This is a genomic window from Erwinia sp. QL-Z3 (assembly GCF_004551645.1).
Taxonomy (GTDB): domain Bacteria; phylum Pseudomonadota; class Gammaproteobacteria; order Enterobacterales; family Enterobacteriaceae; genus Erwinia; species Erwinia billingiae.
The window spans coordinates 229,484-460,169 of record NZ_CP037950.1 but is presented as its reverse complement, the minus strand read 5'-3'; the positions used below and the strand labels follow the sequence as shown (position 1 = coordinate 460,169).

194 protein-coding genes, 9 tRNA genes, 3 rRNA genes, 1 other RNA gene, 1 pseudogene and 1 other annotated feature (2 of these 209 cut by a window edge) are annotated in these 230,686 nt (G+C 56.2%); of the genes and pseudogenes, 152 read left to right on the top strand and 56 right to left on the bottom strand.

Annotated elements, in window-relative coordinates:
- The 3 genes from mscS to E2F51_RS02770 all read left to right on the top strand — a co-directional run.
- Positions 1-39: the 3' portion of a small-conductance mechanosensitive channel MscS gene (gene mscS, locus E2F51_RS02780; protein ID WP_134822678.1), read on the top strand. Its footprint begins 876 nt before the window's first position; 39 of the gene's 915 nt are visible here — the last part of the coding sequence; its start codon lies beyond the left edge, outside the window; its stop codon occupies positions 37-39.
- Between the two features lie 144 nt (positions 40-183).
- The gene (gene argO / locus E2F51_RS02775) at positions 184-804 is read left to right on the top strand and encodes an arginine exporter ArgO (RefSeq protein WP_134822677.1); all 621 of its coding nucleotides are present in this window, start codon (positions 184-186) and stop codon (positions 802-804) included.
- Positions 805-990: 186 nt separating this feature from the next.
- Positions 991-1,716, top strand: a complete 726-nt coding sequence (locus E2F51_RS02770; protein WP_134822676.1) for an oxidative stress defense protein — start codon at positions 991-993, stop codon at positions 1,714-1,716.
- A gap of 79 nt (positions 1,717-1,795) precedes the next feature.
- Here the strand turns inward: E2F51_RS02770 and E2F51_RS02765 are convergent, their stop codons facing one another.
- Positions 1,796-2,692, bottom strand: a complete 897-nt coding sequence (locus tag E2F51_RS02765) for a LysR family transcriptional regulator ArgP (protein WP_013203667.1) — start codon at positions 2,690-2,692, stop codon at positions 1,796-1,798.
- Positions 2,693-2,896: 204 nt separating this feature from the next.
- Here E2F51_RS02765 and rpiA point away from each other — a divergent pair, with 204 nt between their 5' ends.
- The gene (rpiA, locus tag E2F51_RS02760) at positions 2,897-3,556 is read left to right on the top strand and encodes a ribose-5-phosphate isomerase RpiA (protein WP_013203666.1); all 660 of its coding nucleotides are present in this window, start codon (positions 2,897-2,899) and stop codon (positions 3,554-3,556) included.
- A 303-nt stretch (positions 3,557-3,859) separates the two neighbouring features.
- Entirely contained in the window at positions 3,860-5,095 is a 1,236-nt protein-coding gene (gene serA, locus E2F51_RS02755; RefSeq protein WP_013203664.1) for a phosphoglycerate dehydrogenase, read from the top strand.
- An 88-nt stretch (positions 5,096-5,183) separates the two neighbouring features.
- Here serA and E2F51_RS02750 read toward each other — a convergent pair whose 3' ends face one another.
- The 3 genes from E2F51_RS02750 to zapA form a co-directional block, all read right to left on the bottom strand.
- A complete protein-coding gene (locus E2F51_RS02750; RefSeq protein WP_013203663.1) occupies positions 5,184-5,771 on the bottom strand; it encodes a 5-formyltetrahydrofolate cyclo-ligase in 588 nt (195 codons plus the stop codon).
- Positions 5,772-5,868: 97 nt separating this feature from the next.
- A non-coding RNA gene (gene ssrS, locus E2F51_RS02745) (6S RNA) lies at positions 5,869-6,052 on the bottom strand.
- Positions 6,053-6,094: 42 nt separating this feature from the next.
- Positions 6,095-6,424, bottom strand: a complete 330-nt coding sequence (gene zapA, locus E2F51_RS02740) for a cell division protein ZapA (protein WP_013203662.1) — start codon at positions 6,422-6,424, stop codon at positions 6,095-6,097.
- Positions 6,425-6,595: 171 nt separating this feature from the next.
- Between zapA and E2F51_RS02735 the strand changes: the two genes are divergently transcribed.
- The 8 genes from E2F51_RS02735 (at position 6,596) to E2F51_RS02700 (ending at position 16,665) form a co-directional block, all read left to right on the top strand.
- A complete protein-coding gene (locus E2F51_RS02735) occupies positions 6,596-7,174 on the top strand; it encodes a YecA family protein (protein ID WP_013203661.1) in 579 nt (192 codons plus the stop codon).
- Between the two features lie 25 nt (positions 7,175-7,199).
- Positions 7,200-8,513: a Xaa-Pro aminopeptidase gene (gene pepP, locus E2F51_RS02730; protein ID WP_134822675.1), complete on the top strand. Its 1,314-nt coding sequence runs from the start codon at positions 7,200-7,202 to the stop codon at positions 8,511-8,513.
- Complete coding sequence (gene ubiH, locus E2F51_RS02725; RefSeq protein WP_134822674.1) at positions 8,513-9,691, top strand: 2-octaprenyl-6-methoxyphenyl hydroxylase; 1,179 nt, start codon at positions 8,513-8,515, stop codon at positions 9,689-9,691. Before pepP ends, ubiH begins: the two co-directional genes overlap by 1 nt.
- A 13-nt stretch (positions 9,692-9,704) precedes the next feature.
- Positions 9,705-10,907 (top strand): FAD-dependent 2-octaprenylphenol hydroxylase, encoded by a 1,203-nt coding sequence (ubiI, locus tag E2F51_RS02720; RefSeq protein WP_105760116.1) that lies wholly within the window; start codon positions 9,705-9,707, stop codon positions 10,905-10,907.
- Positions 10,908-11,399: 492 nt separating this feature from the next.
- Positions 11,400-12,494, top strand: a complete 1,095-nt coding sequence (gene gcvT / locus E2F51_RS02715; RefSeq protein ID WP_134822673.1) for a glycine cleavage system aminomethyltransferase GcvT — start codon at positions 11,400-11,402, stop codon at positions 12,492-12,494.
- A gap of 29 nt (positions 12,495-12,523) precedes the next feature.
- Entirely contained in the window at positions 12,524-12,910 is a 387-nt protein-coding gene (gene gcvH, locus E2F51_RS02710; RefSeq protein WP_013203656.1) for a glycine cleavage system protein GcvH, read from the top strand.
- A 71-nt stretch (positions 12,911-12,981) separates the two neighbouring features.
- Positions 12,982-15,855 carry an aminomethyl-transferring glycine dehydrogenase gene (gcvP, locus tag E2F51_RS02705; protein ID WP_134822672.1) on the top strand — a complete coding sequence of 958 codons (2,874 nt, stop codon included), beginning with the start codon at positions 12,982-12,984 and terminating at the stop codon, positions 15,853-15,855.
- A gap of 66 nt (positions 15,856-15,921) precedes the next feature.
- A complete protein-coding gene (locus E2F51_RS02700) occupies positions 15,922-16,665 on the top strand; it encodes an SDR family oxidoreductase (protein ID WP_013203654.1) in 744 nt (247 codons plus the stop codon).
- A gap of 47 nt (positions 16,666-16,712) precedes the next feature.
- On the opposite strand, the gene E2F51_RS02695 is transcribed toward E2F51_RS02700, so the two are convergent.
- The 4 genes from E2F51_RS02695 to E2F51_RS02680 form a co-directional block, all read right to left on the bottom strand.
- Positions 16,713-18,152 carry a 6-phospho-beta-glucosidase gene (locus E2F51_RS02695; protein ID WP_134822671.1) on the bottom strand — a complete coding sequence of 480 codons (1,440 nt, stop codon included), beginning with the start codon at positions 18,150-18,152 and terminating at the stop codon, positions 16,713-16,715.
- A gap of 56 nt (positions 18,153-18,208) precedes the next feature.
- The gene (locus tag E2F51_RS02690; protein WP_134822670.1) at positions 18,209-19,717 is read right to left on the bottom strand and encodes a PTS transporter subunit EIIC; all 1,509 of its coding nucleotides are present in this window, start codon (positions 19,715-19,717) and stop codon (positions 18,209-18,211) included.
- A 148-nt stretch (positions 19,718-19,865) separates the two neighbouring features.
- The gene (locus tag E2F51_RS02685) at positions 19,866-20,594 is read right to left on the bottom strand and encodes a MurR/RpiR family transcriptional regulator (RefSeq protein WP_053143642.1); all 729 of its coding nucleotides are present in this window, start codon (positions 20,592-20,594) and stop codon (positions 19,866-19,868) included.
- The gene (locus E2F51_RS02680) at positions 20,594-21,202 is read right to left on the bottom strand and encodes an HD family hydrolase (protein WP_013203650.1); all 609 of its coding nucleotides are present in this window, start codon (positions 21,200-21,202) and stop codon (positions 20,594-20,596) included. Before E2F51_RS02680 ends, E2F51_RS02685 begins: the two co-directional genes overlap by 1 nt.
- Before the next feature lie 261 nt (positions 21,203-21,463).
- On the opposite strand from E2F51_RS02680, the gene E2F51_RS02675 reads away from it, so the two are divergent.
- A complete protein-coding gene (locus E2F51_RS02675; protein ID WP_013203648.1) occupies positions 21,464-22,117 on the top strand; it encodes a hemolysin III family protein in 654 nt (217 codons plus the stop codon).
- Positions 22,118-22,157: 40 nt separating this feature from the next.
- On the opposite strand, the gene ygfZ is transcribed toward E2F51_RS02675, so the two are convergent.
- A complete protein-coding gene (gene ygfZ, locus E2F51_RS02670) occupies positions 22,158-23,141 on the bottom strand; it encodes a tRNA-modifying protein YgfZ (protein WP_134822669.1) in 984 nt (327 codons plus the stop codon).
- 24 nt (positions 23,142-23,165) lie between these two features.
- Here ygfZ and E2F51_RS23775 point away from each other — a divergent pair, with 24 nt between their 5' ends.
- The 3 genes from E2F51_RS23775 to E2F51_RS02660 are packed head-to-tail and all read left to right on the top strand — an operon-like array spanning position 23,166 to position 24,004.
- Positions 23,166-23,339: a hypothetical protein gene (locus tag E2F51_RS23775; protein WP_157868033.1), complete on the top strand. Its 174-nt coding sequence runs from the start codon at positions 23,166-23,168 to the stop codon at positions 23,337-23,339.
- 19 nt (positions 23,340-23,358) lie between these two features.
- Positions 23,359-23,625, top strand: coding sequence for an FAD assembly factor SdhE (gene sdhE / locus E2F51_RS02665; protein WP_013203646.1), 267 nt, complete (start codon positions 23,359-23,361; stop codon positions 23,623-23,625).
- Complete coding sequence (locus tag E2F51_RS02660; RefSeq protein ID WP_053143651.1) at positions 23,606-24,004, top strand: protein YgfX; 399 nt, start codon at positions 23,606-23,608, stop codon at positions 24,002-24,004. The genes sdhE and E2F51_RS02660 overlap by 20 nt, the downstream gene beginning before the upstream one ends.
- Positions 24,005-24,093: 89 nt before the next feature.
- Here the strand turns inward: E2F51_RS02660 and fldB are convergent, their stop codons facing one another.
- Positions 24,094-24,612 (bottom strand): flavodoxin FldB, encoded by a 519-nt coding sequence (gene fldB / locus E2F51_RS02655; RefSeq protein WP_053143653.1) that lies wholly within the window; start codon positions 24,610-24,612, stop codon positions 24,094-24,096.
- Positions 24,613-24,710: 98 nt separating this feature from the next.
- Here fldB and xerD point away from each other — a divergent pair, with 98 nt between their 5' ends.
- The 13 genes from xerD to E2F51_RS02590 all read left to right on the top strand — a co-directional run bounded on the left by xerD (position 24,711) and on the right by E2F51_RS02590 (position 36,937).
- Entirely contained in the window at positions 24,711-25,604 is an 894-nt protein-coding gene (xerD, locus tag E2F51_RS02650; protein WP_134822668.1) for a site-specific tyrosine recombinase XerD, read from the top strand.
- A gap of 51 nt (positions 25,605-25,655) precedes the next feature.
- Positions 25,656-26,360, top strand: coding sequence for a bifunctional protein-disulfide isomerase/oxidoreductase DsbC (gene dsbC, locus E2F51_RS02645; RefSeq protein WP_053143720.1), 705 nt, complete (start codon positions 25,656-25,658; stop codon positions 26,358-26,360).
- Between the two features lie 5 nt (positions 26,361-26,365).
- Entirely contained in the window at positions 26,366-28,084 is a 1,719-nt protein-coding gene (gene recJ, locus E2F51_RS02640; protein ID WP_134822667.1) for a single-stranded-DNA-specific exonuclease RecJ, read from the top strand.
- Positions 28,085-28,213: 129 nt separating this feature from the next.
- A protein-coding gene (gene prfB, locus E2F51_RS02635; RefSeq protein ID WP_105760302.1) for a peptide chain release factor 2 occupies positions 28,214-29,312 on the top strand; the annotation gives its coding sequence in 2 pieces (ribosomal slippage) (positions 28,214-28,288 and positions 28,290-29,312; 1,098 coding nt in all).
- A gap of 9 nt (positions 29,313-29,321) precedes the next feature.
- On the top strand, positions 29,322-30,842 hold the full coding sequence (lysS, locus tag E2F51_RS02630) for a lysine--tRNA ligase (RefSeq protein WP_105760107.1): 1,521 nt from the start codon (positions 29,322-29,324) through the stop codon (positions 30,840-30,842).
- Positions 30,843-30,951: 109 nt separating this feature from the next.
- A complete protein-coding gene (locus E2F51_RS02625; RefSeq protein ID WP_013203638.1) occupies positions 30,952-31,803 on the top strand; it encodes a MurR/RpiR family transcriptional regulator in 852 nt (283 codons plus the stop codon).
- 252 nt (positions 31,804-32,055) lie between these two features.
- Entirely contained in the window at positions 32,056-32,892 is an 837-nt protein-coding gene (locus E2F51_RS02620; RefSeq protein WP_134822666.1) for a transporter substrate-binding domain-containing protein, read from the top strand.
- Between the two features lie 4 nt (positions 32,893-32,896).
- Positions 32,897-33,511: a DUF1989 domain-containing protein gene (locus E2F51_RS02615; protein WP_134822665.1), complete on the top strand. Its 615-nt coding sequence runs from the start codon at positions 32,897-32,899 to the stop codon at positions 33,509-33,511.
- 1 nt (position 33,512) lies between these two features.
- Positions 33,513-34,163 (top strand): urea carboxylase-associated family protein, encoded by a 651-nt coding sequence (locus E2F51_RS02610; RefSeq protein ID WP_013203634.1) that lies wholly within the window; start codon positions 33,513-33,515, stop codon positions 34,161-34,163.
- Positions 34,164-34,167: 4 nt separating this feature from the next.
- Entirely contained in the window at positions 34,168-34,818 is a 651-nt protein-coding gene (locus E2F51_RS02605) for an amino acid ABC transporter permease (protein WP_134822664.1), read from the top strand.
- Positions 34,818-35,483: an amino acid ABC transporter permease gene (locus E2F51_RS02600; protein WP_013203632.1), complete on the top strand. Its 666-nt coding sequence runs from the start codon at positions 34,818-34,820 to the stop codon at positions 35,481-35,483. The genes E2F51_RS02605 and E2F51_RS02600 overlap by 1 nt, the downstream gene beginning before the upstream one ends.
- A 13-nt stretch (positions 35,484-35,496) precedes the next feature.
- On the top strand, positions 35,497-36,168 hold the full coding sequence (locus E2F51_RS02595) for a DUF1989 domain-containing protein (RefSeq protein WP_013203631.1): 672 nt from the start codon (positions 35,497-35,499) through the stop codon (positions 36,166-36,168).
- Positions 36,169-36,238: 70 nt separating this feature from the next.
- Positions 36,239-36,937, top strand: coding sequence for an amino acid racemase (locus E2F51_RS02590; protein WP_134824798.1), 699 nt, complete (start codon positions 36,239-36,241; stop codon positions 36,935-36,937).
- An 11-nt stretch (positions 36,938-36,948) separates the two neighbouring features.
- Here the strand turns inward: E2F51_RS02590 and E2F51_RS02585 are convergent, their stop codons facing one another.
- A complete protein-coding gene (locus tag E2F51_RS02585) occupies positions 36,949-37,572 on the bottom strand; it encodes a hypothetical protein (protein ID WP_013203629.1) in 624 nt (207 codons plus the stop codon).
- A 483-nt stretch (positions 37,573-38,055) separates the two neighbouring features.
- On the opposite strand from E2F51_RS02585, the gene E2F51_RS02580 reads away from it, so the two are divergent.
- Positions 38,056-39,219 carry an MFS transporter gene (locus tag E2F51_RS02580; RefSeq protein ID WP_134822663.1) on the top strand — a complete coding sequence of 388 codons (1,164 nt, stop codon included), beginning with the start codon at positions 38,056-38,058 and terminating at the stop codon, positions 39,217-39,219.
- On the opposite strand, the gene E2F51_RS02575 is transcribed toward E2F51_RS02580, so the two are convergent.
- Positions 39,216-40,136 (bottom strand): LysR family transcriptional regulator, encoded by a 921-nt coding sequence (locus E2F51_RS02575; RefSeq protein ID WP_134822662.1) that lies wholly within the window; start codon positions 40,134-40,136, stop codon positions 39,216-39,218. The genes E2F51_RS02580 and E2F51_RS02575 overlap by 4 nt on opposite strands.
- 119 nt (positions 40,137-40,255) lie before the next feature.
- Between E2F51_RS02575 and lysA the strand changes: the two genes are divergently transcribed.
- Positions 40,256-41,509: a diaminopimelate decarboxylase gene (gene lysA / locus E2F51_RS02570; RefSeq protein WP_134822661.1), complete on the top strand. Its 1,254-nt coding sequence runs from the start codon at positions 40,256-40,258 to the stop codon at positions 41,507-41,509.
- A 62-nt stretch (positions 41,510-41,571) separates the two neighbouring features.
- Here the strand turns inward: lysA and E2F51_RS02565 are convergent, their stop codons facing one another.
- Complete coding sequence (locus E2F51_RS02565; protein WP_013203625.1) at positions 41,572-41,901, bottom strand: PTS lactose/cellobiose transporter subunit IIA; 330 nt, start codon at positions 41,899-41,901, stop codon at positions 41,572-41,574.
- A 188-nt stretch (positions 41,902-42,089) separates the two neighbouring features.
- On the opposite strand from E2F51_RS02565, the gene E2F51_RS02560 reads away from it, so the two are divergent.
- The 5 genes from E2F51_RS02560 to E2F51_RS02540 all read left to right on the top strand — a co-directional run bounded on the left by E2F51_RS02560 (position 42,090) and on the right by E2F51_RS02540 (position 46,510).
- Positions 42,090-43,424, top strand: coding sequence for a PTS sugar transporter subunit IIC (locus E2F51_RS02560; RefSeq protein ID WP_134822660.1), 1,335 nt, complete (start codon positions 42,090-42,092; stop codon positions 43,422-43,424).
- A gap of 9 nt (positions 43,425-43,433) precedes the next feature.
- The gene (locus E2F51_RS02555) at positions 43,434-44,861 is read left to right on the top strand and encodes a glycoside hydrolase family 1 protein (protein ID WP_134822659.1); all 1,428 of its coding nucleotides are present in this window, start codon (positions 43,434-43,436) and stop codon (positions 44,859-44,861) included.
- Between the two features lie 9 nt (positions 44,862-44,870).
- Positions 44,871-45,188, top strand: coding sequence for a PTS sugar transporter subunit IIB (locus E2F51_RS02550; RefSeq protein ID WP_013203622.1), 318 nt, complete (start codon positions 44,871-44,873; stop codon positions 45,186-45,188).
- 87 nt (positions 45,189-45,275) lie between these two features.
- A complete protein-coding gene (locus E2F51_RS02545; protein WP_013203621.1) occupies positions 45,276-46,049 on the top strand; it encodes an FCD domain-containing protein in 774 nt (257 codons plus the stop codon).
- Positions 46,046-46,510, top strand: coding sequence for a GNAT family N-acetyltransferase (locus E2F51_RS02540; protein ID WP_371732154.1), 465 nt, complete (start codon positions 46,046-46,048; stop codon positions 46,508-46,510). Before E2F51_RS02545 ends, E2F51_RS02540 begins: the two co-directional genes overlap by 4 nt.
- On the opposite strand, the gene galR is transcribed toward E2F51_RS02540, so the two are convergent.
- A complete protein-coding gene (gene galR / locus E2F51_RS02535) occupies positions 46,511-47,512 on the bottom strand; it encodes an HTH-type transcriptional regulator GalR (protein WP_013203619.1) in 1,002 nt (333 codons plus the stop codon). It abuts the gene before it with no gap.
- A 209-nt stretch (positions 47,513-47,721) separates the two neighbouring features.
- Here galR and E2F51_RS02530 point away from each other — a divergent pair, with 209 nt between their 5' ends.
- The 11 genes and pseudogenes from E2F51_RS02530 (at position 47,722) to lplT (ending at position 70,858) form a co-directional block, all read left to right on the top strand.
- On the top strand, positions 47,722-50,001 hold the full coding sequence (locus E2F51_RS02530; protein WP_134822658.1) for a molybdopterin guanine dinucleotide-containing S/N-oxide reductase: 2,280 nt from the start codon (positions 47,722-47,724) through the stop codon (positions 49,999-50,001).
- Between the two features lie 328 nt (positions 50,002-50,329).
- The gene (locus E2F51_RS02525; RefSeq protein ID WP_013203616.1) at positions 50,330-52,051 is read left to right on the top strand and encodes a penicillin-binding transpeptidase domain-containing protein; all 1,722 of its coding nucleotides are present in this window, start codon (positions 50,330-50,332) and stop codon (positions 52,049-52,051) included.
- A 533-nt stretch (positions 52,052-52,584) separates the two neighbouring features.
- Positions 52,585-53,715: an efflux RND transporter periplasmic adaptor subunit gene (locus E2F51_RS02520; protein ID WP_134822657.1), complete on the top strand. Its 1,131-nt coding sequence runs from the start codon at positions 52,585-52,587 to the stop codon at positions 53,713-53,715.
- Between the two features lie 9 nt (positions 53,716-53,724).
- Positions 53,725-56,844 (top strand): annotated as a pseudogene (locus tag E2F51_RS02515) (efflux RND transporter permease subunit).
- On the top strand, positions 56,844-58,256 hold the full coding sequence (locus E2F51_RS02510) for an efflux transporter outer membrane subunit (protein WP_134822656.1): 1,413 nt from the start codon (positions 56,844-56,846) through the stop codon (positions 58,254-58,256). The pseudogene E2F51_RS02515 and the gene E2F51_RS02510 overlap by 1 nt, the downstream one beginning before the upstream one ends.
- A gap of 161 nt (positions 58,257-58,417) precedes the next feature.
- The gene (locus E2F51_RS02505; RefSeq protein ID WP_013203611.1) at positions 58,418-59,659 is read left to right on the top strand and encodes an MdtA/MuxA family multidrug efflux RND transporter periplasmic adaptor subunit; all 1,242 of its coding nucleotides are present in this window, start codon (positions 58,418-58,420) and stop codon (positions 59,657-59,659) included.
- The gene (locus tag E2F51_RS02500; RefSeq protein WP_134822655.1) at positions 59,656-62,838 is read left to right on the top strand and encodes an efflux RND transporter permease subunit; all 3,183 of its coding nucleotides are present in this window, start codon (positions 59,656-59,658) and stop codon (positions 62,836-62,838) included. Before E2F51_RS02505 ends, E2F51_RS02500 begins: the two co-directional genes overlap by 4 nt.
- A complete protein-coding gene (locus E2F51_RS02495; protein ID WP_134822654.1) occupies positions 62,835-65,933 on the top strand; it encodes a multidrug efflux RND transporter permease subunit in 3,099 nt (1,032 codons plus the stop codon). Before E2F51_RS02500 ends, E2F51_RS02495 begins: the two co-directional genes overlap by 4 nt.
- Positions 65,934-65,938: 5 nt before the next feature.
- Complete coding sequence (locus tag E2F51_RS02490) at positions 65,939-67,339, top strand: efflux transporter outer membrane subunit (RefSeq protein WP_134822653.1); 1,401 nt, start codon at positions 65,939-65,941, stop codon at positions 67,337-67,339.
- 146 nt (positions 67,340-67,485) lie between these two features.
- Entirely contained in the window at positions 67,486-69,654 is a 2,169-nt protein-coding gene (aas, locus tag E2F51_RS02485; RefSeq protein ID WP_134822652.1) for a bifunctional acyl-ACP--phospholipid O-acyltransferase/long-chain-fatty-acid--ACP ligase, read from the top strand.
- Positions 69,647-70,858 carry a lysophospholipid transporter LplT gene (gene lplT / locus E2F51_RS02480; protein ID WP_041692111.1) on the top strand — a complete coding sequence of 404 codons (1,212 nt, stop codon included), beginning with the start codon at positions 69,647-69,649 and terminating at the stop codon, positions 70,856-70,858. Before aas ends, lplT begins: the two co-directional genes overlap by 8 nt.
- A 74-nt stretch (positions 70,859-70,932) precedes the next feature.
- Here lplT and E2F51_RS02475 read toward each other — a convergent pair whose 3' ends face one another.
- From E2F51_RS02475 to mutH, 4 genes are all read right to left on the bottom strand, one after another.
- Complete coding sequence (locus E2F51_RS02475; protein WP_013203605.1) at positions 70,933-71,973, bottom strand: NADP(H)-dependent aldo-keto reductase; 1,041 nt, start codon at positions 71,971-71,973, stop codon at positions 70,933-70,935.
- A 195-nt stretch (positions 71,974-72,168) separates the two neighbouring features.
- Positions 72,169-72,384, bottom strand: coding sequence for a YgdI/YgdR family lipoprotein (locus E2F51_RS02470; protein WP_013203604.1), 216 nt, complete (start codon positions 72,382-72,384; stop codon positions 72,169-72,171).
- A 178-nt stretch (positions 72,385-72,562) separates the two neighbouring features.
- A complete protein-coding gene (locus tag E2F51_RS02465; RefSeq protein WP_013203603.1) occupies positions 72,563-73,273 on the bottom strand; it encodes a TerC family protein in 711 nt (236 codons plus the stop codon).
- Positions 73,274-73,376: 103 nt separating this feature from the next.
- Positions 73,377-74,063 carry a DNA mismatch repair endonuclease MutH gene (gene mutH / locus E2F51_RS02460; protein ID WP_013203602.1) on the bottom strand — a complete coding sequence of 229 codons (687 nt, stop codon included), beginning with the start codon at positions 74,061-74,063 and terminating at the stop codon, positions 73,377-73,379.
- A 687-nt stretch (positions 74,064-74,750) separates the two neighbouring features.
- On the opposite strand from mutH, the gene rppH reads away from it, so the two are divergent.
- From rppH to recD, 12 genes are all read left to right on the top strand, one after another.
- Positions 74,751-75,278, top strand: coding sequence for an RNA pyrophosphohydrolase (gene rppH / locus E2F51_RS02455; RefSeq protein ID WP_134822651.1), 528 nt, complete (start codon positions 74,751-74,753; stop codon positions 75,276-75,278).
- Between the two features lie 12 nt (positions 75,279-75,290).
- Positions 75,291-77,537 carry a phosphoenolpyruvate--protein phosphotransferase gene (ptsP, locus tag E2F51_RS02450; protein ID WP_013203600.1) on the top strand — a complete coding sequence of 749 codons (2,247 nt, stop codon included), beginning with the start codon at positions 75,291-75,293 and terminating at the stop codon, positions 77,535-77,537.
- A 143-nt stretch (positions 77,538-77,680) separates the two neighbouring features.
- Complete coding sequence (gene lgt, locus E2F51_RS02445) at positions 77,681-78,562, top strand: prolipoprotein diacylglyceryl transferase (protein WP_013203599.1); 882 nt, start codon at positions 77,681-77,683, stop codon at positions 78,560-78,562.
- Positions 78,559-79,353: a thymidylate synthase gene (thyA, locus tag E2F51_RS02440; protein ID WP_013203598.1), complete on the top strand. Its 795-nt coding sequence runs from the start codon at positions 78,559-78,561 to the stop codon at positions 79,351-79,353. The genes lgt and thyA overlap by 4 nt, the downstream gene beginning before the upstream one ends.
- 286 nt (positions 79,354-79,639) lie before the next feature.
- Positions 79,640-80,080, top strand: a complete 441-nt coding sequence (locus E2F51_RS02435; RefSeq protein WP_371732153.1) for a prepilin-type N-terminal cleavage/methylation domain-containing protein — start codon at positions 79,640-79,642, stop codon at positions 80,078-80,080.
- A complete protein-coding gene (locus E2F51_RS02430; protein ID WP_041692110.1) occupies positions 80,071-80,619 on the top strand; it encodes a prepilin peptidase-dependent protein in 549 nt (182 codons plus the stop codon). The genes E2F51_RS02435 and E2F51_RS02430 overlap by 10 nt, the downstream gene beginning before the upstream one ends.
- Positions 80,616-81,059 (top strand): DUF2509 family protein, encoded by a 444-nt coding sequence (locus E2F51_RS02425; protein WP_134822650.1) that lies wholly within the window; start codon positions 80,616-80,618, stop codon positions 81,057-81,059. The genes E2F51_RS02430 and E2F51_RS02425 overlap by 4 nt, the downstream gene beginning before the upstream one ends.
- Positions 81,037-81,345 (top strand): prepilin-type N-terminal cleavage/methylation domain-containing protein, encoded by a 309-nt coding sequence (locus tag E2F51_RS02420; RefSeq protein WP_134822649.1) that lies wholly within the window; start codon positions 81,037-81,039, stop codon positions 81,343-81,345. Before E2F51_RS02425 ends, E2F51_RS02420 begins: the two co-directional genes overlap by 23 nt.
- Before the next feature lie 77 nt (positions 81,346-81,422).
- Positions 81,423-84,791, top strand: coding sequence for an exodeoxyribonuclease V subunit gamma (gene recC / locus E2F51_RS02415; protein ID WP_134822648.1), 3,369 nt, complete (start codon positions 81,423-81,425; stop codon positions 84,789-84,791).
- Between the two features lie 159 nt (positions 84,792-84,950).
- A complete protein-coding gene (gene ptrA, locus E2F51_RS02410) occupies positions 84,951-87,836 on the top strand; it encodes a pitrilysin (RefSeq protein WP_134822647.1) in 2,886 nt (961 codons plus the stop codon).
- On the top strand, positions 87,833-91,378 hold the full coding sequence (gene recB, locus E2F51_RS02405; protein ID WP_134822646.1) for an exodeoxyribonuclease V subunit beta: 3,546 nt from the start codon (positions 87,833-87,835) through the stop codon (positions 91,376-91,378). The genes ptrA and recB overlap by 4 nt, the downstream gene beginning before the upstream one ends.
- Positions 91,366-93,201, top strand: coding sequence for an exodeoxyribonuclease V subunit alpha (recD, locus tag E2F51_RS02400; RefSeq protein ID WP_134822645.1), 1,836 nt, complete (start codon positions 91,366-91,368; stop codon positions 93,199-93,201). Before recB ends, recD begins: the two co-directional genes overlap by 13 nt.
- 53 nt (positions 93,202-93,254) lie before the next feature.
- Here the strand turns inward: recD and argA are convergent, their stop codons facing one another.
- Positions 93,255-94,601 carry an amino-acid N-acetyltransferase gene (gene argA / locus E2F51_RS02395; RefSeq protein ID WP_134822644.1) on the bottom strand — a complete coding sequence of 449 codons (1,347 nt, stop codon included), beginning with the start codon at positions 94,599-94,601 and terminating at the stop codon, positions 93,255-93,257.
- 236 nt (positions 94,602-94,837) lie between these two features.
- Between argA and amiC the strand changes: the two genes are divergently transcribed.
- Positions 94,838-96,091, top strand: a complete 1,254-nt coding sequence (gene amiC / locus E2F51_RS02390) for an N-acetylmuramoyl-L-alanine amidase AmiC (RefSeq protein ID WP_105760082.1) — start codon at positions 94,838-94,840, stop codon at positions 96,089-96,091.
- Between the two features lie 112 nt (positions 96,092-96,203).
- Here the strand turns inward: amiC and E2F51_RS02385 are convergent.
- The 3 genes from E2F51_RS02385 to E2F51_RS02375 form a co-directional block, all read right to left on the bottom strand.
- A tRNA-Met gene (locus tag E2F51_RS02385) sits at positions 96,204-96,280 on the bottom strand.
- A 67-nt stretch (positions 96,281-96,347) separates the two neighbouring features.
- Positions 96,348-96,424: transfer RNA gene (locus E2F51_RS02380), tRNA-Met, on the bottom strand.
- 65 nt (positions 96,425-96,489) lie between these two features.
- Positions 96,490-96,566 (bottom strand) — tRNA-Met (locus tag E2F51_RS02375).
- 205 nt (positions 96,567-96,771) lie between these two features.
- On the opposite strand from E2F51_RS02375, the gene mltA reads away from it, so the two are divergent.
- Both mltA and tcdA read left to right on the top strand, forming a co-directional pair.
- On the top strand, positions 96,772-97,917 hold the full coding sequence (mltA, locus tag E2F51_RS02370) for a murein transglycosylase A (protein WP_013203587.1): 1,146 nt from the start codon (positions 96,772-96,774) through the stop codon (positions 97,915-97,917).
- Between the two features lie 55 nt (positions 97,918-97,972).
- Positions 97,973-98,773: a tRNA cyclic N6-threonylcarbamoyladenosine(37) synthase TcdA gene (tcdA, locus tag E2F51_RS02365; RefSeq protein ID WP_134822643.1), complete on the top strand. Its 801-nt coding sequence runs from the start codon at positions 97,973-97,975 to the stop codon at positions 98,771-98,773.
- Positions 98,774-98,795: 22 nt separating this feature from the next.
- Here the strand turns inward: tcdA and csdE are convergent, their stop codons facing one another.
- Positions 98,796-99,239 (bottom strand): cysteine desulfurase sulfur acceptor subunit CsdE, encoded by a 444-nt coding sequence (gene csdE / locus E2F51_RS02360; RefSeq protein WP_053143802.1) that lies wholly within the window; start codon positions 99,237-99,239, stop codon positions 98,796-98,798.
- Complete coding sequence (csdA, locus tag E2F51_RS02355; RefSeq protein ID WP_134822642.1) at positions 99,239-100,444, bottom strand: cysteine desulfurase CsdA; 1,206 nt, start codon at positions 100,442-100,444, stop codon at positions 99,239-99,241. Before csdA ends, csdE begins: the two co-directional genes overlap by 1 nt.
- Before the next feature lie 224 nt (positions 100,445-100,668).
- Between csdA and E2F51_RS02350 the strand changes: the two genes are divergently transcribed.
- The 4 genes from E2F51_RS02350 (at position 100,669) to rlmM (ending at position 103,704) form a co-directional block, all read left to right on the top strand.
- On the top strand, positions 100,669-100,893 hold the full coding sequence (locus tag E2F51_RS02350) for a YgdI/YgdR family lipoprotein (protein WP_013203583.1): 225 nt from the start codon (positions 100,669-100,671) through the stop codon (positions 100,891-100,893).
- A gap of 344 nt (positions 100,894-101,237) precedes the next feature.
- Entirely contained in the window at positions 101,238-102,155 is a 918-nt protein-coding gene (locus E2F51_RS02345) for a transcriptional regulator GcvA (protein ID WP_013203582.1), read from the top strand.
- A 60-nt stretch (positions 102,156-102,215) separates the two neighbouring features.
- Positions 102,216-102,611 (top strand): DUF423 domain-containing protein, encoded by a 396-nt coding sequence (locus E2F51_RS02340; RefSeq protein ID WP_013203581.1) that lies wholly within the window; start codon positions 102,216-102,218, stop codon positions 102,609-102,611.
- Positions 102,604-103,704: a 23S rRNA (cytidine(2498)-2'-O)-methyltransferase RlmM gene (gene rlmM / locus E2F51_RS02335; protein WP_013203580.1), complete on the top strand. Its 1,101-nt coding sequence runs from the start codon at positions 102,604-102,606 to the stop codon at positions 103,702-103,704. The genes E2F51_RS02340 and rlmM overlap by 8 nt, the downstream gene beginning before the upstream one ends.
- Before the next feature lie 76 nt (positions 103,705-103,780).
- Here the strand turns inward: rlmM and xni are convergent, their stop codons facing one another.
- From xni to queF, 3 genes are all read right to left on the bottom strand, one after another.
- A complete protein-coding gene (gene xni / locus E2F51_RS02330) occupies positions 103,781-104,542 on the bottom strand; it encodes a flap endonuclease Xni (protein WP_013203579.1) in 762 nt (253 codons plus the stop codon).
- A gap of 48 nt (positions 104,543-104,590) precedes the next feature.
- Positions 104,591-105,955, bottom strand: coding sequence for a nucleotide 5'-monophosphate nucleosidase PpnN (ppnN, locus tag E2F51_RS02325; protein ID WP_013203578.1), 1,365 nt, complete (start codon positions 105,953-105,955; stop codon positions 104,591-104,593).
- 190 nt (positions 105,956-106,145) lie between these two features.
- A complete protein-coding gene (gene queF / locus E2F51_RS02320; protein ID WP_013203577.1) occupies positions 106,146-106,991 on the bottom strand; it encodes an NADPH-dependent 7-cyano-7-deazaguanine reductase QueF in 846 nt (281 codons plus the stop codon).
- Between the two features lie 92 nt (positions 106,992-107,083).
- Between queF and syd the strand changes: the two genes are divergently transcribed.
- The 4 genes from syd to E2F51_RS02300 all read left to right on the top strand — a co-directional run bounded on the left by syd (position 107,084) and on the right by E2F51_RS02300 (position 109,784).
- The gene (gene syd / locus E2F51_RS02315) at positions 107,084-107,647 is read left to right on the top strand and encodes a SecY-interacting protein (RefSeq protein WP_013203576.1); all 564 of its coding nucleotides are present in this window, start codon (positions 107,084-107,086) and stop codon (positions 107,645-107,647) included.
- Between the two features lie 560 nt (positions 107,648-108,207).
- Complete coding sequence (locus tag E2F51_RS02310) at positions 108,208-108,534, top strand: YqcC family protein (protein ID WP_013203575.1); 327 nt, start codon at positions 108,208-108,210, stop codon at positions 108,532-108,534.
- The gene (gene truC / locus E2F51_RS02305; protein WP_013203574.1) at positions 108,534-109,313 is read left to right on the top strand and encodes a tRNA pseudouridine(65) synthase TruC; all 780 of its coding nucleotides are present in this window, start codon (positions 108,534-108,536) and stop codon (positions 109,311-109,313) included. The genes E2F51_RS02310 and truC overlap by 1 nt, the downstream gene beginning before the upstream one ends.
- Positions 109,314-109,334: 21 nt before the next feature.
- Positions 109,335-109,784 (top strand): flavodoxin, encoded by a 450-nt coding sequence (locus E2F51_RS02300; RefSeq protein WP_013203573.1) that lies wholly within the window; start codon positions 109,335-109,337, stop codon positions 109,782-109,784.
- Positions 109,785-109,872: 88 nt separating this feature from the next.
- Here the strand turns inward: E2F51_RS02300 and garD are convergent, their stop codons facing one another.
- Positions 109,873-111,432: a galactarate dehydratase gene (gene garD / locus E2F51_RS02295; RefSeq protein WP_013203572.1), complete on the bottom strand. Its 1,560-nt coding sequence runs from the start codon at positions 111,430-111,432 to the stop codon at positions 109,873-109,875.
- Between the two features lie 525 nt (positions 111,433-111,957).
- Here garD and E2F51_RS02290 point away from each other — a divergent pair.
- The 6 genes from E2F51_RS02290 (at position 111,958) to E2F51_RS02265 (ending at position 118,928) form a co-directional block, all read left to right on the top strand.
- Positions 111,958-113,301 (top strand): MFS transporter, encoded by a 1,344-nt coding sequence (locus tag E2F51_RS02290; RefSeq protein WP_134822641.1) that lies wholly within the window; start codon positions 111,958-111,960, stop codon positions 113,299-113,301.
- Positions 113,302-113,310: 9 nt separating this feature from the next.
- Positions 113,311-114,648: an enolase C-terminal domain-like protein gene (locus E2F51_RS02285; RefSeq protein WP_013203569.1), complete on the top strand. Its 1,338-nt coding sequence runs from the start codon at positions 113,311-113,313 to the stop codon at positions 114,646-114,648.
- 23 nt (positions 114,649-114,671) lie between these two features.
- Entirely contained in the window at positions 114,672-116,012 is a 1,341-nt protein-coding gene (gudD, locus tag E2F51_RS02280) for a glucarate dehydratase (protein WP_134822640.1), read from the top strand.
- Positions 116,013-116,034: 22 nt separating this feature from the next.
- Entirely contained in the window at positions 116,035-116,805 is a 771-nt protein-coding gene (gene garL / locus E2F51_RS02275) for a 2-dehydro-3-deoxyglucarate aldolase (RefSeq protein ID WP_013203567.1), read from the top strand.
- A gap of 24 nt (positions 116,806-116,829) precedes the next feature.
- On the top strand, positions 116,830-117,714 hold the full coding sequence (garR, locus tag E2F51_RS02270; protein ID WP_013203566.1) for a 2-hydroxy-3-oxopropionate reductase: 885 nt from the start codon (positions 116,830-116,832) through the stop codon (positions 117,712-117,714).
- Between the two features lie 74 nt (positions 117,715-117,788).
- Positions 117,789-118,928: a glycerate kinase gene (locus E2F51_RS02265; RefSeq protein WP_134822639.1), complete on the top strand. Its 1,140-nt coding sequence runs from the start codon at positions 117,789-117,791 to the stop codon at positions 118,926-118,928.
- Positions 118,929-118,963: 35 nt separating this feature from the next.
- Here E2F51_RS02265 and barA read toward each other — a convergent pair whose 3' ends face one another.
- Entirely contained in the window at positions 118,964-121,690 is a 2,727-nt protein-coding gene (gene barA / locus E2F51_RS02260) for a two-component sensor histidine kinase BarA (RefSeq protein ID WP_134822638.1), read from the bottom strand.
- A gap of 125 nt (positions 121,691-121,815) precedes the next feature.
- Here barA and rlmD point away from each other — a divergent pair, with 125 nt between their 5' ends.
- The 5 genes from rlmD to eno all read left to right on the top strand — a co-directional run bounded on the left by rlmD (position 121,816) and on the right by eno (position 129,645).
- Positions 121,816-123,132 carry a 23S rRNA (uracil(1939)-C(5))-methyltransferase RlmD gene (gene rlmD / locus E2F51_RS02255; protein ID WP_134822637.1) on the top strand — a complete coding sequence of 439 codons (1,317 nt, stop codon included), beginning with the start codon at positions 121,816-121,818 and terminating at the stop codon, positions 123,130-123,132.
- A gap of 32 nt (positions 123,133-123,164) precedes the next feature.
- A complete protein-coding gene (gene relA / locus E2F51_RS02250) occupies positions 123,165-125,393 on the top strand; it encodes a GTP diphosphokinase (RefSeq protein ID WP_105760066.1) in 2,229 nt (742 codons plus the stop codon).
- 206 nt (positions 125,394-125,599) lie between these two features.
- A complete protein-coding gene (gene mazG / locus E2F51_RS02245; protein WP_013203561.1) occupies positions 125,600-126,382 on the top strand; it encodes a nucleoside triphosphate pyrophosphohydrolase in 783 nt (260 codons plus the stop codon).
- A gap of 194 nt (positions 126,383-126,576) precedes the next feature.
- Positions 126,577-128,214, top strand: a complete 1,638-nt coding sequence (gene pyrG / locus E2F51_RS02240; RefSeq protein WP_013203560.1) for a glutamine hydrolyzing CTP synthase — start codon at positions 126,577-126,579, stop codon at positions 128,212-128,214.
- Between the two features lie 135 nt (positions 128,215-128,349).
- The gene (gene eno, locus E2F51_RS02235; RefSeq protein ID WP_013203559.1) at positions 128,350-129,645 is read left to right on the top strand and encodes a phosphopyruvate hydratase; all 1,296 of its coding nucleotides are present in this window, start codon (positions 128,350-128,352) and stop codon (positions 129,643-129,645) included.
- Between the two features lie 83 nt (positions 129,646-129,728).
- Here the strand turns inward: eno and E2F51_RS02230 are convergent, their stop codons facing one another.
- A complete protein-coding gene (locus E2F51_RS02230) occupies positions 129,729-131,126 on the bottom strand; it encodes an amidohydrolase family protein (protein ID WP_371732151.1) in 1,398 nt (465 codons plus the stop codon).
- A 324-nt stretch (positions 131,127-131,450) separates the two neighbouring features.
- Here E2F51_RS02230 and E2F51_RS02225 point away from each other — a divergent pair, with 324 nt between their 5' ends.
- Complete coding sequence (locus E2F51_RS02225; protein ID WP_134822636.1) at positions 131,451-133,337, top strand: acyltransferase family protein; 1,887 nt, start codon at positions 131,451-131,453, stop codon at positions 133,335-133,337.
- A gap of 146 nt (positions 133,338-133,483) precedes the next feature.
- Positions 133,484-134,155, top strand: coding sequence for a 7-carboxy-7-deazaguanine synthase QueE (gene queE / locus E2F51_RS02220; protein WP_134822635.1), 672 nt, complete (start codon positions 133,484-133,486; stop codon positions 134,153-134,155).
- Between the two features lie 103 nt (positions 134,156-134,258).
- Here queE and queD read toward each other — a convergent pair whose 3' ends face one another.
- Positions 134,259-134,618 carry a 6-carboxytetrahydropterin synthase QueD gene (gene queD / locus E2F51_RS02215; protein ID WP_013203555.1) on the bottom strand — a complete coding sequence of 120 codons (360 nt, stop codon included), beginning with the start codon at positions 134,616-134,618 and terminating at the stop codon, positions 134,259-134,261.
- Between the two features lie 306 nt (positions 134,619-134,924).
- Here queD and cysJ point away from each other — a divergent pair, with 306 nt between their 5' ends.
- The 3 genes from cysJ to cysH are packed head-to-tail and all read left to right on the top strand — an operon-like array spanning position 134,925 to position 139,190.
- Positions 134,925-136,730: an NADPH-dependent assimilatory sulfite reductase flavoprotein subunit gene (cysJ, locus tag E2F51_RS02210; RefSeq protein WP_134822634.1), complete on the top strand. Its 1,806-nt coding sequence runs from the start codon at positions 134,925-134,927 to the stop codon at positions 136,728-136,730.
- A complete protein-coding gene (cysI, locus tag E2F51_RS02205) occupies positions 136,730-138,445 on the top strand; it encodes an assimilatory sulfite reductase (NADPH) hemoprotein subunit (RefSeq protein WP_013203553.1) in 1,716 nt (571 codons plus the stop codon). The genes cysJ and cysI overlap by 1 nt, the downstream gene beginning before the upstream one ends.
- Positions 138,446-138,458: 13 nt before the next feature.
- Complete coding sequence (gene cysH / locus E2F51_RS02200) at positions 138,459-139,190, top strand: phosphoadenosine phosphosulfate reductase (protein WP_013203552.1); 732 nt, start codon at positions 138,459-138,461, stop codon at positions 139,188-139,190.
- Positions 139,191-139,250: 60 nt separating this feature from the next.
- Here cysH and E2F51_RS02195 read toward each other — a convergent pair whose 3' ends face one another.
- Together E2F51_RS02195 and E2F51_RS02190 are read right to left on the bottom strand one after the other, a co-directional pair.
- The gene (locus E2F51_RS02195; RefSeq protein ID WP_013203551.1) at positions 139,251-139,535 is read right to left on the bottom strand and encodes a YciI family protein; all 285 of its coding nucleotides are present in this window, start codon (positions 139,533-139,535) and stop codon (positions 139,251-139,253) included.
- Positions 139,536-139,548: 13 nt separating this feature from the next.
- The gene (locus E2F51_RS02190; protein ID WP_134822633.1) at positions 139,549-140,568 is read right to left on the bottom strand and encodes an aminopeptidase; all 1,020 of its coding nucleotides are present in this window, start codon (positions 140,566-140,568) and stop codon (positions 139,549-139,551) included.
- Positions 140,569-140,823: 255 nt separating this feature from the next.
- On the opposite strand from E2F51_RS02190, the gene cysG reads away from it, so the two are divergent.
- The 13 genes from cysG to rpoS all read left to right on the top strand — a co-directional run bounded on the left by cysG (position 140,824) and on the right by rpoS (position 152,215).
- Positions 140,824-142,239, top strand: coding sequence for a siroheme synthase CysG (gene cysG / locus E2F51_RS02185; protein ID WP_134822632.1), 1,416 nt, complete (start codon positions 140,824-140,826; stop codon positions 142,237-142,239).
- Between the two features lie 9 nt (positions 142,240-142,248).
- Complete coding sequence (gene cysD, locus E2F51_RS02180) at positions 142,249-143,157, top strand: sulfate adenylyltransferase subunit CysD (protein ID WP_134822631.1); 909 nt, start codon at positions 142,249-142,251, stop codon at positions 143,155-143,157.
- Positions 143,158-143,166: 9 nt separating this feature from the next.
- On the top strand, positions 143,167-144,594 hold the full coding sequence (gene cysN, locus E2F51_RS02175) for a sulfate adenylyltransferase subunit CysN (RefSeq protein WP_134822630.1): 1,428 nt from the start codon (positions 143,167-143,169) through the stop codon (positions 144,592-144,594).
- On the top strand, positions 144,594-145,202 hold the full coding sequence (gene cysC / locus E2F51_RS02170) for an adenylyl-sulfate kinase (RefSeq protein ID WP_013203546.1): 609 nt from the start codon (positions 144,594-144,596) through the stop codon (positions 145,200-145,202). The genes cysN and cysC overlap by 1 nt, the downstream gene beginning before the upstream one ends.
- 204 nt (positions 145,203-145,406) lie before the next feature.
- Entirely contained in the window at positions 145,407-145,727 is a 321-nt protein-coding gene (locus E2F51_RS02165; RefSeq protein WP_134822629.1) for a DUF3561 family protein, read from the top strand.
- 203 nt (positions 145,728-145,930) lie between these two features.
- On the top strand, positions 145,931-146,251 hold the full coding sequence (ftsB, locus tag E2F51_RS02160) for a cell division protein FtsB (RefSeq protein ID WP_013203544.1): 321 nt from the start codon (positions 145,931-145,933) through the stop codon (positions 146,249-146,251).
- 9 nt (positions 146,252-146,260) lie between these two features.
- A complete protein-coding gene (gene ispD / locus E2F51_RS02155; protein WP_134824794.1) occupies positions 146,261-146,971 on the top strand; it encodes a 2-C-methyl-D-erythritol 4-phosphate cytidylyltransferase in 711 nt (236 codons plus the stop codon).
- Positions 146,971-147,450 carry a 2-C-methyl-D-erythritol 2,4-cyclodiphosphate synthase gene (gene ispF / locus E2F51_RS02150; protein ID WP_013203542.1) on the top strand — a complete coding sequence of 160 codons (480 nt, stop codon included), beginning with the start codon at positions 146,971-146,973 and terminating at the stop codon, positions 147,448-147,450. The genes ispD and ispF overlap by 1 nt, the downstream gene beginning before the upstream one ends.
- On the top strand, positions 147,450-148,496 hold the full coding sequence (gene truD / locus E2F51_RS02145; protein ID WP_105760058.1) for a tRNA pseudouridine(13) synthase TruD: 1,047 nt from the start codon (positions 147,450-147,452) through the stop codon (positions 148,494-148,496). Before ispF ends, truD begins: the two co-directional genes overlap by 1 nt.
- Positions 148,477-149,238: a 5'/3'-nucleotidase SurE gene (gene surE / locus E2F51_RS02140; RefSeq protein ID WP_013203540.1), complete on the top strand. Its 762-nt coding sequence runs from the start codon at positions 148,477-148,479 to the stop codon at positions 149,236-149,238. The genes truD and surE overlap by 20 nt, the downstream gene beginning before the upstream one ends.
- Positions 149,232-149,858 carry a protein-L-isoaspartate(D-aspartate) O-methyltransferase gene (locus E2F51_RS02135; protein ID WP_013203539.1) on the top strand — a complete coding sequence of 209 codons (627 nt, stop codon included), beginning with the start codon at positions 149,232-149,234 and terminating at the stop codon, positions 149,856-149,858. Before surE ends, E2F51_RS02135 begins: the two co-directional genes overlap by 7 nt.
- A gap of 143 nt (positions 149,859-150,001) precedes the next feature.
- Complete coding sequence (gene nlpD / locus E2F51_RS02130; protein WP_013203538.1) at positions 150,002-151,168, top strand: murein hydrolase activator NlpD; 1,167 nt, start codon at positions 150,002-150,004, stop codon at positions 151,166-151,168.
- A 54-nt stretch (positions 151,169-151,222) separates the two neighbouring features.
- Entirely contained in the window at positions 151,223-152,215 is a 993-nt protein-coding gene (rpoS, locus tag E2F51_RS02125) for an RNA polymerase sigma factor RpoS (RefSeq protein ID WP_013203537.1), read from the top strand.
- A gap of 69 nt (positions 152,216-152,284) precedes the next feature.
- On the opposite strand, the gene E2F51_RS02120 is transcribed toward rpoS, so the two are convergent.
- The 4 genes from E2F51_RS02120 to mutS all read right to left on the bottom strand — a co-directional run bounded on the left by E2F51_RS02120 (position 152,285) and on the right by mutS (position 158,660).
- Positions 152,285-152,971: a cysteine hydrolase family protein gene (locus E2F51_RS02120; protein WP_134822628.1), complete on the bottom strand. Its 687-nt coding sequence runs from the start codon at positions 152,969-152,971 to the stop codon at positions 152,285-152,287.
- 17 nt (positions 152,972-152,988) lie between these two features.
- Positions 152,989-154,290: a cytosine permease gene (locus E2F51_RS02115; RefSeq protein ID WP_134822627.1), complete on the bottom strand. Its 1,302-nt coding sequence runs from the start codon at positions 154,288-154,290 to the stop codon at positions 152,989-152,991.
- A gap of 37 nt (positions 154,291-154,327) precedes the next feature.
- Complete coding sequence (locus E2F51_RS02110; RefSeq protein WP_245174166.1) at positions 154,328-155,770, bottom strand: amidase; 1,443 nt, start codon at positions 155,768-155,770, stop codon at positions 154,328-154,330.
- 328 nt (positions 155,771-156,098) lie between these two features.
- The gene (mutS, locus tag E2F51_RS02105; protein WP_134824792.1) at positions 156,099-158,660 is read right to left on the bottom strand and encodes a DNA mismatch repair protein MutS; all 2,562 of its coding nucleotides are present in this window, start codon (positions 158,658-158,660) and stop codon (positions 156,099-156,101) included.
- Between the two features lie 1,108 nt (positions 158,661-159,768).
- Between mutS and E2F51_RS02100 the strand changes: the two genes are divergently transcribed.
- From E2F51_RS02100 to E2F51_RS02070, 7 genes are all read left to right on the top strand, one after another.
- Positions 159,769-160,188, top strand: coding sequence for a DUF4354 family protein (locus E2F51_RS02100; RefSeq protein ID WP_134822626.1), 420 nt, complete (start codon positions 159,769-159,771; stop codon positions 160,186-160,188).
- Positions 160,189-160,399: 211 nt separating this feature from the next.
- Positions 160,400-160,951, top strand: coding sequence for a fimbrial protein (locus E2F51_RS02095; protein WP_134822625.1), 552 nt, complete (start codon positions 160,400-160,402; stop codon positions 160,949-160,951).
- Between the two features lie 61 nt (positions 160,952-161,012).
- Positions 161,013-161,702: a molecular chaperone gene (locus tag E2F51_RS02090; RefSeq protein WP_134822624.1), complete on the top strand. Its 690-nt coding sequence runs from the start codon at positions 161,013-161,015 to the stop codon at positions 161,700-161,702.
- Positions 161,703-161,858: 156 nt separating this feature from the next.
- Positions 161,859-164,318: a fimbria/pilus outer membrane usher protein gene (locus tag E2F51_RS02085; RefSeq protein WP_167738375.1), complete on the top strand. Its 2,460-nt coding sequence runs from the start codon at positions 161,859-161,861 to the stop codon at positions 164,316-164,318.
- Entirely contained in the window at positions 164,319-165,338 is a 1,020-nt protein-coding gene (locus tag E2F51_RS02080) for a fimbrial protein (RefSeq protein ID WP_134822622.1), read from the top strand.
- A gap of 189 nt (positions 165,339-165,527) precedes the next feature.
- A complete protein-coding gene (locus E2F51_RS02075; protein WP_013203526.1) occupies positions 165,528-166,301 on the top strand; it encodes a type IV toxin-antitoxin system AbiEi family antitoxin in 774 nt (257 codons plus the stop codon).
- A gap of 6 nt (positions 166,302-166,307) precedes the next feature.
- Positions 166,308-167,222 carry a nucleotidyl transferase AbiEii/AbiGii toxin family protein gene (locus E2F51_RS02070; protein WP_134822621.1) on the top strand — a complete coding sequence of 305 codons (915 nt, stop codon included), beginning with the start codon at positions 166,308-166,310 and terminating at the stop codon, positions 167,220-167,222.
- Between the two features lie 103 nt (positions 167,223-167,325).
- Here the strand turns inward: E2F51_RS02070 and E2F51_RS02065 are convergent, their stop codons facing one another.
- On the bottom strand, positions 167,326-168,312 hold the full coding sequence (locus E2F51_RS02065; RefSeq protein ID WP_013203524.1) for an aldo/keto reductase: 987 nt from the start codon (positions 168,310-168,312) through the stop codon (positions 167,326-167,328).
- Between the two features lie 148 nt (positions 168,313-168,460).
- Here E2F51_RS02065 and E2F51_RS02060 point away from each other — a divergent pair, with 148 nt between their 5' ends.
- Entirely contained in the window at positions 168,461-169,408 is a 948-nt protein-coding gene (locus tag E2F51_RS02060) for a LysR family transcriptional regulator (RefSeq protein WP_197535583.1), read from the top strand.
- 29 nt (positions 169,409-169,437) lie between these two features.
- On the opposite strand, the gene narL is transcribed toward E2F51_RS02060, so the two are convergent.
- Positions 169,438-170,085 (bottom strand): two-component system response regulator NarL, encoded by a 648-nt coding sequence (narL, locus tag E2F51_RS02055; RefSeq protein ID WP_013203522.1) that lies wholly within the window; start codon positions 170,083-170,085, stop codon positions 169,438-169,440.
- Positions 170,086-170,408: 323 nt separating this feature from the next.
- On the opposite strand from narL, the gene E2F51_RS02050 reads away from it, so the two are divergent.
- From E2F51_RS02050 to narI, 5 genes are all read left to right on the top strand, one after another.
- Positions 170,409-171,803: a NarK family nitrate/nitrite MFS transporter gene (locus tag E2F51_RS02050; protein ID WP_134822620.1), complete on the top strand. Its 1,395-nt coding sequence runs from the start codon at positions 170,409-170,411 to the stop codon at positions 171,801-171,803.
- Between the two features lie 306 nt (positions 171,804-172,109).
- Positions 172,110-175,871 (top strand): nitrate reductase subunit alpha, encoded by a 3,762-nt coding sequence (locus tag E2F51_RS02045; RefSeq protein WP_134822619.1) that lies wholly within the window; start codon positions 172,110-172,112, stop codon positions 175,869-175,871.
- On the top strand, positions 175,868-177,412 hold the full coding sequence (narH, locus tag E2F51_RS02040; protein WP_134822618.1) for a nitrate reductase subunit beta: 1,545 nt from the start codon (positions 175,868-175,870) through the stop codon (positions 177,410-177,412). Before E2F51_RS02045 ends, narH begins: the two co-directional genes overlap by 4 nt.
- Entirely contained in the window at positions 177,409-178,131 is a 723-nt protein-coding gene (narJ, locus tag E2F51_RS02035; protein ID WP_134822617.1) for a nitrate reductase molybdenum cofactor assembly chaperone, read from the top strand. Before narH ends, narJ begins: the two co-directional genes overlap by 4 nt.
- 2 nt (positions 178,132-178,133) lie before the next feature.
- Positions 178,134-178,811, top strand: a complete 678-nt coding sequence (narI, locus tag E2F51_RS02030) for a respiratory nitrate reductase subunit gamma (RefSeq protein WP_053143883.1) — start codon at positions 178,134-178,136, stop codon at positions 178,809-178,811.
- A gap of 51 nt (positions 178,812-178,862) precedes the next feature.
- Here the strand turns inward: narI and E2F51_RS02025 are convergent, their stop codons facing one another.
- Positions 178,863-179,615, bottom strand: coding sequence for a FadR/GntR family transcriptional regulator (locus tag E2F51_RS02025; RefSeq protein ID WP_134822616.1), 753 nt, complete (start codon positions 179,613-179,615; stop codon positions 178,863-178,865).
- A 214-nt stretch (positions 179,616-179,829) separates the two neighbouring features.
- Here E2F51_RS02025 and E2F51_RS02020 point away from each other — a divergent pair, with 214 nt between their 5' ends.
- The 8 genes from E2F51_RS02020 to mltB all read left to right on the top strand — a co-directional run bounded on the left by E2F51_RS02020 (position 179,830) and on the right by mltB (position 187,246).
- A complete protein-coding gene (locus E2F51_RS02020; RefSeq protein ID WP_134822615.1) occupies positions 179,830-180,570 on the top strand; it encodes an SDR family oxidoreductase in 741 nt (246 codons plus the stop codon).
- A gap of 29 nt (positions 180,571-180,599) precedes the next feature.
- On the top strand, positions 180,600-181,442 hold the full coding sequence (locus tag E2F51_RS02015; RefSeq protein WP_134822614.1) for a fumarylacetoacetate hydrolase family protein: 843 nt from the start codon (positions 180,600-180,602) through the stop codon (positions 181,440-181,442).
- Between the two features lie 24 nt (positions 181,443-181,466).
- On the top strand, positions 181,467-182,756 hold the full coding sequence (locus E2F51_RS02010; RefSeq protein ID WP_013203513.1) for an L-fuconate dehydratase: 1,290 nt from the start codon (positions 181,467-181,469) through the stop codon (positions 182,754-182,756).
- Positions 182,756-183,604 (top strand): amidohydrolase, encoded by an 849-nt coding sequence (locus tag E2F51_RS02005; RefSeq protein WP_134822613.1) that lies wholly within the window; start codon positions 182,756-182,758, stop codon positions 183,602-183,604. The genes E2F51_RS02010 and E2F51_RS02005 overlap by 1 nt, the downstream gene beginning before the upstream one ends.
- On the top strand, positions 183,601-184,377 hold the full coding sequence (locus E2F51_RS02000) for an SDR family oxidoreductase (RefSeq protein WP_134822612.1): 777 nt from the start codon (positions 183,601-183,603) through the stop codon (positions 184,375-184,377). The genes E2F51_RS02005 and E2F51_RS02000 overlap by 4 nt, the downstream gene beginning before the upstream one ends.
- On the top strand, positions 184,374-184,724 hold the full coding sequence (locus tag E2F51_RS01995; protein ID WP_105760038.1) for an L-rhamnose mutarotase: 351 nt from the start codon (positions 184,374-184,376) through the stop codon (positions 184,722-184,724). Before E2F51_RS02000 ends, E2F51_RS01995 begins: the two co-directional genes overlap by 4 nt.
- 86 nt (positions 184,725-184,810) lie before the next feature.
- Positions 184,811-186,043 carry an L-fucose:H+ symporter permease gene (gene fucP, locus E2F51_RS01990; RefSeq protein WP_053143899.1) on the top strand — a complete coding sequence of 411 codons (1,233 nt, stop codon included), beginning with the start codon at positions 184,811-184,813 and terminating at the stop codon, positions 186,041-186,043.
- 135 nt (positions 186,044-186,178) lie between these two features.
- Positions 186,179-187,246, top strand: coding sequence for a lytic murein transglycosylase B (mltB, locus tag E2F51_RS01985; RefSeq protein ID WP_134822611.1), 1,068 nt, complete (start codon positions 186,179-186,181; stop codon positions 187,244-187,246).
- Positions 187,247-187,249: 3 nt separating this feature from the next.
- On the opposite strand, the gene E2F51_RS01980 is transcribed toward mltB, so the two are convergent.
- The 6 genes from E2F51_RS01980 to E2F51_RS01955 are packed head-to-tail and all read right to left on the bottom strand — an operon-like array spanning position 187,250 to position 192,210.
- Positions 187,250-187,927 (bottom strand): GntR family transcriptional regulator, encoded by a 678-nt coding sequence (locus tag E2F51_RS01980; RefSeq protein ID WP_105760035.1) that lies wholly within the window; start codon positions 187,925-187,927, stop codon positions 187,250-187,252.
- A 9-nt stretch (positions 187,928-187,936) separates the two neighbouring features.
- Positions 187,937-188,713, bottom strand: a complete 777-nt coding sequence (locus E2F51_RS01975; RefSeq protein ID WP_105760034.1) for an ABC transporter ATP-binding protein — start codon at positions 188,711-188,713, stop codon at positions 187,937-187,939.
- The gene (locus E2F51_RS01970; RefSeq protein ID WP_105760033.1) at positions 188,710-189,396 is read right to left on the bottom strand and encodes an ABC transporter permease; all 687 of its coding nucleotides are present in this window, start codon (positions 189,394-189,396) and stop codon (positions 188,710-188,712) included. The genes E2F51_RS01975 and E2F51_RS01970 overlap by 4 nt, the downstream gene beginning before the upstream one ends.
- Positions 189,397-189,406: 10 nt before the next feature.
- Positions 189,407-190,126: an ABC transporter permease gene (locus E2F51_RS01965; RefSeq protein WP_134822610.1), complete on the bottom strand. Its 720-nt coding sequence runs from the start codon at positions 190,124-190,126 to the stop codon at positions 189,407-189,409.
- A gap of 15 nt (positions 190,127-190,141) precedes the next feature.
- Positions 190,142-190,990 carry a transporter substrate-binding domain-containing protein gene (locus E2F51_RS01960; protein ID WP_134822609.1) on the bottom strand — a complete coding sequence of 283 codons (849 nt, stop codon included), beginning with the start codon at positions 190,988-190,990 and terminating at the stop codon, positions 190,142-190,144.
- 29 nt (positions 190,991-191,019) lie between these two features.
- A complete protein-coding gene (locus E2F51_RS01955; RefSeq protein ID WP_134822608.1) occupies positions 191,020-192,210 on the bottom strand; it encodes a M20 family metallopeptidase in 1,191 nt (396 codons plus the stop codon).
- A 97-nt stretch (positions 192,211-192,307) separates the two neighbouring features.
- On the opposite strand from E2F51_RS01955, the gene E2F51_RS01950 reads away from it, so the two are divergent.
- The 16 genes from E2F51_RS01950 (at position 192,308) to luxS (ending at position 204,754) form a co-directional block, all read left to right on the top strand.
- Positions 192,308-193,441 carry a PLP-dependent aspartate aminotransferase family protein gene (locus tag E2F51_RS01950; RefSeq protein ID WP_134822607.1) on the top strand — a complete coding sequence of 378 codons (1,134 nt, stop codon included), beginning with the start codon at positions 192,308-192,310 and terminating at the stop codon, positions 193,439-193,441.
- Positions 193,442-193,466: 25 nt separating this feature from the next.
- Complete coding sequence (tam, locus tag E2F51_RS01945; RefSeq protein ID WP_013203500.1) at positions 193,467-194,240, top strand: trans-aconitate 2-methyltransferase; 774 nt, start codon at positions 193,467-193,469, stop codon at positions 194,238-194,240.
- Between the two features lie 110 nt (positions 194,241-194,350).
- A complete protein-coding gene (pncC, locus tag E2F51_RS01940) occupies positions 194,351-194,845 on the top strand; it encodes a nicotinamide-nucleotide amidase (protein ID WP_134822606.1) in 495 nt (164 codons plus the stop codon).
- A 98-nt stretch (positions 194,846-194,943) separates the two neighbouring features.
- Positions 194,944-196,011, top strand: coding sequence for a recombinase RecA (gene recA, locus E2F51_RS01935; protein ID WP_013203498.1), 1,068 nt, complete (start codon positions 194,944-194,946; stop codon positions 196,009-196,011).
- A 139-nt stretch (positions 196,012-196,150) separates the two neighbouring features.
- Positions 196,151-196,666 (top strand): regulatory protein RecX, encoded by a 516-nt coding sequence (locus E2F51_RS01930; protein WP_013203497.1) that lies wholly within the window; start codon positions 196,151-196,153, stop codon positions 196,664-196,666.
- Between the two features lie 139 nt (positions 196,667-196,805).
- Positions 196,806-199,433 (top strand): alanine--tRNA ligase, encoded by a 2,628-nt coding sequence (gene alaS / locus E2F51_RS01925; protein WP_134822605.1) that lies wholly within the window; start codon positions 196,806-196,808, stop codon positions 199,431-199,433.
- Between the two features lie 245 nt (positions 199,434-199,678).
- Entirely contained in the window at positions 199,679-199,864 is a 186-nt protein-coding gene (gene csrA / locus E2F51_RS01920; protein WP_004155916.1) for a carbon storage regulator CsrA, read from the top strand.
- A 405-nt stretch (positions 199,865-200,269) separates the two neighbouring features.
- Positions 200,270-200,362: transfer RNA gene (locus E2F51_RS01915), tRNA-Ser, on the top strand.
- A gap of 3 nt (positions 200,363-200,365) precedes the next feature.
- Positions 200,366-200,442: transfer RNA gene (locus E2F51_RS01910), tRNA-Arg, on the top strand.
- A 108-nt stretch (positions 200,443-200,550) separates the two neighbouring features.
- A tRNA-Arg gene (locus E2F51_RS01905) sits at positions 200,551-200,627 on the top strand.
- A gap of 93 nt (positions 200,628-200,720) precedes the next feature.
- Positions 200,721-200,797, top strand: a tRNA-Arg gene (locus tag E2F51_RS01900).
- 136 nt (positions 200,798-200,933) lie between these two features.
- Positions 200,934-201,010 (top strand) — tRNA-Arg (locus E2F51_RS01895).
- A gap of 450 nt (positions 201,011-201,460) precedes the next feature.
- A complete protein-coding gene (yqaB, locus tag E2F51_RS01890) occupies positions 201,461-202,027 on the top strand; it encodes a fructose-1-phosphate/6-phosphogluconate phosphatase (protein WP_134822604.1) in 567 nt (188 codons plus the stop codon).
- The gene (locus tag E2F51_RS01885) at positions 202,024-202,452 is read left to right on the top strand and encodes a YqaA family protein (protein WP_041692106.1); all 429 of its coding nucleotides are present in this window, start codon (positions 202,024-202,026) and stop codon (positions 202,450-202,452) included. The genes yqaB and E2F51_RS01885 overlap by 4 nt, the downstream gene beginning before the upstream one ends.
- 31 nt (positions 202,453-202,483) lie before the next feature.
- A complete protein-coding gene (gene gshA / locus E2F51_RS01880) occupies positions 202,484-204,085 on the top strand; it encodes a glutamate--cysteine ligase (RefSeq protein ID WP_134822603.1) in 1,602 nt (533 codons plus the stop codon).
- Between the two features lie 153 nt (positions 204,086-204,238).
- Complete coding sequence (gene luxS, locus E2F51_RS01875) at positions 204,239-204,754, top strand: S-ribosylhomocysteine lyase (RefSeq protein WP_013203492.1); 516 nt, start codon at positions 204,239-204,241, stop codon at positions 204,752-204,754.
- 85 nt (positions 204,755-204,839) lie between these two features.
- Here luxS and E2F51_RS01870 read toward each other — a convergent pair whose 3' ends face one another.
- Both E2F51_RS01870 and E2F51_RS01865 read right to left on the bottom strand, forming a co-directional pair.
- Positions 204,840-206,126, bottom strand: coding sequence for an HlyC/CorC family transporter (locus E2F51_RS01870; RefSeq protein WP_041692104.1), 1,287 nt, complete (start codon positions 206,124-206,126; stop codon positions 204,840-204,842).
- A 25-nt stretch (positions 206,127-206,151) separates the two neighbouring features.
- Positions 206,152-206,943 (bottom strand): inner membrane protein YpjD, encoded by a 792-nt coding sequence (locus E2F51_RS01865; RefSeq protein ID WP_134822602.1) that lies wholly within the window; start codon positions 206,941-206,943, stop codon positions 206,152-206,154.
- Positions 206,944-207,107: 164 nt separating this feature from the next.
- On the opposite strand from E2F51_RS01865, the gene ffh reads away from it, so the two are divergent.
- The 5 genes from ffh (at position 207,108) to rplS (ending at position 210,635) form a co-directional block, all read left to right on the top strand.
- Positions 207,108-208,469: a signal recognition particle protein gene (gene ffh / locus E2F51_RS01860; protein ID WP_013203489.1), complete on the top strand. Its 1,362-nt coding sequence runs from the start codon at positions 207,108-207,110 to the stop codon at positions 208,467-208,469.
- A gap of 136 nt (positions 208,470-208,605) precedes the next feature.
- The gene (gene rpsP / locus E2F51_RS01855; RefSeq protein ID WP_013203488.1) at positions 208,606-208,854 is read left to right on the top strand and encodes a 30S ribosomal protein S16; all 249 of its coding nucleotides are present in this window, start codon (positions 208,606-208,608) and stop codon (positions 208,852-208,854) included.
- Between the two features lie 18 nt (positions 208,855-208,872).
- The gene (rimM, locus tag E2F51_RS01850; protein ID WP_041692103.1) at positions 208,873-209,421 is read left to right on the top strand and encodes a ribosome maturation factor RimM; all 549 of its coding nucleotides are present in this window, start codon (positions 208,873-208,875) and stop codon (positions 209,419-209,421) included.
- A 17-nt stretch (positions 209,422-209,438) separates the two neighbouring features.
- Positions 209,439-210,194: a tRNA (guanosine(37)-N1)-methyltransferase TrmD gene (trmD, locus tag E2F51_RS01845; RefSeq protein WP_013203486.1), complete on the top strand. Its 756-nt coding sequence runs from the start codon at positions 209,439-209,441 to the stop codon at positions 210,192-210,194.
- A 78-nt stretch (positions 210,195-210,272) separates the two neighbouring features.
- Positions 210,273-210,635 (top strand): 50S ribosomal protein L19, encoded by a 363-nt coding sequence (gene rplS / locus E2F51_RS01840; protein WP_013203485.1) that lies wholly within the window; start codon positions 210,273-210,275, stop codon positions 210,633-210,635.
- Between the two features lie 61 nt (positions 210,636-210,696).
- Here rplS and E2F51_RS01835 read toward each other — a convergent pair whose 3' ends face one another.
- Positions 210,697-211,212: a GNAT family N-acetyltransferase gene (locus E2F51_RS01835; protein ID WP_134822601.1), complete on the bottom strand. Its 516-nt coding sequence runs from the start codon at positions 211,210-211,212 to the stop codon at positions 210,697-210,699.
- A gap of 383 nt (positions 211,213-211,595) precedes the next feature.
- Between E2F51_RS01835 and E2F51_RS01830 the strand changes: the two genes are divergently transcribed.
- Together E2F51_RS01830 and tyrA are read left to right on the top strand one after the other, a co-directional pair.
- The gene (locus E2F51_RS01830; RefSeq protein WP_134822600.1) at positions 211,596-212,675 is read left to right on the top strand and encodes a 3-deoxy-7-phosphoheptulonate synthase; all 1,080 of its coding nucleotides are present in this window, start codon (positions 211,596-211,598) and stop codon (positions 212,673-212,675) included.
- Between the two features lie 2 nt (positions 212,676-212,677).
- Positions 212,678-213,799, top strand: coding sequence for a bifunctional chorismate mutase/prephenate dehydrogenase (gene tyrA, locus E2F51_RS01825; RefSeq protein ID WP_134822599.1), 1,122 nt, complete (start codon positions 212,678-212,680; stop codon positions 213,797-213,799).
- A 33-nt stretch (positions 213,800-213,832) separates the two neighbouring features.
- Here the strand turns inward: tyrA and E2F51_RS01820 are convergent, their stop codons facing one another.
- The 5 genes from E2F51_RS01820 to bamD form a co-directional block, all read right to left on the bottom strand.
- Positions 213,833-214,552 carry a substrate-binding domain-containing protein gene (locus E2F51_RS01820; RefSeq protein WP_134822598.1) on the bottom strand — a complete coding sequence of 240 codons (720 nt, stop codon included), beginning with the start codon at positions 214,550-214,552 and terminating at the stop codon, positions 213,833-213,835.
- Positions 214,552-215,604 (bottom strand): ABC transporter substrate-binding protein, encoded by a 1,053-nt coding sequence (locus tag E2F51_RS01815; RefSeq protein ID WP_134822597.1) that lies wholly within the window; start codon positions 215,602-215,604, stop codon positions 214,552-214,554. The genes E2F51_RS01820 and E2F51_RS01815 overlap by 1 nt, the downstream gene beginning before the upstream one ends.
- 132 nt (positions 215,605-215,736) lie before the next feature.
- Complete coding sequence (pheA, locus tag E2F51_RS01810; protein ID WP_053143930.1) at positions 215,737-216,897, bottom strand: bifunctional chorismate mutase/prephenate dehydratase; 1,161 nt, start codon at positions 216,895-216,897, stop codon at positions 215,737-215,739.
- Positions 216,898-216,920: 23 nt separating this feature from the next.
- Positions 216,921-217,054, bottom strand: a sequence feature (Phe leader region).
- 97 nt (positions 217,055-217,151) lie between these two features.
- Entirely contained in the window at positions 217,152-217,484 is a 333-nt protein-coding gene (raiA, locus tag E2F51_RS01805) for a ribosome-associated translation inhibitor RaiA (RefSeq protein WP_013203478.1), read from the bottom strand.
- A 268-nt stretch (positions 217,485-217,752) separates the two neighbouring features.
- A complete protein-coding gene (bamD, locus tag E2F51_RS01800) occupies positions 217,753-218,484 on the bottom strand; it encodes an outer membrane protein assembly factor BamD (RefSeq protein WP_013203477.1) in 732 nt (243 codons plus the stop codon).
- A gap of 130 nt (positions 218,485-218,614) precedes the next feature.
- Here bamD and rluD point away from each other — a divergent pair, with 130 nt between their 5' ends.
- From rluD to E2F51_RS01760, 8 genes are all read left to right on the top strand, one after another.
- Positions 218,615-219,592 carry a 23S rRNA pseudouridine(1911/1915/1917) synthase RluD gene (gene rluD / locus E2F51_RS01795; protein WP_013203476.1) on the top strand — a complete coding sequence of 326 codons (978 nt, stop codon included), beginning with the start codon at positions 218,615-218,617 and terminating at the stop codon, positions 219,590-219,592.
- Positions 219,592-220,320 (top strand): purine nucleoside phosphorylase YfiH, encoded by a 729-nt coding sequence (yfiH, locus tag E2F51_RS01790; protein ID WP_134822596.1) that lies wholly within the window; start codon positions 219,592-219,594, stop codon positions 220,318-220,320. Before rluD ends, yfiH begins: the two co-directional genes overlap by 1 nt.
- 125 nt (positions 220,321-220,445) lie before the next feature.
- Positions 220,446-223,019 carry an ATP-dependent chaperone ClpB gene (clpB, locus tag E2F51_RS01785; RefSeq protein ID WP_134822595.1) on the top strand — a complete coding sequence of 858 codons (2,574 nt, stop codon included), beginning with the start codon at positions 220,446-220,448 and terminating at the stop codon, positions 223,017-223,019.
- Positions 223,020-223,494: 475 nt separating this feature from the next.
- Positions 223,495-225,035: ribosomal RNA gene (locus E2F51_RS01780) — 16S ribosomal RNA — on the top strand.
- 73 nt (positions 225,036-225,108) lie between these two features.
- A tRNA-Glu gene (locus tag E2F51_RS01775) sits at positions 225,109-225,184 on the top strand.
- Positions 225,185-225,413: 229 nt separating this feature from the next.
- Positions 225,414-228,321 (top strand): 23S ribosomal RNA (locus E2F51_RS01770).
- 106 nt (positions 228,322-228,427) lie between these two features.
- Positions 228,428-228,543 (top strand): 5S ribosomal RNA (gene rrf, locus E2F51_RS01765).
- Together the 16S, 23S and 5S rRNA genes with 1 tRNA gene alongside form the textbook arrangement of a ribosomal RNA operon.
- Before the next feature lie 380 nt (positions 228,544-228,923).
- Positions 228,924-230,228, top strand: a complete 1,305-nt coding sequence (locus tag E2F51_RS01760; protein WP_134822594.1) for an MFS transporter — start codon at positions 228,924-228,926, stop codon at positions 230,226-230,228.
- Here E2F51_RS01760 and E2F51_RS01755 read toward each other — a convergent pair.
- Positions 230,225-230,545 carry a YfiM family lipoprotein gene (locus E2F51_RS01755; protein WP_013203472.1) on the bottom strand — a complete coding sequence of 107 codons (321 nt, stop codon included), beginning with the start codon at positions 230,543-230,545 and terminating at the stop codon, positions 230,225-230,227. The two genes, E2F51_RS01760 and E2F51_RS01755, sit on opposite strands and share 4 nt — an antisense overlap.
- 53 nt (positions 230,546-230,598) lie before the next feature.
- Positions 230,599-230,686: the 3' portion of a CDP-diacylglycerol--serine O-phosphatidyltransferase gene (pssA, locus tag E2F51_RS01750; protein ID WP_013203471.1), read on the bottom strand. The gene runs 1,268 nt beyond the window's last position; only the last 88 of its 1,356 coding nucleotides appear in the window; its start codon lies beyond the right edge, outside the window — the gene reads right to left on this strand; the stop codon is at positions 230,599-230,601.

The following is a 230,686-nucleotide window of genomic DNA, read 5'->3' as shown; positions in this document are numbered from 1 at the left end:
ACGCCAGAGGTGGCGCCGTCGTTACCTAAGCCAGAGTAATCAGTAAGTTAAAGGCGAGCCCCGGTTCGCCTTTTTTGCCTTAACGATATTAGTAAAACTGATATCACATTAGTTTATTCCATTTCCTCTAATGCACCTGCCGCTATACACTCGCCTGCAATTATTCAGGACGAGGTGTTTCCCGTGTTTTCAATCTTCTTTCAGGGCATGGCCCTGGGTGCTGCGTTAATCCTGCCGCTGGGACCACAAAATGCGCTGGTGCTAAATCAGGGCGTGCGTCGTCAGTACCATCTGATGACTGCGGGGCTGTGTACCCTGAGCGACATCGTCCTGATTTGTGCCGGGGTGTTTGGCGGCAGCGCCTTACTGACCCAGTCACCACTGCTGCTCAATCTGGTGACCTGGGGTGGAGTGCTGTTCCTGCTGTGGTATGGCTGGGGGGCGTTACGCACCGCGTTCAGTGGCAATATCGACCTCTCTTCCTCCGCCGCGATGAAGCAGGGACGCTGGCGGATTGTCGCCACCATGATGGCGGTGACCTGGCTGAATCCACATGTCTATATCGATACCTTTGTGGTGCTCGGCAGTCTGGGCGGACAGTTGCCGGCAGATGCGCGTAGCTGGTTTGCGCTGGGGTCGGTTACCGCATCAATCCTGTGGTTCTTTGGCCTGGCGTCACTCGCCGCCTGGCTGTCACCGGTGCTGAACACGGCGAAAGCCCAACGCATCATCAATGCGCTGGTTGGGGTGATGATGTGGGGCATTGCGTTAAAGCTGGCGCTGCAGGCAACAGGTTTCCAGTAATTGTCTGATGGGGATGATTTCAGTCACAAGGAACTCACTCCAGGAATTAAGGTCATAGCCTGATACCCGAAAACGCAATAACATATGCCAGCTTGTTGCGTTTTAACGGAACATTTCTCTGGCGGTGAGGCAATTTTCCCCGTCAGTAAACCTTGATGTGACTGAAATACCCCACGGAGGAACCCAGTGAAGCTTACTAAATTGGCCCTGGCCGCAATGATGGGATTTGGAACCGTACCGGCTCTGGCGCTGGCAGATGAGCTGCCGAATGGCCCACACGTTGTGACGTCTGGCCAGTCCAGTGTTGAAGCCACACCGGATATCGCTACGCTGGCTATTGAAGTCAGCATTTCGGCGAAAGATGCCGCGACAGCCAAGACTCAGGCCGATACGCGAGTCGCGCAGTACTTTGATTTCCTGCAGAAAAATGGCATTGAGAAGAAAGATATTGATGCCGCTAACCTGCGTACCCAGCCAGAATATGACTACACCAAAGAAGGCAAAGCGGTGCTGAAAGGCTACCGTGCGGTGCGTCAGGTGCAGGTGACTCTGCGTCAGTTAGATAAGCTGAACGAGCTGCTGGACGGTGCGCTGAAGTCTGGCCTGAACGAAATCCGCTCCGTTGAGCTGGGCGTGGCCCATCCGGATGAGTACCGCAACAAGGCGCGTCAGGCGGCGATTCAGGACGCGACGCAGCAGGCAGGCGAGCTGGCGAAAGGCTTTAATACCAAGCTGGGCCCGGTTTACAGCATCCGTTATCACGTTGCTAACTACCAGCCAATGCCGGTCGCGCGCATGTATAAAATGGCCGATGCCGCACCGATGACCTCTGCGGCGGAAACCTATGAAAAGCAGAGTATTCACTTCGACGATCAGGTTGATGTGGTGTTTGAACTGCAGCGTAACCCGTAATCGCAAAAAGGGCGTTGTCGCTGACAACGCCCGGTGCAGGCTGCATTCAGGGCTCCCAACGGGAGCCTTTTTTTATGGCCTATTCCGGCTGACGCAGGACGCGATGGCCGTGAGCGATCAACGCATCGGTGACCTTGCGCATCAGGCGGCTTTCTGGCGCGAAGCGGTGCCAGTAAAGCATCCGGCGCTGGAACAGGCCCGGCGTTAAGTCAATCAGCTCGCCTTCTGCCAGCTCGCGCTCAATCTGCAGGTGCGGGATCATACAGCAGGTGGTGCCCTGACGCGCCAGCTGCACAAACGCTTCCGACGAGTTAACGATATGGCAGGGCACGCTGCCCGGCGACAGGTCAAAGTTCTGCTGTAAAAAGGCCTGATGCATATCATCCAGATGGTCGAAGGCCACCGCGGGCGCTTTCAGCAGGGCAGAGCGGGTCACGCCATTCGGGAAATAACGCGCGGCAAATTCCTTCGAGCCGACAAACAGATAATCCAGCGCGCCGAGCTGATCCACCAGGCAGCTTGGCAGAGGCTGAGGTTGAATACTCACTGCCCCAACCACTTCGCCACGACGCAGGCGTTCCTGCGTGCGGCTTTCATCTTCCACCTGCAGGTTCAGACGCACCGGAGAGTCGGTTAATACGGTTTTCAGCGCGGGCAGCAGCCAGGTTGCCAGACTGTCGGCGTTTATCGCCAGCGACAGCAGCAATGGCGTGGTGCCGCTGTTCTCATCGCCCAGCCACTCCTCTTCCAGCAGTTCAACCTGGTGCAGTAACGCCAGCAGCTTTTGCCCTTGCTCGGTTGGGCGTGGCGGCACGGTACGCACCAGCAGCGGCTGGCCGAACATGTTCTCCAACTGCTTGATTCGTTGTGAGACTGCCGACTGGGTAATGCAAAGCTTTTGTGCTGCGCGTTCGAAGCCGCGCTCGCGAATCACTGCATCCAGCGCCTGAAGCGTGCGATAATCCGGGCGTTTCATAGTGGGTGATAACTCTCTTTCAGGTGTGGAAACTGCACTATGCCATATTTTTGTCACTTTGCCCTGGGCAAAGGCGACATTATCCCGCTTCAGGTTTGTGGCCTGGCTTCCAAAGTGCCAACAAAGCCCGCGTGAAGGCAGTCATTTCCATCGGGTTGTTTTATACTAGCGCCACACTGTAGCTGTACGGAATCTAAACTTACCATGACACAGGATGAACTGAAAAAGGCCGTAGGTTGGGCAGCGCTGGACTACGTTACCCCGGGCACCATTGTCGGTGTGGGAACGGGTTCCACTGCCGCTCACTTTATCGATGCATTGGGCTCGATCAAACACCAGATTGACGGTGCGGTCTCCAGCTCTGAGGCTTCAACAGAGAAGCTGAAAAGCCTGGGTATTCAGGTGTTCGACCTCAACGAGATTGACTCCCTGTCGGTCTACGTCGATGGCGCTGATGAGATCAACGGCATGATGCAGATGATCAAAGGCGGTGGCGCGGCGCTGACGCGGGAGAAAATCATCTCTGCGGTGGCGGATAAGTTTGTCTGTATCGCGGATGAGTCTAAACAGGTTGATGTGCTGGGCGGTTTCCCGCTGCCGGTGGAAGTGATCCCGATGGCCCGCAGTTTTGTGGCGCGTGAACTGGTGAAGCTGGGTGGCCTGCCGGAATACCGTCAGCATGTGCTGACCGATAACGGCAACATTATTCTCGACGTGCATAATCTGAAAATTCTGGACCCGATTGCGCTGGAGAAAGCGATTAATGCGCTGCCAGGCGTGGTCACGGTGGGGCTGTTTGCCGCACGCTGTGCCGACGTTGCGCTGATCGGTACCGCCAACGGCGTGAAGACCATAGTAAAATGATCTTACCGGCGCCGCACTGGCGTCGGTTATTTTCTGATAAAAAACATCTTTTCTGAACCCGATGAAATTTGGTGACTTATGTCACATAACTTTCATGCGCAGGCGTATCCTGCTAATCCTTTTCACCATTCCCCGATTATCTGCCAAATTGTGCTGCCTTGCCTGTTAGCCGTGCTGGCATCCAGGCAATCGTTTGTATTGCCGCAGCCGTAAATTTTGATATTTTGGCTGAAGGCTATCTTATACCCGGATGTAGATAGGGGTAAGCTGGCACTTCTGAAGTCGCAAAAATAGGGTCGGGAAATGGCAAAAGTATCACTGGAGAAAGACAAGATTAAGTTCCTGTTGGTGGAAGGCGTCCACCAGAGCGCGGTCGAGAATTTGCGCGCATCAGGGTACACCAACATCGAATTTCATAAAGGCGCGCTGGACAGCGACGCTCTGAAAGAGTCCATTCGCGACGCGCACTTTATCGGTATCCGCTCGCGCACCAACCTCACTGAAGACATTTTCGCTGCGGCGGAAAAACTGGTGGCGGTCGGCTGCTTCTGTATCGGAACCAACCAGGTTGATCTGACTGCTGCTGGCAGCCGTGGCATCCCGGTATTTAATGCACCTTTCTCCAATACCCGATCCGTTGCTGAGCTGGTCATCGGCGAGCTGCTGTTAATGCTGCGCGGCGTGCCTGCCGCGAACGCCAAAGCACACCGTGGCATCTGGAACAAACTGGCCGTGGGTTCTTTTGAAGCCCGTGGTAAGAAGCTGGGCATCATCGGCTACGGCCATATCGGCATGCAGCTGGGCGTGCTGGCGGAAAGCCTGGGTATGCACGTGTTCTTCTATGATATCGAGAGCAAGCTGCCGCTAGGTAACGCCACGCAGGTTCGCCATCTGTCTGATCTGCTGAATATGAGTGATGTGGTCAGCCTGCATGTGCCAGAGACGCTCTCTACGCAGAATATGATGGGCGCAGAAGAGCTGGCGATGATGAAGCCAGGCTCACTGCTGATTAACGCCTCACGTGGCACCGTGGTCGATATTCCGGCCCTGTGTAAAGTGCTGGCGGACAAGCATCTGGCGGGCGCGGCAATTGACGTGTTCCCGGAAGAGCCTGCGACCAACAGCGATCCGTTCCTGTCGCCGCTGTGCGAGTTTGATAACGTGATCCTGACGCCACACATCGGTGGCTCAACGCAGGAAGCGCAGGAAAATATCGGTATCGAAGTGGCGGGCAAGCTGGCTAAGTACTCGGATAACGGTTCAACGCTGTCTGCGGTTAACTTCCCGGAAGTCTCTCTGCCGATGCATGGCGACCAGAGCCGTTTGCTGCACATCCACGAGAACCGTCCCGGCGTGCTGACCGCAATCAACAACATCTTTGCAGACCAGGGCGTCAACATCGCCGCACAGTACCTGCAAACCACCCCACAGATGGGTTATGTGGTGATTGATGTCGATGCACCGCAGGATGTGGCGGATAAAGCGCTGCAGCTGATGAAAGCGATTCCGGGCACCATCCGTGCTCGTCTGCTGTACTGATTAAGCTGGCGGGTTAACGCCCGCTCCAGTAATCACCCTAAAAAAAGCCCCGGCAATTGCCCGGGGCTTTTTTTAGGGTGATTCAGCCTTACCACTGCCAGATTTTCGATGGCGTGATCATCGCCGGGAGCGGCACATCCCACTCCGCAACGGGCAGATCATCAACCCGCTGGCAATCATGCCCAAGGCCGACGGGTAAAAATCCGTGCTGCTGCCAGTTTTGCAGCGTGCGGTCGTAAAAACCACCGCCCATCCCCAGCCGTTGTCCCTGCTTGTCAAAGGCCACTAACGGCACCAACAGCACATCCAGCTCGCTAAGCGTGGCCAGATTGCGGATATCCAACGGCGGCTCAGGAATACGCAGCCGGTTGGGTGTAAGCGTCGTGTGCTCGTCATAACGAATAAACAACAGCTGGCCTTCGGAGAACGGATGGAGCACCGGCAGGTACACCTGTTGCTTGTGCTGCCAGAGTTTGGCAATCAGCGGACGGGTATTCAGCTCACCGTCGAAAGAGAGAAACAGGGCGATTTTTTTGGCTTGTTGTATCGGAGCAAAATTAAGCGCGCGTTCGGCGGCTTGCACGGCGGCGAGCTGTTGCTGCTCGGGTGTCAGTGCCCGACGGAGGTGACGAACATGGGTGCGGATATCCTGGCGATCGAGAAGATTCAGGTTCATAGCTCACCGTGTAGTAAGACTGGACAGGGGTAAACACAGAAATCACACGCTGGGTGTTGGACAGGAACGTACCAGAAAGGAACTACTGTAAAGAAGTGGAATCTCCGAGATGCCGCCGCAGGCTGTAACCCTTGAACCCTTGGTTCAAGGTGAGACTGCCGTCGTAACCATCAGGCTTCTCGGACGAACCGAGCTTGCACACAGGTTACAGAGCGTCAGACTCTGATGGTATTAAATATCGGCTCAGGGGACTGGCCCGCTTGCAAACATCTCAGAGAAATTTTGTACTTCACCGTCACTCTAACACAGATAACGATGAGGTGTTATTCGAACTTACTGCCGGTCCGGTCCGTAATGCGACCCTGTTCAAGCAACGCCTGTTCAATGGTCTGTTGCAGCATCCGGATGCGCTGCTCCATGTTACTGGCATAGTCGCGGGTTTTCAATTTCTCCGCAGCCAGCTCATGGCAAATATTGAGTGCAGCGATAAATACCAGCTGCTCTGTGTTAGTGACTCTAGTGCGAACTTTTAAATCTTGCAACCGTTGATTAAGGTCTTCGGCAGCCATATTCAGCGCATCTTGCTGTTCAGGCGGACAATTTACTCTTAACGAACGACCAAAAATTTGAATATCTACGGGTTGAGCAGACATGCCACCATCCTGACTGATTACTTCGCCGCCAATCTCCCTTACCGCTCAATGGGTTGGGAGGGGCGCAACTATAACTACGCCTTATAGAAGAAACAACCCCTTTTCTGGAATCGTTGAGGCACCTGGTGGTAGCATAACACGAACTTATCCAGCCAACGATGACCAAAACGTATGTCACTATCAAACACAATGCCGGGCTATGATGCGCTGGCTTCAGCACTGACGCAGCAGGGCGTAGGGATGACACCTGCCGAAATGCACGGTTTACTCAGCGGGATGATCTGTGGCGGCACGCAGGACAGCAGCTGGCAAACCCTGGTTCATGAGCTGACCAACGAAGGCATGGCGTTTTCCCAGTCGCTGGCTTTGCCGCTGCAACAGCTGCATGAAGCCATCGGAAATACGCTTGCGGAAGAGGGCTTCCTGTTCCAGCTCTATCTGCCAGAAGATGATGACATCACCGTGTTCGATCGCGCCGATGCGCTGGCGGGTTGGGTGAACCACTTCCTGCTGGGTCTGGGCGTTTCCCAGCCTAAACTGGACAAGGTGAAAGGCGAGACCGGCGAAGCGATCGACGATCTGCGCACCATTGCTCAGCTTGGCTATGATGAAGACGAAGATCAGGAAGAGCTTGAGCAGTCACTGGAAGAGGTGATCGAGTACGTTCGCGTTGCGGCGTTACTCTGCCACGATACCTTCACCCATGTGCTGCCAACCGCTGTGGAAGTACAAAAACCGACCCTGCACTAAGCGGGCGCACACTCAGGAGAAGTTGATGACCCAGCAAGAATTTTTACGTCGACGCGCTGCATTGCTCAGCAAAATGGCGCCGGCCAGCGCCGCGGTGATTTTCGCTGCGCCGGAAGCCACGCGCAGCAACGACAGTGAATATCCTTATCGCCAGAACAGCGATTTCTGGTACTTCACCGGCTTTAACGAACCCGAAGCCGTGCTGGTGCTCATCAAAAGCGACGAGAGCCACAATCACAGCGTGCTGTTTAATCGCGTGCGTGACCTGACCGCAGAAATCTGGTTTGGCCGCCGTCTGGGCCAGGATGCCGCACCCGAGAAGCTCTCTGTCGATCGCGCGCTGCCTTACGACCATATCGGCGAGCAGTTGCCGCTGCTGCTGAACGGGCTGGACGTGGTGTATCACGCGCAGGGACTTTACCCTGAGGCCGATTCGCTGGTCTTCGCGGCGCTGGACAAACTGCGTCGCGGCTCGCGTCAGAACCTGACGGCGCCTGCTACCATCACCGACTGGCGTCCTGTCGTGCATGAAATGCGCCTGTTTAAATCTGCGGAAGAGCAGGCTGTATTGCGCGAAGCGGGCCGCATCAGCGCGCTGGCGCATACGCGCGCCATGCAGTCATGTCGCCCTGGCATGTATGAATACCAGCTTGAAGGTGAAAGCCACCACGAATTCAACCAGCATGGCGCACGCTTCCCGTCCTATAACACCATTGTTGGCGCCGGTGAAAACGGCTGCATCCTGCACTACACCGAAAATGAGTGCCAGATGCGCGATGGCGATCTGGTGCTGATCGATGCCGGGTGTGAACTGAAAGGCTATGCCGGCGATATCACGCGTACCTTCCCGGTCAACGGCAAGTTCACCGCACCTCAGCGCGCGATTTACGACATCGTGCTGGAATCATTAAACACCTCGCTGGAACTGTTCCGTCCCGGCACCAGCATCCGTGAAGTGAATGCGGTCGTGGTGCGCATCATGGTGACCGGGCTGGTGAAGCTGGGCGTGATGAAAGGCGATATCGATACGCTGATCGAAGAGCAGGCCCATCGCCAGTTCTTTATGCACGGACTGAGCCACTGGCTGGGGCTGGACGTGCATGACGTCGGCGTGTACGGCAACGATCGCGACCGCACGCTTGAGCCAGGCATGGTGATCACCATCGAGCCGGGTCTGTATATCGCGCCGGATGCAGATGTACCTGCCGAATATCGCGGCATCGGCATTCGCATCGAGGACGACATCATTATCACCGCTGAAGGTAACGAAAACCTGACGGCGACGGTGGTGAAAGAGGCGGACGAGATCGAAGCGTTGATGGCGGCAGCGAAAGCCTGATGAGCATCGTAATTGCAGGCGGAGGAATGGCGGGAGCCACGCTGGCGCTGGCCATTTCTCATCTGACGCAGGGACAGGTGCCGGTTACGCTGGTGGAAGCCACCGAACCCGCCAGCCGATCCCATCCTGGCTTTGATGGCCGGGCGATTGCGCTGGCGGCGGGAACCTGTCAGCAGCTGGCGGCCATTAATCTTTGGCCGTATTTGAAGGATTGCGCCACCGCCATCACCCATGTTCACGTCAGCGATCGCGGCCATGCCAGTTTTGTCTCGCTGGATGCTGCCGACCATGGCATTTCTGCGTTGGGTCAGGTGGTTGAGCTGCACGATATCGGCCAGCGGCTGTTTACGCTGCTGAAGAAGGCGCCCGGCGTGCACGTATGTTGCCCGGCAAAAGTTACCGGGCTGGTTCGCAATCAGCAAGACGTGCAGGTGACGCTCAGCAATGGCGAAAGCTTGCCGGCTCAGCTGCTGGTGGCGGCCGACGGTTCGCGCTCCTCGGTGGCGGCGTCCTGCGGCGTGCAGTGGCTGTCGCAGGATTATCAACAGGTGGCGGTGATCGCCAACGTGGCAACTCAACAACCCCATCTGGGCCGGGCTTATGAGCGCTTTACCGAGCATGGCCCGTTAGCGTTATTGCCGATGTCTGCGGGCAGAAGTTCGCTGGTGTGGTGCCATCCGCTGGACGATAAAGCCCGAATCGATGGCTGGAGCGATCGGCAGTTTATTCACCAGCTTCAGCAGGCGTTTGGCTGGCGCTTAGGCCGCATCACCCAGGTCGGGCAGCGCCACAGCTATCCGCTGCAGCTGCAGGCTGCCTCACAGCATGTTTCACACCGGCTGGCGCTGGTCGGCAATGCCGCGCAAACGCTGCATCCGATCGCCGGTCAGGGATTTAATTTAGGGCTGCGTGACGTAATGTCGCTTGCCGAAACGGTAGCGGCAAGCTGGCGCGCTGGCGAAGATGTGGGAAGTTATGCCACGCTGCAGCGCTATCAGCAGCGCCGACAGCCGGATGCCGCGGCCACCATCGGCATTACCGACACGCTGGTCAGGTTGTTTGCTAACCGCTATACACCGCTGGTGGCAGGAAGGAGTCTTGGCCTGATGGCGATGGACTCGCTGCCGCTGGTGCGTAACTTGCTCGCCGAGCGCACGTTAGGCTGGGTTGAGCGCTAAGGAGAAAGCAGTAATGCAAACCTATGATGTTATCGTCGCAGGCGGCGGTATGGTTGGACTGGCGGTCGCCTGTGGCCTGCAGGGCAGCGGGATGAAAATCGCGGTACTGGAGCGTGAACCTGCCGCAGAACCGTCTGTGGCTGAGCAGCCTGCGCTGCGGGTGTCCGCCATCAACGCCGCCAGCGAACGTCTGCTGCAGCATCTTGATGTCTGGACCTCGATTCTGGCGGCACGCGCCAGTGCCTATCACGGTATGGAAGTCTGGGACCGCGACAGCTTTGGTCACATCGCTTTTGACGATGGTCAGCAAGGGCTGGCGCACCTCGGCCACATTATCGAGAATCCGATTATTCATCAGGCGCTGTGGAAGAAAGCCAGCGAGCTGAGCGACATCACGCTGATTGCACCGGCAGAGCTCCAGCAGGTGGCCTTTGGCGACAACGAAGCCTTTGTCACCCTGAAAGATGGCAGCATGATGAGTGCCCGTCTGCTGGTGGCGGCCGATGGCGCCAACTCCTGGCTGCGCAACAAAGCGGATATTCCGCTGGCGTTCTGGGATTACGACCACCATGCGCTGGTGGCCAATATCCGCACCGGGCAGCCGCACGACGCGGTAGCCCGTCAGGTCTTCCACGGCGACGGCATTCTGGCGTTCCTGCCGCTGAGCGATCCGCATCTGTGCTCGATTGTCTGGTCGGTTTCGCCGCAGGAAGCGACACGTTTACAGTCGATGCCGGAAGATCTCTTCAATCAGCAGCTGTCGGTGGCCTTCGATCTGCGACTGGGGCTGTGTAAGGTGGAGAGTGAGCGTAAAAGCTTCCCGCTGATGGGGCGTTATGCCCGCAACTTTGCCGCGCACCGTCTGGCATTGGTCGGCGATGCCGCGCATACCATTCATCCGCTGGCAGGTCAGGGCGTTAACCTCGGTTTTATGGATGCCGCCGAACTGATTGGTGAAGTGAAGCGCCTGCACCAGCAGGGCAAAGATATCGGACAGCACCTGTATCTGCGTCGCTACGAGCGCAGCCGCAAGCACAGTGCGGCGATGATGCTGGCCGGAATGCAGGGCTTCCGTGAGCTGTTTAACGGCAATAACCCGGCGAAAAAGCTGCTGCGGGATATTGGCCTGAGCCTGGCCGATAATCTGCCTGGCGTGAAGCCACGTCTGCTGAAGCAGGCGATGGGGCTGAACGATCTTCCCGAGTGGTTGCGGTAACCTTGCGATGCCGTTCAGGGCGAAGTTCACCTTGCCCTGAACGTTTTCCCTCCTCTGCTTTTCCCCTGTTGCTGCTAATCTTTAAACCAACTTATTTGCCCACAAAAACGCTTTTTCAGGTGAGTGCAACGGCTGCCCCATTTTGGCCCATCGTTTGAAAAATTCTAATTTTACTGCCCACTTCGCATTACTTTTAATAATGGATAAATTGATAACCTGAAGTTATTTTTTATCTGTTTCGCCTGAAACCCTTACTTTTAAACTGACTTTTTGCCGGTTGATTGCCGTTTATGTGCGGTTTGCCGCGGAAATCTGGTGAAAAATGCTGGAAACTCTGTTGCCGTTCGGCCCTGCACTGAAAAGATTCACCCCCGTTTAACTTATGGTTAAAGGCTGCATTCGGTGGTAAGTTCAGAGCCAGGGTATCGTTTGCGTTCCGGTCGCCACAGGCTGTGACCAGGCGCATGACAACTTGTAAAGCACAGGAATGATATGACTCAGCAGACCCCCTTATTCGAACAGCATCAGGCTTGCGGTGCGCGCATGGTGGATTTCCATGGCTGGATGATGCCGCTGCATTATGGCTCCCAGATGGATGAGCACCACGCGGTCCGGACTGATGCCGGCATGTTTGACGTCTCCCACATGACCATTGTCGATCTCAAAGGTGCGCGCACCCGGGAATTCCTGCGCTATCTGCTTGCCAACGACGTTGCCAAACTCACGGTGCCGGGCAAAGCCCTTTATACCGGCATGCTTAACGCATCGGCTGGCGTAATTGACGATCTGATTGTTTACTTTATGACCGAGGACTTCTTCCGTCTGGTGGTTAACTCTGCCACCCGTGAGAAAGACCTGGCGTGGATTGGCGAGCACGCGACACCGTTCGGCGTTGAGCTGACGCTGCGTGACGACCTGTCGCTGATTGCCGTACAGGGTCCGCAGGCGCAGGAAAAGGCGCAGGCGCTGTTTGACGAAGCGCAGCGCCAGGCGGTGGCCGGCATGAAGCCGTTTTTTGGCGTGCAGGCCGGTGAGTTGTTTATCGCCACCACCGGTTACACCGGCGAAGCAGGCTACGAGATTGCGCTGCCCAATGAGCAGGCGGCGGATTTCTGGCAGAAGCTGCTGGCGGCAGGCGTGAAGCCTGCGGGCCTGGGCGCACGCGATACGCTGCGTCTGGAAGCCGGTATGAATCTGTATGGTCAGGAGATGGACGAGGGCGTCTCTCCGCTGGCCGCCAATATGGGTTGGACCGTGGCGTGGCTGCCTGAAGACCGCAATTTTATTGGCCGTGAAGCGCTGGAATCCCAGCGTGAAAAAGGCACCGAGCAGCTGGTCGGCCTGATCATGACTGAAAAAGGCGTGTTGCGTAATGAACTGCCGGTACGCTTTACCGACGGCGAAGGCAATCTGCGTGAAGGTGTGATCACCAGCGGATCTTTCTCCCCGACTTTAGGGTGCAGTATTGCCCTGGCACGCGTTCCTGCTGGCATTGGCGAGCAGGCTATCGTGCAGATCCGTAACCGGGAAATGCCGGTTAAGGTCACTAAACCGATTTTTGTACGCGCCGGTAAACCGGTCGTCTGATAACAATAACCTCTCAGGAGAGCCTGGCGATGAGCAATGTGCCAAATGAACTGAAATACCGTGACAGCCACGAATGGGTGCGCAAAGAAGCCGACGGAACTTACACCGTAGGCATCACCGAGCACGCGCAGGAGCTGCTGGGCGATATGGTGTTTGTTGACCTGCCGGATGTGGGTAACACCTACAGCCAGGGCGACGACTGCGCCGTGGCCGAGTCAGTGAAAGCAGCGTCGGATATTTACGCGCCCATCAGCGGCGAAATTATCGAGGTGAATAGCGCGCTGGACGGCGAACCGGAGCTGGTCAACAGCGCCCCGTACGCCGAAGGCTGGCTGTTCAAAATCAAAGCCAGCAATGAATCTGAACTGGATTCGCTGCTGGATGCCGATGCTTACAAAGGCAGCATCGACGAATAAATCATTGCCCTGCGGGACGAGCCCATTCGTCCCGCTTCTGCTTACCATGCCCGATTCAGGATTTACCGCTAATGACTCAGACTCTCAGCCAGCTTGAACACACCGGCGCGTTTATCGAGCGCCATATTGGTCCTTCGCAGGAGCAGCAAGCTGCGATGCTCAATGCCACCGGTGCCAGCTCACTCCATGACCTGATCGCGTCGATCGTGCCGGCAGATATTCAGCTGCCGAGCCCGCCCGCGGTGGGGGATGCCCTGACTGAACATCAGGCTCTTGCGGAGCTGAAGGCGATCGCCAGTCAGAATCTGCGTTACAAATCCTATATCGGCATGGGCTATACCCCGGTGCTGACGCCGCCGGTTATCCTGCGCAACATGCTGGAAAACCCAGGCTGGTACACCGCTTACACCCCTTATCAGCCGGAAGTGTCTCAGGGGCGTCTTGAAGCGCTGCTGAACTTCCAGCAGCTGACGCTGGACCTGACCGGTCTGGATATTGCTTCCGCCTCGTTGCTGGACGAAGCCACCGCCGCCGCTGAAGCGATGGCGATGGCCAAACGCGTCAGCAAGCTGAAAAATGCCAACCGCTTCTTTGTGGCTGACGATATTCACCCGCAAACCCTCGACGTGGTGCGCACCCGTGCGGCAACTTTCGGCTTTGAGGTACTGGTCGATAAAGCCGAAAAGGTGCTCGATCATCAGGACCTGTTCGGTGTGCTGTTGCAGCAGGTCGGCACCACCGGTGAAGCGCATGAGTACAGCGATCTGATTGCCGAGCTGAAAAACCGCAAGGTGATCGTCAGCGTCGCGGCGGACTTTATGACCCTGGTGCTTTTGCAGGCGCCGGGTAAAATCGGTGCGGATATCGTCTTTGGTTCCGCGCAACGCTTTGGCGTGCCAATGGGCTACGGCGGTCCACACGCGGCCTTCTTCGCCGCCCGTGATGAACACAAACGCTCCATGCCAGGCCGCATTATCGGCGTCTCGCGCGATGCCGCAGGCAATACCGCGCTTCGTATGGCGATGCAGACCCGCGAGCAGCATATCCGCCGCGAGAAGGCGAACTCCAACATCTGTACCTCGCAGGTCTTACTGGCCAACATCGCCAGCCTGTATGCGGTGTTCCACGGACCGGCAGGGCTGAAGCGCATTGCCTCCCGTATTCATCGTCTGACCGACATTCTTGCCGCCGGTTTGCAAAAAGGCGGCCTGACGCTGCGTCACCACAGCTGGTTCGATACGCTGACCGTGGAAGTCAGTGATAAAGCGGCCGTACTGGATCGTGCGTTAAGCTTCGGCGTGAATCTGCGTACCGATATTCTTAATGCCGTCGGCATTACGCTTGCTGAAAACACGCTGCGTGAAGATGTCGTCGCGCTGTTCTCGATTCTGCTGGGCGAAAATCACGGTCTGGATATTGATGCGCTGGACGCGTCGGTCGCGGAGGAAAGCACGTCGGTGCCTGCTGCGCTGCTGCGTAAGGATCCGATCCTGACCCATCCGGTGTTTAACCGTCATCACAGCGAGACTGAGATGATGCGTTATATGCACAGCCTGGAGCGTAAAGATCTGGCGTTGAACCAGGCGATGATCCCGCTGGGATCCTGCACCATGAAGTTGAACGCGGCGGCCGAGATGATCCCCATCACCTGGCCTGAGTTCTCTGAGCTGCACCCATTCTGTCCGGCCGACCAGGCGACGGGTTACCTGCAGATGATTGGTCAGCTTTCCCAGTGGCTGGTTCAGTTAACCGGTTACGACGCACTGTGCATGCAGCCAAACTCGGGTGCGCAGGGTGAATATGCCGGCCTACTGGCTATCCGTCACTACCATGAAAGCCGTAACGAAGGCGGGCGTAATATCTGCCTGATCCCAAGCTCAGCGCATGGAACGAACCCGGCCTCTGCGCAGATGGCGGGCATGTCGGTGGTGGTGGTCGCCTGTGATAAACAAGGCAACATCGATCTGCACGATCTGCGGGTTAAGGCCGAGCAGACCGGCGATGCGCTCTCCTGCATCATGGTCACCTACCCGTCGACGCACGGCGTTTACGAAGAAACCATCCGTGAAGTCTGTCAGATTGTGCACCAGTTCGGCGGCCAGGTTTATCTGGACGGCGCAAACATGAATGCCCAGGTGGGGATCACCACGCCAGGCTATATTGGCGCGGACGTTTCCCACCTTAACCTGCATAAAACCTTCTGTATCCCACACGGCGGTGGCGGTCCGGGTATGGGACCTATCGGCGTGAAAGCGCACCTGGCACCGTTTGTGCCGGGTCACAGCGTGGTGCAGATTGATGGCGTGTTAACCCAGAACGGCGCGGTCTCTGCGGCTCCGTTCGGTAGCGCATCGATTCTGCCCATCAGCTGGATGTATATCCGCATGATGGGCGCAGAAGGGCTGAAGCAGGCCAGTTCTGTGGCTATCCTCAATGCCAACTACATCGCCACGCGTCTGCAGTCGGCCTATCCCATCCTCTACACCGGACGTGATGGCCGCGTCGCGCACGAATGTATTCTGGATATCCGTCCGCTGAAAGAGCAGACCGGGATCAGCGAGCTGGATATCGCCAAACGCCTGATCGACTACGGTTTCCACGCGCCGACTATGTCCTTCCCGGTGGCGGGAACCCTGATGGTTGAACCGACCGAATCAGAAAGCAAAATTGAGCTCGACCGCTTTATTGATGCGATGCTGGCGATCCGCATGGAAATCGACCGTGTTGCGGCAGGTGAATGGCCTGCCGACAATAACCCGCTGGTCAACGCGCCGCACACGCAGATGGAAATCGTCGGTGACTGGGATCATCCGTATACCCGTGAGCTGGCGGTGTTCCCGGCAGGCAGCGACAACAAATACTGGCCGACCGTGAAGCGTCTTGATGACGTCTACGGCGACCGTAATCTGTTCTGTTCCTGCGTGCCGATGAGCGAATACGAGTAGTTATCCGGCAAATTGGCTACAGTAGAAAGGGCACATGAGGTGCCCTTTTTTTATGGGAGTGAAGTGATGAAAACGGCTTTAGTGACCGGCGGTGGACGCGGCATCGGCAGAGAAACGTCGCTGTTGCTGGCGCAGCGGGGATATCAGGTTGCGGTGAATTATCATCAGAACGCGGCGGCGGCAGAAGAGGTGGTGACGTTAATCACACGGCAGGGCGGACAGGCATTCAGCGTGCAGGCGGATATTGCGCAAGAGCAGCAGGTGGAAGCGATGTTTGCGCTGATCGACCGCCAACCGGGCACGCTGACCGCGCTGGTCAACAATGCCGGCATTCTCTTTCAGCAGACCACGCTGGAGCAGCTGACCGCAGAGCGCATCAACCGGGTGTTTGCCACCAACGTCACCGGCTGTTTTATCTGCTGTCGCGAAGCGGTAAAACGCATGGCGCTGAATCATGGCGGGCAGGGCGGTGCGATCGTCAACGTCTCGTCGGCAGCTTCCCGCTTGGGCGCGCCCGGCGAATACGTCGATTACGCGGCGTCGAAAGGGGCGATGGATACGCTGACTAAAGGTCTTTCGCTGGAAGTGGCGGCGCAAGGTATCCGGGTAAACTGCGTCCGGCCGGGCTTTATCTACACCGAGATGCATGCCGACGGCGGCGAGCCAGGCCGGGTTGATCGGGTGGCGTCGGCGATCCCGATGAAGCGTGGCGGTCATCCTGAGGAGATCGCCCAGGCCATTTGCTGGCTGCTAAGCGATGAGGCCTCCTATATCACCGGCACCTTTATTGATGCCGCCGGTGGGCGCTAACTGAAGGCCGGGGTGAACCGCTAACGATCCACCCCGGCGATTTACCGTCAGAGCTTTTCACCCTGGCTGGCAATCACCTGCTGATACCAGCCGAAGCTCTTCTTCTTCGAACGTTTCAGGGTGCCGCTGCCGTCATCGTTTTTATCAACATGGATAAAGCCGTAACGTTTGCTGTACTGGCCGGTAGTAAAGGACACGCAGTCAATGCAGCCCCACGGCGTGTAGCCCATCAGCTCGACGCCATCGTAGAACACCGCCAGCTTCATCTGTTCGATATGCGCTTTAAGATAGGCAATGCGATAGTCATCGTTGATCTGCCCATCGGCTTGCGGCTTATCGATGGCACCAAAGCCGTTTTCAACAATAAACAGCGGCTTCTGGTAACGCTCGTACAGCGCGGCCAGCGAGTAGCGTAGCCCCACCGGATCAATCTGCCAGCCCCAGTCAGACGCCTTCACATGCGGATTCGGCACGCTGCCCTCAAAGCCTGAAACCGCGCTGCCGGTGCCTTCGGCGTTGGCCTGCACCGCGTTGCTCATGTAATAGCTCAGGCCGATATAATCTGCACAGCCTTCGCGCAGCACCTGTTCATCTTCATTCTCCATCTCAATATGATATCCCTTGCGGGCCCACTCGTTGAGGATGTAGGACGGGTAATAGCCGCGCATATGCACATCGCCAAACAGATAGCGTTCGCGCATCGCTTCCTGCGCCAGCATCACGTCATCGGGATGGCAGGAGAAGGGATAGAGCGGCACCATGGCAATCATGCAGCCTATCTGCAGCTCGGGATTAATCTTGTGACCGAGGCTGACCACTTTGGCGCTGGCGACAAACTGGTGATGCAGCACCTGGTACATGGCCTGCTCAGGCTGGGGATGGTCGGTAAATACCACGCCTGAACAGCAGTAACCAAACAGCGGATACTTCCAGTTGCGCTGGTTATTGATCTCGTTAAAGGTCATCCAGTACTTCACTTTATTTTTGTAGCGATCCAGCACCACCTCACTGAAACGCACAAAAAAATCCACCACTTTGCGATTCAGCCAGCCGCCGTACTCTTTCACCAGGTGATAAGGCATTTCAAAGTGGGAAAGGGTGATCACCGGTTCGATATTGTGCTTCAGCAGTTCATCAAACAGGTCGTCATAAAATTGCAGACCGGCCTCATTGGGCTGCTGTTCGTCGCCGTTGGGGAAGATGCGCGTCCAGGCAATCGAGGTGCGGAAGCATTTGAACCCCATCTCGGCAAACAGGGCGATATCGTCTTTATAGTGCGAGTAAAACTCGACGGCCTGGTGATTCGGGTAGCTGTAGCCGTCCAGCACGCCGTCGGTCATCACCCGATCGACGCCATGCGCACCGCCGGAAAGTACATCCGCAATGCTGACGCCTTTGCCGCCCTGATCCCAACCGCCTTCAACCTGATGCGCGGCAACCGCGCCTCCCCACAGAAAATCTGCTGGTAACTGCTGATGTTTGCTCATCAATCCCGTCCTTTTGGTAAATGTATGCTGTCGGGCGGCGAGCGCCGCCCGTTGAATCAGGCTTTGGCTGGCTTGAGCGGCGCGGGGTCAACCACCACCGGCTGCTCCTTGAACCCGGCAAACCAGGTAAAGACCACGCCAAGCACAAAGGCGATGCTTATCGACATCAGGAAGCCAATAAACTGGGGCATATGGCCCTCTTTAAAGAACACCGGCAGCACGGCGATGCCCGGCAGGCAATAGCTCCACGACACGGCGTTAAAGAAGCCCGCCACCGAGCCGCCAATCGCGCCGGCCAGACAGCCGCAAATCATTGGACGTTTCAGCCTGAGCGCCACGCCATACAAGGCCGGTTCGGTAATGCCAAACAGCGCGGTCAGTCCGGCAGAAAGCGAAACGCGCTTCATCTCCATATCGCGGGTTTTCAGCCAGACGCCAAAGGTGGCGCCCGCCATGGCGAACACGGCTGAAGCCTGCAGGCCGGTGAAGGTGTCATAACCCAGCGTGGCATAGTTGCCGACCGTTACCGGGGTAATGCCCCAGTGCACGCCCAGCGTCACCAGCGGCATCCACACCGCGCCCACCACGAAGCCGGCAATCACCGGACTGAGGGAATACAGGGTGTTATAAACGCCACCAATGGCGCCGCCAATCGCATTGCCAATCGGGCCGAAGGCCAGCAGCGTCAACGGCACCATAATCGCGATGCAGAACATTGGCGTGAACAGGTTGCGGATCACCAGCGGCAGGATGCGTTCAAAGAAATGCTGGATATAGGACATGATCCACACCATCAGGATGATCGGGATCACCGAGGCGGTATAACTGAGGTACTTAACCGGGATGCCGAAGAAATCCAGCGGCGCGGCGTTAACCGGCACGCCCGCCACCTCCGCCAGGATCTTCACCATTTCCGGGTTACTGACAGCTTCTTTCATCAGCTGTTGCAGGGCCGGATCCGCCGAGTTAGCCAGCAGGATTTTATTGGCGGTCAGCATGTTCATATAGTCCGGGCTGACCAGCGCGCAGGCGGCAATCACCGCGGTGAAAGGATTGACGTTGAATTTCTTCGCGGCGGTAAAGGCCACCATCACCGGTAAAAAGGTGAAGCCCGTCCAGGAGACGAAGTTAAGAATGCGATAGGCGCCGCTGGCCTGATCCATCCAGCCAAGGGCGGTGACCAGCGATAAAATCCCCTGCAACACGCCGCAGGCGGCAAGCGGATAGAGGAAGGGCGCGAAGATGCTGGAGATGATATCCATCAGGCGGCTGACCAGCCCGACGTTGGGGGCAGAGACCGGCGCATTCTCATCAACGCTGACCAACTTCAACACTTCCTGATAGGCGTCGCCGACGTGATTGCCAATCACCACCTGAAGCTGACCGCTCGCTTCAATAACGGTAATGACCCCTTTAACCCGTTTTAATTGATCCTTATTAACCTTCGCGCCATCTTTTAATATAAAACGTAATCGGGTAGCGCAATGTGTGACATTGATCACATTGTCATTGCCGCCAATCAACGCGACAATTTCCACTGCAGACTGAGCATAATTCAACGCCATGTCTTACTCCTCGGTAGGGTACCTTTGCTCCTGACTGGAGTCACAGGTTTATTATTATTACCGCGAGTTTAACAAGGAACCGAATATTGTCACGATATAACAAATCACCGGCGATGTGATTTGTCACATGAAAAAAACAGGGCGTTTTTTATTTCAGTTTACTGGCCAGTCTGCGGCCAATAGTTTCCAGAATATAGATCACCGGCACCTGCGTGGTGACGTCATACTCGCCGGAGACCAGCAGCTGTGGCATATGATAGGAGAGGTTAAAGTCTGCCATCTTCGCCAGCGACGAATTGTCATTATTAGTGATCGAGATCACCTGACACTGATGCAAACTAAACTGGCTGGCAAGACGTAATATTTCCGGTGTTTCGCCAGATACCGATAATATAATGGCGACGGCATCCTTATACATGTCGCTATTAACCGGATAGTAAGGGTCATCGATATAATTACTGAACTTGCCGACGTTGGAAAAGAAGCGGGCGCCATATTTCCCCAGGGTTCCTGAGGTTCCTGCACCGACGAAAATGATCCTTTCCGCACGGACCAGATGTTTTACTGCCTGATCAATTAAGCTTTCGAACTCTTCATTGTTAATGCTTTTAAAAAAGCTGACGATTTCACTGACGCCGGAATAACCCGGTTGCTGCTGTTCCTGCTCAAGATAGAGCTTAAAACGGATGCGAAATTCGGAATAGCCATCGCAATTCATTTTGCGGCAAAAGCGCAGCACCGTGGTGGTGGACACCTGTGCGGCATCAGACAGCTCGCGAATGGTCATATACATGACCTTATCGCGATTCTTAATGGCGAAATTATACACCTGCAGTTCCAGGCTATTGAGGCTGGCCAGGTTATGGTGGGTAAACATTACAGCAGCCAGCCTTGTTGCTGCGCGCGATGCAGATGCTGCTTCAGGTGTCCCCACAGCGTCGGCCACTGTTGGGCAATCACCGCATTGCGGCTGACCACCTGTTCCAGGCGAATGCCGTTTTCCTTCCAGCTTTGGCCCTGATTGTGCAGGTTCTGGATAATCGGCAGCGCACGGTCAAGCATATTGGCGAAGCGTGCATCAGCCGTCTCGCCCGCTTCATACTCGTCCCACAGCGCGCGGAACCGATCGCGCTGCGCTGGCGGTAACAGGGCGAAGATGCGATCGGCGGCGGCCACTTCCTGTGCGTGTATGGCTTCGCGGGCGGCCAGGTCATACACCAGCACATCACCGGCATCAATCTCCACCACATCATGCAGCAGCGCCATCTGCACCACGCGCTGCACGTCGACCGGAAAACCGCAATACGGCGCAAGGCTCATCGCCGCCACCGCCAGATGCCAGCTGTGTTCAGCCGAGTTTTCATGACGATCCGTGCCAATCACTCGGGTGCGCCTTTCAACGCTTTTCAACTTATCCAGTTCCATTAAAAATTGAAAAACGTCTGTCATTTCACCGAAATCTACTGCGGATACGCTCTCTGACATGGCTGGCCTCTTCACTTCCCTGATAAAAAATTTGGCAACCAGTGTAAGACAAAGCGTGAGGGAGGTCTTTCCTAAAAATGGGCGTTACACCGCATCACCGTTTATTTTTAGGCTTACATGTGTACTCTGAAATTATTCTCAGTTACTCTGTTTCTGCTCATTTTTCGGGCGCACTGGCCGATAACCCGTTTAATGAATGACGGTTAGAGCCCCGTTAAGAAAGGATTTCAGGCCCGTTGCGGGCAGGGAGAAAACATATTTATGAGTAACAAGACTCTGATGGCTGAGGGTTATTCGCTGGCTGAAGAAGTGGCGAACAGCATCAGTCATGGCATTGGTTTAATCTTCGGGATTGTGGGCCTGGTGCTCCTGCTGGTTCAGGCCGTCGCCATGCAGGCTTCGCCTGTGGCGATTACCAGCTACAGCCTGTATGGCGGCAGCATGATCCTGCTGTTCCTCGCGTCCACGCTTTATCATGCCATCCCCAATCCGCGCGCCAAATTCTGGCTGAAACGGCTGGATCACTGCGCCATTTATATCCTGATTGCCGGCACCTATACGCCATTCCTGCTAGTCGGCCTGAATTCGCCGCTGGCGCACGGCATGTTAGTGGTGATCTGGAGCCTGGCCCTGATCGGCGTGCTGTTTAAGCTGGCGTTTGTTCACCGTTTTGAAGCGTTGTCAGTAATTACCTATCTGATGATGGGCTGGCTGTCGCTGGTGGTGGTTTATCAGCTGGCGATGAAGCTGTCGGCGGGCGGGATTTGGCTGCTGGCCATCGGCGGGATTATCTATTCGCTCGGGGTCATTTTCTTCGTCTCGAAGCGTATTCCTTACAACCACGCTATCTGGCACGGGTTTGTGCTGGGCGGCAGCGTCTGCCACTTCCTGGCAATTTATTTCTACGTGATGTGAAAAAGGGGCCGAATGGCCCCTTTTACTTAGCTCACAACCGCTATTCGGTCAGAGAATAGGGCAGCGGCTGGATCGCCAGCTTGCCGCCTTCATCACCCTGCACGCGCAGTTCGGTGTCAGGTTCCAGATCGTTATTCAATACCGCCTGTACCCAGACCTCGCCATTGTCTAACTGACAGGCAGTCAGAATAGTGCCGGTACGACGCCAGTTTTCACCCAGCTTCATTTCCAGCGCGTCGTTGGCAGCCGGAACACGTCCTGCCGCACCCGCCAGCCAGTAAAGCGCGCGCTTATTGGCACCGCGGAATTTAGCGCGAGCCACCATTTCCTGGCCGGTATAGCAGCCTTTCTTAAAGCTGATGGCGTCCAGTGCCTGCAGGTTAGTGGCCTGCGGAATAAACTGCGCGCTGGTTTCGGCATCAATCACCGGCAGACCGGCTTCAATATTCAACGCCAACCACTGCGTGCTGTCATTGAGCTGCGCTTCGCCTTCCAGTCCTTTCCGCACCGCGTCGGCTTTTTCACGGCTGGTCACCAGCAGGAAACGCTCCGCAGGCGCGGCAAACCACAGCAGCGTTTTGTCGTCCTGTTGGATCACCGGGTTTTCAGCGTCCGGCAGCGTGCTGAAGAAACCGCTCAGCGCCGAACGCGCCTGGAAACCGGCCACGCCAAGCAGCACCGCTTCGTCATCCGGCTGGATGGCCACTTTGGCGAACACCGCATACTTCTTCAGTTCGGTAATCTGGTTGTCACGCAGGCTGCGGCGCTCAAGATAGGCCAGACCTTCGCCGCGATGGAACAGGCGCAGGTTGCTCCACATTTTCCCTTTGGCATCGCAGTGGGCGGCAGGCAGATGGCCATTGCTGGCCAGCGCAGCAACATCCAGCGTCACCTGGCCTTGCAGATAGCTAACGCGATCGGCACCGGTCACCGTGACCAGCGCCCACTCTTCTAAAGAGATCAGCGTAAGCGGCAGGCGTGAAGAGGCCGTGGGATGACGGGGTGGGAAAGAGAGTGTCGGCATGATTCCATCCTGAATGTGGGAGCTATGCTGTTCATGTTAAAAGAGCCCACTGGCATTGCAACCAGTTTTCTGGAAACGAGGCACAAATCGCGTGATAACCCTGCAACAGATGCGACTGCTTTGCGCACCCGCCCGCATGCCGATCACGACGGCATCAACATCAGCGGAAAAAAGCGCTACACTAGCCGCCATGTTTGACTGACTGACGATGGATAAAATGGATATTAGTAACAGAGCACGGGTTCACTGGGCGTGCCGCCGTGGCATGCTTGAACTGGATATCGCCATCATGCCGTTCTTCAAGTTTGAGTACGATACGCTGGACGACAATGACAAACAGCAGTTCGTGCGTCTGCTCGAAAGCCCCGATCCTGACCTCTTTAACTGGCTGATGAATCACGGTGAGCCGGATGATGCTGAGCTGAAGCGGATAGTCAATTTGATACAACAGCGAAATCAGCAACGTGGCCCTGTGGCACTCTGATTTACGGATCTCATGGCGTGCTCAGTGGATTTCTCTGTTGCTGCACGGCGTGGTGATCCTTGCGCTGTTGCTCGCGCCCTGGCCTGCCAGTTTCACCCTGGTGTGGATGCTGCTGCTGACGCTGGTGGTGTTTGAATGCGTGCGCAGCCAGCGGCGGATCCGCAGTCGTGAAGGCGTGATTTCGCTGCTTGAGCATCAGCAAATGCAGTGGCGGCAGAAGCGCTGGCAGATTTGTGGCCGCCCGTGGATGACCCGACAGGCGATTTTCCTGAAATTAAGCTCAGCGAAAGGCGAGAAGGAAAAACTGTGGTTGTGCCGCGACAGCATGGATGAAGACGACTGGCGGGCATTGCGTCAGCAGTTGCTGACGCCGGGCTAACCGACTATAGCTGTTCGACCATTACGGCGATTCGACCTTTGTAGCTATTCGGCCATTACAGCGATCCGGCCTTTACAGCGATTCGACCATTACAGCGATTCGGCCATTTCGGTCAGGATCTGCTCGCACCACTGGGCAATGCGTTCATCGGTGGCATCAAACTGATTGATGTCATCGAGCGCCAGCCCGACAAAGTGGCTGCCGTCTGAGGTCAGCGGTTTTTTGCTGGTGAACTCATAGCCTTCATTCGGCCAGTACCCAACAAACTTCACGCCTGACGGCATCAGCACGTCATGCAGCATGCCCAGCGCATCAAGGAACCACTCGCTGTATTCGCCCTGATCGCCCATTCCATAAAGCGCCACGACTTTGCCCTGCAGATTCAGCGCAGGCAGCTCGGTCCAGATTGCCTCCCAGTCTTCCTGCAACTCGCCGAAATCCCATGTTGGGATGCCGAGGATCAGCATATCGTACTGCTCCATCAGCTGCGGAGCGTCATCCTTCAGATTGTGCAGGGTAACAAGGTCTTCGCCAATAAAATCGCGGATCTTCTCAGCTGCCATTTCGGTGTAACAGGTGCTGGAACCATAAAAAAGCCCGATATTCATATCTGATAACTCAATTTACTTGGTGCAATGGCGCAGATTATATCAGAATTGAGCCTCTGCGGCGCAGTCAGCGACCGCAGTCAGCAAAAGGGGAAGAGGTGCAGGACAGCGATCTGATTGAGCAATTTCTCGATGCCTTGTGGATAGAGCGCAATCTGGCTGAGAATACCGTGGCGTCTTACCGGCTGGATTTACTGTCTCTGGCGGGTTGGCTACAGCACAATGAATCAAATTTGCTGCGGGTCGATGCCGTCGATTTGCAGGGCTTCCTCGCGGAAAGAGTGGAGGGCGGTTATAAAGCCACCACTTCGGCACGCCTGCTGAGCGCCATGCGACGGCTGTTTCAGTATCTCTATCGTGAGAAACTGCGCGAAGACGATCCCAGCGCGCTGCTGGCTTCCCCAAAACTCCCTCAGCGTTTGCCGAAAGACCTGAGCGAAGCACAAATCGACCGGCTGTTGCAGGCGCCAAGCGTTGAACAGCCGATTGAGCTGCGCGATAAAGCCATGCTGGAACTGCTGTATGCCACCGGCTTGCGCGTCACCGAACTGGTGAGCCTGACGCTTAACAACGTCAGCCTGCGGCAGGGCGTGGTGCGGGTGATTGGCAAGGGTGACAAAGAGCGGCTGGTGCCGCTGGGCGAAGAAGCGGTGCACTGGATTGAGCAATATCTGGAGTACGGCAGGCCCTGGCTACTGAACGGCCAGACGCTGGATGTGCTGTTCCCCAGCAGCCGCGCGCAGCAGATGACGCGGCAAACTTTCTGGCATCGCATTAAACATTACGCCACACTGGCAGGGATCGACAGCGCGAAGCTTTCGCCTCACGTATTGCGCCATGCTTTTGCCACGCATCTGCTGAATCACGGGGCGGATCTGCGCGTCGTGCAGATGCTTTTGGGGCACAGCGATCTCTCCACTACCCAAATTTATACGCATGTTGCCACCGAGCGGCTGCGTCAGTTACATCAACAGCATCATCCGCGGGCCTGACCTGGCGGAGTGAATAAACGGCCCGCGAATGAGGCCCTTAAAGGACAAACGATGAAAAAGCCTTACCTGGTACTTTCTCTGCTGATCGCCGCTATTAGCGGTGTGGCACACGCAGACGATGCCGCCATTCAGCAATCGCTGAAGAAATTGGGTCTGCAGCAGACTGAAATCCAGCCTTCCCCTTTGCCAGGCATGAAAACCGTGCTGACCGAGAGCGGCGTGCTCTACGTGACCGAAGACGGCAAGCAGTTTATTCAGGGGCCGCTGTATGATGTCAGCGGTGGCCAGCCGGTCAACGTCACCAATAAGCTGCTGGAGAAGAAAGTCGAGGCGCTGAGCGATCAGATGATCGTTTACAAAGCGCCAAAAGAGCAGCATGTGATTACGGTGTTCACCGATATCACCTGTGGCTACTGCCGCAAGCTGCACTCACAGATGGCTGACTATAACGCGCTGGGGATCACCGTTCGTTACCTCGCCTTCCCACGTGAAGGGATGAATGGCCAGGTGGCGAAAAACATGGAATCCGTCTGGTGTGCTGCCGATCGTAAAAAGGCCTTCACCACCGCGATGAACGGCGGCGAAGTGTCACCGATTGATTGCAAAATCGACCTGTCTCAGCACTACAAGCTGGGGATCCTGTACGGCATCCAGGGCACGCCAGCCATTCTGTTGCAGAACGGCATGATGATCCCTGGTTATCAGGGGCCGCAGGAAATGAAACAGCTGCTTGATAGCCAGAAAGCGGGTGGCTAATCGTTTTGACTAGCCCAACCGAACTCCGCCGCCGCCAGGCGGTGGAAGGAGCCGAGCTCCCTGACGAACTCCATCCTCTGCTTCGCCGTCTGTATCTGCACCGGGGTGTTCTGCAAGCGGCTGAACTGGAGCGCGGGGCAAAAAATCTGCACCCGTTCCATTCCCTGTCCGGCATTGAGCGCGCTGCTGAAATCCTGCAAAAAGCCCTCGCCGATAACCTGTGCATAATGATTGTCGGAGATTTTGATGCCGATGGCGCCACCAGCACCGCGTTGACGGTGCTGGCGCTGCGCAGCATGGGCGGCCACAACATCAAATACCTGGTGCCTAACCGTTTTGACGATGGTTACGGCCTGAGTCCGGAAGTGGTTGAGCAAGCGGCAGCGCGGGGCGCACAGTTAATCGTCACCGTGGATAACGGCATCTCTTCCCATGCTGGCGTGGATCTGGCGCATGAGAAGGGGATTTCGGTGGTAATCACCGATCACCACCTGCCTGGCGAAACGCTGCCGGCGGCGGAAGCGATCGTTAACCCGAATCTGGAAGACTGCGCGTTTCCGTCCCGCTCGCTGGCGGGCGTGGGCGTGGCCTTTTACCTGATGCTGGCGTTGCGCGCGCGTTTGCGCGACAGCGGCGTTGAAGTGCTGCCGAACCTGGCCGAGCTGCTGGATTTGGTCGCGCTGGGCACGGTTGCCGACGTGGTGCCGCTGGATGCCAACAACCGCATTCTGGTCTGGCAGGGCTTAAGTCGTATCCGCGCCGGCAAATGCCGTGCCGGCATTAAGGCGCTGCTGGAGATTGCTAACCGCGATCCCCGCCAGCTCGCCGCCAGTGATTTAGGTTTTGCGCTGGGGCCACGGCTGAATGCGGCGGGCAGGCTGGACGATATGTCGGTCGGCGTGGCGCTGCTGCTGAGTGAAGACATTGCGCAGGCGCGCATGCTGGCCAGCGAGCTGGATGCGTTAAACCAAACGCGCAAAGAGATTGAGCAGGGAATGCAGACCGAAGCGCTGGCCCTGTGCGATGCGCTGGAAAGCAAAGACGAAGCGCTGCCACTGGGCATCGCCATGTATCACCCGGAATGGCATCAGGGCGTGGTCGGCATTCTGGCCTCGCGGCTGAAAGAGCGTTTCCACCGTCCGGTGATTGCCTTTGCTCCTTCCGGCGACGGCACGCTAAAAGGCTCCGGTCGTTCCATCGCCGGGCTGCATATGCGCGATGCGCTGGAGCGGCTGGATACGCTGCACCCTGGATTGATCATTAAGTTTGGTGGCCATGCAATGGCGGCCGGACTGTCGCTGGAAGAGGCGAATTTTGATCGGTTCCGTCAGCACTTTGGCGATCTGGTGGGTGAATGGCTGGATGCGGAAGCGCTGCAGGGCGTGGTCTGGTCCGATGGCGAACTGATGGCGCAGGAGCTGACGCTTACCACCGCAGAACTGCTGCGTGAAGCGGGTCCGTGGGGACAGGCGTTCCCGGAACCGCAGTTCGACGGTAAATTTAAGCTGATCCAGCAGCGTCTGGTTGGCGAGCGTCACCTTAAGGTGATGATTGAACCGCTGGGCGGCGGCCCGTTGCTGGATGGTATCGCCTTTAACATCGACACCACCCAGTGGCCGGACCCGAGCGTCAGGCAGGTTGAGCTGGCTTACAAACTGGACATCAACGAGTTTCGCGGCAACCGCAGCGTGCAGCTGATCATCGATCATCTCTGGCCGCTGTAAACACCGACACCGGCCAGCGGCAAATTTCCTCCCGCTGGCCGAAATTGCCGCCTCTTCAGCGCTACAATCCGCAGGCAAATTCGGTTAAACTGCTTAGTTACATTCATGTCCTTAAAAGATTCTAAAATCATGTTTGAAATTAATCCGGTAAAGAACCGAATTCAGGATCTCTCTGAGCGCAGTGGCGTTCTCAGGGGGTATCTTTGACTACGATGCCAAGAAAGAACGTTTAGAAGAAGTTAACGCCGAGCTGGAACAGCCCGACGTCTGGAACGAACCCGATCGCGCCCAGGCGCTGGGTAAAGAGCGTTCCTCGCTCGAAGCCATCGTCGACACGCTGGATCAGATGGAGCAGGGACTCGAAGATGTCAGGGGCCTGCTGGAACTGGCGGTCGAAGCCGACGATGAAGAAACCTTCAACGAAACCATTGCTGAACTCGACGTGCTTGAGAAAAAGCTCGGCGAGTTAGAATTCCGCCGCATGTTCTCCGGCGAGTACGACAGTGCGGACTGCTACATTGATATTCAGGCAGGTTCTGGCGGCACCGAAGCCCAGGACTGGGCCGGCATGCTGGTCCGTATGTACCTGCGCTGGGCAGAAGCCAAAGGCTTCAAGACCGAAATCATTGAAGAGTCCGAAGGCGAGGTTGCCGGAACCAAATCCGCGACGCTGCGGATTATCGGCGATTATGCTTTCGGCTGGCTGCGTACCGAAACCGGCGTTCACCGCCTGGTGCGTAAGAGTCCATTTGACTCCGGCGGCCGCCGTCACACCTCTTTCAGCTCGGCTTTCGTTTATCCGGAAGTGGATGACGATATCGATATCGAAATCAATCCGGCCGACCTGCGTATTGACGTCTACCGTGCCTCAGGCGCGGGTGGTCAGCACGTTAACCGGACCGAGTCGGCGGTACGTATTACTCACCTGCCGACCAACACCGTAACCCAGTGTCAGAATGACCGTTCTCAGCACAAGAACAAAGACCAGGCGATGAAGCAGATGAAGGCGAAGCTGTACGAGCTGGAAATGCAGAAGAAAAATGCTGAGAAACAGTCGCTAGAAGACAACAAGTCTGACATCGGCTGGGGAAGCCAGATCCGTTCATACGTGCTCGATGATTCACGTATCAAGGATCTGCGCACCGGCGTAGAGACCCGTAATACTCAGGCGGTGCTGGATGGCGATCTGGACCGTTTTATTGAAGCAAGCTTGAAAGCAGGGCTATAAGGAACTGACATGTCTGAACAACAACCGCAGGGCGCTGACGTCGCACTTGAGCTGAATAACGAACTGAAAGCACGTCGCGAAAAACTCAGCGCGCTGCGTGAAAACGGCGTGGCATTCCCGAACGATTTCCGCCGTGACCACATCTCCGAACAGCTGCATGCTGAGTACGACGGACGCGAGAACGAAGAGCTGGAAGCACTGGGCGTCGAAGTGAGCGTGGCCGGTCGTATGATGACCCGTCGCATCATGGGTAAAGCCTCTTTCGTCACCTTGCAGGACGTCGGCGGCCGCATCCAGCTGTACGTTTCCCGTGACGATCTGGCGGAAGGCATCTACAACGAGCAGTTTAAGAAGTGGGACCTTGGCGACATCGTCGGCGCGCGCGGTAAGCTGTTCAAAACCAAAACCGGCGAGCTGTCGATCCACTGTAGCGAACTGCGTCTGCTGACCAAAGCTCTGCGCCCGCTGCCGGACAAGTTCCACGGCCTGGCCGATCAGGAAACCCGCTACCGTCAGCGTTATCTTGATCTGATCGCCAACGAAGAGTCGCGCAAGACCTTCAAAATTCGTTCGCAAATCATGGCGGGTATCCGCAGCTTTATGGTTGGCCGCGAGTTTATGGAAGTGGAAACCCCCATGATGCAGGTGATCCCTGGCGGGGCGTCTGCCCGTCCGTTTACCACCCATCATAATGCGCTGGATATTGATATGTACCTGCGTATTGCGCCGGAACTGTATCTGAAGCGTCTGGTGGTTGGCGGTTTCGATCGCGTGTTTGAGATCAACCGTAACTTCCGTAACGAAGGTATTTCGCCACGTCATAACCCAGAGTTCACCATGATGGAACTCTATATGGCGTATGCGGATTACAAAGATCTGATCGAACTGACCGAAAGCCTGTTCCGTACCCTGGCTCAGGACATTCTCGGCAACACCGTGGTGCCTTACGGCGAGCAGGAATTCGACTTCGGTAAGCCGTTCGACAAGCTGACGATGAAAGAAGCGATCCTGAAATACCGTCCGGAAACCAACCTCGCCGATCTGGATGATTTTGATAAAGCGGCCGCCATCGCGCAGTCACTGGGCATCAAAATCGAGAAGAGCTGGGGCCTGGGCCGTCTGGTCACTGAGATCTTCGAAGAGACCGCAGAAAGCCATCTGATCCAGCCAACCTTCATTACCGAATACCCGGCTGAAGTGTCCCCGCTGGCGCGTCGTAACGACGAGAACCCGGAAATCACCGACCGCTTCGAGTTCTTTATCGGCGGGCGTGAAATCGGTAACGGCTTCTCCGAGCTGAACGATGCTCAGGATCAGGCCGAGCGTTTCCTGCAGCAGGTGAATGCCAAGGATGCGGGCGATGACGAAGCCATGTTCTATGACGAAGACTACGTGACCGCACTGGAGCACGGCCTGCCACCCACGGCCGGTCTGGGCATCGGGATCGACCGTATGGTGATGCTGTTTACCAACAGCCACACCATCCGTGACGTGATCCTGTTCCCGGCAATGCGTCCATCGGGCAAGTAATGTCGTCGTAAAAAACAGCAAAAGGGGCGAAGCAATTCGCCCCTTTTTTAGATCCCTGCGAAAAGCGGGCACGCGCTTTGCAGGATGGTTTTTTTCATCAGGAAGACAGATGAGCGCGAAACAGGCCTCGCTTGAGAGCCGCATCAGACAGTGCTGGGATCAACTCTCAGCCCATGAGCAGCGTTTAGCGGATGTGATCCTTGCGGCACCCGGTCAGCTGGCCATGAACACGGCAACGGAACTGGCGCAAAGCGCTGGCGTCTCTAAAGCCACCACCACCCGTTTTTTCCGACATCTGGGCTACGAAAGCTTTGACGCCGCCCGTCGTCAGGTGCGCGAGCTGCAAAGCGGCGGATCGCCCCTTTATCTGCAACAGTTTCAGGCAACCTCGGGCCTGGATTCGCTGATCCAGAGCCATCTGGAGCGCGAAATTGCCAACCTGGTTAATACCTACCGTTCGCTGGATGCCCAACAGCTGGCCGATGTGGTCAGCGCGATTGCTCAAGCGCGCCGCGTAGTGGTGCTTGGCTGGCGGCACAGCCAGACCATCGCCTCGCTGATCTACCGCGATCTGGTTCATGTTCATCGCGACGTACAGCTGCTGCCAAAAGCAGGGGATTCACTGGCGGAATCTCTGGCCGCATTAGGCCCGGAAGATGTGGCGATTTGCGTCGGACTGCGGCGTCGTATGCCGGCTCTGAATAGCGCGATGAACGCCTTAAATGAGCTGAAGGTGCCGATGCTTTATCTGTCGGATGTGCTCTCCGGTAAACCGGCGAAGCAGGCCAGCTGGATCATCCGTTGCCACACGGAAGGCAGCCTGATCTTTGACAGCACCGCCTCTCTGTCAGGCATTTGCAATCTTCTCTGCTCGCTGGTGGCCCGTGAGAAAGGCAAAGCCAGTAGCGATCGGCTGGCGTTGATCGAAAACATCCACCAGTGGCTCGACGAACTGGAATAGCTGCACGCTTTTAGTGCAATCGCCGCGCGTTATTGCACCGTCAACGTTCACCTCAATCACCGTCAAAAATGGCGAAAACAGGGCCAAAGAAACCCGAGAAAAAATATTACCCACTAAAGAAACAATTGTTTCTCAGTGATTTTAAAGGAAAAAGGAATTTCCTCCTCTCCCGTGAAAACGGGCCAGCGCAAAACTGGCACGAAAGGTGAATTAGCTCTGACAGGCACTTCACCAACACCATGGGAAACACCAATGAAAAAAATAACGCTTCTCCTCGCTGCAATGCTGACCTTAGGCGCCAGCGGCCTCGCTCAGGCAGATACTCTGGCGGACATCAAAGCCAGCGGCAAAATGACCGTCGGTATTGACCCCACTTTTCCGCCGTATGAGTACACCAACGATAAAGGCGAAATCATCGGCTACAGCGTCTCGATCATGCAGTCGGTGGCGAAAGATCTCGGCGTGAAACTCGATTTTCAGAAGACCGCGTTCAACGGCATCATCCCAGGTCTGATTTCCGGCTCGTTCAATGCCGAAGGCTCCTCGCTGAACGTCAATGCCGAGCGGGCAAAAAAAGTGCTGTTCACCGTTCCCTACAGCAAAACCGTTAACGGCATTCTGATCCGCAAAGATGAAGCCGGAAAATTCAGCGCTAAGCCGCTGAGCATTGAATCGCTGGCCGGCCTGCGCGGCGCGGCGAAAAGCACCAGCGTGCCCGAGCAGCTGCTGAAAACCTTCAACGAAACGCTGAAAAGCAAAGGCCTGAAGCCGATTGAGATTATCAGCGTGGATACGCTGGATCAGACGGTCAGCGCCCTGATGACCAAACGTGCCGATTTCGTTATCGATGATATTGCGGTGCTGGCCCCGGTCGCCAAAAAATACCCGGCTAAGCTGAGCCCGGTGGGCGAAGTGGGTCCGTCGCAGTGGATGGCATGGGCTACCCGTAAAGACGATGTCGCGCTGAACAAAGCCATCAGTGACCATATTCTGGCGATGCAGAAATCGGGCGAGCTGGCCAAACTGCAGCAGCAATACCTTGGTACCACGATCGTCGTGCCTGCCGATAACTTTATCCCGCAGGAATAAGACTATGTGCCAGCAACATGTCCATGTTACCGCCGGACACGGCCAGACGTTCACCGTGCGTAAAGGCCAGTTTATTACCGTTATCGACACCCTCGGCCAGCAGGCGGCCGACTTTGTCGCCGTCAGCGCTGAGAATATCCAGGAGAAGCTTTCACCAGTTCACACCCGTCAGCACTTGCGCTCGTTGTTCTTTAAGCCGGGCGATGCGCTGTGGTCCAGTGAAAACCGGCCGATGCTGAAGATTGTCTCGGACAGCATTGGCATCCACGATGCCAACGTGCCCGCCTGCGATCGTACGCGTTTCAGTATCGATTTCGGCGTCGAAGGGCACCGCAATTGTGTTGATAACCTGCTGGAAGGCATGAAGCCATTTGGCGTCACTTACTACAGCCTGCCGGAGCCGTTTAACCTGTTCCAGAATGGCCCGGTGACCGCCGATGGCCGGATGGAAGTGACCGACCCTAACAGCCGCGCCGGCGACAGCATTGTGTTCGAAGCCCTGTGCGACCTCATTTGCGCCGTCTCTTCCTGCCCGCAGGACATTATTCCGGGTAACGGCCTGCAGGTCACCCCGATTGATATCACCGTTTCTGACCGTTACACCCTAAGCGAGGCCTGAAATGCTGTTAATGAAAGAAGGCTTTGCCTCTGATACTCCCCGTACCCTGGCTGAACCCGTCCGGGTTGCAGCGGGAACCGTCGGCAGCATCAAAGTGCTGCGCGGCCAGCTGCTGCGGATCGCTGCGGCAGACGCCGGTGCCGTCGCGTCCCTGTATGGTTTCAGCCTGGCTGAACCGAATGTCTGGCTGTCGGTCCACCACACCCGCGTGTTCAGCAACAGCTATCTGCTGGGCTCGGGGATGCGCATGGTCAACAACCGCCGCCGTCCGGTGATGGTGCTGGGGAAAGACAGCGTTCGCCGCCACGATTTGCTGCTGCCCGCCTCGACCACGGCATGGCTGAGCGCGCAGGGCTATCAGGGGCAGCAGGGCTGCTATGACGCGGTACAAGCGGAACTGGTTCGTTTGCAGATGGCGGTGCCGAAGCTGCCGGATCCGATCAACCTGTTTATGCATGTTGAGCTGGCCCGCAACGGTGACATTCGGCCACAGCCGAACCTGACCCAAGCCGGCGACAGCATTACCTGCCGCGTGGTGCAGGATACGCTGTTTATCGCCTCGGCCTGCTGTACCGGCATTGAAGGTAACGATAAGCCGGCGCCGCTGCTGCTGTCGGTAGCGGAAAATCTTCACGACTTTACGGGCGGATAACGCGATGTTGGGGCTGGATGCAGAAGTCACCGCAGGACTGCCTGAGCTGGGCCGGGGTTTACTGGTCACGCTTGAACTGACTGCGTTGGCGGCGTTAGTGAGTCTGGTACTCGGCCAAATCGGCTGCTACCTGCAACTCTGCCGCAGCTGGCCGCCGCGTCTGATTGGGCGACTGTATGTCAGCCTGATGCGCGGCACGCCCGCCATCGTCCAGCTCTTTGTGGTGTTCTTTACCTTGCCGTTGTTAGGCCTGGGCGGCCAGCCTCTGCTGGCCGCCGTTGTGGCGATTGGCATGAACAGCGGCGCCTATGTCGCCGAAATCCTGCGGGTAAACCGGCGTCAGGTTTCTCGCGGCCAGCTGGAGGCGGCAAGAACGCTGGGTTTGAGCCGCTGGCTGACCTGGTGGTACATCATCAATCCCCAGGTGATGCGCGCCAGCCTGCCGATGTTAGTCAATGAATTTACCATCCTGCTGAAAACCACGCCGCTGGCATCGGTGGTCGCCCTGACCGAGCTAACCTATGCCGGGCAGATTGTCATTGCCCGCAGCTATGAGGCCACGCAGGTGATGCTGCTGGTTTCGCTGGGTTACTTACTGATTGCGCTGCCGCTTATCCGGGCGGCGCGCTGGCTGGAACAGCGGGGGAGAGCGTAATGGACTGGCAGGCAATTATTACCGCTGCACCTTCGCTGGGGCAGGGCATGCTGGTGACGCTGCAACTGTGCGTGGTGGCGGCGATCGCCTCACTGATTGCCGGCTCAACCCTGGCACTGTTACTGATGCGGGCTGCGCCGTTCTGGCAACCGCTGCTGCGTTTCTACAGCTCGGTTACGCTGGGGTTGCCGCTGCTGGTGGTGATTTATCTGCTCTATTTTGTGCTGCCCGAATACGACATCACCCTTTCCTCACCGGTGGTGGGCGTAGTGGCACTGACATTGTATTACGCGCCCTATATCGCGCAGGTCCTGCGTGCCGGGCTTGAGGCATTGCCGCGCGGTCAGTGGGAGGCATCCCGCGTTCTCGGGCTGGGACGGTTCCGCACCTTCAGCGATGTGATCCTGCCGCAAACCCTGCCGCAGATGCTGTCGCCGCTGGTTGGGCTGCTGATCGGGCTGATTAAAGACTCCGCGCTGCTGTCGGTGGTGTCGGTGCCTGAATTTATGTATGCCGCCAAACAGGCGATTTCCGAAACCTACGCGCCGCTGGAGATCTATCTGGCGGTGGCGCTGATTTACTGGCTGCTTTGCAGCGTTATCGATCATCTTGCCCGCCGGGCCGAGAGGCGGATGACCCGTTATCTCGCCCGTTCGCCGGGCTAACCAGGAGCATCCGATGCAACAAGACTCACTCTGCCGCGAAGAACACCTTGTCCCGGCGCGTCATGGCAAAGCGTTCCGCCTGAAAAAAGGCGAAGCGGTGCAGGTTATCAATACCCACGGCACCCAGGTTGTCGACTGCTGGGCCTATAACGCCGATGACGTCAGCGAATACATGTGTATGGAGGCGACCCGTGTCTGGAACCAGCGCCTGAACCCGAAGACCGGCGACAGCTTTATCACCAACCAGCGCCATCCCATTTTGACCGTGGTTGCCGACACCTCGCCTGGCGTCCACGATACCTTTATGGCCGCCTGCGATGCCCGTCGCTATGAGCTGTTGGGCTGTACCGAGCCGCACCGTAACTGCCATGACAATCTGCACGAAGGGATGGCCGAGCTGGGTGTGACGCTGCCGCATGGCAACCTGGCCTCCTTTAATATCTTTATGAATATTCAGGTGCAGCCGGATGGCCTCACCCTGAAAACGCTACCGGTGGTCACCCGGCCGGGCGATTACATCGTGCTGCGTGCCGAGATGGATTGCTTTGTGGCCTTCTCCGCCTGCCCGCAAGATATCGTCAGCATTCAGGGGCAGGGCGATAACACCCCGCGCGACGCAACGGTACGCATTCTGGCGGAAGGTTTTTCTGATAGCGAAGTAAAAGGTCCGTGGGTTCCTGCCTGATAAATTGATCCGCAGCGAAGAATGCGGAATAGTGAGGGACTGATTTTTAGCCCTTCACCAGGACGCGATGATGAAAACCTTGGGACTGATTGGCGGCATGAGTTGGGAATCCACCGTGCCGTATTACCGCCTGATCAATGAAGGGATCAAACAGCGGCTGGGTGGCCTGCACTCGGCGAAGCTGGTGCTGTACAGCGTGGACTTTCATGAGATTGAAGCCTGTCAGGCCAGCGGCGACTGGGATCGGGCCGGGCAGATGCTGGCCGATGCGGCGCTGGCGCTGAAAAAAGCCGGCGCGGAAGGCATCGTGCTCTGTACTAACACCATGCACAAAGTCGCCGCGCCGATCGTCGAGCAAAGCGGTTTGCCTTTTCTGCACATCGCGGAAGGCACGGCAAAGGCTATTCAGCAGCAAAAGATGTCCCGCGTGGCGCTGCTGGGCACGCGCTACACCATGGAGCAAGATTTCTATCGCGGGCCGCTGGCCAGCGAGTTTGGCATTGAAACCCTGGTGCCCGATGCCGCCGCGCGGCAGGAAGTAAACCGCATCATCTTTGAACAGCTCTGTCTGGGCAAGTTTAGCCCGGCGTCGAAAGCATATTATCAACAGGTGATTGCCGGGTTAGTGGCCGAGGGCGCGGAAGGGATTATCTTTGGCTGTACCGAAATTGGCTTACTGCTGCAGGCGGAAGATTGCCCGATCCCGGTGTTCGATACCACCGCGATCCATGCGGCTGCGGCAGTTGATTTTATGCTGTCCGATCGGTGATGTGGGCGAGGCTATGATTTGATCGCGTCGTTCAGCCAGTCTTTAAAGCGGGCATAAGGCACGTACAGGGAAACGTTTTTATACAGCTCTTTGCCCGACTTCAGGTCGTTGATGCGGCTGGAATAGCCGACAATCACTCCGCCAATGGAATCGTCCGAGGCGTTATACACCGCGCCGCCGGACATGCCTTTCACCACGCCCGCATCGGATGCCACCACCACGCAGCTGACCTTGTTCCAGTCGTTCTTCAGCCCGGTATTGACCAGGTTGGTGCCGGTTGAGGCCACCGGCATCGCCGAGATAAAGCTGTAGCCATACAGATTGATTTTGTCGCCAATGTGGCCATTGCGGAAATGCGGCGGCGGGACGTTGCCATTCTTATGGTAAACCACCGCAAGGTCGCATTCAGGATGGTAGGATTTGACGCGATACAGGGAGAATTTGGCGACGTGTGCAGCGGTCAGGCTGTAGTCCGCGGTCAGCGGAATGGTGGTGCCCAGCGTGCCGACGCCGAGCACGGTCGGAATGCCGGTGACGGTCATATCCACCCGCTTTTCGGCTTCTTTGCTGTACTCATATTTTCCTACCGAACAGCCACTGGCTAACAGGGCAAGCAGGCAAACAGCGCGTCGCATCTTTCTTCCTCGGTAATGAATCGATCAAGCACAGCTCAGGAAACGCCCGTGAATCCATTCGAGGTATCGGCTCTTCATCGCAAAACTTTAATCATTTGAACAAGGCTCAAAGCCTACGGCTTCTGGCTCAGATGGCAATCTGTCGTCGTCCGAAGCGGGAAAAGTCAGATCAATCTTAGAAGCTATTGTTCAGAAAGTATTATGTAACAGCCGGATGAAGCAAATTATAGACCATAAAGATTTCGTAAAAATGGCAATTTCGCTGTTTTTTTAACCCGTTAATTCAGCGGGATAACACTTACTGCTGAAAAGTTTGCCGATTATTGCGATATCAGCAACAGACCTTTGACAGACCCGATCTATAAGCCGCCGGTAAGCTGTGCTTTAATTGCTAATGTGATCTGAATCAAACTTTTAATCCCCGCAACCGGGAATGCCCCCTCGGGCTTCTGGCCTGACCGTTATTTATTTGGAGAGTGTGACATGCCTGTTTCCTTACTGGCGCTGGCGCTGAGTGCGTTTGCTATCGGCACCACGGAATTTGTCATTATGGGCTTGCTGCCGGAAGTGGCGGGAGACCTCGGCGTCTCCATTCCTTCCGCCGGCTGGCTGATCAGCGGTTATGCGCTGGGTGTGGCCATTGGCGCACCGATTATGGCGCTGTTGACGGCGAAGCTGCCACGCAAACGCACGCTGATGCTGCTGATGGTGATTTTCATTATTGGCAACGGGCTCTGTGCGCTGGCCTATAGCTACAACCTGCTGATGATGGCGCGCGTCGTTACCGCCCTCTGTCACGGTGCGTTCTTCGGCATCGGTGTGGTGGTTGCGGCCAGTCTGGTTGCGCCAGGCAAGCAGGCGTCGGCGGTGGCGCTGATGTTTACCGGCCTGACGCTGGCGAACGTGCTTGGCGTGCCGCTGGGCACCTGGTTTGGTCAGCTGTACGGCTGGCGCGCCACCTTCTGGGGCGTGTCGGTGATTGGCGTGCTGGCATTTATTGGCCTGATTGTCAGCCTGCCCACCAATCGCGATGAAAAGCCGGTGCACCTTGCCAGCGAAATTGGCGCGCTGGCGAACGGCAAGCTGTGGCTGTCACTGCTGATGACGGTGTTCTTTGCCGCCGCGATGTTTGCGCTGTTCAGCTATATTGCGCCGCTTCTGTTGCAGGTGACCGGTATCAGCGACAAGGGCGTCAGCTGGACGCTGTTCCTGATTGGTGGTGGGTTAACGGTGGGCAATATTCTGGGCGGCAAGCTGGCGGACCGCAAGCTGTCCTTAAGCCTGATCCTGAGCTTCTCGCTGATCGCGGTGTTTTCACTGATCTTCAGTTGGACCAGCCATGCGCTATGGCTGGCCGAACTGACGCTGTTCCTGTGGGCGATGGCCACCTTTGCCACCGTACCGGGTTTGCAGATCAACGTGGTGCGTCACGGTAAAGAGGCGCCGAATCTGGTGTCGACGCTGAATATCTCCGCCTTTAACGTCGGGAACGCCTTTGGTGCCTGGGCCGGTGGCGCGGTGATTGGCAGCGGTTATGGCCTGACGGCGGTGCCGGTGGCGGCCGCCGTGCTGGCGGTCGGCGGCCTGATCCTCTGTCTGATTACCTTCCGTCCGTCGCGTGGACAGGCGCAGACCGTCAACGCTTAATGCAATAACGCCGCAAGGCGCTGGTTAACCAGGCTGATGTGCTGCAGTAAATGGGCGCAGAAAGCCTCAACCAGCGCCGAAGAAGGGCGGTGGCGTGGCCTGACCAGGCTGACGGTAAAGGGCACATCAATACTGAAGCGCCTGATCACCACGCCGCTTCCGGCATAGTCCAGCGCGGTCAGCGGGTTGACGATCGACACGCCGACGCCGGCTCTGACCATCGAACACACCGACGCCGCGCTGTGCGTCTCCAGCACCATCCTCCTTTGCACGCCCTGCTCATGAAACAGATTGTCCAGCAACTGGCGATAGCTGTCGGCTCGCGACAGGCTGATGTAATCCTCACCAGCAAAATCCTCCGGCGTTAAGCAGGCTTTCGCCGCCAGCGGATGACCGTCCGGCAGCACGCACACCTCATTACCGGTAAACAGCTCGGTGCGCTCGGTTCCGGCCGGCGTCAGGCGGGTTTCCGTCAGCCCCAAATCGTAGCGCTGCGCGGAGAGCCACTCCTCAAGCAGCGGGGATTCCTGCGGAATAATGTTCAGGCTGACGTCCGGGTAGCGTTGCAAAAAGGGCCGACAAAACAGCGGCAGCAGCGACTGGGAAAACACCGGCAGGCAGGCAATTGACAGTTCACCCTGACGAAACTGGCGCAGGCCTTCGGCGGCGCTGACGATCCGGTCCAGGCCATACCAGGAACGCTGAACCTCTTCAAACAGCCGCAGGCCCTGCACCGTGGGCTGCAGACGGCCGCGCACGCGGTCGAACAGCTTCAGGCCGACCAGCTTTTCGAAACGCGCCAGTTCGCGGCTAACGGTGGGCTGCGAGGTATGCAGCAACGCAGCGGCTTCCGTCAGGTTGCCCGCGGTGACCACGGCGTGAAAAATTTCGATATGTCGCAGCGTAATGCCAGCCATACTTTTATCCTGGAGACGATTGAAGTCATATCATGGATGAATAGACTCCGTTAAAACAGATATTTTTCATCCTGTTCAGGCTGTGGCGTAATAGCCTTATTATCTTCAGGAGAGTCCCGATGCCACGCTTACTTACCAACACCCAAACCGCTTTAACCCGTGACAACCTGCTGCCGCTGGTGCGCCAGTACGGTGGACCGGTTTGGGCCTATGACGCCAGCGTCATTGCCGAACGTATCTCGCAGCTGCAGCAGTTTGATGTGGTGCGCTTTGCGCAAAAAGCCTGTTCCAACATCCATATTCTGCGCCTGATGCGCGCCGCAGGCGTGAAGGGGGATTCGGTGTCGCTGGGCGAAATTGAGCGTGCGCTGGTGGCCGGATTCACACCGGGCGGCGACGAGATTGTCTTCACCGCCGACGTGCTGGATGAGCCGACGCTGGCACGACTGGCCGAGCTGAAAATCCCGGTCAACGCCGGTTCCGTCGATATGCTGCACCAGCTGGGCGAGGTGTCTGAAGGCCATCCGGTATGGCTGCGCGTCAATCCCGGTTTTGGTCACGGCCACAGCCAGAAAACCAATACCGGCGGCGAAAACAGCAAGCACGGCATCTGGTATACCGATTTGGTGCTGGCGCTGGAAGCCATTCAGCAACACAAGCTGAAGCTGGTCGGCATCCATATGCATATCGGCTCCGGCGTGGATTATGCCCACCTGGAGCAGGTGTGTGATGCGATGGTTAATCAGGTGATTGGCTTAGGTCACGATCTGGAAGCCATCTCGGCGGGCGGCGGCTTGTCGATCCCCTATCGCTTCGGTGAAGAGGCGATCAATACCGAACACTATTTCGGTCTGTGGGATGCGGCCCGTCAGCGCGTGGCAAAACATCTCGGCCACCCGGTGAAGCTGGAAATTGAACCGGGTCGCTTCCTGGTGGCGGAATCTGGCGTGCTGGTGTCCAAAGTGCGTGCGGTGAAGGCGATGGGCAGCCGTCACTTTGTGCTGGTGGATGCCGGCTTTAACGATCTGATGCGTCCTGCGATGTACGGCAGCTACCACCATATTTCGGCCATCGCTGGCGATGACCGCCCGCTGGATGAGCAGAACACCGTCGACAGCGTGGTCGCCGGGCCGTTGTGCGAATCAGGCGATGTGTTTACCCAGTTGGAAGGCGGTAAGGTGGAAACCCGCGCGCTGCCGCAGGTTAAACCGGGTGATTACCTGGTCTTCCACGACACCGGCGCTTACGGCGCGTCGATGTCCTCTAACTACAACAGCCGCCCGCTGCTGCCGGAAGTGCTGTTTGAAGCGGGCCAGCCGCGTGAGATCCGCCGCCCGCAAACCATACAGGAACTGCTGACGCTGGAGCTGTAAGCGGCATCCCTGACGTTGTGAACCGGCCGCCTGGGTTTCAGGCGGCTAACCGCAGGCCGGGTTCAGGCCTCGGTCAGACGCTCTCCACCCAGTAACTCCTTCCGCAGCAACACAATTTCCTCCGCCAGATCGCGGCACAGCATCGCATTCATCAGATGGTCCTGCGCATGGACCAGAATCAGCGTCACCGGCACTTTGCCGCAGCCTTCATCAGCGCCAATCAGCTGGGTCTGGATATGGTGCGCGCCTTTCGATGCTTCCAGCGACGCGGCCAGCGCCTCATCCGCCTGCTGCCACTGCTTCTTGCGGGCGAACTGAATCGCGCTCATTGCGTGAGACCGCGCCTCGCCTGCACTGATCAACAGCTCCATCATGGTTTGCTCAAAATCCATTCCTGCCTCCGGTATTGGTATGCCAAATAGTGAAAATACATCCTATCGGAATGCCAATATGCACTTCTGCGGGTTTTGTCACAGAAAATAAGTTCGGTTTCGCTATTTTTGGTATGCCACAAGAACGGACTTCCGCAGGGCGAAAAAATATCGGGACGCTTCACCACTTACTTCTGAGGGTATTACGCATGTCTCTACAGGATCGACTCATCGACTCTTTAGGCAGCTTCGCCACCAAATTCAACAGCTATCGCTACATCATGGCGGTCAAGTCGTCGTTCATTACCCTGATGCCGGTCATCATCGTCGGCGCGTTCTCGGTGCTGATCTCCAATATGGTGCTGGACGGGAAAAACGGCCTCGCCAGCATTCAGGCACTGGGCTTTCTCGCCGAGCTGAAACCGATCACCACCAGCATCAACTACGCCACCCTGAGCTTTCTCAATATCGGCGCGGTGTTCCTGATCGGTATTGAGCTGGGAAAAATCAACGGCATAAAAACGCTGTTTCCCGGCCTGCTGGCGATCATCTGTTTTATCGCCGTGACGCCAACCACGCTCACCATGCTGGTCGACGGACAGATGCATCTGGTCACCGATGTGCTGGCGAAACAGTTCTCCGACACCAAAAGCCTGTTCCTCGGCATGTTTATCGCCATCCTCTCAGTGGAAATTTACTGCCGCCTGGAGAACGTCGAACGGCTGAAAATCAAAATGCCGGACACCGTGCCGCCTAACGTCGCCGCCTCGTTTTCGGCGCTAATCCCGGCCATCATCACCGTCTCGGTTATCGCCACCTTCGGCTTTATCTTCCATCGCTTCACCGGCATGTATCTCTACGATGCGGTGTACAAAGTGGTGCAGGAACCGCTGGAGTCGGTGGTACAGAGCCTGTGGGGCATTCTGCTGCTGATGTTTGTTGCTCAGCTGTTCTGGGTGATCGGCATTCACGGCAACCAGATGGTGAAACCGATCCGTGAGCCGCTGCTGCTGGGGGCGATTCTGGTCAACATGAACGCCTTTGAGCAGGGCAAAGAGGCGCCAAACATCATCACCATGCCGTTCTGGGATGTGTATATGAGCATCGGCGGTTCCGGGCTGACTATTGGCCTGCTCAGCGCGGTGATGCTGGCGACCAAACGCAAAGAGATGCGCGAAATTGCCAAGCTCTCCTTCGGTCCTGGCCTGTTCAATATCAATGAACCGGTGATTTTCGGCATGCCGATCATGCTGAATCCGATCCTCGCTATCCCGTTCATCATCACGCCGCTGATCACCGGTTCGATCGGCTACTTCGCCACGGTGATGGGCTTTGCCGGCAAAGCGGTGGTGATGGTGCCCTGGACCACGCCGCCCATCATCAATGCCTGGCTCTCCACCGCCGGATCGATGGGTGCGGTGGTGACACAAATCATCTGCATTCTGGTGTCCATTGTGATCTATGTGCCGTTTGTGAAAATTGCCGCGCGCCGTGCTGAAGCCGCGGAAGCGAAAGCCTTGCAACCTGAATTCGCGCAAAACTAAGGAGACGTAATGAGTAAGGTCACCATCAACATTCCTGACGATTTTATGCTGGGTGCGGCCGCATCAGCGTGGCAGACCGAAGGCTGGAGCGGGAAAAAAGAGGGGCAGGACTCCTGGCTGGATGCCTGGTACAAGAACGACCGGCACGTCTGGCACAACGGCTATGGTCCGGCGGTCGCCACCGACTTTATCAACCGCTACAAGGAAGACGTGGCGCTGATGAAGGCGGCGGGACTGACCCACTACCGCACCTCGATTAACTGGTCGCGCTTCCTTACCGATTACGAAAATGGCGTGGTGGATGAGGAGTACGCCCGCTATTACGACGCGCTGATTGCCGAGATGCAGGCGCAGGGCATTGAGCTGATGTTGTGCCTGGAACATTACGAACTGCCGGCGGTATTGCTGGAGCAGTACGGCGGCTGGGGCTCAAAAAGGGTCGTTGAGCTCTATCTGCTGTATGCGGAAAAAGTCTTTGAACGCTATGCCGGCAAGGTCACCCGCTGGTTCACCTTTAACGAGCCGATTGTGGTGCAAACCCGCGTCTATCTCGATGCGCTGCGCTGGCCGTATGAGCAAAACACCTCGAAGTGGATGCAGTGGAATCACCACAAAAACCTGGCCACCGCCAAAGTGGTCAAGCTGTACCGCGAGAAGGGCTATCCCGGCACGGTGGGCACCATTCTTAATCCGGAAGTGACCTATCCGCGGTCGTCTGCGCCGCACGATGTGAAGGCCGCAGCCATGTACGATCTGTTCTACAACCGCGTTTTCCTCGATCCGGCGATCAAAGGCGAGTACCCGGCGGAGCTGGTGGCGCTGCTGGCGAAACATCAGGTCAGCTGGGATGTCAGCGCGGAAGAGCTGCAGCTGATTGCCGAGTATCGGGTGGAGGAGGTGGGCATCAACCTCTATTACCCGCATCGGGTCAAAGCGCCATCCCGCGCCTGGCATCCCGAGACGCCGTTCCATCCCGCTTACTATTACGAGCATTTTGAACTGCCGGGCCGGCGGATGAACAAATCCCGCGGCTGGGAAATTCAGCCGACCATCATCTACGACATGGCGATGCGCATCAAAAACGACTACGGCAACATTCCGTGGTTTGTCGCCGAAAGCGGAATGGGCATCGAAGATGAAGCGCAATTCAAAAACGCGGAAGGGCAGATCCAGGATGACTATCGCATCGCCTTTATCGCCGAGCATCTCTACCAGACGCTGCGGGCGCGTGAAGATGGCGCTAACTGCCAGGGCTATATGCTGTGGGCCTTTACCGACAACGTCTCGCCAATGAACGCCTTTAAGAACCGCTACGGGCTGGTGGAAATCGAGCTGGAGAACGACCGCCAGCGCCGCCTGAAAAAATCAGCGCACTGGTATCGCCAGCGCCGTGACAGCCGACAGCTCACCCTTTCCCTTGATGATGAAATGAAATAAGGAATGACCATGAAACGTATCGTATTAGCCTGCGCCGCAGGCATGTCCACCTCGATGGTGGTGACGCGGATGGAAAAAGAAGCGGTCGCGCGCGGTCTGGAATACCAGATTTATGCCATTCCTGAGCAAAATCTGCGCGACGAGCTGCAAAATTATGGCCCGGACGTGGTGGCCGTGCTGCTGGGGCCGCAGGTTCGCTTCAAGCTGGAAGAGAACCGCAAGCTGACCGACAGCTATCACATTCCTATCGCGGTGATTGATACCCTGGCTTATGGCACGCTTAATGGAGCAAAAGTACTCGATCAGGCGCTGGCTTTGGTAAACTAGGCAGATTACCTTGCCGACCGCAGCAGGAGAGTGCTCAATAATGGAAAGCACGGTCGGCAGGATGTTTAACGAGCTAAGGGTGAATACGTGGAAAAGGGCGCGGCGGGTCAAGAGAAGAAGCAGTATCAGGAAATCGGACAGCATCTGCGCCAGCAAATTCTCGACGGTCATTATCCCGTTGGTTCACGACTTCCGCCGGAACGAAACATTGCCGAAACCTGGGGCGTCAGCCGCACCATCGTGCGCGAAGCGTTGTTGATGCTTGAGCTGGAAGGGACGGTGGATATCCGTCAAAGCTCCGGCGTGTACGTGATGCGCATTCCTTCTGAGATCAGCAACGAAGAGGAAGCGTTCTTCCGCAGCGACGTCGGCCCGTTTGAAATGCTGCAGGCGCGGCAACTTCTGGAAAGCAATATCGCCGCCTTTGCCGCCAAGATGGCCACCAAAGCGGACATTGAGAACCTGAAGCGCATCCTGGAGCAGGAGCAGAAGGCGATTGCGGTCAACGATGCCAGCCAGGACAACGACAAGATGTTTCACCTGCTGTTGGCGGGCGCGACGCAAAATCAGATGCTGCTGGATACCGTTACCAGCATCTGGCGACATCATGAGAACAACCCGCTTTGGCAGCAGTTGCGCAGCCATATCGAAACACGCAGCTACCGCCTGAAATGGCTGGGCGATCACCAGACCATCCTTGCCGCGCTGCGCCGTCGCGATGTGATGGGCTCGTGGCAGGCGATGTGGCAGCACCTGGAAAACGTGAAGAAATCCCTGCTGGAACTGTCAGACGCCGATGCCCCAGATTTTGACGGGTATCTGTTTGAGTCGGTGCCGATTTTTCAGGGCAAGCTGGTATGAGCACGCTGAAAATTGTGCCGCTGGCGGAGGCGAAACAGCATATCGACACGGTCACCGACTGGTTATGGCAGGCCTTTGGCAGCGAAAACAGCCGGCCCTTCTTTGCCAGCATTCTGGCCAGCAGCCTGAGCGGCGCGGACCTGCCGATCACTTGGGTGGCGACAGACGGCGACCGGGTGGTGGGAACCGTAGGGTTGTGGCGCTGTGACCTGATCAGCCGTCAGGATCTGTCTCCGTGGCTGGCCGCGTTATACGTGGACGAAAGCTATCGCGGGCGCGGATTGAGCGAGGAGTTGCAGCTTAAGGTAATGGCGGAAAGCCGCCGGCGCGGCGACGATCAACTGTATCTGTATGCGGCTTGTGCGGATTATTACGAGCGCTTTGGCTGGCAGTATATTGGCGATGCGCTGGATTATCCGGACCGGTCTGTCCGGCTTTACCAGCGATCGCTTGCCGGTTAATCAGTCCGGCGTGCCTACCGAATGACGGCGAACCAGCGTCGGGCTGAACAAATTGGTCACTTCTGGCAGCGGCTGATTATTGGCTAACGCCAGCGCCAGCGCGGCGGCCTGTTGCGCCATGGTGACAATCGGGTAACGCACCGTGGTCAGGCGCGGGCGAACATAGCGCGACACCAGCACGTCATCAAAACCAATCAACGACATCTCTTCCGGCACCCGCACGCCATTATCACTTAACACCGCCAGCGCGCCGGCGGCCATCGAATCGTTATAGCAGGCGACGGCGGTAAACTGCTTGCCGCGGCCCAGCAGCTCGGTCATCGCCTGTTCACCGCCCACTTCATCCGGCTCGCCCAGCGCCACCAGACGGTCGTTGCACGGCAGGTTATGTTCCTTCAGCGCATCGTAATACCCCTGCAAGCGATCTTCGGTATCGGAAATCGGGTGCGTCGAGCAGATGTAGGCAATGTTCTGATGGCCTTGCTGGATCAGATGGCGGGTGGCCAGCCAGGATCCGTAGCGATCGTCCAGCGCAATACAGCGCTGCTCGTAGCCGGGCAGGGCGCGGTTAATCAGCACCATGCCGGGGATCTGTTTCATCAGTGGGATCAGGTCGGCGTCGGGAATTTTTTTCGCGTGGACCACCAGCGCGCCGCAGCGGTGGCGGATCAATTGCTCGATGGCCTGGCGCTCTTTTTGCTCATTATGGTAACCGTTACCAATCAGTAAAAAGTTGCCGGTTTCGTAAGCCACCTGCTCCACGGCTTTCACCAGCGCACCAAAGAACGGGTCGGAAACATCGCCCACCACCAGCCCCATGGTCTCGGTAGACTGCTGCGCCAGGGCGCGTGCGTTGGCGTTCGGGTGGTATTGCAGCTCATCCATTGCGCTGGTAACGGCCAGGCGTGACGCCTCACTCGCCTTCGGTGAGTTGTTAATAACGCGGGAAACCGTTGCAACGGAAACGCCCGCGAGCCTGGCAACATCCTTTATCGTAGCCATCGGTAAGAGCCTTCCAGGGTAAGCGTTTACATAGCTGTTCAGTGTTGCGGAAAATCCCTGTTACTTCAAGCACACAGAATGCCAGCGGTGTCGCAAAGCTGGATATTTCAGTCCATTCTGGCGGTGAGATTGGCGTGTTTATATTCAGCTTTCCAAAAAAAGGCTATTCTGGCCTTCCAAAAAGAATTGTTTGCCTGCCGGATCGCCATATGACCATTAAAAGAGTGCCGCACCTCGCCCACTGGGGCGCCTTCACTGCCGTCGTCGAAGACGGGAAACTGCTGCGTTGTGAGCCGTTTTTCGCCGATCAAGACCCGTCGCCGATGCTCAACAGCATCCCGGAACTGGTCTATTCGGATAAGCGGATCAGGAAGCCGATGGTGCGCCGCTCGTGGTTAGCCAAGCGCGAAAAAAGTGACCGCACGCTGCGTGGTCGTGAAGACTTCGTTGAGGTCGACTGGGAGACCGCGCTGGATCTGGTGGCTGAAGAGAACCGCCGGGTGCGCGATCGTTACGGTCCCTCGGCGATTTTCAACGGCTCCTACGGCTGGTCGTCGGCGGGCCGCGTAAACCACGCCCGCACGCTGATCCGCCGCTTCTACTTTACCGGCGGCGGCGGCATCGATCAGCTGGGTAACTACAGCTGGGGCGCGGCACAATTCTTCCTGCCGTATGTGATTGGCACCTATATGCCGCTGACCGGCCGGGTCACCGACTGGCCAAACGTGGTGGAACATTGCGAAATCTTCGTTGCCTTTGGCGGTCTGGCGCTTAAAAACAGTCAGGTTGCCTCGGGCGGTGCCGGCCAGCACAGCCTCAAGCCGGCGCTGCTGGAGCTGGCGGCAAAAGGCACCCCGGTAATCAATATCAGCCCGATGCGCGATGACTGCCCAGAGTTTGTCAACGCCGAGTGGATCCCGATCCGGCCAAACACCGACGTCGCGCTGATGCTGGCGTTAGGCTTTGAAGTTGAACGGCTGAACGCGGGGGATACCGCCTTCCTCGGCTCCCATTGTGTGGGTTATCCGCAGCTGCGCAGCTACCTGCTGGGCGAAACCGACGGCACGCCAAAAACGCCGCAGTGGGCCAGCGACATCACCGGCATTCCGGCGCAGCGCATTGAGCAACTGGCGAAGCAGCTAATCGGCAAACGCAGCTTTATTACCTGTTCCTATTCCGTTCAGCGCGCGCACCGTGGCGAACAGCCTTACTGGATGATGATTGCGCTGTCGTCGATGCTCGGCCAACCGGGCCTGCCGGGCGCGGGCTTCTCCTTCGGCCATGGATCGATGAACAGCGTGGGTAACCCGCGTGTGGAAGGGCCGGCACCGATGATGTCGACCGGCGTCAATCCGATTGCCGATCTGGCGATCCCGGTGGCGCGCATCAGCGATATGCTGCTGAATCCCGGTGAGCCGTACCACTTCCAGGGACAGATGCACACCTATCCGGACATTCGTCTGATCCATTGGGCAGGCGGCAATCCGTTCCACCATCATCAGCAGATTAACCGGCTGGTGGAAGGCTGGCAGCGGCCGGATACGGTGATCGTGCAGGACATTGTCTGGACGCCTGCAGCGAAGATGGCCGATATCGTCTTGCCGGTGACCACCACCCTGGAACGTAACGATATTGGCGGCTCGTCCCGTGACCGCTTCGTGCTGGCAATGCATCAGGCGATTAAGCCGCAGCATCAGGCGCGTAACGACTTCGATATTTTCGCTGACCTGGCGGATCGCCTCGGCTACCGTGAAACCTTCACTGAAAACCGCAATGAGGCGCAGTGGATCGAACATCTGTATCAGCAGTGCGCGGTGGCTCACCAGCGTAAGGGCATTGACTGGCCGGATTTCGACACCTTCTGGAAAGAAGGGCATGTGGAAGTGCCGCAGGGCGGCAAGCCGTTCGTGTTTATGGAAGATTTTCGCCAGGATCCGCTTGCCCATCCGATCAAAACCGCCAGTGGCAAAATTGAGCTGTTCAGCGAAACCATCGCCGGCTATCAGCTGCCCGACTTTGCGCCGCATCCGGAATGGCAGCCGCCACGAGAGTGGTTGGGGGCCGAGGTCAGCCAGCGCTTCCCGCTGCATATGATCTCGATTCAGCCGAGCGACCGTCTGCACAGCCAGATGGACGCCACGCCGTCGGTGCAGGCCAATAAAACCGCCGGGCATGAAACGCTGTGGATGCACCCGGACGATGCTGCCGCGCGCGGCATTGCCGATGGCGATGTGATTGACGTCAGTAACGATCGCGGGCGGATGCTGGCGGGCGTCAGGCTGTCGGATGGCATCAGCCCAAGCGTGGTACTGATTGCCACCGGTGCCTGGTTCGACCCTGGGTTTGGTAAAGCCTGGCAACCGTACGATCGCGCCGGCAACCCGAACGTGCTGACGCTGGATATCGGCACCTCGTCATTAACGCAGGGGCCGAACGCCATGAGCTGCCTGGTGGAGATCAAAAAGGCGAAAGATTGCAAAACTGCCTAAGAATCACATAGCTGGTTACAGTTTGCGGAGAACTGTTGCGAATGCTGGCTGGCGAGTGACGCGGCCAGATTGCTACAGTCTAGGTCCCAGAGGTATTGATGGGTGAACATCAAAAAGTTTTTATGCTTTGTTTCACCGACCTGCGCAGATGCGCAGGTTTTTTTTGCCTGTAAAACAGGGTTGGCTGGGTAACTTGTTGAAAATGAGCAAAATTCTCTGAAGCCCGCAACAGTTCACTCACGATCTGAAACACAGTTTCCCTGTCATCTCCCCGGCATTTTTTGTATAACTCCCAGTCAGTTATCCTGTCCTCATCAGTAGAAGATCCATGTCGCGCTTAAAGAAGATACTGGCAAAAGACCAGGCAAAATCACCGTTTCATCCTGTCCGTTTCCGTCTGATCTGCCTCGGGGTGTTCGGCTGTCTGGTTTTGCTGCTGATATGGGTCGGAAATTTACAGCTGTTAAACCATCCGATGCTGGAAAAGCAGGCGGATGAGCGTTCGCTGCGTACCGTCACGCTGCCCACCAACCGGGGAACGCTGCTGGACCGCAATGGCGAGGCGCTGGCGCTGAGCGTGCCGTCGCGCGATATCATTGCCGATCCGCAACGCGTGCTGGAAGCCCATCCGGATTTCACCAGCGACAAGTGGGAGTATCTGGCCCACGCGCTGGATCAACGCCCTGAGCAGATTGCCGCGCAAATCAACGCCAACCCGAAACGCCGCTTCCTCTATCTGGGACGCAAAATCGAGCTGGGCATCGCCAAAGATATTGCCACGCTGCACCTCGCCGGGATCAGTACCGTTTATGACGACAGCCGCTTCTATCCGATGAGCGATGCCACCGGGCCGCTGCTCGGCATTGTCGGCGCGGATAACACCGGGCTGACCGGGTTAGAAAAGGGCTTTGATAAGGTGTTGCAGGGCACTGCCGGGGTGGAAAAATACCGCCAGGATGCGCACGGTAATATCGTGGCGATGATCAATTATGAACCGCCGCGTCAGCCGCCAACCGTGCAGCTCAGCATCGATAAATTCGATCAGTACACCATGTACACCAAACTGCGTGACGGCGTGTTGCTGAACAAGGCCGATTCCGGTGCCGCGGTGCTGATCAAAATCGATACCGGCGAAATCCTCGGCATGGCGTCTTACCCGTCATTTAACCCGAATAACTTCGTCAACGTTTCCGCCAACCAGATGCGCAATACCGCCATTAACGACAGCTACGAGCCGGGTTCCACGGTGAAGCCGCTGGTGGTGATGGAAGGGCTGATCCGCAAACTGGTTCGCCCGGATTCGGTGCTGGATACCACGCCATACCGGGTTAACGGTCATCTGATCCGCGACGTTGGCCACTGGCCGCGCCTGACCATGACCGGCATCCTGCAGAAATCGAGCGATATCGGCGTGTCGCATATTGCGCTGGCGATGCCTGCCGAAGTGCTGGTCAACACCTTCAGCTCGTTCGGGCTGGGGAAACCGACCGGCCTCGGGCTGACCGGTGAGAGCGTCGGCTACTTCCCGCTGCACCGTGAGCGCTGGGCGGATATCGAACGTGCCACCTTCTCGTTTGGCTATGGCCTGCGCGTCACGCCGCTGCAGATTGCCCGTGAATACGCCACGCTCGGTTCCTTCGGCATTTATCGCCCGCTGTCGATCACCAAGGTGACGCCGCCGGTGATCGGCAACCGCGTGGCGGATGAAGAGACCGTGCGTTCGGTGGTGCATATGATGGAGAGCGATGCGCTGCCGGGCGGAAGCGGGGTGCGTGCGGCGGTGCCGGGCTATCGTCTGGCGATTAAAACCGGTACGGCAGAGAAGATGGGCGACAGCGGAAAATATGACGGCGGCTATATCAACTACACCGCCGGCGTCGCGCCCGCCAGTAATCCGCAGGTGGCGCTGGTGATTATGATTAACCACCCAACCGCAGGCGATCACTTCGGTGGCTCGGTTGCCGCGCCGGTGTTCGGTAACATCATTGGCCCGGTCCTGAAGCATATGAACGTGGCGCCGGACGCGTTGTACTCCACCCACAGCGATTAATCCTTTCAGGCGATGCAGGGCAGCACTCTGCCCTGCATCGCACACGCTCCGGTTAACACCCTCAACACCCTCAACACCTTCAACACCTTCATCACCTTCAACACCTTCAACACCCTGAAACCCTCTCTGATGTCCCCCAGGCTTAACCTCATAGCGCACAAAAACCGGGCGACTTGCCGAACTTGCTCACATCTCTTAACCGACTCTTTGCACTCCCTAAACAGCCATTACCGTGCCCGCACGGTAAGGTAAGCCATCACGATCCGACACCGCATTCCGTCGGCGCGTGCCAGCCCCTCTCACTGTTGGTAGCGCTGAAAGGGGCGCATTCAGTCCCAAAAAAGCACAAAAGGAATCGTTTGCGCGCCCGTCAGCACGGGATTAAGCACGGAAAGCTTATTGGAAGCGTTTTGATAAATAACTTAGCGGAAACTTAACACTTCTCACCGGGTGACCTCCCTATAATTGCCCTCTTTTGTGAGAATAATCACTCTCATTATTATTTCCATTTCCTTTCACCTTGAGAATTCACCATGCGCTTAAAGATCCTCTCAGCCAGCCTGATTTTCGTGCTGGCGGCCTGCGACCAGAATGCCTCGCCCGGTGCTGCCAGCAATACGCCGACGCCGGTTGGCGTCACCACGCTGAAAAGCGAGCCGGTGACGCTGTTCACCCAGCTGCCGGGACGGACCACTGCCGTGCGGACGGCCGAAGTGCGTCCGCAAGTCAGCGGTATCATCCTTAAACGTCTGTATACCGAAGGCGCGGAAGTGAAAGCCGGGCAGCCGCTGTATCAGATCGATCCGGCCACTTATCAGGCGGCGTATGACAAAGCGCAGGCGACCTTAACCAATGCCAGCAAGCTGGCGCAGCGCTATAAACCGCTGGCGGCGGCGCATGCCATCAGCGGCCAGAGCTATGACGATGCGGTCGCTGCCGCGCGTGAAGCACAGGCAGATCTGGAAACGGCGCGGGTGAATCTCAATTACACCGAGGTACGCGCGCCGATTAGCGGGCATATCGGCCGCTCGCTGTCGACGGAAGGCGCACTGGTGACCAACGGTCAAACCAGCTACCTGACCACCATTCAGCAACTGGACCCGATCTATGTCGACGTCAGCGAATCCTCGCAGGATCTGCTGCGTCAGCGCCGGGCGCTGGCCGACGGCAAGCTAAAGCAGGTTGGCGAGAATGCGGCAGCGGTGAAGCTGACTCTGGAAGACGGCTCGACCTATGCCGGGCAGGGCAAGCTGGAGTTCTCGGAAGTGACGGTGGAGGAGGGAACCGGCAGCGTGACCATGCGCGCGTCATTCCCGAACCCGAAAAGGGTGCTGCTGCCGGGCATGTATGTCCACGCCAGCTTCCCGCAGGGCGTGGCCGATAGCGGCATCCTGGCGCCGCAGCCGGCGATCATGCATGACACCAAGGGCAATCCTTACGTCTTTGTGGTCAACGCGGATAACACCGTGGCGCAGCAAACCATTACCACCGGCGAGATGATCAATGGCAAATGGCTGGTGACGTCAGGGCTGAAAGCGGGCGACCGGGTGATCGTCGATGGCTTACAGAACGTCCGCTCCGGCGCGAAGGTCAATGCCAGCGAAAGTCAGGACAAAGCCGCGCCTCAGGCCAATCTGTCCACCACCGATCCTTCAGCGCAGTAAGGAAATCTGATGTCTAAATTCTTCATTGAACGCCCCATCTTTGCCTGGGTGGTGGCGATCATTGTGATGCTGGTCGGTTGATTATCCATCCTCAAGCTGCCGATTAACCAGTATCCCAATATTGCGCCACCGGCGATCTCGGTTCAGGTCACCTATCCTGGCGCCAGCGCCGAAACCGCGCAGAACACCGTGGTGCAGGTTATCGAACAGCAGCTGAGCGGCATCGATAACATGCGCTATATCGAGTCGCAGAGTAACAGCGACGGCAGCGCCACCATCATCGTCACCTTCGATCAGGGCACCGATCCGGATATCGCCCAGGTACAGGTGCAGAACAAGGTGTCGCTGGCGGAATCTCAGCTGCCGACCGAAGTGACCCAGCAAGGGATCAACGTGCGTAAGTACCAGGCCAACTTTATGTTGGTGGTCAGCCTGATCTCGACCAACGGCAAGATGAGCAACGGTGACCTGGCCGACCTGCTGGTGTCAAAGCTGGAAGATCCGATCTCCCGCACCAAAGGCGTGGGTGACTTTATGGTGATGGGCTCGGAATATGGCATGCGTATCTGGGTCGACCCGGCCAAACTGTATAAGTATCAGCTGATCCCCAGCGATGTTTCTACCGCCATCACCCAGCAGAACGTGCAGATCTCCAGCGGTAAGCTGGCGGGCCTGCCGACCATTCCGGGGGCGAAATTCAGCGCCACCATCATCGGTAAAACCCGTCTGCAGTCGGTGAAAGCGTTCGAAAACATCCTGCTGAAGGTCAATCCGGATGGCTCTCAGGTGCGCCTGCGTGACGTGGCGAAAGTCGATTTGGGGCCACAGGATTACAGCATTTCCGCGACCTATAACGGCAAACCGTCTGCGGGTATGGCGCTGCGTCTGGCCAGTGGTGCCAACGTGCTGGATGCGATTAACGCGGTGCGCGCCACCGTTGACGGCATCAAAGGTTCGCTGCCGGACGGCGTGCAGGTGACCTTCCCGTACGACACCTCGCCGGTGGTCAGCTCGTCGATTGAAGAAGTGGTAAAAACGCTGTTCGAAGCCATCGCGCTGGTGTTTGTGGTGATGCTGGTGTTCCTGCAAAACCTGCGCGCCACGCTGATCACTACCATGGTGGTGCCGGTGGTGCTGCTCGGGACCTTCGGCATCCTGTCGGCCTGTGGCTACACCATCAACACCCTGACGATGTTCGGCATGGTGCTGGCCATCGGGCTGCTGGTGGACGATGCGATCGTGGTGGTGGAAAACGTCGAGCGCGTGATGCACGACGAAGGGCTGGATCCCAAAGCCGCCACGCTGAAATCGATGGAGCAGATCCAGGGCGCGCTGTTTGGTATCGCGCTGGTGCTGTCGGCCGTGCTGCTGCCGATGGCCTTCTTTAGCGGATCGACCGGGGTTATTTACCGCCAGTTCTCGATCACTATCGTCTCGGCGATGGCCCTGTCGGTGCTGATGGCGCTGATCTTCACCCCGGCCTTGTGCGCCACCATCCTGAAACCGGGATCGGCGGATCATAAAACCACAGGGCTGGCGGGCTGGTTTAACCGCAAGTTTGACAGCGGCACGCTGCACTACAGCAACAGCGTCGGCCATGTGATCGCCAAGCGTAACCTGTTCCTGGTGATCTATCTGCTGCTGGTGGTGGCCACCGGCTATCTGTTCACCCGCGTGCCGACCTCATTCCTGCCGGATGAAGATCAGGGCGTGATGATGATGCAGACCACGCTGCCCGCCAACGCCTCCAGCGAACGGACGCAGCAGGTGCTGGATGATATTCAGTCCTGGCTGCTGAAGAACGAGCCGGAAGTCAGCTCGGTGTTCTCGCCGAACGGCTTCAGCTTCTCCGGGCGCGGGGAAAACACCGCGATGTCCTTTGTGCTGCTGAAGCCCTGGGCGCAGCGTAACAGCGACCAGACCGTGCAGAAGCTGGCGCAGCGCACCATGGCGCACTTCGGCTCGCTGCAGGATGCCAAAGTTTTTGCCCTGGTGCCGCCTGCGGTCATGGAACTGGGCAACGCCACCGGCTTTGACTTCTTCCTGCAGGATACCGACAACAAAGGCCACGAAGCGCTGATGGCCGCCCGTAATCAGTTCCTCGGCATGGCCGCGCAGGACAAGCGCCTGATGGCGACCCGTCCGAACGGCATGGAAGATGAGCCGCAATACCATCTGATCATTGATGACGAGCGGGCGAGGGCGCTGGGCCTGAGTCTGGAAGACATCAACGACACGCTCTCCACCGCGTGGGGTTCAACCTACGTGAACCAGTTTATCTACCACGGCCGCGTGAAGAAGGTCTATCTGCAGGGCAACGCCGGTTCACGCGTGACGCCTGAAGATTTGAACAAGTGGTACTTCCGCAACACCAGCGGCGAAATGGTGCCGTTCTCGGCCTTTGGCAGCGGCAAGTGGGAATACGGTTCGCCACGTTACGAGCGCTTTAACGGCATCTCGGCGGTAGAAATCATGGGTTCACCGGCTGCGGGCTACAGCTCGGGCGATGCCACCAAAGCCGTGGAAGAGATTGCCGCCAAACTGCCGGCGGGCTTCAAGGTGCAGTGGCATGGCCTGTCGTATGAAGAGCAGAGTTCCGGCTCGCAGACGCCAGCGCTGTATACCCTCTCAATCCTGGTGGTGTTCCTCTGCCTGGCGGCGCTGTACGAGAGCTGGTCGATCCCGTTCTCGGTGATCCTGGTAGTGCCACTGGGCGTGCTCGGCACCATTCTGGCGGTGCTGATGCGCGGGCTGGAGAACGATGTGTTCTTCCAGGTGGGGCTGCTGACCACCGTCGGGCTGGCGGCGAAAAACGCCATTCTGATTGTCGAGTTTGCCAAAGAGCTGCACGAGAAAGAGGGCAAAGGGCTGGTGGAAGCGGCGATGGAAGCGGCCAAACTGCGTATCCGTCCAATCATCATGACCTCAATGGCCTTTGTGCTGGGCGTACTGCCCCTGACTATCTCCAGCGGCGCGGGCGCAGGGAGCCAGCACTCGATCGGCACCGCCGTGGTCGGCGGGATGATCACCGCCACCTTCCTCGCCATCTTCTTCGTGCCGATGTTTTACGTCGTGGTGGCGCAACGCTTCTCAGGTAAGAAAAAAACGCATATTGAGGTGAAGAAATAATGCTACGCAAGACGTTAACCCTGGCCGCGCTGCCGATGGCGATGATGCTGGTGCTCAGCGGCTGTACTATGGAGCCGACGTACCAGCGCCCGGCGCTGCCGGTGGCGGCAGATTATGGCCAGCAGGGCAAGGATCGGGCCGGAAACGGCGCGGATATCAGCTGGCAGAACTTCTTCACCGATCCGGTGATGAACAAGCTGATTGCGCTGTCGCTGGAAAATAACCGCGACCTGCGCGTTGCCGCGCTGAATGTCGACGTGGCCCGTTCGCAGGTGCAGATTGACCGGGCCGCATTGCTGCCCTCGGTGGATCTGAGCGCGTCGCAGACCGCCGCGCATCTTCCGGGTAATCTGTATAACACCGCCTCAACCGGCCCGGTGACCTACCATGAGTTGAATACCAGCCTGGGCGTTACCGCCTGGGAGCTGGATTTCTTTGGCCGCCTGCGCAGCCTGCGTGACCAGGCGCTGGAAAGCTACCTGGCCACCGCTGCCACCCAGCGCGCTACGCAGATCAGCCTGATCTCCGAAGTGGCGTCTGGCTATCTGTCGCTGTGTGCGGATAACGAGCTGCTGAAGCTGGCGATGGACACGGTGAAAAGCCAGCAGGATTCGTACAACCTGACCAAACGCAGCGTCGATGGCGGCGTCAGCAGCGAGCAGGATCTGGTGCAGGCGGAAACCTCGGTGCGCACCGCTCAGGCGGACGTTGCGTCTTATACCCGTCAGGTACGTCAGGACGTCAACGCGCTGGCGCTGCTGGTCGGCACCAATCTGCCGTCCGACATGCTGGCCAATGCCCGCCTGAACAAAAACTGGCACTTCCCGGCGACGCCATCCGGTCTGCCTTCGGATCTGTTGACCCGTCGTCCGGATATCATCGCGGCGGAGCATGAGCTGAAAGCGGCGAATGCCAATATCGGCGCGGCGCGTGCGGCGTTCTTCCCAAGCATCAGCCTGACGGCTTCCGGCGGATCGACCTCCAGCAGTCTGGGACATCTGCTGGAAGGCGGCACGGCGGCCTGGTCCTTTGGGCCGAGCATCAACCTGCCGATCTTCGACGGCGGCGTGAATTCGGCTAACCTCGATATCGCGCATTTACAGAAGCGAATTGAAATTGCCGACTACGAAAAATCGATCCAGACGGCATTCAAGGAGGTGGGCGATGCGCTGGCCGGACAGGACACCTACAAAGATGAACTGACGGCCAGAGAGCAGGATGAGCAGGCGAATCAACGTAACTATGATTTCGCCCATATCCGCTATCAGCAGGGGGTGGATAACTACCTCAACGTGCTGGTGGCGCAGCGTTCACTGTATGCGGCGCAGCAATCGCTGATAACCACTCAGTTAGGACGGTTGAACCAGCAAATAACACTGTATAAAGCGCTCGGCGGTGGTTGGAAATCATGATTCCCTTGATTTCCTTACGAAATCCTTACGCTCTGAGGATGGAATTTAATCACCCCCCTCGCTCATAATAGCGTCAGGCCAGTTTTGCTGGCCTGACCTTTTTCAGGCGTGGGCAACGGCCCCCGTTGAACCCTTTGCCTCACTTGACTCCACAGAGCCTCATGACCCCAACGACTTCGAAAACCTCATCCTCCCGACGTAAAAAAATCATTTTACTGATCCTGGTCATCCTCGTTGCCCTGCTTGCCTGGCGTTTCTGGCCGCACGGGGGTGGAGAAGCGGGTGGTCCTGGTGGACCGGGGGGCCATGGCGGTATGCGTGGGCCTGGCGGTCCGGGGATGATGGCCGGTGCGGTGACGCCGGTGCACGCGGGCGAGGTTACGACGGCGGATGTTCCGGTCTATCTGACAGCGTTAGGCACCGTGGTGGCTAACTCGACGGTGACGGTCACCAGCCGGGTCGACGGACAGTTGATCAAGGTGCTGTTTACCGAAGGGCAAAAAGTGGAAGCAGGGCAGGTGCTGGCGCAGGTCGATCCGCGCAGCTATCAGGCCACGCTGGCGCAGTATCAGGGTGATTTAAGCCAGAATCAGGCGCTGCTGAAAAGTGCCGAACTGACGCTGGCGCGTTACCGCAAGCTGTTTGCCCAGGACTCGCTGGCTCGCCAGGATCTGGATACGCAGATTGCCACCGTTGGCCAGTATGCCGGCACCATCAAAGCCGATGAGGCCCAGATTGCCGCCGCTAAGCTGAACCTTGAGTTCACCAAAATCACCTCACCGATTGCCGGTCGCGCCGGTTTACGCCTGGTCGACGCGGGCAATATGGTGCACACCACCGATACCACCGGCATCGTCACCATCACCCAGACCCAGCCTGCCGCCGTGACCTTTAGCGTGCCGCAGAACAACATTCCTGTTCTGCTGAAGTCGCTGCACAACGGCCAGAGCCTGCCCGCCACCGCCTTCGATCAGGATGGCAACGCCGAGCTGGCCAGCGGCAGCGTGCAGTTTATCAGCAACCAGATTGATACCAGCACCGGCTCGGTGAAGCTGAAAGCACTGTTTGCCAACCAGGACGAAACGCTGTATCCCAACCAGTTTGTGAACCTGCGGCTGCAAACCGGCACGCTGAAACAGGCGACGGTGATCCCGGCCCAGGCCCTGCAGCTGAGCAGCGATGGCAGCTTTGTCTACGTGATCAATAAAGACCAAACCGTGACCCGCAAGGCGGTTAAAACCGGGCCAACGCTGGGGGACACGCAGCAGGCGATCCTCTCCGGCGTCAGCGCGGGTGAGCAGGTGGTTACCGAAGGGATCGATCGCCTGAGCAACGGCAGCAAGGTGAAAGTGGTGACCGCCGCAGAAACCAAAACCGCCAGCGGGAGCGCGAAAGCGCAATGAATCCCTCTCGCATCTTTATCGAACGTCCGGTTGCCACCATTCTGCTGATGGTGGCGGTGCTGCTCTCCGGCATCTTCGCCTACCGCTTCCTCTCCACCTCGGCGCTGCCGCAGGTGGATTACCCAACCATTCAGGTGACCACGCTCTATCCTGGCGCCAGCCCGGACGTGATGGCCTCGTCGGTGACCGCGCCGCTGGAACGCCAGCTTGGGCAGATGGCGGGCCTGAGCCAGATGGCGTCCAGCAGCTCCAGCGGATCCTCGGTGATCACCCTGAAGTTCTCGCTGGATCTGTCGCTGGACGTGGCCGAGCAGGAAGTGCAGGCGGCGATCAACGCCGCCGACAGCCTGTTGCCGTCCGATCTGCCGAACCCGCCGACCTACAAAAAGGTTAACCCGGCGGATACCGCAGTCATCACCCTGGCGGCGAGTTCGGACACGCTACCGCTGATCAAAGTGCAGGACCTGGTCAACACCCGCGTGGCGCTGAAGCTGTCACAGATTTCCGGCGTCGGTATGGTGACGCTGGCGGGCGGACATCAGCCGGCAATCCGCGTACAGATGGACCCGAAAGCGCTGGCGGCCCACGGGCTGACGCTGGAAGACGTCAATACGCTGATCGGCAACAGCAACGTTAACGGCTCGAAAGGCGGATTCGACGGTCAGTATCACTCGGTGACCATCGACGCCAACGATCAGCTGCGCACGGCGGAAGAGTACGGCAACCTGATCCTGACGTATCAGAACGGCGCGGCGCTGCGATTGCACGATATCGCCACCATTCAGGAAGCGGCGGAGAACACCTATCAGTCGGCGTGGGCCAATAATTCCCCGGCGATTGTGATCAGCGTGCAGCGCCAGCCCGGCGCGAACGTGATCTCGGTGGTGGCTGCGATTAAAGCACAGCTGCCAACCCTTCAGGCCGCCTTGCCGGATGGCGTCAAGGTGCAGATCCTTTCCGACCGCACCCAGACCATTCGTGCCTCGATCAGCGACGTCCAGTTTGAGCTGATGCTGTCGATTGCACTGGTGGTGATGGTCACCTTCCTGTTCCTGCGCAACGTGGCTGCCACGCTGATCCCCAGCATTGCCGTGCCGCTTTCGCTGGTCGGCACCTTTGGCGTGATGTACCTCGCCGACTTCAGCCTGAATAACCTGTCGCTGATGGCGCTGACCATTGCCACCGGCTTCGTGATTGATGATGCCATCGTGGTGGTGGAGAACATCTCGCGCCGTCTGGAGCAGGGCGAAACCCCGATGCAGGCCGCGCTGAAAGGCTCGGCGCAGATCGGCTTCACCATTATCTCGCTGACCTTCTCGCTGATTGCGGTACTGATCCCGCTGCTGTTTATGGGCGATGTGGTCGGGCGCTTGTTCCGCGAGTTCGCCATCACGCTTGCGGTGTCGATTCTGGTGTCGATGGTGGTGTCATTAACGTTAACGCCGATGCTGTGCGCCTATCTGCTGCGCCATATTCCCGAAGAGCGGCAGAGCCGTTTCTACCGTAAAGGCGGCCAGTTCTTTGACAAGCTGATTGCCGGTTACGATCGTCTGCTGACCATCGTGCTTAATCATCAGCGGCTGACGCTGCTGGTGGCGCTGGCGACGCTGGTGTTTACCGGCCTGCTGTATCTGGTGATCCCCAAAGGCTTCTTCCCGTCGCAGGATACCGGGCTGATCCAGGGCGTCACCGTGGCCTCGCAGGATATCTCGTTCAGTGAAATGGCCAAACGTCAGCAGGCGCTGGCGGCTATCGTGCTGAAAAACCCGGCGGTGGAGAGCCTCTCATCCACCATCGGCATCGACGGCACCAACACCAGCCTGAACAGCGGACGGCTGCAAATTAACCTTAAGTCGTTTGACCAGCGCGATGAGCGCGCCGACCAGGTGATTGCCGAACTGAAGCAGGCCACGGAGAGCGTGCCGGGCATCCAGCTGTATATGCAGGCGTCGCAGGATCTGACGGTAAACGATCAGGTCACGCCGGATCAGTATCAGTTCTCGCTGGATGATGCTGAAAGTGAAAATCTGGTGAGCTGGTCGCCAAAACTGGTGGCCGCGCTGAAAAAGCGGCCGGAGTTCAGTTCGGTGGTCAGCAATCTGCAGGATCAGGGGCAGGTGGCCTACGTCGAGCTGAACCGCGATGCGGCTGCCCGCTATGGCATCACCGCGGCGGACGTCGATACCGCGTTGTATAACGCCTTCGGCCAACGCCTGGTGTCGACCATCTTTACCCAGTCGAATCAGTACCGCGTGGTGCTGGAAGTGGCGCCGAAATATCAGCAGTCTCCGGCCTCGTTTGATGATATCTATCTGGCGCCGGCCAGCAGCACAACGACCAGCAGTTCGGATACGGATTCGACCAGCACCACCAGCACCACGTCAACCAGCGACAGCAGCACAAGCACTACCGCCAGCACCACCGGCATGGTTAAGCTGACGTCGATTGCCACCATCCATCAGCGTATCGGCTCGCTGACCCATATGCGCCTCAATCAGTTCCCGGCGGTGACCCTCTCCTTTAACCTGACGGACGGTTATTCGCTGGAAGATGCGCAGCAAGCGATAGCGGAAACCCAGCAAAGTCTGGCGCAGCCGTCGAGCATCACCCTGCGTTATCAGGGGGAAACGGCGGCATTCCAGAGCGCCACCAGCAATACGCTGTGGCTGATCCTCGCCGCGCTGCTGACCATGTATGTGGTGCTGGGCATTCTGTATGAAAGCTTTATCCATCCGGTGACCATTCTCTCGACGCTGCCGTCCGCGGCGGTCGGCGCACTGCTGACGCTGCTGCTGTCGGGAACCGAATTCAGCCTGATTGCGCTAATCGGGGTGATCCTGCTGATCGGCATTGTGAAAAAGAACGCCATTATGATGATCGACTTCGCGCTGGACGCGGAGAAGCATCAGCATCTCAGCCCGCGTGAGGCGATCCATCAGGCCTGCCTGCTGCGTTTCCGCCCGATCCTGATGACCACCATGGCGGCGCTGCTGGGTGCGCTGCCGCTGATGCTGGCATCCGGCTCTGGCGCGGAGCTTCGCCAGCCGCTGGGACTGGTGATCGTCGGCGGATTGATCTTCAGCCAGGTGCTGACGCTGTTCTCCACGCCGGTGATCTACCTGTGGTTCGACCGCATGGCAGAGCGTACCCGCCGCAGAATGCGTAAGGTTCGCGGATGAATATCACACGGCTGTTTATCTTCCGGCCGGTCGCCACGCTGCTGCTGACCATGGCGCTGCTGCTGTTGGGCGCGCTCGGTTACCGCCTGCTGCCGGTGGCCCCGCTGCCGCAGGTGGATTTCCCGACCATTATGGTGACGGCGAAGCTGGCGGGTGCCAGCCCGGAAACCATGGCTGCCACGGTGGCCACGCCGCTGGAGCGATCGCTCGGGCAGATTGCCGGCATCACCGAGATGACCTCCAGCAGTTCGGCGGGATCGAGCAATATCATTTTGCAGTTCGATTTGAGCCGGGACATCAACGGTGCCGCGCGTGACGTGCAGGCGGCGATCAATGCCGCCCGCAGCCTGCTGCCGAGCAGCATGGCGTCGCTGCCGACCTACCGTAAAGCCAACCCGTCCGACGCGCCAATTGTGATGCTGGCGCTGACCTCCACCACCCGCACCAACGGCGAGCTGTACGATATTGCCGACAGTAAAATCGACCAGAAGATTGCCCAGGTGCAGGGTGTCGGCGATGTGTCGCTGATGGGCAGTGCGCTGCCGGCGGTGAGAATCGATCTGCAACCGCAGATGCTGACGCACTTCGGCGTGTCGATGGATACGGTGCGCGAGGCGATAGCCAACAGCACCAGCAATCTGCCGAAGGGAATGTTGCAGGGCGAACATCAGTCGTGGGTGGTGGACAGCAACGGGCAGCTCGATAAGGCCAGCGAATACCGCAAGCTGGTGGTCAGTTATCAGGACGGCAGGGCGATCCACCTCAGCGATGTCGCCACGGTGTATGACTCGGTCGAAGACAAATACAACGTCGGTTACTACAACCAGACGCCATCGGTGATGATCGGCGTGACCCGTCAGGCGGGCGCCAATATGCTGGAAACCATTGATGCGATCAAAGCGCAGCTGCCGGCGCTGGAGAAGGATCTGCCGGCGGACGTGGCGCTGAAAATTGTCGTCGACCGCTCGCCGAACGTTCGCGCCTCGCTGTACGACACCGAAGAGACGCTGCTGATTGCCGTGCTGCTGGTGATCGGCGTGGTGTTCGTTTTCCTGCGCAACGTGCAGGCGGTGTTGATCCCGGCGCTGGCGTTGCCGGTGTCGCTGATTGGCACCTGTGCCGTGATGTATATGCTCGGCTACAGCCTCGATAACCTGTCGTTGATGGCGCTGATTATCGCCACCGGCTTTGTGGTTGACGATGCGATCGTGGTGCTGGAAAACATCACCCGTTATATCGAAGAAGGGATGAGTCCGGTTCGCGCGTCGCTAAAAGGCGCGCACGAGGTGAGCTTCACCGTGCTGTCGATGACGCTGTCGCTGGTGGCGGTGTTTATCCCCATCCTGTTGATGGGCAGCATTGTCGGGCGACTGTTCCGCGAATTTGCGGTGACGCTGACAGTGTCGCTGATTATCTCAATGCTGGTTTCGCTGAGCCTGACGCCGATGCTCTGTTCACGGCTGCTGAAACGCCGACCGGCGGTCACCAGGCGTCCGCACCCGGTTTATCAGTGGATTGAGAACGGCCTGAACCGGCTGCTGGCGGCGTATTCCTCGGCGCTGGACTGGGTGATGCGTCACCAACGTCTGACGCTCTTCAGCCTGATCCTGACGGTGCTGCTGAATCTGTTCCTCTATTCGGTGGTGCAGAAAGGCTTTTTCCCCAATCAGGATACCGGCCTGTTGATGGGCATGTTGCGGGCCGACCAGAACGTCTCTTATCAGGCGATGAAGCCCAAGCTGCAGCAGTTCGCCAAAATGATTGAGCAGGATCCGGCGGTGGATGGCGTGATGGCGTCGATGGGCAGCGGGGCGTTCGGCTCGCGCAACACCGCCAACTTCTTTGTGCATCTGAAGGACTTCGACAAGCGCGATGCCACCGCCACCGAAGTTGCCAACCGGCTGAGCGGCAAATCGGCCAATATCCCCGGCGTGCAGCTGTTCCTGATGGCGGCGCAGGATATTCATATCGGTGGACGCAGCGCCAACGCCTCTTATCAGTACAGCCTGCAGGCTGACGATCTCGATACCTTGCGCATCTGGACGCCCAGGGTCAAAGCCGCGCTGGAAGCGATCCCGCAGCTGACCAGCGTCGACTCTGATGCCCAGACCGGCGGCCAGGAAGTGATGATCAATATCGATCGTGACCGGGCAAAACGCCTTGGCGTGGATGTGAATATGCTGGATACGCTGCTGAACAACGCCTTTTCGCAGCGGCAGGTGGCCACGCTGTATAAAACGCTTAACCAGTATCATGTGGTGATGTCGGTGCAGGATGCCTATACCCGCGATCCGCAGATGCTGGAGAACATGTTTGTGGTCAACGACGAGGGCGCGCAGGTGCCGATCTCGGCCTTTGCCAGCTTCAGCGGGGCGAATGCACCGCTGTCGGTGGCCCATCAGGGCCAGTCAGCGACCAGCACCATTGCCTTTAACCTCGCCGATGGCGTCTCGCTGGAACAGGCCTCGGCGCTGATCAAAACGGCGATGGCGCAGATCGCGCTGCCGGACAGCATTCAGGCAGGCTTCCAGGGCACGGCGAAAGCCTTTGCCGACCTGTCCGCTTCGATGCCGTGGCTGATCCTCGCCGCGCTGGCGGCGGTCTATATCGTGCTGGGAATGCTGTATGAAAGCTATATCCATCCGCTGACCATCCTGTCGACCTTGCCGTCGGCGGGCGTTGGCGCGCTGCTGTTGATGCTGCTGACCGGCACCCAGCTGACGGTGATCGCGCTGATTGGCATTCTGCTGTTGATCGGCATTGTGAAAAAGAACGCCATTATGATGATCGACTTTGCGCTGGCGGCCGAGCGTAAGCAGGGACTGTCACCGCAGCAGGCGATCACCCAGGCCTGCCTGATGCGTTTCCGCCCGATTATGATGACCACGCTGGCCGCGTTCTTTGGCGCGCTGCCGCTGGCGTTGGGCAGCGGCGGCGATGCCGATTTACGCAGTCCGCTGGGGCTGGCGATTGCCGGCGGCCTGGCCTTGAGCCAGCTGCTCACTTTATTCACCACTCCGGTGGTGTACCTCTATCTTGATCGCGCCAGCCGGGCCACGAAACGCCAGTGGGCCCGCCTGCGTCATGCTGAATAATGATAATGAAAATGACTAAACTGACTCCTGTTTTGCTGGCGCTGATCCTGAGCGGCTGTGCCGTTGGCCCTGATTACCATCGTCCAACCGCCAGCGTGCCCAGCCAGTACAAAGAAGCCAAGGGCTGGCAACAGGCCAAACCGCAGGATGCGGATAGTAAAGGCGCGTGGTGGGCGGTTTACCACGATGAAACGCTGGCCGGGCTGTTACAGCAGGTGTCAATTTCCAACCAAAACGTCGCGCAATACGAGGCGCAATATCGTCAGGCGCAGGCACTGGTGTCGGGATCCCGCTCGGATCTGTTCCCCAGCGTCACCGGAACCGGCGCCTCTACCCGCAGCGGCAGCGCCAGTAACACCACCACCGGCTCGGGCCGCACGGTCAGCAACAGCCACTCGCTGGAAGCCAGCGCCAGCTGGGAGCTGGATATCTGGGGCAAGCTGCGTCGCACGCTGGAAGAGAACAAGGCCAGCGCGCAGGCCAGCGCCGCCGAGTTAGCCAACATCACGCTGAGTGCGCAGTCCGAACTGGCGCAGGATTATTTCCAGCTGCGGATTATGGATCAGCAGATCGCCCTGTATCAGCAAAGTGTCGACGCCTATCAGCGCTATCTGAAGGTGATCGACAACAAATATCAGTCCGGCAGCGAATCCCGCGCCACGTTGGCGCAGGCGCAGGCCCAGCTCGAAAGCGCCCGGGCGTCCGCGCTGGATCTGACCTGGCAACGGGCACAGACCGAACATGCCATCGCCATGCTGATGGGCAAAACGCCCGCTGAATTCAGCCTGCCTGCCGCACCGCTCACCGCCACGCTGCCGACCATCCCGAACGCGCTGCCGTCCGAGCTGTTGCAGCGCCGTCCGGATATCGCCTATGCCGAACGTACGGTGGCTTCGGCCAATGCTGCGGTGGGCGTGGCGATTGCCGGGTACTATCCAGACCTGACGCTTGGCGCCACCGGCGGCTTCTCCAGTTCCACCTTCAGCAATTTGCTCTCGCTGCCCAACCGCGTCTGGTCATTAGGGCCGGAGCTGAGCGGCACGCTGCTGGACTTTGGTGGCACCTCAGCGAAAGTCGAGCAGGCCCGCGCCGCCTATGATGCGGACGTGGCAAGCTATCGCCAGGCGGTGCTGACCGGCTTCCAGGAAGTGGAAAACTATCTGGTTGAGCTGAACACCCTGCAGGACGAGATGCTGGCGCAGCAGCGGGCGACCGACGCGGCGAAGGAGTCTGCGCGCGTCACCTATAACCAGTATCAGGCCGGGATGATTGATTATCTGGATGTGGCGACCACCGAGAACACCAGCCTCAGCTCACAGCAGAGCCTGTTGTCGCTGCAAAGCACGCAGTGGGTTGCCAGCGTCCAGCTGATCGTCGCGCTGGGCGGCGGCTGGCAGGACCGGTGATGGCAGAGAGTGCGGAAGACCTTTAAACCCGATGTGAAGCCGGTTCCATCCTGACCTGTTTGAGGACTATTTTGCCTGCAGAGCATTGAGTTGTGGCGCTGGATACTGCATCGTTAGAGCCAACTTTTTTATGCTAAGGAGTTGGCATGCTATTTAAAACTTTCCGCCTGCTGTTTCGCCTGTGCTTCGGCACCCGCCTGCAGGGCGATCTGTCTGGATTATATAAAGAAAAAGTGCTGATTGTGCCCAACCACATGTCGTTTCTCGACGGCGTGTTGCTGGCCGTTTTTCTGCCGGTAAAACCGGTGTTTGCCGTTTACTCGTCGGTCAGTCAGCACTGGACGATGCGCCTGGCCAGCAAAGTGGTCGATTTCGTGCCGATGGATCCGACCAAGCCGATGTCGATCAAGCATCTGGTGAAGATGATAGGCCAGGGCCGTCCGGTGGTGATCTTCCCGGAAGGCCGTATCACCGTGACCGGCTCGCTGATGAAAATCTACGACGGTGCCGGTTTCGTGGCCGCAAAATCCCAGGCTACCGTGGTGCCGCTGCGTATTGAAGGGGCGGAATATACCCCTTTTGGTCGCCTGGCCGGCGTGTTTAAGCGCCGTCTTTTCCCGCGCATTAGCCTGACCGTATTGCCGTCCACCACTATCCCGATGCCGGACGCGCCAAAAGCGCGCGATCGCCGCAAGCTGGCGGGCGAGCATCTGCATCACATCATGATGGAAGCCCGTATGGCGGTGCGTCCACGCGAAACCCTGTATCAGGCCTTTCTGTCTGCGCGTACCCGTTATGGCTACTTCAAACCGGCGATCGAAGACGTCAATTTCACGCCTGACAGCTACACTGGCCTGCTGAAAAAATCCCTCGGCGTCGGCCGTATTCTGGAGCGTTATACCGCGCCCGGTGAATATATCGGTCTGCTGTTGCCTAATGCGACGGTTACCGCGGCGGCGATCCTCGGCGCGTCGATGCGCGGACGCATCCCGGCGATGCTGAACTACACCGCCGGCGTAAAGGGCGTCAGCAGCGCGCTGAACGCTGCGGAAGTGAAAACGGTCTTCACCTCCCGCCAGTTCCTCGACAAAGGCAAGCTGTGGCATCTGCCGGAAGAGATTACCCAGGTGAATTGGATCTTCCTCGAAGATCTGAAAGACACCGTCACCACTCAGGACAAGCTGTGGATCCTGCGCCATCTGCTGATGCCGCGTCAGGCCGAAGTGAAGCAGCAGCCGGAAGATGCCGCGATGGTGCTGTTTACCTCCGGATCGGAAGGCAACCCGAAAGGCGTGGTGCACTCCCATAAAAGCCTGCTGGCCAACGTTGAGCAGATCAGAACCGTGGCGGACTTCACGCCGCGCGACCGCTTTATGTCCGCGCTGCCGCTGTTCCATGCTTTCGGCCTGACGGTGGGACTCTTTACCCCGCTGATGACCGGCGCGCAGGTGTTCCTCTATCCCAGCCCGCTGCATTATCGCATCGTGCCGGAACTGGTGTATGACCGTAACTGCACCGTGCTGTTCGGCACCTCCACCTTCCTCGGCAACTATGCGCGCTTCGCCAACCCGTACGATTTTGGTCGGCTGCGTTATGTTGTCGCGGGTGCGGAAAAATTACAGGAAGGCACGCGCCAGACCTGGATGGACAAATTTGGTATCCGTATTCTGGAAGGCTATGGCGTGACCGAGTGCGCGCCGGTCGTGGCGATTAACGTGCCGATGGCGGCGAAAAACCATACCGTTGGCCGCATTCTACCGGGCATGGATTCACGTCTGATTTCGGTGCCGGGCATTGAGCAGGGCGGTTTGCTGCAGCTGCGCGGCCCGAACATTATGAAAGGCTATCTGCGGGTGGAAAATCCTGGCGTGCTGGAAGCCCCACAGGCCGATAACGGTGAAGGGCAGATGGAAGCCGGCTGGTACGACACCGGTGATATCGTCAGCTTTGACGATCACGGCTTCTGCCAGATCCAGGGCCGCGTGAAGCGCTTTGCCAAAATCGCCGGGGAAATGGTCTCGCTGGAAACGGTTGAGCAACTGGCGCTGAAAGCCTCGCCAGAGAAGCAACATGCCGCCTCAATGAAGCCGGACGGCAACCGTGGCGAAGCTCTGGTGCTGTTCACCACCGACAGCGAACTGAGCCGCGATGGGCTGCAGAAAGCCGCGCGTGAGCTGGGCAGCCCGGAGCTGGCGGTGCCACGAGACATCCGCTTCCTCAAGCAGCTGCCGTTACTGGGCAGCGGTAAACCTGATTTCGTCACCCTGCGCAGCATGGCCGAAAATCCAGAGAACGCGGAGAAGGCCAATGACTAACCCCGCCAACCCTCAGGGGCTGATGTCGAAAGGGATGATGGCGGTGATTGCCGCCCAGTTCCTCTCCGCTTTTGGTGATAATGCGCTGCTGTTTGCTACCCTCGCGGTGCTGAAGCAGCAGGTCTATCCCGACTGGAGCCAGCCGGTGTTGCAGATGGTTTTTGTTGCCACCTACATCATTCTGGCGCCGTTTGTCGGCCAGATGGCGGACAGCTTCGCCAAAGGTCGGGTGATGATGTTCTCTAACGGCCTCAAGCTGCTGGGCGCGCTGACCATCTGCTTCGGTTTTAATCCGTTTCTCGGCTACAGCCTGGTCGGCGTCGGCGCGGCGGCGTATTCACCGGCAAAATATGGCATTCTCGGTGAGATTTCCGGGGGCGATACGCTGGTGAAAGCTAACGGCCTGATGGAGTCGTCGACCATTGCCGCCATTCTGCTGGGATCGATTGCCGGTGGCGTGCTGGCTGACTGGAACCTGACCGGCGCACTGGTGGCCTGCGTCGCGGCCTATGGTCTGGCGGTTGCCGCCAATACCCTGATCCCGACGCTGACGGCGGCCAGACCGGGCCAGTCGTGGCATCCGGCAAAAATGTCGGCCAGCTTCTTCAGCGCCTGCCGCATTTTGTGGCGTGATGGCGAAACCCGCTTCTCGCTGGTCGGCACCAGCCTGTTCTGGGGCGCAGGCGTCACGCTGCGCTTCCTGCTGGTGCTGTGGGTGCCGGTGGCGCTGGGGATTACCGATAACAAAACCCCGACCTTGCTGAATGCCATGGTCGCCATCGGTATCGTCTTTGGCGCGGGTGCCGCAGCGAAACTGGTGACGCTGAAAAACGTCGGCCGCTGTATGCCTGCTGGCGTGCTGATTGGTGTGGCGGTGGTCTTTTTCTCGCTGCAACACACCACCACCGGCGCTTACGGCCTGCTGATCGTGCTGGGTATGTTGGGCGGATTCTTTGTGGTGCCGCTGAACGCGCTGCTGCAAATGCGCGGTAGAGAGAGCGTTGGCGCAGGCAATGCAATCGCCGTGCAGAACCTCGGTGAGAACAGCGCAATGCTGCTGATGCTGGGGCTTTACTCGCTGGCGATCAAACTTGGCGCGCCGCCGGTGGCGACAGGGGTGGGATTTGGGGCGCTGTTTGCGCTGGCGATTGCCGTGCTGTGGGGATGGCAGCTGGCGCAGAAACGTCACAAGCGCAGCGTATAGCTAAAGGAAGGCAGTGTCGTCGCGGCTTATAAGGCGTGAATAACCGAGGCGGGAGCGATCCCGCCTCGGTTTTTTTATGGTGAAGGGAAAGTATAACGACGATGAATCGCTTCCAGTTCCTGCAACACGTCTTCGGTCAGCGTCAGATTGTAGCTGTCGATATTAATCTGCAGCTGCTCAAGCGTGGTGGCACCCAACAGGGTACTGGCAACAAACGGCTGCTGACGGACAAAGGCCAGCGCCATCTGCGACGGATCCAGACCGTGTTTTTTCGCCAGCGCCACGTACTCGGCGATAGCCAGCTGAGCCTGCTCACCGCTGTAACGGGTGAAGCGGCTGAACAGCGTATTACGCGCACCTTCCGGTTTGGCACCGTTCAGGTATTTACCACTTAAGGTCCCAAACGCCAGGCTCGAATAGGCCAGCAGCTCAACGCCTTCAAGGTGGCTGATTTCCGACAAACCGACTTCAAAGCTGCGGTTCAGCAGGCTGTACGGGTTTTGGATGCTGACAATGCGCGGCAGCTCGTGCTTTTCCGCCAGCTGCAGGTAACGCATCACGCCATAAGGGGTTTCGTTGGAGACGCCGATATAGCGGATCTTACCGGCACGCACCTGTTCGTTCAGCGCTTCCAGCGTTTCCAGCAGGGTGACGGTGGCCGTGGTGTCGTTGTACTCGTAGCTCAGCTTGCCGAAATAGTTGGTCTGACGCTGTGGCCAGTGCAGCTGATACAAATCCAGATAATCGGTCTTCAGACGCTTCAGGCTGGCATCCAGTGCTTCACGAATATTTTTGCGATCCAGCGCCTGATTCGGGCGAATTGACGCATCGGCGCCACGCACCGGGCCGGCCACTTTGGACGCAAGGATGATTTTGTCACGATTGCCGCGGGCCTGAAGCCAGCTGCCAATGTATTTTTCGGTTAAACCCTGGGTTTCCGGACGCGGAGGTACCGGATACATTTCTGCGGTATCAATAAGGTTAATACCGGAACGGAGAGCTAAATCTAACTGCGCATGGGCGTCGGCTTCGCTGTTCTGCTCACCAAACGTCATGGTTCCCAACCCCAGGCTACTGACTTCCAGGGTGCTGTGGGGGATACGGTGATAGTGCATGTGCCGGCTTCCTTTTTACATTATTAAAAGGTTCTGGAACCTGAAGAACGGCCTGCAATGAGGTGCATAGCCCCGCGGTACGTGCTCAGGTCCGGCATTTGACTATAACCGCCGTTCGCTGCAGGGGGAAGAGGGGATTTATCGGGAAATGCGGGCAGAGCCACCAACGGATTGCCAAAGGTGGCTTAATTTGACTTAGCGCTCAACGATGGAGGAAACATCATCACCGTTGATTTGTAACTCATGGCCAGAGCGGTCGGTATATTTCACCAGGCCGGTCTCTTTATCAATCTCAGGTTTGCCCTGGGTCATGATCATGTTGCCTTCCTTAGTCGCCATCACGTAATCGCTGCTACACCCGCTGACCAGCACGGCCAACATAAGCGCTGCTGCGCCAAACATATACTTCATACTTCGCTCCCTTAAGGCCCGCTACTGAATACTGGTACGTCCATTAATAACGCATTTTGGCGACAGACGCAGTAGTAGATGTCCGAAAATGTGCTGCGAGCACGTCGGGCCATTGACATTAATCGTAAGATGATACTTCAGAGCGAGGTACTGGCCGGCGTGACCGGCCAGTAAAGGATCAGGCGAGGTTCTTTTTAGAGCGCATCAGGTTCAGGCATTCCACGGCCATTGAGAAGAACATGGCGAAATAGATATAGCCTTTAGGAACATGCACATTGAAGCTTTCCAGTATCAGCGTAAAGCCGACTAAAATCAGGAAAGCCAGCGCCAGCATTTTCACCGAAGGATGACGGTCAACGAAGTCGCCAATGGTTTTAGCAGCGAACATCATCACGCCCACCGCAATCACCACGGCGGCCATCATAATAATCAGATGATCCGACAGGCCGACGGCGGTGATCACCGAGTCGAGGCTGAATATAATATCCAGCAGCATAATCTGCACGATGGCACCGACAAACGAGTGCACATTGGTTTTATGCTCGGCATCGCCGCCTTCAATGGTTTCGTGGATCTCCGCGCTGGATTTCCACAGCAGGAACAGGCCACCGAACAGCAGGATCAAATCGCGGGCGGAGAAGCTGTGATCCATCAGGGTAAACAGCGGCGTGGTCAGGCGGATCACCCAGGCAATGGACGCTAACAGACCCAGACGCATTAACATCGCACCGGCTAAACCTACACGGCGAGCGGTATTCTGTTGATGTTTAGGGAGTTTGGCGACTACCAGGGAGAGGAAAATAATATTATCGATGCCGAGGACGATCTCCAGAATCGTCAGCGTGCCCAGGGCCAGCCAGGCATTGGGATCTGCAATCCAATCAAACATGCTAACTTTGCTTCCTAAACGAAAAGTAAACGAGGAGTATACGCAACCCGTGGTCGCGCCGCTATCCTGCTTTCCTTTTATCTGGGGCGGTCAGCCCGTCGGATTACAATAAAAAATGGCGGGCCAGCAGGGGACCGGTAAAGCTTTTCTTCAGATAGAAACCGCGCGGTAAGGTCATAATCGGCTGGCCGTTAGTGCCAATCCCTTCGGTCAGCGCTTTGCTGTTGGCAGCTTTTGGCCGGATTTGCAGCACTTCACCGTGGCGGGCGGTGATCTTTTCGACCTGCCCTAACACAATCATATCCATCAGCTCTTCCCAGTCGCGCTGCAACAGCGCTTCCTCTTCCTCACTGGCACTCCACAACAGCGGCGCACCCACCCGACGCTCAGCCAGCGGGATCGCCCGGTCACCCTCAACGGGAACCCATAACACCCTGGCCAGTTTGTGCCGCACATGGCTGGTCTGCCAGGTGACGCCGCTGTTGCCGGTCAGTGGCGCGACGCAGACGAAGGTGGTTTCCAGTGGGCGACCCAGCGCGTCTATCGGGATGGTTTTCAACTCCACACCAATCTCGGCAAAATCCTGCTCGGGCTTGCTGCCGGCACTGGCTCCCAGGTAGCGTTCCAGTAACATTCCGACCCAGCCTTTATCCCGACGCAGATCCTGCGGGATCTTCAGACCGGCTCTTGCCGCCAGTTCACCCAGCGTAAAGCCTGCCAGCTGTTGGGCACGATCCAGCAGCACGGTTTCGTTTTCTGGCGGCGTTAGCGGAATAAATTCAGAACTCATGGATAACTCTCTGTTGCCGTTCAAAAAATCACCACTCTTTTGCACAGGGAAAATTAAGGCAAAGCGGATTGTGCAAAACAGGAATAATAGCATGATAAATCATGATTTTTTACCCCGCCATCCCCGGTAAAAAAGGGAAGGGCAAAAGGTTATGCCCGACTTGTCACCGACAATGAACAGGATCACCCCCCCTGTTATCCACAGAAAAATGGGATAACTCGTCTTTTACGCGAACACTGTTTCGATTTACAGCCTTGACTGTGGCTGTTTTGCCACTTTTTGCACGATTTATGCTTAAGTGAGCGGCATATCCTGTGGAGAAAAACGCGGGTGTTCGATCTTTCACCAGTCACTGAATATCCCTCTGTGACAGCAGGATGACGTGAGGCATTTTTCGGTGGAAATCAGGATAATTCCGAGGTTTTAGAATCAGTTAATCAGCCGGTAAAATCGGGAGCCGATTGGGCGTCAAAAAGTTTTCCCCAACCGTTAAGGGAGTTCTGCACAAAGCTATCCACAGAAAACGTGAATAAGATCGCGCTTTCTGGCTGGTCTCTGTTTATAACTTGGTGCAAAACTGTGAGTTATCCCGCGTCAGCCACGTGCTGAGGGCGTAAAGCAGTGGTTTACCACCTGTAAGGAGTATGAAACAATCAGAACATCCGAGTTTTAGTTTGAGGTAGTCCAGTGATCGATGATGATGGCTACCGCCCGAATGTTGGTATCGTAATTTGTAACAGGCAGGGACAAGTGTTGTGGGCCAGACGTTTTGGCCAGCACTCCTGGCAGTTTCCCCAGGGTGGGATCAATGCGGGTGAAACTGCTGAGCAGGCGATGTACCGGGAACTGTTCGAGGAAGTCGGTTTGCACCGCAAAGATGTGCGCATCCTTGCCTCTACCCGAAACTGGTTACGCTACAAGTTGCCAAAACGTTTGGTGCGTTGGGACACAAAGCCGGTTTGTATCGGCCAGAAACAAAAATGGTTTCTTTTGCAGTTAATGTGCAATGACGCAGATATCAATATGCAGACCAGCAGCACGCCGGAATTTGACGGCTGGCGTTGGGTCAGTTTCTGGTATCCGGTTCGTCAGGTGGTCTCGTTTAAACGCGACGTTTATCGCCGCGTGATGAAAGAGTTCGCCAGCGTGGTCATGCCACTGCAGGAGACGACCGCACAGCGAAATATGCCCGCTTATCGACGGAAGAGAGGTTAAGCCACGTAGATTATGCTCACACAGCTGCGCGAAATAGTTGAAAAAGTGGCAGGTGCGCCCCGGTTAACCGAGGCGCTTGATATCCTGGTCAATGAGATCTGCCTGGCAATGGATACCGAAGTCTGTTCGGTGTATCTGGCCGATCACGACCGCCGCTGCTATTACCTGATGGCGACCCGTGGCTTAAAAAAGCCGCGTGGTCGTACCGTCGCACTGGCCTTTGACGAAGGGATCGTCGGGCTGGTGGGCCGGCTGGCTGAGCCAATCAACCTGGCTGACGCGCAAAGTCATCCCAGCTTCAAATATGTTCCTTCCGTAAAAGAAGAGCGTTTCCGCTCGTTCCTCGGCGTGCCGATCATCAGCCGACGCCAGCTGTTAGGCGTTTTGGTGGTTCAGCAGCGCGAACACCGTCAGTTTGACGAGAGCGAAGAGTCTTTCCTCGTCACGCTGGCCACGCAGATGGCGACCATTCTGTCGCAGTCTCAGCTCAACGCCCTGTTTGGTCAGTACCGCCAGACCCGCATTCGTGCGCTGGCCGCATCCCCAGGCGTGGCGGTGGCGGAAGGGTGGGTGGACACCACGCAGCCTTCGCTGGACCTGGTGTTTGCCGCGTCCACGCTGGATACGCACCGCGAGCGTGAGCGCCTCTCTCTGGCGATGGATGAAGCCTCCAGCGAATTCCGTCGCTACAGCAAACGCTTTACCGCCAGCGTGCACAAAGAAAGCGCGGCAATCTTCGACCTCTATTCCCACTTACTCAGCGACAACCGGCTGAAGAAAGATCTCTATGCGGAGATCGACGCCGGTTCAGTGGCTGAGTGGGCCGTTAAAAAAGTCATTGAGAAGTTTGCCGCACAGTTTGCCAGCCTGCAGGACAGCTATCTGCGTGAGCGTTCGGGCGATCTGCGGGTGCTGGGACAGCGCTTGCTGTTCCACCTCGATGACAGCGTGCAGAGCACCAGTACCTGGCCAGAAAAGTTTGTGCTGGTGGCCGATGAACTCACCGCCACCACGCTGGCCGAGCTGCCGCACGACCGTTTAGCGGGTGTGGTGGTCAGGGACGGTGCCGCCAACTCACACGCCGCTATTATGGTGCGCGCGATGGGCATTCCAACGGTGATGGGCGCGGATATTCAGCCCGAGTTGATGAATGGCAGGCTGCTGATCGTTGACGGCTATCGCGGTGAGCTGCTGGTGGATCCTGAACCGGTACTGGTACAGGAATACCAGAAGCTGATCAGCGAAGAAAATGAACTCAGCAAGCTGGCCGAAAATGTCGTTGAACAGCCCGCCACGCTGAAAAGCGGTCAGCCGGTGAAGGTGATGCTGAATGCCGGTCTGAGCGCTGAACATGAAAAAGCGCTGGGAAGCTGGGTGGATGGCGTCGGTCTGTACCGCACTGAAATTCCTTTTATGCTGCAAAACGGCTTCCCTTCAGAAGAGGAGCAGGTCGCGCAGTATCAGGGCATGCTGCAGCTGTTCCTCGACAAGCCGGTGACGCTGCGCACCCTGGATATCGGCGCAGATAAACAGCTACCGTATATGCCGATCAGTGAGGAAAACCCGTGCCTCGGCTGGCGCGGCATTCGCCTGACGCTGGATCAGCCGGAAATTTTCCTCGTGCAGGTTCGCGCTATGCTGCGTGCCAACGTTGCCAGCGATAACCTCAGCATTCTGTTGCCGATGATCACCAGCATCGATGAAATTGACGAAGCCAAACGGCTGATCGATCGTGCCGGGCGCGAAGTCGAAGAGATGCTGGGTTACACCATCCCGAAACCGCGCATCGGGGTAATGATCGAAGTGCCATCGATGATCTTTATGATCGGGCATCTGACCGGCCGCGTCGATTTTGTCTCGGTCGGCACCAACGATCTTACCCAGTACTTGCTGGCGGTCGACCGCAACAATACGCGGGTCGCCAATCTTTACGACAGCCTGCATCCGGCGGTGCTGCGCGGTCTGAAGACCATTGCGCTGGAAGCCGAAAAGGCGGGCGTTGAGCTCTGCCTGTGCGGCGAGATGGCGGGTGATCCGATCTGCGTGGCGGTGCTGATTGGCCTGGGTTATCACCACCTGAGCATGAACGGCCGTAACGTGGCGAGGGTAAAATACCTGCTGCAACACATTGATTACGAAGAAGCCCACGCGCTGGCCAACCGCGCGCTTGACGCGATGCTGGCCAGCGACGTCCGCCACCTGGTTGCCGCCTTTATGGAGCGGCGGGGCCTTGGCGGGCTGATCCGCGGCGGGCGCTGAATCTCTTAACAAAGTTTACAGTTCCGCGAGGTCGCAACAATTCGGGCTGTGCTATTATGCGCGCCTTAATGCAGCGCCCCGCGCGCACTGGTTTACTTATTCCGTCGCCTGCAGGTCAGGACAGACTTTAACAATGGTGAAAGATGAATAACGGCTATCTGGCTTTCCCTCAATTTGACCCGATAATATTCTCCATCGGGCCAATTTCCCTGCACTGGTACGGTTTGATGTACCTTGTTGGCTTTGTATTTGCCATGTGGCTGGCCGTGCGTCGTGCCAACAAGCCTGGCAGTGGCTGGAAAAAAGAAGAAGTTGAAAACCTGCTGTATGCAGGCTTCCTCGGCGTGTTCCTCGGTGGGCGTATCGGCTACGTGTTGTTCTACAACATGCCGTTGTTCCTCGACAATCCGCTGTACCTGTTCAAAGTCTGGGATGGCGGCATGTCATTCCACGGCGGCCTGATCGGCGTGATCTGCGTGATGCTGTGGTTCGCGCGTCGCACCAAACGTAACTTCTTCCAGGTGGCTGATTTTATTGCACCTCTGATCCCTTTTGGTCTGGGTGCCGGGCGCTTAGGCAACTTTATCAACGGTGAGCTGTGGGGCCGTGTGGCACCGGACTTGCCGTGGGCAATGCTGTTCCCAGGCTCGCGCAGCGAAGACGTTGCGCTGGCAGCCACTCACCCGGAATGGCAGTCACTGCTGGCGACCTACGGCGTGCTGCCGCGTCACCCTTCGCAGGTTTACGAGCTGCTGCTGGAAGGCGTGGTGCTGTTTATCATTCTTAACGTCTTTATCCGTAAAAACCGCCCGATGGGCGCGGTCTCCGGCCTGTTCCTGATCGGTTACGGCGCGTTCCGGATCATCGTTGAGTTCTTCCGCCAGCCGGATGCGCAGCTGGGCCTGTTCGATAACGCCATCAGCATGGGGCAGATCCTGTCTATTCCGATGATTCTGGCCGGCGTGATCATGATGGTCTGGGCCTACCGCCGTCAGGGCGCGCAGCAAGTACGTGGGGCAAAATGAAACAGTATCTGGATTTAATGCGAAAAGTGCTGGAAGAGGGCACGCCGAAGGATGACCGTACCGGAACCGGCACGCTGTCGATTTTTGGCCATCAGATGCGCTTCAATCTGCAGGATGGTTTCCCGCTGGTCACCACCAAGAAATGTCATTTGCGTTCAATCGTGCATGAGCTGCTGTGGTTCCTCAATGGGGATACCAACACCGCCTATCTGCAAGAGAACAAAGTCACCATCTGGGACGAATGGGCCGATGAAAACGGCGACCTGGGCCCGGTGTATGGCAAACAGTGGCGTAGCTGGGGGGCTGCCGACGGTCGTGAGATCGATCAGCTGACCAACGTGTTGCAACAGTTAAAAAGCGACCCGGATTCCCGCCGCATCATCGTGTCAGCCTGGAACGTCGGCGAGCTGGATAAGATGGCGCTGGCACCTTGCCATGCGTTCTTCCAGTTCTATGTGGCGAATGGCAAGCTCTCCTGCCAGCTGTATCAACGCTCCTGCGATATCTTCCTTGGCCTGCCGTTCAATATCGCCAGCTATGCGTTGCTGGTGCATATGGTTGCGCAGCAGTGTGACCTGGAGGTCGGGGATTTTGTCTGGACCGGCGGCGACACGCACCTTTACAGCAACCACCTCGAGCAGACCCATCTGCAGCTGACGCGTGAACCTCGTCCGTTGCCAAAACTGGTGATTAAGCGCAAGCCTGCTTCGCTGTTTGATTACCGTTTTGAAGATTTCGAGATTGAAGGCTACGACCCGCATCCGCCTATCAAGGCGCCGGTCGCTATCTGAGTTAAGCAGGAGCGGAACCCTCCGCTCCTGTCCTTCCTTTTATTCTCTCCTCAGGTTTAAGCCACAGGAAAACAGGCAAAACGGTCTTCGAGCAGAGGATAGCCGTTGGAGCCAGGCAATCCCTGTTGTATTCGCTTCGCCGTCCAGCAAATCATTTTACGAGAGCCCCCACAAATACTTTGTCCTTATGCTGCAACGCCAAATTCTTGTTGGAAAACGCCGCGTGCTTTGCCGGATTGCCGCTGGATTGATGTGTGGTAAAAAGCACAATACAGCGATGAAAACGATGAGCGGATTTACCTTAGCCGAGCTGTTAATCGTCATGGTGATTGCCAGTATCCTGACGCTCGGTGCCATGAGCAGCTGGCAAAGCTGGCAGCAGTTGCAACGGCTGAATGACAGCGCGCGCCAGCTCCAGCATTTCCTGTTGCGGTTGCGCAGCGAGGCGAATGAGCACAACGCCGCGCGGATACTTTGGCGACGCACTGGGGCAGCCTGGTGCGTGGGCAGCGGCCCGCAGCAACGCTGCGGCAAAGCCTCACGCAGCCTGTTTCCCGCACCCTGGCCGGAGGTCGGCTTGCGTTCACTGACCGAGGAAATGGGCTTTTATGGCCGCAATAATGTTGCTCGTCCCGGCCGCATTGTCCTCGCCGGGGAAGCCGGTGAACGCCATGTGGTGGTGTCGTCACGGGGACGGGTGCGGATATGTGAGGATAACTGCCTGTGAAGCAGACGGGATTCAGCCTGGCAGAAATGCTGGTTGCGCTGGCCATCAGTAGCGTGCTGTTGCTTAGCGCCGCCAGGCTGCTTCCGGTGCTGCAACGCAACAATCTGCAAACCCTGATGCGCTTTCAATTGCAGGAAGAATTGCAGTTGATGATGTTCACCCTGGAAAAATCGGTGCTCCGGGCTGGATATTGCCGGGGAGAATGTCGCGGACAGGGGCTGACTCTCGGCGCTGATGGCCACTGCCTGTTGGTGCGTTGGGATGAAAACAGTAACGGCAAATGGGAAGGCGTGGAAAGCAGCGACAGTGATTTCTATGGCTACCGTTGGCGTGACGGCAGTCTGGAAACGCAGCGGGGCGTCGATCGGTGTGACGGTGGCGGTTGGGAAAGGCTAAACGACCCCCGCACCGTGACCATCGAGTCGTTCCGGGCAACCCAGGTCGATCGCCAGATCCGTCTGGCGATCACCGCCTTCGCCAAAGCCTTTCCCTCCGTTCGGCTGACGGTGGAGCGTTGGTTGACCCCGGCCAATCTATGACTGATTTACCAAAGCAGCAGGGCGGCGGCGCGTTGATTATGGTGATTATCCTGCTGGCGTTATCGGCGGCCTTGCTCAATGCCACGCGCAAGCAGTTGGATGGCGGGCTGAGCCGGGTCAATGATGAACGGCAGTTCCTGCAACAAAGGGTGCAGGCCAGCTCGGCGTTGAGTTGGGGAGCCCGACAACGGTGGCCGGTCTCGCCGGAATGGCAATGTCAGCGGGAAAACGCCAGCGGCTGGCGAAGTTGCCTGCTGACTGTTAATGACCAGCGCGAGCTGTTAATGGGCGACAGCGGGCCAGGCACTATTGCCCAGTATCAGTGGGTAGCACGACCGGAGGCGATGAGCCTCAAACCGCTGCCCCACGGCTGGCTTGATTACTGCCCGCTGGCAGAGGAAGAAGGATGCTATCCCGATGAAAAATCAGCTGGGCTTTAGCCTGCCGGAAACCCTGGTTGCGCTGCTGCTGTTTGCCTGCAGCTTAACGGCCTTACTGCAGTATCAGCTGGCGCTGGCCAAAGGGTTCCAGCAGCAGGCACAACAACGTGAGGCCTGGCGCTATGCCTTACAGCGTTTCGAGGGCTATCAGCCAGCCAACTGGCATAGCGCGGTGGTGCAGCAGATGGGGCCAGCAAACTGTCCGCTATTAACTGCGACGGTGGTCAGCCCGCTCGGACGTCAGGCGCAGTTAACCTTGTTGCGTTGCCCCGATATCACCGAGTGACGGGACTGGCGATTTGCAACCTGCCCCTGACAGGTTACAGTGTTGGCGCAAAGCAACATCCCGGAAAAGGAGCAGACATGTTTACCGTTTACCACTCAAATCAGCTGGACTTGCTGAAATCGCTGGCGGCTTTTCAGATTGAAAACCAGCCCCTGCGCGATCCCTTTCAGTCTGAAGTGGTGCTGGTACAAAGCCCTGGCATGGCGCAGTGGCTACAAATGTCGCTGGCTGAGCAGTTTGGTATTGCGGCCAACATCGCCTTCCCGTTACCGGCGACCTTTATCTGGGACATGTTTGTTCGCGTTTTACCGGGCATTCCTAAAGAGAGTGCCTTTAATAAAGCCAGCATGAGCTGGAAGCTGATGGCTATTTTGCCAGCGATGCTGACACGCCCCGAATTCACGCTGTTACAGCACTATCTGACCGAAGACCAGGACAAGCGCAAACTCTTCCAGCTGGCTTCCCGCGTGGCGGATTTATTTGACCAGTATCTGGTCTATCGCCCGGAATGGCTCAACAGCTGGGAGAAAGGCCAGATCATTGACGGGCTGGGCGAGGCGCAGCAGTGGCAGGCACCGTTATGGGCCGCGCTGGTGGAATACACCGCCGAACTGGGCCAACCCGAATGGCACCGCGCCAATCTCTATGCACGCTTTATCAGTAAGCTTGAGAGCAGCAATGAGCGGCCGCCCAATCTGCCTGACAGGGTGTTTATCTGCGGTATTTCTGCCCTGCCACCGGTCTATCTGCAGGCGCTGCAAGCGCTGGGCAGGCACATTGATATCCATCTGCTGTTTACCAATCCCTGCCGCCATTATTGGGGCGACATTCAGGATTATGCTTTCCTCGCCAAACTACAGAGCCGCCACCGTCAGCATTTTCAGCGGCAGAGTGAAAGCCCGCTGTTCCGCCAGGCCGATGCCTCCGCGCTGTTTAATGACGCGGGTGAGCAGCAGCTCAGCAATCCATTGCTGGCCTCCTGGGGTAAGTTGGGCAGGGATAACCTCTTTCTGCTGGCCCAGATGGAGTGCCAGGAAATAGACGCCTTTGTCGATATTGAGCCCACTACCTTGCTGCAAACGGTACAGCGCGACCTGTTAGAGCTGGAAGACAACGCGGTGATTGGCCTGCAACAAAATGAGTGGGAAACCAGCACGGCGAAACGGCGGCTGGATCCTGCTGACCGATCGATCAGCCTTCACCTTTGCCATAGCCCGCAGCGGGAAGTGGAGGTGCTGCAGGATCGCCTGTTGCAAATGATGGCTGACGATCCTGCGCTGTCTCCGCGTGAAGTGATTGTGATGGTGGCCGACATTGATGCTTATACCCCGTTTATTCAGGCGGTATTTGGTAATGCGCCCGCCGGGCGTTATTTGCCGTTTGCCATTTCTGACCGCCGCGCCAGTCAGGCCCATCCCGCCTTGCAGGCTTTTATCTCGCTGTTGAGTTTGCCCGACAGCCGTTTCACCTCAGAAGAGGTGCTGGCACTGCTGGACGTTCCGGCACTTGCAAACCGCTTTGCCATTGATGAAGAAGGGCTGAAGCGCCTGCGCCGCTGGGTGGAAGAGTCCGGGATCCGCTGGGGGCTGGATGACGATACCGTCCGCGATCTGGAACTGCCGCCGACCGGGCAGCATACCTGGCAATTTGGCCTGACCAGGATGTTGCTGGGCTATGCAATGAACAGTGAAAGCGGTCACTGGCAGGGCGTGCTGCCTTATGATGAGTCCAGTGGCTTGATTGCAGAACTGGCCGGCAACCTGGCCGAGCTGCTGACGCGTTTGCGCCACTGGCGAACCCTGCTGAATACCACGCGACCACTGGAAGAGTGGCTGCCGCTGTGCCGGACGCTGCTGCAGGATTTCTTTGCCGGCGATGCCGATACCGAAGCGGCGCTGGCGCTGATTGAAGAGCAGTGGCAGCAGGCGATTAATTACGGCATCCAGGCGCAGTATCAACAGGCTGTTCCACTCTCCCTGCTGCGGGATGAACTGGCTTCCCGCCTCGATCAGGAAAGGATCAGCCAGCGCTTCCTCGCCGGTCCCATCAACTTCTGTACGCTGATGCCAATGCGCTCCATCCCGTTTAAGGTGGTTTGCCTGCTGGGAATGAACGACGGGGTTTATCCGCGCACGCTGCCGCCATTGGGCTTTGACCTGATGAGCCAGCAGCCGAAAAAGGGCGACCGTAGCCGTCGCGATGACGACCGTTATCTGTTCCTGGAAGCGATTAACTCGGCGCAGCAGCAGCTGTATATCAGCTATATCGGGCGCACCATTCAGGACAACTCAGAGCGCTTCCCGTCGGTGTTGGTCAGCGAACTGGTCGAATACATCAGCCAGAGCTTCTGCCTGCCGGAGGACCAGTCGCTCGACGTCGACAAAAGCGCCGAGGCGGTGATACGACATCTGCATCATCTGCACAGCCGGATGCCTTTTGCCGCGGAAAATTTCTCGCCGCAGGCCGAATTCAAAAGCTTTGCCGCCGAATGGTTGCCTGCCGCCAATGCCAGCGGCGTGCCGCATCCCGCCTTTATGCAGCCGCTGCCAGTGCTGGAGATCGCGGAACTTAATTTCGAGCAGCTGGTGCGTTTCTGGCGGCATCCGGTGCGGGCCTTTTTCAGCCAGCGGCTGGGGGTAAGTTTTATCGCCGAAGAGGCCGGTTTACCCGATGCGGAGCCGTTCACCCTCGATAATCTCAGTCGTTATCAGGTCAACACCCAACTGCTTAATACCCTGATTGATGAACAGCCGAGCGAGCCGCTTTACGCCCGGCAGCGTGCCTCAGGGAATCTTCCCTATGGGGCATATGGAGAGCTGTTCTGGCTGGAGCAACAGGAAGAGATGGCCGAGCTGGCGAATCGCGTGCGCGAACAGCGCGCCGGGGCGGTCAGCTGGGAAATTGCCTTGCCGATCGGCGGGATACAGCTGAACGGCTGGCTGCCGCAGGTTCAGGATGATGGCTTACTGCGCTGGCGGCCGGGCCACCTTAACTTTACCGACGGGCTATCGCTGTGGCTGGAACACCTGGTTTACTGCACGCTTGGCGGCCAGGGCGAAAGCCGGATGGTTGGCCGCAAAGAGAGTCAGTGGCGCTTTCCCTCACTGCCTGCTGAACAGGCCAGAGAATGGCTGGGTCGTTATGTCGAAGGCTACCAGCAGGGGATGTGCTCACCGCTACTGTTATTACCGCGAACCGGCGGTGCCTGGCTGGAAGCCTGTTATGACGAAAAGACCGGACAGCTGTTGATGGACGAAAGCACGCAGGCCAAAACCCGTATCAAGCTGTTGCAGGCCTGGCAGGGGAATATGCAGATTGAAGGGGAGGGCAGCGATCCCTATCTGGCCCGTCTGTTCCGCACGCTGGATGATGAAATAGTGCAGCAGATCTCGCACAACGCGGAAATTTGGCTGCTGCCGTTGCTGCAGATGAATGACATGCAGTAAGACATCCTGTAGTGTTACTTTATAACCATTTGTCGTTTTTTACTTTCTTGTTTCTTTTTCGTCCACAGCCGTCAAAGAAAATATCCAGGTTAAATGTCTGCTACCGCTCTGCCCGCACCGGAGCGGTAAGCCAGAAGATTAGATCGTCGAGGAGTTTGAATGCGTCGTTATGCAGTCTGGTTTTCCACGCTTTTCCTGCTGTTTACGTTGAGCCCTTTGGTACAGGCACAACCTGGCTGGCAGCCGATCCCTGAAACGATCCGCAAGAGTGAAAAAGACCCTCGTCAGTATCAGGCCATCAAGCTGGATAATGGCATGACGGTGCTGCTGGTTTCTGACCCGCAGGCGACAAAATCGCTTTCCGCGCTGACCATCCCTGTAGGCTCCTTAGAAAACCCGCGCAACCAACAAGGGCTGGCTCATTACCTTGAGCATATGCTGTTGATGGGCTCAAAACGCTATCCTCAACCTGACAATTTGGCCGAATTCCTTAAAAAGCATGGCGGCAGCCACAATGCCAGCACCGCGTCTTATCGCACCGCGTTCTATCTTGAAGTGGAAAACGACGCGCTGGAACCGGCGGTCGATCGCCTGGCGGATGCCATTGCCGAACCGCTGTTGGATCCGGTCAATGCCGATCGTGAACGTCATGCGGTCAATGCGGAACTGACCATGGCTCGCTCACGCGACGGCCTGCGTATGGCGCAAGTGGGTGCCGAAACGCTGAATCCCGATCACCCAAGCTCGCTGTTCTCCGGCGGAAATCTGGACACGTTGAAGGACAAGCCGGACAGTAAATTGCACGATGCGTTAACCGCCTTCTATCAGCGTTACTACTCTGCCAATTTGATGAAGGCGGTGATTTACAGTAATAAGCCGATGGATGAGCTGCAGACCATCGCGGCCAAAACCTTTGGCCGGGTGGCAAACCGTAATGCGACGGTGCCGGCTATCACCGTGCCGGTGGTCACCGACAAGCAGAAAGGCATCATCATTCATTACGTGCCTGCTCAACCGCGCAAGCAGCTGAAAATTGAATTCCGTATTGAAAATAACAGCGACAAATTCCGCAGTAAGACCGACACGCTGATTGCCTATCTGATTGGCAACCGCAGTAAGAACACCCTTTCTGACTGGCTGCAAAATCAGGGGCTGGCGGATTCCATTGATGCCGGCGCCGACCCGGTGGTTGACCGCAACGGCGGCGTGTTCTCTATTTCCGTTTCGCTGACCGATAAGGGCCAGGCTGACCGCGATCGGGTGGTTGCGGCGGTGTTCAGCTATCTGAATACGCTGCGCACTGGCGGCATCGATAAGCGCTATTTCGATGAAGTCGCCAACGTATTGAATCTCGATTTCCGTTACCCATCCATTACCCGCGATATGGATTATATCGAATGGCTGGCTGACACCATGCTGCGGGTTCCGGTTGCCGATACCCTGGACGCCCCCTATATCGCCGACCAGTACGATCCGCAGGCGATCAAGGCCCGTCTTGACGGCATGACGCCACAGAATGCCCGCATCTGGTATATCAGCCCGGATGAACCTCACAACAAAGTGGCGTATTTCGTTAACGCGCCTTATCAGGTCGATACCATCACCCCTGAGCATTTCGCGCAGTGGCAGGCGGCCAGTGAAAAAATCGACCTGTCGTTGCCGGTGCTTAACCCGTATATCCCGAACGATTTCAGCCTGATTAAGCCGGATCATAAATACGATCATCCGGCTGAAGTGGTGAATCAGCCAGGTCTGCGGGTGTTTTATATGCCAAGCCAGTATTACGCCGATGACCCCAAGGCCAGTATTACCCTTTCGCTGCGTAATAAAGAGGCGATGAGCACGGCTAAAAATCAGGTGATGTACGGGCTGAATGATTATATGGCCGGGCTGGCGCTGGACGAGCTGAATTCTCAGGCCTCGGTGGCGGGGATCAGTTTCTCCACCGGTGAAGACGATGGCGTAACTTTTAGTGCCAGTGGGTTCACCCAGCATCTGCCAGAACTGATGAAAGAGCTGCTGAAAAGCTACGCCACCTACCAGCCCGATCAGCAGATGTTGGATCAGGCGAAGTCCTGGTATCTGGAACGGCTGGCCTCCGCAGCGAAGGGCAAAGCCTTTGAGCTGGCCATTCAGCCTGCCCAGATGGTTTCGCAGCTGCCTTACACTCAACGCAGCGAACGCCGTGCGCTGGTGGCGGGCATCACGCTGGATGACGTAAAAGCCTACCGCAATATGCTGCTGGAGAAGGCGACGCCGGAGCTGATGGTGGTGGGTAACATGACCGAAGACGCCACCAAGACCCTGGCCACGGACGTGAAGAGCCAGCTGAACTGCTCAGGCGAAAGTTGGTGGCACAGTCAGTATCTGTACATCGACAAGAAAACCTCCGCCAACTTGCAGGATGAAGGCAGCAGTACTGATTCTGCGCTGGCCGCGCTGTATGTCCCGCTGGGCTATCCGGAATATGAGAGCGTTGCCAGTAGCGCGCTGTTAAGCCAGATCATCCAGCCGTGGTTCTACAACCAGCTGCGTACCGAAGAGCAACTGGGCTATGCGGTGTTCTCCTTCCAGATGCCGGTTGGCCGTCAGTGGGGCATTGGCTTCCTGCTGCAGAGTAACGTGAAGCAGCCAGCCTACCTGCTGACCCGTTTCCAGGCGTTCTATCCAACCGCGGAAAAACGCCTGCGTGAGATGAGCAAAGACGATTTTGCACAGTATCAGGCGTCGATGATCAACGAGCTGAAGCAGCGACCGCAAACCCTGGATGAAGAAGCCGGGCGCTTCAGCAAAGACTTCAACCGTGAAAACTACCAGTTTGATACGCGCGAGAAGGTGATTGCGCAGATCCAGGCGCTGACGCCGGAAAAAATGGCCACCTTCTTCCACAAGGCGGTGATTGAACCGCAGGGCCTGACGCTGTTATCACAAATTTCAGGCAGTCAGCACGATAAGGCGGATTATGCCAAACCAGAAGGCTTTACCAACTGGAAAGAAGTGTCCAAACTGCAGCAATCTTTCCCGGTGAAAAGCGATAAACCATGACTCAACTTGCCCAGCGCCTTGATCCCTTAACGCTGCCATTGCAGGGAGAAAGGCTTATCGAGGCCTCGGCAGGCACCGGCAAGACCTTTACTATCGGGTTGCTCTACCTGCGTTTATTATTAGGGCTGGGCGGCGAAGCGGCTTATAGCCGCCCTCTGCCGGTAGAGGAAATTCTGGTGGTGACCTTCACCGAGGCGGCCACCGCTGAACTGCGTGGCCGCATCCGGGAAAACATCCATAAGCTGCGCATCGCCTGCGTGCGGGGGCAGTCTTCAGATGTGATGTTGGCCCAACTCCTTGAGCAAATCCCCGATTTACAGCAGGCCGCTGCCCAGTTACTGGCCGCCGAGCGCCAGATGGATGACGCCGGGATCTTCACCATTCACGGCTTTTGCCAGCGCATGCTCAACCTCAACGCCTTTGAATCCGGCATGCTGTTTGAACAACAGCTGATTGAAGATGAGTATCCGTTACGCCGACAGGCCACGGCTGATTTCTGGCGTCGCTACTGTTATCCGTTGCCATTGCCGATTGCCCGGGTAATGACCCAGATGTGGCAGGGGCCGGAGCAGTTGCTCAGCACGCTATCGCCCTGGTTGAACGGTGAAGCACCGTCACTCAAACACCCGCCCAATCTGCAGGAAACCTTTACCGAGCGGCATGAAAAAATCATTGCCGAGATTGACCGGCTGAAGGCCGCCTGGCTGGCCGCGGGAAATCTGCATGATGTGATTGCTAACTCTGGCGTGGATAAGCGCAGTTACAGTAGTAAGCACTTACCTAATTGGCTGGAGAAGCTTAATCAGTGGGCGACGGAAGAGACGCAGGATTACAGCTTCCCCAAAGATCTCGAGCGTTTTAGTCAGCGGGTTTTGCTGGAGAAAACCAAAAAGGGTGAAGCACCTCAGCATCCGCTGTTTGACGAGATAGACCGCTTCCTGGCGGAGCCTCTCTCTCTGCGTGAGCTGGTGATCGCACGCGCCTTAAGTGAAATCCGTTTTGCCACGCAAAAAGAGAAGCAGCTCAACGCGTTACTGGGCTTTGACGATCTGCTGGGCAGGCTGGACAGTGCGCTTCAGCAACCGGCCGGAGGCGCATTAGCTGAGGCTATCCGTGGACGCTATCCGGTGGCGCTGATAGATGAATTCCAGGATACCGATCCGCAGCAGTACCGCATCTTCCGTACCCTGTATGGCAGGCAGCCCGAGAACGCGCTGTTGCTGATTGGTGACCCGAAGCAGGCGATTTACGCTTTCCGTGGTGCAGACATCTTCACCTATATGAAAGCGCGTAATGAAGTTAGTGCCCACTATACGCTGGAGACTAACTGGCGCTCTTCTCCGGGCATGGTTAACAGCGTTAACCGTCTGTTTTCTCAGCAACAACATCCGTTTTTATTCAGCGATATCCCGTTTATTGCGGTGCAACCTGCCGGACCAAATGCCGCCCTGAGTTTTACTCTGGATGGCACTGAGCAACCGGCGTTGCGCTTCTGGCTGCAGCCTGGCGATGGCGTGGGAGTAAGTGATTACCAACAGTTTATGGCTCGTCAGTGCGCGGCGGAAATTTGCCACTGGCTGACCGCGGGTCAGCAAGGTACTGCGCTGATTGGCAAAGGCGAAAAACGTCACCCGGTTCAGGCCTCTGATATCACCATTCTGGTTCGCAGCCGCGGTGAAGCCTCGGTGATGCGTGAAGCCCTGAATGGCCTGAATATTCCCTCAGTGTATCTTTCAAACCGCGACAGCGTTTTCACCACACCGGAAGCGCGTGAAATGCTCTGGCTGCTGCAGGCGGTTCTGGCCCCGGAGCAGGAACGCGTGCTGCGCAGCGCGCTGGCCACCAGCATTTTTGGTCTGGATGCGGTCACGCTGGATGCGCTAAATCAGAATGAGCGTGCCTGGGATGCGCTGGTGGATGAGTTCGACGGCTACCGTCAACGCTGGCTAAAACGCGGCGTACTGCCGATGCTGCGTGAGCTGATGATTAACCGCAAGATTGCCGAAGATTTACTGGCTTCAGAGAGCGGGGAACGGCGGCTGACCGACCTGCTGCATCTCGGTGAACTGCTGCAGGAAGCTTCGGCCCAGCTGGACAGTGAACATGCGCTGGTTCGCTGGCTGGCGCAGGAAGTGGCTCAGCCCAACGGGCAGTCATCCAGCCAGCAGCTGCGGCTGGAGAGCGATCGTCATCTGGTGCAGATCGTCACCATCCATAAATCCAAAGGATTGCAGTATCCGCTGGTCTGGCTGCCATTTGTCGCCAACTATCGCGAAGCGGGACAGGGCATTTATCACGACCGTGAGAGCTATCAGGCCTTGCTGGATTTGCGTGACGATGAAGAGAGTGTTGAGCTGGCCGAGCAGGAACGGCTGGCCGAAGATCTGCGGCTGCTGTATGTGGCGCTGACCCGTTCGGTCTGGCATTGCAGCGTAGGCATTGCGCCTCTGGTTAAAGGCAACCGCAAGAAAGAGGGCAACAGTGACCTGCATCGCAGCGCGTTGGGCTATCTGGTTCAGCATGGCGAAGCTGCCGATGCCAGCCAGCTGCTCAGCCATCTCCAGTCACTGGAAAATGATTCTATTGAGGTGATTGCCGCCGCAGCGCCAGATGCCACGCCGTGGCAGCCGGTGCAGGATGAAGAGCAGGTATTAAGCAGCCAGCAGATCGGCCGAACGCTGCGCGATGAGTGGCGAGTTACCAGCTACTCCGGCCTTCAGCAACACGGACAGTCGGTCACCTTCGACCTGCTACCTAAACTGGACGTCGATGCCGCAGGCGAAGGTCAGAACCCGCTGATCAGCCAGCTGACGCCGCACAGTTTTCCGCGTGGCGCCGCGCCGGGGACCTTCCTGCACGGGCTTTTTGAAAACCTGGACTTCACGCAACCCGTTGAGGATGAGTGGCTCAGCGAGCAGCTGCTGGCGCAGGGACATGACCTTGCCTGGCTGCCGGTGATGAAGGCCTGGCTGGAGCGGATTCTGCAAACGCCGCTGGATGATTCCGGCGTCAGCCTCAGCCAGCTCCCTGCCGATAAGCGCCAGGTCGAGCTGCAGTTCTATCTGCCGATCCAGCAAATGCTGACCGCTTCCGGACTGGATAAGCTTATTCGCCAACACGATCCGCTTTCTGCCGAATGTCCTCCACTGAACTTCCAGCAGGTTCAGGGGATGCTGAAGGGCTTTATCGACCTGGTCTTTTGCTGGCAGGGGAAATATTACCTGCTCGATTACAAATCCAACTGGCTCGGTGCTTCAGCAGAAGACTACACGCCAGAGGCGATGGCGCTGGCAATGCAGTCGCACCGCTATGATTTGCAGTATCAACTTTACAGCCTGGCGCTGCACCGCTATCTGCGCCATCGTCTGGCGGATTATGACTATCAGCAGCATTTTGGTGGCGTGTTCTATTTGTTTTTACGCGGCGTGGACGGCACCGCCAGCGAGAACGGTATTTACCGAACGCGGCCGGATGTTGGGTTTATCACCGCGCTGGACGCGCTGTTTGCCGGTACCGCGCAGGAGGACGTATGTCAGGGATAGCCGCGCTGTTGCAACAGGCTGGTGAACTGCGGCTGTTCCGCTCGCTGGATATACAGTTTGCCCGCATGATCGCGTCTGAAGATCATCCTGCTTTAATGCTGGCCGCGGCCTGCGTCAGCGCGGAAGCGGGAGAAGGGCATGTTTGCCTGCCTTTGGCCCAGTTTACCGAACAGGCGTTGTTTGACGGACGACAGCCTGAACTTGCCCGTCAGCTGTGGCGGGCAGCGGGTGAACCAGCGTGGCTGGACCTGCTGCAAAATTCGGAGGCCGTCGGTGACGGTTCCACGGCCACACCGCTGGTTTTGCATCAGCAGCGTCTTTACCTGCACCGCATGTGGCAGTCTGAAGGAGAGGTGGCGCGATTTATTGGACGGGAAGCCGCTGTAACCGCATTCGACCCGCAGCAGCTGCGCGCAGCACTCGATCGGCAGTTTGGTCAGCAGCCGGATGACTGGCAAAAGATTGCGGCTGCGGTCGCGATAACTCGTCAGATCTCGGTGATTTCCGGCGGACCGGGCACCGGTAAAACCACCACCGTGGCTAAACTGCTGGCCACCTTGCTCTCGCTGTCGGCAGAGACGGTACGCATCCGTCTGGCCGCGCCAACCGGTAAAGCCGCGGCCCGATTGACCGAATCGCTGGGCAAAGCCCTGCAGCGGCTGGAGGTCAGTGACGAGGAGAAACAGCGGTTCCCGGCTGAGGCGACCACGCTGCACCGCCTGCTCGGTGCGGTGCCCGGCAGCCAGAGAATGCGTTATCACGCCGGTAACCCATTGCACCTCGATCTGCTGGTGGTGGATGAAGCGTCGATGGTCGATCTGCCGATGATGGCTAACCTGATTGCCGCGTTACCTTCGCAGGCGCGGGTGATCTTCCTCGGTGACCGCGATCAGCTGGCCTCGGTTGAAGCGGGCGCGGTATTGGGCGATATCTGCCGGTGCGCTGAAACGGGATACAGTCTTGCGCGCGCAGAAGAGCTGAGCGCCTTAACGGGCAGCCTTATCGAAGGCCGGGAAGACCCGCAGGCGCCGCCGGTGCGTGACAGCATTTGCCTGCTGCGCAAGAGCTACCGCTTCGATGCCTCTTCAGGAATTGGTCAGCTGGCGCTGGCCGTCAATGCGGGCGATACGCGCCAGGTCGATGCAGTCTTTGCCGCTGATTACGCCGATATTGAGCGCTTCACGTTGGGGAGTAGCGAAGCGTATCAGCATCTGCTTACTGCCTGTGTTGCCGGATACCGCGACTATCTGAGCCGCCTTGCAGCCGGTGCACAGCCTGCCGATGTGCTGGATGCGTTTAGCCGTTTCCAGCTGCTTTGCGCGCTGCGCGAAGGGCCGTTTGGAGTGATGGGGCTGAATGAACGCATTGAGGTCTCGCTGCAAAAAGCGGGCTTGATCCGTCGTTCACCGGGCGCGGCGAATAAATGGTATCCCGGCCGGCCGGTGATGATTTCCCGCAACGACAGTGCGTTGGGGCTGTTTAACGGCGACATTGGTATTGCGATGCTGGATGAGGAACAGGCGCTGAAGGTGTTCTTCCCACTGCCTGACGGCAGCATCAAAGCCGTACAGCCCAGCCGACTGCCGCCGCACGATACCGCCTATGCGATGACGGTGCATAAATCGCAGGGATCCGAATTCGATCACACCGTGCTGGTGCTGCCTAATCAGTTCACGCCGGTGCTGACCCGCGAGCTGGTTTACACCGCCATCACCCGCGCGAAATTACGTTTAACGCTGTATGCCGAGCAAAACGTGTTAAACAGCGCGGTGAAAATGCGCACCTTGAGGCGCAGCGGGCTGGTCGAACGGCTGACCGAATAATTTGGCTGAGATGAGACGTTAACAAGGGGCGATAAATCGCCCCTTTTGGGTCTTCAGGAGAAGAGACGCGCGTGGCGCAGATCGGCCATCAGCACTTTTGAGCGACGCTGATAGTTGTACATCAGCTTTTTACTTTCCGGCAGCAGTTCGATATCGACCGGCGTAAAGCCGCGTTCCTGGAACCAGTGAATGCTGCGGGTGGTCAGCACGAAGAGTTTCTTCAGCCCCATCTGACGCGCCTGCAGTGCCACGCGTTCCAGCAAGGCTTCACCGCGCGAGGAACTGCGGTAATCAGGATGCACCGCCACACAGGCCATCTCGCCAATCGCTTCTTCCGGGAACGGATAGAGCGCGGCGCAGCCAATCGTCAGGTTATCGCGCTCAATGATGGTGAACTTATCAATTTCCATCTCCAGCTGCTCGCGTGAGCGACGAACCAGAATTCCCTGCTGCTCCAGCGGACGGATCAACTCCAGAATGCCGCCGATATCATTAATGGTGGCACGGCGGATCTGCTCGGCACTTTCCATCACGATCTGCGTACCGATACCATCACGCGAGAACAATTCCTGTAACAACGCGCCGTCTTCCTGGTAGCTGATCAAATGGCTACGACGCACGCCGCTGCGGCAGGCTTTAACCGCACCACGCAGAAAACGCACGGTGCCGGACAGGTAGTCATCGCGCGTTTCCAACTCTTCAATGCGCTGCTGGGCATCATTCGGGAACAGCTCGGAGATGATATTGCCTTCATCATTGGTCACGCCCTGTTCGGAGCAGAAACCAATCATCTTCTCGGCTTTCAGCTTGATGGCTAACTGCGTCGCCACTTCTTCAGAGGTCAGGTTGAAGCTCTCGCCGGTGACGGAAACCGCAACCGGCCCCATCAGCACGATCGCGCCGCTGTCCAGCTGACGGTGAATCGCTTCTTCATCGATACGACGAATACGGCCGCTGTGGCAGTAAGCCACGCCATCATCCACGCCTAACGGTTGGGCAATAATAAAGTTGCCGCTGACCACATTAATATGCGCACCCTGCAACGGGGTATTGTTCAGGCTCATCGACAGGCGGGCGGTAATATCCAGCTGTAAACGGCCCGCGGCCTGCTTAACCAACTCAAGGGATTGCGCATCGGTGACACGGGTATGCTTGTGATAAATCGGCTCCAGCTGGTGTTCAGCCAGGTTAGCGTCTATCTGCGGCCGGGCGCCATACACCACCACCAGGCGAATGCCCAGGCTGTGCAGCAGGCCAATATCATTGACGATGCTTGAGAAGTTCTCATGCTCGATGGCTTCACCACCCAACATAATGACAAACGTCTTACCACGGTGGGCATTGATATAGGGCACGGTATGACGAAAACCCTGAACCAGCTCGGTACTCCGTTCCTTCACGGCAAACCCTCTATGAATTATTATTCGCTAAAAGTGTATTTTTATTCTTTTATTGGCCGGGCGCAAGGGGCAATTTCTCAGTATTTTCTGGTTTCTTCCCCTGGCGGCCACGCTAATACGCTGCATTTTATCGCTTTTTCTGGGTGACACCGCCGGAGGGATTCGCTAAAGTTTTTGCACTTGGTAGTCATTTGGCTTTTTTTTAGACACAGTTCAGCAAACACCTCTGGAGTAGCATGTCCGATTTACCCTCACCTGGCCGTCGCCGGTGGTTAAAAAGCGCCGGCGCCGTCGTGCTGCTAAGCGTCAGCAAAGTAGGCCTGGCCGCCAGCAGCCATGTGGTGGCGATCCGCATCTGGCCGTCTTCAACCTATTCACGGCTGACGCTGGAATCCAACCGCCCGCTGAAATATAAGCAGTTTGCGCTCAGTCATCCCGAACGCGTGGTGATCGATATTGCCAATATCCAGCTTAACCATGCGCTGAAAGGCGTCGGGAACCTGGTGCGCAGCGACGATCCCTACATTAAAAATGCCCGAGTGGGGCAGTTCGATGCCAATACCGTCCGACTGGTGCTTGAGCTGAAGCAAAATGTGTCGCCAAAGATTTTCACCCTCGCGCCCGTCGCCGGGATCCGCGATCGTCTGGTGCTGGATCTCTATCCGGCAAAAGGCAGCAGCTACGATCATGCTGACGATCCGCTTCTGGCGTTACTGGAAGATTACAATAAAGGCGATCTGGAAAAGAGCCAGCCTGCAGCGGCGGCTTTGCCGGGCAAGGCGGGGCGGGATCGGCCGATTGTGATCATGCTCGATCCGGGGCACGGCGGCGAAGACTCGGGGGCCATCGGTAAACATAAAACCCGCGAAAAAGACATTGTGCTGAAGATCGCCAGACGACTGAAGGTCTTGATTGACAAGCAGCCCAATATGCGTGCCTATATGACGCGCAACGAAGATGTCTTTATTCCGCTAAAAGTCAGGGTGGCCAAAGCGCGCAAACAGCGTGCCGATCTGTTTATTTCCATCCATGCCGATGCCTTCACCAGCCGTGCGGCACGCGGCTCGTCGGTATTTGCGCTCTCGACCAAAGGCGCGACCAGCACTGCGGCACGTTTTCTGGCGCAGACGCAGAATGAATCAGACCTGATTGGCGGCGTCAGCATGAGCGGCGATCGCTATCTCGATCACACCATGTTCGATATGGTGCAGAGTCTGACCATCAACGACAGCCTGAAATTTGGTAAAGAGGTGCTGTCCCGCATCGGTAAGGTGAACCATTTACATAAGCGAACCGTCGACCAGGCCGGTTTTGCCGTGTTGAAAGCACCCGACATTCCGTCGATTCTGGTGGAGACAGCGTTTATCAGTAATTTAGAAGAAGAGCGAAAGCTGCGGACGACGCGTTATCAGCATCAGGTAGCGGAATCTATTCTGGCGGGGATCAAAGCGTACTTCGCCAGTGGCGCAAGCCTGGCACCCAGAAAATAATCGGGATTGTGGGGCGGGGTGCTGCTCGCCCGGCATTAAGCAGACAGGCAAATCCATTGCGGGGAATTTGGCGGAGGCCAGAAACAAAAAAACACCCGTTAAGGTGTTAAGTTGGTTGCGGGAGCCGGATTTGAACCGACGACCTTCGGGTTATGAGCCCGACGAGCTACCAGGCTGCTCCATCCCGCGTCCGTAGTGTACTACTGTTGCTTCCGTCACAACAGGTCTTTCTTTTACTGCTTTCTCCGAAGAGAAATGGTTGCGGGAGCCAGATTTGAACTGACGACCTTCGGGTTATGAGCCCGACGAGCTACCAGGCTGCTCCATCCCGCGTCCGATATACTGTTGCTTCCATCACAACAGGTCTTGCTGTTCACAGAACATTCTCCGAAGAGAAATGGTTGCGGGAGCCAGATTTGAACTGACGACCTTCGGGTTATGAGCCCGACGAGCTACCAGGCTGCTCCATCCCGCGTCTGTGGAAGCGCACTATACGCTGTAGGAGTTTTGATGCAACCCCTTTCTGCAATAAAGTCATCAAAATAGCGCTTACTGCTCACTTCTTCTGCATTTGCCTTATTCTCGTACAGCAACCGATGAACTTTACCGTTGAGCCGTTTAATTCTCCCGGTGCCTTTGCTATCTTCGGCGAGGAATTCCGCATAGAGGGCAGTGAAATAATGAAAGGATGTTGGGCGAAGTTTGCAGTAACAGGGGCGTTGCTTGCCCTGCTGGCGGGATGTTCCTCAAAACCGACCGATCGTGGCCAGCAGTATAAAGACGGAAAGCTGGACGAGCCGCTCGGACTGGTCAATCAGCCGAATGCGAAAGGGCGTCCGGTGAATGGCAAAGACTTCAGCGATCAGGTCAGCGAAATTCAGTACGCGTCGCCGGCGATGTATTCCCGCCAGACCGGCACCTACGGTTCGATTAAAGCCTGGCTGATGGCGGGCGGCGACACGCGCCAGCTGCGTCAGTTTGGTCTGGATGCCTATCAGATGGAAGGCACCGATAACTATGGCAACGTGCAGTTCACCGGTTACTACACGCCGGTGCTGCAGGCCCGTTACACGCGCCAGGGCGAGTTCCAATATCCTTTATACAGAATGCCTGCGCGTGCTAAAGGCGGACGCCTGCCAAGCCGTGCGGACATTTATAGCGGCGCGCTGGGCGATCGCTACATCGTTGGCTACAGCAACTCGCTGATGGATAACTTCATTATGGATGTGCAGGGCAGCGGCTACGTGGATTATGGCGACGGTCGTCCGCTGACCTTCTTTGGTTACGGCGGCAAGAATGGCCACGCGTACCGCAGTATCGGCAAGGTGTTAATCGATCGCGGTGAAGTGAAGCGCGAAGATATGTCGATGCAGGCGATCCGTAAATGGGGCGAAGAGCACAGCCCGGAACAGGTGCGCGAACTGCTGGAGCAGAACCCATCCTTTGTGTTCTTCAAGCCAGAAAACTTTGCGCCGGTGCGCGGAGCCAGCGCCGTTCCGCTGGTAGCGAAAGCCTCCGTGGCGTCTGACCGTTCGCTGATCCCGCCGGGTACCGCGCTGCTGGCCGAAGTGCCAATACTGGACAACAACGGTAAATTTACCGGAAAATATGAGATGCGAATGATGGTGTCGCTGGATGTTGGCGGTGCGATCAAAGGCCAACACTTTGATATCTATCAGGGCATTGGTGAGCAGGCGGGGCATATGGCCGGCTGGTTCAACCATTATGGCCGCGTCTGGGTACTGAAATCAGCCCCTGGTGCCGGTGTGCCGGTATTCTCTTCTGCATCAAATAGCACTAACGGTTCCGCTCTGCTGACCCAGTAAGCGTTGCTGTTAGCGGGCTGGTTCGCCAGCCCTTCACTGAATTCTGAGGTAAAGCATGACTTCTCTTTCTGACGCCTGGCTGCAACGCTTTGGCGGCACGGCGCGTTTGTATGGGCAACCGGCGCTGCAGCTGTTTGCCGACGCGCATATCTGCGTGGTGGGTATTGGCGGCGTCGGCTCGTGGGCCGCTGAGGCGCTGGCCCGCACCGGCATTGGTGCCATCACCCTGATTGATATGGATGATGTCTGCGTCACCAATACCAACCGGCAGATCCATGCGCTGAAAGAGACGGTTGGCCAGGCGAAAACCGACGTGATGGCCGAGCGTATTCTGGCGATTAACCCGGAGTGCAAAGTCACCTGCGTGGATGATTTTATTACCCCGGATAATACGTCTGAGCTGATGAGCGCCGGCTTTACCTATGTGATTGATGCGATCGACAGCGTCCGGCCAAAAGCCGCGTTGCTGGCCTGGTGCCGCCGCAACAAGATCCCGCTGGTGACCACGGGGGGAGCCGGTGGGCAGATCGATCCGACCCAGATCCAGGTTGCCGATCTGGCGAAGACTATTCAGGATCCGCTGGCGGCCAAACTGCGTGAGCGGCTGAAGAGCGATTTTAAGATCGTGAAAAACAGTAAGGGCAAGCTGGGGATCGACTGCGTATTTTCGACGGAAGCGTTGATGTATCCGCAGGCGGATGGCTCGGTTTGTGCCTCCCGCAGCACGGCGGAAGGTCCGAAGAAGATGGATTGCGCGTCAGGTTTTGGTGCGGCGACCATGGTGACGGCAACCTTTGGCTTTATTGCCGTTTCCCACGTGCTGAAAAAGATGATGGCGAAAGCCGCGCGCGCCTGATGGCGTGCACCAGGCGTGAGCCTTAGCTTTCCTTAGCCGCTTTGATCACCGCTTCCGCCAGCGCGCTCAACCCAGCGCTGCGCGACGAGCTCAGCTGGGCACGTAATCCCAGCTCATCAAACAGCGTCAGCGGGTCGTGACTCAGCAGAGTGGCGGGTTGCTGACCTTCTACGGCGGTTAATAATACCGCCAGCAGTCCGCGCACGATCCGGCCTTCGCTATCACCGTAAAAGTGCAGGCTGCCATCTTCACGCCGTTGATGCCCCAGCCAGACGCGATTTTCACAGCCGCTAAGTTCGATATCTGCCGTTTTTAATGCCTCTGGCAGCGCCGGAAGCTGTTTTCCCATCAGGATCAGCTGACGATAACGGTCTTCCCATTGCGTATACGCCGAGAATTTTTGCTTCAGGCCGTCGGCGGTAATCAGTTCGCCGAAGGGATGAGGTGCCAGTAAAGAAGTCATGATTAATCGCCTAACAGGTCCAGTGCGGTGGTCATCCCTTTGACCAGCGCGTCTACATCGTGAAGGGTATTATACGGCGCAAATGACGCACGCAAAGTCCCGCTTACTCCTAATGCCTGCAACAGCGGCTGTGCGCAGTGCTGCCCGGCCCTTAAGGCAATGCCGCTTTCCGCCAACAGCGTGACCACATCGCTGTGGTGCACGCCGGCGATATCAAACGAAAGCAGGCTGGAGCGGCTGGCCCGGTAACTGCGGAATCCACTCAGCGCGGAAAGGCGTTCTTCTGCCACATCGGCTAATCCACAACTCCAGCTCTCGGCGGCGTCCAAATCAATGCCTTCCAGCCAGCTTAGCGCGGCGCTTAACCCAATGACGCCGGCGACGTTTGGCGTTCCTGCCTCAAAGCGCCACGGCACCGGCTGCGGAACGAATCCATCAAAGCTGACGCTGCTCAGCATTTTGCCGCCGCCCTGCCAGGGTTCCATCTCCTCCAGCAGCGCGGTTTTGCCATACAGCGCACCAATGCCCATGGGGCCATACAGCTTGTGGGCAGAAAATGCGTAGAAATCGATATCGTGGGTTTGCACATCCGGTGGCGCGTGAACCACCCCCTGAGCACCATCAATCACCACTTTGGCACCGACACCATGAGCAAGCGCGATGGCCTGAGCGATATCAGGGCAACCGCCGGTGACGTTCGACATTTGTCCAAGTGCCAGCACTTTGGTTTTTGACGACAGCAGTTCAGGCAGCAAGGCCATATCGGGCAGCAGATGGCTGCCCAGCGGCCACTTCACCACTTTTGCGCCGGTCTGGGCGGCAACCATCAGCCACGGCACCAGGTTGGCGTGATGCTCGGCTTCACTCACCAGAATTTCATCACCTGGCGCTAAACGAGGACGAAAATAGCCTTGAGCCACCAGGTTAATCGCTTCGGTGGTGCCTTTGGTCCAGACGATATTGGTCGCCAGCGGGGCATTCAGCAGCCGGGCAACCTGTTCGCGCGCCTGCTCATATTTTTCGGTTAATTCACGGGCAGCAGCAAACTGGCTGCGGTGAACGGTGCCGGCGCTGAGGCTGTAAAACTGCCGGGTAGCGTCAATCACTGCCGAGGGTTTTAAGGTGGTGGCCGCACTGTCGAGATAGACTCCAGCATCAGCCAGCGCCGGGAAATGCTGACGAAAGAGGGCGGGATTAAAGCTTGTCATAATTTCCTCGACTAATGATGTATTGGTGCGGTATCACTCAGGACCACTCTGAATAACAGGCATATTCCTGGCAAAGTTGGAAAAGCGGGTTATGCTTTTTCAGGAAAGCTTTAAAACATTACCAGCAGATAAGCACCCTTTTGGCAGGCAATTTACCCGCATTTTGCCAACAGGTCGTGCTCTGAAGGTGATTTATCGGATTACCGTCTTCAAGGAGAATAAAGATGAAAAAATTTGCTGCAATTCTGGCCGCCTGTGCCATGACCTTTACCCTGGCTGCTTGTTCAAGCAACTATGTGATGCATACCAATGATGGCCGCACTATCGTCGCAGACGGCAAACCTGTGGTCGACACCGATACCGGTATGATCAGCTATCAGGATGCCAATGGCAACAAACAGCAGATCAACCGTTCTGACGTGAAAGAAATGGTTGAGATGGGCCAGTAAGCTTCAGGCAAAAAAAAAGCACCGCAATTTGCGGTGCTATTAATCACTATGGACAGACAGGGTAAATCTACAGGAATAAAAGATAGCCAGGCTATCAGATCTGAAAAGCGTCAGATCAAATGCAAACACAACATCACGACCACAAGCCAAAAGCCCTTCAAAATCCGGCGTTTCCGCCCCAATTTCAAACTGCTTTTCGTTCCGGCTCAGGAAGTGCGGCAACTATAGGTATTTGCTGGTACATCCTCAACGGACAAATTATAATGTCTCGGATAAAAAAAACTAATACGTAAAGCTCCGTCAGGAGTGTTACTTCCGATGATGTTCAAAAGTATCCGGTAACCATGTCAAAACGTCTTCCCCCTTTAAATGCTCTGCGGGTTTTTGATGCCGCGGCGCGTCATCTCAGCTTTACCAAAGCCGCCGAAGAGCTGTTCGTCACTCAGGCCGCTGTCAGCCACCAGATTAAGTCATTAGAGGACTTTCTTGGGCTGAAGCTGTTCCGTCGTCGCAATCGTTCGCTGTTGCTGACCGAAGAAGGGCAAAGCTATTACCTCGACATTAAAGAGATTTTTACCTCGCTGAATGATGCGACGCGCAAGCTTCAGGCGCGCAGTGCAAAGGGCGCGCTGACGGTCAGTTTGCTGCCCAGTTTTGCCATTCAGTGGCTGGTGCCGAGGCTCACCAGCTTTAACTCAGCTTATCCGGGGATCGACGTACGGATCTCTGCGGTGGACCGCGATGAAGAGAAGCTGGCCGATGATGTCGATGTGGCTATCTTTTACGGTCGTGGCAACTGGCCGGGCCTGCGGGTGGAAAAACTCTACGCCGAATATCTGCTGCCGGTCTGTTCGCCCTTACTGTTGACCGGGGATAAGCCGCTGAAGACGCCGGAAGACCTGGCTAACCAGACGTTGCTGCATGATGCCTCGCGCCGGGACTGGCAGTCTTACACCCGGCAACTGGGCGTTGGGCATATTAATGTGCAACAAGGGCCGATCTTCAGCCATAGCGCGATGGTGCTGCAGGCGGCAATTCACGGGCAGGGCGTGGCGCTGGCGAATAATGTGATGGCACAAACCGAGCTGGAAGCGGGACGGCTGGTTTGCCCGTTCAATGACGTTTTAGTCAGTAAAAACGCTTTTTATCTGGTTTGTCATGACAGTCAGGCAGAACTGGGTAAAATAGCCGCCTTCCGGCAGTGGATCCTGGCAAAAGCCGCCAGTGAACAAGAAAAATTCCGCTTTCGATACGAGAGCTGAGATGTGATTTTTTGCCGCGTGGCCTGATGGCGGCGCGTGCACCCTCTGAGGATCTGGGAAATGTCGAGTCGTGCGATGCTGGTTTTTGCAGCAATAAGCGGGTTTGTCTATGTGATGCTGGGTGCTTTTGGCGCCCACGTATTGAGTAAATCGCTGGGGTCAGCGGAAATGGCCTGGATTAAAACCGGTCTGGATTACCAGGCGTTCCATACGCTGGCGATCATGGGTCTGGCTGCGGCGATGATCCGCCGGGCTAATTTCTGGTTTTACTGGAGCAGCGCTTTACTGGCCCTGGGGACGGTGTTGTTCAGTGGCAGCTTATATTGTCTGGCACTCTCGCACCTGAAGCTGTGGGTTTTCGTTACACCAATCGGCGGCACCTGCTTCCTGATTGGCTGGATTTTGATGTTGGTTGGCGCGCTGCGTCTGAAAAAAAGGGCAGAACGCCATGAATAAAGTATTACTGTATTGCCGTCAGGGCTTTGAGAAAGAGTGTGCGGCAGAAATTACCGCTAAAGCCGCCCAGCGTGAAGTGTTTGGCTTTGCGCGGGTAAAAGACGATTCCGGCTACGTGCTGTTTGAGTGCTATCAGGCGGAAGAAGCGGAAAAGCTGATTGCCGAGCTGCCTTTCAGCGAGCTGATTTTTGCCCGCCAGATGATTGTGGTCGGCGAACTGCTGCGCGACCTGCCGCCGGAAGACCGCGTTACGCCGGTGACCGGCATGCTGACCGGCTTTGTCGAGAAGGGCGGCGAACTGCGTGTCGAAGTACCCGACACTAACGAAAGCAAAGAGCTGCTCAAGTTTTGCCGTAAGTTCACCGTACCGCTGCGCAGCAGCCTGCGTGCCGCGGGCATTTTGCTGAAGTACGAGACCGATCGCCGTCCGGTGGTGCACGTGTTCTTTATCGCCCCAGGCTGTTGCTACGTTGGCTACTCAATGCCGAAAAACAACTCGCCGCTGTTTATGGGCATCCAGCGTCTGAAGTTTCCTTCCGATGCACCAAGCCGTTCCACGCTGAAGCTGGAAGAAGCCTTCCACGCTTTCATCCCGGCCGATGAATGGGATGAGCGTTTGGGCAGCGGATTGTTCGCGGTAGATTTAGGCGCCTGTCCAGGCGGCTGGACCTATCAGCTGGTGAAACGCAGCATGATGGTTCATGCGGTGGATAATGGCCCGATGGCGCCAAGCCTGATGGATACCGGTCAGGTGTTTCACCACCGTGAAGACGGCTTCAAATACCGCCCAACCCGCAGCAATATCTACTGGGTGGTGTGCGACATGGTTGAGAAACCGGTGCGCGTTGCCAACCTGATGGCCGACTGGGTGGTTAACGGCTGGTGCCGTGAGGCGATCTTTAACCTCAAGCTGCCGATGAAAAAGCGTTATGAGGAAGTGTCGCAAAACCTGGCGATGATCGACGAGAAGCTGAAGGCCAACGGCATTAATGCCCAGATCCAGGCCCGTCAGCTGTATCACGATCGTGAAGAAGTGACGGTGCACATTCGCCGCATCTGGGCTGCAGAGCCCGGACGTCGTGACGAGAAGTAAGCTTCTTCAGGAAAGCTCGCCAAACAGACGAGCATCAGCAGAAAATTGCCCGGCCATTTACCCCATGGCCGGGCGATCAGAGGCGATCGGGCAAGCGTAACTCTTTCAGATTTCCTTCCAGCACCAAATCCGTTTTCAGCGTGGCGACCTGCCGGCAAATCTCTGCCATCTGCTGATGTTCCTGAAGCTTCTTCTGCCACTTTGTCGGCACCGAGGCAAGCTGCTGATAGACAGCGTCCAGCGTACCAAACTCCCTTAACAGCTCCGCCGCGCTTTTGGCGCCAATTCCCGCTACGCCTGGGATCTTACTGCTGCTAATGCCTGCCAGCCCCCAGTAATCGGTCAGCTGTGCGGGCGACACGCCAAATTCCGCGTCGATAAAAGGCACATCCAGCCAGCGTTTCTGGAAATAATCACGGATCTGGATCGCGGGTGCCAGCAGCTGGCAATAGCCTTTATCGGTCGAGACGATGGTGGCCTGATGGCCGCCAGCCGCCACTTTGCAAGCCAGCGTGGCCGCCAGATCGTCGGCTTCTTCACCGGCAACCTGCCAGCAGGCCACGCCAGCGGCAGCAAAAGCGGCGCGCAGCAGCGGCATCTCCTCATGCAGGCTGTCCGGCATTGGCGTGCGGCCGGCTTTGTAGCCCGGCAGCAGCTGATGTCGCCAGCCTTCATGACGTTCGTCATCGTCAAACACGGCCACCGCATGGGTGGGATTGCTGTGGCGGATTAACTGGTGCAGGGCATTGACGCAGGTTTCCTGGCACGGGGAACCCTGCACAGCATGGATACGGCGGATCAGGTTCAGGGCATCAACAATCAGCAAATGAATAGTCATAAGTACCACGAAGGCGGAGCGACCCAAGAGCCGCTCCGGTTGGGAGTGTTATTTGATGATTTCGTAGCAGGGGATGTAGGCCGTGCCCGGCAGCTTCATGCGGTGTTGAGCAACAAATCCCTGTAACAAATCGTCCATGCGGCGCATCATTTCCGGATCGCCATGCAGCTTATACGGGCCTTTTTCTTTGATCGCCTTGATGCCCATATCCTTCACGTTCCCGGCAACGATGCCCGAGAAAGCCCGGCGCAGCGCGGCAGCAAGCTGCTCGGCAGGCTGGTCAGGGTGAAGATTCAGGTTGGCCATATTTTCATGCGTTGGCATAAACGGCACCTGAAGATCCGGCGCGATACGAATCGACCAGTTAAAGCTGTAAGCATCGCCGGTTTCACGACGGTGCTCTTTCACTTTCGGCATCGCTTGCTTCATTAGTCGAGCCACTTCCGGCGCATCATCAATGATGATGGTGTAGTGCTGGCGGGCCGCTTCGCCCAGCGTGCTGACGATAAATTCATCCAGCACGTTAAAGTAGTCTGCACTCTCTTTGGGGCCGGTCAGGATCAGCGGCAACACCTGATCCTGATTGTGCGGATTCATCAAAATACCCAGCAGGTAAAGCAGCTCTTCAGCCGTTCCTACGCCGCCTGGGAAGATGATGATGCCGTGGGCGATACGGACAAACGCTTCAAGGCGCTTTTCAATATCCGGCATGATAATCAGCTCATTGACCAGCGGGTTCGGTGGCTCAGCGGCAATAATGGACGGCTCGGTCAGACCAATAAAGCGACCTTCTTTATAGCGCTGCTGAGCATGGCCCACCGCCGCGCCTTTCATTGGCGCTTCCATCACACCCGGCCCACAGCCGGTGCAGATATTCAGCTCACGTAAACCTAACTGCGAGCCGACATTACGGCAGTATTGATATTCCACCGCGTTAATTGAGTGGCCACCCCAGCACACCACGGTATTGGGTTCTTCGCCAATGTGCAGCGCACGGGCGTTGCGCAGGATTGAGAACACCATATTGGTCAGCTGCACGGTGTCTTCAATATCCAGATTCTGGAAACGTTCGTTGCTGTTGAGCTGGCCGTTTACAAACAGAATATCGCGCAGCACCGCAAACAGGTTGGCCTGCAGGGAACGAATAATCCGGCCATCAACAAAGGCCTCTTCCGGTGGATTGATCAATTCCAGCTTCACGCCGCGCTCACGACGCAGGACGTTGATATCAAAATTCTCAAAACGAGAAAGCAACTCATGGCTGCTGTCGGTCTGACTTCCGGAGTTAAGTACGGCAAGAGAACAGTTGCGGAATAACTGGTAAAGGTCGCTGCTGGCAGTCTGCTTCAGCATATCGACTTCCAGTTGAGACAGCAGATCCATTGAGCCCAACGGGCTGACATGTGTAATCAAATTAACTCCTTTACACCCATCCGGGTGATCGTCACTCCATGGTCTGACCCGCTAAAACAGGCCGGACGCGGAGAGTAAAATCCCTGAGCCCGGTGATTACCTGAGCCCACTCCAGAGTAGCCTTGTCAGCAGGGATTTAACAAGGTGTCGCGCGATGCTTATGCGGCGCGGCGCGCAAAAACTTCGGGGATTACTGGCGGACCAGCCGAGAATGCCCCGGTCTGAACTCGCCATTGCTGCGCCATGGGTTGATATCCAGGCCACCGCGTCGGGTATAACGGGCATAGACGCTGAGCTTTTCCGGCTTACAGAAGCGCAGGATGTCGTTAAAAATACGTTCGACGCACTGTTCGTGAAATTCGTTGTGATGGCGGAAAGAGACCAGATAGCGCAGCAGTGCTTCGCGCTGGATGCGCGGCCCGCGATAGCTGATCTGCACCGAGCCCCAGTCGGGCTGATTGGTGATCAGGCAGTTAGACTTCAGCAAATGGCTGACCAGCTGCTCTTCCACAATTTCTGGCTGCGTTGCCTGCTCAAGGTAATCCGTGGTGAACTGGTAATTATCAATTTCGATATCCTGTTCATCAATGCAGGAGCCGGCAAAATGGCCAATCGGCTGGCCTTCCACTTCCTGCAGGCGGAACAGGGCGACGGTGACCTTACCTTCAGCACAGGCGCTGAGGTCGCGTTCCAGCGCGGCCCGCACGTCGCCCCAGTCGGCAAATTTGGTCTGATTGAAGCTGTTCAGATAGAGCTTAAAGCTTTTGGATTCGATCAGGTTGACGCTGTCGGCCTGCAGGGTGATTTCGCCCACCGCGACCTGTGGCAGGCCTTTCGCGTTCAGCCAGGACAGCTCATACAGCGTCCAGATATCGGCACCGTGGAAGGGCAGGCTATCGGGATACAGACCCAGAGGTTCGCGATTCATGCTGCGCGGAACGGCTTGCAGTAAAGAGGGTTGGTATTTATCGTGGTATTCTGTTGGCTTGCCGAGCGTCAGGTTGCTTAGCGCCTGATGTGGATCCGTTAAAGACATCGTAATAACCTTATGGCCTGCCGTTTGCAGGCGGTAGAGCAGAATGCAGAGATAGCCTTAGTGTAACTCAGGCTACAGAGAGTGAAAAAAGAATGATTGAAGAAACCAGCCGTGCCTTAACCGAGTTTACGCAAAAATATTGTGACGAATGGGACCGTGTATGCGGCCATCCGCCAGCCAGCGTGGAATTACTGGGTGTGCCTTCACCTTGCGTGCAGCAGACCGGTGCCGACGAACTTTACTGGCTGCCGCAGCCGTTCACTCTGGCGCAGAACCTCGAAGCGGTTGAACGCGCCATTGAGTTCCGCATCCAGCCTTCCGTTGCCGCCTGGTACAGTACGCAATTTGCGGGCGATATGACGGCCACGTTTGGCGGAAAAGCCTGCACCTTGCTGCAAACCTGGAGCGAAGAGGATTACCTGCGGGTGCAGGAAAATCTTATCGGCCATCTGGTGATGAAGCGTCGCTTGAAACAGTCGCCAACGCTGTTTATCGCCACCACGGATTCGGAGCTGGAAGTGATTTCGGTCTGCAATCTGACCGGCGAAGTGATTCTGGAGCAGTTGGGAACGGAAAAGCGCAGTCTGCTAGCGCCTGATTTGGAACAGTTTATCGCTGAGTTGCAGGTTGAACTGCCGGCAGGCCGAAAAGGGTAATTTTTCTGTGAGACATCTCTCACACTCGCTGTGAGAGATCGCTAGAAATATCGCGGGCATATGAACAGGTTTTTTCACTAATTGATTATTAATCAACGCGATAGTGCTTCCACCTTGCCAGCTTCACCTCAATTACCCCGGATTTTAACGCCAGCCATATTGTTTGCTTATGTCAATTTGGCAAAATAGCCTAATCAGAACGGATTCTGTGACTTAAGGATTGAGTCAGGACCCCCTCTGGATGAGGTTGCAAGGAAATCTTCAGGATGAAGAAAGGATGTCTCAGGATGAGATCAGGGACACCTCCAGGATGGAGAAGTGAGCTGTCAAAGACGATAGCGAGACAGGACGCAAGGGATTATCACCAGAAAGGTGATTTGTAAGGAAAACTGGGGACAAAGTTATCAAGGACGAGCAGGGAGCATTAGCGTGGCGGGATTGCTGCAAACGAACCGGGAGCACTGTTATTACAGTGCTCCTTTTTTTTGTCGCTATTTTCCCAATCCGGGCGCGAGTGGTATGCTTGCGGCCATTAAAAACCGGATAACAGGGAGCAGCCAATGAGCCGCGAACAACAGGTTCTGCTTCGCCTTCAGGCGATTGAACAACTACTGCACGATAAAGGGCTGTGGCAGTCCATCCCACCTGAAAGCGAGGCTTTCAACAGCGTGGAACCTTTCTGCGTCGATACCATGATGCCGCTGCAATGGCTTCAGTGGATCTTCCTGCCAAGAATGCATGCGCTGATCGATGCCGGCACCGAACTGCCGGTGAAATTAGCCCTCGCGCCGTATTACGAAATGGCCCTTGAAGCCGATATGCCCGAGCGCACCAGCCTGCTGCATGTCCTTGTCGCGCTGGATGATCTGTTTGAGCATGATGCCTGATGCTTGAGATCCTTTATCAGGACCAGTGGCTGGTTGCCGTCAATAAACCGGCCGGCTGGTTGGTCCACCGCAGCTGGTTAGATCGCCATGAAACGGTGTTCGTGATGCAGACCCTGCGCGACCAGATTGGTCAGCATGTTTTCACCGTACACCGGTTGGATCGCCCGACGTCCGGCGTGCTGCTGCTGGCGTTATCGAGCGAGGTAGCGCGCCTGCTGTCGCAACAGTTCGAACAGCATGCGATGCAGAAAACCTACCATGCGGTGGTCAGAGGCTGGCTGGAAGGGGAAGAGACCCTCGACTATGCGCTGACCGAAGAGCTGGACAAAATCGCTGATAAATTCACTAACCCGGACAAAGCGCCACAGCCTGCGGTAACCCACTGGAAATCGCTGGCCAAAGCTGAGCTGCCGGTCGCGGTCAGTCGCTACGACTCTTCGCGCTTCAGCCTGGTCGAACTCAAGCCTGAAACCGGGCGCAAACACCAGCTGCGCCGTCATTTACGCCATCTTCGCCATCCGATTATCGGCGACAGCGCGCACGGCGATCTGAAACAAAACCGTAGCGCGGCGCAGCACTTCGGCATGAAGCGTCTGATGCTGCATGCCAGCGAGCTGAGTCTGCTGCATCCGGTTACCGGTGAACCGCTGGTACTGCGTGCCGGCCTCGATTCGGTGTGGCAAGGGTGCATGACCGCCTTTTGTTGGCAGGAGTGCCTTCCGCATATCCCAAGGGTTGAGTTTGTGGCGGCTAACCTGCAGGATAGTCCCTCAGAATAAGCGCCAGCAATGGAGAAAAGCATGGCTCAGGTAGGTATTTTTGTAGGCACCGTTTACGGTAATGCGCTGCTGGTGGCGGAAGAGGCTGAACCTCTGCTGATCGACCAGGGACATCAGGTTAAGATTTTTGAAGATCCGACGCTGGATGACTGGCAGCGTTATGCCGATCATGTGGCGCTGATTATCACCTCCACCACCGGTCAGGGTGATTTGCCGGACAGCATCGCTCCGCTGTTTCATGCCATCAAAGACAAGCTGGGCCATCAGCCGACGTTGCAGTACGGTGTGATTGCGTTGGGCGACAGCAGCTACGAAGATTTCTGTGGCGGCGGCAAGAAGTTTGATGCCCTGTTGCAGGAACACAGTGCTAAACGCGTGGGTGAGGTGCTGTTAGTGGATGCGACTGAGAACCCGGAACCGGAAGAGATCACTTCTCCGTGGATTGAAGACTGGGCAAAGCAGATCGGCTAAACCTTTGACGCTTTTCCCGACGCCGGTTGGGTCGGGCGCATCCTGGCATCAATAGCCGGATGCGCTCGCTGTTTGTCTCAGCCGTCAATCAGGTGACTGGCGCAGGGTTAAACACCGCCAGCGCATTGTGAATACCCCATCGATCGGACCAGGTTTGTTTACGTCCGCTGGCAATATCCAGAATCAGCTCAAACAAGCGCGTTCCCACCTGCTCAATACTCTCTTCTCCCGTGGCAATCGTTCCGGCATTAATATCCATCAGGTCGAACCATCTGTCGGCCAGCGCGTTGCGTGTCGCCATTTTGATCACCGGGATGGCGGCCAGGCCATAGGGTGTTCCCCGTCCGGTGGTAAACACCTGCAGGGTAATACCGGACGCCATCTGCTGCGTTCCGCAAACAAAATCACTGGCCGGGGTGGCGGCGTAGATCAGCCCGCGTCGGGTCGGACGCTGCCCTGGCGAAAGCACCTCTACAATCGGGCTGCGGCCGGATTTAGCGATCGAACCCAGCGCTTTTTCGACCACGTTGGCCAGCCCGCCTTTTTTATTGCCTGGCGAAGGGTTGGCGCTGCGGTCGGTCTGACCCATATTCAGGTAGTCGTCGTACCACGCCATCTCTTCCAGCAGGCGTTTGCCCACTTCTTCATTGATCACCCGTGGCGTCAGCAGATGAATGGCATCACGCACTTCCGTTACTTCAGAAAACATCACGGTGGCTCCACAGCGCACCAGCAAATCAGAGGCATAGCCTACGGCCGGATTCGCGGTCACGCCGGAGAAGGCGTCGCTGCCACCGCACTGCATACCGATAATCAATTCCGAAGCCGGAACCGTTTCGCGCTGCCGCTGATTCAGGCGCTGCAAATGCCGACGGGCCACCTGCAGGATATCGTCGACCATCGACTCAAATCCGATATGCTTTTCATCCTGCAGGCGCACAACATCTTCTTCGCCCAGCGAAATGGTCTGCACGTCGGGCGTGCCTTCCAGCAGGCGCTCAGGCTGAAGTTTCTCGCAGCCCAAACCGACCACCATCACTTCTCCACCGAAGTTGGCGTTCAGCGCCAGGTTGTGAATGGTGCGGATCGGCACGACGGCCGCGGGCGCGTTGATCGCCACGCCACAGCCGTACAGGTGATTTAATGCCACCACGCCATCAACGTTCGGGAACGCGGGCAGCAGGTCGCGCTCGATGATCTTCACCACATAATCGACCACGCCCGCGACGCAGTGAACGCTGGTGGTGATGGCCAGCAGATTGCGCGTGCCGACGCTGCCATCCGCATTGCGGTAGCCTTCAAAGGTATAGCCTTCCAGCGGCGGCAATGCCGGGGGAATATTGTTGGCAAGAGGCAGGCTGGACAGCTCCGGCGCTTCGGGCAGCACCACCAGCGATTCGTCAATCCAGCCACCGCGTGAGATATCCCTAACCGCATAGCCAATCACTTCGCCATAACGAATAATATTCGCGCCTTTGGCAATATCACTGAGAGCCACTTTGTGACCCTGAGGAATATGTTCTTTTAGTACCAACCCGCAAGGAAATTCAGTTCCCGCCACCAGGCCGTTATTATTTACCACGATGGCAACGTTATCGTTCTCATGGACCTTTATATAAAGGGGCGGATCGTTTTTTTGAATGTTCATTGCTCGACAATTCCTGAAAATAAGTAAGGTAAGCGTCTTTTATTCTCTCCGTGATGAACGATGCGTCCTTTTGTGCCTGAATCGTATTCTGCTGCCAAACAGTATAAAAGCCCGCCCGGTGGAAAACATTATGCAGATGTCTGACATACTGGCGGATGAGCGGGACTTTTTCTGGCATACGTACAGATATCAGTGAGAACGCTCACAAAGGCAAGGGGAAAGCCACCGGACTGTGACCGCCCACGCAGAACGGTCGGGTTCCGTGAGCCACCCCGCAAGGGGTTGTGCATATGCCATAAGAATATGAATATTTATGGCTTTTTATAGGGCTATTTACCGATGTATTCCGTTTGGGCTGTTCCTATACTTTTTAGCGAACAGAACGATGAGATATTGCCACGCTGCGTGAAAACTATTCTGCCAAATTAATCGCTGTGTTTAACCCAACATCATTCTGATACCCAACGCGATGTGTATGCAGTTCAGAGTGAAAGTAGCCTGACCGCTATATTTCAGGAGTGCATCATGAATTCAATCAGTAGTGCTGCGAGCGCCGTGCAAAAAAGAACAAATGCTCGCTACTGGATAGTGGTGATGTTATTTATCGTCACCTCTTTCAACTATGGCGACCGGGCCACCATCGCCATTGCCGGTTCCGCCATGTCCAAGGATATCGGGCTCAGCTCGGTAGGCCTGGGTTATATCTTCTCCGCATTCTCATGGGCTTATGTGATTGGCCAAATTCCGGGAGGCTGGCTGCTGGACCGCTTCGGGTCTAAACGCGTCTACTTCTGGAGTATCTTCCTCTGGTCACTGTTCACCTTACTGCAAGGCTTCGTGGATCTGTTCAGCGGCTTCACCATTATCGTCACGCTGTTTATGTTGCGATTCCTGGTCGGCCTGGCAGAGGCACCTTCCTTCCCGGGCAACAGCCGTATTGTTGCGGCCTGGTTCCCGGCGCAGGAGCGCGGCACCGCGGTCGCTATCTTTAACTCCGCACAGTACTTCGCCACGGTGATCTTCGCGCCGATTATGGGCTGGCTGGTCTCTTCCGTTGGCTGGGCGCACGTATTCTGGTTTATGGGTGGCCTCGGCATCATCCTCAGCTTTATCTGGCTGAAAGTGATCCACGATCCAAACGACCATCCGGGCGTCAACAAAGCCGAGTTGGAGTACATGGAGCAAGGCGGTGCGCTGATCAATATGGATCAGAAAAAAGAAGAACGTAAGGTGAGTTGGGCTGAGAAAAGGCATCAAATCAAACAGTTAGTCACCTCGCGTATGATGGTCGGCATCTACCTGGGCCAGTACTGCATTAACGCCTTAACCTATTTCTTTATCACCTGGTTCCCGGTCTATCTGGTGCAGGCGCGCGGCATGTCGATTCTGAAAGCCGGGATGGTCGCCTCAATCCCGGCGATCTGCGGCTTCCTTGGCGGCGTGCTGGGCGGGATTATTTCCGACTGGCTGATGCGCAAAACCGGCTCGCTGAATATCGCCCGTAAAACCCCAATTGTGCTCGGCATGTTGCTGTCGATTTCGATGGTGGTGTGTAACTACGTCGATACCGAATGGGTGGTGGTGTTCTTTATGGCGCTGGCGTTCTTCGGTAAAGGGATTGGTGCACTGGGCTGGGCGGTGATGGCGGATACCGCGCCGAAAGAGATCAGTGGCCTGAGCGGCGGTCTGTTCAATATGTTCGGCAACATCTCCGGCATCATTACGCCAATCGCCATCGGCTACATCATTGCGTCTACCGGCTCGTACAACGGTGCGCTGATTTATGTGGGTATCCATGCTTTTGTCGCCGTGCTGAGCTATCTGGTGCTGGTACAGGATATCAAACGCATCGAACTGAAACCTTTGTAAGGACGCGTTATGACCACGCAAAGCAGCCCTGTCATTACTGAGATGAAAGTCATTCCGGTGGCGGGCCACGACAGCATGCTGTTGAACATCGGCGGCGCGCATGGCGCCTTCTTCACCCGCAACATTGTGGTGTTAACGGACAGCGCCGGGCACACCGGCGTCGGGGAAGCGCCAGGCGGCGAAACCATTTACCAGACGCTGGTCGATGCCATCCCGCAGGTGATCGGTAAAGAAGTGGCCAGGATGAACAGCCTGGTGCAGCAGGTGCACAAAGGCAATCAGTCTGCGGACTTCGATACCTTTGGCAAAGGCGCCTGGACCTTCGAACTGCGGGTTAACGCGGTGGCTGCGCTGGAAGCCGCGCTGCTGGATTTACTGGGCAAATGCCTGAATGTGCCGGTGGCTGAACTGCTTGGACCCGGTAAACAGCGCGATGAAGTGACGGTGCTGGGCTACCTGTTCTACGTCGGCGACCGGGAGAAAAGCGATCTGCCGTATCTGGCGGGCGAGAAATCTGGCCACGACTGGTATCACCTGCGTCATCAAAAGGCGATGGACAGCGCCGCCATTGTTCGCCTGGGGGAAGCCGCACAGGATAAATATGGCTTCAGGGACTTCAAGCTGAAAGGCGGCGTTTTACCTGGCGAGCAGGAAATCGATGCCGTCAAAGCGATGAAGAAGCGATTCCCGGATGCGCGGATCACCGTTGATCCAAACGGTGCCTGGCACCTGGATGAAGCCATCGCGCTGTGCAAAGACCTGCAGGGGATTCTGACCTATGCCGAGGATCCCTGCGGCGCAGAGCAGGGCTACTCCGGCCGCGAAGTGATGGCGGAATTCCGCCGCGCTACCGGTCTGCCGGTCGCCACCAATATGATTGCCACTAACTGGCGCGAGATGAATCACGCGGTGATGCTGAATTCGGTCGATATCCCGCTGGCGGATCCGCATTTCTGGACCTTGAGCGGCGCGGTGCGCGTGGCGCAACTCTGTGATGACTGGGGGCTGACCTGGGGCTGTCACTCCAACAACCATTTCGATATCTCTCTGGCGATGTTTACCCACGTTGCCGCAGCCGCACCGGGCAAGCCGACCGCCATTGATACCCACTGGATCTGGCAGGAAGGCGACCAGCGCCTGACCAAAAATCCGCTACAGATCCGCCAGGGCAAAATTGCGGTCCCGGACGCACCGGGGCTGGGCGTTGAGCTGGACTGGGCGCAAATCGAGAAGGCCCACGAACTCTACAAAACGTTGCCTGGCGGCTCCCGTAATGACGCCACGTCGATGCAATATCTGGTCCCCGGCTGGACCTTCGATCGTAAACGTCCGGCCTTTGGACGCTGAACCCTGACAGGTAAGGAAGAGTTATGAACGCGATGACAGGAACCCCGTTAGTCACCGAAATGCAGGTTATCCCGGTGGCTGGTCACGACAGCATGTTGCTGAATCTGAGTGGTGCGCACGCGCCGTTTTTCACCCGCAATATCGTGATCATCAAAGACAACTCAGGCCACACTGGCGTGGGTGAAATTCCCGGCGGCGAGAAAATTCGTAAAACGCTGGAAGACGCGGCGCAGCTGATTATCGGCCACGGGTTGGGCGAATATAAAAACCTGCTGAGCCACGTGCGCGAAACTTTCGCCGATCGTGATGCCAGCGGCAGGGGAAATCAGACCTTCGATCTGCGCACCACCATTCATGTGGTTACCGGCATTGAAGCGGCGCTGCTGGATCTGCTGGGTCAGCACCTCGGCGTTAATGTGGCTTCGTTGCTCGGTGACGGTCAGCAGCGCGACCAGGTCGAAATGTTGGGCTACCTGTTCTACATCGGCGACAGCCGTAAGACCGACTTGCCTTACCAAAGTCAGCCCGAAGACAGCTGCGACTGGTATCGCCTGCGCCATGAGGAAGCGCTGAGCCCGGAAACGGTCGTGCGGCTGGCTGAAGCGGCCTACGAGAAATACGGCTTTAACGATTTCAAACTGAAAGGTGGCGTGCTGGCAGGCAGTGAAGAGGCCGAAGCGGTGACCGCACTGGCTAAACGCTTCCCGCAGGCAAGGATCACCCTCGATCCGAACGGCGCCTGGTCACTTAACGAGGCGATTGCGCTGGGCAAGCAGCTGAAGGGCGTGCTGGCGTATGCGGAAGATCCCTGTGGTGCCGAGCAGGGCTACTCCGGCCGTGAAGTGATGGCCGAGTTCCGCCGGGCAACCGGACTGCCGACCGCCACCAATATGATTGCCACCGACTGGCGGCAGATGGGCCATACTTTGTCCTTGCAGTCGGTCGATATTCCGCTGGCTGATCCGCACTTCTGGACCATGCAAGGTTCGGTTCGCGTGGCGCAGATGTGCCATGACTTTGGCCTCACCTGGGGTTCGCACTCCAATAATCATTTCGATATTTCGCTGGCGATGTTCACCCATGTGGCCGCCGCCGCGCCTGGCAAAATTACCGCCATCGATACCCACTGGATTTGGCAGGAAGGCAATCAGGGACTGACCCGACAACCGCTGCAAATTAAAGGCGGACGGGTGCAGGTTCCGCAACAACCGGGACTGGGCGTGGAGCTGGATATGGATAAAGTCATGCAGGCTCATCAGCTCTATCTGAAGCACGGACTGGGCGCGCGCGACGATGCGCAGGCCATGCAGTTCCTGGTGCCGAACTGGACCTTCGACAATAAACGCCCCTGTCTGGTGCGCTAATTTTCTTTCACAGGAGTTACTGATGAGCTACGTAAACAACCCCAACAGCTTCCGTCAGCGCCTGCTGGCCGGTGAAACCTTAATTGGCAGCTGGTGTGCCATGGCTAACCCGCTGACCACGGAAGTGCTTGGGCTGGCCGGTTTTGACTGGTTAGTGCTGGACGGTGAGCATGCGCCGAATGACATCACCACCTTTGTGCCGCAGCTGATGGCGCTGAAAGGTAGCCACAGTGCGCCGGTGGTACGTCCACCGACCAACGAGCCGGTGATCATCAAACGCCTGCTGGATATCGGTTTCTCCAACTTCCTGGTGCCTTTTGTCGAAACCGAAGAGGAAGCCATCCGCGCGGTCGCCTCCACCCGTTATCCGCCAGCCGGGATCCGTGGCGTCTCGGTTTCGCACCGCAGCAACATGTACGGCACGGTGCCGGACTACAACAACACCATCAACGATAACGTGACGGTGCTGGTGCAGATTGAAACCCAGCTGGGCGTCGACAACATTGATGCGATTGCTGCGGTCGACGGCGTGGACGGCATTTTTGTCGGCCCTGGCGACCTGTCCGCCGCGTTGGGCTACCTCGGCCAGCCCGCGCATCCGGAAGTGTTGAAAGTGATCAAATACCTGTTCGAGCGGGCCAAAGCCGCTGGCAAGCCAAGCGGTATCCTGGCGCCGGTCGAAGCCGATGCCCGTCGTTATCTGGAGTGGGGCGCTGGATTTGTTGCTGTAGGCAGCGACGTTGGCGTTTTCCGTGGTGCCACGCAGGCGCTGTGCGACCGCTTCAAAAAATAATCCCCCGAATCTGGAGAAGAAAAAATGAAAATTGGCTTTATTGGTCTGGGCATCATGGGCAAACCCATGAGCAAAAACCTGGTGAAAGCAGGTTACTCGTTAGTGGTTCGCGACCATAACCGCGAAAACGAAGCTGAGCTGGTAAGCCTGGGGGCGACGGTGGCCGGCAGCGCGAAAGAAGTGGCCGAGCAGAGCGATGTGATCATCACCATGCTGCCTAACTCACCCCAGGTGAAAGAAGCCCTGCTCGGTGAGGACAGCGTGATCCAGGGCGCAAAACCGGGCACTATCGTGATTGATATGAGTTCCATTGCGCCACTGGCCAGCCGTGAAATTCACGATGAGCTGGCGAAGAAAAGCATCTCGCTGCTGGATGCGCCGGTTAGCGGCGGCGAACCGAAAGCGATTGAAGGCACGCTGTCGGTGATGGTCGGCGGCGATAAAGAGCTGTTTGATCAGTGCTACGACATCATGAAAGCGATGGCGGGCTCGGTGGTGCACACCGGGGATATTGGTGCCGGTAACGTCACCAAGCTGGCAAATCAGGTGATTGTGGCGCTGAACATTGCCGCCATGTCCGAAGCGCTGACGCTGGCCACCAAGGCGGGCGTCAACCCGGAACTGGTGTTCCAGGCGATCCGTGGCGGTCTGGCCGGTAGCACCGTGCTGGAAGCCAAAGCGCCGATGGTGATGGATCGCAACTTCAAGCCTGGTTTCCGTATCGATCTGCATATCAAGGATTTAGCCAATGCGCTGGATACCTCTCACGGCGTGGGCGCGCAGCTGCCATTAACGGCGGCGGTGATGGAGATGATGCAGGCGGTGAAGGCCGATGGCATGGGCACGTCCGACCACAGCGCGCTGGCTTGCTACTATGAGAAGTTAGCGAAAGTGGAAATCACTAAATAGCCTATGGTCCGGCTTGTCCGCAGGCCGGTATCTGCACTTTTGGTTGAGGCCAGGTCAACGCGCCAGGAAACCGTATGAAAATAGTAATCGCACCGGATTCATATAAAGAGAGCCTGTCGGCTCAGCAGGTCGCCACGCAGATCGAGCTGGGGTTTCGCGAGATATTTCCCGACGCGCACTACGTTAAGCTGCCGGTAGCAGATGGCGGAGAGGGAACTGTCGAGGCGATGGTAGCGGCAACCAAAGGCAAAATAATTGAGCTTGATGTCACTGGCCCGCTGGGCGAAACGGTGAGCGCTTTTTACGGCTTATCCGGTGACGAAAGCTGCGCATTTATTGAGATGGCGGCGGCCAGCGGGCTGGAGCTGGTGCCGGCCGCCCAGCGCGATCCGCTGATCACCACCTCTTATGGCACCGGCGAGCTGATCCGTAACGCGCTGGATAAGGGTGTTGAGCACTTTATTATTGGCATCGGCGGCAGCGCCACCAATGATGGCGGTGCCGGGATGGTGCAGGCGCTGGGTGCACAGTTGCTGGACACGGACGGCCAGCAGATTGGTTATGGCGGTGGACAGCTGCCGGCCCTGGCCCGCATTGATATGAGCCAGTTCGATTCCCGCATTAAACACTGTCGCTTTGAAGTGGCCTGCGATGTCACCAATCCGTTGCTGGGTGAAGAAGGCGCGTCGGCCATTTTTGGTCCACAAAAAGGCGCAACGCCAGAACTGGTGAAACAGCTGGATAGCGCGCTGGCGCATTACGCCGGGGTGATCCGCCGCGATCTGGATAAAGATGTGCTGACCATTGCCGGCGGCGGCGCGGCGGGCGGCATGGGCGTGGCATTGCACGCTTTCTGCCAGGCAGAACTGCGTCGCGGTATCGAAATCGTTACCGAAGCGTTAGGGCTGGATGCGCTGGTGAAGGATGCGACACTGGTGATCACCGGTGAAGGCCGAATCGACAGCCAGTCCATTCACGGTAAAGTGCCGATTGGCGTGGCTCAGGTGGCGAAACGCTATAACAAACCGGTGATTGGTATTGCGGGCAGCCTGACCAAAGACGTGGGGATCGTGCATCAGCATGGTCTGGACGCGGTGTTCAGCGTGATTTACAGCATCTGCACGCTGGAAGAAGCGCTGGATAATGCCGCCGAAAACGTGCGTTTAAGCGCGCGCAATATTGCGGTGACGCTGGCAATAGGGCAAAAACTCTGACGGTTATCAGGCCGCTGTTTAGCGGCCATCCGGGCTTAAAGACTCAACCGATTTTTCGCCAGTCTGGCCACATTTTCCATCTCATCCAGCAGTTCAAACAGCTCCGGTTCCACCGCATCAATGCTGTCATGGGCACGCAGGCCTTGTTCCAGCTGCAGACAAAGCTGCTTCAGCCTTGGCACACCGCTATAGCTGGCGCTGCCGTGCAGTTTATGAATAATGTCACGCAGCGCCAGCGTATCGTCAGACGCCATATAGCTCTCTACCAGCCCCTTCACCTCCGGCAGGAAGTCCACCAGCATTTGCAGCAGATCGCGCGCCAAATCCGGCTTATTCGCCGCCTGACGCAGCGCCAGCTGCCAGTCCAGCGACGCCGGAACATCCTGCAGCTTCGCCGCCACCGCCAGTAATCCCGGCGTATAGCGCGCCAGCAGCTGGCTCAGTTTGGCTTCATCAATCGGCTTGGCGAGATAGTCGTTCATCCCGGCTTCAATCAGGTGCTCTTTCTCACCATCCAGCGCATGGGCGGTCACCGCCACAATCGGCGTGGAAGCGTGCTGCGGGTAACTGCGGATGATTTCGCTGGCGCGGATGCCGTCGATATCCGGCATCTGAATATCCATCAGGATAATGTCCAGATTGCGCTGCTGCGCCTGCTTGATCGCCGCTTCACCGCTGTCGCACAACACGATATTTTCAACCTGCTCTTCCAGCAGCGCGCCAATCAGCTTGAGGTTGGCCGGATTATCACCCACCGCCATCACCGTCAGCGGCAGGCGCAGACGGGCAGGGAGGTAGACCGCTTCGCGGGTGTGGTTCTCAATCAGTACCGGCAGCAAACGCGTCAGGCTGACCGGCTTAATCAGGCAGGCGTTGACGCCGCGAGACTTCAGCTCCTCGGCATAAATCTGCATCTGGCAAGGCAGGGCCATGATCAGGTTATCGGCGCGTTTCAAGGCGGGCAGCAGCAGCTCGGCGGAGATTTCCCGGTCGGCCTGTTTGGTCACCGGCAGGCCCAGCAGCAGGGCATCAAAATGCCCGTCCGGCAGGCCATCCAGCGTGGTGCTGTAGCTGATGTTCATCTGCGTGGCGCCGAGCATTTCAAGCGTCGCTTTTGCCGCGGCACTGTTGGCTTCAACATACGCCAGGCGTTTGCCGATCAGGCAGTCCGTCGCCCGACGATCGCTATTGGCATTCGGATTCAGCGCCAGGTTGATATTGAACCAGAAGGTGGAACCCTGATTCATCCGGCTGTGCAGCGAGATTTCCCCACCCATTTCGTTCACCAGCTTCTGGGTGATCACCAGCCCAAGCCCGGTTCCGCCATGGCGACGGGAAATGCTGGCGTCGGCCTGACGGAACGCCTGGAACAGCTGCGACTGCTGCTTCTCGGAGATGCCAATACCGGTATCGTGGATCTGCACTTCCAGATTCACCCGGTTAGTGCTCAGCGAACGCAGCTCAATACGGATATCGATGTTGCCCCGCTCGGTAAATTTGATCGCGTTGCCTAACAGATTGATGATGATTTGCTGCAGACGCAGCGGATCGCCGATGGTGTTATCCGGCACCTCCGGCTGAATGCTGAGCGTTAATTCCAGCCCTTTTTCATGGGCCGACTGCGCCAGCAGCACCACCACTTCATCCAGCGTGTCGCGCAGCGGGAACGGGATGGTTTCCAGCACCAGCTTGCCCGCTTCCAGCTTGGAAAAGTCCAGCACGTCGTTGATGATGCTTAACAGGTTATTGGCCGACCGCTCGATGGTGTGCAGATAGTCGCGTTGGGTAATATTCAGCGGGGTTTTCAGCGTCTGGCGGGTAAAGCCGATCACGCCGTTCAGCGGCGTGCGCAACTCGTGCGACATATTTGCCAGGAACTCGGACTTGATCCTCGCAGCTTCCTGCGCGCGCTTTTTGGCTAAATCCAGCTCCACGTTCTGGATCTCCATCTGCTCCAGCGTTTCGCGCAGATCGGAGGTGGCCTGGTCGATATTTTGCTGCATCTCTTCGTGGTAGGCGGTTAACGACATGGCCATCGAGTTGATGCCGTTCTTCAGCATATCCAGCTCACCGAGCATATTGCCGTTGACCCGGCTGTCCAGCTGACCGCGACGAATGCGGTCAACGGTGCTGACCATATCGCGGATCGGGCTGGTGACATCGCGCATCAGGCGATAGGCAAAGTACATCGCCAGACACAAACAGAGCAGCAGCAGCAGGGTGGAGACAAATACCTCCTTATATTGCTGCAAACGCACCGACTGCAGATCTAATTCAATCGCCACATAGCCGAGGGGATTGCCGTCGGGTTTGGCATCTTCGCCGGGTGACTCGTCGGGATAATAGCTTTCAGAGACAATTGGCGTGCGCAGAATGACCGAATTGCCTTCGCGCTGATAGCTGAATAAATTCGACAGTTTTTGCCCGGCCGGCAGCCGCAGCTTATCGGCGTCGGTGTGAAAGTTCGAGGTGACGAATAGCTGATTTTGCGCGTCAAAAATCGAAATAGAGCGGACGATTTCCGAGTGGCGACGGTGCAGCAGGCTGACCAGCTGCCTGACCGACTCTTTACTGTGAAAGGTCATGCCATATTCACTGGCAACCGCCAGCGGCTCGATGATGTTGGCGCCCGCGTCCACTAACTGGTTCTGCAGCTCGTTATAGCGATGTACGATGAAAAACGTACTTAATAACAGGCCAATCATCAGCGTCGGGGCCAGTATTAAAATCATCATCCGTGCACGCAGGCTATATTTGGTCATAAACTTCCTTAAGAAAATCTCTTTCGCCCGGCCATCACGCGGGTCGAATTAATCCGTATGCTGGTGTAGGCTACGCACGCTTTTTAGTGGCTGACACAGCTGATTACTTTCGGGACAGGCGAATAATGGCGCAATTCTACTCTGCAAAACGGCGCGTGACGACCCGCCAGATCATCATAGTGACGGTTAATGACCTCGATGGATTTGGCCAGGGCGTGGCCAGGCATAATGGCAAAGCGCTGTTTATCGCAGGCGCGCTGCCGGGTGAGCAGGTGGAAGTCGATATCACCGAAGATAAACGCGCCTGGGCCAGGGGGAAAACGCGCAAAATCCTCAAGGCCAGCCCGGACCGCGTCACGCCAAAATGCCCGCACTTCACCGAATGTGGCGGCTGCCAGCAGCAGCACGTCTCACCTGCTTTACAACAGAGCAGCAAAGCCCAGGCGCTGTCGCGTCTGTTGAGCCAGCAAACCGGTCAGCCGGCCGAGGTCGATACCATCCTCTCTGGCGAGGCGTATGGCTATCGCCGTCGTGCCCGACTGGGCCTCAGCTACCAGCCGCGCAGCAAAACGCTGCAAATGGGATTCCGCAAGGCGGGCTCCAACGATCTGGTCTCTCTGACGCAATGCCCTATTTTAAAGCCCGAACTTAATGCATTGATCGCGCCGCTGCATCAGGTGTTGAGCACTTTACAGGCAGTCAGCACCTTAGGGCATATCGAGCTGGTGCTGGCCGATAACGGCCCGCTGCTGGTGTTGCGCCATCTTGAGCCATTAATTGCTGAGGATCGTGAAAAACTGGAACAGTTTTCGTATAAGCATAAGGTGGCGTTATACCTGGCAGCAGAAAGCGATACGCTGGAGCAGGTAAATGGGGAGATGCCGTTCTACCGCATCCATGACCTGACCCTGACGTTCAGCCCGCGCGATTTTATTCAGGTCAACGGCGCGCTGAACGAGCAAATGGTAAGCCAGGCGTTAGCATGGCTCGATTTACAACCGGAAGATCGGGTGCTTGACCTGTTTTGCGGCATGGGAAACTTCACGCTGCCTGTAGGAAAAGTCGTTAAAAATGTTACGGGTGTGGAGGGCGTTGCAGCATTAGCGGCAAAGGGTGGTTATAATGCCGCCCTGAATAATCTGAATAATGTCAGCTTCTTTCAGCACAACCTGGAAGAGGACGTGACGCGGCAGCCATGGGCCGCAGAGGGATTTAACAAGGTGTTATTGGATCCGGCCCGTGCCGGGGCGGCAGGCGTGATGGATCACATCATTAAACTTGCGCCCGAACGCGTGGTCTATGTTTCCTGTAATCCGACTACACTTGCTCGGGATAGTCAGAGTCTTCTGACCTCCGGCTACCAATTGGAAAGGATTACGCTGCTTGATATGTTTCCGCATACCGGGCACGTGGAATCCATGGTGTTATTTAGCCGAAAATAGGCGCCCGGACGGGCGTCAAGGCAGGAGAGGATATGGTTGCGGTAAGAAGTGCACATTTGAATACGGCTGGCGAGTTTGCACTCGACCAATGGATCACCAGTTTGGGGATCTCTAATCCGCAGTCATGTGAACGACTGGCCGAGACCTGGCGCTATTGCGAAGAAGCCACCCGGGATCATCCTGACGCGGCGTTGTTGCTATGGCGGGGCGTTGAGATGGTGGAAATCCTCTCAATGCTCAGTATGGACAACGAAAGCCTGCGGGCCGCGCTGTTGTTCCCCCTCGCCAACACCCACGTCGTCTCTGAAGAGGTGCTGGAAGAGCACTTCGGTAAAGCCATTGTCTCACTGGTGCACGGCGTGCGTGATATGGACGCCATCCGCCAGCTGAAAGCCACCCACAATGATTCCATGGCGCCTGAGCAGGTGGATAACGTCCGCCGGATGCTGCTGGCGATGGTGGAAGATTTCCGCTGCGTGGTGATCAAACTCGCCGAGCGCATCGCCCATCTGCGCGAAGTGAAGGATGCGCCGGAAGATGAGCGCGTGCTGGCGGCGAAAGAATGTACCAATATCTACGCGCCGCTGGCGAACCGCCTCGGCATCGGCCAGCTCAAATGGGAACTGGAAGATTTCTGCTTCCGCTATCTGCATCCCGACGAATACAAACGCATCGCCAAATTGCTGCATGAAAGGCGCATCGATCGTGAAGGTTACATCGATACCTTTGTGCAATCCCTGCGCACGGAGATTGTGAAAGAGGGCGTCAAGGCAGAAGTCTATGGCCGTCCGAAACACATCTACAGCATCTGGCGCAAGATGCAGAAAAAGTCGCTGACCTTTGACGAGCTGTTTGACGTGCGCGCGGTGCGTATCGTGGCCGAACGCCTGCAGGATTGCTACGGTGCGCTGGGGATTGTGCACACGCTCTATCGCCATCTGCCCAGCGAATTCGACGACTACGTCGCCAATCCGAAGCCGAACGGTTACCAGTCAATCCATACCGTGGTGCTGGGGCCGAAAGGCAAAACCGTTGAAGTGCAGATCCGTACCCGCCAGATGCATGAAGATGCCGAGCTGGGCGTCGCCGCGCACTGGAAATACAAAGAGGGTGGCACCGGCGGCAATGCGCGCGGTGCGGCAGGTCATGAAGAACGTATTGCCTGGCTGCGTAAGCTGATTGCCTGGCAGGAAGAGATGGCGGACTCCGGCGAAATGCTGGATGAGGTGCGTAGCCAGGTGTTTGACGATCGGGTGTATGTGTTTACCCCGAAAGGCGACGTGGTGGATTTGCCTGCGGGTTCAACCCCGCTCGACTTTGCCTATCATATCCACAGCGATATCGGCCACCGCTGCATCGGCGCCAAGATCAGCGGGCGCATCGTGCCCTTTACCTATCAGCTGCAGATGGGCGACCAGATCGACATCATCACCCAGAAGCAGCCGAACCCAAGCCGCGACTGGCTGAACCCGAACCTCGGCTATGTCACCACCAGCCGCGGGCGCTCAAAAATTCATGCCTGGTTCCGTAAGCAGGATCGTGACAAGAACGTGGTGGCGGGTCGTCAGATCCTCGACAGCGAGCTGGACCATCTTGATATCAGTATGAAAGAGGCAGAGAAGCTGCTGCTGCCGCGCTACAACGTTAACTCACTGGACGAGCTGCTGGCCGCCATCGGCGGTGGCGATATCCGCCTCAACCAGATGAGCAACTTCCTGCAGTCGAAGCTGCACAAGCCCAGTGCTGAGGAAGAAGATCGCGAGGCATTGCGTCAGCTCACGCAGAAATCAGCGGCACCGCGAAGCAAAGAGAGTGGCCGGGTGGTGGTCGAAGGCGTCGGCAATCTGATGCACCATATCGCGCGCTGCTGCCAGCCCATTCCGGGCGACGATATCGTCGGCTTTATCACCCAGGGACGCGGGATCTCGATCCACCGCGCCGACTGCGATCAGCTGACCGATCTGACCTCGCATGCGCCGGAACGGATTGTTGATGCGGTGTGGGGCGAAAGCTACTCCAGCGGTTATTCGCTGGTGGTGCGCGTCACCGCCAACGATCGTAGCGGCCTGCTGCGCGATATCACTACCATTCTGGCTAATGAAAAGGTCAACGTGCTGGGAGTTTCCAGCCGCAGCGACACCAAAAAGCAGCTGGCGACCATCGATATGGATATTGAGATCTACAACCAGCAGGTGCTCGGAAGGGTGATTGCGCGGTTGAACCAGGTCCCAGACATCATCGACGCCAGGCGCTTGCATTAGTATTCAGGGTGGCGACTCTACTTGCCAGTTTGCGTCCCGGCAGTGCTCGTCCAGGTCACATACTCGTGTATGCTCCCTGGCCTGTGCGCTGGCGGGACGCAACCTGACTGCGACAGTTACGCCACGACGTTGTTAAAGATACGTTCACATTAAGAGTGGCAACCTTCAGGCTGTCAGCTCTCGCCAATTTGATTATGGAAAATGTTATGAATGCACTCGATCGCCTGCTGGGCATCATGAAAACCCTGCGCGATCCTGAAGGCGGTTGCCCGTGGGACCGCGAGCAGACTTACGCCACCATTGCGCCTTACACCCTTGAAGAAACCTACGAAGTGCTGGATGCCATCAGCCGTGAAGATTTTGACGATCTGCAGGGCGAGCTGGGCGATTTGCTGTTCCAGGTGGTGTTTTATGCGCAGATGGCCAATGAAGAAGGGCGCTTTAACTTCGACGATATCTGCAACACTATCAGCGATAAGCTGGAACGCCGCCATCCGCACATTTTTGCCGACGTGAAGGTTAGCGGCAGTCAGGATGTGCTGACTCACTGGGAGCAGATTAAAACCCGTGAGCGGGCAGAGAAAGCGCAGCATTCGGCACTGGATGATATCCCGCGCGCGCTGCCAGCCTTGATGCGTTCGCACAAGATTCAGAAGCGCTGCAGTAACGTCGGCTTCGACTGGCATACGCTTGGGCCGGTGCTGGACAAAGTGTATGAAGAGATCGATGAAGTGATGCATGAGGCTAAGCAGGCGGTCGTCGATCAACAGAAGCTGGAAGAGGAAATTGGCGACCTGCTGTTTGCCACGGTGAATCTGTCGCGGCATCTGGGTAGCAAAGCCGAGATCGCGCTGCAAAAAGCCAACGACAAATTCGAACGCCGCTTCCGTCAGGTTGAGCAGATTATTGCCGATCAAGGGCTGGCGATGCAGGACGCGACGCTCGAACAGATGGAAGCTGCCTGGCAGCAAATCAAAGCCCGCGAGTAATAGCTGACTCGATTCAACAAAAGTGTGACTTGTATCAACCTCCGCCGCCGGCAAATCGGGTAATATTTTGTCGGTCAATACGGTGGCAGGCAGACAATCGGAAACGATTAATTGTGGCACTGCAGGGATTCGGGTAGACTGTTTTCCCGTCCTGGTTATTCCATCGTCTTTAAACCTACTTTCTCAGGTTCAGCATGACAACGAACTATATTTTTGTGACCGGCGGGGTCGTATCCTCTCTGGGAAAAGGCATTGCCGCAGCCTCCCTGGCCGCTATTCTTGAAGCACGCGGTCTTAACGTGACCATCATGAAACTGGACCCGTACATCAACGTGGACCCAGGCACCATGAGCCCAACTCAACACGGCGAAGTGTACGTCACCGACGACGGCGCAGAGACCGATCTGGATTTGGGTCACTACGAGCGTTTCATCCGCACCAAGATGAGCCGTCGTAACAACTTCACCACTGGCCGTATCTACTCAGAAGTCCTGCGCAAAGAGCGCCGGGGCGATTATCTGGGTGCGACCATTCAGGTTATCCCGCATATCACCAATGCCATCAAAGAGCGCATCATCGAAGGCGGTGAAGGCCATGATGTGGTGCTGGTTGAAATTGGCGGCACCGTCGGTGATATCGAATCCCTGCCATTCCTTGAAGCTATCCGCCAGATGGCGGTTCAGGTTGGCCGCGAGCACACCCTGTATATGCACCTGACGCTGGTGCCTTACATGGCCGCCGCTGGCGAAGTGAAAACCAAGCCAACTCAGCACTCGGTAAAAGAACTGCTGTCCATCGGTATTCAGCCAGACGTGCTGATTTGCCGTTCCGATCGCGCCGTACCCGCCAACGAACGTGCGAAAATCGCCCTGTTCTGTAACGTGCCGGAAAAAGCGGTAATCTCGCTGAAAGATGTTGATTCCATTTATAAAATCCCGGGCATGTTAAAATCCCAGGGTCTGGATGACTTTATCTGTAAGCGCTTCAATCTGAATGCACCGGAAGCGAACCTGGCCGAATGGGAACAGGTGATCTACGAAGAAGCCAATCCGGGCGGCGAAGTGACTATCGGTATGGTCGGCAAATATGTCGAGCTGCCAGATGCGTACAAGTCTGTGATTGAAGCCCTGAAGCACGGTGGTCTGAAAAACCGTGTGACGGTAAACATCAAGCTTATCGACTCGCAGGATGTTGAAACCCGCGGTGTCGAATTGCTGAAAGATTTGGATGCTATTCTTATCCCTGGCGGCTTCGGCTACCGTGGTGTGGAAGGCAAACTGATGACCGCCCGTTACGCGCGTGAGAACAACGTTCCTTACCTCGGCATTTGCCTGGGTATGCAGGTTGCGCTGATGGAATTCGCCCGTAACGTCGCCGGAATGGAAGGCGCAAACTCCACGGAATTTGTGCCAGACTGTAAGTATCCGGTGGTGGCATTGATCACCGAATGGCGTGATGAAGAAGGCAATGTTGAGCAGCGCACCGAGCAGAGCGACTTAGGCGGCACCATGCGTCTGGGCAGCCAGCAGTGCCAGCTGACCACCGACAGTCTGGTTCACCAGCTGTACGGTTCAGAAACCATTGTTGAGCGTCATCGCCATCGTTATGAAGTCAACAATATGCTGTTGAAGCAGATTGAAGCGGCTGGATTACGTGTGGCAGGCCGCTCCGGGGATGACCAGTTGGTGGAGATCATTGAGATCCCTGACCATCCATGGTTTGTTGCGTGTCAGTTCCATCCGGAATTCACCTCAACCCCGCGTGACGGTCACCCGCTGTTTGCTGGCTTTGTGAAAGCCGCCAGCGACTACCAGAAGCGTTTGGCAAACTAAGTATTTTCATAATGGCGCTGACTGACTAATCACCAGATGCCGGGCTGCAGCTCACACCGCTGCAGCGCCAAAATGGCGGTTAATCCGGGCGTTGTTTGTCTGAGTTTAAGTAAACTTGATACTGAGGAAAAACTAATGTCCAAAATCGTTAAAGTCATCGGTCGCGAAATCATCGACTCCCGTGGAAACCCGACCGTTGAAGCTGAAGTGCACCTGGAAGGCGGTTTCGTAGGTATGGCTGCTGCACCATCAGGCGCTTCTACCGGTTCTCGCGAAGCGCTGGAACTGCGTGACGGTGACAAATCTCGTTTCCTGGGTAAAGGCGTAACGAAAGCCGTTGCTGCGGTTAACGGCCCTATCGCTAACGCGGTAACGGGTAAAGACGCGAAAGACCAGGCAAACATCGACAAGATCATGATCGATCTGGACGGTACCGAGAACAAATCCCAGTTCGGCGCTAACGCCATTCTGGCTGTTTCTCTGGCTGCTGCGAAAGCCGCTGCTGCTGCCAAAGGCATGCCGCTGTATGAGCACATCGCTGAGCTGAACGGTACCCCGGGCAAATTCTCTATGCCACTGCCAATGATGAACATCATCAACGGCGGCGAGCACGCCGACAACAACGTCGACATCCAGGAATTCATGATCCAGCCTGTGGGCGCAAAAACGCTGAAAGAAGCCATCCGTATGGGTTCTGAAGTGTTCCACACCCTGGCGAAAGTGCTGAAGTCTAAAGGTATGGGTACGGCTGTGGGTGACGAAGGTGGCTACGCGCCTAACCTGGGTTCCAACGCAGAAGCGCTGGCGGTTATCGCTGAAGCGGTAAAAGCAGCAGGCTACGAGCTGGGCAAAGACATCACCCTGGCGATGGACTGTGCAGCGTCTGAATTCTACAAAGACGGCAAGTATGTGCTGGCGGGTGAAGGCAACAAAGAATTCACCTCTGAAGAGTTCACTCACTTCCTGGAAGACCTGACCAAACAGTACCCAATCGTCTCTATTGAAGACGGTCTGGACGAATCTGACTGGGCTGGCTTCGCATACCAGACTAAAGTACTGGGCGACAAAATCCAGCTGGTGGGCGACGATCTGTTCGTAACCAACACCAAGATCCTGAAAGAAGGTATCGACAAAGGTATCGCTAACTCCATCCTGATCAAATTCAACCAGATCGGTTCTCTGACCGAAACTCTGGCTGCGATCAAAATGGCGAAAGATGCTGGTTATACCGCAGTGATCTCTCACCGTTCAGGTGAAACCGAAGACGCCACTATCGCTGACCTGGCGGTAGGTACTGCAGCGGGCCAGATCAAAACCGGTTCTATGAGCCGTTCTGACCGTGTTGCTAAGTACAACCAGCTGATCCGTATCGAAGAAGCGCTGGGAGCACGTGCGCCATTCAACGGTCTGAAAGAAGTTAAAGGTCAGTAATGACCTGACTTCCCGGCCCGTCACGGGCTGAGGAATTTCAGCTGAAACTAAACCGGGCCCGTTAATCGCGGGCCCGGTTTTTTTTATGCCTTTTTCAGCTGTCCGAACACCAGTCTTCCCTGATGGAAGGTGGCCTGCACCGCCGGTACGCGGGCCACCGCTTCGGCTGAGCAGCTGGCGTCGACCAGCATCATCTCCGCCGCATCATTGACCGCCGGCCACTGACGCTGCCCGGCATCGCTCAGCGGCAAAATATTGCCGGTGGCAATCGCCAGCGAACGGGTCAGGCCGAACTCGTCGGAGTTGCCGTACAGCTGGGCATACAGATTGGCTTTCTCCAGCATGCTGCCGGTGCCAAACGGCGACCAGTGATCGATCACGCTGTCGGTGCCGGTCATTACGAACACACCTTTCTCACTCAGCTGCGGCAGCGGCATCGAGAGTTTGCCAATCGGCACCGTGGAAGCCACGGTAAACTGCTGCTCGGCCAGGCCGTGGATCACCTCTTCCAGCTCATTTCCCTGCATTACCGATAACGCAAAGCCGTGGCTCAGCGTGACCTTGCCCTTCAGCTGCGGGTTCTTCTCGACGGTGCTGATCATGTACTTCACCGCGGCAATGCCCGCTGGGGTAGTTTCGTGCAGATGGATATCGACGCCTTTGTGGCTATCCAGCGCGATCTGGAACATCGCATCCAGCGACTTCTCCATTGCGCCATCAACATTCGTCGGATCGAGGCCGCCAACGTACTGCACGCCCATCTGCATCGCTTCACGCATCAGGCCATCGACATTAGCGTGCAGCAGGCCATGCTGTGGAAACGCCACAATCTCACAGCTGAAGTCCTGCTGATGCTTCTGCAAGGCAATCTGCAAATGCTCCAGGCTTTTCAGGCCGCTGACCGGATCGATATTGCAGTGGCTGCGGGCAACGGTGGTGCCTTTGGATTGCAACAGCCCGATGATCGCTTCGGCATGCTCCACGGAATGCGGCAGCAGCTGCGGGATTAGCACCTGCTCACGGGCAATCATATCCATGATGGTTTTGCCTTTGCGCGGGCGTGGCGCTTCCCAGTGGCTGCCGTAAAAGGTTTTATCCAGATGGATATGCATATCGCGCGTGGCGGGCAGCAGCAGCATGCCCTGTGCATCGTAGGCGGGCAGGGCGCTGGCCGCGCGCGCCTTAACCTGACTTATCGCGACGATTTTGCCGTGATTGATTTCCAGATCGTAGAGCGCGGTGTGCGTGGCGATAATCATCTCGCCTTCGCGCTCAAATCCCTCTTCCAGCCTGACGTTTCGCAGGACGTAATGCGCATCAGCGAGGGTTTTGGTCTGGCTGGCATCGTCGCAGGGTACGCTTGCCGATGCATTGTTGACGGTTGCGGCGCCTGCCATCCCAGAGGCAAGAAGGGCGCTGCCAGCGGTCATTCTGGCGCCGGTAGAGAGGAAGTTCCTGCGGCTTTGTTGAACGGTTTGCACATCAGTTTCCTTTTTTATTGTGGTCATTTCCCCAGCAATACTACCTGAATGAAGATTGCTAGCAATCCTGTCGGGTGTAAAAATATGCAAGGTTGGCGGCGCACGTTTTAAGTCCAGCGCAGCGGTGCGGCACACGCCACCTGAGGATTATCTGAAAAAAGCGGCCTGTAAGCGGGCTGATCTGCAGTATTTGTGATTTTTATTAATGAGTTGCGGACAAAATTTGCCTTTTAAGGAATGGTCTGATTTGTGTTAAGGAGGGCGAAATATCAGGTCAATTTATGTAAGTTCGCGGTAACGAAATGTAATCAGGACCAGTATAAAATGAAATACAGAGCGGATGTTGATGGACTGCGGGCGCTGGCGGTGTTGCCGGTAATCGCCTATCACATGGGAATATCCGGGATCCCGGGCGGGTTTACCGGCGTGGATATCTTCTTCGTGATATCAGGCTACCTTATCTGCGGCATTATTTACAATGGCGCTATGAACAACACCTTCTCCTATCTGGATTTTTACAAACGCCGCAGCCTGCGCATTCTGCCGCCGCTGTTTGTGGTGATGCTGACCACCTTAGCCTTTGGCTACTACCATCTGCTGCCGGCGCAGTTCAGCGATCTCAGCAACAGTTCGCTGGCCACGCTGCTGTTCTCGTCCAACATCTTCTTCTGGAAAACCACCGGCTACTTTGCCGGGCCAGCCGAACTGAAGCCGCTGCTGCATACCTGGTCGCTGGCCGTTGAAGAGCAGTTCTACATTATCTTCCCGGTGATCCTGCTGTTGGTGGTGCGCTTCTTCCGTCAGCGCACCACGCAGGTGATGCTGCTGATTATCGCCGTGTCGCTGATGTTAAGCATCTATGCGGTGACACGAAAACCGACCTTCACTTTCTATATGCTGCCAACCCGCGCCTGGGAACTGGCGCTGGGCGGCATCATTGCGGTTGCCGGTCTGGAAGCGAAAATGGCGAAGGTCTCGCAGGGGATTAAACATCTGATGAGCCTGGCAGGGCTCGGGCTGATCCTGTTTGGCTTCCTGTGGCTCAACACCGATAAACCCTTCCCGGCATGGAATGCCATCTGGCCCTGTCTCGGCAGCTTCCTGATTATTCTTGCCGGGCAAAAAGCGGCGGTTTCCCGCGTGCTGGCGCTGAAGCCGATCGTCTACATCGGCATGATCTCCTACTGCCTGTATCTGTGGCACTGGCCGATTATCGTTTACAGCCGGATGTTCGCGAACTTTGCGCCTGGCGTTCGCGAGATGGTTATCGCTGGCCTGTCGCTGCTGTTGGCGGTCGCCTCTCGTTACCTGATTGAAATCCCCTTCCGCTACAAGCTGGCGGTGTTCAGCCCGGGCAGAATTGTGGCGGCGTCGGTGGTGGGGCTGGTGTTGATGGCTTCCGGCACCTTCTATAAAGGGCATCTCGACAACAATGCCGGCCAGTTCTCCACGGATGCGCTGGCGCTGGCGAAATATACCCAGTACAAGGACATGCCCGAATTTAACTATCAGTACCGACTGGGCCGCTGCTTTGTGGACGGTAAAAGCGAGGAAGATAAACCGTTCGATCGGGATTACTGCCTGAAAACCTCAGACACGGCGAAAAATTACGTGCTGATTGGCGACAGCCATGCGGCCCATCTGTGGCGGGCACTCAGCCTGGCGGCCGGGCAGGGCATCAATGTGATTCAGGCCACTTCGGCAGGCTGTAAGCCGCTGTACCAGCAGTCGCTGCGCAACCCTTGTACCGATCTAGGGGATTATGTCTACGGCTCGTGGATCCCCAAACACAAGATTGACGGCATCATCATCTCCGCACGCTGGGCACCGGAAGACATTGCGCCGCTGAAAGCCACACTACAGCATCTGAAAGGCGTGTCGGACAACGTGATCGTGATGGGCCCGACCATTGAGTATTCGGAAGCGTTGCCGGACCTGTTGGCCTATCAGACCGACGGCCGTAAAGATCTGGTGGCGTCGTCGATCGACCACAGCATCAAACAGACCGACAGCGCGATGAAGCAGGCGATGGTGGATGCGCAGACCCGCTACATCTCGGTTTATTCCATCATTTGTCCGGGCGATATCTGTCGTGGGCTGGCGTCGGATGGTCATCCCATCTCCAACGACTATGGCCATTTCACCCTGAGTGGCGCAAAAGACGTGGCGAAACAGGCGATGACCGAGATGCATCAGGACAACTTTATGTAACCCGCCGGGGCAGGCAGCACGCTGGCCCCGTCAACCCTCACCTAACGGAAGTCAGATAGCCGCCAGCCAGCACAAAGCGGTTTGGCTATCTCCGCGCCAATCTGCCATACTCTGCGCCCTTAAATTCACTTCCAGTTGAGACTGTCATGCAGTACCCGATTAATGAAATGTTCCAGACGTTGCAGGGCGAAGGGTTTTACACCGGCGTTCCGGCAATTTTTATCCGCCTGCAAGGATGCCCGGTGGGCTGCAGCTGGTGTGATACCAAACACACCTGGGATAAGCTGGCCGATCGGGAAACCTCGCTGGGCGATATCTTAACCAAAACCGTCGAAACCGATGCGTGGGGCTCGGCCGATGCTGCCGCGCTGCTGGCAGTGATTGCCAACCATGGCTGGACGGCGCGCCATATTGTGATCACCGGTGGCGAACCCTGCAGCCACGATCTGACGCCGCTGACCGCGACGCTGCAGCAGCACGGCTTCAGCTGCCAGATCGAAACCAGCGGTACCCACGAGGTGCTTTGTAGCGCCGAGACCTGGGTGACGGTGTCGCCGAAGGTGAATATGCGCGGGGGTTATGACGTGTTGAATCAGGCGCTGGTGCGCGCAGATGAAGTGAAGCATCCGGTGGCCCGTCAGCGTGACGTGGAGGCTTTACAGGCGCTGTTGGCCACGCTGAATGATGACAAGCCGCGGATTATCGCGTTGCAGCCGATCAGTCAGAAAGACGATGCGACTAAGCTGTGCATTGAAACCTGTATCAAGCACAACTGGCGTTTATCGATGCAGACGCATAAGTACCTGAACATCGCTTAGTGGTCCACTGTGAACAGCGGACAAAGAAAAGGGGAGAACCGCAAGGTTCTCCCCTTTTTCTATCCGGGCTTAATAAAGCAGAGCGTTGGCCGCAGCCGATCGCTTAACCTCTGTAGATGCAGCCCGCGGTGCAGGTCTCTTTGATGGTCACCGCGCTCAGTTCTGCGAGCTTCGGTTTCATCTGATCCCAAATCCATTTCGCCAGCACTTCGCTGGTTGGATTCTCCAGACCGGCAATCTCATTCAGGTAGTAATGATCGAGCTGGTCGTAGATCGGCTTGAAGGCCGCTTTCAGTTCGGCAAAGTCCATAATCCAGCCGGTATGCGCATCCACTTCGCCGGTAATTTCGAGCCGCACCAGGAAGGAGTGCCCGTGCAGGCGGCCACATTTGTGCCCTGCAGGAACGTTAGGCAGATGGTGAGCAGCCTCGAACATAAAATCTTTAAACAGCGTGGTAGCCATAACAGTCTCAGTAAACTTTTCTTGAAAAAACCGCCGAAGTCTACCCGAAAAAGCCTTTTTTCGCACCCGTTTCCCGGCTGTTTCTTATTCTGAGCACTAACGGTAAACGATGTCGCTTCTAACCTGTTGAATATCAGTGAGTTAATTAACCTGTTTTGCCACTATGCCTTACCCGTAAAACCGTTTAGTCATTTTGGTTATTTATTATTACCAACCCTTATTTAATGGTTATTATGCTAGTCGTTACCCTACTCTCATCTTGCTGTCTTTACGGCCCGGACCACCGATACTGGAACCTTCTACGCAATGACGACTCAGGCACCTCCAAGCTCTCTGCTTCCGCTTAACCCGGAACAACTCGCCCGTTTGCAGGCGGCCACCGGGGATTACTCCACGACTCAACTGGCCTGGCTCTCCGGTTATTTCTGGGGCATGGTCAATCAGGCTCCCGGCACCGCCGCCGTCAGCGCACCGGCACCGGTTGAAGCCCCGGCGATTACCCTGCTTTCGGCGTCGCAAACCGGCAACGCCCGCCGTCTGGCAGAACAGCTGCGCGACGACCTGCTGGCCGCGAAACTGAACGTCAACCTGGTTAACGCCGGTGATTACAAGTTCAAGCAGATCGCCCAGGAAAAACTGCTGGTGGTGGTGACCTCGACCCAGGGTGAGGGCGAACCGCCTGAAGAAGCCGTGGCGTTGCATAAGTTCCTGATGTCCAAAAAGGCGCCGAAGCTGGATAATACCGCGTTTGCCGTGTTCGGGCTGGGCGATACTTCATATGAATTCTTCAGCCAGGCTGGGAAGGACTTCGACAGCAAGCTGGCGGAGATGGGCGGTGAACGCCTGCTGGACCGCGTCGATGCCGATGTGGAATACGCCGCAGACGCCGAGCAGTGGCGCAAGCAGATTGTTACCATCCTGAAAGCCCGCGTTCCGGCCGAATCACCGGCCGCAGCGGCCGCCACTGCCGCCGGCTCGGTGAACGAAGTGTTCAGCAGCCCGTACAGCAAAGAAGATCCGCTGACCGCCAGCTTCGCCGTTAATCAGAAAATTACCGGCCGGGACTCTGACAAAGATGTTCGCCACATTGAAATCGATCTGGGCGACTCGGGCCTGCGTTATCAGCCGGGCGATGCGTTAGGCGTCTGGTTTGAAAATGATGCAGCGCTGGTGCAGGAGTTGGTTGAGTTGGTGTGGCTAAAAGGCGATGAGAGCGTCACGGTCAATGACCAGACGCTGACCCTGAGCGAGGCGCTGCAAAAACATTTTGAACTGACGGTCAACACGCCGCAGATCGTTGAGCAGTACGGCACCTTGAGCCGCGACGAAACGCTGCTGGGCCTGATCAGCGAAAAGCCCAAACTGCAGCATTACGCGCAGAACACGCCCATCGTCGACATGGTACGCGGCGCGCCGGTTGAGCTGACCGCTGAGCAGTTGATTGCGCTGCTGCGTCCGCTGACGCCGCGTCTCTACTCCATTGCTTCATCGCAGGCGGAGAACGACACCGAGGTGCATATCACCGTTGGCGCGGTCCGCTTCGACATTGATGGCCGCGCGCGTGCGGGCGGGGCGTCCAGCTTCCTGGCCGACCGTCTGGAAGAAGACGGCGACGTGCGGGTGTTTATTGAGCATAACGATAACTTCCGTTTACCGGCCAACCCGGAAACGCCGGTGATCATGATTGGACCGGGCACCGGCATCGCCCCGTTCCGCGCCTTTATGCAGCAACGTGATGCGGACGGCGCCGCCGGCAAAAACTGGCTGTTCTTTGGCAACCCGCACTTCACCGATGACTTCCTCTACCAGGTAGAGTGGCAGCGTTACGTGAAGGATGGCCTGCTGACCAATATCGATCTGGCCTGGTCCCGTGACCAGCAGCAGAAAGTGTATGTACAGGATAAAATCCGCGCCAAAGGGGCGGAAGTGTGGGACTGGATCCAACAGGGTGCGCACATCTATGTCTGCGGTGATGCCAACCGTATGGCGAAAGATGTCGAGCAGGCTTTGCTGGAACTGGTCGCCGAGCACGGTGGCATGGACACAGAGACCGCCGACGAATTCTTAAGTGAGCTGCGCATTGAGCGCCGTTATCAGCGAGACGTTTACTAATGAGCAATGAAAAACATCCTGGCCCGCTGGTGGTTGAAGGCAAACTCACCGACGCAGAACGCCTGAAGAAAGAGAGTAACTACTTACGCGGTACCATCACCGAAGACCTGCAGAATGGTCTGACCGGCGGCTTTACCGGCGATAACTTTTTACTGATCCGTTTCCACGGCATGTATCAGCAGGATGACCGTGATATCCGTGCCGAACGTGCCGAGCAGAAGCTGGAACCGCGCCACGCGATGATGCTGCGCTGCCGCTTACCGGGCGGGATCATCACGCCTAAGCAGTGGCTGGGCATCGATAAATTTGCCGAGAACAACACCATTTATGGCAGCATCCGTCTGACCAACCGTCAGACCTTCCAGTTCCACGGCATCCTGAAGGGCAACGTGAAGCCCGCTCACCAGATGCTGAGTGAAGTGGGGCTGGATTCACTGGCAACCGCCAACGACGTCAACCGTAACGTGCTGTGTAGCTCGAACCCGGTGGAGTCCGAACTGCATCAGGAAGCCTACGAGTGGGCGAAGAAGCTCTCCGAGCATCTGCTGCCGCAGACCCGTGCCTATGCGGAAATCTGGCTGGATAAAGAGAAGGTTGCCACCACCGACAAAGAGCCGATTCTGGGCGAAACCTATCTGCCGCGTAAATTCAAAACCACCGTGGTGGTGCCACCGCACAACGACGTGGATCTGCATGCCAACGACCTGAACTTCGTGGCAATTGCCGAGAACGGCAAGCTGATCGGCTTTAACCTGTTGGTCGGCGGCGGTCTGTCTATCGATCACGGTAACAAAGCGACCTATGCCCGCACCGCCAGCGAGTTTGGCTTCCTGCCGCTGGATAAAACGTTGGCCGTTGCGGAAGCCGTGGTCACCACGCAGCGCGACTGGGGTAACCGTACCGATCGTAAAAACGCCAAAACCAAGTACACCCTTGAGCGTGTCGGCGTGGAAACCTTTAAGGCGGAAGTTGAGCGTCGTGCTGACATCACCTTTGAACCGACGCGTCCCTACGAATTCACCACGCGTGGCGATCGCATTGGCTGGGTAAAAGGTATCGATGACAAATGGCACCTGACGCTGTTTATCGAAAATGGTCGCCTGCTGGATTATCCGGGCCGTCCGCTGAAGACCGGTATTGCTGAAATCGCCAAAATTCACCAGGGCGACTTCCGTCTGACCGCTAACCAGAACCTGATTGTTGCCGGCGTGCCGGAAGCGGATAAGCCGAAAATTGAAGCGCTGGCGCGCAGTCATGGGCTGATGGAAAGCGTCACTGCCCAGCGCGAAAACTCGATGGCCTGCGTGTCGTTCCCGACCTGTCCGCTGGCGATGGCCGAAGCCGAACGCTTCCTGCCAGAATTCGTCACCCGGGTGGAAGGTCTGATGACCGCACACGGCGTGGGCGATGAGCACATCGTGCTGCGCGTAACCGGCTGTCCTAACGGCTGTGGCCGTGCGCTGCTGGCGGAAATTGGGCTGGTGGGCAAGGCGCCGGGCCGTTACAACCTGCATCTGGGCGGTAACCGCATCGGTACGCGTATCCCACGGATGTACCGTGAAAACATCACCGAAGACGAAATTTTGTCTACCCTTGATGAATTACTGGGTCGCTGGTCAACAGAACGCGAAGCCGATGAAGGCTTTGGTGATTTCACTATCCGCGCAGGCGTGGTGAAACCGGTTGTTGATCCGGCCCGCGATTTTTGGGCATGACGGAGGCGTGATAATGTCTGTACTCGATCTCTCTGAACTGAACGAATTACCGAAGGTTAAGCGCGTGATGGCGCTGGCGGAGCTGAACACCAGGCTGGAGAAACTGTCTGCCCAGGATCGCGTGCTCTGGGCGCTGGAGAATTTGCCGGGCGAAGCGGTGCTCTCTTCCAGCTTTGGCATTCAGGCGGCGGTCAGCCTGCATCTGGTCAATCAGGCGAAGCCCGGCATTCCGGTGATCCTCACCGATACCGGCTACCTGTTCCCGGAAACCTATCAGTTTATCGATCATCTGACCGACAAGCTGCAGCTCAACCTGAAAGTCTACCGTGCTGAACAGAGCGCGGCCTGGCAGGAAGCGCGTTACGGCAAGTTGTGGGAGCAGGGCGTGGAAGGCATTGAACGCTACAACGACATCAATAAAGTTGAGCCGATGAACCGCGCGATGAAAGAGCTGAAGGCCCAGACGTGGTTCGCCGGTCTGCGTCGCGATCAGTCCAGCAGCCGCGCCAATCTGCCGGTGCTGGCCATCCAGCGTGGCGTCTTTAAGCTGCTGCCAATCATCGACTGGGATAACCGTCAGGTGCATCAGTACCTGCAGGATAACGATCTGGGTTATCACCCGCTGTGGGATCAGGGCTATCTGTCGGTTGGCGATACGCACACCACCCGCAAATGGGAGCCAGGCATGGCGGAAGAAGAGACGCGCTTTTTTGGCCTGAAGCGCGAATGCGGTCTGCACGAATAACGCCGCAGAGTGAAATGAACGATCGACGCCTGATGCTGCCATCAGGCGTTTTTTTTGCGCTTAAATCCCCACCAGCGACTGGAATTCCTCCGCGCTGCGGGTGACGTTGACCTTCGTCACTTCATACTCGGCAACGGCCTGGAAAGGATCTTCGGCGAGAATGGTGTTCAGGCGCTCACGATCGATATCCTTTACCATCAGCACGCCACCGGTGCGCGGATCTTTGCGGCCTGCGGTGATAAACACGCCGGCGTCAAAATACTTGTTCAACCAGGCGACGTGCGGATCCAGTACGGCTTCCACCTCTTCCAGCGGGCGGACATAGTTCAGATAGACGATGTACATGCGGTAGCTCCTCTCAGGTTTTGGGGTTCGCCAGCTCGGTGACCAGCGGCAGCAGGATCTTAACGGTGCTTCGGGTGCGTTGCGTAATGCGTCCAGGCAGCCAGCGATCCAGATAAGCCAGATTATCCAGCGAAGCCTGATGGTGCGTGGTGCCCGCTGGGAAGTGGCGGCTGATGGCGCGTTGTTGCTGGCCATCTTTATTACCCAGCTCCCAGTTGGTGGCGCGCACGTGTAATAAAGGAATGCCGGCTTTATCGAACAGGTCGTCGGTCGGCTGGTTCTTCACGGCTTTGCCATTGCTGGCCACTGCCAGTCCATGCTGGCGGGCAATGGCCAGCGCGCGGTCGCGGGTTTGTCGGGCGACGGCTTCCGGCGTATGGCTGCCGCTATCAAAGTAAAGTTTATCGCCGACAATCAGGCTGTCCAGGTTGATCACCAGCAGCGTGTTCTTCTTCTCTTCCGGCTTCAGGCGGGCGAGGTAATCCGCTTCGCCCTGATGGCCGTTCTCTTCACCGCTTAATGCCACGAAGCGCAGGCTGTAGTGCAGCGGCACCTTGCTCAGACGCTGCGCCAGCTCCAGCATTACGCCAAGACCCGAGGCATTATCGTCTGCACCCTGTAACGTCAGGCCGCCGAGGTTATGCTGGCGATCGCTGTCGCTGACCGGCATAAAGGTGTCGGCTTGGGTGACGATCACAATCTGCTGCGGCACCTTGCCTTCGCGGGCGGCAATCACCGTGGTGGCGGTGACTTTATGCGGCGTAATCTGCCCATCCTGTAAGCGATAGGGATAGCTGGCGGTGAAGTCGCGTTTGTTGCTTTCATAGCCCATGCTGCTGAACTGATGTTGCAGATAATCTGCGGTCAGCATCTCGGCGGGACTGCCGGCCATGCGGCCAGGGAAGTAGGTGGCAATGTGACGCAGTTGCTGTTCAGCAAAATGGCCCTCTGGCTGGCTGGCGGCCTGCAGAGGAAAAATAGCACCGCAACTGAGCAACACGGCAAGCGCGCGCAGGCGGAGTCGGGAAAACATGCGGGATCCTTAGTCGTCATCCTGTGACGATCTTGCGAAATATTTTTACCCGCTTAGTATGAAAGTGTGACGGCGATTGCACAATTTCAATCTCTCTGAAAACCCCTAAATATCATCCCTTAAGCACATTTTGTCGGATGCTATGCCAGATCGTTATTCCATTCGGTAACTACTCATTCCAATTAGTAATTTCATAAGCCTTAAGCCAGGGCCGTATAGTCACGCTAACTTTGTGTAATTACAGAAAAGGCTGACGTGGACTATCTTCCGATTTTTGCTGACATCCGAAACAAACCGGTGCTGATTGTAGGCGGCGGTGACGTGGCTGCGCGCAAGATTGATTTGCTGCGTCGCGCGGGTGCCCGGGTGCAAATCGCCGCTCGCACGCTGTGTGAGGAGCTGACCGCGCTGGAAAACAGCGGGGAGGTCAGCTGGATAGCCAAAGAGTATCAGAACGCGCTGCTGGACGGCGCCTATCTGGTGATCGCTGCCACCGACGACGGCGAACTGAATGCCCGCGTCTATCACGATGCCACCGAGCGTCAGATGCTGGCCAACGTGGTGGACGATCAGCCGAAGTGCTCATTTATTTTCCCGTCTATTGTCGATCGCTCCCCGCTGGTGGTGGCGATCTCGTCGAGCGGCACGGCACCGGTGCTGGCGCGATTACTGCGTGAGAAGCTGGAAGCCCTGCTGCCAGCCAACCTTGGTCAGATGGCGGAGCTTGCCGGTCAGTGGCGGACGAAAGTGAAGCAGCGGCTCGGCAAAATGTCCGAGCGTCGTCGCTACTGGGAAGCGGCCTTTAACGGCCTGTTTGCCAGCCAGGTGGCCTCCGGCAATATCGAGGGCGCGAAGCGCACGCTGGACCAACAGCTTGACGATCCCGATGCTGGCGAAGGCGAAATCATTCTGGTCGGTGCCGGTCCGGGCGATCCGGGTTTGCTGACCCTGCGCGGCTTGCAGGTGATGCAGCAGGCTGACGTGGTGCTGTATGACCACCTGGTCAGCGATGAAATTCTCGATCTGGTGCGCCGTGACGCCGACCGTATCTGCGTGGGCAAGCGTGCCAATGCGCACAGCATTCCGCAGGAAGAGACCAACCGCATGCTGGTGTCGCTGGCGAAGCAGGGCAAGCGCGTGGTGCGCCTGAAAGGCGGTGACCCGTTTATCTTTGGCCGCGGTGGCGAAGAGCTGCAGGCGGCGGTTGAAGCCGGCATTCCTTTCCAGGTTGTGCCTGGCGTGACCGCTGCGGCGGGTGCGACCGCCTATGCCGGCATCCCGCTGACCCACCGCGACTACGCGCAAAGCGCCACCTTTATTACCGGTCATTGCCGCGCCGATGGCGAAGGGCTCGACTGGGCATCCCTGGCGGTCTCGCGCCAGACCCTGGCAATTTATATGGGCACCATGAAGGCGGGGGAAATCTCCTCGCAGCTGATTGCCCATGGCCGCGACGCACAGACGCCGGTGGCCGTGATCGGTCGCGGGACGCGTCAGGATCAGCAGGTGCTGACCGGCACGCTGGAAGAATTAGAAGCATTAGCGCAACGCGCACCGACGCCGGCATTACTGGTGGTAGGCGAAGTGGTTCACCTGCATCAGCAACTGGCATGGTTTCAACATTCAGCGCAGCAGGCCGGACGTGAGTCCGCCGTTGTGAATTTGGCTTGAGGAAAGGTTATGGATCAAAAACGACTGACTCACCTGCGTCAACTGGAAGCGGAAAGTATTCATATTATCCGTGAAGTGGCAGCAGAGTTTGGCAACCCGGTGATGATGTACTCCATCGGCAAGGACTCCTCTGTGATGCTGCACCTGGCGCGCAAGGCATTCTATCCGGGCACGCTGCCGTTCCCGTTACTGCACGGGGATACCGGCTGGAAATTCCGTGAAATGTACGAGTTCCGCGACCGCACGGTGAAAAACATCGGTGCCGAGCTGCTGGTGCACAAAAACCCGGAAGGCGTGGCGATGGGCATCAATCCCTTCGTTCACGGCAGTGCCAAGCACACCGACATCATGAAGACCGAAGGCCTGAAGCAGGCGCTGAACAAGTACGGCTTTGATGCCGCGTTCGGCGGTGCCCGTCGTGATGAAGAAAAATCCCGTGCGAAAGAGCGTATCTACTCGTTCCGCGACCGTTTCCACCGCTGGGACCCGAAAAATCAGCGTCCTGAGTTGTGGCATAACTACAACGGCCAGATCAATAAAGGCGAAAGCATCCGCGTCTTCCCGCTCTCTAACTGGACCGAGCTGGATATCTGGCAGTACATCTTCCTGGAAAACATCGACATCGTGCCATTGTACCTGGCCGCACCGCGTCCGGTGCTGGAGCGCGATGGCATGTTAATGATGATCGATGACGACCGTATCGATCTGCAACCTGGCGAAGTGATTGAGCAGCGCATGGTCCGTTTCCGTACCCTCGGCTGCTGGCCGCTGACCGGCGCGGTGGAATCCGAGGCGCAAACGCTGCCGGAGATCATTGAAGAGATGCTGGTTTCCACCACCAGTGAACGTCAGGGCCGCATGATCGACCGCGACCAGTCCGGCTCGATGGAGCTGAAAAAACGCCAGGGTTATTTCTAAGGAGCCGAGATGAATACCGTCATTGCACAACAAATTGCCGACCAGGGCGGCGTTGAAGCCTGGCTGCACGCCCAGCAACATAAAAGCCTGCTGCGTTTCCTGACCTGCGGCAGCGTCGACGATGGCAAGAGCACGCTGATTGGTCGCCTGCTCCATGACACCCGCCAGATTTATGAAGATCAGCTCTCTTCACTGCATAACGACAGCAAGCGTCACGGCACCCAGGGCGAGAAACTGGATTTGGCGCTGCTGGTGGTTGGCGTGCAGGCCGAGCGCGAGCAGGGCATCACCATTGATGTCGCCTACCGCTATTTCTCCACCGAGAAGCGTAAGTTCATCATTGCCGACACGCCGGGACACGAGCAGTACACCCGTAATATGGCCACCGGCGCATCCACCTGCGACCTGGCGATCCTGCTGATCGATGCGCGTAAAGGCGTGCTGGATCAGACGCGTCGCCACAGCTTTATCTCCACACTGTTGGGCATCAAGCACCTGATCGTGGCGATCAACAAAATGGATCTGGTCGACTACAGCGAAGCGACCTTCGAGCAGATCAAACAGGATTACCTCGACTTTGCCGGCCAGCTGCCCGCCGATCTCGATATCCGCTTTGTGCCGTTGTCGGCGCTGGAAGGCGAGAACGTTGCCTCCCCAAGCGAAGCGATGAGCTGGTACACCGGCCCAACGCTGCTGGACGTGCTGGAAACTGTCGAGGTGCAGCGCGTGGTTGAGCAGCAGCCGATGCGTTTCCCGGTGCAGTACGTTAACCGTCCTAACCTGGATTTCCGCGGTTACGCCGGCACGCTGGCATCCGGCACCGTAACCGTCGGACAGCGCGTCAAGGTGTTGCCATCGGGCGTTGAATCGTCGATTGCCCGCATCGTGACCTTTGACGGCGATCTGCAGGAAGCGCAGGCCGGTGAAGCGATCACTCTGGTGCTGAAAGACGAAATCGATATCAGCCGCGGTGATTTGCTGGTGGCGGCCGATGCCACGCTGAAGCCAGTGCAGGCCGCGTCGGTTGACGTGGTATGGATGGCGGAACAGCCGCTGGTGCCAGGCCAGAGCTTTGACATTAAAATCGCCGGCAAGAAAACTCGCGCCCGTGTTGAGAAGATTGAACATCAGGTTGAGATCAACAGCCTGGCGAAACATGATGCGGAAAGCCTGCCGCTGAACGGTATCGGTCTGGTCGATCTGACCTTTGATGAGCCGATGGTGCTGGATCAGTATCAGCAGAACCCGGTGACCGGTGGCATGATCATTATCGATCGCCTGAGCAACGTCACCGTCGGCGCCGGGATGATCCGTCAGCCGCTGGAAGACGTGGTGCAGAATCCGGGCAACTTTAGCGCTTTCGAGCTGGAGCTGAACGAACTGGTTCGCCGTCACTTCCCACACTGGGGCGCACGCGATCTGTTGGGCGGCAAATAATGGCCGCAGAACACGATGAAAACGTCATCTGGCATTCGCACTTTGTCACGCGTGAAGATCGTGAGCAGCAGCATGGCCATCAGGGCGTGCTGTTGTGGTTTACCGGCCTTTCGGGGTCGGGTAAATCCACGGTGGCCGGTGCAGTGGAGCAAGCGCTGCAGCAGGTGGGTGTCAGCACCTACCTGCTTGACGGCGATAATGTCCGTCACGGTTTGTGCCGCGATCTGGGCTTCAGTGATGACGACCGCAAAGAGAATATACGTCGGGTCGGTGAAGTGGCCAAACTGATGGTCGATGCCGGATTGGTGGTGCTCAGCGCGTTTATCTCTCCGCATCGTGAAGAACGTCAGATGGTGCGGGAGTTGCTGGGAGAAGGGCGCTTTATCGAGGTGTTTGTGGATACGCCGCTGGCGATCTGCGAAGCCCGCGATCCGAAAGGACTCTACAAGAAAGCCCGTGCCGGAGAGTTGCGTAACTTCACCGGTATCGATGGCGTGTACGAAGCGCCTGAACAGGCGGAAATCCATCTCGACGGCGAACAGGCCGTTGCCCATCTGCTGACGCAAACGCTGGATGTCCTCCGTCAGCGTGGTGTGATTGCCGGTTAATATTGCCCTCAAAAATAGCCACAGAAGCGCGCTGGAAAGACCAGGGCGCTTCTTATTGCTGCGTAGGAAAAACCGCGAACAATTGGTAACAATATTGCGGGTTCAAGTGTTAGATCTCCCGCGTTGTCGCGATATCATCACCCCCTGAGATAGCCCCGGCAAAACGCCTCAGAGCGTGCTGTATTTCGCGTCAACAGGATACTTATGCATAACGTTACGCCCATGCTCGCCCGCAAAGACGATCGGGAACAGGAAGACCCTTCCTGGTCATTTCCCGGTGGTGTGATTGGCTTTGCCTCATACTGGCTCGCGCTGGCGATCCCCTTTGTGATGTATGGGGCAAACACGCTGTTTTTCTTTCTTTATACCTGGCCGTTTTTCCTGGCGCTGCTGCCGGTTTCGGTGTTGGTCGGCATTGTCGCCAACGTGCTGCTGCGGGGCCAGTTGATTTGGACCATTTTACTGACCGCTGTGGTGGTGGTCTGTCTGTTCTGGCTGCTGTTTACGCTAATGACCGGATGGTAGCCGGTCTCATTGTTGGATCTTTCGCCAGCCCGGCTGGCAGGATTTGATGTCAGAATTCCCACTGCGGTTACAAAACTTTGCTCGCAAAACCTGATTTCAGGGCGGGGAACGCTCACCGATCCACCAATCGACGGTTAAATCACTGTGAAAGTGGAGTCGGATGTAAAGTTATGGGATGATTGAGCCGTTTTCAGGGGGCGGGGATGGGAAAACTTACTCTGCTGTTACTTGTGCTACTGGGCTGGTTACAATATTCGCTCTGGTTAGGCAAGAACGGCATACATGATTTTACGCGTGTTAAAGACGATGTTGCGGTGCAACAAGGCGGCAACGCGAAGCTAAAAGCGCGAAACGATCAGTTGTTTGCAGAAATCGACGACCTTAACGGCGGTTCTGAAGCAATTGAGGAACGCGCACGTAACGAGCTGGGGATGATTAAACCCGGTGAGACTTTCTATCGCCTTGTGCCGGATCAAAATAAACGAAACGCGCAGCAGGGTGCTTCTAACAGTCAGCAACGATAACTCATGAACATCGCAGGGTCCTTTCCGGACATCATCGCTGTGGTTCCCGCTGCCGGGATCGGCAGCCGGATGCAGGCAGAGTGCCCCAAACAATACCTTTCAATCGGTGGCAAAACGCTGCTGGAACATGCGCTTAACAGCTTGCTGGCGCATCCAGCCATCAGCCGTATTATTGTCGCCATCAGTCCTGATGACCCCTTCTTTCCTGCGCTGCCAATGGCCAGCGATCCGCGTATCACGGTGGTGAACGGCGGCAAAGAGCGTGCGGATTCCGTGCTGGCAGGCCTGCAGGCGGCGTCTGCCTCGCGCTGGGTGTTGGTTCATGACGCTGCGCGTCCCTGTCTGCATCTTGATGACCTCACGCGGTTACTGGCGATCACCGCGACCAGTCGCGTGGGCGGCATTCTTGCGGCCCCGGTGCGTGACACCATGAAGCGGGCCGAAGCGGGGAAACAGGCGATAGCGCATACTGTCGATCGCGAAGCCTTATGGCATGCGCTGACGCCGCAGCTGTTCCCGCTGGAACTGCTGCGCACCTGTCTTGAACGGGCGTTAAGGGAAGGGGCGACGATCACCGACGAGGCATCGGCGCTGGAGTATTGTGGCTATCATCCTGAACTGGTGATCGGCCGCAGTGACAACATTAAGGTAACGCGGCCGGAAGATTTGGCGCTGGCGACGTTTTACCTGACTCAATCACAGAATAAGGAGAGCGCATAATGCGTATCGGCCACGGTTTTGATGTTCACGCATTTGGCGGCGAAGGCCCGCTGATTATTGGCGGCGTGCGAATTCCTTATGAAAAAGGGTTACTGGCACATTCCGACGGTGACGTGGCGCTGCATGCGCTGACCGATGCGTTGCTGGGTGCCGCCGCGCTGGGCGATATTGGCAAGCTGTTCCCGGACACGGACGCCGCCTATAAAGGCGCGGACAGCCGCGAACTGCTGCGCGAAGCCTGGCGTCAGATCCAGAAAAAAGGCTACCGCTTAGGCAACGTTGACGTCACGATCATCGCACAGGCGCCGAAAATGCTGCCTCATGTGCCGCAGATGCGCATCAACATCGCGGAAGATCTGGGTATCCATATGGATGACGTTAACGTCAAAGCCACCACCACCGAGAAGCTGGGCTTTACCGGTCGTGGCGAAGGCATTGCCTGTGAAGCGGTTGCGCTGATCTTTAAGGCGGACGCGTAATGGTCGATGAGCTGAGCTGGCTGCACGGCAAGCCCACGGCCACCGGCGTGCTGAAAGCCAACCCGGAAGATTTTATCGTCATCGAAGACCTCGGCTATGGCCCGGACGGCGATGGCGAGCAGGTGCTGGTGCGCATTCGCAAAACCGGCTGTAACACCCGATTTGTCGCGGAAGCGCTGGCGAAGTTTGCCGGTATTCACCCGCGTGACGTCAGCTTTGCCGGCATGAAAGATCGCCATGCGGTCACCGAGCAGTGGATTTGCCTGCGCATTCCCGGCAAAGAGACGCCAGATTTTTCTGCTTTTCAGCTGCCAGGCTGCGAGGTACTGGAAAGTGCCCGTCATCGACGTAAACTGCGTACGGGAGCGTTGCAGGGCAATGCCTTTACCCTTATTTTGCGTCAGATTTCCGATCGTGATGCGGTTGAGCAGCGCTTGCAGCAGATTGCCGCCGCCGGTGTGCCAAACTATTTTGGCGTGCAGCGCTTTGGTCATGATGGCAATAACCTGCTGATGGCGCGCCGCTGGGCAGCCAACGAGATCCGGGTGAAGGAGCGTAACAAGCGCAGCTTCCTGTTTTCTGCCGCCCGTAGCGCGATGTTCAACCAGGTGGCGAGCGACCGGTTAGCGCAGCAAGGCTCGCTGACCACCGTGATGGCTGGCGATGCGCTCCAGCTGACCGGACGGGGCAGCTGGTTCGTGGCGGAAGAGGCGGAACTGGAAACGTTGCAGGCGCGCGTCGATAACGACGAACTGCGCGTGACCGCACCGCTTCCCGGCAGCGGCGCCTGGGGAACCTTGCACGATGCGCTGGACTTTGAGCAACGAAGCCTGGCGACTGAGACAGAATTGATTACACTGCTTGAGCGTGAGAAAGTCGATGCGGCCCGTCGTGCGGTGCTGGTGAAACCGCGCGATCTGCGCTGGGACTGGCAGGATGACGTGACCGTTGAGCTGACTTTCTGGCTGCCTGCGGGCAGTTTTGCCACCACACTGGTGCGTGAAGTTCTTCTACAAGAAGGTGATGATGCGAATATTGCTGAGTAACGATGACGGTATTCATGCGCCTGGCATTCAGACGCTGGCTGCGGCCTTGCGTGAGTTTGCTGAGGTGCAGCTGGTGGCGCCTGACCGCAACCGCAGCGGCGCCTCCAATTCGCTGTCACTGGAAACGCCGTTACGCACCTTCACCTATCCCAACGGCGATATCGCGGTGCAAATGGGCACGCCAACAGACTGCGTCTATCTGGGTGTGAACTCGCTGATGCAGCCGAAGCCGGATATCGTGGTGTCCGGCATCAACGCCGGCCCGAACCTCGGGGATGATGTGATTTATTCCGGGACGGTAGCGGCGGCGATGGAAGGGCGTCATCTTGGACTGCCTGCGCTGGCGGTGTCGCTGGATGGGCATAAGCATTACGACACGGCAGCGGCGGTAACCTGTTCTATACTGCGTGCGTTGCTGCGCGAACCGTTACGCACCGGTCGCATTCTGAACATCAACGTGCCGGATGTACCGTTGTCAGAGATCAAGGGCATTCGCGTCACCCGTTGTGGTAGCCGCCATCCAAGCGATCAGGTTATCCCGCAGCAGGATCCGCGCGGCAATATGATGTACTGGATTGGGCCGCCGGGACAAAAGCTGGATGCAGGCCCGGATACCGATTTTGCCGCAGTTGACCAGGGCTATGTCTCCGTCACCGCGCTGCACGTCGATTTAACCGCGCATGCCGCGCAGGATGTGGTGGCGTCGTGGTTGTCCAGCGTTGAGGTCAGTCGCGAATGGTGAGTCGCCGCATTGATACGCTACTGGCACAGTTGCGCCAGCAGGGCATTGACGATGAACGGTTGCTGAAAGCGATTGAAGATGTACCGCGTGAGCGTTTTGTGGACGAGGCGTTTGAGCACAAGGCGTGGGAGAATATGGCGTTGCCGATTGGCTCCGGCCAGACCATTTCCCAGCCGTATATGGTGGCGAAAATGACCGCGCTGCTTGAGCTGACGCCAGAATCACGCGTGTTAGAAATTGGTACCGGATCGGGTTATCAGACTGCGATCCTGGCACACCTGGTCGAACACGTTTACTCCGTCGAGCGGATTAAGGGCTTGCAGTGGCAGGCCAAGCGACGGTTAAAACAGCTTGATTTACATAATGTTTCTACCCGGCACGGCGATGGCTGGCAAGGCTGGCCGTCTCGCGGGCCGTTTGATGCCATCATCGTCACCGCCGCGCCGCCAGAAATTCCTGTCGAGCTGATGTCGCAGTTGGACGAAGGCGGGATCCTGGTGTTGCCGGTGGGTGAAGAGCATCAGGAACTGAAGCGCATCCGCCGTAAGGGCGGTGAGTTTATCGTCGATATCGTTGAGCCAGTGCGTTTTGTGCCGCTGGTAAAAGGCGACTTAGCCTGACGGATCGTTAGCAATTGCACACATCTGTAAATGGCACCGGGTCTGTGATGTTGTTACTATCTGCTTAATTTCACTCTTTATTACTGTATGCGGGCCAAGTGCGTCGCGGCAGTAGTCACAGTTTTGCCTTCAGGGGGATATAAATGAGCACGGGAAGCCCAATGTTTAAGTTGCGCCGGATTGCGGCCGTTTCACTTGTTGGTTTTTGGTTAGCTGGCTGTTCCAGCGATAACTCCACACAAGCCCCTATCAGTTCTGTCGGCAGTGGCGGCGGCTCTGGCGGTATGTTGAGCGGTGGCTCCAACGCCAGCAGCGGCAGCGGTAACAGCAACAGCGGAGTGCTCAGCAACGCCAATAGCGGCAATGGCGGCTACACCGCGCCACCGGCCTCTATTTCGGCCAACTCCTCCAATGTGGTGAGCGCGCCACAGAACATTTCCAGCAGCAATGCTGCACCACAAGAGAACGTGGTGACCGAGAATGGCCATATTGTCTACAACCGTTCTTATGGGAATATTCCTAAAGGTAGCTATGGCGGACAGACCTATACGGTGAAAAGGGGCGATACGCTGTTCTATATTGCCTGGATCACCGGCAATGATTTCCGTGATTTAGCCCAACGAAATAACGTTGCCGCGCCTTATGCGCTCAATGTGGGCCAGCAGTTGCAGGTTAGTAACGGCTCCGGTGGAACCTTAACCGGTGGTAATGCGGTGACCGCAGCGGATGCCTCTGCGGGCGGTGTCGCTGTCCAGCCTTCTGCGCCACAAAACCAGGGCGGGGCTGTTGCACACCAGCCTGTTATTACGTATTCTGAGGATTCAGGTAAACCAAGTGAAGGCAAAATGTTGCCATCATCCGGCACAACGACTGTTGCAACGACAACAGCGCCGGTTACCGCTCCGACCGTCAGTAGCACAACCAACAGCAGCACCCCTGTGGGAAGCTGGCGTTGGCCGACCGACGGTAAGATCATCGATAACTTCTCTGCTTCCGAAGGGGGCAATAAAGGTATTGATATCGCGGGCTCGCGAGGACAACCCGTCATTTCAACCGCCTCAGGGCGCGTTGTGTATGCCGGTAACGCCCTTCGCGGTTACGGTAACTTGATTATCATCAAACATAATGATGACTACCTGAGTGCATACGCCCATAACGACACTATGCTGGTCCGTGAACAACAAGAAGTTAAAGCGGGTCAAAAGATCGCCACCATGGGTAGTACCGGCACGAGTTCGGTCAGATTGCATTTTGAAATTCGTTACAAGGGGAAATCCGTAAACCCGCTGCGTTATTTACCGCAGCGATAGTCCGGCAGAACACCAACTGGTGCTTTGCTTTGGGATCACGGGTAGGAGCCGAAAATGAGCCAGAATACGCTGAAAGTTAAAGATCTAAATGAAGATGCGGAATTCGACGAAAACGGAGCTGAGGTTTTTGATGAGAAGGCTCTCGTCGGAAATGAACCTGCTGATAACGAAATAGCTGAAGATGAGCTGTTGTCACAAGGTGCTACGCAACGAGTATTGGACGCGACGCAGCTTTATCTGGGAGAGATTGGTTATTCTCCTCTGCTAACGGCTGAAGAAGAAGTTTTCTTCGCTCGTCGCGCATTACGTGGTGATGTTCCGTCTCGTCGCCGCATGATCGAAAGCAACCTGCGTTTGGTAGTGAAGATTGCCCGCCGTTACAGCAATCGTGGTCTGGCTTTGCTGGATCTGATTGAAGAAGGTAACCTGGGGTTAATCCGCGCGGTAGAGAAATTTGACCCTGAAAGAGGGTTCCGCTTCTCTACTTACGCTACCTGGTGGATTCGCCAGACGATTGAACGGGCTATCATGAACCAAACCCGTACCATTCGTTTGCCTATTCATATCGTGAAAGAGCTGAACGTCTATCTCCGCACCGCGCGTGAACTGACCCACAAGTTAGATCATGAGCCGAGTGCAGAAGAAATTGCCGAACAGCTTGATAAACCCGTTGAAGATGTCAGCCGTATGCTGCGCCTCAACGAACGCATTACATCAGTCGACACGCCACTAGGCGGTGATTCTGAGAAAGCGCTGCTGGATATCCTGGCCGACGAGAAAGACAACGGTCCGGAAGATACCACCCAGGACGATGACATGAAGCAGAGCATCGTCAAATGGCTGTTCGAACTGAACGCCAAGCAGCGTGAAGTGTTAGCGCGTCGTTTCGGCCTGTTAGGTTATGAAGCGGCCACGTTAGAAGATGTGGGTCGCGAAATTGGTCTGACCCGTGAACGTGTCCGTCAGATTCAGGTTGAAGGTCTGCGTCGTCTGCGTGAAATTCTGCAGGCTCAGGGTCTGAGTATCGAAGCCCTGTTCCGCGAATAATCGTGGGCACTTACCGATGTTAATGCGAAAAGCGGTGGCGAAAGCCACCGCTTTTTTATTGCCTGTCGTTTACTGACTCAACGCCTTCAGCACCTCGCTGGACCCGGCGACCGCCCCGAACACCCCTCCCTGCATTTTCACCATTTCAAGCGCCGCCGCATGATTTGCCGGATCGGTTGCGGCACAGCAATCGGCAACCAGTAAGCATTCAAACCCGCGATCGTTGGCTTCACGCATCGTAGTATGTACGCAAACGTCGGTGGTGATGCCGGTGAGCAGCAGATTTCGGATCCCGCGCGTATGCAGGATCAGCTCCAGATCGGTGGCGTAAAACGATCCTTTCCCCGGCTTGTCGATCACCACTTCCCCCGCGGCCGGCTGCAGTTCGGGAATGATTTCCCAGCCGGGCTCACCGCGCACCAGTATTTTCCCGCACGGGCCAGAATCGCCGATCCCGGCGCCTTTTTGCCGCGATCGCCAGCGCTTATTGGCCGGCAGATCGGCCAGATCGGGCCGGTGTCCCTCGCGGGTATGAATAATGGTAAAACCCTGCGCCCGCATCACCGCCAGCAGCGCGCTGATGGGTTTTATCGGCGCGCGGGTTAAGCCGATGTCGTAACCCATCTTATCGACATATCCGCCTGCTCCGCAGAAGTCCGTCTGCATATCAATAATCACTAATGCGGTGTTTTGCGGCGAAAGCTGGCCGTCATACGGCCAGTGATAAGGTGTGGCCTGAATATAAAAATCCTGCATGCTGACTCTCCCCAGGCTTATGCCGTGGCCCATTTTTTCGCCGATCGTGACTGCACGATGCCGTAAGCCACCCCGCCGGCAACCATGCCAATCAGGGCTTCACCGGCATCCGGGAACCAGACGTGCGCGATGCTGGCGCAGACGGTGCCGAACGCCCAGCAGGCAAACGCGCTGGTGCGGTAAGTCGTTTCCGGGCGCGAACTGGCGATATGGCCCATAAACAGCAGGTCGACAATCATCACCGCGCCAATCGGTGGTACGGCGACACCTAACAGGCTCAGCCAGTTCAGGAAATAGCTCCACACGCCAATCACCGCCAGCAGTCCGCCAATCACGCCGAGGATCACCGTCCACAGACGCATTTTGCTTTTAAACAGATGGCCATAACCGACCGCGCCGTTGTACAGGCAGTGGGTGCAGACCGAACCGAGGTTGATAAAGACGAACAGCAGCGCCAGCATGTCCAGCACCGGATTGTGACCGGTAAGCAGATGCAGGAAATCGCCGCCGTTTTGTGCCGGATTGATGCCCGCACCGGCAGACACAATCACCACGCCCGAAAGCAGCGAAACAACGTTAGCCAGCGGGAACGCGGAGAAGGTGGCGACCACCGCCGATTTGCCGTTCTTTGACCATCGGGTGAAGTCGGCGGTCATGGTGCCCGAATCCGCAAACCCGGCGATCACCATGGTCATCGCAATGCCCATGCTGATGCCGCTGGCGGAGCCTTTATAGCGGGTGATCTGGCTGATGTCGGTATGCTGGGCAACAAAGTACAGCGCCACCAGGCCGAGGATGACAAACATCGGCGCAGCAATCATGCCAATCACCGACAGCGCACGCACGCCGAGGAAGGTGACGCCGGTATACAGCACCGTCGCCAGCACAATCACCCACGAGGTATTCCAGCCAAAGGTAGCGTTAACGATGGTGCCGGTCAGCCCGGTCTGGAAGGCGTACCAGCCAATCACCACGGTCGACAGAAACGCCGAGGTAATGATGTAGCCACGGCTGCCGAAGGTCTTGCGGGCCTGCATGGCAAAGTTCAGACCGGTATTGCCCGCCAGATAGCTGAGCGCACCGACATAGGCGAACAGCACCAGGTTGCCGGCCAGAATGGCGATAATTGAATGCCAGAAGCCGAGGTTGTACGCCATGATCCCGCCAAAAACAGCATTGGTCAGGATCATCGGGAAACCAAACCACACCGCAGAAACCGAACGGGTGGTATGGCGATGGGAAAGCGGTACGGCCGCGTTTTCAAACTCCTGCTCTAATCCTGACGTGCTCTCATGCGACTGCGATAATTTCTGGCTCATAGTGGTGTGATCCCCGGTAAATAGCAGTAGGCGTTAATCAGCGGGTCAGCATCGGCGGTAACCGATGTTGCCAGCCGCAAACTTTTTCAAATGCCGCACTGGCACGGAGCACCAGCGCATCGTCAAGGTGACGACCGACAATCTGTAAACCGACCGGCAACCCGTCGGCGGTAAAGCCAGCCGGCACAGAGGCGGCCGGTTGTCCGGTAAGGTTGATCGGGAAGACAAAGGCCAGCCACTCGGCAGGCGTCACGCTACGGCCATCTATCATCGCCGGGCTTTCGATATCGATTGGGAAGGGCGGTGTTGCCAGCGTCGGGGTCAGCAACAAATCGTAGCCCTGCATAAAGCGCCACATTTTGTTGACCACCTCTTTGCGCTTCATATTGGCATCGGTGAACATCTCGGCGGTCCAGTCGGTGTTCAGCATCGCCACCAGATGGGGCGACATGCGATCGCCATAGCTTTCCATCAGTTTGCGCATGCCGGTCAGATCGGTTTCCTGAGCGACCAGCGCAGCGAAGGTCTCTTTCGGATCGCTGAAGCCGGGATGGGCCTCGACCACAATGCAGCCCAACTCCCGCTCGAAGACCCTGACCGCTTTCGCCACCACCTCGCGGACCTGTGGGTCGACTGCGGCATAGCCCCAGTCAGCGCTGAAGGCAATGCGTAGCCCTTTCAGGCTGCCCTGGGTGGCGTTGAGCCAGTCAATGTCGCTGGTGGGGATCGAGTGGCGGTCGCGGGGATCGGGTCCGGCGATTACCGAAAGCATCAACGCGGCATCCGCCACGGTGCGGGTCATCGGGCCAATATGCTCCAGCGATTCCCAGCTGGAGAGTCCGGGATAGCGTTCATCGCGGCAGCCGGGATACAGCGGCACGCGGCCCATCGACGCTTTCATGCCAAACAGGCCGCTGTGGGCGGCGGGAATGCGCACGGAACCGCCGCCATCGCTCCCCAGCGCCAGCGGGCACATTCTTGCCGCCAGCGCCGCTGCCGAACCGGCACTGGAGCCCCCAGGGGTTAAATCGGTATTCCACGGATTGCGGGTGGTCGGAAACACCGGGTTGTGGCCGGTGCCGCTGTAGCCAAACTCCGGCGCGTTGGTTTTGCCGAGGATGATGGCGCCGGCCGCCTTCAGGCGTTCAACGGTGATGTCGTCTTCATCGGGGATAAAGTTTTCGTAGATCCAGGAGCCGGACACCGTTTTGATCCCGGCGGTGCTGATCAGATCTTTAATCGCCACCGGCACGCCAGCCAATGGGCCGACCTTTTCGCCGCGCAGGATCTTCTGTTCGATCGCTTTGGCCTGCGCCATCGCCAGATCGGGCGTTGGCGTACAAAAGGCATGCAGCTCGGGCTCGAGAAGATCCATTCGAGCCAGCGAGGCGGTCACCACCTCAACCGGAGAAAGTGACTTGTCGCGGATGTGTGCCGCCAGCGTGATGGCGTCAAGATTCAAGATATCCTGTTGGTTCAACGGTGTCCCCTGTGCCCCTGAAGAGCTGATGATTGCTAGCTGGAGGATAGCAATGCATATTGCAGGCCAGATTTGTGATGGCACTAAAAATAAGCGTAAGACGCGGGTCTAACATCTTGTATACAGGCCGGTATTCGTGAGGGTTTGATGGGCGGGAGGTTGGCGTTATTAACGCTGAGGCGCTTCAGTACAGAAGGAGAATCACTGCGGGAGTGCAGCCAGGCCGTAAAGTGGTGCAAAAAAAACGGCAGGCATCATGCCCACCATTTAGTTGTGCGTTTGAGACGGCAGCGGCCCGTGATGACCGTATGCCGTTCAGCAACGACGCTTAGAGCATCGTTTTCAGGCGATAGATCCAGTCCAGCGCCTGACGCGGCGTAAGGGAATCCGCATCCAGTGCTTCAAGCGCTTCCACCGCGGGAGAGGTTTCCTCAACCAGTAATGGCAACTGCGGGCCATCGGCTTTGCTGCTGGCCGCGCTGCCGGACAGGGTTTCCAGCTCTTTCAGTTTCTGTCGGGCACGCTTGATCACCTCTTTCGGCACGCCCGCCAGCGCGGCAACGGCCAGGCCATAACTTTTGCTCGCGGCACCTTCCTGCACGCTGTGCATAAAGGCAATGGTGTCGCCATGCTCAACGGCATCGAGGTGTACGTTGGCCACGCCCTCCATTTTTTCGGGCAGGGTGGTCAGTTCAAAGTAGTGGGTAGCAAACAGCGTCATCGCCTTGATGCGGTTCGCCAGGCTTTCCGCACAGGCCCAGGCCAGTGACAGGCCATCATAGGTTGAGGTGCCGCGCCCAATCTCATCCATCAGTACCAGGCTGTGTTCGGTCGCATTGTGCAGGATATTGGCGGTTTCGGTCATCTCCACCATAAAGGTCGAACGGCCGGATGCCAGGTCATCCGCAGCACCCACACGGGTAAAGATGCGGTCGACTGGACCAATTACCGCCTTCTCCGCCGGGACATAGCTGCCAATATAGGCCAGCAGCGTGATCAGCGCCGCCTGACGCATATAGGTACTTTTACCGCCCATATTGGGACCGGTGATCACCAGCATGCGGCGCTGCGGAGAGAGTGATAACGGGTTAGCAATAAACGGCTCTTTCAGCACCTGCTCAACCACCGGATGACGCGCGCCGGTCAGCTTGATGCCGGGCTTGTCGGTCAGGGTTGGGCAGTTGTAATTCAGCGTCCAGGCTCGTTCGGCGAGGTTGGACAGCACGTCCAGTTCCGCCAGTGCGGCGGCACTGAGCTGTAAGGCTTCCAGATGCGGCAGCAGCAGGTCGAACAGCTGCTCATACAGGCCCTTTTCCAGCGCCAGCGCCTTGCCTTTCGAGGTCAGAACTTTGTCTTCGTACTCTTTCAGCTCGGGAATGATATAGCGTTCAACGTTTTTCAGCGTCTGACGACGGACATAGTTGATCGGCACCCGATGGCTCTGCCCACGGCTGACCTGAATATAATAGCCATGCACGGCGTTGAAGCCGACCTTCAGCGTATCCAGCCCCAGTTTTTCCCGCTCACGGATTTCCAGCTTATCAAGGTAGTCGGTCGCGCCGTCGGCCAGCGCACGCCATTCATCCAACTCGGCGTGGTAGCCGGGCGCTATCACGCCACCGTCGCGGATCAGCACCGGAGGTGACTCAATCACCGCCCGTTCCAGCAGATCGCGCAACTCATCAAACTGGCCCATTTGCGTGCGCAAGGTTTGCAGGTGCGGCGTGGCAACTTCCGCCAGCAGCGCATCGAGCTGAGGCAGCTGCTGGAAGGCGTGGCGCATCCGGGCCAGATCGCGTGGGCGGGCGGTGCGCAGTGCCAGACGCGCCAGAATACGCTCCAGGTCGCCGACCTGACGCAGCAGAGGCGAGAGCTCCGCGGTAAAGTCCTGCAGTGCACCAATGCTCTGCTGACGGTTCTCTAAGGTTTTAATCTCCCGCACCGGCATATGCAGCCAGCGTTTCAGCATGCGGCTACCCATCGGCGTGACGGTTTTATCCAGCACCGCCGCCAGGGTGTTTTCAATGCCGCCGGCCAGGTTCTGGGTGATCTCCAAATTACGGCGCGTTGCCGCATCCATAATGATGCCGTCCTGCTGCCGCTCCATGGTCAGAGAACGGATATGGGGCAGGGAAGTGCGCTGGGTATCCTTGACGTATTGCAGCAGGCAGCCCGCAGCGCGCAGCGCATGGTGAGCCTGTTCGACGCCAAAGCCGCTCAGGTCGCGGGTGCCAAACTGCATATTCAACTGCTGACGCGCGGTATCGACTTCAAACTCCCACAACGGGCGACGACGCAAACCACGGCGATTTTCAATCAGCGACATGGCGGCGAAATCTTCGGAATAGAGCAGTTCAGCAGGATTGGAGCGGGTCAGCTCGGCGGCCATGGTTTCCAGGTCCGTCGGCTCCGCCAGGCGGAAGCGGCCAGAGCTGATATCCAGCGTGGCGAAGCCGAAGCCGCGCGGGCTCTGCCAGATGGCGGCCAGCAGATTATCCTGGCGCTCCTGCAACAGCGCTTCATCGCTGATGGTACCCGGCGTCACGATGCGCACCACTTTGCGCTCCACCGGGCCTTTGCTCAGCGCCGGATCGCCAATCTGTTCGCAGATGGCCACCGATTCGCCCAGCTGCACCAGCTTCGCCAGGTAGTTCTCCACCGCATGATAAGGTACGCCCGCCATCGGGATCGGTTCACCGGCTGACGCCCCGCGTTTAGTCAGCGAGATTTCCAGCAGCTGCGAGGCGCGCTTCGCATCGTCATAGAACAGTTCGTAGAAATCCCCCATGCGGTAAAACAGCAGGATTTCCGGATGATCGGCCTTCAGACGCAGATATTGCTGCATCATTGGCGTATGGCCTGATAAATCCTTGTCAATCGACTCTTTCATAATCATTTTACTCATTTCAATTCTTTCAAGTACTTACGTGGACCTCAACACAGCCTTTACATCCACATAAACTCGTCAATTTGTCGCTCTACTGATGCAGGGAGCCTGGCCGGTCAGTTTGACGAAAAAAACAGAGGTAATCCAGTGAAGAGTACCCTGCTCAGCGGGTTTCTCAGCGAAGGCAAAACGGCTGGCTCTGCTTCAAGTGAATAGCCATCCAATCGACCCGATTTTCCAAACATTCATTATGCAGGGCAAGTCGGCAAACTCCAGCTTCCGACAACGCTCGCAATAAAATAAATGCGAAATATGTCGTGATGGCTTTAACATTACTTGTGCGATATTTATTTTATTTGTTAATAAATTATATCTGCCTTAACAAAACGCCTCAATGCATACCTATATAACGGTGGTTATTTTCCGGAATATTTTTGAAGTATTGAATCTAATAATGTTAAAAGTATTTTAATGTGAGGGTGTGGAATAGGGGAATTTCCTTACTGACCAGTATGATAGGAGACTATAGACGAAATTAAGACTGGCCTGACTCGCTATTAGTTCTTTTTTATTTGGTTAAAGGCCGCTATTGACCGCAGAGAGGGTATTTTATAAAGTATATCTTTCTGATGTTGGCATTTGTTATGGGTTATTTAAATAAAAACAAGGAAGAAATAATATCGGAAAGCCCGTTTAAAGTTAACCTAATCCTCTCATCGGAGACTCCTGATGCGTAGGGTAAATGCTTAACGCAGGTGTATATTTTTTCGTGATTATAAGCGTGGTTAAAGCGCTAATCACGACCTTAGATAATCCTGACGCTAAAGAAAAAACCTTATCACAGCTCAAATAACGCAGGTTGAAAAATATTTTCATCAGAGTAATTATTTATGTAAATGCTCGCGATCAACATTCGTGTGTTTTTTATCAATGACTTGTGGTTGGTTAAGAAGTGCGTGAGATTTTCATGAGAGGAATGGGATATTCATGAGTTGTACGTTTTTATCGCACTCTTAAAATGAGTGTCAGCACCTTAACAATGCACGTAAAGATGCTTGATATCATTTTTCTAATTATTTAAGTTAAGCGAAAAACATCACGAGAGTCATAAATGAAAAAAATACTGATGTTGGCATTATTGATGGTGGGGGCTCCGGCATATGCTAATCAGCTGTTCCAGCCAGGCCCAATCTACGCGACGAATAAAGATGTCGGCAGCATGACGGATCATAATAAAGCGCAGTATATGGTTTCATACCGGATCAGTATCTTTAACCCGTTAGACAGTGCCGCGACGTTATCAAAGGGCTGTTTTGTTTTATTCAACCGTGCCGGTAAAGAAATTGTGGCCAGAGGCGTTGAGCTGAATTTACAACAAGAGTTTGCGCCGGGTGAGAGTAAAACGGGGACGGTCTATTTCTTCAGCGACAATGAAGCCATTTATACGCTGCCATTTGTGAAATGGATAGAAAGTAACAGTACCGAGAATGACCCAATGCCTGACGTTGTTTCAGACCTTAATGTTCGATAAATAATATTATTCATCTATCCGTGTGCGCAGTGACGGCGAGATAACACATACTTTCTATAAAGAGTTAATTAACGGAGATTCCCAATGCTTAATTGTATCGGGATGACAGGGAAATCCGTGATCACTTTAACAGGGAGTGTTTTTAATACCTCCCTATTTTGCCGGGAAAGATAATGAAATAAATTTTACATTGATAACATAGGAAATAATCATGAGTAAGCTTTGTACCAAAATCGCTGTAATAGCGGTGTCTTTAGGCCTCTCGGCCAGCGCGCTGGCGTCGGACGGGACAATCAATTTCAAAGGCGTCATTTCTGCTGCGGCCTGTACGGTCAGTAGCATTGCTGGCAGCTCCACCGCGTCGGGAACCGTCAACTTCGGTACCGTCAGTAGCACTTCGTTTGGTAAGGCTGGCAGTACCACCGGCGGCACGCCGTTCAGTATCGAACTGAAAGACTGTGCTGTTGCCTCCTCCCCCTCTATCACCTTTAACGGTGCGGCCGTCGCCACGACGGGCTATACGTCGCTCTTCTCCACTGATATTGCTGGACTGGGGATACGTATCAGCGACGCGGATAATCTTTCGACTGTCTATGCCCCCGGCGTCTCCTCTAAAAATACGGGATTTAACTCACTGAAAACGGGCGTAACCCAGGCTGTCGCTAATTTCAAAGCGTGGCTGGTGGATTATACCGGTAGTTCAGATTACACCGGAACGATTGATACCAATGTGACCTTTGTTATCGATTACGCCAATACCTAATATAAATATTGAGTGGAGGCATAATTAATTATGCTTCCGCTTTATATGGAGTCAATTCCCGATGAAACACACTAAACTTATTCTCGGAATAGCCTTGCTGCTGCCTTTAATTTGCCAGGCTGATGGATTAACGCTTGGTGCAACACGGCTGATTTATGAGGCTGGTAAGAAAGAAGCCAGTGTTCCTTTGCGCAATGGTCCCCGTCAGGCGCCGCAGCTGGTTCAGAACTGGGTCTCTAATTTCGACAGTCGTGATACTAATAATATTCCGTTTATTAATACGCCGCCGCTTTTTAAACTCCCCGCCGGTGGAGAAAGTCCGGTGCGGGTTGTCTATGTCGGATTGCCAACGGCGTTGCCGAAAGACCGTGAAAGCCTGTTTCTGTTAAACATCCGCACAATCCCCGCGGTGGAGAAAAAGCAAAATCCAACGCGCCTGACCATTGCCACCCAGAACATCATCAAACTTATCTACCGGCCGGAAGGATTAACCGCCCGTGGCGCGGCCGCCGCCGGAGAAAAACTGCAGATATCAGCCGGGTCTGGCCGCGTCATCATCAAAAATCCGACCCCTTACGTTGTCACCCTGACTCAGGTCACGGTTAACGGCAGCAAGATTGAAAATCCGGGCACCCTTCGACCTTTATCATCCCTTGAGATCGCGCTGCCGGCCTCTGCTCTGCGGACTTTTTCGTGGAGCACCATCAATGACTGGGGCGGCACAACCCCTTCCCGCACCGTCAATTTCTAAGACAATGTTCTGGAGATAATGATGCGTGGTGATGCTGAGCATTCAGGTCAAGGTTTTGTTGTCAGTCATCTGGCAGCAAATCGGGGAGCGGGACTGTTATTTGTCATCGTCTCGCTAATGGGGTTATCAACGGCCAGGGCGGAGCTTTATTTTAACGTGAACGCACTGAAACTGACGCCTGCGCAAAAAGCCGATACTGACCTTGAAACCCTGTCCCGGCCGGAAATTCAGATGCCAGGTGAATACACGGTGCAGGTTAGCGTTAACCGGGTAGAGCAGGGCGAATACACCCTGAAATTTATCGTCTGCGGAACCCGCTTATGCCCGGAGCTCACGCCGTCATTGTTGCAGAAGTTGGGCGTCAAGGTTGCTGCGTTCCCGGCAATGGTTTCTCTGCCTGCGGAAGCCACGCTCTCCGATCTTGCGGCGGCGATCCCCGATGCCGATACGCTTTTTGATTTTGAACGGCGGGTGCTGGAAATCACTCTGCCGCAGGCCGCGCTAAATCAGTCTGCGCGCGGCGATGTCCCCCCTGAACAGTGGGACGACGGATTGCCGATGTTTTTTGCTTCCTACAGTGCTTCCGGCTCAGAAACCCGCAATCAGTCGGCACTAAGCCAGAACCAAAGTTCTCAGTATCTGAACGTGCGCAGTGGCATCAACCTGGGACCCTGGCGTTTAAGAAACTACAGCACCTACAGCCGTACCAGTAACAACATCAGCCAGTGGAACAGTCTGCAAACGTCGGTGGAGCGTGACATCCGTCCGCTGCGTGCCCGCTTTGTCGCCGGTGAAACGGCTACCCCCGGTCTGGTGATGGACAGCTTCAGCTTCCGGGGGGCCTGGCTGGCCACCCAGGACGAAATGCTGGCGGACAGTCAGCGCGGCTATGCGCCGGAAATCCGCGGGATTGCGCTTTCTCATGCCACGGTTGAAGTGCGCCAGAACGGCAACCTGCTGTATCAGACCTTTGTGCCGCCAGGCGCCTTTGTGATCAACGATCTCTATCCGACATCCTCGTCCGGCGATCTTGAGATTACGGTGAAAGAAGAAGACGGTTCGTTGCGTAGCTACACGCAGTCATTCGCCTCGCCACCGATTTCGGTCCGTCGTGGCATGGTCAAATACTCGGTGACCGCCGGTGAATATGGCACGCGCAATAACAATGCCGAGAGCGCAGTAAATCAGCGTTTTGTGCAGGGCGAAATGCTGTATGGCGTGCTGAACAATACGACGGTGTATGGCGGCGGCCTGGTGGCCGAACATTATCGCGCCGGGACGCTCGGTGTCGGTCAGAGTCTGGGAATGTTTGGGGCGATTTCGCTGGATTTGACCCAGGCAGAAACCACCTTCAGCGACGGATCGTCCAAAACCGGGCAGTCCCTGCAAGCCAAATACAGTAAACGGTTTGACACCACCGGCACCTCCATGACCCTGGCCGGTTATCGCTATGGCACCGACGGATACTATGCATTTGATGAAGCGAGTGAGTATTTTAACAACAGCCGCCTGGCCTCGCGCTACACGCTGAAGAATAAGTCACAGATAACCCTGAATCAGAATGCCGGCGTGGCCGGATCGGTCTCGCTCAGCGCCTATCAATCCGAATACTGGAACCGGGCTAACTCACGTAATCGCTCCATCACCGGCAGCTGGAGTAAAAGTTTTTCCGGCGTCACCGTCAGCCTGAACCAAAGCCAGAGCCGGTTGTGGCGCACAGGTCGCACCGACAACAGCACCTCCGTTAACGTCAGCTTGCCAATCGGCAAATGGTTGTCGCCGACCTCCGACAGCAACATGCGGATGAGCAATAACTGGTCACAGTCAAACCGGGGAACGGGCAGCCTGTCGACCACGCTGTCAGGGACCTCACTTGAAAGCAATAACCTTTCCTGGTCAATGTCCCAGGCCCGCAGCAGTCAATCCGATGGCCGGGTGAAGAACAGTACCGCGCTGTCCGGCAGCCTGCAGGGGAGCAAGGCAACCGCCTCGTTGGGATATGCAAATTATTATGGTGAAAGCGAATCCGTTAACTGGGGAGTACGCGGCTCGGTTGTCGTCCACCCGTACGGCGTCACGCTTTCCCGGGAGTTATCGGAAGGCAGTTCCTGGGCACTGGTGCGGGCACCGGGTGGCAAAGATATCAAAATCAAAAACCGCAGCGGGCTGTCAACGGATTCGCGCGGGTATGCCATCGTCCCGTCACTGACACCCTATCGTGAAAATGAGGTCAGCCTGGACACCTCCACCTTAGAAGATGACGTCGATCTGAAGCAGTCAATCCAGCGTAAAACGCCATCGAGAGAATCGCTGGTGCTGGCTGAATATGAAACCAAAGTTGGGCTGCGGATGTTCCTGACGCTGACAAGGGATGGACGGCCGCTGCCGCTGGCGAGTGTGGTCCGCGTGGACGACGTCAGCGGGATTACCGATGAAAAAGGGCGCGTTTATCTGGCAGGTGTGCCTGAAACAGCGCAGTTGCGGGTGTCTCTGGCCGGGGGCGAACAGCTCTGTACGGTGCCATTCTCGGCGAAGGGGCGCAGCAAAAATAACGGCATTATTGTGGCTGACTTGCCGTGTGATGCGACCACCGATCGTGGAATTAACGGAAACTAAATGATGCTAAATAGTCTGAAAATCACACTGTGCCTGATAACGTTGATGGCCGCGCTTTTAACGTGCCAGTCTGCTTCTGCAGAAGACATGAACTGCACATCCGATACCGACTCTTATGTTCTTAATCTTGGCGATGTTGCGGTTGCGGAAAGTTCGAGGGCCGGCGATATCCTGCATGTTGATACTAAAAACGTGAATGTCACCTGCAAATTAACGGGCAACTTTCAGCAGGTGTCTGAGGTCAGCCAAACCGCCTGGAGCAGTTCAGGTATGACGGTGTCGGTAGACGGCTTAACCTGCCCGGTGATTGATGAGGGGACCGCCATATCCGATTCCGGACTCGGTATCGTCTGGACAAATTTCAATTCCGCTTCCGGTACATGGTCCTGTATGACTACAGCCTTCACCGGCACATCGGTTCGTCGGGGGCTTTTATCTAATGGTTCAACCACGCTGACCGACAAAATATATGTTGTCAGAACGAATAAGGATCTTAAATACGGTGAAACCAACGCACTCTCGCAAACGGCTTACATTGATGAAGCCAATGCCGATCGCGTTGCTCGCGGCCATCTCTACAGCTTTACCTTTTCGGGCGTCATGACCGTTTCGGCGGGCGGCTGCACGGTTAGCAGCGTAACCGACGTCGAGATGGGGACATTATCATCAGCCAGCTTTACCCGTGCAGGCAGCACCGGTCCTAAGGTGCCTTTTGCCGTGAGCCTCACCGAGTGTAAGGGCGCAGCAACCCAGGCCCACTTTGACTTCACGCCGATCTATGGCTTTGCTAATCAAGACCGGGGCGTGATAGCGCTGAGTAACGATGAAAATTCAGCAACCGGCGTCGGCATTCAGCTGTTGATGAACGGCAAGGAAATCGCCGGCTTCAATGATAATGTCGCCACCATCGCCGAGGGGGATAACCTGGTGAATTTCGAAGCGAAGTACTACCAGACGGCCGAAACCGTCACGCCTGGCAGCGCCGATTCGATGGTGATATTTAATGTTTATTATAATTGATTCGCTCTGAATCTGACGCTGCGGGCGCAGGCAAAGGAACAGGGTTGGTTTAATAATATTGGTTTTTACGGCGTTTATTGCCGTGTATTGAGGTTTACTTAAACCCCGAGGCAGAGTAAGTTTGAATAAATAATAGATTACGGCAGTAATCGACGTGAATTCTGGCTTCTTCAAACCCCCTGGGGAGTTATGCTCAATCTCATTGCACGACAACAGCTTAAAAATTTGCTCCCCGTTGGCATGGTGGCGACAAAATCCTGGCTGCTCGCTCAGGGAATTAACCTTCATTTTCTTGATAATGCGGTTAAGAGCAGGACACTACTGCCACTCACGCCGGGTGTCTATGCACGAGAAGAAAAGCCGCAGCACTGGAAAGGCGTCGTTGCATCGCTTCAACGCATGCGCGACGAACCGGTCTGTGTCGGAGCATTTAGCGCACTGGAGATAGAAGGTTTGGTGCATTATCAAGCCAGAGGAAGCACACCCCACATTCACCTGTTCTCTGCGTCCCCGTTACCTGCCTGGTTACACAAAATTGACATTGATGCCAAATTCGAATGGCGTGGAGTACAACGGCTCTGGCCTTCATCGGTGACAGAAAACCCAAAGTATTTTCGTGAAGATAGCTGGCGGGAGTCGCTGCCGACCTTATGCTATTCCGGGCCTGAAAAAGCTTTTCTTGAACTGCTGGCAGACGTACCTAAAAGCATTAGCGTTGAACATGCCGATCAACTTATGCAGGGCCTGACAACATTATCACCGCGTAAGTTAGATCTGCTGCTGCAAGCAAGTTCCAGTATCAAGGTGAAACGTCTTTTTCTGTGGTTGGCCAACCGACACCAGCATGCCTGGCTTAAATATCTGGATCCAGAACGGTATGAGCTTGGTACGGGAAAGCGAGAAATCGCAAAGGGAGGGCGGCTGGACAAGACGTGGCAGATAACGGTACCCAGAGAGATGTAAATCGATATGGACAGGGAAAGCATTTACCATAAGCAGGTCCAGCTGTTACTTCAACTGATCCCTTTCATCGCCAGACATGATTGTTTTGCATTGAAAGGCGGCACCGCAATAAATCTGTTTGTACGCAATCTTCCACGCTTATCCGTAGATATCGATTTGGTGTTTTTGCCTGTGCTGGAGCGTGAAGAATCGTTAATGCAGATAAAAATAGCATTGGACGCTATTGCGCAAGCGGCAACAAGTGCACTGCCGGAGTGTAAGGTGAGCAAGTCCTATGAAGATAAAAATGATGCTTTGCGGCTGTTGGTTGAGCGTGCAGGAATACTGATCAAAATTGAACTCTCACCGGTGTTGAGGGGAACCGTCTATCAGCCACATGTCCAGCCTGTCTGTGAAGCCGTTGAAGATGAGTTCGGCTTTGCAGAAATGTCCGTAGTCGCTTTCGCCGATCTTTATGCGGGCAAAATTTGCGCTGCGCTTGACCGCCAGCATCCCAGAGATTTGTTCGATGTTAAGTTCTTGCTGGATAACGAGGGAGTGACAGAGTCGCTACGCAAAGCCTTGCTGGTGTATATCATCAGCCATCCCCGGCCGATTACTGAATTACTTCAGCCACATTTTAAAGAGATATCCGGGCTTTACGCAGGTGAGTTTAGAAATATGGCAGAAGTAGATGTTACGTTAAACGAGCTTGAGGATGTGCGAAAAGATCTTGTCGAATGTATAAACAGGTCTCTTTCCCGGGCTGAACGTGATTTTTTGATATCGTTTAAAAAAGGCTCCCCGGACTGGCAATTGCTTGGATTGCCCGGGGTTGACCAGTTACCCGCCGTACGTTGGAAGCTGCATAACCTCGCCAACATGAACAAGGCTAAACATGCCGAAGCTTTGTCTCTTCTCCGGCATGTTTTGCATCTTTAAGCATATTGAACCTATCGGTGCCCGACCGCTCCAGCTGAGGAGAAATCTTGCAGCTTAAAATCATCTGCATTGAAAGCCTTCCGTTCAGGAAGGCGTCAGTTGCTTACCAGCGCTGATGAACCCACGGGGCAATTTTGTTTTGATAAAGGGTTTTCAACGCCAGCATAGTGTCGTCAGAAAGGTCGGCGAGAGCGCTTGCTTGCGCATTGGTTTCTGACTGGGCTTTATTTTTAGAGCCGGGAATGATCACCGAGACATTTTCATTCATCAGGATCCAACGCAGCGCGAATGTTGCCATGCTGGTGTCACCCGGCAGCAAGCGACGGATATCTTCCACGGCATCCAGTGCCACATCGTAAGGCACGCCCGCAAAGGTCTCCCCTTTATCAAACTGCTCGCCATTACGGTTGAAGGTGCGGTGATCGTCGGCTGCGAACGCGGTGTCAGCGGTCATTTTGCCTGTCAGCACGCCGGACGCCAGCGGGACGCGGGCAATGATAGCGACATCCCGGCGTTTGGCCTCATGAAGCAGAAGCTCGGCAGGGCGCTGCCTGAAAATGTTGTAAATCAGCTGGATGGAAGACACATTCGGGTATTCAAGCGCCTTCAGGCCTTCTTCGACTTTTTCGACAGAAACCCCGTAGCTGCGAATTTTGCCGGAGTTAATCATTTCATCCATCACCGCGAAAACTTCAGGGGTGTAATAGATCTCGGTTGGAGGGCAGTGCAGCTGGACTAAATCCAGCGTCTCGGTTTGCAGGTTATCTCGGGAACGATCGACAAAGTCATTAAGATTTTTTTCGCTGTAGCCGGATGCCACATGCGGTGAAAGGCGACGCCCTAGTTTGGTCGCCACGAACGGGCGATCTCCTCCTCGTTCATTTAGCACCTCGGCGATGATTTTTTCGGAACGGCCATCACCGTAAACGTCAGCGGTGTCGATAAACGTCATCCCGGCATCCAGCGCCGCATTCAATGCACCTTTCGCATCTTCCATGCTGACTTCACCCCAGGTGCCGCCGATGGCCCAGGCGCCAAAACCGATTTCGGAAACACGCTGGCCCGTTTTACCAAGAATTCTGTTCTTCATGAAAACTTCCTTTTGAGGGTGCCGACAGCTTACGCACCGATTGTTCAAACTGAGTAGGGAACGTTTAACAGAGCTTAGCGTTTACGGGCCATGAGATCCCATGCTAAAAGATGCATGCTATTCATTGAATCAGTTAATGGTATTCATCATGAAAATGGAACGTGTTGATTTTGCCGATCTGCAGGCCTTCCTGGTGGTACTGCGCTGCCGAAGTTTCAAGCTTGCCGCCATCGAACTTGGCCTCTCTTCTTCCGCCATAAGCCATGCCATACGCCGGGTGGAAACCCGACTCGATGCACGGCTTTTGAACCGGACCAGTCGCTCGGTCTCACCCACAGCGCTTGGGCTGGAGGTGGCTGAGAAGCTCTCCGAGGGTTTTGATGTCATTTCATCCGCGCTGGATACCGTTAACGCGCCTGGCCGCAGTCGTTTCGGCGTATTGCGACTCAATGTTTTTGCCGATGCTGCCGCGCAGTTAATCGTGCCGGCGTTGAAAGCGTTTGCCGAACAGTGGCCAGACGTCAGGCTGACGGTCGTTGTCGAGGACAGGCCGGTCGATATTACCTCTGAAGGCTTTGATGCCGGCATGCGTTACGGGCATCTGGTGCCCGAGGATATGGTTGCCGTCGCCTTGACCGATACGCAGCGTTGGATCGTGGTCGGCTCGCCGGAGTATGTGAAGCGTCATGGCGTGCCAACCACCCCGGCTGAATTATCAGAACATAACTGTCTGCAACTGCTTCTTGGCAATAACGCCAGTTTCCGCTGGGAGTTTGATGGGGCTGACGGTGTTTACAGCATGAGTGTGCCGGGTGCTATCACCTTGAAAGATACCTCAACCACTATCGCCGCCGCCATCGACGGGATTGGCCTCGCCTATGTGCTGGAGTCGCGGGTCGATGCTGAGCTTGCCAGCGGGTCACTGATCAACGTGCTGCCGAGCCATGCATGTCAGGGTGAGCCGTTTCACATGTACTACAGCAGCCGTCGCTATGTTCATCCAGCCTTACGGGAGCTTATTAATATCATTCGCAGGAATAACGGATTACAGACGTTGCCCGATTTGCCGGATAAGGATCCGGCGAAGGAAAGCTGAGGGTTTTGACAGTCGCCGGCAGTGCTTGCTCACTCATGCCCGCTCTGCAACGCCCAAACGGCGGCTTCGACGCGGGACTTGAGCTTCATCTTTTTCAGCAGATGCTTAACGTGAACCTTGACCGTGCTTTCGGTGATCGACAGCTTGCGGGCGATGGCTTTATTGGTCATGCCCTGGCTGATCAGCTTGAGGATATCGCGCTCGCGGCGGGTGAGCTGTTCGATGTCCCGTTCGTCGGAAGGGCGGTTTTCCCGCAGGCTGGCGACCAGCACATTGGTCAGCGTTTCACTGAGCACCATTTGCCCGGCGGCGGCCTGATGCAGCGATTTCAGCAACTCTTCCGGCTCCATATCCTTTAGCAGATAGCCATCGGCACCGCGCTTCAGCGCATTCACCACGTCATCTTCATGATCCGACACGCTGAACACCACGATGCGGCCAGAGAGCTCGATGGTGCGCAGTTGCACCAGCGTATCCAGCCCGTTCATGCCCGGCATATTTAAGTCCAGCAGGATCAGGTCCGGATCCAGTTCCCCCGCCAGTTCGACGCCGAGCGTGCCGTTGCCCGCTTCGGCAACCACCTGCAACCGCTCGTCCAGCGCGATCAGCTGCTTCACCCCGTTGCGCAGCATCGGATGATCGTCAATCAGTAATATGGTGGCGGCTTCTTCTTTCACGGTGGTGTCCTTTGGGTCAGTGCTGTTACAGGCCAGACTGGCCGGGCCTGAGCGTTATTCTACGTATCCCGGGGATTATCCCTATACCACTTAATGGGTAACACCAAATTTCCAAATCTGTTCAGAAATTGATTATAGCGTAGCAGTAATGTTTTAAAGCTGAGGATTTACAGCAGGTTAATTAATCCCCCTCATCTACCTCTTTTGGAGTCTGGCGCTGAAAACGCGCAGTAACTACCTGTCGTCTGGTTGATTTGCATCAACCTGAATCAGCAGAGCGATCAGCAGGATGTGCGTTAAATCTTCCTGTCACTGAGAACACTATGTCGCTTACACCTTCTACTCCCTCAACCAAAGGCGGAACGGTCATTCAGGACTGGCAGCCTGAAAATGCCGAATTCTGGCAGCAATACGGCAAACGCATCGCCAGCCGTAACCTGTGGATTTCGGTGTTCTGCCTGCTGCTGGCGTTCTGCGTCTGGATGCTGTTCAGCGCCATTACCGTCAATCTGAACAAGGTGGGGTTTAACTTCACCACCGAACAACTGTTTTTGCTGACCGCACTCCCGTCCGTGGCCTGCGCTTTGCTGCGTGTGCCTTACTCGTTTGTGATCCCCATTTTTGGTGGCCGCCGCTGGACGGCGTTCAGTACCGGCATCCTGCTGATCCCCTGCCTGTGGCTCGGGTTTGCGGTGCAGGACACCCGGACCTCGTTCTCCACCTTTATGATTATCGCCCTGCTGTGCGGCTGTGCCGGAGCCAACTTCGCCTCCAGCATGGGCAATATCAGCTTCTTCTTCCCGAAAGCGAAACAGGGCAGCGCGCTGGGAATTAATGGCGGCCTGGGCAATCTCGGCGTCAGCGTGATGCAATTCTTCGCCCCGCTGGCCATCTCCTTCGGCATCTTCAGTTTCTTTGGCGGGGGATCGCAGGTGGCTGCCAGCGGTGAGGTGATCTGGCTGGAAAACGCCGCCTGGCTGTGGGTACCGTTCCTGGTGATTGGCACCCTGTTGGCCTGGTTTGGCATGAACGATTTGGCCTCCTCGAAATCCTCGCTGCGTGAGCAGCTGCCGGTGCTGAAACGCGGCCATCTGTGGATTATGGCGGTGCTGTATCTGGCGACCTTCGGCTCGTTTATCGGCTTCTCGGCGGGCTTTGCCATGCTCTCCAAAACCCAGTTCCCGGACATCGTGATCCTCAAGTACGCCTTCTTTGGCCCGTTCCTTGGCGCGCTGGCCCGCTCCGTCGGCGGCATGCTGTCCGATAAATTCGGTGGCGTGCGCGTCACGCTGATCAATTTTGTGGTGATGACCGTCTTCAGCGGACTGCTGTTTATGACGCTGCCTGCGGGCGACCATCCGGGATCGTTTATCGCCTTCTACAGCGTGTTTATGGTGCTGTTTATCAATGCCGGTCTGGGCAGCGGGTCAACCTTCCAGATGATCGCGGTTATTTTCCGCAAAAATACCCTTGAGCGGGTGAAAGCGCAGGGCGGCAGCGACGAACTGGCGCAGCATGAAGCGGTAACCGAAACCTCCGCAGCGCTGGGCTTTATCTCCGCCATTGGTGCCGCAGGCGGCTTCTTTATCCCGCAGATGTTTGGCATGTCACTGGCGATGAGCGGATCCCCCGCCGGCGCAATGAAAGTCTTCCTCGGTTTCTACCTGCTCTGCGTGGTGATCACCTGGGCGGTCTACGGCCGTAAGAAAGTCGGCTAGCGGTTATTCGGTCCGTTTCGGCAATGTCGAGGCGGACCGCAAGCCACTACTCCCTCTGCGCCGGGCAGGCGTAACGGGCAGCGGAAAGGGGATGCGAAGCGTATTTTTATGGAACAATTTCAGAGAAATACGCGCTTTTCACCGCCTCCTCCTTTAGTGGTATTCCGACTAAAACCCTCGGGTTTAGCCTCTGTTTCTGTTGATCGCCATCAATCTGCCCCTTCGGGGGCAACAGTACTCTGCCCGCAGATTAAGCAATGTCGTCGCTCCACACCTAACAATATCAGGCCTTCAGGAGAATTCCGGATGAGCAAGTTTCTTGACCGGTTCCGCTATTTCAAACAGCTAGCCGAACCTTTTTCTGGCAAACATGGCCAGACCCTCAACGCCAACCGTGACTGGGAAGACGGCTATCGCAGCCGCTGGCAGCACGATAAAATCGTCCGCTCGACCCACGGCGTGAACTGCACCGGTTCCTGTAGCTGGAAGATTTACGTCAAAAATGGCCTGGTCACCTGGGAAACCCAGCAGACCGACTATCCTCGCACCCGCCCGGATTTGCCAAACCACGAACCGCGCGGCTGCCCGCGTGGTGCCAGCTACTCCTGGTATCTTTACAGCGCCAACCGCCTGAAATACCCGTTAATGCGCAAAAAGCTGATCGCCCTTTGGCGTGAAGCGAAGCTGCAGCACAGCGATCCGGTCGAGGCCTGGGGTTCCATCGTCAGCGATGCGGAAAAAGCCAAAAGCTATAAGATTGCCCGTGGACGCGGCGGTTTTGTTCGCTCCAGCTGGCAGGAAGTGAACGAGCTGATTGCCGCCTCGAACGTCTATACCGCGAAAACCTTCGGCCCGGATCGCATCGTTGGCTTCTCGCCGATCCCGGCGATGTCGATGGTCTCTTATGCCGCTGGCGCCCGTTATTTGTCGCTGATTGGCGGCGTGTGCCTGAGCTTCTACGACTGGTATTGCGACCTGCCGCCCGCGTCGCCAATGACCTGGGGTGAGCAGACCGACGTGCCGGAATCGGCTGACTGGTATAACTCGTCCTACATCATTGCCTGGGGCTCAAACGTGCCTCAGACCCGCACGCCGGATGCGCACTTCTTCACCGAAGTTCGCTATAAGGGCACCAAAACCGTCGCGATCACGCCGGATTATGCCGAAGTGGCCAAGCTCTGTGACCAGTGGCTGAACCCGAAACAGGGCACCGATAGCGCGATGGCGCTGGCTATGGGCCACGTGATGCTGAAAGAGTTCCACCTCGATCGTGAAGTGGGCTATTTCCGCGATTACGTTCGCCGCTATAGCGATATGCCGATGCTGGTGCTGCTTGAGCCGCGTGAAGGCGGATTCTATGCCGCCGGACGTCAGCTGCGTGCCAGCGATCTGGTCGATGGTCTGGGCCAGCAAAACAACCCCGAGTGGAAAACCATTGCCATCAATGAAGCGGATGGCGAGCTGGTGGCCCCGCAGGGGTCGATTGGTTTCCGCTGGGGTGAGCAGGGCAAATGGAATCTGGAATCGCGCGAAGGCAAAGGCCAGCAGGAGGTTGAACTGCAGCTCAGCCTGCTCGGTAAGCATGACGAGGTGGTTGAGGTCGGCTTCCCGTACTTTGGGGGCATCACCAGCGAGAACTTCAACAGCGTCGCGCTGGAAGAGATCCTGTTGCACAAGCTGCCGGTCAAGCGCCTGACCCTGGCCGACGGCAGTGAAGCGCTGGTAACCAGCGTCTACGATTTGACCCTGGCCAACTACGGCCTGGAACGCGGGTTGGGCGATGCCAACTGCGCGCAGAATTACGATGAGGTCAAAGCCTACAGCCCAGCATGGGCAGAGCAGATTACCGGCGTGTCGCGCCAGAACATCATCCGTATTGCCCGTGAGTTTGCCGAAAACGCAGAGAAAACCCGTGGCCGCTCGATGATCATCGTCGGTGCCGGTATGAACCACTGGTATCACATGGACATGAACTACCGTGGCCTGATCAATATGCTGGTGTTCTGCGGCTGCGTCGGACAAAGCGGTGGCGGCTGGGCGCACTACGTGGGCCAGGAAAAACTGCGGCCGCAGACCGGCTGGACGCCGCTGGCCTTTGCGCTGGACTGGCAACGTCCGCCTCGCCATATGAACAGCACCTCGTTCTTCTATAACCACTCCAGCCAGTGGCGCTACGAGTCGGTCACCACCGAAGAGCTGCTGTCGCCGCTGGCGGATAAAAGCCGTTACAGCGGCAGCCTGATTGACTTCAACGTGCGCTCCGAACGCATGGGCTGGCTGCCGTCCGCGCCGCAGCTCAACGTCAATCCGCTGCACATTGCCGCTAAGGCCGACGCAGCCGGCATGTCGCCGGTGGATTACACCGTCGACAGCCTGAAGCAGGGCACGCTGCGCTTTGCGGCGGAACAGCCGGACAATCCGCAAAACTTCCCAAGGAACCTGTTCGTCTGGCGTTCCAACCTGCTGGGCTCCTCCGGTAAAGGGCATGAGTACATGCTGAAATATTTACTCGGCACCGAAAACGGCATTCAGGGCAAAGACCTCGGCCGTCAGGGCGGCGTGATGCCGGAAGAGGTGGAATGGCAGGATAACGGTGGTGAAGGCAAGCTCGACCTGGTGGTGACCCTGGATTTCCGCATGTCCAGCACCTGCCTTTATTCCGATATCGTGTTGCCGACCGCCACATGGTATGAAAAAGACGACATGAATACCTCGGATATGCATCCGTTTATTCATCCGCTGTCGGCGGCGGTCGATCCGGCCTGGGAGTCGAAAAGCGACTGGGAAATCTACAAAGGCATCGCCAAAACCTTCTCAGAGCTGTGTGTCGGCCATCTTGGGGTGGAAACCGATGTGGTCACGCTGCCGGTGCAGCATGATTCCCCGGCCGAACTGGCGCAGCCGTTTGAGGTGAAGGACTGGAAAAAAGGCCAGTGCGCGCTGATCCCAGGCAAAACCGCGCCGCACATCATTGCGGTAGAACGTGACTACCCGGCCACCTGGGAGCGTTTCACCTCGCTGGGGCCGCTGCTCGATAAGCTGGGCAACGGCGGCAAAGGCATCAGCTGGAATACCCAGACCGAAGTCGACTTCCTGAAGCAGCTTAACTACGTCAAGGCGGACGGCCCTGCCGCCGGTCGGCCAAATATCGACAGCGCGATTGATGCAGCGGAAGTGATCCTCTCGCTGGCACCGGAAACCAACGGCCAGGTGGCCGTCAAGGCCTGGCAGGCGCTGAGCAAAATCACCGGCCGCGACCACACGCATCTGGCGCTGAATAAAGAAGACGAGAAGATCCGCTTCCGCGATATTCAGGCGCAGCCACGCAAAATTATCTCCAGCCCGACCTGGTCAGGCCTGGAAGATGAGCATGTGTCGTATAACGCCTGCTACACCAACGTTCATGAGCTGATCCCCTGGCGCACGCTGAGCGGCCGTCAGCAGCTGTATCAGGATCATGAGTGGATGCGTGCCTTCGGCGAAAGCCTGCTGGTGTACCGTCCGCCAATCGATACCCGTGCCGCGAAGCCGTTCCTCAACCAGAAGCCTAACGGCAATCCGGAGAAGGCGCTGAACTTCCTGACGCCGCACCAGAAATGGGGCATTCACTCCACCTACAGCGACAACCTGTTGATGCTGACGCTGTCGCGCGGCGGGCCGATTGTGTGGAGGAGTGAGGACGATGCCCGCGAGCTGGGCATTGAGGATAACGACTGGATTGAAGCCTTCAACGCCAACGGCGCGCTGACGGCCCGTGCGGTGGTCAGCCAGCGTATTCCGGCTGGGATGACCATGATGTATCACGCTCAGGAGCGCATCGTGAATATTCCCGGTTCGGAAATCACCAGCCAGCGCGGAGGCATTCATAACTCGGTCACGCGGACCTGTCCGAAGCCGACCCATATGATTGGCGGCTACGCGCAGCAGTCCTACGGCTTTAACTATTACGGCACTGTCGGCTCGAACCGTGACGAGTTCGTGGTGGTGAGAAAAATGAATCACGTTAACTGGTTAGACGGTGAGGGCACCGACGATTGCCAGGGCAGCCAGCAGGAGAAACAGCCATGAAAATTCGTTCGCAAGTCGGCATGGTGCTGAACCTCGACAAATGCATCGGATGCCACACCTGTTCGGTGACCTGTAAAAACGTCTGGACCAGCCGTGAAGGCATGGAATATGCCTGGTTCAACAACGTCGAGAGCAAGCCGGGCGTGGGCTATCCCCATGCCTGGGAAGATCAGGAGAAGTGGAAGGGCGGCTGGATCCGTAAAATCAACGGCAGGCTGGAGCCACGCATGGGCAGCCGCGTCGGGCTGCTGTCGAAAATCTTCGCCAACCCGCACGTGCCGGAGCTGGATGACTATTACGAGCCGTTTGATTATGACTATCAGAATTTGCATACCGCGCCAGCGGGCAAGCATCAGCCGATAGCCCGTCCGCGCTCGCTGATCACCGGCAAGCGGATGAAGAAGATCGAAAACGGCCCGAACTGGGAAGAGATCCTCGGCGGCGAATTCTCGAAACGCTCCGCCGATCAGAACTTTAATAACATCCAGAAAGCGATGTACGGCCAGTTTGAAAACACCTTCATGATGTATCTGCCGCGCCTGTGTGAACACTGCCTGAATCCGGCCTGCGTGGCGACCTGTCCCAGCGGCGCCATTTATAAGCGCGGCGAAGACGGCATCGTGCTGATCGATCAGGACAAATGCCGCGGCTGGCGGATGTGCCTGACCGGCTGCCCGTACAAAAAAATCTACTTCAACTGGAAAAGCGGCAAGTCGGAGAAGTGCATCTTCTGCTATCCGCGCATTGAAGCGGGTCAGCCCACCGTCTGTTCAGAAACCTGCGTCGGCCGCATTCGTTATCTCGGCGTGCTGCTGTATGACGCCGATCGCATCGAACAGGCGGCCTCAGCGGAGAACGAGCAGGATCTCTACCAGCGTCAGCTGGATATTTTCCTCGATCCGAACGATCCGGCGGTGATTGAACAGGCGCTGGCAGACGGCATCCCAAACAGTGTGATTGAGGCCGCGCAACGGTCGCCGGTGTGGAAAATGGCGATGGACTGGAAGCTGGCGCTGCCGCTGCACCCGGAATACCGCACCTTACCGATGGTCTGGTATGTGCCGCCCTTATCGCCGATCCAGTCGGTTGCTGATGCCGGTGAACTTGGCCACAGCGGCGTGCTGCCGGATGTGGAAAGCCTGCGTATTCCGGTGCAGTACCTGGCGAACCTGCTGACGGCGGGGGATACCGCGCCGGTGTTGCTGGCGCTGAAGCGGATGCTGGCGATGCGTCATTACAAGCGCGCCGAAACCGTCGCCGGCGAAGTGGATACCCGCGCGCTGGAGCAGGTTGGGCTGACGGAAGCGCAGGCGCAAGAGATGTACCGTTACCTGGCGATCGCCAACTACGAAGACCGTTTCGTGGTGCCCTCCAGCCACCGTGAGCTGGCGCGTGAAGCCTTCCCGGAAAGCAAAGGCTGTGGCTTTAGCTTTGGCGACGGTTGCCACGGCAGCGACAGCAAGTTCAATTTGTTTAACAGCCGCCGCATTGATGCGATAGATGTGGGCCGCAAAACGCCACCGCAGGAGGATCGGTCATGATCAGCTTACGTGTTATTGGCCGACTGATGGATTACCCGGAACAGGCGCTGTTCGATCACGCTGCCGAGCTGGTGGACGCGCTGCAAAGCGCGGCTGAGCTGGATGCGGATAGCCGTGCGCCGCTGGTGCAGTTTCTCCACGACTTCTGCGCCCGTCCGCTGCTGGACGTGCAGGCGGAGTACTGCGAGCTGTTCGATCGTGGCCGCGCTACTTCGCTACTGCTGTTCGAACATGTGCACGGCGAATCCCGCGATCGTGGTCAGGCGATGGTCGATCTGCTGGATCAGTATCGTGCCGACGGTCTGGAGCTGGATTGCAAAGAGCTGCCGGACTTCCTGCCGCTGTACCTGGAGTATCTGGGCAACGGCTCAGTGCAGCGGGCACGCGGCGGATTACAGGATATCGCGCCGATTCTGGCGCTGCTGGCGGCACGTCTTCAGCAGCGCGAAAGCCCGTATGCGCGGTTATTTGACGCGCTGCTGTCGCTGTCCGGCAGCGGTGTGCAGGCCGACGCGTTGCAAAGCCAGGTGGCAAGCGAAGCCCGCGATGATACGCCAGCCGCGCTGGATGCGGTGTGGGAAGAGGAGCAGGTGAAGTTCCTCGGCGAGCAGGGCTGCGCCTCTGCGCAACAGGCCACGCATCAGCGTCGCTTTGCTGGCGCGGTCAAGCCTCAGTATCTGGACGTGGCGCAGGCCACGCCACGTTCCTCAGGACACTAATCATGCACTATTTATCGCAGTTCTTTTTCGACATCTATCCCTATATTGCCGGCGCGGTTTTCCTGATCGGCAGCTGGTTACGCTACGATTATGGCCAGTACAGCTGGCGTGCAGGCTCCAGCCAGATGCTGGATAAAAAAGGCATGCGTCTGGCCTCGAACCTGTTCCATATCGGCATTATGGGCATCTTCTTTGGCCATATTGTCGGCATGTTAACGCCGCACTGGATGTATGAAGCCTTCCTGCCGATTGACGTTAAGCAGAAGCTGGCGATGATCGCCGGCGGCATTTGCGGGCTGTTAACGCTGGTGGGCGGCGGGCTGTTGCTGAAGCGTCGTCTGACCAATCCCCGCGTGCGGGCGACCAGCAGCGTGGGCGATATCCTGATCCTGACGTTGCTGGTAGTGCAGGTTTGTCTGGGGTTACTGACCATCCCGTTCTCGGCCCAGCATATGGACGGCAGCGAGATGATGAAGCTGGTGGCCTGGGCGCAGGCGGTGGTGACCTTCCACGGCGGGGCTTCTCAGCATCTTGAGGGCGTGGCGGTGATTTTCCGCCTGCATATGGTGCTGGGGATGACGCTGTTCCTGCTGTTCCCGTTCTGCCGCCTGGTGCATATCTGGAGCGCGCCGGTCGAGTATCTCACCCGCCGCTATCAGATTGTGCGTAACCGCCGTTAACTTTTTAGCGAGCGGAGTATTGCAAGGCCAGGGCTAATCCCCTGGCCTTTTTTATCCCCGACCGAAAATTTCAATCACCGCATCCAGATGATCCTTCATCGCTTTTTTCGCCGCACGCGGATCGCGCGCGCGCAGGGCTTGCAGGATCGCCAGATGTTCGGTTTCAGAGCGATGCGGCATATCCTGCGGGGTGTAATGCTGTTGCAGGCTGCGGAACATGCTGCCGTAACGGTGTCCTAACAGATGGGCGATGATAAAGGCATAGGCCGGATTGCCGCTGGCCTGCGCAATGCGGATATGGAACAGCCGATCGCCGGGATGCGTCGCCGAGCCTTGCCGGTTATCGCGGCAGTTCTGCTCATAAGCCTGCTCAATCAACGCAATTTCGTCTTCTGACGCATGGCGTGCGGCCAGCGCGGCGGTTTCGGGTTCAATCAACCGGCGGGTTTGCAGCAGCGAAAACGGCGGCAGTTCGGCGCTGAAATCCAGCTGGATATCCAGTTCATCATCCACATCGGCCCACTGATCGCGGCCAGCCTGCATCATCACCGGCTCTTCCGACGCGACGGTGCCGGGATGGCAAACAATCACTCCGTTGCCGACGCGCACATCCACCAGGCCAATCACTTCTAACGCGATTAACGCTTCCCGCACCGACGCGCGGCTGACCTGCAGCTGACTGGCAAGATCGCGCTCGGCGGGAAGCTTGCTGCCAGGCGGAAATTCACCGCTGGCAATAAGCTGTTTCAGCTGATCGGCAATCTGGCGGTAAATTCTTGGATTTTCTAATTTTTTTATCGGCATGGCTCACCAGGCAGTTTTTCAGTTAAGCGATTCAGCCAGCATTTTGCAGAAATACGGCTTGCTGGAATGTTTTTAACATGTGAAAAATTGGTTAAATAAATAGCGCGTTTTACGGCTGAATATGCCCTGAATCATAGCAAAAGGGCACCGCTTAAAACGTTTTTTTTCACCGTTAATGGCCTGACCATTAGTCCTTTAATCAACGGGAACCGTTATGGATCTTCAGGGTAAGAAAGTGCTGATCACCGCCGCAGGGCAGGGAATTGGCTTTAATACCGCGCAACTGTTTGCCGATTCGGGCGCAGAGGTGATCGCCACCGATATCAATATTGCCCGCCTGCAGGAACTGCCCGGCGTCACCGGCAGGGTGCTGGACGTGACCGATGCGCAGGCCATTCACGCGCTGGCGGAAGAGCTTGGCAGCATCGATGTGCTGTTTAACTGCGCTGGCGTGGTGCACAGCGGCGATATCCTCAGCTGCACGGAACAGCAGTGGCAGTTTGCTCTCGACCTGAACGTGACCGCCATGTTCCACACCGTGCGGGCGTTTTTGCCCGGCATGCTGGCGCAGCAAAAGGGCTCGATTATCAATATGTCTTCCGTGGCGTCCAGCGTGAAGGGCGTGCCAAACCGTTTTGCCTACAGCGCCTCGAAAGCGGCGGTGATTGGACTGACGCGGTCGGTGGCGGCGGATTATGTCGGGCGCGGTATTCGCTGTAATGCCATTTGTCCGGGCACGGTGGAATCACCGTCGCTGCGGCAGCGCATTGCTGAACAGGCTAAAGCCGAAAGGCGCAGCGAAGCCGACGTTTATCAGGCGTTTGTCTCGCGCCAGCCGATAGGGCGTATTGGCAAAACCGAAGAGATCGCCCAGCTGGCGCTGTATCTGGCCTCGGATGCCAGCGCCTACACCACCGGCGCGATCCACATTATTGATGGCGGCTGGAGTAACTGATCGCCGCCCTATTTTTGACAGGAGGAAGGATGAAATTATTACGTTACGGTCAGCCAGGCGCAGAGCGTCCGGCACTGGTTGATGCCCAGGGCAACCTGCGCGATCTCTCCGAGGTGATTGACGATCTGGCCGGCAGCGCCTTGTCGCCCGCTTCACTGGACAAGCTGCGTCAGCTGAATGTCGACGCGCTGCCGAAAGTGGCTGGCACGCCGCGCATCGGCGCCTGCGTTGGCAATGTCGGCAAATTTATCTGCATCGGCCTTAACTACGCCGACCATGCGGCGGAAACCGGGGCGGAAATCCCCAAAGAGCCGGTGATCTTCAGCAAATGGACCAGCGCCATTGTCGGTCCGAACGATGCGATTGAGATCCCGCGCGACTCGGTAAAAACCGACTGGGAAGTGGAGCTGGGCGTGGTGATTGGCAAAGGCGGTCGCTACATCAGCGAAGCCGATGCGCTGTCCCACGTTGCAGGCTACTGCGTAATTAACGACGTTTCCGAACGTGAATTCCAGATTGAGCGTGGCGGCACCTGGGACAAAGGCAAAGGCTGCGATACCTTCGGCCCGCTAGGACCCTGGCTGGTGACCACCGATGAAATCCCCGATGCCAATCAGCTCAGCATGTGGCTGGAAGTGGACGGCAAGCGCTATCAGAACGGCAATACCAACACCATGATTTTTAAGGTGCCGGAAATCATCAGCTACCTGAGCCGCTTTATGAGCCTGCAGCCGGGCGATGTGATTTCTACCGGCACGCCGCCGGGAGTGGGAATGGGGCAGAAACCGCCGGTCTACCTGCGTGCCGGCCAGCAGATCCGCCTCGGTATTGAGGGGCTGGGTGAACAGCGCCAGACAACCATTCAGGCTTAGGCCGGTTCAGTTAAGGACGCATTTATGACCACGATTACTGCCCTGCGCGTTGAAGATATTCGCTTCCCGACCTCGCTGTCACTGGATGGATCGGACGCGATGAACCCGGACCCGGACTATTCCGCCGCGTACGTGATTTTAGAGACCGACACCCCGTCACTGAGCGGCCACGGGCTGACCTTTACCATTGGCCGGGGAAATGAAATTTGCTGCGCCGCAATCCATGCGCTGCAGCATCTGGTGGTCGGGCGCGATCTGGCCACCATCGCCGCAGATATGGGCGCGTTCTGGCGATCCTTTACCAGCGACAGCCAGCTGCGCTGGATTGGCCCGGACAAAGGCGCGATCCACCTGGCGACCGGCGCAGTGATCAACGCGGTGTGGGATTTGTGGAGTAAGGCCGAAGGCAAACCGCTGTGGCGGCTGGTGGCCGAGATGTCGCCGGAAGAGCTGGTGCGCTGTGTGGATTTCCGTTACATCACCGACTGCATCACGCCGGAGGAAGCGCTGGCGCTGCTGCGTCAGCGGGCGGACAACAAAGATCAGCGGCTGCAAACGCTGCTGGCTGACGGCTATCCCTGCTACACCACCTCAGCCGGCTGGCTGGGCTATCCCGATGACAAGCTGCGTCGCCTGTGTCAGGAAGCGGTGGATGCCGGCTTTGATTACCTGAAGCTGAAGGTCGGGCGCGATCTGGAAGATGACATTCGCCGGGTGACCATCGCCCGCGAAGTGATCGGCCCGGATCGCAAACTGATGATCGACGCGAACCAGGTGTGGGAAACCAATGAAGCCATTCCCTGGGTGAACAAGCTGGCGTTTGCCAATCCGTGGTTTATCGAAGAGCCGACCAGCCCGGACGACATCGAAGGCCATCGCCGCATTCGGGAAGGCATCGCGCCGGTCAAAGTGGCCACCGGCGAAATGTGCCAGAACCGCATTATGTTCAAACAGTTCATCATGCGCGGCGCGATCGATGTGGTGCAGATCGATGCCTGCCGGATGGGTGGCGTCAACGAGATCCTCGCGGTGATGCTGATGGCGGCGAAATACGATCTGCCGGTGTGTCCGCATGCCGGCGGCGTCGGGCTGTGCGAATACGTCCAGCATCTGTCGATGATCGACTATCTGTGCATTGCCGGCACCCACGAAGGCCGGGTGATTGAGTTTGTCGATCATCTGCACGAGCACTTTGTTCATCCCTGTGTGATCAAAGGGGCTGCCTATATGCCGCCAGAACATCCCGGATTCTCCATCGAAATGTACCCGGCCTCGATTGAACAATACCGCTTTCGCGCGCTGGAACCGGCCTGATGACGCTGCGGATTGATGCACACCAGCACTTCTGGCGCTACCAGCCGCAGGAATATGGCTGGATCGGTGATGGGATGGCGCGGCTAAAGCAGGATTTCCTGCCTCGCCAGCTGGCGCCTGAGTTGTCGGCACAGGGCATTGACGGCAGCGTGCTGGTGCAGGCGAGGCAAAGCCTGCAGGAGACGCATGGGTTGCTGGATCTGGCCGGACGTTCCCCCGAGGTGAAGGCGGTGATCGGTTGGATCGATCTCCAGCAGGGCGATCTCACGCCACAGCTGGCGGAATGTGAACATCGTGTATTACTGCGCGGCTTCCGCCATCTGATCCAGGACGAGGCCGATCCGGCGGGTTGGATGGCACAGCCATCGGTGCAGTCGGCGATGCAGCAGCTGCAGCGCAAAGAGTACGTCTGGGATCTGCTGGTCACGCACCGGCATCTGGCCGAGGCGACGGCGTTTGCGGCCCGTCACGATGGTCATCTGATGGTGCTGGATCACCTGGGCAAACCGGATCTGGCGGCCGGTGCCAAAAGCTGGGCCAGGCAGATCGCCCCGCTGGCAGCGTTACCGCATGTCAGTTGCAAACTGTCCGGCCTGCTGACCGAGCCCCGCCCGGCGGGCTATGCCATTGACGATCTGCTGCCGTTTATCGATGCGGCCCTCGAGGCGTTTGGCAGCGACCGGGTGCTGGCCGGATCGGACTGGCCGGTCTGCCTGCTGGCGGGCGAGTATGCCGATGCCTGGCAGCTTATTCAGCGCGCCATCGCGCCGTTATCGGCCAGCGAGCAGGACGCCATTTCCGGCGGCAATGCCTGCCGAATCTATCGAATAGAGGACGTTGAAGTATGAATCTTCATCTGCAAAACAAAGTGGTGATCGTGACCGGCGGCGGCTCCGGCATTGGTGCTGCCATCTCGCTGACGCTGGCCGAAGAAGGGGCGATCCCGGTGATTGTCAGCAACAGCGAACCGTCCGCTGAGCTGATGCAACGGCTTCACCAGCATCAGCCAGAGGCGTTTTTCGTGCTGGCGGAATTACAGGACGAATCCAGCTGCATTCAGGCGGTGGAACGCCTCACTCATCAATGTGGCCGCATTGACGGGCTGGTGAATAACGCCGGCGTCAATGACAGCGTGGGTCTGGAAGCCGGAAGGGAAGCCTTTGTGCGCTCGCTGGAAAAGAACCTGATCCATTACTACCTGATGGCGCATTTGTGTCTGGATCATCTGCGAGCCAGCCAGGGCGCCATCGTCAATATCAGCTCGAAGACCGCGCTGACCGGACAGGGAAACACCAGCGGCTATGCCTCGGCAAAAGGCGGCGTGCTGGCGCTGACGCGGGAATGGGCCGCCTCATTGCTCAGTGACGGGATCCGCGTCAATGCGGTTATCCCGGCAGAGGTGATGACGCCGCTATACGAACGCTGGATCAAGAGCTTCGACCAGCCGGAGGAAAAGCTGAAGCAAATTACCCGCCATATTCCGCTTGGCAAGCGGATGACCACGCCGCAGGAAATCGCCGACACCGTGGTCTTTTTGCTGTCGTCGCGGGCCTCGCACACCACCGGGCAATGGCTGACGGTTGACGGCGGCTATTCCCATCTGGACAGGGCGCTGACATGACCGGGAACCGACGTTACTGCCAGGCGCTGGACCTGGCTGACGATCCGCAGCTGATTGCGGAATATCGCCAGTATCACCAGCAGATCTGGCCGGAGATTGCACAACATCTGCGGCGCTACGGCATCGCCGATATGGAAATTTATCTGCTGGGCACCCGGCTGGTGATGGTGATGGAAACCACGCCAGACTTCGACGCCGAGCGGTTCGCACAGTTTAGTGAGCAGGATGCGAAAGTCAGGGAATGGGAGGCGCTGATGTGGACTTATCAGCGGCCAACCCCCTGGACACCCGCCGGAGAAAAATGGGTGGCGATGGAACGGATCTTCTCTCTGCAGGAGCAGAACTAAGTTAATCAACGGGTTCTCTTCTGGCCCTCATCTCTTCACTGCCGGTGTTTTTCGCTGTACTGGCCACAGCTACCGAGGAACGAAACATGTTAGTCAATAAAACGACTGCGCCGGCTTATCGCGAGCGACAAGCGGCAACCAGCTATCGGCTGGCCTTTATTATGGTCACCGTCCTGTTTTTTATGTGGGGACTCTCCTACGGCTTGCTCGACGTGTTGAATAAGCATTTCCAGGAGGTGCTGCACGTCAACAAAGCCCAGTCGGGCCTGTTGCAGGCGGCCTACTTCGGCGCGTACTTTGTGGTGGCGTTACCGGCGGGATTCTTTATGGATCGCTTCGGTTACAAGGCCGGTGTGCTGGTGGGGCTGTGCCTGTATGCGCTGGGTGCGCTGCTGTTTGTTCCTGCCGCTTCAGCCGGCAGTTTTGAGATGTTCCTGCTGGCGCTGTTTGTCATCGCGCTGGGGTTAGGCTGTCTGGAAACGGCGGCCAACCCTTACGCCACAGTGCTGGGCGATCCGGCTGGCGCGGAACGTCGCCTGAATCTGTCACAATCGTTTAATGGCCTGGGGCAGTTTGTTGGCCCGGTGATCGGCGGATCGCTGTTCTTCTCTGCCACGCAGGGCACCACCACCGATGGCCTGGCGTCAGTGAAAACCACCTACGTGGCGATTGCGGCGTTAGTGCTGGTGATTGCCTTTGTCTTTGGCCGCACCCGTCTGCCGGACATTCGCGCGCAGGAAGAAGAGCAGAGCAGCGGCGATGAAAAAAGCCTGTGGCAGCATGGCCACTTTACCGGCGGGGTGATTGCTCAGTTCTTTTATGTCGCCGCGCAGGTGGGCGTCGGTGCCTTCTTTATTAACTACGTTACCGAGCACTGGGCGAACCTCTCTAACCAGAACGCCTCTTACCTGCTGTCGGTGGGGATGGTCAGCTTTATGATTGGCCGCTTCTTCAGCACCTGGCTGATGGGACGCGTTCGTCCGGCGACGCTGCTGGTGGCGTATGCCGCCATCAACATTGTGCTGTGCGCCATCGTGGTGTCGGGGATTGAAACGCTGTCGGTGATTGCGCTGGTGGCGGTGTTCTTCTTTATGTCGATCATGTTCCCGACGCTGTTCGCGATGGGGGTGAAAAACATGGGCAAACAGACTAAACGCGCCAGTTCGCTGATGATTATGGCGATTGTCGGTGGCGCGATTATGCCGTATCTGATGGGCGCGATGGCGGACCGCTACAGCACCGCAACCGCCTACAGCCTGCCTCTGCTGTGCTTTGCCGTAGTGCTGGTATATGCCGTGCGCCAGCGGGCGAAAGCCTGAAGGGTCTTCTCTGAATATTCCGCTCTCTCCGGGCAGCCGCTGGCTGCCCTTTCTTTACATAACATCTGCTTTTCTTCTCGCCAGCCAATGCTTTACCATGGCGTTACTCTTTCGCATCGCACTTATGGATATTCAATGCGTTCTCTGGCCACACTTCTTCCTGCACTGCTGTTACTGACCGCCTGTAGTAGCCATAAACCACCACAGAACGTTGAACCGCAGGGCAATCCCTTTGGCGGCGGCTTCAAGCTGGACCCCGCGCACAACACCACGCCACTGATGGGCGATTTTGCCAACAATCCGGCCACCGAGCGCTTTATCGATAAAATGGTGCGCGAACACGGTTTCCAGCGTCAGCAGCTGCATGATGTGCTGGCGCAGGCCAATAACCTGAACTGGGTTATCCGCCTGATGGATCGCCAGGCGCCGATTTCGCAGGGACCGACCGGGCCAAACGGCGCGGGGATCCGCTACCGGGCCAAGTTTATTACCCCGTCCAACGTGCAAAACGGCGTGATGTTCTGGAACCAGTATCAGGATGCGTTGCAGCGTGCGTATCAAACCTACGGCGTGCCGCCGGAAATTATCGTCGGCATTATTGGCGTCGAAACCCGCTGGGGCCGCGTGATGGGCAAAACCCGCATTATCGATGCGCTCTCAACGCTGGCGTTTAACTATCCGCGTCGGGCCGACTTCTTTAGCGCCGAGCTGGAAACCTTCCTGCTGATGGCAAGGGAAGAGGGTGATGACCCGCTGGATCTGCGCGGCTCTTACGCCGGTGCGATGGGTTACGGCCAGTTTATGCCGTCCTCCTTTAAAAGCTATGCCGTCGATTTCAATGGCGATGGGCACATCAACCTGTTGGATCCGGTGGATGCCATCGGCAGCGTGGCGCACTACTTTAACGCCCATGGCTGGGTGAAAAATGGCACCGTGGCCGTGCCGGCGACCGGTCCCGACACCACCTGGGAAACTGGCTTCAAAACCCGTTATTCCGTCTCGTCGCTGGCCGCTGGCGGCTTCCGTCCGCAGCTGAAGCTGGACGGCAATCAGCAGGTCAGCCTGTTGCGCTTTGATATGGGCACCAGCTACCAGTACTGGTTCGGCTTGCCAAACTTCTATGCCATCACCCGCTATAACCACAGCAATCACTATGCGATGGCGGTGTGGCAACTGGGTCTGGCGGTGAAGGACGCGCGCTAAACCTTAGCGCTGCGTGTCTGAGGAAAGGCCTGCAAACCCCTGCAGGTCTTCTTCCAGCGAGGAGCGGATATGCTGGCGGGTCATCGCTTCAGCCCGATCCTCATCGCCGGTAATCAGCGCATCATGCAGTGCCTGATGCCCACTGACCAGCGGCTCACGCTGCGGCCAGTGGCCTTCTGACCAGCGATACAGCCACTCCATTTTATCCTGTAACTGCTTGTGCCTGCGGTTGAGATGCCCGTGACTCGTCGCGTCCACCAGCGTGCGATGGTAGCGAAGATCGGCCTCGACGCGGCTGTCCATATCACCCTTCTCCGCCTTTGCCAGGCCGTCAAAAGCCTGGTTCAGTTTCTGACGGCTTAGCGGCGTGCGGCGGCTGACGTAAATTCTGGCCGCCAGACATTCCAGCGCTTCCCGCAGCGTGTAGATTTCCCAGATGATTTCGGCGTTTAACGGTGCCACATGACAGCTGAGATAAGGCGAACGTACCACCAGTTCCTGCGCTTCCAGCGCAAACAGCGCCGAGCGAACGGTACCGCGACCCACGCCCATCTGCTGCGCCAGCGCAATCTCGGTCAGCACTTCGCCGGGCTGCAAGCGGCCATGGACAATCTCCCGTCGAAGCCAGTCGATGGCGTTATCCTGCAAACTCTTGCGTACGATGGGATCCTGTTTATCCATGACGAAACCTTAAAAGTTGCGCTGGAAATGGCTGCTGACAAAGGCCCGGCAGCGGTCGGAGTTCGGGTTGGAAAAGACCTGCTCTGGCGGGCCTTCTTCTTCAACCCGACCCTGATGCAGAAAGATCGCCTTGTTCGACACTTCGCGGGCAAAGCCCATTTCGTGGGTGACGATAATCATGGTACGGCCCTCTTCAGCCAGGTCGCGGATCACTTTTAATACGTCACCGACCAGCTCGGGATCGAGGGCTGACGTCGGCTCATCGAACAGGATCGCTTTCGGGTGCTGCGCCAGCGCGCGGGCAATGGCAATACGCTGTTGCTGACCGCCAGAAAGGTGAGCAGGCCAGGCATCCCTCTTCGCCGACAGCCCGACCTTTTCCAGCAGGGCTTCCGCTTCTTCGATGCACTCTTTTTTATTGCGCTTTTGCACATGCACCGGCGCTTCAATGATGTTTTGCAGCACGGTGCGGTGCGGCCACAGATTAAAGCTCTGGAAAACAAAACCGAGCTGCTGACGGATATTGCGCACCGCGGTTTGTTGCGCGTTGGTCAGCGTGCCGTCGCTACCGGTCAGGGTGATTTTTTCGTTGGCGACCTGAATTTCGCCGCCCTGGGGCACTTCCAGAAAAGGAATGCAGCGCAGCAGGGTACTTTTGCCCGAGCCGCTGGCGCCAATTAGCGAAATCACATCGCCGTCGTTGGCGGTCAGGCTGACATCATGCAGCACTTCATGCTGGTCAAAACTCTTCTTTATATTACGCAGTGTCAGCGTGGGTGTGCTCATGCTCTGGCTCCGAACTTATCGGGTGAAAGATATTTCTCAAACAGGGAGAGACCCTTGGTGACGATCAGTGAGATGGCGAGGTAAATCACCGCCGCACTGATAAACACTTCCAGCGCACGGTAGGTGGATGAGACCTCGGCGTTGGCAATCCCGGTGACGTCCATCAGGCTGATGGTGCTGACCAGCGACGTCGACTTGGCCATCGAAATCACTTCATTACTGTAGGCCGGTAAGGCCTGACGGACGGCAATTGGCAGCGTGATCCGCTTGAGGATGGTGAATGTTGACATGCCGCACACCCTCGCGGCTTCAATAGCCCCAGCCGGCACGGCGCGAATGCCGCCTCTGAGAATTTCAGAGGTGTAGGCCGCGTCATTGAGGATCAGGGCCAGCAGCCCGCACCAGTAAGGATCGCGCAGGAACGGCCAGAGAAAGCTGTGGCGAATGGCGCTGATATTGCCCAGGCCGTAATAGATCATAAAAATCTGAATCAGCAACGGCGTGCCGCGGAACAGAAAAACGTAGCTGCGTGCGACATAACTGCCCGCACGCGTGGCGCGCAGTAAGTTGAGAGTCAGCGCCAGCAAACCGCCACCCAACAGCGACAGCACCGCCAGGTTTAAGGTCAGCGGCAGGCCGGCTAACAGCTTCAGAAAGGTCTCTTGTATAAAGGTGATGTCCATGCCCGTGCCCTTAAAGCTGGTGGTAATTCTGACCGCGCAAAGACCATTTCTCAGCCTGACGGATCACAAACTCAGAGACGGTGGTGATCAGCAAATAAATCACTGCGCCAACGGCAAAGAAGAAGAAGGGCATCTGCGTCGAGCCGGAAGCCACCTGCACCTGATTCATGGTTTCGACCAGGCCGGTCACCGACACCAGCGCCGACTCTTTAATTGCCGACTGCCACTGATTGCCCAGTCCGGGGATGGCGGTGGTCAGCGCCTGCGGGACGATCACCCGCCGGAACATCAGCGATTTTCCCATGCCGACCACCGTGGCGGCTTCCAGCGTGCCTTTGGGGATGCTGTGATAAGAGCCACGGAACACTTCAGCCTGTCCGGCACCCGAAATCAACCCGATCGCCAGCGCGCCCGCGACAAAGCCGCTGATATCAAACGGCCCCTGCATGCCCAGTGCGTGACCAAAGAAGGCCAGCACCTGACGACCGCCAAAGTAGAAGATATAGATGACGATCAGGTCAGGAATACCGCGTAACACCACGGTATAGCCTTCCGCCAGTCGCCGCATCCAGCGATTGCCGCCAATCTTCGCCCAGGCCACCAGGCTGCCAATTACCGATCCCAGCAAAAAAGCGCAGAGCGACACGGATACCGTCACGCCAGCGGCTTTCAGCAGCACGGGGCCCCATCCGTCGGGGCCAAAACTCAGAAGTTGCCAGTCAATACCCATCAGGAACTCCGGTCATTATTGTGGCGATAAATCCATGCCAAACCATTTGACGATCAGCGCCTTCATCGTGCCGTCTTTCACCATTGAATCGATAGCGGTGTTCAGTTTCGCCTGCAGTTCCGTGTCGTCTTTACGCATGCCGATCGCCGAACCCGATCCCAGTACGCCATTCTGGAAGGTGTATCCGGTCAGTGCGCCATTGCCGTTTGAACGCTTCACGTAGGCCGTCAGGTTAGGAACCGCCGCCATCACCATATCCACGCGGCCGGCATCGAGGTCGAAGAAGGTATCTTTGCCGCCAGGATAGGTGCGGATCGTGGCGATATCACCAAAGTATTTTTTCAGGAAGTCAGCCTGAATGGTGGCTACCTGCACACCAATCGTTTTGCCTTTCACCAGCTTAGCGATGCTGTCGATGGCCGGTTTGCTGGCGGCATCATCGGTCAGTGAAATGCGGGTGCCGGTGCCGGGCAGGTTGGGGATGCTGCTGTCTTTGGTGGTGACAAAGCCCGAGCCGCCGTTGATGTACGGGCTGGTGAAGTTAATGGTTTCCTGACGCTTAGGGGTGATCGACACCGCATCGACGATCGCATCATATTTACCGTCCAGCAGGCCTGGGATCATGCCGCCCCAGCTCTGGGCGACGATTTTGTAGTTAAAGCCCGCGCGCTTAGCGATCTCTTTGATCATATCGGGTTCGAAGCCGACAATTTCACCCGATGGCGTGGTCTGGTTGTATGGAGGGAAGGCGCCTTCGGTGGCGAAGGTCAGTGACGAGAGGTCTCTCGCCTGTAACTGTGGCAGAACCAGCAGGCCCAATGCGGCAATGGCACCGGTAAGGAAACGTTTGCGTGTCAGAATCATGTGCTACCCCTGAGAAAGTGAAAAACGGATTAAGAGAGAATATCCAGCGTTAAACGCGTCAGCGCGATGGCACCGACGCTGATGCAGCCTTCGTCTGGCTGATAGTCTGAGTTATGGACATGGTCATTACGGCCAGGCTGAGCCGACCCAATATGGATCTGACAGGCCGGAACCCGGTCGGAAAAGTAGGAGAAGTCTTCAGCGCCGAAGCTTCTGCCTTGCTGCACTTCAGGCTGCTGCTTAAACTGGCGGGTGATGCTTTGCTCAGCGAGGTCGACCATCCGGTCGTCATTGAGCAGCGGCGGAACGCCACGCTGATAGTTGATCTCCACCTTGACGTTCATCGACAGCGCCACTCCGGCACACACGCGGCGGAAGGCGGCTTCAATATGATCGCGTGAGGCGGCCGAGCGCGCCCGTACCGTGCCCCGAAACAGGCAGGAATCCGGAATAATATTGTGGATGGCGCCGCCTTCAATGTGCCCCACGGTCAATACCGCTGACTGGGCTGGATCCATCTCGCGGGAGATGATGGTTTGCAGTTGGGTAATCAAATACGCGGTGGCAACAATCGGGTCCGCAGCGGCATGAGGACGGGCGGCGTGACCGGAGATGCCGATCACCTGCACGTCGAACTCATCGCAGGACGCGGTACTGGCGCCACGGGTCAGCAGAATATTACCTACCGCCAGTTCCGGGCGGTTATGGAAAGTGATCGCCATGTCCTGGCCATCGGCGGCTCCGTCGGCAATCATCGCCGCGGCACCGCTTTCGGTGGTCTCTTCCGCCGGCTGGAAGATCAGGCGCACCGACCCTTTCAGCAACGGCTGCAGCTCTTTCAGCGTGGCCGCCACGCCCAGCAGGGTTGCCGTGTGCAGGTCATGACCGCAGGCGTGCATTTTGCCCGGCCAGACGCTGGCAAACGGCAATCCGGTTTTCTCTTCGATAGGCAGGGCGTCCATATCGGCACGCAGCAACAGACTTGGGCCTGACTCTGCACCGTGAATATCCAGCATGACGCCGGTTTTTCCCACGCCGGTCTGCGGCTCAAAGCCTAATCTCTGCAGCTCCTGGGCGATCACGTCTGCCGTACGATGCGTATCAAAACCCAGCTCCGGATGCGCATGGATATCGCGGCGCAGCGCAATCAGGTGGGGCGCCAACCCTTTCACCATCCCGGCAATTTTTTCATCAAGGCCCTCAGGCTGAGATGCGTTCATTCATAACCTCACAGTGGGAAAAATCGCTGGTCAAAAGATAGACAATTGATTGTCGACAATCGATAATGGCCAAAAAATCAACAGGAAACAAGCCGCTATGCGTAAAAATGCCACCTTGCTGGCTGGACTCGGCCATTACACCTGCCCGCAAAGCGGTGGGCTTGTGCCGCCTGTTCAGAGCAGCGTTACCTCGGTTATCGACGGCAGTGAAGGCGCACTGGGCTATGCCCGTAGCGGAAACTCGTCGGTATTACTGGCTGAATCGCTGCTCAACACCCTCGAAAACGGTCAGGGTTGTGCCTTCTTCAACGCCGGGGCGTCTGCAGCCTGGGCCGTACTTTCTACCCTTACACCGGGTGACGGCGTGATCCTCGAAGCGGATTGCTATTACGGGTTTCGTACCATCATCAGCCGCTACTGCCAGCGGCAGGGGATCGCCTTAACGCTGGTGGACCTTTGTAACCTGGAAGCGGTCGGGCAGGCAACGCGTCAGGGTCATACGAATTTGATCTGGGCCGAGCTGCCCACCAATCCCTTATGGAAAATTGCCGATATTGCGGCGCTGGCGAAGGTGGCTCATCGGGTGGGGGCGAGGCTGGTGGTGGATGCCACCGTGGCCACGCCGTTATGGCTCAACGCGCTGACGCTGGGGGCGGACGTGGTGCTGCATTCGGCGACCAAATACCTGAATGGCCACGGCGATTTAACGGCTGGCGCGCTGGTGACCGCCAGCCCGGACGCGTGGTGGCAGGAGATTATCGCTTACCGCACCGCATCCGGTTCGGTGTTGCCGGCAATGGAAGCCTGGCTGCTGTTACGCGGAATGCGTACGCTTGCGCTTCGGGTGGAAAGGGCCTCTGAGAATGCGTTGAAGATCGCGCGCTGGCTGGCACAGCAGCCTGGCGTCTCCGGGGTGCACTATCCCGGGCTGGAACAGAATCCCCATTTTGCCCGCGCTGAGGCCCAGTTCTCTGGTGGCTTTGGCGCGATGCTCTCTTTCCAGCTCAGCGCCGGTGCCAAAGCCGCCGCCGCGTTTTGTCGTCGCACCCGCGTCTTCCGTCATTCAACATCATTAGGGTCGACCGAAAGCCTGATTGAACACCGTCGCAGTACGGAAGGCGAAGGATCTCGTTGTCCTGACGATCTGCTGCGCCTGTCGGTGGGCATTGAAGACTGCGCGGATCTGCTTGCCGATCTTGCCCAGGCGTTAGATGCTACAGTTAATGCGTAGGGTTGACCGTTATGATGAGGAACACATGAAAGACTGGAATCCCGATCTTTACCGTCAGTTCGAAGCTGAACGGACGCGTCCTGCCACCGAATTACTCTCCCGCATTCCCCTCCGACATGTCAGCCGTGCCACCGATCTGGGGTGCGGACCGGGCAACAGTACCGAGCTGCTCTGTCAGGCCTGGCCAGAAGCCCGCGTGACGGGGCTGGACAGCTCGCAGGCGATGCTGGAGCAGGCGCTGAAACGACTGCCTGATTGCCATTTCGTGCAGACCGATATCCGTCACTGGCAGGCTGACGTGCCGCAGGAGGTGATTTACGCCAACGCTTCTTTGCAGTGGCTGACCGATCATCAGCAGTTATTCCCCCATTTGGTGGCGCAGCTGGCTTCCGGTGGCGTGCTGGCAATCCAGATGCCTGATAACCTCGACCAGCCGACGCACAGCCTGATGCGCAAAGTAGCGGAAGACCGCCGGTGGGCAGAGAAAATTGGCCCGGGTGCCGCCGACCGCAAGAAACTGCTCAGCACCGAAGCGTATTACGATTTGCTGAGTGCGGCGGGCTGCAAGGTCGATATCTGGCGCACCACTTATTACCATGTGATGCCGTCGCATCAGGCGATGGTGGACTGGCTGAAGGCGACCGGCTTGCGGCCGTTTCTGACCCCACTGAGTGAACCGGATCAAGAGGCTTTCCTCGCGGAATATTTGCGTGAGCTGGCCGGTGCTTATTCGGTCCGTCAGGATGGCAATGTGCTGATGCCTTTCCCTCGGCTGTTTATGGTGGCCCGAAAAGGGTGAGCCTGCGTTTTTACTGGAAGACGGCGCGCAAATACGGCGTTTGCGGCCTCTTTTAACGAGAAAAAATGCTAGGCTTGCGGTTCTGTTAGTGAGGGAAAAGAGGAGTCGGGATGACGGACACAGAATTAATGCAGCTGAGTAAGGACATCGGGCAGCGGCTGTTACACCGCAAGGCGACGGTGACGGCGGCGGAGTCCTGCACCGGCGGCTGGATCGCCAAAGTGCTGACCGATATCGCCGGCAGTTCGCAATGGTTTGAGCGCGGCTTCGTGACCTACAGTAATGAGGCGAAAGCGGATTTAGTTGGCGTGACTGCCGCCTCGCTGGCGCGTTTTGGTGCCGTCAGCGAACCGGTGGTGCGGGAAATGGCCGAAGGCGCGCGGCAGCAGGCGCGGGCGAATTTTGCACTATCTGTCAGTGGGATAGCCGGCCCGGATGGCGGTTCGGCAGAAAAACCCGTGGGCACGGTCTGGTTCGGTTTTGCCGCCGAAGGCAAAGAGACGCTGGCCCAACGCCAGGTTTTCTCCGGTGACCGTGAAGCGGTTCGCCGTCAGGCCACCGCCTGGGCGCTCCAGACCCTGCGCGATCATTTTCTCGAAAATTAAACTTGATACTGTATGACCATACAGTATAATCAGCCCCATATTGAGTATATGCAAAGCCGCGTGTGCGTGTGCTTTACCCCGCATGATTAGGAGCGAAAATGGCTATCGACGAAAACAAGCAAAAAGCACTGGCAGCAGCGCTGGGCCAGATTGAAAAGCAATTTGGTAAAGGCTCCATCATGCGCCTGGGTGAAGACCGTACCATGGACGTGGAAACCATTTCGACCGGTTCCCTGTCACTGGATATCGCACTGGGTGCGGGCGGCCTGCCAATGGGGCGTATCGTTGAAATCTATGGCCCTGAGTCTTCCGGTAAAACCACGCTGACCCTGCAGGTAATTGCTTCTGCACAGCGTAAAGGTAAAACCTGTGCGTTTATCGATGCAGAGCATGCCCTTGACCCGGTCTATGCCAAAAAGCTTGGCGTAGATATCGATAACCTGCTGTGTTCTCAGCCGGACACCGGTGAGCAGGCGCTGGAAATCTGTGACGCGTTGGCCCGCTCAGGTGCGGTAGACGTGATCATCGTTGACTCTGTGGCTGCACTGACGCCGAAAGCAGAAATCGAAGGTGAAATTGGTGACTCTCATATGGGCCTTGCGGCACGTATGATGAGCCAGGCAATGCGTAAGCTGGCCGGTAACCTGAAAAACTCTGGCACCCTGCTGATCTTCATCAACCAGATCCGTATGAAAATTGGTGTGATGTTCGGTAACCCGGAAACCACGACCGGTGGTAACGCGCTGAAGTTCTACGCTTCTGTCCGTCTGGATATCCGCCGTATTGGCGCGATTAAAGAAGGTGACGAAGTCGTCGGCAGCGAAACCCGCGTGAAGGTGGTGAAGAACAAAATTGCTGCGCCATTCAAGCAGGCTGAGTTCCAGATCATGTATGGTGAAGGCATCAACATTTACGGTGAGCTGGTAGACCTGGGCGTGAAGCACAAGCTGATTGAAAAAGCCGGTGCCTGGTACAGCTACAACGGCGATAAGATTGGTCAGGGTAAAGCGAATTCAGGCAACTTCCTGAAAGAGAACCCGGCTATCGCCAACGAAATTGAAGCTAAACTGCGTGCTACGCTGCTGACCAACCCGGACACCAAGCCTGATTTTGTGGCAACGGCGGCCGAGCTGGATGAAACCAGCGAAACCAACGAAAACTTCTGATTTCGTTCCTGACAGCCTCCGCTGTCAGCATGTGAAAAAAGGAACGGGATTAAATCCGTTCCTTTTTTTGTTTCTTGCTTTCAACCTCGCTACCCTTACCTTGTGATCCCCCTTTAAACCTGAAAAAACGTGGAGCAAGATGTCTGACGCCACTGAACGTAGCCAGTTCGCTCGCCTGCTGGATCGGGCAATGCGCATTCTTGCCATGCGCGATCACAGCGAAGTTGAGTTTCGCCGCAAGCTGGCGTTGTCAGCCGAACGCGCCGCGATGTATGCCAAAAACAAGTCTCAGGAACCGGAGACCATCACGCCGGAGCAAATCGACCGCGTGGTGGCCTGGTGCTATGAAAACCGCTATCTGGATGATGCCCATTTTGCCGAGCGTTTTGTCGCCAGCCGCAGCCGAAAAGGCTATGGCCCACAGCGTATTCGGATGGAGATGGGGCAGAAGGGGATAGACAAGGCGCTGACGGATGAGGTGCTGGCCAATAGCGAAATTGACTGGGCGCGCCAGGCATTTGAAGTCGCTGAACGCAAATTTGGCTTACCGCTGCCTACCGACTGGAAGGAGAAAGCCAAAGTCCAACGCTATCTGATGACCAAAGGCTTCTTTTCCGACGATATTCGCGCCATTTTCTCAAATTTTGACGAATGACCGACGATGGGATTTTACTTCCCCCCGAAGAAAATTTATCTTATTCACCACTTTTTGTTCGTGAGTTGCCAGCGAAGACTAACGCTTTCTGGCGAGGTAAGACTCACGAAACAGTCTTTAGCGTGATTCAGGGACAATTATGAGCAAGAGCACTGCGGAGATTCGCCAGGCGTTTCTCGACTTTTTCCAAAGCAAGGGACATCAGGTTGTAGCCAGTAGCTCCCTCGTCCCAAACAACGATCCGACGTTGTTGTTCACTAACGCCGGGATGAACCAGTTTAAAGATGTTTTCCTCGGTCAGGATAAGCGCAACTATTCCCGCGCCACCACCTCTCAGCGCTGCGTGCGCGCGGGTGGCAAGCATAACGACCTGGAAAACGTGGGCTATACCGCCCGTCACCACACTTTCTTTGAAATGCTGGGTAACTTCAGCTTCGGCGACTATTTCAAGCGCGAGGCCATTGGCTTTGCGTGGGAACTGTTGACCGGCGCGCAGTGGTTTAACCTGCCGAAAGAGAAACTGTGGGTCACCGTTTACGAGACCGATGACGAAGCCTTCGACATCTGGGAAAAAGAAGTGGGCGTGCCGCGTGAGCGCATTATCCGCATCGGTGATAATAAGGGCGGCGCGTATGCCTCCGATAACTTCTGGCAGATGGGCGATACCGGTCCTTGCGGCCCGTGCTCCGAGATCTTCTTCGACCATGGCGATCACATCTGGGGTGGCCCTCCGGGTAGCCCGGAAGAAGATGGCGATCGCTTTATCGAGATCTGGAACATCGTCTTTATGCAGTTCAACCGTCAGCCAGACGGAACCATGCTGCCGTTGCCTAAGCCATCTGTCGATACCGGCATGGGCCTGGAGCGTATTACTGCCGTTCTGCAGCACGTTAATTCTAACTACGAAATCGACCTGTTCGCCAGGCTGATCGCGTCGGTTGCTGAGGTGACGGGCGCCACGGATTTGACCAGCAAATCCCTGCGCGTGATTGCCGATCATATTCGTTCTTGTGCCTTCCTGATTGCTGACGGGGTTATCCCTTCGAATGAGAACCGTGGCTACGTGCTGCGCCGCATCATTCGTCGTGCTGTCCGTCATGGCAACATGCTGGGCGCGCAGGGCAGCTTCTTCTGGAAACTCGTTGGGCCGTTGATTTCTGTGATGGGTTCCGCGGGCGAAGAGCTGGCAAGCCAGCAGTCTCAGGTTGAGCAGATCCTGAAAACAGAAGAAGAGCAGTTTGCTAAAACGCTGGAGCGTGGTCTGGCGCTGCTGGATGAAGAGCTGGAGAAATTGCAGGGCGATACGCTGGATGGCGAAACCGTCTTCCGTCTGTATGACACCTTCGGCTTCCCGGCTGACCTGACGGCTGACGTTTGCCGTGAAAGAAATCTGAAGATTGATGAGGCTGGCTTCGAGAAAGCCATGGAGCAGCAGCGTCAACGTGCGCGTGAGGCCAGTGGCTTCGGCGCTGATTACAGCAAAGTGATCCAGATTGATGCCGCGTCTGCCTTCAAAGGCTACGAGCAGCTTGAACTGAACTCCACCGTGACCGCTATTTTTGTCGACGGCAAACCGGCGACAGAGATTGTGGCAGGGCAGGAAGGGGTGATTGTGCTGGATGAGACGCCATTCTATGGCGAATCGGGTGGCCAGGTTGGCGATACCGGCGAGCTGAAAGGCGATGCAGCCACCTTTACCGTTAACGACACGCAAAAATACGGTCAGGCGATTGGTCATACTGGCACGCTGGCCGCCGGTCAAATCCGCATTGGCGATCGTCTGTCTGCGCAGGTTGACCAGGCACGTCGTGACCGCATTCGTCTGAATCACTCTGCTACGCACCTGTTACATGCTGCATTACGTCAGGTTCTGGGTCATCATGTGGCGCAGAAAGGCTCTCTGGTTAACGACAAATACCTGCGTTTTGATTTCTCGCATTTTGAAGCGATGAAGCCAGAAGAAATTCGCCAGGTTGAAGAGATTGTTAATGCCCAGGTTCGTCGCAATCTGGCCATTGAAACCAATATCATGGAGCTGGAAGCCGCCAAATCCCATGGTGCGATGGCGCTGTTCGGTGAGAAGTATGACGATCACGTGCGTGTGCTGAGCATGGGTGACTTCTCCACGGAACTTTGTGGCGGTACCCACGCCAGCCGTACCGGTGATATCGGCCTGTTCCGCATTCTGTCTGAGTCGGGTACGGCAGCCGGCGTGCGTCGTATTGAGGCAGTAACCGGTGAAGGCGCGTTGGGCCTGATGTATGCCCAGAGCGAGCAGTTGCAGGAGATTGCCCATCTGATTAAAGCCAACAACAGCAACCTGAACGAAAAGGTACGTGCGATGATTGATCACGTACGTGGCCTGGAAAGGGAGCTGCAGCAGCTTAAGGATCAGCAGGCGGCGCAGGAGAGTGCGTCCCTGAGCAGTAAAGCGATTCAAATTAAAGGCACCAGGTTGCTGGTCAGTGAATTGAGCAACGTTGAGCCGAAGATGCTGCGTACGATGGTCGACGAGCTGAAAAATCAGCTCAAGTCAGCGATCATCGTGCTGGCGACCGTGGCGGATGGGAAAGTCTCCCTGATTGCCGGGGTAACGAAAGATCTGACCGATCGGGTTAAAGCCGGCGAACTGGTGGGCGAACTGGCTCAGCAGGTTGGCGGTAAAGGTGGTGGTCGTCCTGATATGGCTCAGGCGGGTGGCACCGATGCTCAGGCGCTGCCTGCGGCACTGGCAGGCGTTGAGTCGTGGGTCGCTGCAAAGCTGTAACAAAATAAAAAATGCGCGCAGAAGGCGCTGTGGAGTCACTCCATGGCGCTTACTGATGGGTGCACTCTTAAAAAACACAAAGTCAGGTTAGCGAAGGGTATTTCGGCTAAACTAAGTATCAGCAGAATGTATTGGTATGATGGTGCACTTGTGGTGTATTTGTCATAGTCTATATTTAGCGTTATACGATGGATAATGCCGGGCGACAGTTAACCCGACTCTTTTAATCTTTCAAGGAGCAAAGAATGCTTATTCTAACTCGTCGAGTTGGTGAAACCCTCATGATTGGCGATGAGGTGACTGTAACGGTGCTGGGTGTGAAAGGGAACCAGGTTCGCATCGGTGTGAACGCCCCTAAAGAAGTGTCTGTCCATCGCGAAGAGATCTATCAGCGTATTCAGGCCGAAAAAACTCAGCAAACGAGTTACTAACGGATCCGGCGTCTCGCTACGCTTAGCGAGGCGCTACCGGTTTTTTTCCTCATCCCTGCCATTCTTCTGTCTTAAATCCCCCGTTCCGCTTTCTCTGTTGCCCTGAACTGTTCACTGTTTCTGCCTCAATACCGCTTTCGATTGCCCTGTTTTGGCTGTCGTGGCCCAAAATCTTCCCTCAATCGTATTTTCTTGCGCTGAGCTTATTGCATTATCGCCGGGGTATTATTGTTGATATTTCAATCTTTTTGTCGCCAAAACACTCGTATTGCCTGCGAATTGTGCAATCAAACACGTAGGGGGAAAAATTGTTTGACTTATAAGTCCGCCAAAGTAATATGTGCGCCACGCAGTGCCGATGAGCAGTTATCAAGTTCTGAAGCACAACTCGCAAGAGTGCGTACTGGTGAGGTGGCCGAGAGGCTGAAGGCGCTCCCCTGCTAAGGGAGTATGCGGTCAAAAGCTGCATCCGGGGTTCGAATCCCCGCCTCACCGCCATTTGCATCCATAGCTCAGCTGGATAGAGTACTCGGCTACGAACCGAGCGGTCGGAGGTTCGAATCCTCCTGGATGCACCATTTTACGAGAGAGTTTGAACGAAACTTTTTTGTGTGTAGTACGATACTTGTTAGCAGCTTGTATCACGGTGAGTCGTTAGCACCCTGCGTTATACCAGAATATGTCATGCATCCATAGCTCAGCTGGATAGAGTACTCGGCTACGAACCGAGCGGTCGGAGGTTCGAATCCTCCTGGATGCACCATTTCTGAGAAGTGAAAGCGTTCCTTCGAATGGCAATTAGTTTCTTCTGTATCACCTCAGGTTTGTCGCGTTATCTCCCCTTAGCTTTTCCGATGCATCCATAGCTCAGCTGGATAGAGTACTCGGCTACGAACCGAGCGGTCGGAGGTTCGAATCCTCCTGGATGCACCATATTTTGCAATTCTGGCAGCGCCAGAATTCAGATTTTACGGTCTTTGTAGTCGACTGAGTTGTCTCTCTCAACAATTCAGCCAGCGCACTTGATGGTATCATCGCATTACCCCTCAGCATTACCGCATTTCCCAATGCATCCATAGCTCAGCTGGATAGAGTACTCGGCTACGAACCGAGCGGTCGGAGGTTCGAATCCTCCTGGATGCACCATATTTTGCAAGTTTTACAGCTCCTCCGGTTTGGCAAAGTTACCTGTGATTGAAGCCAGCACCAGGGAGGATAACGTTGCTTCAGCAACGGCCCGTAAGGGTGAGGCGAAGCCGAATAATCCTCCTGGATGCACCATATTCCCCAAGTCTTACAGCTCCTCCGGTTTGGCAAAGTTACCTGTGATTGAAGCCAGCACAAAGGATGATTACCGTTCCGCACAACATCTCCTCTTCACAACAATTCACCACCCTCATAATATTAACCCTCTGATTACCCTGTAAAAAACATGTCTACTCCTGTTTAGAACCCTCTGAGCTTATTCTCACGCCAAATTCTGATAATGAAAATCCCTATGTAAATCAAGGCATTTGCGGATCCATGCCAACAGCGACAAGTGCACCGCTTTACGCTAAAGTAATTGTTCACTTGATCAAGGATGGAGAGAGCAGAATGTACGACAGTTATGCAGGGTTGATATTCGATATGGATGGCACCATTTTGGACACGGAGCCAACGCATCGTAAGGCCTGGCATGACGTTCTGGCACGTCATGGCTTGCACTTTGATGAACGCTCGGTGATTGGCCTGAATGGCTCACCGACCTGGCGTATTGCTGAAGTGATCATCGCCAGTCATCAAAGTACGCTGGACCCTTTTAAGCTGGCGGAAGAAAAAACCGTGGCGCTAAAAGAGATGCTCTTTGATACCGTGCGTCCACTGCCGCTGATTGAGGTGGTGAAAGCCTATAAAGGGCGTCGTCCGATGGCGGTAGGGACCGGTAGCGAACATGCGATGGCAGAAGCCTTGCTGCAGCATCTGGGGCTACGTGAGTACTTCGATGTGATTGTGGGGGCCGATGACGTCACCCGCCACAAACCCGAGCCAGAAACCTTTGTGCGCTGCGCAGAGTTGATGAAGGTGGTCCCATCACGTTGCGTGGTGTTTGAAGACGCAGATTTTGGCATTCAGGCAGCTCAGGCCGCAGGAATGGACTTCGTCGATGTACGTTTGCTGTGAGTGACTGGCTCGCTTACGGGTCGATGTTCGCCAGCAGCTTTCTCAGTGCAACCTTACTGCCCGGCAGTTCAGAAGTGTTACTGGCGGGCTTGCTGATAGCAGGAAAGGTTTCAGTGAGTGGCATTGTTGCAACCGCAGCACTTGGTAACACGCTAGGCGGTCTGACAAATATTATCATTGGTCGCTGGCTGCCGTTAAAACAGCAGGGGCGATGGCATAACACAGCAACGGCGTGGCTGCACCGTTTGGGGCCTGCTGCGCTGCTATTGAGTTGGTTGCCAGTGATTGGCGACCTGCTATGCGTTCTCGCTGGCTGGCTACGTTTTGCCTGGCTGCCGATGGTGTTTTTTCTCGCCGTGGGTAAGACCTTGCGTTACATAGCGTTGGCGTACGCAACACTACAGGGCATGGATTGGTGGCATTGATTCGCGAATAATCGGCGCTACGGTTAACATTATGCTTAACAATAATAAGTTTTTCTCCGAGCGGGAGGTCAATTTGATCCCGGACGTATCACAGGCGCTTTCCTGGCTGGAAGCTCATCCTGACGCATTAAAAGGTATTGGTCGCGGTATTGAACGCGAAACGCTGCGCGTCAGACCAGATGGTCATCTGGCGACCACCGGCCACCCAAAATCTCTTGGCTCGGCGTTAACGCACAAGTGGATCACCACGGATTTTGCGGAAACGCTGCTCGAATTCATTACGCCGGTAGAAGGCGATATCGACAAACTGTTGGCCTTTTTACGGGATATCCACCGTCATACCTCCCGCGATTTAGGCGAAGAGCGTATGTGGCCAATGAGCATGCCGTGCCTGATTGAAGACAGTCAGAATATCGAACTGGCTCAGTACGGCAGCTCCAACATCGGTAAGATGAAAACGCTCTACCGTGAAGGCTTAAAAAACCGCTACGGTTCGCTGATGCAGGTTATTTCCGGCGTCCATTACAACTTCTCGCTGCCGCTCTCTTTCTGGCAGGCATGGGGAGAAGGTAAGGATGAGAAGAGCGGGCAGGACGCGATCTCCGAAGGCTATCTGCGCCTGATCCGTAACTACTACCGTTTTGGCTGGGTCATTCCTTATCTGTTCGGCGCATCTCCGGCGATCTGCTCTTCGTTCCTGCAGGGAAAAGAGACTAAGTTGCCGTTCGAGAAAACGGAAAAGGGCATGCTGTATCTGCCTTATGCCACCTCATTACGTCTGAGCGACCTCGGTTATACCAACAAATCTCAGAACGGTCTGGGCATCACCTTCAATAATCTGCCCGATTATGTGAAGGCTCTGAAAGCGGCGATTAAAACGCCGTCGAAAGAGTATGGCGAGATGGGCATTAAGGACGAGCAGGGTAACTGGTTGCAGCTGAACACCAACGTGCTGCAGATTGAAAACGAGCTTTATGCGCCAATCCGTCCTAAACGCGTCACGCGTTCCGGCGAGAACCCGTCTGACGCGCTGCTGCGTGGTGGGATTGAGTATATCGAAGTCCGTTCACTGGATATCAACCCGTTCTCAGCCATTGGCGTCGATGAGAATCAGGTCCGCTTCCTGGATCTGTTCCTGATTTGGTGTACGCTGGCCGATGCGCCGGAGATGAGCAGTGACGAGCTGCTGTGCACCCGGACCAACTGGAACCGCGTGATCCTTGAAGGACGTAAGCCTGGCTTAATGTTGGGCATGGGTTGTGGTGAAGCGCAGCATCCGCTGGCAGAAGTGGGCAAAACGCTGTTCAAAGATCTGCGTCGCGTGGCTGAAACACTGGATAGCCAGCAGGGAAATCATTTGTATCAGGAAGTGTGTGACCGTCTGGTTGCTTCTTTCGACGATCCGGATTTGACCTATTCAGCACGTTTCCTGAATGCCCTGAAAGATAACGGCATTGACGGCACGGGGCTGGCCCTGGCGGAACAGTATCGCCATCAGCTGGCTGAAGAGTCGTTGGAAATTTTGAGTGAGTCTGATTTTGAGCAGGAAGCTGTTCGCTCAAATGCGAGTCAGCAGGAAATCGAAGAAAGTGATACGCTTAACTTTGAAGACTTCTTAAAGAGTCGCAGTTAAGAAAAGAAAATGGCCACATTGCTGTGGCCAAAATAACATCTCTGTTGTCAGGGATGATGATAACAAAATTGCGCGTCTTTCATATATTCAGACCGGGCACGACAGAGAAAGTTTCACTGATTCGAAAATAAATTCATTAGTTGAGGTAACAATATGCCATTGCTGGATAGCTTTACTGTCGATCATACGATTATGGCGGCACCTGCGGTTCGTGTAGCTAAGACCATGAACACTCCTCATGGCGATACCATTACCGTTTTCGACCTGCGTTTCTGCAAGCCAAACAAAGAAGTGATGCCTGAGCGCGGGATCCACACGCTGGAGCACCTGTTTGCTGGCTTCATGCGTAACCACCTGAACGGTGATGGCGTGGAGATCATTGATATCTCCCCAATGGGTTGCCGTACCGGCTTCTACATGAGCCTGATTGGTACACCTGATGAGCAGCGTGTGGCAAAAGCCTGGAAAGGGGCAATGCAGGACGTGCTGAAAGTCACCGACCAGCGCAAAATCCCTGAACTGAACGAATATCAGTGCGGCACGTTTGAGATGCACTCTTTAGATGAAGCGCAGGATATTGCACGTCACATTATCGACAACGACATTCGCGTGAACCATAACGACGAACTGGCGCTGCCGAAAGACAAACTGCAGGAACTGCACATCTAGTTTGTCCGGGGCAAGTGAGCTTGCCCCAACGTCTTACCTTCTGAACAGGGCGGAAAATTTCCCGCCCTTTTTTACCGCCCGCCTTTTACGATCCGACTGACTCTTTCAACGATTTCTTCGGTATGATACGTACCTGCTTAATCATATTCTCCTGAACATCAAGAATATCAATCGCATAGTTGCCCACTTTTACCCGGGTGTTAGGTAACGGAATATCCTGTATCTCTTCAAGGATCATGCCGTTCACCGTACGGGCTTCATCTTCTGGTAACGTCCAGTTAAAGGCTTTGTTCAGCTCACGGATGTTGGCACTGCCTTCAACCAGCACTGAACCGTCATTCTGCGGTACCACTTCTTCCGCCAGAGTAGGGGACATCGAGGTGGTGAAGTCGCCGACAATCTCTTCAAGAATGTCTTCGATGGTCACCAGCCCTTTGATATCGCCATACTCATCCACCACCAGGCCAACCTTCTTCTTATTGCGCTGGAATTTAACCAGCTGCACGTTCAGCGGAGTGCCTTCAGGAACGTAATAAATTTCGTCCGCAGCGCGCAGCATGACTTCCTTGGTGAACTCTTTCTTCTCGGTCATCAGCCGATAGGCTTCGCGCACGCGCAGCATGCTGATGGTGTCATCAAGTGAGTCACGGTACAGCACGATGCGGCCATGAGGAGAGTGGGTCAGCTGGCGAACAATCGATTTCCAGTCATCATTGATATTAATGCCGGCAATCTCATTGCGGGGCACCATGATGTCATCGACGTTCACTTTTTCCAGATCCAGCACTGACAGCAGCATGTCCTGATTGCGACGGGACATCAGTGAGCGCGACTCATGCACGATGGTACGCAGCTCGTCTTTGCTTAATGCGCCGCTGATAGCCCCATCGCTTCTGATGCCCACCATGCTCATCAGCAGGCGCGTAATGGTGTTCAGCAACCACACCAGCGGCATCATCACGATCTGTAACGGGCCGAGCAGGAAGCTGCTGGGGAAAGCGACTTTTTCCGGATAGAGCGCAGCAATGGTTTTTGGCAGAACTTCAGAGAACACCAGTACTGCAAACGTCAGGATCCCGGTGGCGATGGCCACACCCGCATCGCCATATAGCCGCATGCCGACGATGGTGGCCAGCGCGGAGGCCAGAATATTCACCAGGTTATTGCCAATCAGCACCAGGCTGATCAGGCGGTCAGGACGACGCAGCAGTTTTTCAACACGACGAGCGGCACGGTTACCGTTTTTAGCCAGATGGCGAAGCTTATAGCGATTGAGGGTCATCATCCCCGTCTCGGAACCTGAGAAGTAGGCGGAGACAAAAATCATGATGACCAGAGTGATAATTAACGTGGTGGTTGAAACATGTTCCAACGAAGGAATTCCTTGTAGTGGAGGGTCATGAGGACAGGAAGTGCTGCAACATCCGGCTACCGAAGTACGCCATGGTCAGCAGAAAAGCCCCGCCGCAGTTGAACCAGGCTACGCGGCGACCGCGCCAGCCTTCGTGATAATGACCCCAAAGCAAAACGATATAGACGAACCAGGCAAGAATCGACAGCACGGCTTTGTCAACATTCTCGCGACTGAAAAGATCGTGCATGTAAAACAAGCCGGTGCAAAGCACCAGCGTCAGAAGCACCACGCCAACCTGAGTGATGTGGAACATCTTGCGCTCAATGGTCATCAACGGCGGGATATCACTGTTAAAGGCCAGCTTCTTGTTTTTCAGCAGATAGTCGATCCACGCCAGTTGTAAGGCATAGAGTGCGGCAATGATCAGCGTAGCATATGCAAACAGTGCCAGACCGATATGCACCATCATCCCCGGTGTGGTTTCGAGGTGGGTGATAAAGGCGTTGGGCACAAACGTGGCAAAGGCCAGGTTGATCAACGCAAAGCTGTACACAATCGGCAGCAGCATCCAGCCACGATTGCGTGAAGCGACGATGGTCATGATCGCGCAAATCAGCAGGCTGACCAGTGAGCCAATATTCAGCAGGCTAAGATTCTGGCCGCCGTCGATGGCAAAAATACGCTGTTCGAGCGCGACAGCGTGGCAAATCAGCGCGATTACAGCTGAGATTACCGCCAGGCGACGCCATCCACTTTGCTTGCGCAGCAGGCTGGGAATAATCAAAGCAAGGCTGAAGGAGTAGGCGAGTAGCGCCAGGATCGCAAAAACGGACATAGGTGTTGTCAGGTACCAGCCAGATGAGAAAAAAATCAGTATAGCGTCAGCGGCTGCTGGCTCCAAACGATCTCAACGCAGATGGCTGAGATCGCAGCGGCTTCATGTTATAATCCGTCCCATTGTGTCGCCTGGCGACCTCTCATTACGTTGAGCGAGAGACGATGTTTGATAATTTAACCGACAGATTGTCGCAATCCCTGCGCAATATCAGTGGCCGTGGACGGCTGACCGAAGACAACATTAAGGACACGCTGCGCGAAGTTCGCATGGCGTTACTTGAGGCGGACGTTGCGCTGCCGGTGGTGCGTGACTTTATCAACCGCGTAAAAGAGCGGGCGGTAGGTCAGGATGTAAATAAAAGCCTGACCCCAGGTCAGGAGTTCGTCAAGATCGTTCAGAGTGAACTGGTCGCGGCGATGGGCGCAGAAAATAACACGCTTAACCTGGCGGCGCAGCCTCCTGCCGTGGTGCTGATGGCTGGCCTGCAGGGTGCGGGTAAAACCACCAGTGTCGGTAAGCTGGGTAAATTCCTGCGCGAAAAGCACAAAAAGAAAGTGCTGGTCGTCTCTGCCGACGTTTATCGCCCGGCGGCGATCAAACAGTTGGAAACCCTGGCTGAACAGGTTGGCGTTGATTTCTGCCCATCCGATCTGAGCCAGAAGCCGGTTGATATCGTTAAGAATGCGTTACAGCAGGCTAAGCTGAAGTTCTACGACGTACTGCTGGTGGATACCGCCGGTCGTTTACACGTAGACGAAGCGATGATGGACGAAATCAAACAGGTTCACGCCGCGATTAACCCGGTAGAAACCCTGTTTGTGGTCGATGCGATGACCGGGCAGGATGCCGCCAATACAGCGAAAGCGTTTAACGAAGCGCTGCCGTTGACCGGTGTGATCCTGACCAAGGTGGACGGTGATGCCCGTGGCGGTGCTGCCCTGTCTATCCGTCAAATCACCGGCAAACCGATTAAATTTATGGGTGTGGGTGAAAAAACCGACGCTCTGGAGCCGTTCTACCCGGAACGTATTGCTTCCCGTATCCTTGGAATGGGCGATGTGCTGTCGCTGATTGAAGATATCGAAAGCAAAGTTGACCGTGCTCAGGCTGAAAAGCTGGCCAGCAAGCTCAAGAAGGGTGACGGCTTCGATCTGAACGACTTCCTCGATCAGCTCAAGCAGATGCGTAACATGGGTGGCATGGCCAGCCTGATGGGCAAACTGCCGGGCATGGGGCAACTGCCTGATAACGTGAAGTCGCAGATGGACGATAAAGTGCTGGTGCGCATGGAATCGATGATCAACTCCATGACGCGTAAAGAGCGCGAAAAGCCGGAGATCATCAAAGGTTCCCGCAAGCGCCGCATTGCAACCGGTTCAGGTATGCAGGTGCAGGACGTTAACCGCTTATTGAAGCAGTTTGACGACATGCAGCGCATGATGAAGAAGATGAAAAAGGGCGGTATGGCGAAGATGATGCGCGGCATGAAAGGTATGATGCCGCCGGGCTTCCCGGGCCGCTAAATCAGCCGAAAAGACAGGATGGCGAATTAGATTGCTTTTTGCGCCAAAATGAGTAAAATTTTCGGGCTTTTTATATTGCATTCGGGCCCCGTTCCCTCAATGGGGCCCGTGTGTTTTATTAACTCAAGAGGATGTTATGGTAACAATTCGTTTGGCACGTCACGGCGCTAAAAAGCGTCCGTTCTATCAGGTAGTCGTCACTGACAGCCGTAATGCTCGCAACGGTCGCTTCATCGAGCGCGTTGGTTTCTTCAACCCGATCGCATCTGGTCAGGCTGAAGCACTGCGTCTGGATCTGGACCGCATTGAGCACTGGGTTGGCCAGGGCGCTACTGTTTCTGACCGCGTTGGTGCGCTGGTCAAAGAAGCTAAGAAAGCAGCTTAATCTGTCACGGTGGTCAACATGAGCAAGCAACTCGCCGCGCGGTCTCCAGCTAACCCGTTAATTCTGGGGAAGATGGGATCAGCCTACGGTATCCGTGGTTGGCTCAAAGTGTTTTCCTCCACCGAAGATGCCGAAAGCATTTTTGACTATCAGCCGTGGTTTATCCAACGTGCGGGTCAATGGCAGCTTGTCGAGCTGGAAGGCTGGAAGCGCCACAATCAGGACATGATCATCAAAGTCAAAGGCATTGACGATCGTGATACTGCCGGTCTGCTGACGAATTGCGAAATTGTCGTGGACTCAGAGCAGTTGCCGGAACTGGACGGCGGCGATTACTACTGGAAAGACCTTATAGGTTGCCAGGTAGTCACCACTGAAGGTTATGAGCTGGGTAAAGTCACTGAGTTGATGGAAACCGGTTCGAACGACGTTCTCGTCGTACAGGCAAACCTGAAGGATGCATTCGGTGCGAAGGAGCGGTTAATTCCGTTCCTTGATGGACAGGTTATCAAGAATGTCGATCTCACTACCGGCACCATTGAAGTAGATTGGGATCCTGGTTTTTGAGCTCCGGACAAGACGGTATGGCACCAGCTTCATCGCTGTGGATTGGCGTTATCAGCCTGTTCCCAGAGATGTTCAGCGCGATTACCGATTACGGAGTAACTGGCCGGGCAGTAAAAAATGGCCTGCTCAGCATCCAGAGCTGGAGTCCTCGTGACTTCGCTCATGACCGGCACCGCACCGTGGACGAACGTCCATTCGGCGGCGGACCGGGGATGCTAATGATGGTTCAACCCTTACGGGATGCCATCCACGCAGCAAAAGCGGCGGCAGGAGAAGGCGCTAAGGTGATTTATCTTTCACCTCAGGGTCGCAAACTCGATCAAGATGGGGTTTGCGAGCTGGCGACCAACCAGAAACTGATTCTGGTATGTGGTCGTTATGAAGGGATTGATGAGCGCGTAATCAAAACCGAAATCGATGAAGAATGGTCGATTGGCGATTACGTACTCAGTGGTGGGGAGCTACCCGCAATGACGTTGATTGATTCAGTTGCCCGGTTTATTCCAGGCGTACTGGGTAAGCAGGCGTCAGCCGATGAAGATTCGTTCTCTAACGGTTTGCTGGATTGCCCACACTACACCCGACCTGAAGTGTTAGAAGGGATGGAGGTTCCGCCAGTTCTGCTGTCGGGCAACCATGCTGAAATTCGCCGTTGGCGCCTGAAACAGTCGTTGGGCCGTACCTGGCTAAGAAGACCTGAACTTCTGGAAAACCTGGCTCTGACTGAAGAGCAAGCAAAGTTGCTGAAGGAGTTCCAAAAGGAGCTTCGCTAAGCAACATAACGATGATGGGCATGCACGGCAATCGCCGCGCGCCTGAATATCAGTTTACCCAGGATAAGAGATTTAATTATGAGCAACATTATTAAGCAAATTGAACAAGAGCAGATGAAACAGGACGTACCTTCATTCCGTCCGGGTGATTCCGTGGAAGTGAAAGTATGGGTCGTTGAAGGTTCTAAGAAACGTCTGCAGGCATTCGAGGGCGTGGTTATCGCTATTCGTAACCGCGGTCTGCACTCTGCATTCACTGTTCGTAAAATTTCTAACGGCGAAGGTGTTGAGCGTGTATTCCAGACTCACTCACCGGTTATCGACAGCATTGCTGTGAAACGTCGTGGCGCCGTGCGTCAGGCTAAACTGTACTATCTGCGTGAGCGTACTGGTAAGTCTGCACGTATCAAAGAACGTTTGGGCGCTAAAGCAACTTCTTAAGTTAATAGCGAACAAGGGGCTGACCGAAAGGCGGCCCCTTTTTTTGTGCCTGAAATTTGCCTCACTGCTGTCGGTGAAAATGGTAGATGGCGGTGTTCACCGGACCGCTGTCCAGCACGATCAAACCGTATTTAATGCCGATAAACTCCGCGCCACACTTTAGCGCCACACCCCGGCTGGCCAGATTCTCTTCAACGGCCAGGATCTCCACAATCTCTCTTTCCGGACTTTGCCAGGCGAGATCGACCAGATACTGCACCGCGGAGCTCGCAATCCCCTGACGCTGTTCACTGCTACGCACCCAGTAGCCGATGGAACAATGATTCTGCTGATCTCTGGAGTAGCGTAACCCTGCGCCACCCAGCAAGCGCCCGTCTTCTGCGAACAGGCCCAGTTCATTGGCTTCCCCTTTATCCCGAAGCAGATGAGAGATGGCGAACCACTGGCGGGCTTCGGCTTCAGTGAATCCTGAGTGCGCCCACAGTAACCAGGGACGTAACGTATCCATTGAATCATTCACGGCCTGAGAGAATGCGGGAGCATCTTCATCACGGTAGGGGCGAAGCTGGATTTTCATTGCAGGCTCTCCTTTAGCGGGATTAATCCTTAGTTATCTTCATCATAGGTTATCATTTCAACATTCACGAACGAATCTTATGTCTGCCCGTGCCCTTTATGGACGTGCAGAAAACCTAGAGTGAACGGGATGGCACGAATAAAACAGGGGAAATTTCACATATCAGTGTAAAGTTAAGTGTACATATGATTTGTGGGTTAGGGGTGCACTAGGTTATTTATAGATATGATTTATATAGACTTATTTAAATAAGTTCAAAGGGTGATTGGTTGTGGTAATAAAAGTGTACATGCGTGGATTGAGTTTTGTATCGCATATGATACATTATCAATCACCCCATAGAGGGCTGACCTACGCATATCGAGAGAAACAGGATGACCATCATGCAAAAAGACGCGCTTAATAATGTCCATATCGCTGGCGAACAGATTCTGATCACGCCAGAAGAGTTAAAAAAACAGTTCCCGCTGAATGCAGCGCTGGAAGCGCAAATCACCGCTTCCCGCCAGACCATTGCCGATATCACCAGCGGCAAAGATCACCGTTTGTTGGTGGTTTGTGGCCCTTGCTCAATTCACGATACTGAAGCCGCGTTGGAATATGCTCGTCAGCTGAAAGGTCTCTCCGAGCAACTGAAGGATGAGTTGTACATCGTTATGCGTGTCTATTTTGAAAAACCTCGTACGACCGTTGGCTGGAAAGGTTTAATCAACGATCCGTACATGGATAACTCTTTCGATATGGAAGCCGGTCTGCACATTGCTCGCCGTCTGTTGTTGGACCTGGTTGAAATGGGCCTGCCGCTGGCGACCGAAGCGCTGGATCCTAACAGCCCGCAATACCTTGGCGATCTGTTCAGCTGGTCAGCAATTGGTGCGCGTACCACAGAATCTCAGACTCACCGCGAAATGGCATCGGGCTTATCCATGCCGGTTGGCTTTAAAAATGGCACTGACGGCAGCCTGGGCACGGCGATCAACGCCATGCGTGCGGCATCAATGCCTCACCGTTTTGTCGGCATCAATCAGAGTGGCCAGGTGTGCCTGTTGCAGACCCAGGGCAATCCGGATGGTCATGTGATCCTGCGTGGCGGCAAAAGCCCGAACTACGGCCCGGAAGATGTCGCGCAGTGTGAAAAAGAGATGCGTCAGGCGGGACTCCGTCCTTCCTTGATGATAGATTGCAGCCATGGCAATTCTAACAAAGATTTTCGTCGTCAGTCCGGCGTGGCTGAATCTGCGGTAGCGCAGATCAAAGACGGCAACCGTTCAATTATGGGCCTGATGCTGGAAAGCAATATTCACGAAGGCAACCAGTCTTCCGAGCAACCGCGCAGCGATATGCGCTACGGCGTTTCCGTTACTGATGCCTGCATCAACTGGGAAACCACGGAAACCTTGCTGCGTGAAATTCATCAGGACCTGAACGGAGTGCTGGCGGCGCGTCTGTCGCAAGAGGATTAATTATGGTGGCTGAACTGACCGCGCTACGCGATCAAATTGATGAAGTTGATAAAGCGCTGCTCGATCTGCTGGCCAAACGTCTGCACCTCGTCGCTGAAGTCGGCGAGGTAAAGAGCCGTTATGGATTACCGATTTATGTTCCAGAGCGTGAAGCCTCAATGCTGGCTTCACGCCGCAAAGAAGCTGAGTTGCTCGGTGTCCCGCCTGACCTGATCGAAGATATTCTTCGTCGGGTGATGCGTGAATCCTACACCAGCGAAAATGATAAAGGCTTTAAAACGCTGAATCCCGATCTGCGCCCGGTGGTGATTGTCGGTGGCAGAGGGCAGATGGGGCGTCTGTTTGAAAAGATGCTCACGCTGTCCGGCTATCAGGTGAAGATCCTTGATAAAGAAGACTGGGAACAGGCTGAGAGTATGCTGTCTGATGCCGGAATGGTGATCATCAGCGTACCGATCCACCTGACCGAGCAGGTGATTGCCGGGCTGCCGCCATTGCCTGACGACTGTATTCTGGTCGATCTGGCATCGGTAAAAAACAGTCCGTTGCAGGCGATGTTGGCGGCGCACAGCGGCCCGGTTTTAGGCCTGCACCCGATGTTTGGTCCGGACAGTGGAAGCCTGGCGAAACAGTTAGTGGTTTGGTGCGATGGCCGTCAGCCAGAGGCCTATCAATGGCTGCTGGAACAGATTCAGGTGTGGGGCGCGCGTCTACACCGCATCAGCGCGGTGGAACACGATCAGAACATGGCCTTTATTCAGGCGCTGCGTCACTTCGCAACCTTCGCTTATGGCTTACATCTGGCCGAAGAGAATGTGCAGCTCGAACAGCTGCTGGCGCTCTCCTCGCCAATCTACCGGCTGGAGTTGGCGATGGTGGGCAGGCTGTTTGCTCAGGACCCACAGTTGTATGCGGACATCATTATGTCGTCCGAGAACAATCTGGCGCTGATTAAACGTTACTACCAGCGATTCGGTGAAGCTATCAAGCTGCTGGAGCAGGGTGATAAGCAGGCGTTTATTACCAGCTTCCGCAAAGTGGAGCACTGGTTTGGCGATTATGCCCAACGCTTCATGCTGGAAAGCCGTACGCTGCTACGCCAGGCGAATGACAGCCGACCGTAATCTCTCCATTAAAAGGCCGGAAACGGCCTTTTTCTATTCACTGCAAAAACCCGCATCCTTAAATATCTGCTGAGCCCTGGCTGACAGTAGAAATGCTGCCAGTGGTTGCGCACGCTCCTGACACACGGCAAAAGCATAATCAGCCGTGATTTGCCAGGGCGCGGGAATGGATAGCGTCACCAGGTTTCCCTTCTCTTTCAGCAATGGCGCGTAGCTCTGATAGCCAATAAACATCTCAGCCTGTTTGGTATTCAGTAACCAGCTCGCAGCCAGTTCTCCGGCCGGGATGGCTGTGCTTTGCGGGCCACCAACCAGTGGCATCGCTCGCTGCTTTAACGCCCTGCCTTCTCCGGGATGCGTCGCGTCAATACGATCAAAAAGCTGCCAGGTATAATCGCCTGACGGATCGCTTAATGGCGTGGACGTTGCCAGGCGCAAGTGCGGATCCCGCAACAGATCTAACCAGTCACGACCTTGTTCAGCCAGCGTAGCGGTAACGCTCAGACAGAGTTGATTGTGGGTAAACAGGGCGGTATGGATTGCCTGTCCTTTCTCAACCAAAGTCTGAGGATGGGCTGAGTTGGCTGACGCAAACAGATCGCAGGCTTCGCCCTGTTCGATGCGTTGCAACAGCAGGCCAGCAGGACCAAAATCAGTCGTCACGCTGATGCCACTTTCCCGTTCGAATGCCGTCATTAATCTGGGCCAGACCACCCGCAGGCTGCCGGCCGCTAAGACCGTTATGCTGCACATCAATTACCGCCAACGTAGTGAGTACGGTAGAAACGTTGATACCAGCTGTCGGCTCTTTTCTGCATATCGACATCGCTGAATTTTTCAGGATACAGCTTCTTCGCCATCCACAGTTCGCCCAGTGCCAGCGCTTCCGGCATTGGATAACCCCAGGCCTTTGCATAATCAGGCATCAGATAAACGCGGTGATTTTTTACCGCATCTACGGCTTGCCAGGCTGGCTGCTGATTGATCTCATCGATCACTTTTGGGTAACGGTCCTGTACAAAGATCACCTGCGGGTTCCAGGCGATGATTTGCTCCATCGAGACCTGCTTGAAGCCTTTGACCGTGGCTGCCGCGACGTTCAACGCACCGGCATGTGCCATCATCAACCCGGTGTATTTTCCGGAACCATAAGTCGTCAGATCCGGATTGGCCATATAAGCGCGGATCCGCCGTTCGGCAGGAATGTCTTTCAGTCGATCCGCCGTTTGCTGGCGCTCGTCAAAGGTCGCTTTAATCAGCGCTTCGGCCTGTGGCTGATGGTTTACCACCTCACCGATCAATCTGATCCCGTCCTTCAGGCCCCGGTTATAAGCCTGATCTTCGTTCTGTAACTGAGGGTTCAGTTCACCTTGCTGTTTCTCATCACCGCTACGCAGTGAAATCGCAATCACCGCAATGCCAAGGTTTTGGATCTGGTCGATCATCTCTTTTGGGGCGTAGTTGGTGACAAAAACTACCTGCGGATGCAGTGCGACCAATTTCTCCACGTCAACATGCGTCAGATCGCCCAGCGCAGGAATGGTGGCCAGCTGCGGGACCAGACGCTGATAGCCGTCTCCTAACTGTTGTTTCCAGTTACCCAGAATGCCAACCATGGTATTGGTCGCGTCGAGCTGGACTAACAGATTCAGCGTCTGATGCTGCAGAACCACCACGCGATCGACACGATCCGGGATGGTGATCTGCCGGCCTAACTGATCGGTGACCTGACGGGCAGCCTGGGAGCAAAAAGGAGCAAGGACGAGTAGGGTGGTAAAAGCAGCAGTCTTGAAGGCGCGCAACATGGTGATTCCCTGAGTAACGTTATATAAAGCATAATATAGCGTTAGGTCGAAAGGAGACAATGATTCTGCGCAAACAAGTCGAGGAGGCATCGGCCGGGGTTGAGATGGCCGATGCCTGGAAGGCGTTAAAGCTTATTCAGGTTCAACCGGGATAACGTTTTCGCTCGGGTAGCAACCCAGCACTTTCAGGGAACGGGTAATCGGCGTCAGCTCTTTCAATGCCTGCTGAACCTCATCGGAACGCAGGTTGCCCTGGAAATCGATATAAAACATCTCTTCCCATGGATTGCCGTTGATGGGACGGGATTCCAGCTTACTCATCACCAGGTTGTGCTGACGCAGAACCAGCAGGGCTTCTACCAGCGCACCCGCTTGCTGGCCGGTTGCCATAATCAGCGTGGTTTTAGCGGGAACCTGCGGCGTCACTTCTACCGGTTTGCGGGCGAGGATAATGAAGCGGGTGATATTTTGCTTCTGATTCGCCAGGTTACGTTCCAGTACCTGCAGCCCATAAAGATCTCCGCCTGCTTCGCTGCCAATGGCGGCAACTTTAGGCGAGTTCATTGCGGCGACTTTTTCCATTGCGGCAGCCGTGCTTTCGGTGTACTCAATTTTCCAGTGCGGATAGCGATTAATGAACTGGCTACACTGCTGGAAAGGCTGAGGATGACTGTAAACCGTCTCGATTTGTTGCAGATCGGTGCTGCCGTTGACCAGTACGCAGTGATCGATCGGAATGGTCATCTCGCCGACAATTGAAAGGCTGGTCAGCTGTAGCAGGTCATAGACATCGTTGATCGAGCCGGAGCTGGTATTTTCAATCGGCAATACCGCATAGTCCGCCTGGCCGGTTTCGACCTGATTAAAGATGTCCTGGAATTTCAGACAGCCGCTTTCGATAAACGTCTCGAAATGGCGCGCGGCGTAGTTGCGTGCAGCCAGATGGGAGTAAGAACCTTTCGGGCCGAGGAAGGCAACGCGTGCGGATTGAGCCGTGGTCTTATTGAGGTGCTTTTGCAGCAGGGCTTGCTGCGTCAGCACCGAGTCTTCGATAATCAGCTGAAACAGACGCGTGATGTAATGCGCGTCCAGCTTGTGGCCTTTGCCAAGGGTAATCAGATGCTCAAGCAGGTCTCGCTCGCGGTCGATGTCGCGGATAGGGCGATGTGTTGCCATCTTCGCCGTTGCAACCTCAATCGCCAGCGCCCGGCGTTGAGCAAGCATATTCAGCAGTTGTTCATCCAGCGCGCTGATTTTATCGCGCAGGCCGAGCAGGGGATTCTCAGGGGTCATAAGGCTACCTGTCAGATGTTCATAAAAAAAAAGCCTCCCGCTGGGGAGGCTTTGTAGTTCGTCTTCGCATTCATTCTTACACGACGAATTGCCTCCCAATCAGGGGAAGGTAAAGAAGGTAAAAAAGAATGCGAAGAAGAACGGTCGTTTGTGCATTGTGCTATCCAGAACCGGAGAGCGTTTAAAGTAACCGCTGCAATTTATTTCTGTCAATAAAAAACGCGCCCTGAGGCGCGTTATCTTCCTTTTGACGTCTATTCCTGATCGATGATGCTCAGGTCTTTCACACTGGCATTGGCGCGGCGCGCTTCACCTTTATGCTGAACCTTGTTCAGCTGGCGTTCCAGTTTTCCGATCAGATCATTGATAGCCGTATACATATCATCATGCTTCGCGCTGGCGACCAGCGGGCCATTTGGCGTATTGATGGTGGCATCAGCGACAAATTCCTTCGGCTCCTTTGAAAGAACGATATGGGGTTTTATCAGGTCAGTTTGCCATTTTTCGAGCTTGGCGAGACGGTCTTCGACATGTTGGCGGATAGCCGGAGTGATTTCCATGTGCTTGCTGGTAATGTTCAGAACCATAGTGCTTACCTCTCTGTCATTTCCGTCGAATGTAGGTCCAGCATACCTCGAAAAAGAGGTTTATGCGTGATTCACATCACGTTTTTTTGTCACTTTTTGTCAATGTGGAGAAATCTGTGAGATGGGAGGAGAAATGCTGAAATGGGGGTTGTCGGGGCGCTTTTTAGCGGGCATTATTGACTGGATAACTCAGAAGAGAACTGGGCAATTAGCAGGAATTCTGAGCAAAAAAATGGCAGCCACGGGCTGCCATTTTTCATTTCAACGCTTAAGCCTGATTTGCTGCAATCAACTTAGCGACTTTGTCCGCTTCAGCATTTAACTGCAGCTGACGGTATGCATTTTCCATCAGTGGCAGTGCCGTGCGCGTAGCCTGAGTGTCCGGATAATCTTTCATCATTTGCTCAACACGGTTAACTACTGCGACATAAGCCTCGCGCTTAGTGTAGAATTGAGCAACGGATAATTCATATTTCGCCAGACGATCTTTCAGATACACCAGACGCTTTCTTGCATCTGTTGCATATTGACTGTTCGGGTAACCGCGCAGCAGCTGAGAGAAATCATGGAAGGCGTCACGCGCATGCGTCGGATCGCGGTCAGAGCGGTCGATGCCGAAAAAGCCCTGCAGTGCGCTATCGTCCAGCGCCATATCCGTCAGACCACGCATATAAATCACGTAATCAATATTCGGGTGGGTTGGATTCAGACGCATGAAGCGGTCAATTGCGGCCTGCGCCAGCGGCAAATCGGCATTTTTGTAGTAAGCGTAGATCAAGTCTAGCTGAACTTGCTGGGAGTAAGGGCCGAACGGGTAGCGGTTATCAAGCGCTTCCAGTTGCGTTATTGCTCCTTTAAAGTTACCGTCCTGCAGTTTTTGCTGGGCTGTGGCATAGATTTCAGAAGGCGGATTGTCAGGCACCGTTTCCTTCGAACCGGAACAACCAGCCAATGCCAGGCTCAACGTGGCTGCAGCCACCAGATATTTCATACGCGTCATGACGATTTGATTATCCTCAGAGTGTTATTCAGGAAGCTGTCCATGTAGCTCCCGATAGTGACCAGGTACAATAGCACATTATATTAAACGGCATCGCCGTGAAAACCCAACGTTAACGAAGAAGCTGTTTATGGCACAACAAGTAAAACTCAACGCAACGGTATCCGAATCACAACTCGGACAACGCTTAGATCAGGCTTTGGCCGAATTGTTCCCTGATTATTCTCGATCTCGCATAAAAGAGTGGATTCTCGACCGTCGCGTCACCGTCAATGGCGTAATCATCGACAAACCGAAGGAAAAAGTGCTCGGTAGCGAACAAATCGCTATTGATGCTGAAATTGAAGAAGAAGCACGCTGGGAAGCGCAGGACATTCCCTTAGACATCGTATATGAAGATGAAGACATTCTGGTCATCAACAAACCACGCGGTCTGGTTGTCCATCCCGGTGCCGGTAATCCCGATGGCACCGTGCTGAATGCACTGTTGCATCATTTCCCGGCCATCGCTGACGTGCCGCGTGCGGGTATCGTTCATCGCCTCGATAAAGACACAACGGGTCTGATGGTGGTGGCGAAAACCGTTCCAGCGCAAACACATCTGGTGGAATCTTTGCAGTTAAGAGAAATCACCCGTGAGTATGAGGCTGTGGCGATCGGCAGAATGACGGCGGGCGGTACGGTTGACGAGCCTATCAGCCGTCACTCCACCAAGCGTACGCATATGGCGGTTCACCCAACCGGTAAACCTGCCACTACGCATTACCGCATCATGGAGCATTTCCGTGTGCATACGCGCCTGCGTCTGCGTCTGGAAACCGGCCGTACTCACCAGATCCGTGTCCATATGGCGCACATTAACCATCCGCTGGTGGGCGATCAGTTATACGGTGGCCGTCCGCGTCCGCCGAAGGGCGCGTCGGAATCATTTATTGCGATGCTGCGTAAGTTCGATCGTCAGGCTCTGCATGCCACCATGCTTCGCCTGTACCATCCGATTAGCGGCATTGAAATGGAATGGCATGCGCCGTTGCCTCAGGATATGGTTGACCTGATCGCAGAGATGAAAGCGGATACCGCTGAATTCAAGGATCAGATGGACTGGTAATGAGCCTGATCACGCCTGACTGGACGCTGCCTGCCACTGTGCGGGCATGCAGCTCAACCCGAGTGGGTGGCGTAAGCTGCTTGCCGTGGGACTCACTGAATCTTGGCGCACATGTTGGGGATAATCCTCTGCATGTGCAGGCTAATCGTCAGCGTCTTGTTGAGCTGGGCGAGCTGCCTGCAATGCCAGTCTGGCTTGAACAAGTTCATGGTACAGAGGTGCTTCACCTGACGGGCGGTCAACCTGACAGCTTAAAGGCGGATGCCGTTTACACCCGTCAGCGCGGAATACCTTGCGCCGTGATGACAGCCGACTGTTTGCCGGTGCTTTTTTGTTCTTCAGATGGCAAGGAAGTGGCGGCGGCACATGCTGGCTGGCGAGGTCTTTGCCAGGGCGTACTGGAATCGACGCTGGCAGCATTTAATGCGCCGCCGGAAGAGATACATGCCTGGCTGGGGCCGGCGATCGGGCCAGACGCTTTTGAAGTGGGTCCCGAGGTTCGGGACGCATTTTTAGCGCAAAAAATGCACAGTGACAGGGCTTTCAGGCCTGTTGGTGAAAAATATTATGCGGATATTTGGCAACTTGCCAGAGAGCGTTTAGTCCGCAGCGGAGTGCGCCACATCTCGGGTGGCGGCCTTTGCACCCTCTCAAAACCCACTGAATTCTTCTCCTTCCGACGCGATGGCATCACCGGCCGTCTGGCAAGTTTGATCTGGCTGATATAACCTAGCGCCATAAGACGGTCCAGAATGATGTATTTTTCACCAAAATATTTAGGTCATTAAACTTGAAAATTTGAGGGATGACCTCATTTAATCTCCAGTAGCAATTTGACCTGAATGGGGGAATTATGCGTCTGGATCGTCTTACTAACAAATTCCAGCTTGCTCTCGCCGATGCCCAGTCTTTAGCCCTGGGTCGCGACAATCAATTTATCGAACCTCTCCACTTAATGAGTGCATTACTGACTCAGGAAGGCGGATCCGTACGTCCTTTACTGACCACTACCGGTGTTGATACCGCTGCTTTGCGCAGCAGTGTTGAACAGGCTATCGGCCGTTTGCCGCAGGTGGAAGGAACGGATGGCGATGTTCAGCCTTCTGCGGACCTGGTTCGTGTTCTGAATCTCTGTGACAAGCTGGCTCAAAAACGTGCTGATAATTTCATTTCATCCGAACTGTTTGTTCTGGCTGCTCTTGAGTCGCGCGGTTCGCTGGCCGATCTTCTGAAATCTGCCGGTGTAACCACTGACAAACTGAGCAAGGCAATTGACCAAATGCGTGGAGGCGAAAACGTGAACGATCAAGGGGCTGAAGATCAGCGCCAGGCACTGAAAAAATACACCATCGACCTGACCGAACGTGCTGAGTCCGGCAAACTGGACCCGGTGATTGGTCGTGATGAAGAAATTCGTCGCACCATTCAGGTTCTGCAGCGCCGTACCAAAAACAACCCGGTTTTGATCGGTGAGCCTGGTGTAGGTAAAACCGCTATCGTCGAAGGGCTTGCCCAGCGAATCATAAATGGCGAAGTGCCGGAGGGGCTGAAAGGGCGCCGGGTGCTTTCTCTTGATATGGGGGCGCTGGTGGCCGGCGCGAAATACCGCGGTGAGTTCGAAGAGCGTCTGAAAGCCGTACTGAACGATCTCTCTAAACAGGAAGGCAATGTCATTCTGTTTATTGATGAGCTGCATACTATGGTTGGCGCAGGTAAAGCTGACGGCGCGATGGATGCCGGTAACATGCTCAAACCTGCACTGGCTCGCGGTGAGCTTCACTGCGTGGGCGCGACCACTCTCGATGAGTATCGTCAGTATATTGAGAAAGATGCGGCTCTGGAGCGTCGTTTCCAGAAAGTGTATGTGGCTGAGCCAACCGTGGAAGATACCATCGCGATCCTGCGTGGTCTGAAAGAGCGATATGAGCTGCACCACCATGTGCAGATCACCGATCCGGCTATCGTGGCTGCGGCAACCTTATCGCATCGCTATATTGCCGACCGTCAGCTGCCGGATAAAGCCATCGACCTGATTGATGAAGCCGGTTCCAGCATTCGTATGCAGATTGATTCAAAACCGGAATCTCTGGATCGCCTGGAACGCCGCATCATCCAGCTGAAGCTTGAGCAACAGGCTCTGAAGAAAGAGACTGACGATGCCAGCCTCAAACGACTGTCTATGCTGGAAGATGAGCTGAACCAGAAAGAGCGTGATTACTCTGAGCTTGAAGAAGAGTGGAAATCGGAGAAAGCCTCTCTTTCCGGCACCCAGACAATTAAAGCTGAGCTGGAACAGGCGAAGCTGGCAATGGAACAGGCGCGTCGTCTTGGCGATCTGGCTCAGATGTCTGAACTGCAGTACGGGAAAATCCCTGAGCTGGAAAAACAGCTGGCTCTGGCTACGCAGTCTGAAGGCAAAACCATGCGTTTGCTGCGTAACCGGGTAACCGAAGTTGAAATTGCTGACGTGCTGGCTCGCTGGACAGGGATCCCTGTCGACAGGATGATGGAAGGGGAGCGCGATAAGTTACTGCGTATGGAGCAGGATCTGCATCAGCGTGTGATTGGACAGAATGAAGCGGTCGAAGCCGTGTCGAATGCGATTCGCCGTAGTCGTGCGGGTCTGGCGGATCCTAATAGTCCGATTGGTTCATTCCTGTTCCTTGGCCCGACAGGGGTGGGTAAGACCGAGCTGTGCAAAGCGCTGGCTAACTTTATGTTCGACAGTGACGATGCGATGGTACGTCTCGATATGTCCGAGTTTATGGAGAAGCATTCAGTATCCCGTTTGGTGGGTGCACCTCCAGGTTATGTCGGATATGAAGAGGGCGGTTACCTGACTGAAGCTGTCCGTCGCCGGCCGTATTCGGTGATCCTGTTGGATGAGGTGGAGAAAGCGCACCCGGATGTCTTCAACATCCTACTGCAGGTTCTGGATGATGGACGTCTGACGGATGGTCAGGGTAGAACGGTCGACTTCCGTAACACGGTGGTGATCATGACCTCTAACCTGGGCTCCGATCTGATTCAGGAACGGTTTGGCGCGCTTAGCTATCCGGAAATGAAAGACGTGGTGATGACGGTAGTCGGTCAGCACTTCCGTCCGGAGTTCATTAACCGTATAGATGAGCTGGTGGTCTTCCATCCGTTGGGTGAGCAGCATATTGCTTCTATAGCCAAGATTCAGTTGCAGCGTCTTTACGATCGCCTGGCCGATCGCGGATATGACTTACACATTTCCGATGCTGCGTTGCATAAGCTTGCTGAAAATGGCTATGACCCGGTTTATGGTGCTCGTCCGTTGAAGCGTGCTATCCAGCAGCAGATCGAGAACCCGCTGGCGCAGCAGATACTTTCTGGTGCACTGATCCCGGGTAAAACGATCGAAATGGATGTAAAAGACGATGCCATAGTGGCTCAGCAGTAATCGCGGTAAAAACAAAAATGGGCCTTCGGGCCCATTTTTGTTTAATAAGTGGTCGTAAAAGGGGCCAGTTTGGCGTTTTGGGTTGAAAATTGAGCGGTTGAATGTTTTTTTGCATTTAGCCCTTGTCAGTCTCCAGAAATTCCCTATACTGCGCCTCCACTGACACGGAACAACGACTTACGAGTCACCGGGTCAGAGGTTCAGGAAGCTGAATCGCCGGAGAAAAACTTCCCAAAAAGAAGTTGACTCTGAAGGAGGAAAGCGTAATATACGCCACCTCGCAGTAAGGCGCCAAGGCACTTACCGCAACGCTCTTTAACAATTTATCAGACAATCTGTGTGGGCACTCGCAGGATTGATATCAGCGCCGCAAGGCGCAAAAAAATATCAAGCCTTAAGAGTGAACACATAATGAAATTCATTATGACGTTTTACACTTGAGCACCGCTGAACTTGTTTCAGCAAATCGAACTTTTAATTGAAGAGTTTGATCATGGCTCAGATTGAACGCTGGCGGCAGGCCTAACACATGCAAGTCGAACGGTAGCACAGAGAGCTTGCTCTCGGGTGACGAGTGGCGGACGGGTGAGTAATGTCTGGGAAACTGCCTGATGGAGGGGGATAACTACTGGAAACGGTAGCTAATACCGCATAACGTCTTCGGACCAAAGTGGGGGACCTTCGGGCCTCACACCATCGGATGTGCCCAGATGGGATTAGCTAGTAGGTGGGGTAATGGCTCACCTAGGCGACGATCCCTAGCTGGTCTGAGAGGATGACCAGCCACACTGGAACTGAGACACGGTCCAGACTCCTACGGGAGGCAGCAGTGGGGAATATTGCACAATGGGCGCAAGCCTGATGCAGCCATGCCGCGTGTATGAAGAAGGCCTTCGGGTTGTAAAGTACTTTCAGCGGGGAGGAAGGCGATAAGGTTAATAACCTTGTCGATTGACGTTACCCGCAGAAGAAGCACCGGCTAACTCCGTGCCAGCAGCCGCGGTAATACGGAGGGTGCAAGCGTTAATCGGAATTACTGGGCGTAAAGCGCACGCAGGCGGTCTGTCAAGTCAGATGTGAAATCCCCGGGCTTAACCTGGGAACTGCATTTGAAACTGGCAGGCTAGAGTCTTGTAGAGGGGGGTAGAATTCCAGGTGTAGCGGTGAAATGCGTAGAGATCTGGAGGAATACCGGTGGCGAAGGCGGCCCCCTGGACAAAGACTGACGCTCAGGTGCGAAAGCGTGGGGAGCAAACAGGATTAGATACCCTGGTAGTCCACGCCGTAAACGATGTCGACTTGGAGGTTGTGCCCTTGAGGCGTGGCTTCCGGAGCTAACGCGTTAAGTCGACCGCCTGGGGAGTACGGCCGCAAGGTTAAAACTCAAATGAATTGACGGGGGCCCGCACAAGCGGTGGAGCATGTGGTTTAATTCGATGCAACGCGAAGAACCTTACCTGGCCTTGACATCCACGGAATTCGGCAGAGATGCCTTAGTGCCTTCGGGAACCGTGAGACAGGTGCTGCATGGCTGTCGTCAGCTCGTGTTGTGAAATGTTGGGTTAAGTCCCGCAACGAGCGCAACCCTTATCCTTTGTTGCCAGCGAGTAATGTCGGGAACTCAAAGGAGACTGCCGGTGACAAACCGGAGGAAGGTGGGGATGACGTCAAGTCATCATGGCCCTTACGGCCAGGGCTACACACGTGCTACAATGGCGCATACAAAGAGAAGCGAACTCGCGAGAGCAAGCGGACCTCACAAAGTGCGTCGTAGTCCGGATCGGAGTCTGCAACTCGACTCCGTGAAGTCGGAATCGCTAGTAATCGTAGATCAGAATGCTACGGTGAATACGTTCCCGGGCCTTGTACACACCGCCCGTCACACCATGGGAGTGGGTTGCAAAAGAAGTAGGTAGCTTAACCTTCGGGAGGGCGCTTACCACTTTGTGATTCATGACTGGGGTGAAGTCGTAACAAGGTAACCGTAGGGGAACCTGCGGTTGGATCACCTCCTTACCTGAAGATACCTTCCCGCGTAGTGTCCACAACAGATTGTCTGATAGAAAACGTAATGAGCAACAGTAACAGAGTCCCCATCGTCTAGAGGCCCAGGACACTGCCCTTTCACGGCTGTAACAGGGGTTCGAATCCCCTTGGGGACGCCATCTCCTGATAATGAGTGAAAGACATTATCAACCCGTATCTCAAAACTGATTCTCTCCGTAAGGACGAGTCACGTTTGAGATATTTGCTCTTTAACAATCCGGAACAAGCTGAAAATTGAAACGACATGTCGTTTTCATTCTCCGTAATAAGAATGAAATCAACGATATGTTCGAGTCTCTCAAATGCTTACAACAGCAATGTGTCTTTCGGGACGCTTGTGGGTTGTGAGGTTAAGTGACTAAGCGTACACGGTGGATGCCTAGGCAGTCAGAGGCGATGAAGGGCGTGCTAATCTGCGATAAGCGTCGGTAAGGTGATATGAACCGCAATAACCGACGATACCCGAATGGGGAAACCCGGTGCACTTTGGTGCATCATTGCAACATGAATACATAGTGTTGCAAGGCGAACCTGGGGAACTGAAACATCTAAGTACCCAGAGGAAAAGAAATCAACCGAGATTCCCCCAGTAGCGGCGAGCGAACGGGGAACAGCCCAGAACCTGAATCAGTTTGTGCATTAGTGGAAGCGTCTGGAAAGTCGCAGGGTACAGGGTGATACTCCCGTACACAAAAATGCACTTATTGTGAGTTCGATGAGTAGGGCGGGACACGTGACATCCTGTCTGAATATGGGGGGACCATCCTCCAAGGCTAAATACTCCTGACTGACCGATAGTGAACCAGTACCGTGAGGGAAAGGCGAAAAGAACCCCGGCGAGGGGAGTGAAACAGAACCTGAAACCGTGTACGTACAAGCAGTGGGAGCACCTTCGTGGTGTGACTGCGTACCTTTTGTATAATGGGTCAGCGACTTATATTCTGTAGCAAGGTTAACCGTATAGGGGAGCCGAAGGGAAACCGAGTCTTAACTGGGCGTTAAGTTGCAGGGTATAGACCCGAAACCCGGTGATCTAGCCATGGGCAGGTTGAAGGTTGGGTAACACTAACTGGAGGACCGAACCGACTAATGTTGAAAAATTAGCGGATGACTTGTGGCTGGGGGTGAAAGGCCAATCAAACCGGGAGATAGCTGGTTCTCCCCGAAAGCTATTTAGGTAGCGCCTCGTGAACTCATCTTCGGGGGTAGAGCACTGTTTCGGCTAGGGGGCCATCCCGGCTTACCAACCCGATGCAAACTGCGAATACCGAAGAATGTTATCACGGGAGACACACGGCGGGTGCTAACGTCCGTCGTGAAGAGGGAAACAACCCAGACCGCCAGCTAAGGTCCCAAAGTCATGGTTAAGTGGGAAACGATGTGGGAAGGCACAGACAGCCAGGATGTTGGCTTAGAAGCAGCCATCATTTAAAGAAAGCGTAATAGCTCACTGGTCGAGTCGGCCTGCGCGGAAGATGTAACGGGGCTAAACCATGCACCGAAGCTGCGGCAGCGACGCTTATGCGTTGTTGGGTAGGGGAGCGTTCTGTAAGCCGTCGAAGGTGGACTGTGAGGTCTGCTGGAGGTATCAGAAGTGCGAATGCTGACATAAGTAACGATAAAGCGGGTGAAAAGCCCGCTCGCCGGAAGACCAAGGGTTCCTGTCCAACGTTAATCGGGGCAGGGTGAGTCGACCCCTAAGGCGAGGCCGAAAGGCGTAGTCGATGGGAAACAGGTTAATATTCCTGTACTCGGTGTTACTGCGAAGGGGGGACGGAGAAGGCTATGTTAGCCGGGCGACGGTTGTCCCGGTTTAAGCATGTAGGCGGAGAGTTTAGGTAAATCCGGACTCTTTTTAACGCTGAGGTGTGATGACGAGGCACTACGGTGCTGAAGTAACAAATGCCCTGCTTCCAGGAAAAGCCTCTAAGCATCAGGTAACACGGAATCGTACCCCAAACCGACACAGGTGGTCAGGTAGAGAATACCAAGGCGCTTGAGAGAACTCGGGTGAAGGAACTAGGCAAAATGGTGCCGTAACTTCGGGAGAAGGCACGCTGGCGCGTAGGTGAAGGGACTTGCTCCCGGAGCTGAAGCCAGTCGAAGATACCAGCTGGCTGCAACTGTTTATTAAAAACACAGCACTGTGCAAACACGAAAGTGGACGTATACGGTGTGACGCCTGCCCGGTGCCGGAAGGTTAATTGATGGGGTTATCCGCAAGGAGAAGCTCTTGATCGAAGCCCCGGTAAACGGCGGCCGTAACTATAACGGTCCTAAGGTAGCGAAATTCCTTGTCGGGTAAGTTCCGACCTGCACGAATGGCGTAATGATGGCCAGGCTGTCTCCACCCGAGACTCAGTGAAATTGAACTCGCTGTGAAGATGCAGTGTACCCGCGGCAAGACGGAAAGACCCCGTGAACCTTTACTATAGCTTGACACTGAATATTGAACCTTGATGTGTAGGATAGGTGGGAGGCTTTGAAGCGTGGACGCCAGTCTGCGTGGAGCCAACCTTGAAATACCACCCTTTAACGTTTGATGTTCTAACCTGGCGCCGTGATCCGGCGTGGGGACAGTGTCTGGTGGGTAGTTTGACTGGGGCGGTCTCCTCCTAAAGAGTAACGGAGGAGCACGAAGGTTAGCTAATCACGGTCGGACATCGTGAGGTTAGTGCAATGGCATAAGCTAGCTTGACTGCGAGAGTGACGGCTCGAGCAGGTGCGAAAGCAGGTCATAGTGATCCGGTGGTTCTGAATGGAAGGGCCATCGCTCAACGGATAAAAGGTACTCCGGGGATAACAGGCTGATACCGCCCAAGAGTTCATATCGACGGCGGTGTTTGGCACCTCGATGTCGGCTCATCACATCCTGGGGCTGAAGTAGGTCCCAAGGGTACGGCTGTTCGCCGTTTAAAGTGGTACGCGAGCTGGGTTTAGAACGTCGTGAGACAGTTCGGTCCCTATCTGCCGTGGGCGCTGGAAGATTGAGAGGGGTTGCTCCTAGTACGAGAGGACCGGAGTGAACGCACCACTGGTGTTCGGGTTGTCATGCCAATGGCATTGCCCGGTAGCTAAGTGCGGAAAAGATAAGCGCTGAAAGCATCTAAGCGCGAAACTTGCCTCGAGATGAATCTTCCCTGGGCCTTTAAGGCCCCTGAAGGGACGTTGAAGACTACGACGTTGATAGGCCGGGTGTGTAAGCGCAGCGATGCGTTGAGCTAACCGGTACTAATGACCCGTGAGGCTTAACCTTACAACACCAGAAGCGTTCTGGTGGTGTCTGAGAGACACGAACGATATTTTCAGCTTGAACCGGATAAATTTGCGCGGCCTTATGGCGGCGTGAATAACAGAATTTGCCTGGCGGCTTTAGCGCGGTGGTCCCACCTGACCCCATGCCGAACTCAGAAGTGAAACGCCGTAGCGCCGATGGTAGTGTGGGGTCTCCCCATGCGAGAGTAGGGAACTGCCAGGCATCAAACAAGCAGACAAGCCTCATGCGAAAGCATGGGGCTTTTTTGTGTGCGTAAAAAGCAAAAAAAACACACCAAAACACACCAAAACAGCTCCTAAACTCCCAAGAAATCCTGAAAATTACCCAAGACCCACCCGATATTCAGGTAAGAGATTCCTCAAGCACCCCAAAACCAGAAAACTAAAACGCCGTGCTGACGCACCACGCCCTTCATTTATGGCGATCTTAAACACTTACTCTATAATCCAACCTGCTTCACAGTTCTGTAACGTTAATACTTAAAACAATTCATTAACATCTTGCCAGTAAGGTTTACTACCGGTTGTTGTTTCACTTCTATCGCTAATTATTAGCAAGGAATAATAAAAGAGGTTAATTCTATGGCAGATGCCACGTCAGAACGGCAGCCTGAGGCTACGGCCGATGCGCTCTCCACGCGCCAACGTATCTGGGCAATTGTTGGTGCATCATCAGGGAATCTGGTCGAATGGTTTGATTTTTATGTCTATTCATTCTGTTCTCTCTATTTTGCTCACGTCTTTTTCCCGTCAGGAAACCCAACAACTCAGCTGTTACAGACCGCAGGCGTCTTTGCCGCTGGCTTTCTGATGCGACCCATCGGTGGCTGGCTGTTTGGCTACATTGGCGACAAGCACGGTCGTAAGAAATCAATGCTGATTTCGGTCTGCATGATGTGTTTCGGATCGCTGGTGATTGCCTGTTTACCGGGTTACGACACCATCGGTGTATGGGCGCCGGCTTTACTACTGTTAGCGCGTTTGTTCCAGGGGCTGTCTGTAGGCGGCGAGTACGGCACCAGCGCAACCTATATGAGTGAAGTCGCTGTAGAAGGGAAGAAGGGATTCTATGCTTCATTCCAGTATGTCACCCTGATTGGTGGGCAATTGATGGCACTGCTAACCGTGGTGGTGTTGCAGCAGATCCTGAGTGATGAAGAACTTCGTGCATGGGGCTGGAGAATACCGTTCGCAATCGGAGCCGTGCTGGCCGTCGTTGCACTCTATCTGCGCCGTTCCCTGAATGAAACATCCGATCAGAAAACCCGTCAGCATAAAGATGCCGGATCGTTGAGAGGTCTGTGGAAACACCGTCGCGCGTTTATTATGGTGCTTGGTTTTACGGCGGGCGGCTCGCTAAGCTTCTATACCTTTACCACCTATATGCAGAAGTATCTGGTAAACACGTCGGGTATGGATGCGCGAACGGCCAGTATGCTGATGACCGCTGCACTGTTCATTTTTATGCTGATTCAGCCGTTGATTGGAGCGTTGTCAGATAAAATTGGACGCCGGAGCTCAATGCTGATCTTTGGTGGGCTGGCGGCGATATGTACCGTGCCGGTGCTGACATTGCTGCAAAACATCAGCAGTCCGTGGGCGGCATTTGGACTGGTCATGATCTCACTGCTGATCACCAGCTTCTACACGTCGATCAGTGGGATCCTGAAGGCAGAGATGTTTCCACCGGAGGTACGCGCGTTAGGTGTGGGACTGTCTTACGCAGTAGCCAACGCTTTGTTTGGCGGTTCAGCAGAATATGTGGCGTTGTCGCTGAAGGCGGCGGGCAGCGAGACCAGCTTCTTCTGGTATGTCTCAGCGATGGGGGCCGTTGCATTCCTGGTGTCGCTGATGCTGCACCGAAGAGGGAATGGTATCAAGCTTTAACGGGCAAGACTCCATAACGTGTAGCCGGTGGCAGCACCGGCTACATCCCAACTGAAATCTTTCCAGCTCCAGCCAGAACCTCCCTCCCGACTGTCGTACAACTCTTTCGCCGCGCCCAAACTGAGCGCAAACATCAAGCCAAAGCTGGCGCTTCGGCCTTCGCTCCAGTGCTGTTTATCGCCATAAGCACTTCCCGCGGCCGACAGTACCGCAGAGGAAACAAAATGCTCCGCTTTATCCTTGCCGGTCCAGCTGTCGTTGGCCATATGGGTACAACCGGTGCAACAGAGAACCATCAGCAACACGAGTTTGCGCATTACTTCTCCTTAAAAAAAAGCCCCGTCACTGACAGGGCCTGATTTAAGCGAACTTACAGAATGCGGCTAATCAGCCTGTCGATACGGATACGGCGCAGACGGCGGATCAGCTTACGCACTTTAAGCGGGTAATCGGCAATG

Bases quoted from the DNA above. Each gene is read 5' to 3' on its own strand.
- E2F51_RS02765 (WP_013203667.1), bottom strand. From the start codon at position 2,692: ATGAAACGCCCGGATTATCGCACGCTTCAGGCGCTGGATGCAGTGATT.
- rpiA (WP_013203666.1), top strand. From the start codon at position 2,897: ATGACACAGGATGAACTGAAAAAGGCCGTAGGTTGGGCAGCGCTGGAC.
- serA (WP_013203664.1), top strand. From the start codon at position 3,860: ATGGCAAAAGTATCACTGGAGAAAGACAAGATTAAGTTCCTGTTGGTG.
- E2F51_RS02750 (WP_013203663.1), bottom strand. From the start codon at position 5,771: ATGAACCTGAATCTTCTCGATCGCCAGGATATCCGCACCCATGTTCGT.
- zapA (WP_013203662.1), bottom strand. From the start codon at position 6,424: ATGTCTGCTCAACCCGTAGATATTCAAATTTTTGGTCGTTCGTTAAGA.
- E2F51_RS02735 (WP_013203661.1), top strand. From the start codon at position 6,596: ATGTCACTATCAAACACAATGCCGGGCTATGATGCGCTGGCTTCAGCA.
- pepP (WP_134822675.1), top strand. From the start codon at position 7,200: ATGACCCAGCAAGAATTTTTACGTCGACGCGCTGCATTGCTCAGCAAA.
- ubiH (WP_134822674.1), top strand. From the start codon at position 8,513: ATGAGCATCGTAATTGCAGGCGGAGGAATGGCGGGAGCCACGCTGGCG.
- ubiI (WP_105760116.1), top strand. From the start codon at position 9,705: ATGCAAACCTATGATGTTATCGTCGCAGGCGGCGGTATGGTTGGACTG.
- gcvT (WP_134822673.1), top strand. From the start codon at position 11,400: ATGACTCAGCAGACCCCCTTATTCGAACAGCATCAGGCTTGCGGTGCG.
- gcvH (WP_013203656.1), top strand. From the start codon at position 12,524: ATGAGCAATGTGCCAAATGAACTGAAATACCGTGACAGCCACGAATGG.
- gcvP (WP_134822672.1), top strand. From the start codon at position 12,982: ATGACTCAGACTCTCAGCCAGCTTGAACACACCGGCGCGTTTATCGAG.
- E2F51_RS02700 (WP_013203654.1), top strand. From the start codon at position 15,922: ATGAAAACGGCTTTAGTGACCGGCGGTGGACGCGGCATCGGCAGAGAA.
- E2F51_RS02695 (WP_134822671.1), bottom strand. From the start codon at position 18,152: ATGAGCAAACATCAGCAGTTACCAGCAGATTTTCTGTGGGGAGGCGCG.
- E2F51_RS02690 (WP_134822670.1), bottom strand. From the start codon at position 19,717: ATGGCGTTGAATTATGCTCAGTCTGCAGTGGAAATTGTCGCGTTGATT.
- E2F51_RS02685 (WP_053143642.1), bottom strand. From the start codon at position 20,594: ATGTTTACCCACCATAACCTGGCCAGCCTCAATAGCCTGGAACTGCAG.
- E2F51_RS02680 (WP_013203650.1), bottom strand. From the start codon at position 21,202: ATGTCAGAGAGCGTATCCGCAGTAGATTTCGGTGAAATGACAGACGTT.
- E2F51_RS02675 (WP_013203648.1), top strand. From the start codon at position 21,464: ATGAGTAACAAGACTCTGATGGCTGAGGGTTATTCGCTGGCTGAAGAA.
- ygfZ (WP_134822669.1), bottom strand. From the start codon at position 23,141: ATGCCGACACTCTCTTTCCCACCCCGTCATCCCACGGCCTCTTCACGC.
- E2F51_RS23775 (WP_157868033.1), top strand. From the start codon at position 23,166: ATGCTGTTCATGTTAAAAGAGCCCACTGGCATTGCAACCAGTTTTCTG.
- sdhE (WP_013203646.1), top strand. From the start codon at position 23,359: ATGGATATTAGTAACAGAGCACGGGTTCACTGGGCGTGCCGCCGTGGC.
- fldB (WP_053143653.1), bottom strand. From the start codon at position 24,612: ATGAATATCGGGCTTTTTTATGGTTCCAGCACCTGTTACACCGAAATG.
- dsbC (WP_053143720.1), top strand. From the start codon at position 25,656: ATGAAAAAGCCTTACCTGGTACTTTCTCTGCTGATCGCCGCTATTAGC.
- lysS (WP_105760107.1), top strand. From the start codon at position 29,322: ATGTCTGAACAACAACCGCAGGGCGCTGACGTCGCACTTGAGCTGAAT.
- E2F51_RS02625 (WP_013203638.1), top strand. From the start codon at position 30,952: ATGAGCGCGAAACAGGCCTCGCTTGAGAGCCGCATCAGACAGTGCTGG.
- E2F51_RS02620 (WP_134822666.1), top strand. From the start codon at position 32,056: ATGAAAAAAATAACGCTTCTCCTCGCTGCAATGCTGACCTTAGGCGCC.
- E2F51_RS02615 (WP_134822665.1), top strand. From the start codon at position 32,897: ATGTGCCAGCAACATGTCCATGTTACCGCCGGACACGGCCAGACGTTC.
- E2F51_RS02610 (WP_013203634.1), top strand. From the start codon at position 33,513: ATGCTGTTAATGAAAGAAGGCTTTGCCTCTGATACTCCCCGTACCCTG.
- E2F51_RS02605 (WP_134822664.1), top strand. From the start codon at position 34,168: ATGTTGGGGCTGGATGCAGAAGTCACCGCAGGACTGCCTGAGCTGGGC.
- E2F51_RS02600 (WP_013203632.1), top strand. From the start codon at position 34,818: ATGGACTGGCAGGCAATTATTACCGCTGCACCTTCGCTGGGGCAGGGC.
- E2F51_RS02595 (WP_013203631.1), top strand. From the start codon at position 35,497: ATGCAACAAGACTCACTCTGCCGCGAAGAACACCTTGTCCCGGCGCGT.
- E2F51_RS02590 (WP_134824798.1), top strand. From the start codon at position 36,239: ATGAAAACCTTGGGACTGATTGGCGGCATGAGTTGGGAATCCACCGTG.
- E2F51_RS02585 (WP_013203629.1), bottom strand. From the start codon at position 37,572: ATGCGACGCGCTGTTTGCCTGCTTGCCCTGTTAGCCAGTGGCTGTTCG.
- E2F51_RS02580 (WP_134822663.1), top strand. From the start codon at position 38,056: ATGCCTGTTTCCTTACTGGCGCTGGCGCTGAGTGCGTTTGCTATCGGC.
- E2F51_RS02575 (WP_134822662.1), bottom strand. From the start codon at position 40,136: ATGGCTGGCATTACGCTGCGACATATCGAAATTTTTCACGCCGTGGTC.
- lysA (WP_134822661.1), top strand. From the start codon at position 40,256: ATGCCACGCTTACTTACCAACACCCAAACCGCTTTAACCCGTGACAAC.
- E2F51_RS02565 (WP_013203625.1), bottom strand. From the start codon at position 41,901: ATGGATTTTGAGCAAACCATGATGGAGCTGTTGATCAGTGCAGGCGAG.
- E2F51_RS02560 (WP_134822660.1), top strand. From the start codon at position 42,090: ATGTCTCTACAGGATCGACTCATCGACTCTTTAGGCAGCTTCGCCACC.
- E2F51_RS02555 (WP_134822659.1), top strand. From the start codon at position 43,434: ATGAGTAAGGTCACCATCAACATTCCTGACGATTTTATGCTGGGTGCG.
- E2F51_RS02550 (WP_013203622.1), top strand. From the start codon at position 44,871: ATGAAACGTATCGTATTAGCCTGCGCCGCAGGCATGTCCACCTCGATG.
- E2F51_RS02540 (WP_371732154.1), top strand. From the start codon at position 46,046: ATGAGCACGCTGAAAATTGTGCCGCTGGCGGAGGCGAAACAGCATATC.
- galR (WP_013203619.1), bottom strand. From the start codon at position 47,512: ATGGCTACGATAAAGGATGTTGCCAGGCTCGCGGGCGTTTCCGTTGCA.
- E2F51_RS02530 (WP_134822658.1), top strand. From the start codon at position 47,722: ATGACCATTAAAAGAGTGCCGCACCTCGCCCACTGGGGCGCCTTCACT.
- E2F51_RS02525 (WP_013203616.1), top strand. From the start codon at position 50,330: ATGTCGCGCTTAAAGAAGATACTGGCAAAAGACCAGGCAAAATCACCG.
- E2F51_RS02520 (WP_134822657.1), top strand. From the start codon at position 52,585: ATGCGCTTAAAGATCCTCTCAGCCAGCCTGATTTTCGTGCTGGCGGCC.
- E2F51_RS02510 (WP_134822656.1), top strand. From the start codon at position 56,844: ATGCTACGCAAGACGTTAACCCTGGCCGCGCTGCCGATGGCGATGATG.
- E2F51_RS02505 (WP_013203611.1), top strand. From the start codon at position 58,418: ATGACCCCAACGACTTCGAAAACCTCATCCTCCCGACGTAAAAAAATC.
- E2F51_RS02500 (WP_134822655.1), top strand. From the start codon at position 59,656: ATGAATCCCTCTCGCATCTTTATCGAACGTCCGGTTGCCACCATTCTG.
- E2F51_RS02495 (WP_134822654.1), top strand. From the start codon at position 62,835: ATGAATATCACACGGCTGTTTATCTTCCGGCCGGTCGCCACGCTGCTG.
- E2F51_RS02490 (WP_134822653.1), top strand. From the start codon at position 65,939: ATGAAAATGACTAAACTGACTCCTGTTTTGCTGGCGCTGATCCTGAGC.
- aas (WP_134822652.1), top strand. From the start codon at position 67,486: ATGCTATTTAAAACTTTCCGCCTGCTGTTTCGCCTGTGCTTCGGCACC.
- lplT (WP_041692111.1), top strand. From the start codon at position 69,647: ATGACTAACCCCGCCAACCCTCAGGGGCTGATGTCGAAAGGGATGATG.
- E2F51_RS02475 (WP_013203605.1), bottom strand. From the start codon at position 71,973: ATGCACTATCACCGTATCCCCCACAGCACCCTGGAAGTCAGTAGCCTG.
- E2F51_RS02470 (WP_013203604.1), bottom strand. From the start codon at position 72,384: ATGAAGTATATGTTTGGCGCAGCAGCGCTTATGTTGGCCGTGCTGGTC.
- E2F51_RS02465 (WP_013203603.1), bottom strand. From the start codon at position 73,273: ATGTTTGATTGGATTGCAGATCCCAATGCCTGGCTGGCCCTGGGCACG.
- mutH (WP_013203602.1), bottom strand. From the start codon at position 74,063: ATGAGTTCTGAATTTATTCCGCTAACGCCGCCAGAAAACGAAACCGTG.
- ptsP (WP_013203600.1), top strand. From the start codon at position 75,291: ATGCTCACACAGCTGCGCGAAATAGTTGAAAAAGTGGCAGGTGCGCCC.
- lgt (WP_013203599.1), top strand. From the start codon at position 77,681: ATGAATAACGGCTATCTGGCTTTCCCTCAATTTGACCCGATAATATTC.
- thyA (WP_013203598.1), top strand. From the start codon at position 78,559: ATGAAACAGTATCTGGATTTAATGCGAAAAGTGCTGGAAGAGGGCACG.
- E2F51_RS02435 (WP_371732153.1), top strand. From the start codon at position 79,640: ATGAGCGGATTTACCTTAGCCGAGCTGTTAATCGTCATGGTGATTGCC.
- E2F51_RS02425 (WP_134822650.1), top strand. From the start codon at position 80,616: ATGACTGATTTACCAAAGCAGCAGGGCGGCGGCGCGTTGATTATGGTG.
- E2F51_RS02420 (WP_134822649.1), top strand. From the start codon at position 81,037: ATGAAAAATCAGCTGGGCTTTAGCCTGCCGGAAACCCTGGTTGCGCTG.
- recC (WP_134822648.1), top strand. From the start codon at position 81,423: ATGTTTACCGTTTACCACTCAAATCAGCTGGACTTGCTGAAATCGCTG.
- ptrA (WP_134822647.1), top strand. From the start codon at position 84,951: ATGCGTCGTTATGCAGTCTGGTTTTCCACGCTTTTCCTGCTGTTTACG.
- recB (WP_134822646.1), top strand. From the start codon at position 87,833: ATGACTCAACTTGCCCAGCGCCTTGATCCCTTAACGCTGCCATTGCAG.
- recD (WP_134822645.1), top strand. From the start codon at position 91,366: ATGTCAGGGATAGCCGCGCTGTTGCAACAGGCTGGTGAACTGCGGCTG.
- amiC (WP_105760082.1), top strand. From the start codon at position 94,838: ATGTCCGATTTACCCTCACCTGGCCGTCGCCGGTGGTTAAAAAGCGCC.
- mltA (WP_013203587.1), top strand. From the start codon at position 96,772: ATGAAAGGATGTTGGGCGAAGTTTGCAGTAACAGGGGCGTTGCTTGCC.
- tcdA (WP_134822643.1), top strand. From the start codon at position 97,973: ATGACTTCTCTTTCTGACGCCTGGCTGCAACGCTTTGGCGGCACGGCG.
- csdA (WP_134822642.1), bottom strand. From the start codon at position 100,444: ATGACAAGCTTTAATCCCGCCCTCTTTCGTCAGCATTTCCCGGCGCTG.
- E2F51_RS02350 (WP_013203583.1), top strand. From the start codon at position 100,669: ATGAAAAAATTTGCTGCAATTCTGGCCGCCTGTGCCATGACCTTTACC.
- E2F51_RS02345 (WP_013203582.1), top strand. From the start codon at position 101,238: ATGTCAAAACGTCTTCCCCCTTTAAATGCTCTGCGGGTTTTTGATGCC.
- E2F51_RS02340 (WP_013203581.1), top strand. From the start codon at position 102,216: ATGTCGAGTCGTGCGATGCTGGTTTTTGCAGCAATAAGCGGGTTTGTC.
- rlmM (WP_013203580.1), top strand. From the start codon at position 102,604: ATGAATAAAGTATTACTGTATTGCCGTCAGGGCTTTGAGAAAGAGTGT.
- xni (WP_013203579.1), bottom strand. From the start codon at position 104,542: ATGACTATTCATTTGCTGATTGTTGATGCCCTGAACCTGATCCGCCGT.
- queF (WP_013203577.1), bottom strand. From the start codon at position 106,991: ATGTCTTTAACGGATCCACATCAGGCGCTAAGCAACCTGACGCTCGGC.
- syd (WP_013203576.1), top strand. From the start codon at position 107,084: ATGATTGAAGAAACCAGCCGTGCCTTAACCGAGTTTACGCAAAAATAT.
- E2F51_RS02310 (WP_013203575.1), top strand. From the start codon at position 108,208: ATGAGCCGCGAACAACAGGTTCTGCTTCGCCTTCAGGCGATTGAACAA.
- truC (WP_013203574.1), top strand. From the start codon at position 108,534: ATGCTTGAGATCCTTTATCAGGACCAGTGGCTGGTTGCCGTCAATAAA.
- E2F51_RS02300 (WP_013203573.1), top strand. From the start codon at position 109,335: ATGGCTCAGGTAGGTATTTTTGTAGGCACCGTTTACGGTAATGCGCTG.
- garD (WP_013203572.1), bottom strand. From the start codon at position 111,432: ATGAACATTCAAAAAAACGATCCGCCCCTTTATATAAAGGTCCATGAG.
- E2F51_RS02290 (WP_134822641.1), top strand. From the start codon at position 111,958: ATGAATTCAATCAGTAGTGCTGCGAGCGCCGTGCAAAAAAGAACAAAT.
- E2F51_RS02285 (WP_013203569.1), top strand. From the start codon at position 113,311: ATGACCACGCAAAGCAGCCCTGTCATTACTGAGATGAAAGTCATTCCG.
- gudD (WP_134822640.1), top strand. From the start codon at position 114,672: ATGAACGCGATGACAGGAACCCCGTTAGTCACCGAAATGCAGGTTATC.
- garL (WP_013203567.1), top strand. From the start codon at position 116,035: ATGAGCTACGTAAACAACCCCAACAGCTTCCGTCAGCGCCTGCTGGCC.
- garR (WP_013203566.1), top strand. From the start codon at position 116,830: ATGAAAATTGGCTTTATTGGTCTGGGCATCATGGGCAAACCCATGAGC.
- E2F51_RS02265 (WP_134822639.1), top strand. From the start codon at position 117,789: ATGAAAATAGTAATCGCACCGGATTCATATAAAGAGAGCCTGTCGGCT.
- barA (WP_134822638.1), bottom strand. From the start codon at position 121,690: ATGACCAAATATAGCCTGCGTGCACGGATGATGATTTTAATACTGGCC.
- rlmD (WP_134822637.1), top strand. From the start codon at position 121,816: ATGGCGCAATTCTACTCTGCAAAACGGCGCGTGACGACCCGCCAGATC.
- relA (WP_105760066.1), top strand. From the start codon at position 123,165: ATGGTTGCGGTAAGAAGTGCACATTTGAATACGGCTGGCGAGTTTGCA.
- mazG (WP_013203561.1), top strand. From the start codon at position 125,600: ATGAATGCACTCGATCGCCTGCTGGGCATCATGAAAACCCTGCGCGAT.
- pyrG (WP_013203560.1), top strand. From the start codon at position 126,577: ATGACAACGAACTATATTTTTGTGACCGGCGGGGTCGTATCCTCTCTG.
- eno (WP_013203559.1), top strand. From the start codon at position 128,350: ATGTCCAAAATCGTTAAAGTCATCGGTCGCGAAATCATCGACTCCCGT.
- E2F51_RS02225 (WP_134822636.1), top strand. From the start codon at position 131,451: ATGAAATACAGAGCGGATGTTGATGGACTGCGGGCGCTGGCGGTGTTG.
- queE (WP_134822635.1), top strand. From the start codon at position 133,484: ATGCAGTACCCGATTAATGAAATGTTCCAGACGTTGCAGGGCGAAGGG.
- queD (WP_013203555.1), bottom strand. From the start codon at position 134,618: ATGGCTACCACGCTGTTTAAAGATTTTATGTTCGAGGCTGCTCACCAT.
- cysJ (WP_134822634.1), top strand. From the start codon at position 134,925: ATGACGACTCAGGCACCTCCAAGCTCTCTGCTTCCGCTTAACCCGGAA.
- cysI (WP_013203553.1), top strand. From the start codon at position 136,730: ATGAGCAATGAAAAACATCCTGGCCCGCTGGTGGTTGAAGGCAAACTC.
- cysH (WP_013203552.1), top strand. From the start codon at position 138,459: ATGTCTGTACTCGATCTCTCTGAACTGAACGAATTACCGAAGGTTAAG.
- E2F51_RS02195 (WP_013203551.1), bottom strand. From the start codon at position 139,535: ATGTACATCGTCTATCTGAACTATGTCCGCCCGCTGGAAGAGGTGGAA.
- E2F51_RS02190 (WP_134822633.1), bottom strand. From the start codon at position 140,568: ATGTTTTCCCGACTCCGCCTGCGCGCGCTTGCCGTGTTGCTCAGTTGC.
- cysD (WP_134822631.1), top strand. From the start codon at position 142,249: ATGGATCAAAAACGACTGACTCACCTGCGTCAACTGGAAGCGGAAAGT.
- cysN (WP_134822630.1), top strand. From the start codon at position 143,167: ATGAATACCGTCATTGCACAACAAATTGCCGACCAGGGCGGCGTTGAA.
- cysC (WP_013203546.1), top strand. From the start codon at position 144,594: ATGGCCGCAGAACACGATGAAAACGTCATCTGGCATTCGCACTTTGTC.
- E2F51_RS02165 (WP_134822629.1), top strand. From the start codon at position 145,407: ATGCATAACGTTACGCCCATGCTCGCCCGCAAAGACGATCGGGAACAG.
- ftsB (WP_013203544.1), top strand. From the start codon at position 145,931: ATGGGAAAACTTACTCTGCTGTTACTTGTGCTACTGGGCTGGTTACAA.
- ispF (WP_013203542.1), top strand. From the start codon at position 146,971: ATGCGTATCGGCCACGGTTTTGATGTTCACGCATTTGGCGGCGAAGGC.
- truD (WP_105760058.1), top strand. From the start codon at position 147,450: ATGGTCGATGAGCTGAGCTGGCTGCACGGCAAGCCCACGGCCACCGGC.
- surE (WP_013203540.1), top strand. From the start codon at position 148,477: ATGCGAATATTGCTGAGTAACGATGACGGTATTCATGCGCCTGGCATT.
- E2F51_RS02135 (WP_013203539.1), top strand. From the start codon at position 149,232: ATGGTGAGTCGCCGCATTGATACGCTACTGGCACAGTTGCGCCAGCAG.
- nlpD (WP_013203538.1), top strand. From the start codon at position 150,002: ATGAGCACGGGAAGCCCAATGTTTAAGTTGCGCCGGATTGCGGCCGTT.
- rpoS (WP_013203537.1), top strand. From the start codon at position 151,223: ATGAGCCAGAATACGCTGAAAGTTAAAGATCTAAATGAAGATGCGGAA.
- E2F51_RS02120 (WP_134822628.1), bottom strand. From the start codon at position 152,971: ATGCAGGATTTTTATATTCAGGCCACACCTTATCACTGGCCGTATGAC.
- E2F51_RS02115 (WP_134822627.1), bottom strand. From the start codon at position 154,290: ATGAGCCAGAAATTATCGCAGTCGCATGAGAGCACGTCAGGATTAGAG.
- mutS (WP_134824792.1), bottom strand. From the start codon at position 158,660: ATGAAAGAGTCGATTGACAAGGATTTATCAGGCCATACGCCAATGATG.
- E2F51_RS02100 (WP_134822626.1), top strand. From the start codon at position 159,769: ATGAAAAAAATACTGATGTTGGCATTATTGATGGTGGGGGCTCCGGCA.
- E2F51_RS02095 (WP_134822625.1), top strand. From the start codon at position 160,400: ATGAGTAAGCTTTGTACCAAAATCGCTGTAATAGCGGTGTCTTTAGGC.
- E2F51_RS02090 (WP_134822624.1), top strand. From the start codon at position 161,013: ATGAAACACACTAAACTTATTCTCGGAATAGCCTTGCTGCTGCCTTTA.
- E2F51_RS02080 (WP_134822622.1), top strand. From the start codon at position 164,319: ATGATGCTAAATAGTCTGAAAATCACACTGTGCCTGATAACGTTGATG.
- E2F51_RS02075 (WP_013203526.1), top strand. From the start codon at position 165,528: ATGCTCAATCTCATTGCACGACAACAGCTTAAAAATTTGCTCCCCGTT.
- E2F51_RS02070 (WP_134822621.1), top strand. From the start codon at position 166,308: ATGGACAGGGAAAGCATTTACCATAAGCAGGTCCAGCTGTTACTTCAA.
- E2F51_RS02065 (WP_013203524.1), bottom strand. From the start codon at position 168,312: ATGAAGAACAGAATTCTTGGTAAAACGGGCCAGCGTGTTTCCGAAATC.
- E2F51_RS02060 (WP_197535583.1), top strand. From the start codon at position 168,461: ATGAAAATGGAACGTGTTGATTTTGCCGATCTGCAGGCCTTCCTGGTG.
- E2F51_RS02050 (WP_134822620.1), top strand. From the start codon at position 170,409: ATGTCGCTTACACCTTCTACTCCCTCAACCAAAGGCGGAACGGTCATT.
- E2F51_RS02045 (WP_134822619.1), top strand. From the start codon at position 172,110: ATGAGCAAGTTTCTTGACCGGTTCCGCTATTTCAAACAGCTAGCCGAA.
- narH (WP_134822618.1), top strand. From the start codon at position 175,868: ATGAAAATTCGTTCGCAAGTCGGCATGGTGCTGAACCTCGACAAATGC.
- narJ (WP_134822617.1), top strand. From the start codon at position 177,409: ATGATCAGCTTACGTGTTATTGGCCGACTGATGGATTACCCGGAACAG.
- narI (WP_053143883.1), top strand. From the start codon at position 178,134: ATGCACTATTTATCGCAGTTCTTTTTCGACATCTATCCCTATATTGCC.
- E2F51_RS02025 (WP_134822616.1), bottom strand. From the start codon at position 179,615: ATGCCGATAAAAAAATTAGAAAATCCAAGAATTTACCGCCAGATTGCC.
- E2F51_RS02020 (WP_134822615.1), top strand. From the start codon at position 179,830: ATGGATCTTCAGGGTAAGAAAGTGCTGATCACCGCCGCAGGGCAGGGA.
- E2F51_RS02015 (WP_134822614.1), top strand. From the start codon at position 180,600: ATGAAATTATTACGTTACGGTCAGCCAGGCGCAGAGCGTCCGGCACTG.
- E2F51_RS02010 (WP_013203513.1), top strand. From the start codon at position 181,467: ATGACCACGATTACTGCCCTGCGCGTTGAAGATATTCGCTTCCCGACC.
- E2F51_RS02005 (WP_134822613.1), top strand. From the start codon at position 182,756: ATGACGCTGCGGATTGATGCACACCAGCACTTCTGGCGCTACCAGCCG.
- E2F51_RS02000 (WP_134822612.1), top strand. From the start codon at position 183,601: ATGAATCTTCATCTGCAAAACAAAGTGGTGATCGTGACCGGCGGCGGC.
- E2F51_RS01995 (WP_105760038.1), top strand. From the start codon at position 184,374: ATGACCGGGAACCGACGTTACTGCCAGGCGCTGGACCTGGCTGACGAT.
- fucP (WP_053143899.1), top strand. From the start codon at position 184,811: ATGTTAGTCAATAAAACGACTGCGCCGGCTTATCGCGAGCGACAAGCG.
- mltB (WP_134822611.1), top strand. From the start codon at position 186,179: ATGCGTTCTCTGGCCACACTTCTTCCTGCACTGCTGTTACTGACCGCC.
- E2F51_RS01980 (WP_105760035.1), bottom strand. From the start codon at position 187,927: ATGGATAAACAGGATCCCATCGTACGCAAGAGTTTGCAGGATAACGCC.
- E2F51_RS01975 (WP_105760034.1), bottom strand. From the start codon at position 188,713: ATGAGCACACCCACGCTGACACTGCGTAATATAAAGAAGAGTTTTGAC.
- E2F51_RS01970 (WP_105760033.1), bottom strand. From the start codon at position 189,396: ATGGACATCACCTTTATACAAGAGACCTTTCTGAAGCTGTTAGCCGGC.
- E2F51_RS01965 (WP_134822610.1), bottom strand. From the start codon at position 190,126: ATGGGTATTGACTGGCAACTTCTGAGTTTTGGCCCCGACGGATGGGGC.
- E2F51_RS01960 (WP_134822609.1), bottom strand. From the start codon at position 190,990: ATGATTCTGACACGCAAACGTTTCCTTACCGGTGCCATTGCCGCATTG.
- E2F51_RS01955 (WP_134822608.1), bottom strand. From the start codon at position 192,210: ATGAACGCATCTCAGCCTGAGGGCCTTGATGAAAAAATTGCCGGGATG.
- E2F51_RS01950 (WP_134822607.1), top strand. From the start codon at position 192,308: ATGCGTAAAAATGCCACCTTGCTGGCTGGACTCGGCCATTACACCTGC.
- tam (WP_013203500.1), top strand. From the start codon at position 193,467: ATGAAAGACTGGAATCCCGATCTTTACCGTCAGTTCGAAGCTGAACGG.
- pncC (WP_134822606.1), top strand. From the start codon at position 194,351: ATGACGGACACAGAATTAATGCAGCTGAGTAAGGACATCGGGCAGCGG.
- recA (WP_013203498.1), top strand. From the start codon at position 194,944: ATGGCTATCGACGAAAACAAGCAAAAAGCACTGGCAGCAGCGCTGGGC.
- E2F51_RS01930 (WP_013203497.1), top strand. From the start codon at position 196,151: ATGTCTGACGCCACTGAACGTAGCCAGTTCGCTCGCCTGCTGGATCGG.
- alaS (WP_134822605.1), top strand. From the start codon at position 196,806: ATGAGCAAGAGCACTGCGGAGATTCGCCAGGCGTTTCTCGACTTTTTC.
- csrA (WP_004155916.1), top strand. From the start codon at position 199,679: ATGCTTATTCTAACTCGTCGAGTTGGTGAAACCCTCATGATTGGCGAT.
- yqaB (WP_134822604.1), top strand. From the start codon at position 201,461: ATGTACGACAGTTATGCAGGGTTGATATTCGATATGGATGGCACCATT.
- gshA (WP_134822603.1), top strand. From the start codon at position 202,484: ATGCTTAACAATAATAAGTTTTTCTCCGAGCGGGAGGTCAATTTGATC.
- luxS (WP_013203492.1), top strand. From the start codon at position 204,239: ATGCCATTGCTGGATAGCTTTACTGTCGATCATACGATTATGGCGGCA.
- E2F51_RS01865 (WP_134822602.1), bottom strand. From the start codon at position 206,943: ATGTCCGTTTTTGCGATCCTGGCGCTACTCGCCTACTCCTTCAGCCTT.
- ffh (WP_013203489.1), top strand. From the start codon at position 207,108: ATGTTTGATAATTTAACCGACAGATTGTCGCAATCCCTGCGCAATATC.
- rpsP (WP_013203488.1), top strand. From the start codon at position 208,606: ATGGTAACAATTCGTTTGGCACGTCACGGCGCTAAAAAGCGTCCGTTC.
- rimM (WP_041692103.1), top strand. From the start codon at position 208,873: ATGAGCAAGCAACTCGCCGCGCGGTCTCCAGCTAACCCGTTAATTCTG.
- trmD (WP_013203486.1), top strand. From the start codon at position 209,439: ATGGCACCAGCTTCATCGCTGTGGATTGGCGTTATCAGCCTGTTCCCA.
- rplS (WP_013203485.1), top strand. From the start codon at position 210,273: ATGAGCAACATTATTAAGCAAATTGAACAAGAGCAGATGAAACAGGAC.
- E2F51_RS01835 (WP_134822601.1), bottom strand. From the start codon at position 211,212: ATGAAAATCCAGCTTCGCCCCTACCGTGATGAAGATGCTCCCGCATTC.
- E2F51_RS01830 (WP_134822600.1), top strand. From the start codon at position 211,596: ATGCAAAAAGACGCGCTTAATAATGTCCATATCGCTGGCGAACAGATT.
- tyrA (WP_134822599.1), top strand. From the start codon at position 212,678: ATGGTGGCTGAACTGACCGCGCTACGCGATCAAATTGATGAAGTTGAT.
- E2F51_RS01820 (WP_134822598.1), bottom strand. From the start codon at position 214,552: ATGTGCAGCATAACGGTCTTAGCGGCCGGCAGCCTGCGGGTGGTCTGG.
- E2F51_RS01815 (WP_134822597.1), bottom strand. From the start codon at position 215,604: ATGTTGCGCGCCTTCAAGACTGCTGCTTTTACCACCCTACTCGTCCTT.
- pheA (WP_053143930.1), bottom strand. From the start codon at position 216,897: ATGACCCCTGAGAATCCCCTGCTCGGCCTGCGCGATAAAATCAGCGCG.
- raiA (WP_013203478.1), bottom strand. From the start codon at position 217,484: ATGGTTCTGAACATTACCAGCAAGCACATGGAAATCACTCCGGCTATC.
- bamD (WP_013203477.1), bottom strand. From the start codon at position 218,484: ATGACGCGTATGAAATATCTGGTGGCTGCAGCCACGTTGAGCCTGGCA.
- rluD (WP_013203476.1), top strand. From the start codon at position 218,615: ATGGCACAACAAGTAAAACTCAACGCAACGGTATCCGAATCACAACTC.
- yfiH (WP_134822596.1), top strand. From the start codon at position 219,592: ATGAGCCTGATCACGCCTGACTGGACGCTGCCTGCCACTGTGCGGGCA.
- clpB (WP_134822595.1), top strand. From the start codon at position 220,446: ATGCGTCTGGATCGTCTTACTAACAAATTCCAGCTTGCTCTCGCCGAT.
- E2F51_RS01760 (WP_134822594.1), top strand. From the start codon at position 228,924: ATGGCAGATGCCACGTCAGAACGGCAGCCTGAGGCTACGGCCGATGCG.
- E2F51_RS01755 (WP_013203472.1), bottom strand. From the start codon at position 230,545: ATGCGCAAACTCGTGTTGCTGATGGTTCTCTGTTGCACCGGTTGTACC.